Raw genomic sequence first — 230,686 nt, 5'->3', positions numbered from 1 at the left:
GCCGTCGGCAAAGAACACCGTCACGCGGCGCAGCTCGGAATCGCCGTTCGGATACTGGAAGCGGAAGACGTATTCCCAGCGGTTGGGGTGGAACACGTCGGCCAGCAGCGGGGTGCCGATGCGCAGCCGCACCTCATCAGGCGCCATGCCGGTGTGAACCTCGTCCAGCATCTGCTGGTTGATGTAGTTGCCCTGCGGAATGGCAAAGCGATAGGGTTCCAGAAAGCCGCTGCGCGAGCGGTCGCTGGCGCAGCCGGCCAGCGTGGCGGCCGCGGCCAGCAGCAACAGCGTGCCGGGGATGCGGGAAAGACGGATGGGCATCAGAGGGATGGGCTCTTGGGTTGTGCGGAGGGTGCCGGCGGCATGTCGCGGTCCGGGCCTGAACCGGCAATGATGCCATGGCTGGCACCGCAGGGCGGGCCGGCGGGCATGAGGCGGGCGCCGGGAAGGCACGGGGGCGGTGCGACACTGGCCAGGCCGTCTGTCGCCTTCTGGGCACGCCGGCCGTCGGCGCTATGTAAAGTTCCTGCAAAGTTCGGGCTGCCAGGGGCCGGCCGGTGCAGGCATCCCCGTATGATAAGGGCTTCCTTCTCCCTGCTGTTCCCGCCTTCATGTCCTTATCGTCTCACAAGGCGTCCGGGCGCCGTACCACGCTGGTGGTCACGGCCCTGGTGCTGCTGGCCGTGGGTGCCGGCCTCTGGTTCTGGGTTCTGAAGCCCGCTTCCCATGGCACTGCTGCGCCGACGGGCATGCCGCCGCCGCCGGGTGCCGGCGGGCCGGGCGGTCACGGCGGCATGTCACCCGTCACCGTCAGCGTGGTGAGTGCCGAGCAGGGCGCCTTCCCGGTGGTGATCCGCGCCGTGGGCAACGTCACCCCCTACAACACCGTCACCGTGGTGCCGCAGGTGGAAGGGCGGCTGCTGCGCGTGCATTTCCAGGAAGGTGCGCACGTGCAGGCCGGCCAGCTGCTGGCCGAGCTGGATCCGCGCGCGCTGCAGGCCAGCCTGGACGAGGCGCGGGGCACCCAGGCGCAGAACCAGGCCGAGCTGAAGAATGCCCGTTCCGATCTGGCGCGCTACGAGCGGCTCTATCGGCAGGATTCGGTGTCCCGCCAGCAGCTGGAGACCCAGCGGGCGCTGGTGCGGCAGCTGCAGGCACGTTCGACCACCGATCAGGCCAAGGTGGACAACGCCCGCGTGCAGCTGGGTTACACGAAGATCCACGCGCCGGTGGCCGGCCGGCTGGGGCTTCTGAAGGCCAACGTTGGCGCCATGATCGGCCCTTCCACCACGGACGGGCTGGTCAGCATCGTGCAGACCGATCCCATCTCGGTGATCTTCGGCGTGCCGGAGGTGCAGCTGACGGCGCTGCGCGACGCGATGGCCACTGCTGCCGGCAACGGTCTGGCGGTTGAGGCCTGGGACCGCAGCGAGCAGGGTCGGCTGGCCAGTGGCCGCCTCACCACGCTGGACAACCAGATCGACACCACAACCGGATCGCTGCGGGTTCGGGCGCGCTTCGACAACCCGGGTGAGACGCTCTTTCCCAACCAGTTCGTGAACATCCGCCTCACGCTGCAGACGCTGCCCAGGGCCGTCAGCGTGCCGGTGGATGCGGTGCAGTTCGGCACCCAGGGCAACTATGTCTATGTGGTGCGTGATGACAAGGCCCATGTGCAGGTCGTGAAGCTGGGCGCCACCACGGCCGATCGGGTGCAGATCGTCGAGGGGCTGACCGCTGGCGAGCGGGTGGTGCTGGAAGGCATGGACCGGCTGCGCAACGGCAGCGCCGTGAAGATCGTGGCCGCCACCGAAGGCGATGCAGATGCCCTGCTGGCCCCGGGGCCGGGTGAAGGCCCGGCCGGTGGCCCGCCGCCCGGACCCTGAGCGCTGTCATGAATTTCTCCCGTCCCTTCATCCTGCGGCCCATCGCCACGTCGCTGCTGATGGTGGCGCTGCTGGTGGCCGGCATGCTGGCCTGGCGGCTGCTGCCGGTGGCGGCGCTGCCGCAGGTCGACTATCCGGTCATCCAGGTGCAGGCCACGCTGCCGGGTGCCAGTCCCGACACGGTGGCGCGGATGATCACCGCGCCGCTGGAGCGCTACCTGGGCCAGATTTCCGGCCTCAAGCAGATGTCCTCGGCCAGCGGCGCCGGCGTCTCGGTCATCACGCTGCAGTTTGCGCTGGACAGCGACCTGGGCGTGGCCGAGCAGGACGTGCAGTCGGCGCTGGACAATGCCGAGAGCCTGCTGCCCGACGGCATGCCAGCACCGCCGCGCTATCGCAAGGTCAATCCGGCCGACACGCCGATCCTGACGCTGGCGGTCAGCTCGAAGACCCTGCCGCTGCCGCAGATCCACGACCTGGTGGACACCCGCATGGCGCAGAAGCTGGCGCAGGTGCAGGGCGTGGGTCAGGTGAGCCTGGCCGGTGGCCAGCGCCCGGCCATCCGCGTGCAGGCCGATTCCGCCGCGCTGAAGGCCGCCGGGCTCACGCTGGCCGACGTGCAGAAGGTGATTGCCTCGGCCAATGCCAATCTGCCCAAGGGCAGCTTCGACGGCCCGGTGCGCAGCACCACGCTGGACGCCAACGACCAGCTGACCACGGTGGCCCAGTACGAGGACCTGGTGGTGACCTGGAAGAACGGCGTGCCGCTGCGCGTGCGCGATGTGGCCACCGTGGTGCAGGGGCCCGAGGACCGCTTTCTGGCGGCCTGGGCCGACGCCGAGCGGGCCATCCTGATCAGCGTGCAGCGCCAGCCCGATGCCAACGTCATCGAGGTGGCCGACCGGGTGCGTGCGCTGCTGCCGCGGCTGACGGCCACGCTGCCGGCCAGCGTGGACGTGCGCATTCTCACCGACCGTACCGAGAGCATCCGCAGCTCGGTGCGCGACGTGCAGGTCGAGCTGGTGCTGGCCGTGGGGCTGGTGGTGCTGGTGACGCTCGTGTTCCTGCGCTCGGTGCGCATGACGCTGATTCCGGCCGTGGTGGTGCCCATCTCGCTGGTGGCCACCTTTGCCGCCATGTACCTGGCTGATTATTCGCTCAACAACCTCAGCCTGATGGCGCTCACCATCGCCACCGGCTTCGTGGTCGATGACGCCATCGTGATGATGGAGAACATCGCCCGCCATCGGGAGCAGGGCAAGCCGGCGCTGCAGGCCGCCCTGGACGGCGCGAAGGAGATCGGCTTCACGCTGGTGTCGCTCACCGTCTCGCTGGTGGCTGTCCTGATTCCGCTGCTCTTCATGGGCGACGTGGTGGGACGGCTCTTTCATGAATTCGCCGTCACGCTGGCGGTGGCCATCGGCATCTCGCTGCTGGTGTCGCTCACCCTCACGCCCATGATGTCGGCGCGGATGCTGAAGGGCGAGACAGGACACGGTGGAGCAGGGCCGTCGGCGCGTCCCGCGCTGCTGGATCGGCTGATCGCCGCCTACGGCCGCAGTCTGGACCGCGTGCTGGATCACCAGGGGCTGATGCTGCTGGTGATGCTGGCCACGCTGGGGCTGACGGTCTGGCTGTACCTGCTGGTGCCCAAGGGCTTCTTCCCGGTGCAGGACAGTGGCGTCATCCAGGTGGTGACGCAGGCGCCCGGCACGATCTCGTTCGAGGCCATGAAGAAGCAGCAGGAGGCGGTGGCCCGCCAGCTGCTGGAGGATCCGGACGTGGCCAGCCTGTCGTCATTCATCGGCGTGGACGGCAGCAACACCGCGCTCAACACGGGCCGGATGCTGCTGAACCTGAAGTCGCACGAGGACCGTGCTGACGACGTGCTGGCCATCATCGACCGGCTGCGCCGCCGGATGGCCGAACGGCCCGAGGCCGAGCGCCGGAGCATGGGCGTCTGGTTCCAGCCGGTGCAGGAACTCTCCATTGAGGACCGCATCAGCCGCGCCCAGTACCAGATGACGCTGAGCACCCCCGACACGGAACTGCTGGCCGAGTGGGTGCCGCGCCTGCAGGCCGCGCTGGCCCAACGGCCCGAGCTGGCCGACATCGGCAGCGATCTGCAGAACGACGGCTGGCAGGCCTACGTGGAGATCGATCGCACTGCCGCCGCTCGCCTGGGTGTGCAGGTGCAGACCATCACTGCGGCCCTGCAGAATGCCTTCGCGCAGCGGCAGATTGCCACGCTCTTCACGCAGTCCAACCAGTACCGCGTGGTGCTGGAGCAGGATCCGGCACGGGCCCAGGGCATGGCGGCGCTGGACCATGTGTTCGTGGCGGCGTCCGACGGCACGCCGGTGGCGCTTTCCGCTCTGGCGCACTGGAGCAATCGCAAGGCGCCGGTGGTGGTGAACCATCAGTCGCAGTTCCCGGCGGCCACGCTGTCCTTCAACCTCGGCAACGGCCATTCGCTGGGGGATGCGGTGGCGGCCGTGGAAGAGGTGCAGCAGCAGCTGGGCTGGCCGCTGTCCATCGAGAGCCGCTTCCTGGGGGCCGCCGAGGCGTTCCGGGCATCGCTGTCGAACACGCTGTGGCTGGTGCTGGCCGCCGTGGTGGTGATGTACCTGGTGCTGGGCATCCTGTACGAGAGCGCCATTCACCCCATCACCATCCTGTCCACGCTGCCCTCGGCCACGGTGGGGGCGCTGCTGGCGCTGCTCGTCAGCGGCCGGGCGCTGGACATGGTGGCCGTCATCGGCATCGTGCTGCTCATCGGTCTGGTGAAGAAGAACGGCATCATGATGGTGGACTTCGCGCTGGAGGCCGAGCGTCATGAACGGCTGTCGGCGCGAGCCGCCATCCACCGCGCTGCCATCCTGCGTTTCCGGCCCATCCTGATGACCACGCTGGCCGCGCTGCTGGGCGCGCTGCCGCTGATGCTGGCCAGCGGATCGGGCGCCGAACTGCGCCAGCCGCTGGGTCTGGTGATGGTGGGAGGGCTGCTGGTCAGCCAGGTGCTCACGCTCTACACCACGCCCGTCATCTACCTGTTCTTCGAGCGGATCGCGCAGCGCCGAGGCCGATGAAGCCGTCCTTCCCGCTGACCTGCCACCCATAAGCCTGTCCCTGCCGTGATTGCCCGACGCCGATGAATCTGTCCCGTCCCTTCATCCGCCGACCCATCGGCAGCACCATGCTGGCGCTGGCCATCCTGCTGGCCGGCTGGCTGGCGTGGCGACAGCTGCCGGTGGCGCCGCTGCCGCAGATCGACACGCCGATGGTGGTGGTCTCGGCCAGCCTGCCCGGGGCCAGCCCCACCAGCATGGCGGCGACCGTGGCCGGGCCGCTGGAACGGGCGCTGGGCGCCATTGCGGGGCTGTCGTCCATCTCGTCGTCCAGCAGCACCGGCACCACCGAGGTGCGGCTCTTCTTCGACATCGACCGTGACCTGAACGAGGCCTCGCGCGAGGTGCAGGCGGCCATCAACGGCGTCATCGACCAGCTGCCGCCCGGCATGCCCGGCCGGCCCACCTTCCGCAAGCTCAATTCCTCCACGTCGCCCATCCTGGCGCTGGCGCTGTCGTCGGCCACACTCCCGCCCAGCCAGCTCTACGACCTGGCCGACAACATCGTGCTGCAGAAGATCTCGCGCGTGCAGGGGGTGGGCGAGGTCTCGCTGGGCGGCGCATCGCTGCCAGCCGTGCGCATCCGCTTCGAGCCCAGCGCGCTGGCTGCCCTGGGCATGTCGCTGGAGGATGCACGCCAGGTGGTGGTGGCCGCCAGCGCCGAGGCGCCCGAGGGTTTTCTGGAGGATGAAGGCAACCGCTGGCTGGTGGCCACCGGCCACAAGCTGAAGAATGCGGCCGACTTCTCGGACCTGGTGCTGCGCTGGAAGAACGGCCAGGCCGTGCGGCTCTCGGACGTGGCCGAGGTGAGCGATTCGGTGGAGAACCGCTACAGCAGCGGTTTCCACAACCATCAGCCCGCCATCATTGCGCTCGTCACCCGTCAGCCCGATGCCAACGTGGTGGCCACCATCGATGCCATCAAGGCCACGCTGCCGCAGCTGCAGGCCATCCTGCCGCCGCAGGCCAGCCTCACCGTGGTGATGGACCGTTCGCTGGGCATCCGCGGCAGTCTGGCCGAGGCCCAGTGGACGCTGGTGTTCTCGTGCCTGATCGTGGCGGCGGTGGTGTGGCTCTTCGTGGCACGGCTGCGCACCGCGCTCATTCCGGTGGCGGTGATTCCGGTCTCGCTGATCGGCACCTTTGCCGTCATCTGGCTGGCGGGCTTCTCGCTCAACAACCTCAGCATCATGGCGCTGGTGGTGGCGGCTGGCCTGGTGGTCGATGACGCCATCGTCGTGCTGGAGAACATCACCCGCCACACCGAGCGGGGGCTGTCGCCTTATCGGGCTGCGATGCGCGGCGCGGGCGAGGTGAGCTTCACGCTGCTGGCGCTGAACGTGGCGCTGGTGGTGGTGTTCGTGGCCGTGCTGTTCATGGGCGGCATCATCGAGCGGCTGTTCCGCGAGTTCTCGCTCACGCTGGCGGCGGCCATCGTCATCTCGCTGGTCGTGTCCATCAGCCTGACGCCCGCGCTGTGCGCGCATGGGCTGCCGCGGGAAAGACGGCAAAAGGCAGCCGAGCATGGCGCAGCACAGGCTGCCGCTTTGCCGGGGGGCATGCCGGATGTGACCCACGATGCAGGGCAGGGGATGCCGGGATCGGTGTCCTTGCAGGATGACGCCGAAGTGGCCCGCGCCCCATGGCATCGGCGCCTGCTAGGGCTTCATGCCAGCTATTTCCATCATCTGCAGGCAGCCTATGAGCAGTCGCTGGCCTGGATGCTGCGCTATGCCTGGTATGGGGTTGTGGCCCTGGTGGGATTGATCGCTGCCAGTGTCTGGCTGTTTGCCAACCTGCCACGCTCGGATCTGCCCGAGCAGGACACGGGCGTGATTGGCGCCTTCATCCGGGGGGATGACGGTTTCTCCTTCCAGATCATGCAGCCGCGCATCGAGCGCTACCGTCGCTGGATCCTGTCCGATCCGGCTGTGCAGGATGTGGCTGGCATCAGCGGTGGCAATGGCGGTCTCACCAACGCCCGCCTGGTCATCACCCTCAAGCCGCTGGCTGAACGCAAGGTGTCGGCGCGCCAGGTCATCGACCGCCTGCGCCGCAACGCACCGCAGATGGCGGGCACCATGTTCTTCGGTCGTGTGGAGCAGGACCTGCAGCTGTCGCCCCCGAAGTTCGGGGACGACGCCGATCACGTGATCGTGCTGAAGTCCGGCGACCGGGATCTGCTGCGAACCTGGAACCAGCGGCTGGGCGTGGCGCTGTCGAAGCGCCCCGAGCTGGAGAACGTCCGCTACAGCCTGGGTGAGGACACCCGCCAGATCGTGCTGGACATCGACCGCAACACGGCCAGCCGACTGGGCGTGCAGCTGACCGACATCTCGGCGGCGCTCAGCAATTCGTTCGCGCAGCGCCAGGTGGCCACGCTGTACCAGGACCGCAACCAGTACCGGGTGGTGATGGAGGTCTCCGAGCGCTTCACCGAGAACCCGCTGGCGCTGGATCGCGTGCAGATCATCACCAGCGAGGGCAAGTCGGTGGCGCTGGCCGAGGTGGCCCGCTGGCACTTCGGCATGGTGCAGGACCGCGAGCGCCATGTGGACCAGTTCTCGGCCTCCACCATCAGCTTCTCGGTGGCAGCCGATGTGACCGACACTGCAGCCCTGGAGGCCGTGCGTAAGGTGATCGACGCCGAGCGCATGCCGGTCACCGTCATTGCCGACATCGACGGCGACGATGGTCGGCCCAAGTCACTGGTCAAGGCCGACGGCCAGGGCTGGCTGATCCTGGGGGTGGTGCTGGCCGTCTACCTGGTGCTGGGCATCCTGTACGAGAACCTGCTGCATCCGATCACCGTGCTCTCCACCATTCCCTCGGCCGGCGTGGGGGCACTGCTGGCGCTGTGGGCCAGCAACACGCCGTTCAGCCTCATCGCGCTGCTGGGGCTCTTCCTGCTCATCGGCGTGGTGATGAAGAACGGCATCCTGATGATCGACGTGGCGCTGAAGAAGCAGCTCCACGAAGGACTGGCCCCGCAGGTGGCCATCCTGCAGGCCGCCGGCCAGCGCCTGCGCCCGATCCTGATGACCAACGTGGCGGCACTGGCCGGCGCCATTCCGCTGGCCATGGGTCTGGGCGACGGCGGCGAGCTGCGCCGCCCGATGGGTCTTGTCATCATCGGCGGCCTGGCCGTCAGCCAGCTCATCACCCTCTACACCACACCGGCGCTGTACCTGCTGCTGGAGCGGTTGCAGCAGCGGCTGCGGCGGGGCCGGGGCTAGAATCGCTTCCATTTTCTCCTTCCCCGAATCCTTCGCTGCCGGAGCACTGCCCGCATGGACACCCTGCTGAGAATCGTCCGTTTCACCAACAAGACCTTCGCCCTGTGGGTGCTGCTGTTCGGCGCCCTGGGTTTCGTGTTTCCGAACCTGTTCCTGGGTCTGCGCAGCTGGATTCCCTACCTGCTGGCCGCCGTCATGCTGGGCATGGGCCTCACGCTGTCGGTGAAGGACTTCACCGGCGTGCTGCGCTACCCGAAAGCCGTGCTGGTGGGCGTGTGCGCCCAGTTCCTCATCATGCCCGCGCTGGCCTGGGGGCTGTGCAAGGTCTTTGACCTGCCGCCCGATCTGGCTGTCGGCGTCATTCTGGTGGGGGCCTGCCCCGGGGGCACCGCGTCCAACGTCATGACCTATCTGGCCCGGGGCAACACGGCGCTGTCGGTGGCCTGCACCACGGTGGCCACGCTGCTGGCGCCGCTGCTCACCCCGCTGGTGTTCTGGCTGTTCGCCTCGCAGTGGCTGCAGGTGGATGCCTCGGGCATGTTCCTGTCGGTCGTGCAGGTGGTGCTGCTGCCCATCATCGTGGGTCTCATCATCAAGGCCATCCTGGGCCATCGCATCGACCATGTGGCCGAGACCATGCCGCTCATCTCGGTCATCGCCATCGTGCTGATCGTCGGTGCCGTGGTGGCCGGCAGCAAGGACCGCATCATCGATTCGGGCCTGCTGATCTTCGGCGTGGTGGTGCTGCACAACGGCCTGGGCTACCTGGGCGGGCTGCTGGCGGCGCGTCTGTTCCGGCTGCCGTTCTACGATGGCAAGGCCATCGCCATCGAGGTCGGCATGCAGAACTCCGGCCTGGGTGCCACGCTGGCCGGCCTGCACTTTGCCAGCGCGCCCATCGTCGCCGTGCCCAGCGCCGTCTTCAGCTTCTGGCACAACGTCTCGGGCCCCATCCTGGCCACGTGGTTTGCCAGCCGCCCCAACGGCAACGAGGGCACGGAAGAAGCGGGCGGGAAGGGCGCCTGACCGGGCTTCACGACTGGGCTTTCACGCTGGAAAGGCCGGTCGTCCTGACACGGTTCCGGCCGGTCCGGCATCGCATCGGTCAGCCCTGCGGCTTCCGGACGGTCTGATGCGCGGTCGGACGGTCTGACCTGCTGTCGGACGGTCCGGCAGGCGATTCCCCGCTGCAAAAAAGGGGGAATATCCGCCACAACCGCACCCGGACCATGGCTGGCGTCGTAAACTGGGGCGGCACCCGTGCTTCCCCCTTTCTCCACCTTCCCTGGCTTGCTTTCATGCCTGACATGACCGCTCGGACCCCGATGACCGTGACGACCCTCTTTCGCCGCACCACGCTGGCGACCAGCCTGCTGCTGGCGCTGGCCGGTTGCAGCGTGATGACGCCCTACAAGGTGCCTGCCTCGGCGCTGGAAGCACCGCTGGAGCAGAACAGTGGCTGGCATCTGGCGTCCAGTACGGAACGTGAGGCAGCCGCGAACCAGTCGCAGGCCGGCCAGAACGGTGCCGTTGGTCAGAAGACGGGGACTGCCGACAAGGCTGCGTCCCGGGGCACGGATCCCAGCGCAGCGGGAGGGCCGTCCGGTGGCACGGGGGGTGATGCCGGCCGCCCGCCCGATGACCGCATTGCCGTCGTCAGCCTGATTGATGGCGCTGCCTTCCAGGATCCGGTCCTGAAGGATCTGCTGCAGCGCCTGCAGTCCGGAAACCTCTCGATGGTGCAGGCCGAGGCCCGGCTGCGCCAGGCCCAGGCCACACTGTCGGGGGCGGGGGCAGCCCGCCTGCCGCAGGTCGGCGTCAACGTCCAGGGGGGCCGATCGGGCAGCAAGGGCAGCATCACGGGGCGCAGCAGTTCCGGCGGCAATGCCGGTGCGCTCAGCGCCCTGGGACTGGATCAGGACACGCTGTCCCAGCTTGGGGGCAACGGCAAGGGTGCCACCAACAACGTTCAGGCCGGCACCACCATCAGCTGGGCTCCGGACCTGTGGGGCAAGGTTTCGGCCCAGGTCGAATCGGGCCGTGCCGCCGTGCAGGCGGCCGAGGCCAACCGCCGCGCTGCCGAGCTTCAGGCCCAGGTCAGTCTCATCCAGGCCTACTGGCGCATGCGCCTCGCTGAGGCGCAGCTCATCCTGCAGGCCCGCTCCGAAGCGACTTCGGAACGTTCGCTGCAGCTCACCCGCAATCAGTACCAGGCCGGTCTGGTGACACGGGCCGACGTGGTGCAGGCCGAGACCAGCCTGCAGTCGGTCGTCACCCAGCGCCATGCCCTGGAACGCAGCCGTGACGCCGAACGCCACGCCATTGCCGTGCTGCTGGGCCTGCCGCCCTCGTCCCTGAGCGCGGCCGATCTGGCGCCCACCGCCATGGCCAACACGGTGCCGGGCGGCAAGGATGCCTCGGCGCCGCCCGTCATGTTGCCGGCCGTGCCCGCCATTCCCGAGACGCTCTCCATCGACTTGCTGCGTCGTCGCCCCGACGTGCGCGTGGCCGAACGCCAGGTGGCGGCTGCCAATGCTGACGTGGGCGTGGCCCGCGGCGCCTGGCTGCCTGACCTGACATTCAGCACCACCGGCACCCTCAGCTCGGCCACGGTCGCCAATCTGCTGTCATCGCCGTTGCGTTCCTGGTCGGTCGGCGCCCAGCTGGCCCAGACCCTGTTCGACGGTGGTACCCGCAATGCCGCCCTGAAGACCCAGGAAGCCGCCTATGACGAGAAGGTGGCGGCTTACCGCCTGCAGGTGCTCACCGCCCTGCAGGAGATCGAGGACGGCCTGCTGTCGCGCCGCACGCTGGCCAACCAGGAAACCGATCAGCAGCGTCTGGTGTCGCTGGCGCAGGAAGCCGAGCGTGTGGTGCGCAACCGCTACCAGGGCGGCGTGGTGAGCTACGCCGAGCTGGCCTCTGCCGAGAGCACGAGCCTCAACGCGCAGAGCCAGCTGCTGTCGGTGCAGGCTGACCGGCTGAACAACTACATCACCCTGCTGGCGGCCGTGGGGGGATCCTGGCAGCTGCCGTGATCAGCGCCGGCTGGCCTCCAGCAGTTCGGCCGCATGGGCCCGGGTCGTGCCGGTGATCTTCTTGCCACCCAGCATCCGGGCGATCTCTTCCTGTCGTGCGGCCTCGTCCAGCCGTTCCACACGGCTGGATACCGAGTTCGTCGAGCGCGTCTTCAGCACCTTCAGGTGATGGTCGGCGCGTGCTGCCACCTGCGGCAGGTGCGTCACGCACAGGACCTGTGACTCGGCCGCCAACCGCTGCATCAGCTCGCCGATGACGGCCGCCACCGCGCCGCCCACACCGGTGTCGGCCTCGTCGAAGATCAGGATCGACACCGGAGCGGAGCGCGCCGCCAGCACTGCAATGGCCAGCCCGATGCGGGAAAGCTCGCCGCCCGAGGCCACACGGGCGATGGGGCGGGGCGTGGCGCCCTCGTGGGCGGCGATCTGGAATTCCACCGCGTCGATGCCTGACGGGCCGGGCGCGGCCGGTGTGCAGGCAATCAGCAGTCGGGTGCCCGGCATGCCCAGGCGTTCGATCTGCTCGGTCACTTCGCCGGCCAGGCGCGCAGCCGTCTTCTTGCGGGCTGCCGACACCTTCTCGGCCAGCTTGCGGTAGGTGGCTTCGGCCTCTGCGCTGGCGGCTTCCAGCTTCTCGATGTCGACCGCCGCGCCCAGCTGTTCCAGTTCGGCCTGCAGGCCCTCCAGGTGCGAGGCCAGGTCCTGCGGCTGCAGGCGCAGCTTGCGGGCGGTGTTGAAGAGCGCCGCCACCCGCTGCTCCACCTCGGCAAAGCGTTCCGGATCCAGGTCCACCCGGTCGGCGTAGGCGGCCAGCTCGCTGGCAGCCTCGTCGATCTGGATGACGGCAGAATCCACCAGCTCGGCAGCGTTCTTCAGGGCAGGGTCGATCTCGGCCAGGGCGCGCAGGCGCCCCTGCAGGCTGCCCAGGCGGCCGGCAATGGCGTCCTCGTCGCGCTCCAGTGCATTGGCCAGTGCATCCGCTCCGGCCAGCAGGTCGTGGGCATGTGCCAGCCGCTGCTGCTCGGCCGACAGGGCCTCCCATTCGCCCGGCGCCAGCCGAAGCTGCGTCAGCTCGTCGATCTCCCATTGCAGCCGCTCGATGCGGATGGCTTCCTCGCGTGAGCCGCTGCGCGCCGTCTCCAGCGCCTTGGCCGCCTGCTGCCAACGCTGCCAGCCCTGGGCCAGGTCGGCCAGCAGTCGTTCCTGCCCGGCCAGCCGGTCCAGCAGCTCGCGCTGGGCGCCGGGGCGCAGCAGGTGCTGCGATTCATGCTGGCCATGGATGTCCACCAGCTGCTCGCCCAGCTCACGCAGCCGGGCAATGGTGCTGGGGTGGCCATTGATCTGTGCGCGAGATCGGCCGTCCTTCTCGACGATGCGGCGCAGCAGCAGCTGGCCCGGATCGCCGGCCAGGTCGTGTTCGGCCAGCCAGGCGGCCAGTGTGTCGTCAATGCCGAAGAGCGCCGAGATGTCGGCCCGCTCGGCCCCCTCGCGCACCAGCGTCGCGTCACCGCGCCCGCCCAGCACCAGGCCCATCGCATCCAGCAGGATGGACTTGCCGGCCCCGGTCTCGCCGGTCAGCACCGTGAAGCCCGGCCCGAATTCGATCTCGGCCGATTCGACGATCACGAAATCCCTGAGTCGCAACCATTGCAGCATGATGGAAAGCCTCTCGTCCTGGAAAGCGCTTCGTATGAACTTCGTATGAAACCGTCAGCCCCGCCGCGGCTCCAGCCCCGGGATCTCGTGCCAGTTGAGCTTGGTGCGCAGCGTGGCGTAGTAGCTGTAGCCGGGCGGATGCAGGAAGCGGCTGGAGTCGGCCGAACGGTGCAGCACCACCCGGTCGCCCAGCTGCAGGGATGCAAAGGACTGCATGTCGCAGTTGAGCCGGGCGTTCCGTCCGTGGCGGATGGTCAGTTCCACCTCGCACTGGTCGGGCAGGATGATGGGGCGTGCCGACAGTGACTGTGGCGCCACCGGCGCCAGCACGAAGCCGTGCAGCGACGGGTGCATCAGCGGCCCGCCCACCGACAGCGCGTAGGCGGTGGAGCCCGTGGGCGTGGCCACGATCAGGCCGTCGGCGCGCGGGCTGTACATGTAAAGCCCGTTGACGCTCACCTCGATCTCGATCAGCCCGGTGTGCGAGCTGCGGCTGATCACCACATCATTGAGCGCCCGGGCGTGAAAGAGCGCCTTGCCGTCCCGCCAGATGTGCGCTTCGAGCAGTGACCGTTCCTCGATCTCGTAGTGGCCGTTCAGGATCTCGTCCAGCCCCTTCTGCCAGTCCGACATCGGAATGTCGGTGATGAAGCCCAGCCGCCCGCGGTTGATGCCGACGATGGGCACCTTCAGCGGGGCCAGCGCGCGGGCCACCCCCAGCATGGTGCCGTCGCCCCCCACCACCACGGCTAAATCTGCCCGGCGCCCCAGTGACTGCACCAGTCGCATGTTGCGGCTGATCTCGGTCAGCACCGTGATACCGCGCTGGGTCAGCCAGTCGGCAATTTCCTCGAGGATGCGCTCACGCAGCCCGTCGGATTGCGGGCGACCGAACAGCGCGATGGTCTTGAAAGGGGCAGTCATGCGGCGGATTGAACCATAATTCCGGATAATTGCGTCATGGTCATTGACTCCTGCCGGGTCATCCCGGGTAAGCCGAATGGATGAACGCGCCCGAATCCTGCTCAAGTCCCTCATCGAACACTACATCGTCGACGGCCAGCCCGTGGGCTCGCGCACGCTGTCGCAGTACTCGCGCCTGGACCTGTCGCCGGCCACCATCCGCAACGTCATGGCCAATCTGGAAGAGCATGGCCTGATTGCCCATCGCCACACGTCCAGTGGTCGTGTGCCCACTCCGCGTGGCTACCGGCTGTTTGTCGACTCGCTGCTCACCGTCCAGCCTCTGGAAGCCGGTGAGGCCAGCCAGATGCAGGGGGCCCTGGTGGCCCAGGAGCCCCGCCAGGTCCTGGCCAAGGCCGCGGGGCTGCTCTCGGAGCTTTCGTCCTTTGCCGGCGTGGTCTCCACCCAGCGCCGCGGTGGCACCTTCCGGCACATCGAGTTCCTGCGGCTCTCGGCCCGACGCGTGCTGCTCATTCTTGTGTCGCCCGAGGGGGATGTGCACAACCGCATGCTGCAGCTTGACCGCGACTACACGCCATCCACCCTCAACGAAGCGGCCAACTACATCAATGCCCATTACGCCGGCATCGGCTTCGACGAGATCAGGCGTCGCCTGGGCACCGAGCTGGCCGAGCTGCGCCGCGACATCAGCGCCCTGATGCAGCGCGCCATCGATGCCGGTCGCGAGGCCGTGGAAGACGACAGCGACAAGATGCTCATCGCCGGCAGCAGCAACTTTGTCGGCATTCCTGACTTTGCCGACGATATGGCGCGCCTGAAGCAGCTCTTCAGCCTCTTCGAGCAGCGCACCGACCTGCTGCAGCTGATGGATGCCTCGGCCCGCGCCAGCGGCGTGCAGATCTATATTGGTGGGGAGTCCGAGCTGGTGCCGATGGAGGAACTGTCCATCGTCATTGCGCCCTACAAGGCCGACGGCAAGGTGGTGGGCACCCTGGGCGTCATCGGCCCCACCCGCATGGCCTACCAGCGGATGATCCCCATGGTGGACATCACGGCGCGCCTGGTGTCGTCGGCGCTGGATGCAGGGCGGGAGTGAGCAGGGCGTCATGGCCCTCGAGCGTGGTCCGCTGTCGTGGCCTGCTGTCGTGCCCCGTGCAACGCCTGAAACGGCATGGTCAGCCAGCCCCTACAATCAGCGCTGATCACTGACGATGGACCCCGTTGTCCACATGACCGACGCCTGCCATGAACGATACCGTCCCACCCTCCCGCGCCGCCATCCTGCTGGTCCAGCTGGGCACGCCCGACAAGCCGGAGGTGCCGGAGGTGCGCCGCTACCTGCGTGAGTTCCTCTCCGACCGGCGGGTTGTCGAGCAGTCGCCCCTCATCTGGTGGCCCATCCTGTACTCCGTGGTGCTGACCCGCCGACCCAAGGAGTCGGCCGAGAAGTACCGCTCCATCTGGACCAAGGCCGGTTCCCCGCTGCTGGTCAACACGAAGCTGGTGGCCGAGGCGCTGCAGGATGAGCTGAACAAGCGGGGCCGGCAGGTGGAGGTGGTCTGGGCCATGCGCTATGGCAACCCGTCGATGGCCGACGCCCTGCGCGACCTGCGTGACCGGGGTTTCTCGCGCATCGTCGTGCTGCCGATGTACCCGCAGTACTCGGCCGCCACCAGCGGCACCGTGTTCGATGTGATCGCCCGCGAGTTCCTGAAGTGGCGCAGCATTCCGGCGCTGCGCTTCCTGCAGAGCTTTCACGACGACCCTGGCTACATTGCTGCCGTGGCCGAGAGCATCCGCCACTCCTGGCGCCAGTCCGAGGCCGGCAAGCCCGAGAAGCTCATCTTCAGTTTCCACGGCCTGCCACAGAGCTGCGTGGATCAGGGCGACCCCTACGTGAAGCAGTGCCAAGAAAGCGCCGCCCTCATCGCCGCCGCCCTGGGGCTGGCCAAGGAGGACTGGCTGGTGACCTTCCAGTCGCGCTTCGGCCGCGCGGAATGGGTCAAGCCCTACACCCAGCCCACCGTGGAGGCACTGGCCAGGAAGGGCGTCAAGACCGTGGACGTGGTGTGCCCGGGGTTCGTGTCCGACTGCATCGAGACGCTGGAAGAGATCGACATGGAGGTGCACAACGCCTTCGTGGGCGCCGGCGGCAAGCGCTTCCGCTACATCCATTGCCTCAACGACGCTCCGCTGTGGATCCACGCCCTGGCCGACATCGTGGGCAACGAGCTGGCGGGGTGGAAGACGCTGGAGGCGGAGCAGGGGCGGCGCAAGGGGTGAGGGGCTGTCCAGTGGCTGACCGATCTGTGATTCCGTCGTCTGAAGAGTCTGAAGGGCACCAACGGCAGCAGCAGCGTCCGGAACAGCCCGGGCTGACGGCGGTGGACTGGCTGCTTGCGCAGAAAAGTCTTGAGAACCGGTCGCGTGCCGAGATCGATGAGGCCTTGTGTGAGGAGCGCGATTGGTGACGCAATACGGATCGGAATTCCTGGGCATCGTCCTCATCCACTTCCTGGCGGTCATTTCGCCGGGGCCGGATTTTGCGGTGGCGATCCGCCAGAGCGTGCGGCATGGGCGTCGGGTCGGCATCTGGACGGCGCTGGGCATCGGGGCCGGCATCTCGATCCATGTGCTCTACACGCTGGTGGGCATCAGCGCGTTGCTGCGTGCCACACCGTGGGCGATGACGGCCGCCCGCTGGGCCGGTGCGGCCTACCTGCTGTGGCTGGGCATCCGTTTCGTGCGCAGTGCGCCTCCGACGCCGCAGGATGTGGCCGTGCAGGGGCCGACGCAGGGCGCTCCGGTGGGAGATGCGCCCGCGGGGATGATGCCGGAGGCCGCGTCAGTCCCGATGCCTGAACCATCCGCCCGCCGCGCCTTCTGGGTGGGCTTCATGACCAACGCCACCAATCCCAAGGCCACACTGTTCTTTCTGGCCGTGTTCACCACCGTGGTCAGCCCGGCCACGCCGTTGTGGGTGCAGGGTCTCTATGGGCTCTGGATGTGCGCAGCCACGGCGGCCTGGTTCGTGGTGGTGTCACTGCTCTTCTCGCAGCAGGCCGTGCGACAGCGCTTCCTGGCCTATGGTCACTGGTTCGAGCGCATCATGGGCGTGCTGCTGCTGGCCTTTGCGCTGAAGCTGTTCCTGTCCTGAAGCAGGGCACCCGGCGGCGGGACGCAGAAGCAGGGACGATTGAACGAAGCCCACAGCCTGTCCTGCTTCGACTACCCATGAAAAAGCCCCCGGTCCATGAAGGATGCGGGGGCTTTGCCTTTCCTGCAGGGGGAGCGGCCGGCGAAGACGGGATATATCGATGCCTTCGCCTGCAGCGGGTTTCAGGACTCGGCCTCCAGCCGGTTGCGCACGCCGTTGGTGGCGCCACCCAGACGGCTGTAGCGCTGACGGCTGCCACGTGTGGACTCTCGGTCGCGCAGGTTGCTGTGAGGGGCTGTGGTGGCCTGTCGGGCCTTCTGTTCGGCACGTGCCCTGGCGTTCTCGCGGGCATGCACCACGAAGCCGCCCAGCATCACCAGGATGGCGGCCACGGCCGTGGCCAGCACCATGTGACGGTACTCGTCGATGAACATCATGACGATGAGCGAGCCGATGATGAAAGCGATGACGCCATAGGTGAGCCAGGGGAATAGCCACATCTTCAGGCGGATCTCACGGCCTTCGGCCTCCAGCTTGCGGCGCATCTTCAGCTGCGAGAAGGCAATGACCAGGTAGACCAGCATGGCGATCATGCCTGTGGTGTTCATCAGCAGGTCCAGGATGTCCTTCGGGCGCAGCGACTCGAAGAAGTTCAGCACCGAGATGAACACGGCAATGGAGCACGAGGCGATGACCGAGTACACGGGGATGCCGCGGGTGGAGGTCTGCTTGAAGATGGGGTGGGCGTCACCGCGCTTGGCCAGCGAGAACAGCATGCGCGAGGCGGTGTAGTGGGCCGAGATCAGGCAGCTGCTGACCGAGGTGAGCACCACGAAGTTCATCAGGTACTGGGCACCGGGCACGCCCAGCAGTTCCAGGGTGCGGCGATAGGAGCCGTAGCCGGACTCGCCCAGATGCGGGTCGTTCCAGGGCACCAGGCAGACGATCAGGAAGATCGAGCCGATGTAGAAGAGGCAGATCCGCCAGACCACCGAGTTGGTGGCCTTGACGATCTGGTCGGCCGGGTTGGCCGATTCCGAGGCCGCAATGGTGACGATCTCGGCGCCCAGGAAGGCAAACATCACCCCCAGCATGGCCACGATGACCGACGACCAGCCGTTGGGCATGAAGCCGCCATGGGCCGTGAGATTGGCGATGCCATGTACCGTGCCACCCTGCCAGATGTTGAGGACTGCCAGCAGGCAGATGATGATGAAGCAGACGATGGCCGTGACCTTGATCAGCGCGAACCAGAACTCGAATTCGCCGTAGTTGCGCACGTTCATGAAGTTGATGCTGATCAGCAGGAATGTGGCCACCAGGGTGAACACGTTGACCGAGATGTCGGGGAACCAGATGTTCAGGATCATCCCGGCCACATAGGCTTCCCAGGCCATCAGCAGGGCCCAGAACCACCAGTACAGCCAGCCGATGGTGAAGCCGGCCCAGCGACCGATGGCCTTGTCGGCGTAGGTGGAGAACGAGCCGGTATCGGGCGAGGAGGTGGCCATCTCGCCCAGCATGCGCATGATGAGCATGACCACGATGCCGCCGGCCAGGTAGGCCAGCACCACGGCAGGTCCCGTGGTGTAGATGATCTTGCCCGAGCCCACGAACAGCGCTGCACCGATCACGCCGGCAATCGACATCATCGTGAGATGACGGGTCTTCAGGGAGGCCTGGAGCTTCTCGGTGTTTTTCTGCTTGCCTGAGCAGCTGTAGTTGGGGGCGTTCGTGGTCTCTTTCATATCGTGATTCTTATATCGAATGAATATTGGACTGACCGATCACCGCATGAAATGAAGCGATGATTCTGGCGCGGGCAGGTCTGTCGAACGCACGAGCCAGGACGGGCGCATGTCAAAAACGTAGCACAGGAAACCGGGCTGAAAATGCAGGTGCGGGTTTTGGGATGGGTAATCCCCAGTGTTTGATGATGCGCTGCAGAAAACAAGGGTTCCCTGCGTCAAAATACGCATGAATCGGCTTGTGGAGCCGGATGGCAGGGATAAGATTTGATTTGGAATTAAATCAGGTGGTAAATGTGGAGAAGGAGGGCTGAATGGGTTTGGGGTAATCCCTAGGGGTCTCCGGGCCGGGAGTGAAGGCGTGCGTTGCATCACGGCTTCTCGGGACTCGTGTGATCATGGATAGGGCGTCAGATTATTGCCATATCGCCCGGGATATAAGGGCGTTTGTCTGGAATAGCGGTGGAAAATGGTTTGTCCGGGGGGCCAGATCCGGATGCCGTAAAAAAAGGCCACGCGAAAGCGTGGCCTTTTCATGGGGCGATCCGGGGCGGCGTATCAGGACGCCGCCTGCGACAGGCCCGGAGGCCGGATCTGTCGCCAGCGGGGCATGGCCGCCGCCATCAGGATCACTGCGGCGGAATGCGCAGCTTCTGTCCCGGGTAGATCTTGTCGGGGTGCGACAGCATGGGCCGGTTGGCCTCGAAGATCTTGTTGTACAGGTTGGCGTTGCCGTAGTACTCCTTGGCGATCTTCGAGAGCGTGTCGCCCTTGACCACGGTGTAGTAGCGGGCCTCGGGGGCGGACGTGGCCACCGTCAGCTCGTCGTTGACCTGCTCCACGCCGGCCACGTTGCCGCAGCACAGCAGGATCTTTTCCTTGGTTTCCTGGTCGGAAGCCTGACCCGAGACCGTGACGGCGCTGCTGGCACCATCGAACTTCACGCTCAGGTTCTCGGCGTCCAGGTTCTGGGCGCGGATGTAGGTGACGATCGCATCGGCCGCCGCCTGGTTGGCCGCATCGGGGTTGCTGGCCGGGGTGGCGGCCTGGGCCGTGCCGCCGCCAAACAGCTTCTCGCCGGCTTCCTTCATGAAGGACATCAGACTCATGCGGTTTCTCCTGTGAATGGTTGAGGGATGGGCGGCACCATGGGTCGCGCGCTGCCCGGCGGCGCCCGGCGTCTGGACAGGTACCGGGTGCCAGAGACTTATTGTGGACCATGTTGGCAACCCATGGCGGGGTCTGCCCATGCCATGGACGTGTGCGCCACAGTGGCGTTTCCAGAGGGGGCCGGCATGACGGGACTGGCCCGTATCGCGCTCCTGGCGCGGATCTTCCGTCCTCTGGGGCAGACCGTTCGTGCCGCCTGGGCAGGGATGTGGTCAAATCCGGGTTGTGAATCCTTGTTTCACCCCTATGTAGGGGTGATGTTCATGCCCGCGGGGGGAGGCAACCATGTCCGCCACCGGGGTGGGCGGCAGCTGCGCTGTCGCCGGATTCGACAGACTTTTCAAGATAATGGGGTATTCCAAGCCATGAAGGATTTCAGAAAGCACGGCGATTCGCATCACCCCGGTCAGCATCCGCAGTCGCAGCATGGCTACGGGGGGGAGCGGCCGATGTTCGCCAACGATCCGCGTGACTACCCGCGGGCCGGCCAGCGGCATGGGCATGCCGACGAGCCCTACTACGACGCCGGCCAGAGCTGGCAGCAGCAGGGGCAGCACGCCGCACAGCCGAGCCAGGGTCAGCAGGCCGCCCATGGCCAGCCGCAGGGTGCCCAACCTGGCCAGGCGGCCCCGCAGGGCCAGGAAGGCTGGCAGACCGCTGGCCAGGAAGCCCCCCTGCATGCCGAGGCCGGACAGGACGACGCCGTCGTGGCCGCCCTGCAGGCCGAGATCGAGGCCCTGAAGGCCCAGCTGGCCGAGGCCGAGCAGAAGGCCGGCGAGAACCACGAGCACTTCGTGCGCGCCAGTGCCGAGACGGAAAACGTCCGCCGCCGCAGCAAGGAAGAGCTGGACAAGGCGCGCAAGTTCGCCATCGAGGGCTTTGCCGAGTCGCTGCTGCCGGTCTGCGACAGCCTGGAAATGGCGCTCACCGTCGAGACCCCGTCGGTCGACAGCATCCGCGAGGGTGTGCAGGCCACGCTGCGCCAGCTGCAGCAGGCGCTGGAGCGCAACAAGGTCCAGGTCGTCGACCCGCTGGGCCAGCGCTTCGACCCCAACACCCAGCAGGCCATTTCCATGCAGCCCAACCCGGAGGTGGCGGCCAACCACGTGGCGGCCGTACTGCAGAAAGGCTATCTGATCAACGATCGGGTGCTGCGCCCGGCCATGGTGGTGGTCAGCCAGGGCTGAGCCCGCTGACGGGGCGCAAGGGGCAGGGTGGGCGCCGTCCGCCCGGCTGTCTTCTGCCGGGAAAGGTCAGTTCATGAAATTTTTCACTTGACCCCTTGAAAGCCTCCGTACCACCCCCAATTGCGGATCATCGCTGAAACAAACCACTGCGGGAGCCAGTCTGCAGACGCCGTGCGGCCCGGCCGCACACCTGCCACCGGCTCCCCCGAATACCTGAGGAAGAACAAACATGGGAAAAATCATCGGTATTGACCTCGGTACCACCAACTCGTGCGTCTCGGTCATGGAGGGCAACACCCCCAAGGTCATCGAGAACGCAGAAGGTACCCGCACCACGCCGTCCATCGTCGCCTACATGGAAGACGGCGAGATCCTGGTCGGCGCGCCTGCCAAGCGCCAGGCCGTCACCAACCCGGCCAACACGCTGTTCGCCATCAAGCGCCTCATCGGCCGCAAGTTTGGTGAAGAAGCCGTCCAGAAGGACATCGGCCTGATGCCCTACAAGATCGTCAAGGCCGACAACGGCGACGCCTGGGTGGAGGTGCGCGACAAGAAGCTGGCCCCGCCGCAGATCTCGGCCGAAGTACTGCGCAAGATGAAGAAGACCGCCGAGGACTACCTGGGCGAGGAAGTGACCGAAGCCGTCATCACGGTGCCGGCCTACTTCAACGACAGCCAGCGCCAGGCCACCAAGGACGCCGGCAAGATCGCCGGTCTGGAAGTCAAGCGCATCATCAACGAGCCGACCGCGGCTGCGCTGGCCTTCGGCATGGACAAGGGCGGCAACAAGGACCGCAAGATCGTCGTCTATGACCTGGGCGGCGGCACGTTCGACGTGTCCATCATCGACCTGGCCGACGTGGACGGCGAGAAGCAGTTCGAGGTGCTCTCCACCAACGGCGACACCTTCCTGGGCGGTGAGGACTTCGACCAGCGCATCATCGACTACATCATCACCGAGTTCAAGAAGGAACGCGGCGTTGACCTGTCCAAGGACGTGCTGGCCCTGCAGCGCCTGAAGGAAGCGGCCGAGAAGGCCAAGATCGAGCTGTCGTCCAGCAACCAGACCGAAGTCAACCTGCCCTACATCACCATGGGCGCGGCCGGTCCGGAGCACCTGAACATGAAGATCACCCGCGCCAAGCTGGAAGCGCTGGTGGAAGACCTGATCGAGCGCACCATTGCGCCGTGCCGCACCGCCATCAAGGATGCCGGCATCAAGGTCTCGGACATTGACGACGTGATCCTGGTCGGCGGCATGACCCGCATGCCCAAGGTGCAGGAGAAGGTCAAGGAGTTCTTCGGCAAGGAACCGCGCCGTGACGTGAACCCGGACGAGGCCGTGGCCGTGGGTGCTGCCGTGCAGGGCTCCGTGCTGTCGGGCGACCGCAAGGACGTGCTGCTGCTGGACGTGACGCCGCTGTCGCTGGGTATCGAGACCCTGGGCGGCGTGATGACCAAGATGATCAAGAAGAACACCACGATCCCGACCAAGTTCAGTCAGGTGTTCTCCACCGCCGACGACAACCAGCCGGCCGTGACCATCAAGGTGTTCCAGGGTGAGCGCGAGATCGCCTCGGCCAACAAGGCGCTGGGCGAGTTCAATCTGGAAGGCATCCCGCCGGCACCGCGCGGCATGCCCCAGATCGAGGTCACCTTCGACATCGACGCCAACGGCATCCTGCACGTGTCGGCCAAGGACAAGGCCACCGGCAAGGAGAACAAGATCACCATCAAGGCGAACTCGGGCCTGTCCGACGCCGAGATCGACAAGATGGTGCGCGACGCCGAGGAGCACGCCGACGAGGACAAGCAGCGCGTCGAGCTGACCCAGGCCCGCAACAACGCCGATGCCTTGGTGCACTCGGTCGAGAAATCGCTGAAGGAACATGGCGACAAGCTCGACGCCGACGAGAAGTCGAAGATCGAGTCCGCCCTGGAAGCGGCCCGTGAAGCGGTGAAGGGCGACGACAAGGCTCGCATCGAGGAAACCAGCAACGCGCTGACCGAAGCCGCCCAGAAACTGGGCGAGAAGGTCTACGCTGAGGCCCAGGCTGCTGCCGCAGGCGCAGCCGGTGCTGCGGGTGCGGCAGCTGGCGCCTCGTCGGCCGAAAGCGCCCACTCGACGGAAACTGCTGGCGACGATGTGGTCGACGCCGACTTCAAGGAAGTCAAGCGCGACTGATCGCGGTACAGTCCGGTGGCCTGCCGCCGGACACGCCGGCAGCCCCGGCTGGCCATGACGGGCAGGGCGGCTTCACGAAGCGCCTGCCCGCATGGCCCCTATCCCGATACCCGGTCCGCCGGGTATCTTGCTTTGAATCCCGACATTTCCGAAAGGTGCCTGAGGGGCCTTTCGCCAACGCCTGTCAGCCATGGCCAAACGCGACTATTACTCTGTGCTGGGGGTGGGCAAGAACGCCACCGACGAAGAAATCAAGAAGGCCTATCGCAAGATGGCCATGAAATATCACCCGGACCGCAACCCGGGTGACAAGCAGGCCGAAGACAAGTTCAAGGAAGTGGGCGAGGCCTACGACGTGCTGGGCGACCGCAGTAAGCGCGACGCCTACGACCGCTACGGCCACGCCGGCGTTGACGGCATGGGTGGCATGGGCGGTGGCCCCGGTGCCGGCGCGGGGGGCTTCGGTGGCTTTGCCGAGGCCTTCGGCGACATCTTCGGCGACATCTTCGGTGGCGGCGGCAGTCGCGGCGGGGCCAATCAGGTCTTCCGTGGTGCCGACCTGCGCTACGCCATGGAGATCACGCTGGAGCAGGCCGCCAACGGCTACGAGACCGAGATCCGCATTCCCTCGTGGGAAAACTGCACCACCTGCAAGGGGACCGGCGCCAAGGCCGGTACCAAGCCCCAGACCTGTGGCACCTGTCACGGCCAGGGCCAGGTGCGCATGCAGCAGGGCTTCTTCTCGGTGCAGCAGACCTGTCCCACCTGCCACGGCAGCGGTAAGGTCGTGAAGGATCCGTGCGAGGCCTGTGACGGCGCGGGCCGCATCAAGAAGACCAAGACGCTGCAGGTCAAGGTGCCCGCCGGCATTGACGACGGCATGCGCATCCGCTCGGCCGGCAACGGCGAGCCGGGTACCAACGGCGGCCCGGCCGGCGACCTGTACGTCGAGATCCGCATCAAGGAGCATTCGGTCTTCAAGCGTGACGGCGACGACCTGCACTGTGAAGTGCCCATCAGCATGGTTACCGCCGCACTGGGCGGCACCATCCAGGTACCCACCCTGGGTGGCAGCGCCGAGATCGAACTACCGGAAGGCGTGCAGCCCGGCAAGGTCTTCCGCCTGCGGGGCAAGGGCATCAAGGGCATCCGTGCCCAGATGCCGGGCGACCTCTACGCCCACATCACGGTGGAAGTGCCCGTGCGCCTGACCGACAAGCAGAAGCAGATGCTGCGCGAGCTGGACCAGAGCCTGTCGGACGCCAAGCACAGCCCGCAGACCCGCAGCTGGAAGGACCGGTTGAAGGAGTTCTTCCAGTAACGCAGGTCATGGGAAGTTTCTGAAGGATATCGAGTTGACCTCAATCGGACCAGGCGTCTGATTGAGGTCAATTCGTTTCATGAGCCCGCTGCTCGGACAGGTATCGCTCGGCTGCCTTGGCCAGCAGGCCGGAGCGGGTCTCGTGGTGAGCCTCTGCATAGGCATCAATGCGGGCCAGCAGGTACTCGGGCCAGCTCACATTGAACCGCGTCTGCTTCAGCGACAGCCGTTGCAGATCGACATCGATCAGCGCCCAGGTGGCACCGGCATAGTCCGCTTCCTGTGCCAGTTCCTCGATCTGGCGCGTGGAAACCGTGACGGCCTCGCCGTCTTCCAGCATCCCTTCCAGATGGAAGACGATGGCTTCTCGCGTGTTGGACAGCGCTTCCTCGATGGTCTCGCCGGCCGAGAAGCAGCCCGGAATGTCCGGTACGGTCACCCCGTAAAGTGAGTCCGTGTCCTTGTGAATGGCTACAGGAATGAGCATGGTGTCCGGTTCCGTGATGGTTACTTGAGACCTGCCTGCTTGAGAATGCTCTGAACCGTTCCGCGCGGAAGATCCTTGTTGGGGTGAGGAATGGTCACGCGCCCGGGAAGGGTGGGGTGCTTGTACTGTCGATGGCTGCCACGGGTAGCAACCAGATGCCAGCCGTGGGCTTCGATCAGTTTGATGAGTTCCTTGCTGCCCATGGTGGTGGTGTTATTGGTGTGTGTAATGATACACACGTGGTCATGCAGCGGGCAACCGGATGCCGGATAGGCGGGGGTTCCGTGATCGCGCCTCCGACCGGAGGTGTCCGGACTTTCGGGTGGATCATGGGGCTGACCTTCCTGCCCGCAGGCAGTGTGGCTGCTGAATACGGCACGCGTTTTGCGCAGCACGCCCGTTGGTCGCACAATCAGGGCATTCTCGGCTTCAGGCGGCCATGCTTGGGGTCCTCTCAGAAATTGCCATCGCCGGACGTGGGGCCGGCTGTCAGGAATTGCCATGAGCCAAGCAACCAACCAACAGGAATTCGACCGTGCCAGCCAGGTGCTGGTGGGGGGCGTCAACTCGGCCGTGCGGGCCTTTCGGGCCGTGGGCGGCACGCCGCGCTTCATCCAGCGGGCCGAGGGCGCCCGCATGTGGGACGTGGAGGGCAAGGCCTACATCGATTACGTGGGCTCGTGGGGGCCGGCCATTGTTGGCCACTCGCACCCCGAGGTGCTGAAGGCCGTGCAGGCGGCCGTGGCCGATGGTCTGTCGTTCGGTGCGCCCAATGTGCGCGAGACCGAGCTGGCGCAGAGAATCTGCGACATGTTCCCGCACGTCGAGCGGGTGCGCTTTACCAGTTCCGGCACGGAATCCACGATGTCGGCGCTGCGGCTGGCGCGGGGCTACACGGGCCGCAACCGCATCATCAAGTTCGAGGGCTGCTACCACGGTACGGCCGACAGCCTGCTGGTGAAGGCGGGCAGCGGTGCGCTGGCCTTCGGCAACCCCAGCTCGGCCGGCGTGCCCGAGGACGTGGTCAAGCACACGCTCATCGCCCGCTACAACGATCTGGACAGCGTTCGCCGCCTGTTCGAGCAGTACCCGGATGACGTGGCCTGCCTGATCGTCGAGCCCATCCCCGGCAACATGAACCTGATGGTGCCGCAGCCCGGCTTCCTGGAAGGGCTGCGCGAGCTGTGCACCCAGTACGGCGCCGTGCTGATCTTCGATGAGGTGATGTCGGGCTTTCGGGTGACGCTGACGGGTGCGCAGGGCTGGTGCGGCATCACGCCGGACCTGTCCACCTTCGGCAAGGTCATCGGCGGCGGCATGCCCGTGGGTGCCGTGGCCGGCCCGGCCCGCATCATGGAGCGCTTCGCGCCGCTGGGTAATGTCTACCAGGCCGGCACGCTGTCGGGCAACCCCATCGCCATGGCAGCCGGCATTGCCACCATCGACCTGATCTCCCGTCCCGGCTTCCACGACGAACTGAACCGCCGGATGACGCGCCTGGTGGATGGTCTGAATGCGGCGGCGAAGAAGACCGGCGTGGCGTTCTGCGCCCGTGCCCTGGGCGGTCTGGGCGGCATGTACTTCCGTGCCACGCCGCCCGTGTACTTCGAGGAAGCCACCGACCAGAACCTGGAGCAGTACAAGCGCTTCTATCACCTGATGCTGGAAGGCGGTGTCTACCTGCCGCCTTCGCCGGTGGAGGCCTTCTTCCTGTCGTCGGCCCATACCGACGAGGACATCGATCAGACCGTGGCACTGGCCGAGAAGAGCCTGGCTGCGGTGGCGTGATTGCCACGGGGGGTGATGGGGAGACTCCCGGCCGGCGCACCGGCTGGGACCGATCAGTGCCTGGTCATATGGGTCTGTCGGGACATTCTGTTCAGGTCAGTCTGCCATGAGCCATGTCCTGACGTCGATCGTCATACCCGTATGAAACTGTCGCTGTATTTTGCCACCAGCGCATCATGCGTGAGGAGACGCATGGGTTCAGCCAATGCCTGTGCGATCAGAATGCGATCGAACGGATCCTTGTGGTGGTGGGGCAGCGTCTCCACCATCAGGCTATGCTCCGCCTGGATGGGAAGAATCCTGTAGCCCGATAGCTGGAAATACTTCAGCGCGTCGGCTGAACCGATGGGCATGTCGTCACTGTTTCTACTGTGCTTGATGGCGATTTCCCACAGGCTGGCGACACTTGTCCATATCGCATGCTTTGGGTTCGCGATCAGCTCTCGGGCCTGTGCAGGGAGCCTCGGGCTGTCGTCAATGGCCCAAAGCGCGATGTGAGTGTCCAGCAGAATATTCAAGATTCTCTGTCCCCCTGGAAGAGGGCTTCGATCTCGGCGTTCTGGGCATCGATGTTGTCAGGGATCCTGAAGAGCCCTTTGGCAACGCCAATGCGCTTCTCGCTGCTGCCATGGGTGATGGGAACAAGCTTGGCTGCAGGGCGGCCGTTGCGGGATATGACGATTTCGGGTTCGTGTCCGCTCTCGACGGCCTGTACCAGGCGAGACAGAGAGGACTTGGCTTCCAGCATGTTGACCATGGTCATGGGAGGGATTCCGGGTATCGTTAATGGTCTTAGTCTAGTCTGGCTAAGCGTGCCGATCAACCGTTGCATCCATTCCATCCAGGGGAGTGGGCTTTTGCCCGCTTCGCTCCCCATCTGGCGCGAAAATGCAGGAAAAGTCAGCTCCGGCTGGCATGACGTCATCGCTTCTTTCCTTTCCTGCATCCATGAAGAAAGCTATCCTTCCCGCCATTCTCTGCGCGGCGGTGCTGGCCATGGCCGGCTGTGTCACCGAAAGTTCCCACGTGGTGGAAAGCCCGAAGGTGACCAGCCACGGTACGGCGTACCAGGGTCAGAAGGCTCCCATCTCGGTCGGCAAGTTCGACAACAAGTCCAGCTTCCAGAATGGGATCTTTCAGGACGGCGAGGACCGGCTGGGGAATCTGTCGCGTACCATCCTGGTGGCACACCTGCAGCAGACGGGGCGGTTCAATGTGCTGGATCGCACCAACATGAGCGAGGCGGCGCAGGAAGCGAAGATCTCCGGCCGGGCGCAGAACCTGAAGGGCGCCACGTATCTGATTTCGGGTGATGTGACCGAGTTCGGCCGCAAGAATGTGGGTGATCATCAGCTCTTCGGCATTCTGGGTCGTGGCAAGAAGCAGGTGGCCTATGCCAAGGTGACGCTGAATGTGGTGGATGTGAATTCGTCCGAGGTGGTGTATTCCACGCAGGGGGCGGGTGAATACGAGCTGTCCAATCGCGAGGTGCTGGGCTTTGGCGGCACGGCGGGCTATGACGCCACGCTCAACGGCAAGGTGCTGGATCTGGCCATTCGTGAGGCCGTGAACAATCTGGTGTCGGCCATCGAGTCCGGGCACTGGACGCTGGCCAACTGAGGGGCAGGGCATGGATCAGGGCATTGGCCGGCTGACGCTGGTGGTGCTGCCGTTATGGCTGGCAGCGTGTGCCAGCTGGCCGCAGACGCTGTATCACTGGGGCAACTATCCGGACACGATTCACGCCTGGTATGACGGCACCGATGACTGGGCTGGGCAGGAGCAGGCACTGCGAAAGATCATCAGCGATGCAGCGACCCGACAGAAGAAGGTGGGGCCGGGGGTTCATGGCCAGCTGGGCCTGGTGCTGTCCCGCCAGGGGCGGGATGATGAGGCAAAGGCCGAGTTCGCCGAGGAGCAGGCGCTGTATCCGGAATCCGCCACCTTCATGACGCGGCTGCAGGGTCGGCGGATGGCAGCCAGCAAGCCGCAGGATGGTCATGACATGACATCCGGGAAGGACAACGCTGCAGGAGGGCACGCAAGATGATGAAGTCATCGGTGCTGGCCGTGGCCCTGTCGGCCCTGGTGCTGGCGGGCTGTGCGAACCATCGTCCGAAAGGCTACGATTATTCGGCACTGAAGCAGAGTGATCCGCGTTCAATCCTGGTGGTGATGCCCACCAGTGATTCAACGGACATTCGTGCCGAGAGCAGTGTGCTGGCGCAGGCCACGGTGCCGCTGGCCGAGCGTGGCTATTATGTCTTTCCGGTGGCGCTGGTGGACGAGATGTTCCGCCAGAACGGGCTTACCAACGGACACGATATCCAGCAGGCGCCCATCCGCAAGCTGCGCGAGATCTTCGGTGCTGATGCAGTGATGTATCTGCACGTGGAAGAATACGGCGCCAGCTACCAGGTGGTCAAAAGTGTGACCACGGTGACGGTGAAAGGCAAGCTGGTGGACCTGAAGAATGGCAGGACGCTCTGGGAAGGGCGCGCCAGCAGCCATTTGGAGTCCGGCCATGCCAACGACGATACCCTGACGGCAATGGTTTCAGCGGCGGTCGACCAGATTCTTGATGCCATCAACGACAGTGGTTACGAGATGGCCGGCGCCGCCGATGCGCTGCTCTTCAGTCGTGGCGACCGGGGAGGGCTGCTATACGGGCCCTCCCATCCGGAGCATGCGACGCCCTGAGCGTCATTTCGTTCGCCACCTCATGGCTCTGCCTTCGGCACCATAGCCGCTGACGCGACCGGATCCGAACTTGTTCGGGTCCCAGTCATTTTTTGCAAGCCAGGTGGTGCAGTACTTGTGAGCTGCCACGGTGTTGTCCTTCTCGTCTTTCGCGTTGACGTGCCAGCACAGGTCCACATCGTTGGCGTGCCATTGGGACTGCTCCAGCGTCAGCCAGACCGAGGCTTTCTTCTTGCTGGCCTCATCGTTCGGGGTTGCCCATGACTGCAGGGTGCTGCCGAACGGGATCAACTGATTGTCGGTGAAGGTTCGTGCGCTGGTGCCCTGCAGTGGTGTTTCCTTGTACAGCTCGTAGGCCTGCTTGCTGTTCCGGTCAATGCCATGGAAGTCCAGGCTCAGCTGGTTGGGCAGCGTGAAGCCTTTGCTCAGGTCATGGTTCACCTGCATGGCCAGCCCCACCTGCGGATAGTCCTCGTGAGGGACGCGGGGGTTCTGCGGGTCCTGATAGCTGCCGGTGGCAAAGGTGTACTGGTAGTTGCCGATGGCAGGCGAATAGCCATCGACGAACGGGGTATAGTTGTCCTTTCCGCCATCGGCATAGGCTGCGCCCGTGCTCTGGTGCGTGAGGGAAATGCGCTGCGGGGCATCGCTGCTGCGGACTGCATCGGCGTAGTCGGCCAGCATGTGCTTCATCATGTCGCGGTTCCGATCGTTGGTGGAATCGAACATGGCGGCCAGCTGGGCACCGCTGATGCCGTACTGATTCACGGCCTGGGTGGCAGTCTTCAGGCTTTCGGTGGGAACGTACCGGGGCTCATTGAGATTGTTCCAGTTCCATGTGGTGGCGGTATCCCACTGATAGCTGGTGTAGCGGTTTTCGTAGGTCAGCGCCTTGTATACCAGAGGCTGGCCGGGTTTCCACCCTTCTGGAACTTCCCACTCGTTGCATCGGGTATGAAGAATGCCGTATTCCGTTGCGACGCTATCCACGTCAATGCAGATGCGGAACCCTGACTTGCCCGCGGAAGCGGAGTAGAGTTTTGCCGAGGGGTACGAGGTGCCGTTGCTCCAGTAGTGTTCGGCCCCGATGTCGTAGGTCTGATCGGACTGGATGGTCTGGCCGTTGGCGCTCCGCAATGTGTACTCTTTTCCCGCCAGGGTCACAATCACCTGTGCCGCGATGTCGAGCTTGAGGGGGACGGCCTGGGTAGCAGATGCCCCACGATTGGGCAGCCCCGGGGCAGATAGCCCCAGGCGGATGGTGTGTGCATCCACGGAGGTTGTACGCGCGCCTGCCGGGTTGCGCGTGGGGCCCACGGAATCATCGATCCGATAAGTGTAGGGAGAGCCCAAGCCTGCTTCGGTGCCATCGGCTGGCACGATGTCTTCTCGGCTCAGCATGACAGGGCCCGAGAATCTCTCGTATTTCGGGGGCTCCGTGCCGCTGCCCGAGGTGTAGTAGTGATTGGGCGGTAGCCACGCGGTCAGATCACGCCCCTGGGCGTCCTGATGGCTGGTCTGCGACAGCAACGCCTGAATCAGCACGTCCCCACGGATCTTTCTGTTCGCGATGGGCGGTGTGTCGGGCGTGACGGCTTCCTTGGTGGTGCGTCCGGATGCAGTGGCATGGGGCGTCGCCGAGGAATCCTGTGTCGTGACGGTCAGATCGGTGGCGGCCTTGGTCTGCGGGCCGCCAGCATCGGTACGGGGGGTATCCTGGCCGCCGCCGCAGGCGGCTAGTGCCAGCGTGATGGCCAGGGTCAGAGGATGCAGGGCTGTGCGTTTGTCGACGTGCATGAGTCTCTCCGCGTGATGGTCTCCGTGAAGTGTTCTTCTTGTTCTGTGGTCAGTATGGAGAGCAGTCTGCGGAGTGTCGACCGATTTAATAGCGCGTGAAAGTTCTTACATTTGCGTCGAATTTATATAGGTTGCGAATCATTGTCCCATTCGGGAATTTAACGGGCCAGCAGCATCTGGATGGACAGAGGGGTTCCCTGAATTTCAGGGAACCCCTCGGAACGTATGGGCCGTGCAGCCAGGCTTTCGCCCGGCTGTGGCTTCACGTGGGCAGACCCGGTGTCAACGGGGCTGATGAAACCCCATCATGGCTCACTGGCCCTTGGCCTGGGTGCTCCAGGTCGGGACGCCATTGTCACTGGGCCTGTCGGTTTCGGCGTGGTAGCCCTGCGGAAGCAGGGGCTGGCCCGGTGTCCAGCCTTCGGGCACCGTCCATGTGGTGCAGTACCGGCCAAATTCGCTCAGGAACACGGATACGTACCAGCACATGTCCACGGTGCGCGGGTTGGGCTGGCTCTGCTGGATGATCAGCTGTACCTGGGCATAGGGATTGTTCTTTTCGTCGTACCAGGACTGGACGGGAATGCCGAACATGATCTGCTTGTTGGCGGCAATGGTCAGGGCTGAACGGTCGCCGCTGAGCTGTTCACCCTCGTAGACCTGCGTGGCCTTCAGTTCCCAGTTGCGGCCGCGGACGTTCAGGCCGGACCAGCGGGGCAGCGTCAGGCCCTGGGCGTTGGCGTTCACATGAATGGCCAGCGTGTTCTGCGGGTAGTCCCGGGAGCGTGTGTTGGGTACCTGTTCGCTCAGCCATGCGCCGGTGCTGAACACGTACAGGTAGCTACCGGTGGCCGGCGAATAGGTGGCCGTGTCGGCACTGCCGTCAGCATAGGTGGTGGCCCGGCTGTCGTGGTGGAACGAGACACGCTGCGGATCCAGACTGGAGGCAGGCCGTTTGTAGGGAGCGAGGCTGGCTGTGGCGTAGGCCGGCAGGCGCTGCATGCCCTTGGCACGGGGGGTGAAGGCATCCAGCATGGCGGCCAGCACCGCACCGCTCACGCCCCGGTCATTCACGGCCTCGGTCGTGGTCTTCAGGCTCTCTGCGTTGATGTATTGCGGGGCCTTGCGGTTGCTCCAGCTCCGTTCGCCGTAGCTGCCGCCTATCTCGAAGTGCAGCTTCCTGCTGAATGTCTGGGTCACGTGCTTGAGGGGCTGACCAGCCTTCCAGCCGGCAGGCACTTCCCAGACATCACACAGGGTCTCGAATTCGGTGTATTTCGGCTTGAACTGGGCGCAGGTGGAAAACTGGTTGGCGTTCTCACCAGGTTGCGCGAAGACCGATGCCTGGGAGGAGGCGGCCGGATCGGAGCTTTCCCATTCATGCTTCCATTTGTCCAGGTCGTAGACTTCGTTGGGTTGAATCGTCGTGACCGTCTTGGCGACCAGAGTTTCCCGGGTGGTGGTGGGGGGGGCGTACTGATCCTGATCAGCGCTTGAAGGGGTTCGCTCGGCCTGAGCCTGGGTGCCGATCTCCAGCGCGCCAGCGGCGGCCTGGGCCGCACCGGTGCCGCCATTGGGCAGGCCCGCGGCAGACAGGCCGAAGCGCAGTGTCTGGCTGGCGATGTTCAGCATCAATGGATCATTGATGAGCCGGCGGGGCCCCTGACTGATCTCGAACTGATAGTAGTGACGACCCAGGGCGGCGGTGTTCGCGTCGGTGGGACGGATGTCCTGGTTGGCCAGCACCACGGGGACAACAGACGGGTTGCTGCCTTGTTGACCCGCGCCCAGGGAGCCCCAGGTGTAGGTCTCGGGTGACAGCCAGGCGGTCTGCGGGTTGTTCTGGGCGTCAAGGCGTGCCGTGCGCGACAGCAGCGCCTGGATCAGCACGTCGCCTCGCAGCATCTTCCGGTTTTCCGAGAGGGGCGGGGTGTCGGCGGTGGCCACGGCCTTGGTGGCACGACCCGAAGCGGATGTCCGGGCAGCTTCCGGCGTGTCGGCGGTGTCCAGCGTGGTGGCCGGCAGGCCGGTATCGGCCTTGGTCTGCGGACCGGGGGCGCTGGTCTGGGGTGTGTCCTGGTTGCCGCCGCAGGCGGCCAGCGCCAGGGTCACGGCCAGGGCCAGGGGATGCAGGGCGTGGCGAGTGTTGATGCTCATGGGTTCTTCCTCATGAAATGTCTCCGTGGGGATCGTGTTTTGCAGAGCATTATGAATATCGACACAATGAGCGTCGACAAATCTAACATTGGCTAAAAATTCTTACGTTTTGGTCGTAAGTGTTTCTTGATCGCTTTCCGGAGATGCGACGGCCGCAAGGGCCGTTCAGAGGATCCCTGGCGGGCGAGGGGTCATGAGGCCCGGTGGGGGGGCCGGATGCCGGCTACACTGTGTCCGGGAGGTTCACGGCAGGCGTGGGCCGGCAGGGGCCGGCGCGATCTGCGACCCGAGAGCATGAGCAAGCCAGACTATCCGGTGACGACGGCGGTGCGTTTCCTGCGCGAGCACCATATCGATTTCGAGCCGCATCTGTATCCGTATGTGGAGCATGGCGGCACGGCGCATTCGGCCGAGAGTCTGGGGGTGCCCGAGCATCAGGTCATCAAGACCATCGTGCTGGAGAACGAGCAGAAGAAGGGGCTGATCGTGCTGATGCACGGCGATCGCCAGATTTCCACGCGCAACCTGGCGCGCGAGCTGGGCATGAAGCACATCGAGCCGGCGGACCCGAAGCAGGCCAACAAGTGGACGGGCTATCTGGTGGGAGGCACGAGCCCGTTCGGCACGAAGACGCGGCTGCCGGTGTATGTGGAGCGCACGATCCTGGATCTGCCGGTGATCTACATCAACGGCGGCAAGCGTGGCTTTCTGGTGGCCATTTCGCCGGCCGGGCTGCAGGCGCTGGAGGCCCAGCCGGTGAGCGTGGCGACGGAAGGGTGAGGCAGGCGGCGGGCTGCCGGGCGAGGGGCCCGGCAGTGTCCCGGGTGCTGCCTTCAGGCTTTCGATCGGGTGTTGATCTCGATGTGGCCGGTGAGTGTCCTGTGCACGGGGCAGCGATCGGCGATCTCCAGCACGCGCTGGCGCTCTGCGTCGGTGAGGTTGCCGGTCAGGGTGATCTCCCGCTCAAGGATGTCGACAACCTCATCGGCGGCTGCGCCGTTCGGCGCCCCCGATGCCTGCGGGGCTGCGGGCCGGGTGATGCGTCGATGGTGCAGCTCCACCTTCACGTCATCCAGCTGCAGGCCCTTGCGGTTGGCGTACATGCGGATGGTCATGGAGGTGCAGGTGCCCAGGGCCGAGAGCAGCAGCGTGTAGGGATCGGGACCCAGGTTGGTGCCGCCCATGGCTTCGGGTTCGTCGGCCACCAGGGTATGGCGACCGGCCTGCAGGCCACGCAGGAACTGGTGGTTCAGTTCGGTGACAAGGACATGGCCGGGGGCCAGGTCGGGTTTGACGGGAACGGCCGGGACCTTGGGTTCGGGGCTGCTGGACTGGACGGCAGGGTCCAGGTAGCGCGATGCCCAGGCGACGATGCAGCTGGCGACGTATTCGGCGTCTTCGGCGCGCGAGAGCAGGTGGTCGGCGCCGTCCAGCGAGATGAAGCTCTTGGGGTGGCGGGCGGCTTCGTAGATTTTCTGGGCCTGTTCGATGGCGACCGTGGCGTCTTGCGGTGAGTGAAAGACCAGCAGGGCCTTGCCCAGTCGGGCGATGCGGCTGGCCTGGTCCTGGCCGGCCACGTCTTCCAGGAACTGGCGCTTGATGGTGAACTGGCGGCCGGCCAGCGAGACGGCAGATTCGCCGTGCGCGCGGATGGCATCCAGGTCCTTGCGGAACTGCCGCAGGACGTGGCTGGGCTCGGCCGGTGCAGCGATGGTGGTGACGGCACGGGCTTCGGGAATGCCCTGGGCCGCGGCCAGCACGGCAGCACCGCCCAGGCTGTGGCCGATCAGCAGGGCCGGCGCCTGGTATTCGCGCCGCAGGAAGTCGGCGGCGGCCAGCAGGTCGGTGACGTTGGAGGTGAAGTTGCTGTCGGCGAAGTCGCCCTCACTGGCGCCCAGGCCGGTGAAGTCGAAGCGCATCACGGCCACGCCGCGTGCCTGCAGGGCGCGGCTGATGCGGGCAGCAGCCTTGACGTCCTTGCCGCAGGTGAAGCAGTGGGCGAAGAGGGCGAAGGCGCAGGGGTTGTCGGGCAGATCCAGGATGCCCGCCAGTTCCTGGCCGCTGGCATTCTGGAAGGTGATGTGTTTCTTGGTCATGATGTGAAGGGCCGGGCTGACAGCCGGCATGATGGGGCGGATCAATCCGGCCCGAAGGGTTTTGTTGGGGGATAAAGGAAGGAACTCTGACTTGAAGCGCATTCTGACGGGCAGGCGAGGCATCCTGGCGCCTGGGCCGTCGATCGGCGGTTGCGGTGGCGCTCAGCGGGTGATGATGTTGCCGCCGGCGCCCGTGCCGCCGCCGTATCCGCCCGGGCCGGCGGAGTAGTCCGGTGGCATGGGGGGCAGGCCGGCTTTCTGGCGCACGGCATTCACGTAGGCGTTGCCATCCAGCGGGCGGCCGTGCCGCTGTGATTGCCACAGGGCCTCGACCAGACATTCCTGCACGACGTGGGCGGCGTCGTGGGCACTGCCCAGCTTCGCCTCCAGCACGTCCATGGCCTGGCGGATGCCGCGGGGCTGGTCGATGCCGCGCTGCTCGCTGATGGCCAGGTGCAGCGACAGGTGCAGGAAGGGGTTGCTGCGGCCGGCTTCGGGGCTGTAGTCGGCTTCCAGCGCCCGATCCAGGTCAGCCAGCTCGTCGTGATATTCAGGGTGCTGGCCGATCCATTGCAGGGCGACCATCTCCAGGGGCTCCAGCGGGGTGCCTTGCTGGTGTTTCTTCCAGACGTTGCAGAAGTAGCGGCGCACGTCGGCGACGGAGGGATTGAAGAGCATGGGCGTAGGGGAAGGGCCGGTCAGGCGTTGCGTCAGGGAGGTTATGGGGCGGTTACGGCAGGCGCAGGGCGGGAGGGTGGGGCATGGTGCGGACAGGGGGCCAGCGTGGGCAGGGCGCGCCGGTGCTTCATCCCCTGTCGTCCCGTGCCCTGATGGTTCATGCCTTGGAGCGTGGCGCCCGGTCCAGCGCCGACTTGCGGGGTGGGGGCAGGGTCTTGGGCTGGTAGGGGCAGAGGTCCGTGATGGGGCAGCGCCAGCACTCGGGCGTGCGCGCCTTGCAGATGTAGCGGCCGTGCAGGATGAGCCAGTGATGGGCGTTCTGGCGGTAATCCCTGGGCACGACTTTCAGCAGCTTCTGCTCCACTTCCTCGACATTCTTGCCCGGGGCCAGGCCGGTGCGGTTGGAGACCCGGAAGATGTGGGTGTCCACGGCGATGGTGGGGTGGCCGAAGGCAACGTTCAGGACGACGTTGGCGGTCTTGCGGCCGACGCCAGGCAGGGCTTCGAGGGCGGCGCGGTCATCGGGCACTTCGCCGCCATGCTGGTCGATGAGGATCTGGCTCATGGCCAGCAGGTTCTTCGCCTTGTTGCGGAAGAGCCCGATGGTGCGGATGGCTTCGGTGATGTTCTCCAGCCCCAGCTCGACCATGGCCTGCGGGGTGGGGGCCAGCGGAAAGAGCCGTCGGGTGACGATGTTGACGCTCTTGTCGGTGGCCTGGGCCGAGAGCAGCACGGCGGCCAGCAGCTGATAGGGGCTGCCGTATTCCAGTTCGGACTGGGGATCGGGATTGGCGGCGGCCAGACGCCGGAACATCTCCTGGCGGTTTGCGGGGCTCATGCAGTGGGTCGTGGGCGGGGCATCCGGATGCGGGCACGGATGGCGGCCAGGCGGCGGGCCTTCTCGTCGGTGTCGACCAGGGCGACGTTGGGGTCGCGGAGCAGGGTGTCTGCGGTTCCGGGTGCTGCCGGTCCGGTCGTGGGGGATTCTGCCCGAGGGGCGGCATGGCCGGTGGTGATGTCGGCGCTGCCGTTCCCGGCGGAGACATCTTCTGCGGAACGCGGGCTGGTGGCATGTGTGCCCTTCAGCCGCTGGTCACGGCGCTGGTGGTGCTGGCGGCCGAGCCGGGCATCGGATGCCTGCCAGGGGCTGGCCAGTGGCACCAGGGAAATGCAGTCGGTGGGGCAGGGCGGCAGGCACAGTTCGCAGCCGGTGCAGCGGTCGGTCAGCACCTGGTGCTGAAAACGCGGGGCGCCCACGATGGCGTCGACCGGACAGGCCAGGATGCACTTGGTACAGCCGATGCAGTGCAGGGGGTCGATGCGGACCACATGCCGCACGGGCATGGGCTCCAGGTCTGCCGCCAGCGGCACGACCGGCTGGTCGAGCAGCCTGGCCAGGGCCTGGATGGTGGCGTCGGCGCCCGGCGGGCAGCGATCGATGGCGGCCTCGCCGCGGGCGATGGCGCCGGCATAGGCATGGCAGTCGTCGTAGCCGCAGCGCCGGCACTGGGTCTGGGGCAGCAGCCGGTCGATGGCATCGACCAGGGCCACGGCGGTCATCGGCTGAAGGGATGGGGCCATGGTCCGATTGTAGTGATCATGGGTGGACAATCCTTGACAGACCGTGTGTTGCAAAAAACACGACTTTCCCTTGCCTGGGTGCCAGCAATATCCCTAGGGGTCATTCTGAATGAGAGTCCTACCCAATCTCAGATATATTGATAGGATGGGAGGAGGCGAAAGAGCGTCGGCCGGATGGCCATTCGGGACAGGAAAGCAGGGGCGGGCGTAATGCCCGCCGACAGGGTCAGCCTTCCAGGTACTGCAGCTTGTTGGGGGTGCCGTTCCAGTCGTCGGCGTCTTCAAGCGGCGACTTGCTGCGGGTGATGGCCGGCCAGTTGGGCGCCTTCTCGGCGTTGATGGCGATGAAGTTTTCCTGATCGCCAGGCACGTCTTCCTCGGCGACAATGGCTTCCGCGGGGCATTCCGGCACGCAGACGGCACAGTCGATACACTCATCGGGATCGATGACGAGCATGTTGGGACCTTCCCGGAAGCAGTCCACCGGGCATACATCGACGCAGTCGGTGTATTTGCAGCGGATGCAATTATCGAGCACGATGTGGGCCATTGCAGCGTGACAGGTATGAAGATGATAGAAGAGGGCAGTATTTTATCCTCTTGCATGCCGGTCTGGCGATCCTGAATTCATGGAAAAGTCGATGATCATTGCCTCTTTACTCGATACTGACCTGTACAAGTTCACGATGATGCAGGTGGTGCTGCATCACTTCCCCGGGGCACAGGTGGAGTACCGCTTCAAGTGCCGCAACGAGGGCGTGGACCTGGTGCCGCTCATCGACGACATCCAGCGCGAGATCGAGGCGCTGTGCTCGCTGCGCTTCACCGACGAGGAGCTGGACTACCTGCGGCAGTTCCGCTTCCTCAAGAGCGATTTCATCGACTTTCTCGGTCTTTTCCAGATGAATCGCAAGTACATCTCGGTTGCACCGGCGCCGCAGGGCAACGGCGAGATCGATATCGTCATCAAGGGGCCGTGGCTGCACACCATCCTCTTCGAGATCCCGGTGCTGGCCATCGTCAACGAGCTGTATTTCCGACGGCTGGCACCCAACCCGGACTACGACGAGGGACGCCGGCGGCTGGACGAGAAGATTGCCACCATCGTGGACGATCCGGAGATGGAGGGCATCCGCATTGCCGACTACGGCACGCGCCGGCGCTTCTCGGCGCGCTGGCAGGAGGAGGTGCTGCAGGTCTGCAAGGAACGGCTGGGCGATGTGCTGACTGGCACGTCGAACGTGATGCTGGCGATGCGCTACGGGCTGCGGCCGCTGGGCACGATGGCGCACGAGTACCTGCAGGCCTGCCAGGCGTTGGGGCCGCGGCTGCGTGATTCGCAGATCTTTGCCTTCGAGACCTGGGCGCGCGAGTACCGCGGCGACCTGGGCATTGCGCTGTCGGACGTGTACGGGCTGGATGCGTTCCTGCGCGACTTCGACATGTACTTCTGCAAGCTCTTCGACGGCGCACGGCATGATTCGGGCGATCCGTTCGAGTGGGGCGAGCGCCTGATCCGGCACTACACGGCCAACCGGGTCGATCCGGCCTCCAAGACGCTGGTGTTCTCCGATTCGCTCACCTTCGACCTGATGAAGGCGCTGTACCGGCGCTTCCACGAGCGGGTGGTGGTGCGCTTCGGTATCGGTACCAACCTCACCAACGACCTGGGCTACAAGCCGCTGGCCATCGTCATCAAGATGGTGGGCTGCAATGGCCAGCCGGTGGCCAAGCTGTCCGACGACCCGGGCAAGAACATGGTGACCGACCACGACTACCTGCAGTACCTGCGCAAGGTGTTCGACATCTCCTCGCAGCAGATTCCCACGCCTGCCCCGGCGCCGGGCAGCGTGGCCGACATCGCAGGCGGGGAGTGAGGGAGCAGGGGCGGGCGCCGCGCTCAGGCGGCTTGCCGTCCGGTCGGGCGTGTGCCGGCCGCGGGCTGCACGCGCCCGTGGCGGGGCTCCGGATTGCGGGGCTCCAGATCTAGAAGAAGAGCCGCACGCCCAGCATCAGCAGGCTTTCGGGCGTGGCACTGCCCGATTCGGCCGCATAGCGGCTCTCGGCAAAGGTGGCCATCTCGCGCGACAGCCGCGAGGTGAGACCCAGGCCAATGATGCCGTGCGTCTTGTAGCGCTGCTTGACGGTACCGTTGCCGTCGGTGACCTGATGGCGCACTTCCACCTGCAGCCGGGGCTGGATCGGCCCGAAGGTGCCGAACCAGTCGGTTTCCATCACGCTGCCCAGCGACAGGCTGGACAGCGAGCGGTTGCTGTGCGCGCCACGACCGTCCAGCTGGGTGGCATCCAGTTGCGTGGCCACCAGATCGTAGCGGCTGTAGGGCGAGAAGCTCCAGCCATGGAAGGTCTCGGGCTGGCGGTTCAGCTCCAGGCTGATGGCCTGCGACATGCCCGAGACGCCCAGGCCGGTGCCGGCATAGGACTGCAGGAAGTCGCGTCGTGCCCGATGCATGCCCAGCGAGACGCTCATGTCGAACATCACGGCGCGCATCGGCTGCAGCGACATGTAGGCCGACAGGACGGTGCCGGAGGCCTTGCGGGTGGCAATGCGCCCCGCGGCGAAGCCGATGGCCACTTCCTCGTTGACCTGCTGGTCGCTGCCGACGATGGTGCCCGGCGTGGTCAGCCCCAGGCCGCTGCTGTTGTTGATGCTGTAGAGCGTGCCGCGCACGTAGACATTGGTCTTGCCCGGCGCGCTGTTGAGCAGGCGTGCCGTGCCGGGTTGCAGGCCGCGCGTGGCCAGCGGGATGTTGCCGCTGATCTTGTCGGAGAGCTGCAGCTGGTTGTGAAAGCGCGGCACGTCACGGCTGCTGGCACGCGCCAGTTGCTTCTGGCGGGTGCGGATCTGCGCCATGTGGGTCTGGATGCCGCCCTGGGCCTGATCCAGGAAGGATTCCGAGGCCTTGCGGCAGATGCCGCCGGACATCTCGTTGCTGGCCTGGGCCAGGGCAGGGAGCGTCAGCAGCGCCGCCATCGAGAGGGCGAGGATCGGTCGTCCGGTAAACTGTGCCCGGCGGGCGGCGAAGGCCGGCAGACGACGCGGGTTTGTGACAGGGGACCACATGATTGCTGCACGCAAATAGACGTTGCGACGATGTTTCAGGGTGCCGACGGTGCCCCGAGGATTGCTCTCCGGGAAGGAGGAAACCCGTGAGGCATGATTCTTCTGGAAAACATCGTTCGATCCATCCCCGGACGGACGAGTGGTCACGAACTGGCCCCTGATCGGTCCGGTATCTCATTGTCCGTCTTTTGTTCGTCCTTTGTATCAATAGAAGGTTGCGTGTATCGAAATGGAAACATCTCAGGATGCAGTCCGCAGTTCCCGCGCCACAGCGGGTGAGGCGGGTGTCGGAAAAGCGGCGAAGCGGCTGGTGGGCCTGATCCCGGCGGCCGGGCGTGGCACGCGGCTGGCGCCCTTGCCCTTCAGCAAGGAGCTGGTGCCGGTGGGCTTCCAGCACGCCAGCGAAGGCGCCGACCGCAAGCCCAAGCCGGTGTCGCAGTACCTGCTGGAGCGGATGCGGCTGGCCGGTGCGCAGCAGGTGTTCTTCATCACGCGCCCGGGCAAGGGCGACATTGCCGACTACTATGGCGACGGCAGCCGGCTGGGCATGGACTTTGCCTATCTGCAGGCACGTCTGCCCTGGGGGCCACCGTTCTCGCTGTCGCAGGCCGTGCCTTTCATTGGGGATGCCGACGTGGTGTTCGGCTTTCCCGACATCCTGATCGACCCGGTGGATTCGTTCACGCCGTTGCTGGCACGCCAGGCCGAGACCGGCGCCGATGTGGTGCTGGGGCTGTTCGATGCCACCGCTCGCGAGCCGGGCGATGTGATCACCCTGGATGAAGCGAGCGGCCGCGTGCTGGGGCTGGAGACCAAGGAAGAGCGGCCGAATCGGCCCGATCACTACACCTGCTGGATGTTCGCGGTCTGGAACGGGCGCTTCTCGGCCTTCCTGCGGGAAGAATGCGAGCGGCTGGCCGAGGTGGCGCGTGCCCGCATCGCGGCCGACCCCGCCGGCAAGGCCCCCGAGTGGCCGGTGGGTGCCGTCATCTCGGCGGCCATCCGGGCGGGGCTGCACGTCAACAGCGTCTATTTTCCCCAGGGACGTTTTCTGGACATCGGTGAGCCCGCCGGCATCACGGCGGCCGCAGCCTTCCCCGGTGTCTGGGATGGGCTGACGCCGCATCCGGCGGACGGCGGGCGATGACGGTCGCGGGCATCCCCTGCGCCTGGTGGTTGGTGCCGGAGGCCGGGCGGCATGAGCGGCTGTCGCGCTGGATCGGCGCGCTGGCGGCACTGCACGGTGGCCCGGTGTTCGAGCCGCATCTGACACTGGCGCTGTCCACGCTGCCGGAGGGCGTGGACGTGCCGGACGTTCGGGTGCGACTGGCTGCTGCCGTGGTTGCGCCTGGCCGGGCAGGGGCGGCCGACGAGGGGCTGCAGCCCCTGACGCTGAACACGGTGGGGCTGGGGCACGATCCGCATTTCTTTCGGGCCTTCCATCTGCGCATGGCCCCCAGCCAGGCCGAGCGGCAGGCCCTGGCGGCGCAGGTGCGAGCGTTGCACGGGGCGCTGGGGCCGGCCTGGGACACCCGGCCGCCGGCCTTTGCGCCCCATGTGAGCCTGGCCTACGGCGAGTGGACCGAGGAGCGGCGCCGGCAGCAGGTGCGCGACACGCCCATCGACCCTGAGCTGGCGCGGATCCGCTTCGACACGCTGGTGGGGGTGCGGCCGCGCGCCGGGGTCCGCACGCTGGACCGCGTGGCCGATTGGGAGATCTTCCTGCGGCTGCCGCTGAGCCAGCGCTGAGCGGCCGGGCCCGGGCCGGAGGTCAGCAGGCAGCAGGCAGCAGTCAGCGGGCAGCAGTCAGCGGGCAGCAGTCAGCGGGCAGCAGTCAGCGGGCAGGGCGGTCGGGTAAATGAGACAGACCTACAACAAACAGGGGATATCCCCAATCGGCACGCCGCCGCGCCGGACGTAGGATGTCCGAGGAGGTGGCGGCCGGCCGGAAGGTCGACACCGCCATTGTCTGCGTGGCCTGTCTTTCCTGTCCGCCGGGCGCCGGTTGCAGGTGCTCGAAAGACGGCCGCACAGTGATCGATCATCATTCAAGGAGCGGACATCGCATGACCGGAGGTTACGTCATGTCCAGCCTGGAGGACGCGTTTCGCAAGGCGCAGCAGGATGTGCACGACCTGAGCGTGCCGCCTGGGCGCATCATGCAGCTGCGCCTGTACGCGCTCTTCATGCAGGCCACGTCCGGCAACGCCTCGGGCGCCCGTCCGGGGTTCTCCGACTTCGAGGCCCGCTCGCGCTGGGATGCCTGGCAGGCCCTGTCGGGCCTGGCGCGTGAGGACGCCATGTCCGAGTACATCGCCGAGGCCGGGCGCCTGAAATATCGACAGTTGCTGGGAGCCGTCTAGAGCGTTTGGGTTTTCCCCGGATACCGGATATCATCACGGGTTCCTTGCCACACGGTGTCGGTGCAAGCCGGGCCGGTGGCTTTCTTCCCACGGAAATCCAGAAGGGTAATCCATGCGACATTATGAAATCGTCTTCATGGTCCATCCGGACCAGAGCGAACAAGTGCCTGCAATGATCGACCGTTACAAGCAGATGGTCGAAGGCGCCAACGGCAAGATGCACCGGGTCGAGGACTGGGGCCGGCTGCAACTCGCCTATCCCATTCAGAAGATCGGCAAGGCGCACTACGTGCTGATGAACGTCGAGTGCGACCAGCACACGCTGGGCGAGATCGAGAATGCCTTCCGCTTCAACGACGCCGTGCTGCGCCACCTGGTGGTGCGGATGGACAAGGCCGAGACCGGCCCGTCCGTCATGAGCAAGCGTCTGCAGAAGGAAGAGTCCCGCAAGGCGGGCAGCTCCGAGGCCCCTGCAGCGGCCGAAGGCAAGGCAGCCGAGTAATCGGCAGCGCGTGTGCAGCAGGCAGCCCGAGACCTAGCGGTGCCAGCCCCGGCCGATGATCATCCGGAAGCATCCGCTCCGGCCCGAAATCATCTGGAGCTGACCGCCATCCTCTCGGAGCGCGAGACGCTGCGCTACAACCTGTCGGGCGTTCCGGTGGTGGAATGCGTGCTCACCCACGAATCCATCCTGCCCGAAGCCGGCATCGACCGTCGCGTCAACCTTCGGGTCCAGGCCGTCGCCATTGGTGACGTGGCCCACCGGCTGGTCGAGATCGACCCTGGCACCCGGTTGAGCGTCAGCGGTTTCCTGGCCCAGGCCCGCAAGAGCACCCGCATCGTCTGCCTGCACCTGACACGCATCGATCAGTACTGAACAAACACTCAAGAGGTTTCATCATGGTTGGTTTCCGTCGCGGCAGCAAAGACCGCAAACCCAAACGTCCCGCCCAGTCCGCCCTGTTCAAGCGCAAGAAGTTCTGCCGCTTCACGGCCGAGAAGGTGGAATGGATCGACTACAAGGATGTCGACACGCTGAAGGACTTCGTGACCGAGCAGGGCAAGATCATTCCTGCGCGCCTCACCGGCACCCGTGCTCACTATCAGCGTCAGCTGGGCGTCGCCATCCGGCGTGCTCGCTTCCTGGCCCTGATGCCCTACACCGACAACCACTGATACCCCATCGCGGGGCCGCAACCTGCTGCCATCTCCGTGATGGCGGTGCGCGACCCGGCAGGAGCACATGATGCAGATTATTTTGCTTGAGAAAGTCGTCAACCTCGGTCAGCTGGGCGATGTCGTCCGCGTCCGGGATGGCTATGCCCGCAACTTCCTGATCCCGCAGGGCAAGGCCCGTCGTGCCACCCAGGCCGCCGTGGCCGAGTTCGAGGCCCGTCGTGCCGAGCTGGAGCGCCTGCAGGCCGAGAAGCTGGCCGCAGCCCAGGCTGAAGGCGAAAAGCTGGCCGGTCGCCAGTTCTCGCTGAACGAGAAGGCCGGCGTCGATGGCCGCCTGTTCGGTTCGGTCACCAACGCCAACGTGGCCGAGACCCTGCACAAGGCCGGCTTCGCCAGCGTGCAGAAGTCCATGATCCGCATGCCGGAAGGTCACATCAAGACCATCGGCGAGCACCCGGTGCAGGTTGCCCTGCACACCGACGTGCTGGTCGACATCACCATCAACGTGGTGGGCGAGACGGCCTGATCGCCGTGTCAGGCCCATGCCTGGCCAGTTTCCGGGGCGCTTGCCCCGGCAGGTCGGCCTGAGGCCTCATCGATGGTCATGAGGCCTGTTCAGGTCCATGACCATCCAGCCGTACAGAAAAGCGGGGCGTCCCTTGGCGGGGTCGCCCCGCTTTGATTTTTGTGTGTCCGGGTTCCCCTGTCCGGGGCCGTTTCCGGCTTCTTCCGTCACCGAAAGGCTTGCATTTCATGGATAGCGAGATTGCACAACTGCGGCTGCCGCCGCATTCGATCGAGGCCGAGCAATCGGTGCTGGGCGGGCTGCTGCTGAACAACGGCACCTGGGAAGACATTGCTGACATCATCACCGATGATGACTTCTATCGGCATGATCACCGGATGATATGGCAGCACATCTCCAACCTGCTGCGTGCCGGCCGACCGGCCGATGCGCTGACCGTGAAGGACGCGCTGCAGCAGTCCGGCCGGCTGGAGGATGCCGGCGGCGAGCAGTACCTGGCGATGCTGTCCAATGCCGTCATCTCGGCCAGCAACATCCGCCACTACGCCGAGATGGTGCGTGACCGTGCCGTGCTGCGTCGGCTGATTGCCGTCTCCGACCAGATCGCCACCGAGGCCTTCAACGCCCAGGGGCGTCCGGTGAACGAGGTGCTGGACGCGGCTGAGGCCGAGATGTTCAAGATTGCCGAGGACAGCGGCAAGAAGCGCAACGACTTCCAGCACATCGGTCCGCTGTCGGGCAAGGTCTTCCAGCGCATCGACGAACTCTACAACCGCGACAACCCCAGCGAGATCACCGGCATTGCCACCGGTTTCGTGGACCTGGACCGGATGACCTCCGGTATGCAGCCTGGCGACCTGATCATCGTGGCGGCCCGCCCGTCGGTGGGTAAGACGGCCTTCGCGCTCAACATTGGCGAGCACGTGGCCGTGCACGAGAAGCTGCCGGTGGCGGTCTTCAGTATGGAGATGGGCGCCGAGCAGCTGGTGATGCGTCTGATCGGCTCCACGGGGCGCATCGATCAGCAGCGGCTGCGTACCGGCCGGCTGACCGAGGACGACTTCATCCGGCTGACCGATGCCATGGGCAAGATGCAGGATGCGCCGATGTTCATCGACGAGACGCCGGCGCTCAATCCCTTCGAGCTGCGGGCCCGTGCCCGACGCCTGGCGCGTCAGTACGGCCACCTGGGGCTCATCGTCATCGACTACCTGCAGCTGATGACGGGTGCCAACCCGGGCGGCCGCGAGAACCGCGCCACCGAGGTGGGTGAGATCTCGCGGGCGCTGAAGTCGCTGGCCAAGGAGCTGAAGTGTCCCGTCATCGCGCTGTCGCAGCTCTCGCGGGAGGTGGAAAAGCGCCAGGACAAGAAGCCCATCATGAGTGACCTGCGCGAATCGGGCTCGATCGAGCAGGATGCCGACGTGATCTTCTTCATCCACCGTGACGATCGCTACGACCCTGACGCCGAAACCAAGGGCATGGCCGAGATCATCATCGGCAAGCAGCGTAACGGCCCGATCGGCTCCGTCACGCTGGCCTTCCAGGGCCAGTACACCAAGTTCGAGAACTTCGCCGCGGGCTGAGGCGCTGGGGCGGCTCCGCGCCCGTGCAGCGGGAAGGCCCCCGCAAATCCGTCACCGCTGGCTGATCGTTCAGCTTGCCAGAGGCATGGCAGCCTGCGGCGGGTGGTGGCGACCCTTGTCCTTGTTGCCGCCCTTGCCGTGCAGCAGGTGGCGGCTCAGGAAGGCGCGAACCGGTTTCTCGTACAGTACGTACACTGCGGCGGCCACCGTCAGTGTGGCGGCAAACACGATTGCCGTGTAGACGGGCAGGCTGAACTGCAGTGCGCCCAGGCGCTTGACGGCCCCCATTACGTAGATGTGGAAGATGTAGATGGGGTAGGACAGCTCACCCAGGAAGTCGATGGTGGCCTTGGCGGGCTGGCCCAGCTTGCGGAAGGCCTGCTCGCAGGCCAGCGTCAGCACCACCAGCGCAGTACTGGGCAGGCCGATGACCACCACGCGCACCCATTTGTCCAGCGCCATTTCCTGCGTGACCAGACCCGTGTCGGGCAGCAGCGCCCAGGTGTAGAGCGCCAGACCGGCCGCGGCGGCCAGCATCGGCAGTCTGGCGTGCTCAATGAAGCGGGTGCTGGAGAGCAGCTGGGCCAGCAGCATGCCGTAGATGAACTCGACGACGTAGGCATCGCTCCAGAAGGCCAGTGCAGATTCCGGGGCGGCGTAGGGATGCACCGCCGTCAGGGACACCAGCAGCAGCGAGCTGATGAGCAGGCGGTGCTGGTGCGAGATCTTCAGGGCGATGAAGAACACCAGATAGAAGAGGATCTCGTAGTTCAGCGACCACCCCAGCGTCAGCAGCGGCATGTGGTACTGGATGCTCTCGTTCCACACGGGGATGAAGAAGAGCGAGCCCAGCAGCTTGTCGGCGTCCAGGCTGGTGTGGTTGAGCATGCCGGGCGCTTTCAGCGCGATGGCGGCCAGGGCCAGCGTGCCCAGCCAGTACAGCGGCACGATGCGGATCAGCCGGCGGGTGAAGAACTGCGGCGCACCGTCCCGGGTGACGTAGTAGATGATGAAGCCCGAGATGACGAAGAAGATGTCGACGCCACTGCTGCCGAAGGGGGTGAGTCCCACTTCGTTGCGGATGTGGCTGATGACCACCAGCGCGGCCGCGATGAAGCGCAGCGCCTGCAGCGAGTAGAGGGTCTTGTCGGCACGGGCGGGCTGGGCCGATTGCGGGACCTGACCGGCGGGGTGAGAGCGCAGGATACTTGCCATGGGGTGGGGCTCCGAATGGAGCGCCCATCTTAGGAAAGTGTTGTTTTCATGTCACTCGCCAATCCAGTCCGAGTGTGAGGAATTCCGGCTCCGTCGGCAGGATGTGCCTCAACGCGTGTGCACTTGTTCCGCTTCCGGAGTCGATCCCCGCAACAGGCAGCGTATCCGCTGCCCCGGGTTAGAGCACATCTGCCGCAAAGTCTGCCAGCCGCGAGCGCTCACCGCGCTGCAGCGTCAGGTGCCCGCCGTGCTTCCAGCCCTTGAAACGCTCCACCACGTAGGTGAGGCCCGACGAGGCCTCGGTGAGGTAGGGCGTGTCGATCTGGGCGATGTTGCCCAGACAGACCACCTTGGTGCCGGGGCCCGCGCGGGTGGCCAGCGTCTTCATCTGCTTGGGCGTGAGGTTCTGCGCCTCGTCGATGATCAGGTACTTGTTGTTGAAGGTGCGGCCGCGCATGAAGGACATCGACTTCACCCGGATGCGCGAGCGGATGAGATCGGCCGCCGCGGCACGCCCCCATTCGCCACCGGCACTGCCGCGGTTGAGCACCTCCAGGTTGTCTTCCAGGGCGCCCATCCAGGGCTGCATCTTCTCTTCCTCGGTACCGGGCAGGTAGCCGATGTCGTCGCCCACCGGCACGGTGGCGCGGGTCATGATGATCTCGGTGAAGCGCTTCTGGTCCAGCGTCTGCGCCAGACCCGCGGTGAGTGCCAGCAGCGTCTTGCCGGTGCCGACCTGGCCCAGCAGCGTCACGAAGTCGATGTCCGGATCCAGCAGCAGGTTCAGGGCAAAGTTCTGCTCGCGGTTGCGGGCGGTGATGCCCCAGATGGCGTGGCGTGCCTGGGTGTAGTCCCGCACCACACGCAGCACGGCCTGGTCGCCTTCGCGTTCCCGCACCTGGGCAAACAGCGGTGTGCCGCCATCGTCTTCCAGGTACACGAACTGGTTGAGCAGCATGGAAGACACCAGCGGGCCGCGGATGCGGTAGTAGGTCATGCCGCCGTCCTGCCAGGACTCCATGTCCTTGCCATGGGTCTGCCAGAAATCGGCCGGCAGGGCCAGCGAACCGCTGTAGAGCAGGTCCAGGTCGTCGGTGACCTGGTCGTTGAAGTAGTCCTCGGCCGGCAGGCCCAGCGAACGGGCCTTGATGCGTATGTTGATGTCCTTGGACACCAGCACCGCCTGCCGCTCGGGAAAGACCTGGCGCAGGGCGGCCGTCACCGACAGGATGCGGTTGTCGGCCTTGCCGGGAGGCAGGGCTTCGGGCAAGGGCGCTTCCAGCACGCGGGTCTGCAGGAAGAGCCGCCCGGTGGCGTCGGAATGGCCCAGCCGGTCCAGCGGGATGCCCTGCTCGATGCTGCCCTCGATGCCGGCCAGCAGCTCGTCCAGGCTGCGGCTGACCTGGCGGGCGTGGCGCGAGACCTCGCTCATGCCGCGCTTGTGATCGTCCAGCTCTTCCAGCGTGATCATCGGCAGGAACACGTCGTGCTCCTGGAAGCGGAAGAGGGCGGTGGGATCGTGCATCAGCACGTTGGTGTCCAGCACGAACAGCTTGTGGGTCGCCGCCTCGGTGCCCGGGGCGCGGTGCCGACGTGCGTGCCGTGCGGGGGCGAAGGGCGCCACCGTGGCGTCTGGCCGTGTCGTGCCGGATGCGGCATCGGGCGTGCTACCCGCAGGCGGTGCGCTGAGCAGCGCGGCCGTCTGGGTGCTGCCCTGAGCGGGACGTCCCTCGACGCCGGGCCGGGTGCCTGCTGCCGGCTGTGCGGCACCTGTGGCTGATGCCGCAGGGCTGCTGACCGGGGCCGAGGTCTGGGTGCAACCGCCAGTCTTGCCCGCAGCGCGTTCCTTGCCGGCATCCCGGCCTTGGCTTGCCGTGGCAACCGCGGGGGACACGGCTTCAGCCACGGGGGTGGCAACCGGGTCGAGGGCAAGTTCCAGGGCCGGGTTGGCCTCGGCCTGGGCGGTTGCGCTCTTTTTGCGGCGGCTGGCCGGCAGCTTGGCCTTGTTGCGCGAGGCAGCCTTGATGTCGAGGCGTTCACCTCGGGTGGTGGGGGCTTTGGGTAGCGGCATGGGACAGGCGGCGGGCAATGGCCCTGGCCGTGGAAAAGGGTCGGAGTATCAGAAGGCGTGGGAGGGCGAGTCGTGAAGCTCCCGGACGGCGGCCAGCACCTCGGCCACATGGCCGGGGACCTTCACCTTGCGCCATTCCTTGACCAGCACGCCGGCGCGGTTGATGAGGAAGGTGGAGCGCTCAATGCCACGCACCTGCTTGCCATACATGTTCTTCAGTCTGATGACGTCGAACAGCGTGCAGAGCGCCTCATCGGGGTCGCTGACCAGCGCAAAGGGCAGCTCCAGCTTCTGACGGAAGTTGGCGTGGCTTTTCAGGCTGTCGCGCGAGATGCCGTACACCTCGGCGCCAGCGGTGAGGAAGTCCTGCCAGGCCGCGGCAAAGTCGCTGGCTTCGTTCGTGCAGCCCGGGGTGCTGTCCTTCGGGTAGAAGTAGAGCACCACCATCCGACCGTTCAGTTCGTTGAAGTTCAGGGGGCCGGCCGTGGTCTCTGCCGTGAAGTCGGGCACCTTCTGGCCGATCTTCAGGACGGGGGCGTGGGCAGGCGCGGAGGATGTTTGCATGAGTGAGAGAATCAGGAATTCGAGGGGCAGGGGCCGCAGGTGGGAGGGGCGCCGACAATCAGGGCGCAGTCACCAGGGCGAGCAGGACCTGGCGGCCTTCGGCCATCAGGATGTTGTAGGTACGGCACGCGGCCACCGAGTCCATGGTCTCCAGGCCGATGCCGGCCTGCAACAGTGGGCGTGAGAACGACGGCGGCGGAAACTGCAGGCGTGGGCCGGTGCCCAGCAGGATGACTTCCGGGCGCGGCTCGGCCAGCGCCAGCAGCATGTCGGGTGTGAGTGCCGCCAGACCGTCGATAGACCAGGGCTGCACCGGACCCTGCGGGCGCAGCAGCAGCGGCCCTTCGTGCCTTGCCCCGTTGACTTCCACCCAGCCGGTACCGTAGGCGGTGATGGCGTTGAGATCGTCGTGGTGGTCGGGGTGCAGTTTCATGGATGGGGCCGGCGGGCGGGCTGAAACCTGCCGACGGTGATGCGCAGGTGCGGGATGGGCCGCAGCCGGTGTACATTATGCGGTCATTCCCATAGTACCGCACCTTTCACGGTGCCCGCAGTCATCATGAAGACCATCCACAAGTCTGCCAAGCTGGCCAACGTCTGCTACGACATTCGCGGACCGGTGCTGGCCCGGGCCCGGCAGATGGAGGAGGACGGCCAGCGCATCATCAAGCTCAACATCGGCAACATGGCGCCTTTCGGCTTCGATGCGCCCGACGAGGTGCGCCAGGACATCATGGCCAACCTGGCTGATGCCTCCGGCTATTCGGATTCCAAGGGCCTTTTCTCGGCGCGCAAGGCCGTCATGCACTACTCGCAGCTCAAGGGCATCCGCGGCGTCACGGTCGATGACATCTACATCGGCAACGGCGTCAGCGAGCTGATCGTGCTGTCGCTCAACGCGCTGCTGGACACGGGCGACGAGGTGCTGGTGCCCACCCCTGACTACCCGCTGTGGACGGCGGCGGTCAGCCTCTCGGGGGGCTCGGCCGTGCACTACATGTGCGACGAGGGGGCAGGCTGGCTGCCCGATCTGGACGACATCCGCGCCAAGATCACCGAGCGCACGCGCGCCATCGTCATCATCAACCCCAACAACCCCACCGGCGCGCTGTATCCGGACGACCTGCTGAAGGAGATCCTGGAGATCGCCCGCCAGCACGACCTGATCGTCTTTGCCGACGAGATCTACGACAAGATCCTCTACGACGGTGCCACGCACACCTCCATCGCCTCGCTGGCCGATGACGTGCTGTGCATCACCATGAACGGCCTGTCCAAGAACTACCGCGCCTGCGGCTATCGGGCCGGCTGGATGATCATCTCGGGCGACAAGCGCGGCGCGGCCGACTATCTGGAAGGTCTGAACATGCTGGCTTCCATGCGGCTGTGCGCCAACGTGCCCGGCCAGCTGGGCATCCAGACCGCGCTGGGCGGCTACCAGAGCATCAACGAGCTGGTGCAGCCCGGCGGGCGGCTGGCGCGCCAGCGCGATCTGGCCTGGGAGATGATCACTAGCATTCCGGGCGTGAGCTGCTACAAGCCGCGCGCGGCCCTCTATCTCTTCCCGCGCCTTGATCCGCAGATGTATCCGATCGAGGACGACCAGCGCTTCATCCTGCAGCTGCTGGAACGCGAGCGGGTGCTGCTGGTGCAGGGCACCGGCTTCAACTGGCCGGAGCACGACCACTTCCGCGTCGTGTTCCTGCCCAATTCCGACGACCTGACCGAGGCCTTGCGGCGCATCGATCGCTTCCTGGCCGACTATCGCTCGCGCCACGGCCGGGTCGGCTGACGACAACGAAAGGCGGGCGCTGTCGGCAGGCAGGCCCGCTGCACAGGACAGAAAGAACTAGGAGTCATTCCATCGTATGAAAGTGATCAAGGTCGGGCTGCTCGGCATGGGTACCGTGGGCAGCGGCGTATTCGAGGTGCTGAAGAACAACGCTGCCGAGATCAGCCGGCGCGCCGGCTGCACCATCCAGATCGGTCGCGTCGTTGTGCGTGACCCCGAGGAAGTCCGCACACTGGTGGGCCCCGACATTCCGCTCAGCAGCGATCCTTTCGACATCGTGAACGACCCTGCCATCGATGTGCTGGTGGAGGTGATGGGCGGCACCACGCTGGCCCGTGATGTCGTGCTGGCCGCCATTGCCAAGGGCAAGCAGGTCGTCACCGCCAACAAGGCACTGCTGGCCGTGCATGGCAACGAGATCTTCGCTCGCGCCCGCGAGGCCGGCGTGATGGTGGCCTTCGAGGCCGCGGTGGCCGGTGGCATTCCCATCGTGAAGGCGCTGCGCGAGGGGCTCTCGGCCAACCGCGTGCAGATGGTGGCCGGCATCATCAACGGCACCACCAACTTCATCCTGTCCGAGATGCGCGACAAGGGCATCAGCTTCGACGTGGCGCTGGCCGAGGCGCAGCGCCTGGGCTATGCTGAGGCCGATCCCACCTTCGACATCGAGGGCATCGACGCCGCCCACAAGGCCACGCTGCTGGCCTCCATCGCCTTCGGCGTGCCCGTGCAGTTCGACGGCGCCTATATCGAGGGCATCAGCAAGCTGGCGGCCGAGGACTTCACCTATGCCGACCAGCTGGGCTACCGCATCAAGCTGCTGGGCATCGCCCGCCGCCGCGCCGAGGGCATCGAGCTGCGCGTGCATCCCACGCTCATCCCGGCGCGCCGCCTGCTGGCCAACGTCGAGGGCGCGATGAACGCTGTCTGGGTCAAGGGTGACGCCGTGGGCGAGACCCTCTACTACGGTCCGGGCGCTGGCAAACTGCCCACCGCCAGTGCCGTGGTGGCTGACCTGGTGGACGTGGCCCGTCAGATCGAGGTCGCGCCCGAAAGCCGCGTGCCGTACCTGGCTTTCCAGCAGGACCAGCTGCAGCAGGTGCCGGTGCTGCCGGCCGCCGAGATGGAGACGGCGTACTACCTGCGCATCCCGGTGCGCGACGAGCCGGGCGTGCTGGCCGACATCACCCGCATCATGGCGGACGAGGGCGTTTCCATCGACGCCATGCTGCAGCGCCAGCCCTCTGAAGGTGCCAACACCACCGACATCATCCTCATGACCCACCGCACGGTCGAGAAGTGCATCGATATCGCCAGCCGGCACATCGAGGCCCTGCCTTCCGTGACGGCTGCCCCGGTGCGGCTGCGGGTCGAAGCGCTGGACTGAACGACCATGGAATACATCTCCACCCGGGGCGGCATGCCCCCGCTGCGCTTCAGCGACATCCTGCTGGGCGGATTGGCGCCCGATGGCGGCCTCGTCATGCCCGCCAGCATTCCGCAGATCGACAACGACACCCTGCAGGGTTGGCGCGGCCTGTCATATGCCCAGCTGGCCTTCGAGGTGCTCAGCCGCTACTGCGACGACATTCCCGCCGACGACCTGAAACGGCTGGTCGAGGAAACCTACACGGCAGAGACCTTCGGCACGCGGGCCATCACCCCGCTGACCGAACTGGAAGCGGCCAGCGCCGAGCGCGGTTCGCTGCTGGTGCAGCACCTGTCCAATGGTCCCACGCTGGCCTTCAAGGACATGGCCATGCAGCTGCTGGGCCGGCTCTTCGAGTACACGCTGCTCAAGCAGGACCGATGGCTCAACATCGTCGGCGCCACCTCGGGTGACACCGGCAGTGCGGCCGAATACGCCATGCGCGGCCGCCAGCGGCTGCGCGTCTTCATGCTGTCTCCGGCCGGACGGATGAGCGCCTTCCAGCGCGCCCAGATGTTCAGCCTGATGGACGACAACATCCACAACATCGCCATTGAAGGCGTGTTCGACGACTGCCAGGACCTGGTCAAGGCCCTGGCCTCCGATCTGCCGTTCAAGAAGCGCCACCACATCGGCAGCGTCAACTCCATCAACTGGGCACGCGTGGTGGCCCAGGTTGTCTACTACTTCCGGGGCTACCTGCAGGCTACCGCCGCGCATCCGATCGATGCCAACGGGCGCCCGGCGCAGGTCTCGTTCACGGTGCCCAGCGGTAACTTCGGCAATGTGCTGGCCGGCCACATCGCCCGGCGCATGGGCCTGCCCATCCGCCGCCTGGTGGTGGCCACCAACGAGAACGACGTGCTGGACGAGTTCTTCCGGACTGGCCGCTATCGCGTGCGCAGCGCCCGCGAGACGCACGCCACCTCCAGCCCGTCGATGGACATCTCCAAGGCCTCCAACTTCGAGCGCTTCGTCTTCGACCTGCTCGACGGTGACGCAGAGCATCTGAAGGCACTCTGGCAGCAGCTGGGCCAGACCGGCGAGTTCGACCTGTCGGGCACCGATGCCTTTGCCCGCGCTGCCCAGTGGGGCTTCGTCTCGGGCAGCAGCAGCCACGCCGACCGCCTGCAGACCATCCGCAAGTGGCATGACGACCGCGGCGTGCTTGTCGATACCCATACGGCTGACGGCCTGAAGGTGGCCCAGCAGTACCGCGAGCCCGGCATCCCGATGATCTGCCTGGAGACCGCGCTGCCGGCCAAGTTCGCCGAGAGCATCGTCGAGGCCACGGGCCAGCGGCAGCCGGTGCCCGAGGCACTGGCCGACCTGGAGCATCGCGTGCAGCGCTACGTGCGCATGCCGGCCGATGCCGCGCTGCTGAAGGCCTACGTGGCCGCGCGCACCTGATGGCGGCGCCAGTGGGGCAGGGCGCGCGCCATGGCCTCGTCTTCGGCTTTGCCGGCTACTCAGGCTCGGGCAAGACCACGCTCATCGAGCAGGTCATCCCGCGCCTGGTGGCCGCTGGCCGGAAGGTCTCGGTCATCAAGCACGCCCACCATCGTTTCGACTTCGACACCCCGGGCAAGGATTCCTGGCGGCATCGCCAGGCCGGCGCCACCGAGGTCCTGCTCACCACCGACCAGCGCTGGGTGCTGATGCACGAGCTGCGTGGCCAGCCCGAACCGGGTCTGGAGGCGCAGCTGGCCCACATGAGCCCCAGTGACGTGGTGCTGATCGAGGGCTTCAAGACAGCCGCCATCCCCAAGATCGAGGTCCACCGGCCGGCGCTGGGCAAGCCCCTGCTGCATCCTGACGATCCCTGGATCCAGGCCATCGCCACCGATGCACCGCTGGATGTGCCGTTGCCGCTGCTGGATCTGAACGACCCGGACGCCGTCACCGCCTTCATCCTGGCCAGGGTCGGCACGCCGGCCGCCATGCCTGGTGGCCAGCCTTCCGGTACTCCCGCCCCCTAGCCATGTCCGCACTGCTTCCCTTTGACGACGCCTTTGCCCGCCTGCTGTCGCACGCCGACACGCTGCCGGGCACCGAGACCATCGACACCATGAATGCCGACGGGCGCGTGCTGGCCCGGGCGCTGGTGTCCTCGCTGGATGTTCCGCCCTGGGACAATGCCCAGATGGATGGCTACGCCGTGCGTGCGGCCGACCTGGCCGCCAGTCCGGACGGGGTGTTTCCCGTCTCGCAGCGCATTCCTGCCGGCCATCAGGGTCAGCCGCTTCAGCCCGGCACCGTGGCGCGCATCTTCACGGGGGCGGCCCTGCCGCCCGGGGCGGATGCCGTGGTGATGCAGGAAGAGGTGGAAGCCGGCCTGCAGCTGCCGGTTGGCGAGGGCACCGGCGTGCGCTTCCGGGTGCAGCCCGCATCGGGCGCCTGGGTGCGTCGCCGGGCCGAGGACATCGCCGCCGGCAGCACCGTGCTGGCCGAATGCACCCGCCTCACTCCGGCTGCCGTCGGTCTGGCCGCCTCCATCGGCGCGGCCACGCTGGAGGTGCGCCGTCGCCCGCGCGTGGCCTGCTTCTTCACGGGCGACGAACTGGTCATGCCCGGCCAGCCGCTGCCGGCCGGGGGCATCTACAACTCCAACCGCTTCGTGCTCAACGCGCTGCTGCGCCGGCTGGGCTGCGAGGTGCTGGATCTGGGCATCGTCCCCGACTCGCGGGAAGCCACCCGTCAGGCCCTGCGTGAGGCGGCCGAAGGTGCCGACCTGATCATCAGTGCCGGCGGCGTCTCGGTGGGCGAGGAAGACCACGTGCGCCCGGCCGTCGAGGCCGAGGGACAGATTGACCTGTGGCGCGTGGCCATCAAGCCCGGCCGGCCGCTGGCCTACGGGCGGGTGGGGCGCTATGGCCCCGAAGGCGCGCGCGCTGCCGTTCCCGGCAGCTTCGCCCATTTCATCGGCCTGCCCGGCAACCCGGTCTCGGCCTATGTCACCTTCCTGCTGTTCGTGCGACCCTTCGTGCTGCGGCTGCAGGGCATCCAGGTTGTCGAACCGCAGGCCGTCACGCTCATCAGCGGCTTTGACTGGACCAACCCCGATCGCCGCCGTGAGTTCCTGCGTGCCGTGCATCTGCCTGATGGCCGCCTGGGCTTGTTCCGCCAGCAGGGCTCCGCCGTGCTCACCTCGGCCGTGGTGGGGCATGGTCTTATCGACAACCCGCCCGGCCAGACCATCCGTCAGGGCGATGCGGTGCGCTTCCTGTCCTTTGCCGAGCTGCTGAACTGAACCATGAACATCGAACTGCTGTTCTTTGCCAGCCTGCGCGAACGTCTGGGACTGGCCTCCGAGCGCCTGGCGCTGCCGGCGGATGTGCAGACCGTCGGCGCCCTGCGCCAGCACCTGGCCGCCCGGGGCGGCCCCTGGGCCGAAGTCTTCACGCCGCCCGCCAGCGGCAAGGACACCCTGCGGGCCGCCGTGGCCCAGGCTATGGCCACACCCGATACCCCGCTGCACGAGGGCGCCGAAGTGGCGTTCTTCCCGCCGGTGACGGGGGGCTGATCCGTGTCCTCCGTGGCCCCCCTCATTCATGTCCAGACGCAGGACTTTGATGTTGGCGCCGAGCTGAAGCGCCTGCAGGCGCTCACGCGGGAAGTGGGGGCCGTGGCCTCCTTCGTGGGCTACGTGCGTGACAGCAACCAGGGCGACGGCGTGACCGGCATGACGCTGGAGCACTATCCGGGCATGACCGAAAAGGCGCTGGCCGACATCTGCCAGCGGGCCCAGACGCGCTGGCCGCTGCTGGGCGTTACCGTCATCCACCGTGTGGGGCCGCTGGCCCCGGGGGAGCAGATCGTGCTGGTGGCCGTGGCCTCGCGCCACCGTGACGCCGCCTTCGAGGCCTGCCGCTTCATCATGGACTTCCTGAAGACCGAGGCCCCGTTCTGGAAGAAGGAAGCCACCACGGACGGCGAGGAACGCTGGGTGGATGCGCGCGACAGCGACGAGGCGGCATTGTCCCGCTGGCAGGCGGGCTGAACAGGATCCGTCACACCGGCCCGCGGTCGATCTTCGTCAGGGCCTCATTGACGTCAAAGAGCCGGGCGCGTACCTGCGTGATGCCGAAGGCGCGCAGGCGTTCCGTGTGCTTCTTCTGGTAGGCCTGGGCACTGGCCACATCCTCGAACAGGTAGATGCCGCCGGCTTCGCCCGTGGCCTCGTTCTCGGTCCAGATCTTCCAGCGCAGGCCCGGTTCCTGGGCAATGGACTGGGCCAGCTCCTGCATGGCACCGGCCATCTGGTCGCCCCAGGGGCCGGAGAAGGGAAAGTCGAACTGCAGCAGGCAGGGCATGATGTTGTCTCGCTCTTGTCTTGTGTGGATGTCATGCGGCGGCCAGGATCCTGGCCGCTTCATCCCATCATAGCAGCGGCGCCGCCAGGCGTGCCAGGCTGGCCACCATCCGCTGATTGAAGCTGTCCGGCTGGTGATCGGCGTGCAGCTGCGTGGCCGACTCCAGATCCTTCAGGAACTGCCGCGCCATCTCGGACGTGGTCTTCTTGTCGTAGATGGCCGCCATCACCTCGAAATTCAGCCGGAAGCTGCGGTTGTCCATGTTGGCCGTGCCGATCATCGACAGCTCGTCATCGATGACCAGCGTCTTGGCGTGGATGAAGCGCGGCACGTAGGCATAGACCTTCACGCGCCGGGCCAGCACCTCCTCCACGAAGGTGGAGGCAGCCAGCCCCGTCAGCAGCTGGTCGGATTCCATCGGCACCAGCAGCCGCACGTCCAGGCCGCGCCCTGCCGCTGTTGTCAGCGCAGTCAGGATCGATTCATCCGGGATGAAGTAAGGCGTGGTGATCCAGACCCGCCGGCGCGCCGACGACATGGCGGCAAAGAAGTAGCGGTAGATGGCGTACTCGCTGCGGTCCGGGCCGGAATCGATGATCTGCACCCAGGGCTGGCTCTCGTCGCGGGGCTCGTCAGGGGGCAGCGGGAACCAGGCCAGAATGTCCTGCGGCGTAGTCAGCGCCTTGTCCAGCCGTGCCAGGTGGCCCGAGCGCGCGCCCGCATACAGCCAGTCCTCCAGGAAGATCCGCTGCAGGTCCAGAGCCGCGCTGCCCTTGAGCGCCAGGTGCGTGTCGCGCGATGCGGTCGCCCCCACACAGGCAACCGACTCGACCCGGTCCACGTTGATGCCGCCCGTGAAGCCATAGAGCGCATCGATGACCACGATCTTGCGGTGGGTGCGGAAGTTCACCATGCTGGGCCGGAAGGGCAGGAAGCGGGGCGGATTGAAGACCCGCACCTCGCCACCCGCCTCGCGCAGCGGCTTCCAGAAGTCGTTGCGGCAGCGCCCGGAGCCCACCGCATCCACCAGCATCCGAACCTTCACGCCGGCACGGGCCTTCTCGGTGAGCAGGTCGCGCCAGCGGGTGCCGATCTCGTCAGGCTTGAAGATGTAGTACTCCACATGGATGTGGTGCTCGGCCTTCTGCATCGCGGCCTCGATGGCGGCGTAGGTGGCGTCACCGTCGATCAGGATCTGCAGCCCCTGCACCTGGCGCGGCGGTGCGCTGCCACACTCGGTGGCCACCCGTGCCTGGGCCAGCAGCCAGTGGCGCGAGGCCAGCGTCTCGGGCAGCGGCTGGGTGCGGTGCGGACCGTGGTGTGCCGCCAGGTGGCGGGCCAGCTCGCGGCGGACATTGCGACGCTTGAGCTTGCGGGGGCCAAAGAGGAAATAGCACAGCAGGCTGAGCACCGGCAGGCTGAGAAAGGCCAGGATCCACGACAGCGTGGCCAGCGGCGGCCGCCGCTGCCCCAGCAGGAACAGGATGCTGCCCACCTCCAGCACCGCATACAGCAGTACCCGGTGCGTGACCGAGATGCTCTGCCAGATGAGCTGGAGTTCAGTGAGCAGGTGGTTCAGGAATTCCATGGAAGACGCAGGGAGGAGGGCGTTCGAGGGCTTCCGTGACGGACACCCAGGCCCTTCATGGTACCGGCGTCCCCCGGTTGGCAGGAAGCGCCTTCGGTGTGTTCCGCGCAGGCGTCCAGGAGGCATGGGCATGTCCGCATGGGCTTGACGCCGGACCTGCGCCCCTCCGGAGGGCGGGTCATTCCGGCGCTTGCCGCCCGGTGCCGTGTCATGCTTCCCCTGTTCGTGTCACAGTCCTTCACGCTGAAAAACTTGTCTTGAATTCTGACAGGAAGTCCCTATATCTGTTGCATTCCGAACTCAACGGAAGGCCGGATGCCTTCCTTGGCGGAATTCCAGGCCGGCTCCGCGCCTGCTGTGAATTCCTGCCAGCCTTGCTGAAAGAAATACCAACATGCGTATAGACAAACTCACCACCCAATTCCAGGAAGCCCTGTCCGACGCCCAGAGTCTGGCCGTCTCGGCAGACAACCCCTACATCGAGCCGATCCACGTGCTGGCTGCCATCATCGCCCAGCCGGATGGTTCCGGCCGTGCGCTGCTGGAGCGTGCCGGCGTTCGCATCTCGGCCCTGCGCAGCTCGGTCGAGGCCGCACTGAAGAACCTGCCGCAGGTCAGCGGCCAGTCCAGCCAGCCGCAGGTCAGCCGCGAGCTGCTCAAGCTGCTCACCCAGGCCGAAAAGGACGCCGAAAAGCGTGGCGACCAGTATGTGGCCATCGAGATGTTCCTGCTGGCGCTGACCGAGGGCGATGGCCGTCAGGGCGGCGATGCGGGCCGGCTGCTGGTGCAGGCCGGGCTCACCCACAAGTCGCTGCAGGCGGCCGTTGACGCCGTGCGTGGCGGCCAGGCCGTCGAATCGCAGGATGCCGAAGGCCAGCGCGAGGCGCTGAAGAAGTACACGCTGGACCTGACCGAGCGGGCCCGTGCGGGCAAGCTCGACCCGGTCATCGGCCGTGACGACGAGATCCGTCGCACCATCCAGATCCTGCAGCGTCGCTCCAAGAACAACCCCGTGCTGATCGGTGAACCCGGCGTGGGCAAGACCGCTATCGTCGAGGGGCTGGCTCAGCGCATCGTCAACGGCGAAGTGCCCGATTCGCTGAAGAACAAGCGCGTGCTGGCGCTGGACATGGCTGCGCTGCTGGCTGGTGCCAAGTACCGGGGCGAGTTCGAGGAACGCCTGAAGGCCGTGCTCAAGGACATCGCTGCCGACGAGGGCCGCACCATCGTCTTCATCGACGAGATCCACACCATGGTGGGCGCCGGCAAGAGCGACGGTGCCATGGACGCCGGCAACATGCTCAAGCCCGCCCTGGCGCGTGGCGAACTGCATTGCGTGGGCGCCACCACCCTGGACGAATACCGCAAGTACATCGAGAAGGACGCCGCCCTGGAGCGCCGCTTCCAGAAAGTGCTGGTGGGCGAGCCGTCGGTGGAATCCACCATCGCCATCCTGCGCGGTCTGCAGGAACGCTATGAGATCCACCACGGCGTGGAGATCACCGACCCGGCCATCGTGGCTGCGGCCGAGCTGTCCAACCGCTACATCACCGACCGCTTCCTGCCCGACAAGGCCATCGACCTCATCGACGAGGCTGCCTCGCGCATCAAGATGGAGATCGACTCCAAGCCCGAGGTGATGGACCGCCTGGACCGCCGGCTGATCCAGCTCAAGATCGAGCGTGAGGCCGTGCGCAAGGAAACCGATGACGCATCGAAGAAACGCCTGGAGCTGATCGAGCAGGAAATCGCCCGCATCAGCAAGGAATACGCGGACTACGAAGAGATCCTGAAAGCCGAGAAGGCCGCAGTCCAGGGCAGCGCCCAGATCAAGGGTGAGATCGACCAGCTGCGGGCGCAGATGGCCGAGCTGCAGCGCAAGGGCCAGTACGAGAAACTGGCTGAGCTGCAGTACGGAAAGCTGCCCGAGCTGGAGAAACGCTTGGCCGAGGTCAATGCCGCCGAGACCAACCTGAAGGCCGACGAGGCCGCCGTCTCCGGCAAGCCGAAGCTGCTGCGCACGGTCGTGGGTGCCGAGGAAATCGCCGAAGTGGTCTCGCGGGCCACGGGCATTCCCGTCTCCAAGATGATGGAAGGCGAGCGCGAGAAGCTGCTGAAGATGGAAGAGGAACTGCACAAGCGTGTGGTTGGCCAGGACGAGGCCGTCACCCTGGTGTCCGACGCCATCCGCCGTTCGCGTGCCGGCCTGGCCGATCCCAACCGGCCGTGGGGCTCCTTCCTCTTCCTGGGACCCACCGGCGTGGGCAAGACGGAACTGTGCAAGGCGCTGGCCCGCTTCATGTTCGATTCCGAAGATCACCTGATCCGTATCGACATGAGCGAATTCATGGAGAAACACTCCGTGGCGCGACTGATCGGTGCGCCTCCGGGATACGTGGGCTATGAAGAGGGCGGCTACCTGACCGAGGCCGTGCGGCGCAACCCGTACAGCGTCATCCTGCTCGACGAGATCGAGAAGGCGCATCCGGACGTGTTCAACATCCTGCTGCAGGTGCTGGACGACGGCCGGCTGACCGACGGCCAGGGCCGTACCGTGGACTTCCGCAACACCGTGGTGGTGATGACCAGCAACATCGGCTCCGCCGAGATCCAGCGCCTGTCGGCCGACAAGACGCTGAACGATCCGGACGTGATCAAGGAAGCCGTGATGGGCGAGGTACGCCAGCACTTCCGGCCGGAGTTCATCAACCGGATCGACGAAGTGGTGGTCTTCCACGGCCTGGACGCCAAGCACATCCGCGACATCTCGGTCATCCAGCTCAAGAGCCTGGAGAAACGCCTGGCCGAGCGCGACCTGAAGCTGGAAGTCAGCGACGCCGCACTCGACGAACTGGCCAAGGTGGGCTTCGACCCGCTGTATGGCGCACGCCCGCTCAAGCGCGCCATCCAGCAGAAACTGGAGAACCCCATCGCCAAGCGCGTGCTGGAAGGTCGTTACGCACCGAACGAAACCATCCCGGTGGATTTCCGGGACGGACATTTCACGTTCGAGAAAGCAGGCAACTGATGAGGACGGGCTGACACCCGCCTCACCGTCCGACGGCCCGGCCTGATGGCTTGACCTGATGGCTTGACCTGATGGCTTGACCTGATGGCCTGGCCCCGATGGCCCCGGCACCGAAGAACATCTCGGTGCCGGGGCCTTTCTGTTCCTGCTTCCTTGCGACAGGCCGTGTCCTGAGCGGCGGGCTGCAGTGCCAACGCATCGACAAGTGCCCTTCGAGCGCTCGGCCGTGTCATGAGTGGCACAGGCTGAAGTACCAGTCGAAAGCACATGCCGGATGCAGGGATTCAGCGATGCCCCGATGCCCCGATGTCTTCGCTCCCCGCGTTTTTTCGCAGGGCCGTGTGTCGATGCATTGCCCGTGTGGTGTCCGGTTTTCTGATCATCCTGTACTGCAACACGCTGACATCAATCAAGCATCAGAGCGAATCAATGAAACATCTGCACGCCATCGTTGACATACATCCGCATACACTCGTTCTTTGAATCGACAGATTGCATACGATTTGTATCTACCTCCTGCTCTAGCATCATCTGGCAATTCTTTTGACAGATTGGGAGGTAGTGCAGAACATGCTGATCAGATTCACGACGTCGACCTCGATGGTGGCCGCTGCGGTGGCCGCACTTTTCCTGGCTGGTTGCGGCGGTGGTTCGGACAATAGCGGCGGCGCAGGGACCGAATCCGGCGGCCTGTCGACCAAGACCAATGGCACGGGCGCTGCTGGCACGAACGCAGCCAACGCGACGGGCAGCACCGAAACCACGGGTACGGCCGGTGCCGCCGATGCCGGCGCAGCCGCGCCTGCTTCCAGCCACGGCGCCATCACCGAAGCCGGGATCAGCACCGAACTGTTCGAGAAGATCCTCAGCACGCAGACCGCCTATGTCCGGGTCGGCCCTCACGCCTACCCGATCAGCAGCAACCATGCGGCCAGCCAACTGGTTTCGCCGGATGACCACCTGCACCAGCCGCTGAATCGCAACCAGTGGATGGATACCCCCGATCTGCCCGACATGCTGTCCTATCAGCAGCCGGTGGACGGGAAGTTCATCGTCCACAGCTGGGGGGCAGACCGCAGTGGCCAGAATGCTGACGCCAAGATCATCAGCGCCGTGGCCAGCTTCGGCTATGTCTTTCACAAGGAAGCCGATTCCCCCGACAAGCGCCTGACCCTGAAGACCGATGCCGAGATCAGGAACGGCTACAGCCGTGACCCGAACACGGGCGCCGAGACCTATCGGGAAACCGACACGTTGAAGGCCGATGTCGAGAAGGTGATCCCGCGCGATGGCGTGGTGAACTTCGACGAATCCGTCCAGGAATGGACGCACGCCACCGGGAATGCACTTCACGGCGGCAAGATGACACTCCTCGTCCAGCGGGGCGACTCTCCGGACGAAGTGATGTTCTGCCTGAAGATGGAGTCGCGCAGGAAGAACCTCAACGCTGCCGATCCGGCCAGCCCGCCGCAGCCCAAGTCCGATGTCCAGCGTACCGCGTGCAGCCTGTGGCAGGTGCCCGCCAACTGGACGGCCAAACAGTCGCTGAACTACAACGGCATCTTTGTCAGTGAGAATCTGAACGTCGAGGACAACGTCAACGGCGGCAACGTTCGCTACTGGAAGACCAAGCCTGCCTCGGCGGCTACCCAGGACGCAGCCGCTGCAGGCCAGGCGGGGAATGGAACCGCTGCCAACACGGCAACGGATGGTGCAGCAGCCGTGAACGCTGGAGCCGCGGCAGCCACTACCGGTGACGCCACGCAGAACACGGCGGCCCAGACAGCGAATGCCGCACAGGCGGATGCAACCAGCCAGGCCGCCGCCGAAGCCGCTGCGGCCGCTGATGCAGCCGGCAACGGTGCCGCCTCGGTCAGCACCGAAAGCGGTCATGCCGCCGCCGTGGCCCAGCAGCATGGCCAGGCAGCTGGCCCTGCCACCCAACCCGCCGCTGGTGATGCCGCCGCTGCGCCGGCAGATGCCTCGCAGCCCACCCCCCAGCCCCCCGCCCAGCCGACGACGGATGCCGCACCGGCAGCCGGTGCAACCGGCGCTGCAGCACCGGCTGCTGATGCCGCTGCTCAGCCGGATGCCTCCAAGCCGGCCGATCAGGGGGCCGCTGCCACACCGACCCCTGCAACGGACGCTGCCGCCCAAACCCCCGCTGCGCCAACCGCCGCGGATGCTGCTCCTGCAACGGACGCCAGCAAGCCGGACGCAACCCCGGCAACCGGCGCGACCGATGCAGCCACCCCGGCGACGGATGCCAAACCGACCGCGGGCGCGACTGATGCCGCCGCTCCGGCTGCTGACGCGGCCACTGCCCAGCCGGACATTGCCAAACCAGTAGACCAGGATGCCGCAGCCGATTCGGCTTCTGCTGCGGGTGCAGCCGCCCAGGATGCAGCAGCGGGCAACGCGGAGGCTGGCGCTGCAGGCACTGGCACGCTCAAGCCCACCACGCTCAACAGCCAATGAGCGCTGATGGCCTGACCTGAAGACAGGCAGACCATGGCCCATTTCACTTGGGCCAGATAGACCCGGCTACGGCGACCCACATGTCGCTGAAGCCGGGTTTTCTTGTATGCCCGGCATGGACACATGCTTCTCCTTGCTATGCTTCGGGTCCGGCGGCTTTCTGTCATGCCCGTCGGCCCCGCCTCCTGGAAGCAGCGAACCTGCGCCCCATCCCGGTGGGGCAGAATGTTCACCCCGTTCACTTGCTACCTAACACAAGACAAGGAGATTCTGATGTCCCGTTGGCAATGGCTCATGTCCCGCCTGGGCAAGCAGCTCTGGGTCCGAACCTCGGCCATCGGGGTCATGGGCATCCTGATTGCCGTACTGTCCGCTGTCATTGAGCCGTACCTGCCCTGGGAGTTGTCAGGCGAGGTCAGCCGCGAGGCGGTGGACAGTCTGTTGAGCATCCTGGCTTCCAGCATGTTGGCCGTCACGACCTTCTCGCTGAGCATCATGGTTTCGGCCTATGGCTCGGCCACCAACACCGCAACGCCCCGTGCCACCAGCCTGCTGATCGAAGACTCGTTGACCCAGACCGTGCTGGCCAACTTCGTCGGCTCGTTCCTGTTCGGTATCGTCGGGCTGATCATGCTGAAGGTGGGCCTGTACAGCGAACGGGGGCGGATCGCCCTCTTCGTGGCCACCATCCTCGTCATTGCCCTGGTCGTGGTGTCGCTCATGCAATGGATCGACCATCTCACCCGGCTTGGCCGCCTGGGTGAAACCACGAACCGGGTGGAGGCAGCGGCACGCAAGGCCATGGAGGCCCGTCTGGCCCAGCCTTACATGGGCGGCACGCCGCTTCTGGATCCCGATCACGACGTTCCGCCTGACGCCATGCCGGTCTTCGGCCCGGAGATCGGTTATGTCCAGAACGTCGACATCCCGGCTCTGTCCGCCTTCTGCAAGGAACACGAGACGCGCGTCTACCTCTCGGCCTTGCCGGGAACCTTCATTTATGCCGACACGCCTCTGCTGTGGGTCGCGCCAACGGCTGCCTTGAAGGAAGCCGGAACCGACCCTGCAAAGGCGGAAAAGGGGAATGCCGACCGGATGGCGTGGTCCCAACCGTTGCAGGCCGCCTTCTCCATGGGCAACGAGCGCACCTTCGAGCAGGATCCCCGCTTCGGCCTGGTGGTGCTGAGCGAGATCGCCTCGCGCGCGCTGTCGCCCGCAGTCAACGACCCGGGCACTGCCATCAGCGTCATCGGCCGCGTGACCCGACTGCTCAACATGTGGGCGGTGGCGTTGCGGGCGCCCCGGGACGTCGATGCAAACAAGGCCCGAGAGCCGGACTATCCCCATGTCCATGTTCCGGCGGTCACGGTCATGGACCTGTTCGATGACGCCTTCATGCTGATTGCACGGGATGGCGCCGGCATGATCGAAGTCCAGCTGCCCCTGCAGAAGTCCCTGCTGGCCTTGAGCCGGGTAGGCGATGCCACCGTCGCGGAAGCTGCGCGGGTTCATTCCCGGATGGCGCTGGACCGCGCAGAAGCCGCGCTACCTCTGGAAGAGGAAAAACGCCGCGTTCGTGCCCTGGCGCAAGCGGTGAAAGAGGGCGCTTGAGGCAGAGGGAGGTTGGAAGAGACTGGATGAGCCTGCCGGAGGCCAAACGAAACCGCCTGTGCCTTGAGATAGGGGTGAGACAGGGGGCCCGAAGCGCATGATGGCGTCCGAGCTGAGACCGGACGCCAGGGATCAATGCCCCCTCCGAGGCTGAATGACGGCATCTGAGACAGACGGGGTTGAGGTCGAGAGGGTCAAACTGAGGCTGAGAGAGGCAATTTGAGGCTGAGAGAGGCGGGAGAGAGGCGGGAGAGAGGCGGGAGAGAGGCGGGAGAGAGGCGGGAGAGAGGCGAGCGAACGTGGAGAGATGGCCCATGACGCGCCAAGGTCTTGTTGGTTACAAAGACTTACATCTTGGGCGCAATCGCCTGAAGATTGGCTTCTGGAGCCGAAGTAAGGGGATTTGCCGTGGCAAAAACCAGGCATTGAAGGCTCCTTGTCGCAAAAATTTCATCGAAAGCGTTTGACAACCTGATCCGACATGCCCATAATCCAATTCTTCGCTGCTGACACAGCGACGCGACGAAAGACACAGTCTTCCGATCAGCGTGAAGTCCTAACGGACGAATGGTGTTGGCGGCTCGTTCCTTAAAAATCAGCAGCCGATAAGTGTGGGCGTTTGGGGTAGGTGGCCGACGCTGCGTAGCGTAAGCTATGTGGTGTTTGGCAAAGAGAAATACCCTGATGCTCACATGAAATTGATTTTTCCAAGTCAGTTTTGATGAGAGCTTGCAAAGATTGAACTGAAGAGTTTGATCCTGGCTCAGATTGAACGCTGGCGGCATGCTTTACACATGCAAGTCGAACGGCAGCGCGGGCTTCGGCCTGGCGGCGAGTGGCGAACGGGTGAGTAATACATCGGAACGTGCCCAGTAGTGGGGGATAGCTCGGCGAAAGCCGGATTAATACCGCATACGACCTGAGGGTGAAAGCGGGGGATCTTCGGACCTCGCGCTATTGGAGCGGCCGATGGCAGATTAGCTAGTTGGTGGGGTAAAGGCCTACCAAGGCGACGATCTGTAGCTGGTCTGAGAGGACGACCAGCCACACTGGGACTGAGACACGGCCCAGACTCCTACGGGAGGCAGCAGTGGGGAATTTTGGACAATGGGCGAAAGCCTGATCCAGCAATGCCGCGTGTGTGATGAAGGCCTTCGGGTTGTAAAGCACTTTTGGCGGGAACGAAAAGGACTGTGCCAATACCACGGTTCGATGACGGTACCCGCAGAATAAGCACCGGCTAACTACGTGCCAGCAGCCGCGGTAATACGTAGGGTGCAAGCGTTAATCGGAATTACTGGGCGTAAAGAGTGCGCAGGCGGTTTTGCAAGACCGATGTGAAATCCCCGGGCTTAACCTGGGAACTGCATTGGTGACTGCAAGGCTAGAGTGTGTCAGAGGGAGGTGGAATTCCGCATGTAGCAGTGAAATGCGTAGATATGCGGAGGAACACCGATGGCGAAGGCAGCCTCCTGGGATAACACTGACGCTCATGCACGAAAGCGTGGGGAGCAAACAGGATTAGATACCCTGGTAGTCCACGCCCTAAACGATGTCTACTAGTTGTCGGGGATTAATTTCCTTGGTAACGCAGCTAACGCGTGAAGTAGACCGCCTGGGGAGTACGGTCGCAAGATTAAAACTCAAAGGAATTGACGGGGACCCGCACAAGCGGTGGATGATGTGGATTAATTCGATGCAACGCGAAAAACCTTACCTACGCTTGACATGTCCGGAACCCTGAAGAGATTTGGGGGTGCTCGAAAGAGAGCCGGAACACAGGTGCTGCATGGCTGTCGTCAGCTCGTGTCGTGAGATGTTGGGTTAAGTCCCGCAACGAGCGCAACCCTTATCATTAGTTGCTACGCAAGGGCACTCTAATGAGACTGCCGGTGACAAACCGGAGGAAGGTGGGGATGACGTCAAGTCCTCATGGCCCTTATGTGTAGGGCTTCACACGTCATACAATGGTCGGTACAGAGGGTTGCGAAGCCGCGAGGTGGAGCCAATCCCAAAAAACCGATCGTAGTCCGGATTGCAGTCTGCAACTCGACTGCATGAAGTCGGAATCGCTAGTAATCGCGGATCAGCATGCCGCGGTGAATACGTTCCCGGGTCTTGTACACACCGCCCGTCACACCATGGGAGTGGGTTTTACCAGAAGTAGGTAGCTTAACCGCAAGGAGGGCGCTTACCACGGTAGGGCTCATGACTGGGGTGAAGTCGTAACAAGGTAGCCGTACCGGAAGGTGCGGCTGGATCACCTCCTTTCACGAGAAACACCTCGAACAAACGCTCACACTTATCGGCTGTTGGTTGTCGGAGCAAGATTCAACATTCTGGATCTGAGCCAGAAATTGTAGGGTTCACGGGTCTGTAGCTCAGCTGGTTAGAGCACCGTCTTGATAAGGCGGGGGTCGATGGTTCGAGTCCATCTAGACCCACCAATCATCTGGGCATGAGCAAAGAGCTCATGCCGATGAAGGGGGTGTAGCTCAGCTGGGAGAGCACCTGCTTTGCAAGCAGGGGGTCATCGGTTCGATCCCGTTCACCTCCACCATTTCTGTTCAGAACGTCCAGACGGCACAAGCCACGAATTCAAGACAGGCGATCCCGTCCTGGCGCACAAGCACCAGGGCAGAATCGAGTGTCGAATCTTGATCTTTAAAAATTTGATAGAAGTCGACAAGTTGTTCCGTAGCCGGAACAACGATGTGATTGCGTCGAACAAGTCTCAACGAAAGAGTTCCGAGTGAACTGAGAGGCGGCGAAAACGCAGCATGCTTGATCCTGGATTTGAAGAAGTTCAAGTCCGCAAACCTATAGGGTCAAGTGAATAAGTGCATGTGGTGGATGCCTTGGCGATTACAGGCGATGAAGGACGTTGTAGCCTGCGATAAGCCGCGGGGAGCTGGCAAACAAGCTTTGATCCGCGGATGTCCGAATGGGGAAACCCACCCGCAAGGGTATCGCTGACTGAATCCATAGGTCAGCGATGCGAACGTGGCGAACTGAAACATCTAAGTAGCCACAGGAAAAGAAATCAACCGAGATTCCGAAAGTAGTGGCGAGCGAAATCGGAGCAGCCTGTGCGTGATAGTCGATTGGCTAGTGGAACGGTATGGAAAGGCCGGCCATAGAGGGTGATAGCCCCTTACACGAAAGCGAATCGGTGGTACTGAGCGTACGACAAGTAGGGCGGGACACGTGTAATCCTGTCTGAAGATGGGGGGACCATCCTCCAAGGCTAAATACTCGTAATCGACCGATAGTGAACAAGTACTGTGAAGGAAAGGCGAAAAGAACCCCGGGAGGGGAGTGAAATAGATCCTGAAACCGCATGCATACAAACAGTCGGAGCCTCGCAAGGGGTGACGGCGTACCTTTTGTATAATGGGTCAGCGACTTACGTTCAGTGGCAAGCTTAACCAGATAGGGGAGGCGCAGGGAAACCGAGTCCGAATAGGGCGCCATAGTCGCTGGGCGTAGACCCGAAACCAGGTGATCTATCCATGGTCAGGATGAAGGTTGGGTAACACCAGCTGGAGGTCCGAACCGACTAATGTTGCAAAATTAGCGGATGAACTGTGGATAGGGGTGAAAGGCTAATCAAACCTGGAAATAGCTGGTTCTCCCCGAAAACTATTTAGGTAGTGCGTCATGTATTGCTCCAGGGGGTAGAGCACTGTAATGGTTGTGGGGGCCATCGCGGCTTACCACGCCATAGCAAACTCCGAATACCTGGAAGTATGAGCATGGCAGACAGTCGCCGGGTGCTAACGTCCGGCGGCAAGAGGGAAACAACCCAGACCTACAGCTAAGGTCCCAAAGTGTGGCTAAGTGGGAAACGAAGTGGGAAGGCTAAAACAGTCAGGATGTTGGCTTAGAAGCAGCCATCATTTAAAGAAAGCGTAATAGCTCACTGATCGAGTCGTCCTGCGCGGAAGATGTAACGGGGCTAAGCCATGCACCGAAGCTTAGGCTGCACTCTTTGAGTGCGGGGTAGGGGAGCGTTCTGTAAGCCTGTGAAGGTGTCTCGTAAGGGATGCTGGAGGTATCAGAAGTGCGAATGCTGACATGAGTAGCGTTAAAGCGGGTGAAAAGCCCGCTCGCCGTAAGCGCAAGGTTTCCTACGCAACGTTCATCGGCGTAGGGTGAGTCGGCCCCTAAGGTGAGGGCGAAAGCCATAGCTGATGGGAAGCTGGTTAATATTCCAGCACCGATTTCTAGTGCGATGGGGGGACGGATCGTGGAAGGTTGTCCGGGTGTTGGAAGTCCCGGTTCCTGACCTGTAGGTGTCTGGTAGGTAAATCCGCCAGGCGTATGCCGAGGGGTTGGGACGAGCGAGCTTGCTCGCGAAGCAACTGGAAGTGGTTCCAAGAAAAGCCTCTAAGCTTCAGCTAGAAACGACCGTACCGCAAACCAACACTGGTGCGCGAGATGAGTATTCTCAGGCGCTTGAGAGAACTCGGGAGAAGGAACTCGGCAAATTGACACCGTAACTTCGGAAGAAGGTGTGCCTTGGTAGCTTGAGTGTGAACAACACAAGGGCAAAGAGGTTGCAAAGAATAGGTGGCTGCGACTGTTTATTAAAAACACAGCACTCTGCAAACACGAAAGTGGACGTATAGGGTGTGACGCCTGCCCGGTGCCGGAAGGTTAAGTGATGGGGTGCAAGCTCTTGATCGAAGCCCCGGTAAACGGCGGCCGTAACTATAACGGTCCTAAGGTAGCGAAATTCCTTGTCGGGTAAGTTCCGACCTGCACGAATGGCGTAACGATGGCCACACTGTCTCCTCCCGAGACTCAGCGAAGTTGAAATGTTTGTGATGATGCAATCTCCCCGCAGCTAGACGGAAAGACCCCATGAACCTTTACTGTAGCTTTGCATTGGATTGCGAACCGACTTGTGTAGGATAGGTGGGAGGCTTTGAAGTCAGGACGCCAGTCTTGATGGAGCCATCCTTGAAATACCACCCTGGTTTGTTCGCGGTTCTAACCTAGGCCCGTCATCCGGGCCGGAGACAGTGCATGGTGGGCAGTTTGACTGGGGCGGTCTCCTCCTAAAGAGTAACGGAGGAGTTCGAAGGTACGCTTGGTACGGTCGGACATCGTGCCTAAAGTGCAATGGCAAAAGCGTGCTTAACTGCGAGACTGACAAGTCGAGCAGGTGCGAAAGCAGGACATAGTGATCCGGTGGTTCTGTATGGAAGGGCCATCGCTCAACGGATAAAAGGTACTCTGGGGATAACAGGCTGATACCGCCCAAGAGTTCATATCGACGGCGGTGTTTGGCACCTCGATGTCGGCTCATCTCATCCTGGGGCTGTAGCCGGTCCCAAGGGTATGGCTGTTCGCCATTTAAAGAGGTACGTGAGCTGGGTTTAAAACGTCGTGAGACAGTTTGGTCCCTATCTGCTGTGGGCGTTGGAGATTTGACGGGGGCTGCTCCTAGTACGAGAGGACCGGAGTGGACACACCTCTGGTGTACCTGTTGTCACGCCAGTGGCATCGCAGGGTAGCTAAGTGTGGAAGAGATAACCGCTGAAAGCATCTAAGCGGGAAACTTGCCTGAAGATGAGATCTCCCTGGGGACTCGATCCCCCTGAAGGGTCGTCCAAGACCAGGACGTTGATAGGCCGGGTGTGGAAGCGCAGTAATGCGTGCAGCTAACCGGTACTAATTGCCCGTGAGGCTTGACCCTATAGTTTTGCGAGATCCAGCATGCTGCTGGGCCGCCATCAGTTGACTCGACATGACTCTGCACGCAGACTCGTTCGAGACTCAGTCACATCGTCGTCGGAAACCATGGACTCCTCATGAAACTTCCGATACACTCGTCGACTCCTATCAGACAACGGCAGCAAGCCTTGGCAACTCGCTAGGCTCGCCGCCAACAAGCTTTGTCTGACGACCATAGCGAAGTGGAACCACTCCTTCCCATCCCGAACAGGAACGTGAAACGCTTTTGCGCCGATGATAGTGGGCCCGCGCCCGTGAAAGTAGGACATCGTCAGACACCCTATTCATGAAAAAGCCCGTACATCGTACGGGCTTTTTTTTCGTCCCTACTCTTCGCCGCACGTTTCATTCGCTCGTTTTCTGATGAATCGGCGTGGCAGCAGCGTCGGGGCAAGTGTCGTTGTTGCCACCACACTGCTCATGGATGCACCCAACCCGGCGTCCAACTGGGGTATCGTCTCCAGTTACCCACATCATTTATCGGAGAGGATCATGAGCGGTTGGTTCGAGATCAGCAAGAGCAAGGACGGTCAGTTCCGTTTTGTCCTGAAGGCCGGTAATGCCGAGACCATTCTGACCAGCGAGTTGTACAAGGAGAAGGCCTCGGCTCAGAACGGCATTGAGTCCGTTCAGAAGAACAGTGGCAACGACGCCCGTTATGAGCTGAAGACTGCGTCGAACGGCAAGTTCCACTTCAACCTGAAGGCGGGCAATGGCCAGGTGATCGGCACTAGCCAGCTGTATGCGACCGAGGCCAGCCGCGACAAGGGCATTGCCAGCGTGAAGACCAACGGTGCATCCACGCAGGTGAAGGATCTGACCTGATTGGGGCTGACGCATCTGGTGGATCTGGCGCATCTGGCGGATCTGCTCCGGCTGGCTCCGCGAGTCAGGGCAGTTCCATGAGAAAGGCGGTATCGGCTCCAGCCGGAAAGGGCTGGAAACCGATACCGCCTTTTTTACTACCGGACCCGTCAGGCTCCTCCGTCTGCTCAGGCCTCTCGACCCTGCAAGAGCGGTGAGACCTGTTGGATCTGTTGGATCTGTTGGACCTGTTGGACCTGTTGGACCTGTTGGACCTGTTGGACCTGTTGGGCCCGGTGGACCCGGTGGACCCGGTGGACCCGGTGGACCCGGTGGACCCGGTGGACCCGGTGGAGCTGACGGGCCCTTGAGCCCGTCAGGTTCTTCAGACCCGTCAGACCGGTCAGCGTGCGGCTGTCAGCACGCGCCGGGCCAGCACCAGGGCGCCGGCGACGAAGGCAGCCAGACCCAGCCAAGCGGCGGTGGTGTCCCAGTTCTCCAGGTTCAGGGCCAGCGGGGCTTCGGAGCCGCCGCTGGTGACGGAGAAGGCGATGATGAAGGCCAGCAGCACGCCCACCAGGCTTTCACCCACGATCAGGCCGGCGGCGAACAGGGTGCCGGTGCGTTCGGCGCGTTTCAGCGGGCCGGCGGCGTTGTTGCCGTGGCGGCTGCGAATGCGCCAGCGCATCCAGGCAGCCAGCAGGGTGCCGAGTACGATGGGCATGTTGACGGAGGGTGGCAGGTAGATGCCCATGCCGACGGCGAGTGCGGGCAGGCTGAGGTTTGCGCCCTGTTTGCGGCGCAGTAGCACGTCCACGATGATCAGCGCCACGCCGATGCCCATGCCGGTGAAGATGTAGTTCCACTGCAGGTCGTGGCGGAAGATGCCGTTGGCGATGGTGGTCATCAGTGTGGCCTGCGGGGCAGCCAGTGCCTGGCTGGCGTCCATGCCTTCACGCGGCATGGCACCGGTGAAGCCATAAGCTTGGTACAGCATTTCCAGAACCGGGGCGATGACCAGCGCACCGACCACGCAGCCGATGATCAGCGCCACCTGCTGTCGCCAGGGCGTGGCGTGCACCAGCCAGCCCGTCTTCAGGTCCTGCAGGTTGTCGTTGGAGACCGAGGCCACCGCGACGACGGCCGTGCCGGAGAAGAGGGTCAGCGCGACCATGAACTGGCGGTTGGCCTCGTCGGCGAACATGTTGGAGGATTCGCCGATCAGCAGCAGCACCAGCGAGACGATGACCACCGAGATGATGCCGATGCCCGAGATGGGGCTGGACGACGAACCCACCAGGCCGGCCATGTAACCGCAGGCGGCCGCCACCAGGAAGCCGATGAAGAAGGCCAGTGCCGTGCACACCACCACCAGCAGCCAGCCGAGGCCGTCAGGGATGGAGGCGGCATCCACGAAGTGATGGAAGCCCAGGCCCAGCATCAGCAGCATGCCGACGGACCAGGCGATCATGGCCCTGGGGCCGAGGTCCTGCTCGATGCGGTTGCGGCCTTGCTCGTGCTTGCCACTCATGGCCTTGAACGAGAGCCGCATGCCTTCCATCATGGGTTTGAGCAGCGTGATCAGCGTCCAGATGGCGGCCACGCCGATGGTGCCGGCGCCAATGAAGCGAACCTTGTTCTTCCAAAGCGAGAGCGCATACGACGCCATGTCCATGTCGGCCGGTTGCGGGGCCACGGACGAGAAGTAGGGCACCAGCACGCCCCAGGCAATGGCGATGCCCAGCAGGATGGCGATGCCGCCGGCCAGGTTCACCAGGAAGCCGGCCCCCAGCAGTGCCAGCGAATAGCCCATGGGCAGCTGGAAGATGGCGGTGCCGCTCTTGAACCAGTAGCTGGCGCTGTCGGCCATGACGCGCAGGCCGTTGGCGCAGAAGCTCACGAGGCCCGAGATGGCGCCGCCCAGCGCGATCTCGCGGATGCCGCTGTCGGCCGAACCGTCCTCGGCGTGTTCCTGGCTGCCGGCCTTCAGGATTTCGGCCGCCGCCACCCCTTCGGGGTAGGGCAGCGGGCTGTTGACCACCATGGCGTGGCGCAGCGGGATGGTGAAGATCACCCCCAGGATGCCGCCCGAGGTGCACAGCAGCACCGTCTGCCAGAACGGAAAGCCGCTCCAGTAGCCGGCCATCAGCAGGCCGGGCAGGATGAAGATCACCGAGGACAGCGTGCCGGCGGCCGATGCCTGGGTCTGCACCATGTTGTTTTCCAGGATGTTGCTGCCGCGCGCAAAGCGCAGCAGCGCCATCGAGATCACCGCGGCCGGGATGGACGAGGCGAAGGTCAGGCCCACTTTCAGGCCCAGGTAGACGTTGGAGGCCGTGAACACGACCGTGATCAGTGCGCCCAGCACCATGCCGCGCAGCGTCAGCTCGCGGTAATTGGCATAGGGGTCCGGACTGGCTGGGGCGGCAGAAGCGGCGGACATCGTTGGTTCTCCTTTGTTGTCGATCTTGGATGCCATCGCCAATGCGGGCCGGCGGCATGTATTTCCGGAATGAATCGGCTTTGCTGGAATCTTCCGGATGCGGGCTGCATCCGGTCCGGGCTGACAGATCGGGGCCTCCCTGAAGTGCAGGCCCTGCGATCCGCTCAGCCCTGTGTTGTGTCGTCGGTGCCGGCGACGCCAGGCCAGTAGTGGCTGTCGGGCAGTGCCCGGGCACCGAAGATGGCCTGGCCCACGCGCACCACCGTTGCGCCTTCCTCGATGGCGATCTCGTAGTCGCCCGACATGCCCATCGACAGCTCGTCGAAGGACAGGCCGGCCGGAGCCTCCTGGCGCAGCCGGTCACGCAGCGAGCGCAGCAGGATGAAGCACTGCCGCACCCGCTCGGCCTCGCTGGAAAAGAGCGCCAGTGTCATCAGCCCGCGCACGCGCAGCGCCGAGAAGCCAGGCAGCGCCTGCACGAAGGCCGGCACATCCTCGGGCGACAGCCCGAACTTGCTGGGCTCGCCCGAGGTGTTGACCTGCACGAACACATCCAGCGACCGCCCCTCGGCCTGCAGCCGCTTGTCCAGGGCTTCGGCCACTCGCAGGCTGTCCAGTGCCTGGAACTCGGCTGCAAAGCGCGCCACCACCTTGGCCTTGTTGGTCTGCAGATGTCCGATGACCGACCACTTCAGATCGGTGAGATCCTGCATGGCCTGCCACTTGCCATAGGCTTCCTGCACCTTGTTCTCGCCCAGAAAGCGGCAGCCGGCCGCATAGGCTGCCCGGATCGCATCCTCGCCCTTGGTCTTGCTGACCGGCAGGAGTCGCACCGTGGCCGGATCACGCCCGACGCGCTGGCAGGCTGCCTCGATGCGGGCATGCACCGCAGCCAGGTTGTGCCGGAAGTCGTCCACGGTGGTGGCCTGCGGGTACTGGCCATGCTGGTCGTGGGCGGTCTGGGTGGGGGAAGGGGGGGGGTTGGAAGAAAGCTCGTTCATGACGGAACCAGAGGCAGTAGGGGGCATCCAACAGAAGGGAAGACATGGCTGATTGTGTAATTCTATCTCTCAATGCGGGATGGGGCTTGATGGGTTCGGTGGGAAACGGTCGAGCGTGGAAGGTGATAGATAGGGAGTGGAATTCCCTGACAACCTCATCACCATAGAGAGGGGGTCGACTACAATGATTAGACAGATTTATGTATTTGCATTTCTGGAGAATGCCATGAGTAGCCGACAAGAAAATAAATTGTTTGTTCAAGATGGGTCCTTAAGCGAGCGGAGTTTTCTGGGGTCTATTCAAGAAATTAAAGCACCGATTCATTGGGTTCGCAAATATAGTGCTGAGTTTGCTCTGGGTGTTTTTGTTATTACGATGTTGTATGTGTTTGGGTATATGATGAATAGCAATTTGCCACTAAATTTATCATCGACGCCACTTGTGCTAAAAATATCTGTTCTTTTTTCTTTCGTGTTGATCGTTGTTTCGTTGATAACTTACGTTGTTGTATGCAACGGGATCGTTTGCGGTGCATTTGTTTTCAGTGCGGCAAGAAGGGCGAGTGGATATGAAGGAAGAAAAGTAATTTTGTGTTTTGCAGTGACTTTCGGTTTGAATGCGCTTATTCTAGTGCTAGTTTTAATTTTGGCTGTTTGTCGCAACTTTAGCGGTTGGGAGATTGTTTTCTGTTTTGTTTTTTCATCCATTATTTCTTCTGTTTTTGCGCGTTTTATTTTTTTGCACAACTCGTCGATCGAGTTCTACGGATTTTTGTTTTTATCCGTGATTCTTTTTATTCAGGCATTTGTAAATGTGGCGGTAGCTTCGTTTTTGATGAAGACTGGCGCCGTTGGTTTTGATGGTACCAAATTGGATTATCTGAAGTCATTATTTATATTTTCCACAACAGGATTTGTTGTTGTTTTGTTTGTCGCCGCTTCCGTTTATTCTGGTGGCTCTTCGTTGCTTGGTTTTAGTGGGGGTGTGAAGTTGGCTTTTGGCTTTGTCTGTTCTGCTGTTTTATTTGGTGCGATCTATTTTCCCGCTGGGGCGTGGGTTGTTCAGCGTATTTTGCGTGTTTCCGCTGCAGGAACGATAGGGTGCTCTGTCATGTCGTGGTCCGGAAGTATTCCGGATGGTTTGAAAGTTCTCGATGATGTCAATGCGCGAGAGGTGGGCGATGTTGGGGCGGGGCATAGTATCCCTGTTTATGTCGAGAATGATCTAGGCGACTCGTATGTCGTGAAGATCAAAGGTGTGTCGAAGCGTCAGTTCTACTTCGTCCCAAGGTCTCTAGTATCCGGCATGGGGGATTGTCCGATGAGCAAGGCCGGCAATAATGTCGGGAAGGCTCCCAACGCCGCCAATGGTTGAGATTTGCTTTTATGAGGCACGGCTGCGGCTTGGATGCGGCCGCCTTATCCAGACTGGCGCTGCGCCCCGACTTGCCTGCCGTATCGATTGGCGAGGCTCGACCTTTTTTTCTGCTTCTCGGTCTCTTTGCCAGGTCTGATAGGCCTCGAAGTTGAATTCCGTGGCCGAGACGATCTGTTCCTGACGCAGGGACACATAGATGTTGGCGCCAACCTGAGCATAATCGGTCGTGAAGTTGACACGCAGGGTGTCCTTGTCACGGTAGCCGCTCATCAGCGGCATGATCGAGATGTCTTGATCCATGCCGGCGGTTTCGGAGGGCTCGCCAAGGCTGATGATCTTGCCAACATAGACCTTGCGGTCGTCCATCATCAGCATGGCGTATTTGTCTTGCTGCAAGGACAGGCGGAACAACAGGTCGTCCAAGGGGCTGTCTTCCAGAATATCCTGGATGATGAATATGTGCGTGTCCCAAGTACGGAAACGCAGGCAGAGATGCAGATGGCCCAGCACCTTCAACAGCCAGGCTGAAAGACAGGTCATGCCTGACAGCAGGATCAGCCAGCTTGCCTGCAGCCCGCTGCTTCGCTCCATGCCTGCGCTGTTCTGCAGCATTTCAGCCAAGGCAGATGGCCATTCCAGACCGATATGCCAGTGGCCGACTGCCAGCTCACTGGGTAGTAGCCAGTGCCCGAGCATGGCCAGCATGCCGGCCAGTGCAAGACATGCCAAGCCTAGTTCGGCACTTTTCAGGTAAAGATATTGCCCTTCGTAGCGGTGCAGCTTGTAGGAATGGACTGGATGGATGTGGCACGCCAGGAAGCCGGCCACCAGAACGGGAATGATGAGCAGGGCAAACACGCTCGGCCCCTTGGCGTGGAGGAGTTACCGGGCGTTGACGATTTCTGCCGCCAGCCGGCGGGCACGCTGGAACTCGGGTGATTCTGCAACCTCGCGGGGATCAATGCGCACGGTGCCGCGGCCTACCACACGCAGGCTCTTGTAGCTGTTGTTGACCAGCTCAATGAGCTCCTGTCGCCGGTCCTGTTCCGCCTGACGTTCCTGTTTGCGCTCGTTGAGGATCTTCTTGATGAAAGCGACCATCCGTATGCTCTCCAACCGGGGCGGGCATAACGACACACACTCCATTATACAGGATGATGCCTTGTCATGGGGAGCGCTGTCGGATGGATTGTCCGGAAACCCGGCTATTTGGCAGGGCATCTACGGCATCGACGGTACATCCGGATGCGAGACAGGCACTTCCCGAAAACCAAGTGGAAGGCCTGAAGTTCTACCCAGGCCTGTTCACAGTCATCGAGAACGACATACCCGGCCCCGGCTTCGTGGGAAAGCGGAGGCCGACTCAGAGGCCCAGGTTCAGCCCTAGGGGCCCCTGAACACGTCACGCGAGCAGGTGCCACTCGTTAGCCGATCTCTTGGGGCTGTCCGCTTTTGGATCGGTTTGGCCCGGTGATACGCGGGGCGTCACTGGGCACGCAGCGGCCTCGCTCCAGGCGATCTCGTTGTGGCACAGCCCCGGTTGAGCCTATCCAGACACGATCATGTCGGCGCGCTCCCAAGGGCGGTCGGCTGCAAAGAAGGGGCGTTCTGCCGCCATCCAGGCGTGCCAGAAGCGTACCGATTCTTCGGCATTGCCGTTGGTGCCTTCGGCAATATCGCGGCTGATGTCCCGATGTTCGGTCACGTCGTCGCCGGTCTGGACCCAGACATGCAGGTCGATGAGCCCGCGGATGGCCTGCAGGCCAGCACCGGTTCCCTCGACGATGACCAGCGGTGCGCCTGCCGTGATGCGGATCGAGCCTTCGCGCCCATGTTCCCGCCACGGATGGGGAATCAGGTCCAGGGCGCCGGTTGTGTGCAGCTCGGAAAGTGCAGCAACCAGCTGTTGATCCCATTGATAGAGGGGCTCGTTCCAGATCAGGTCATCCAGGTGGAGGACCTGTGCACCTGGCACCACAGAGGCCAGGGCGGCGGTGAGGGTGGTCTTGCCTGATCCGCTACGTCCGTCGATGGCGATGATGGCCGGTCGGCCCGCATGGGTTCCCGCCCGTGCCATGAGGTGGTCGACGAATGCTGTCCTGGGCGAGGCCTGCCAGGCTGTCACCGCCGGTTCCTCCGGCTGAAGCTGGATCGGTGGTGCCACCCCCAGGGGACGGGCGGGGATGTCGTGGTGGTTGCTTTCTGTCATGGCCGCCTCTTTTCCCCACCATAGGATACGTCAGCCCCTGTCCTTGTGGTTGCGAATCCCGCTGATGACGTGCCCCGTGGGGGCTTGTGCGCTGTGGGCCGATTCGCAGTGTCCAGTCTGGTCGTCGAAGAAGAAGTCGGGCTCGAATTCGCGCAGGAAGGGGCCCTTGTCCAGACCGCCCAGGAAGAAGGCCTCGTCCACCTCCACTTTCCAGTCCATCAGCGTGCGGATGGCGCGTTCATGCGCCGGGGCGCTGCGGGCCGTCACCAGGGCCGTTCGGATACGCATGTGCGGGGGTGCGGCCTGGCGCAGGCGGTAGAGCGCTTCCAGCAGCGGCTTGAAGGGGCCGGGAGGTAGCGGCGTGGTGGCGCGGCTTGCCTCGTGGTCCTGGAAGGCCGACAGGCCCTGGTTGGCATAGACCTGCTCGGCTTCGTCGGAGAACAGCACGGCGTCGCCGTCGAAGGCGATGCGCACTTCGTCGGGGTGGGATTCTGCCCGCTGGGGCGACTGCGGATAGACGCGCGCGGCCGGAAAGCCGGCTTCCAGCGCGGCCCGCACGTCGTCGGCGTTGGCCGACAGGAAGAGGTGGGCACCCAGCGGCTTCAGGTACGCATAGGGAGGCCGACCGCGCGTGAAGACGCCCCGTTCCAGTGGCACACCGTGATGGTGAGCCGAGCGGAAGGCACGCATGCCGCTGGTGGGGTCGTTGCGTGAGAGCAGGACCACATCGACGCGCCGCTCGGTCTCGTCGTTGAAGGCCAGCAGCTTCTTCACCAGCGGCATGGCCACGCCGCCCTTGGCGGGCAGGTCCAGCAGCTCCAGCTGGCGTGCCATGTAGGCGCGGTCGTCACCAGCCTCGAACAGTCGGTTCTCTTCCTCGAAGTCGAAGAGGGCGCGGGAGGCAATGGCGACGATGAGCTTGACGGGGGGCGGGTGCATGGAATGCGTCGTTCAGGTGGAAGAAGAGGCGTGGCCGGCTCAGGCGTCGACGTTCACCTGGGTGTCCGTGGGGGCAGAGTCGTCTGCCGAATGGTCGTTCTTGCCGGTGACTGCCTCCACGGCGGCCTCGCCAGCGATCTGGACGGCCGCTTCGGCAACCGATTCGGCACCGGCGGAAAAGAGGCTTTCCAGGAGGCAGGACAGGGGCGGCATGGGATAAGCGGGCCTTGGGGGACAGAGGATGGAACCTGCAGGATGCCTTCCGGGTGCGACAAGGTCAACCTGACCGCCTGTTGTCTGTAGCTGACGTGCAGACGCTCGGAGGGCGCAATGGCCGGATGCGCCGGGGTCAGGGGGTATCATCGGAAGCAGTCATGGCCGCCCAGCCATGCGGCGCATCCGCACAACCCGGATGCTGCATGCCCGGCTTCTTTCTCAGACCCTTCCAGACCAGCAGGCTATCCATGAAATTCCGTTTTCCCATCGTCATCATCGATGAAGACTGGCGCGCCGATTCCGCCAGTGGCCTGGGTATCCGGGCACTGGCCAAGGCCATCGAGGACCAGGGCACCGAGGTGGTGGGGGGCTTCACCTACTACGACGTGGCGATGGTGGCCAATCAGGCTGCGCGGGCATCGGCCTTCATCGTCTCCATTGATGATGAGGAGATCAACGAGGAAGGGCCCGAGAGCGTGGCCATTCAGGACCTGCGGGCCTTCATCCGCGAGACGCGCCGCCGCAATGCCGACATCCCGATCTTCCTGTTCGGCGAGACGCGCACCTCGCAGCACATCCCGAACGAGATCCTGAAGGAGCTGCACGGCTTCATCCACATGTTCGAGGACACGCCCGAGTTCGTGGCGCGCTACATCATCCGCGAGGCCACGAACTACCTGAACTCGTTGGCGCCCCCGTTCTTCAAGGCACTGGTGCACTACGCCAATGATGGGTCGTATTCGTGGCACTGCCCGGGGCACTCGGGCGGGGTGGCCTTCCTGAAGAGTCCGGTGGGGCAGATGTTCCACCAGTTCTTCGGCGAGAACATGCTGCGCGCCGATGTCTGCAACTCGGTCGACGAGCTGGGGCAGCTGTTGGACCACACGGGTCCGGTAGCAGCATCCGAGACCAATGCGGCGCGCATCTTCAATGCCGATCACCTGTTCTTCGTCACCAACGGCACATCCACGTCCAACAAGATCGTCTGGCATTCCGAGGTGGCCAGCGACGACGTGGTGCTGGTGGACCGCAACTGCCACAAGAGCATCCTGCACGCCATCATGATGAGCGGCACGATTCCGATCTTCCTGCAGCCCACACGCAACCACCTGGGCATCATCGGTCCCATTCCGCTGCAGGAGTTCAGCCGCGAGAGCATTGCCGGAAAGATCGAGGCCAACCCGCTCATCAAGGACAAGTCGGTCCGGCCGCGAGTGATGACCATCACCCAGTCGACCTATGACGGCATTCTTTACAACGTGGAGATGATCAAGGCCGAGCTGCAGGACTACGTGGAGAACCTGCACTTCGACGAGGCCTGGCTGCCGCATGCCACCTTCCACCCCATCTACCACGAGATGCATGCCATCGGTCGGGATCGGCCGCGCTCCACGCATGCGATGGTGTTCGCCACCCAGTCCACCCACAAGCTGCTGGCCGGGCTGTCGCAGGCGTCACAGATCCTGGTGCAGGAGTCGCAGACCCGCAAGCTGGATCGCTACCGCTTCAACGAAAGCTACCTGATGCACACGTCCACGTCGCCGCAGTACGCCATCATCGCTTCGTGCGACGTGGCGGCGTCGATGATGGAGGCCCCGGGCGGCACGGCATTGGTGCAGGAGTCGCTGCAGGAAGCGCGCGACTTCCGCCGGGCCATGCGCAAGGTCGAGCAGGAATATGACGGTTCGTGGTGGTTCCGGGTCTGGGGGCCGGACAGCCTCAGCAGTGGCAAGGCGCTGCGCCAGGAAGAATGGATGCTGCATGCCGACGAGAAGTGGCACGGCTTCGGCCCCGTCGAGCCCGGCTTCAACATGCTGGACCCGATCAAGGCCACCATCATCACCCCGGGGCTGGACATGGAGGGCGAGTTTGCCGATACCGGCATCCCGGCGGCGGTCGTCACCAAGTACCTGGCCGAGCACGGCGTGGTGGTGGAGAAGACCGGGCTCTATTCGTTCTTCGTGATGTTCACCATCGGCATCACCAAGGGTCGCTGGAACACGCTGGTGACCGAGCTGCAGCAGTTCAAGGCCGACTACGACGAGAACCAGCCGCTGTGGCGGGTGATGCCCGATTTCGTGAAGGCCTACCCGATGTACGACCGCATGGGCCTGCGCGACCTGTCCACCCGGGTGCATGATGCCTACCGCCGGTACGATGTGGCACGGGTGACCACTGACATGTACCTGTCGGACATGATGCCGGTGATGAAGCCGTCGGATGCCTACGAGTGCCTGACGCACCGCAAGGTTGATCGGGTGCCCGTGGACGAGCTGGAAGGCCGCATTACCACGATGCTGGTCACGCCGTACCCGCCGGGCATCCCGCTGCTGATTCCCGGCGAGCGCTTCAACCGCACCATCGTCGAGTACCTGAAGTTCGTGCGCGAATTCAACGAGCAGTTCCCGGGCTTCCACACCGACGTGCATGGTCTGGTGGCCGAGAAGGACGCCGAGGGACGCATCGGGTACTACGTGGATTGCGTGGACCGGGCGCACGAACCGAAGGAGGGCTGAAGCCCTCGGGGCGGTTCAGCGGGGCGCGGGCTTCTGTCCGCGCCGGCCGGCCATGGCATCGTGCCGTACCAGCACGGTGCCGGCCAGCACGTCATAGAGGGTGCGGCGGCGGCGATCGAAGAGGGACCAGCCAAAGGGCAGCAGCCAGAGCAGCGCCCACAGGACGGCCGTGAAGGCCGAGCCTGCCGTCCAGACCAGGGCCAGTCCACCCCAGAAGAAGATCGAGGCCACCGTGTAGCGCCACAGGGCGCGGGGCAGGCTGACCGGGCCCTGGGTGCCATCGTCGCGGACCACCTTCACGCCGATGGTCTTCATGGGAAGGCTCCAGCGGCCGTTGCTCCAGAACCAGCCGAAGTACGCGCCCAGCAGGCAGAACAGGTAGAGCTGGAAGAGCGTGCGCGCCAGCCCCGATTCGCCGTGGAACTGGGCCAGCGCCGAGAAGGCGTAGCCGAAGAAGAACAGCACGCCGAACAGGACGATGCCATCGTAGACGCACGACATGAAGCGCCGCCACGGCGAGGCGGGCAGGGCTGGCGTGGGGACGGGGGAGGTCGGGGCGGAGGTATGGTCAGGCATGGGGGAATGATCGCATGACGGGCCGCCAAGCATACTTCAGTGCGGCCCGCCCGGGACACCGCCACCCGGACCCTCACCGCCCGGGCCACCATGGCCACCAGCCGGCCCGTTGTCGCCGTCGCCTGGCCCGTTGCTGTCGGTACTGTCGGCGTGACCGCCACCGATGTCATGGTCGTGCCAGCCCGGGCGGCTGTCACGCGGGTCCGGGCTCAGGGGTGGGCGGCCTTCCAGCGCGCCAAAGGGGAGGTCGGGAGCACCTGTCTGTGGAACGCTCTGCTGGGGCGCTGACAGCGAACCGCCAGTGGAGGCCGGTCGGCTGATGTCCGGACCGTGGGGCTGCTTCTCGACGAAGAGCGCCTCGGGGGCGCCGTTGGGCACGCCGGGCAGGGCACCTGGGGGAATGTCGGGGCCGGGCACGCTCATCTGTTGGGGGGATGATGGGTCCGGTGGCGGCGGGGGCATCAGCACGGAGCGTGTGGACTCCGGATTCACGATGATGACCAGCATGTCCTCGCCCTGCGGCGGAGGCATGTGTCCCGGAGGGGGCGGCATGCCGCCGGCGCGTGCGCGCTGGGCCGCGGCGATGTCGTGGGCCTGCTCGGAATGGCGCAGCCGCTCGCGTTCGGCGTAGCTGAAGCTCTGGTAGCGTTCCCACTCCTTCACGCGCTCGGGCATGGGGCGCCGGCGGGCGTTCTGGTGGTTGAGCCGGGCGATGCGACGCTCTTCGGGCGACATGTTGGCCCATTCGAGGATGCGGCGGCGGGCGCGCTGGCGCTGAGCCTCGGGCAGTTGCTGCATCCGGTCGGCAAAGGCCATCCATGAACGCTTCTCGGCCACGGGCCAGGTGTTCCATTCGGGGGCGAACGGCGCGAGGATCTCCTGCTGGGTCTCGTCCAGATCTTCCCAGCCAGGCTCGAACAGCGCGGTGATGGCGATGGGCAGCTCCAGCGACAGGACCTCGCCGGCGGCCAGCTGCACGGTGTCGTCGCCGGGCCGGTGCTCGGGAAGCGGGATGTCGATGCGTGGCAAGGCCAGCAGGTCGGGGGCCGGCTGCCGCTGGGCAGACGCAGGGGGAATCTGCGTCTGCTGTCCCTGGGAGGCGACGGCTGGCGTGGCCAGCACGAAGGCGGCCCCGGTGGCCAGGGAAAGCAGGGCGGGACGAACGGGCACGCTCTGACGCATGGAGGGCCTCAGCGGTCGCGTGCCGATGCGGAGGTGCGCATCATGCCGCCCTGCAGGTGGGCGGCAAAGCCGTTGTCGGTGTAGGCCGACAGCGGCACGTCGGCGGTCAGCATCTCGGTGTAGGCGTCGGCCTGCTGGATGACGGTGCGCTCCTGGGTGAAGAGGCTGCCAGCCAGGGCGGCCAAGGCCAGCAGGATGGCCGGGATGGCGGTGAGCGCCAGCCGTGACCAGGCCGGTGCCTGCCAGGGCGTGCGCCAGAAGTCGAGGAAACGTCCCCGGCTGCGTCCGGCGCGGCCGGTTTCGCGGGTGATCTCGTCCAGGCGGGCGAGTGCCTGGCCGCGCGCCGCCGCCAGGCGTGACTGGATGCGCGGCGAGAGGTCGTCTGCAGCGGAATCGAGCAACTGGCACAGGCGCCGTGCCATCTGGTCCTGGTGGGGGGTCATAAGGTAATGCCTTTGGCGCGCAGAGCTTGCGACAGGGTGTGGATGGCCCGGGAACAGTGCGTCTTCACGCTGCCTTCCGAGCAGCCCATGGTCCGCGCCGTCTCGGCCACATCCATCTCCTCCCAGTAACGCAGGATGAACGCTTCGCGTTGACGGCGGGGCAGGCGCTCGATCTCGGCCTCGATCAGGCGCAGGGTCTGGGCGCGGCTGGCTTCATCGGAGGCGTCCTCGGTACGGCGGTCGTCGGCGTTGGCCAGCAGGCTCTCCAGGGGATCGACATCCTCGTCGCCGTCCTGGCTGCCGACGCCAGGCAGGGACGAGAACAGGCTGACCCAGGTGCGCCGCACCTTCTGGCGACGGAAGTGGTCGTGGGTGGCGTTCTGGAGGATGCGCTGGAAGAGGGGGGCCAGTTCGGCCACGGGGCGGTCGGAATACTTTTCGACGAGCTTGAGCATGGCGTCCTGGACAATGTCCAGCGCAATGTCGTCGTCGCGCACGGTGTAGACCACCTGCTTGAAGGCCCGGCGCTCGACCGAGGCGAGAAATTCCGATATTTCCGGTCGGGTCGCCATAGGCTGTTGATGGTAGCATGCCGGGATGCGTGCGACCCTGCCGGGCCGCGTGCATGCTGCCATGCCGGCTGCCCACAAGGCGCTGGGGTGCTGCAGGGACTGGTCGGATCGCCGGGCGTCATGTGCCCGCTGGCGGTCGGGCGGGTCAGGGAGGATCCATCGGGGTCTTCCCGGAACAGGGAACCTGCCGTTGTCAGGGTCTGTCTCGGGGCGGAGGCATGTGCCGAACCGGGGCCGGCGGACGGTGGGGCAATCTGAGCGAGGAGCAAACAAAAATGGAACTTACCGGCGCGGAAATCGCCATCCGTTGTCTGGAGGAAGAGGGCGTCAAGCACATCTTCGGTTATCCGGGGGGCGCCGTTCTCTATCTCTACGACGCACTGTATCCCAACCGCAATATCCAGCACATCCTGGTGCGCCATGAGCAGGCTGCCGTCCACGCGGCCGATGCCTACGCCCGCACCACCCAGGAAGTCGGTGTCTGTCTGGTGACCTCCGGTCCCGGCGTCACCAACGCTGTCACCGGCATCGCCACGGCCTACATGGATTCGGTGCCGATGGTGATCATCAGCGGTCAGGTGCCCACCAATGCCATTGGTGAGGACGCCTTCCAGGAATGCGACGCGGTGGGCATCACCCGGCCCTGCGTCAAGCACAACTTCCTGGTCAAGGACGTGCGCGACCTGGCAGCCACCTTCAAGAAGGCCTTCCACATTGCCTGCACCGGCCGGCCCGGTCCGGTGCTCATCGACATCCCGAAGGATGTCTCGCGCGACCGCTGCGGCTTCTCCTACCCCAAGACCGTGGCCATGCGCTCCTACAACCCCGTGGTCAAGGGGCACCAGGGACAGCTCAAGAAGGCCATGCAGCTCATCCTGGCGGCCGAGCGCCCGCTCATCTACGTGGGCGGCGGCGTCATCCTGGGCAATGCCTCCAAGGTGCTGAACGAGCTGGTCGACCAGCTGGGCTTCCCGTGCACCACCACGCTCATGGGCCTGGGGGCCTACCGTTCCAGCGATTCCAAGTGGATCGGCATGCCCGGCATGCACGGCACTTATGAAGCCAACATGACGATGCACCACTGCGACGTGCTGGTGGCCATCGGTGCCCGCTTCGATGACCGCGTCATCGGCAATCCGAAGCACTTCGCGCAGATCTCGCGCAAGATCATCCACATCGACATCGATCCGTCGTCCATCTCCAAGCGCGTCAAGGTCGACGTGCCCATCGTGGGGGACGTGGGCGAGTGCATGACCTCGCTGCTGGACCTGCTGGAAGCCTCGTTCAGCGCGGGCGCCGGCACCAACAGCAAGGCACTGCAGAGCTGGTGGGCGCAGATCAACGAGTGGCGCAAGCGGGACTGCCTGGCCTACGACCGCGAAAGCCCGAAGATCAAGCCTCAGTTCGTGGTCGAGAAGCTCTGCCAGGTCACGCACGGAGACGCCATCATCACCTCCGATGTGGGGCAGCACCAGATGTTCGCGGCGCAGTACTACCGCTTCGACAAGCCGCGTCGCTGGGTCAATTCCGGTGGTCTGGGCACGATGGGCGTGGGGCTGCCGTACGCCATGGGTGCCGCGCTGGCCAACCCCGGCGTGCCGGTGGCCTGCATCACCGGTGAAGGCTCCATCCAGATGTGCATCCAGGAGCTCTCCACCTGCACGCAGTACAACCTGCCGGTCAAGATCATCAACCTGAACAACGGTTCGCTGGGCATGGTGCGGCAGTGGCAGCAGATCGAGTACGAGGGGCGCTATTCCCAGTCGTACCTGCAAGCGCTGCCCGATTTCGTGAGGCTGGCCGAGGCCTATGGCCACGTCGGCATCCGCGTCGAGCGGCCCGAGGATGTGGAAGGGGCGCTGCGCGATGCCTTCGGCAAGTACAAGGACCGCACGGTGTTCATCGACTTCGTGATCGATCCCACCGAGAACGTCTGGCCGATGGTTCAGGGCGGCAAGGGCCTGACCGAAATGCTGCTGGGCGCAGAAGACCTCTGACAGGACAGGAGCCGACATGAAACACATCATTTCCGTGCTGCTGGAAAACGAGCCGGGGGCACTCTCGCGCGTGGTCGGGCTGTTCTCGGCCCGGGGTTACAACATCGAGTCGCTCACCGTGGCGCCCACCGAGGACGCCTCGCTGTCGCGGATGACCATCGTCTCCAGCGCCTCGCACGACACGCTGGAGCAGATCACCAAGCACCTGAACCGCCTCATCGATGTGGTGAAGGTGCTGGAGCTGACCGAGGCGCCGCACATCGAGCGCGAGCTGATGATGGTCAAGGTCCGTGCGGTGGCCAGCAAGGACCGCGACGAGATGAAGCGGATGGCCGACATCTTCCGCGGCCACATCATCGACGTGACCGACAAGGCCTACACCATCGAGCTGACGGGCGACTCGTCCAAGCTTGACGGCTTCCTGGCCGCGCTGGGCGAGGCGGTGATCCTGGAGACCGTCCGTACCGGCAGCTGCGGCATCGCCCGCGGCGAGCGGGTACTGAAGCTGTAGACCCCGCAACAGGGGCGCACGGGCAGTGTCCTGCGCGCCCCGCACTTCCCCCTGTCTGCGGTGGGGTGGGTCACCCGGGGGCTCCCGGGGACGGTTTACACTCTGTCGCAAGTGACGTTTTTTTGATTTTCCTGGCCGTGGCCGGGCCCTTGGGCCCGCGTGGCGGCCGGAATCCACCGACCAAGGATTTCCATTCCCATGAAAGTTTTCTACGATAAGGACACCGACCTCAAGCTGATCAAGAGCAAGAAGGTCGCCATCATCGGCTACGGCTCGCAGGGTCATGCCCATGCGCTCAACCTGAAGGATTCGGGTGTGGACGTGACGGTGGGCGTGCGCGTTGGTGGCCCGTCCGATGGCAAGGCCCGTGCGGCCGGCCTGAAGGTGGCTTCGGTGGCTGATGCCGTCAAGGGCGCCGACTTCGTGATGATCCTGATGCCGGACGAGCACATTGCCGCCGCCTACAAGGCCGATATCGAGCCGAACCTGAAGCAAGGTGCCGTGCTGGCGTTCGCGCACGGCTTCAACGTCCACTATGGCCAGGTGCAGCCGCGTGCCGACCTGGACGTGGTGATGGTGGCGCCCAAGGCTCCTGGCCACACGGTCCGCGGCACCTACGCGGCCGGTGGCGGCGTGCCCATGCTGATCGCCGTCCACCAGGACAAGTCCGGCGCTGCCCGTGACCTGGCGCTGTCGTATGCCGCTGCCATCGGTGGTGGCCGTGCCGGCATCATCGAGACCAACTTCCGCGAAGAGACCGAGACCGACCTGTTCGGCGAGCAGGCCGTGCTGTGTGGTGGCGTGGTCGAGCTGATCAAGGCAGGCTTCGAGACGCTGACCAAGGCCGGTTATGCCCCCGAAATGGCCTACTTCGAGTGCCTGCATGAGATGAAGCTGATCGTGGACCTGATCTACGAGGGCGGCATCGCCAACATGAACTACTCCATCTCCAACAACGCGGAGTATGGCGAGTACGTCACCGGCCCGCGCGTCATCACCGACGAGACCAAGGCCGAGATGGCCCGGGTGCTGAAGGACATCCAGACCGGCGAATACGCCAAGTCCTTCATCCTGGAAACCCGCGCCGGTGGTCCGGTGCTGGAGTCGCGCCGTCGTCTGAACGCCGAGCACCCGATCGAGGTGGTGGGCGAGCAGCTGCGCGCGATGATGCCGTGGATCAAGGCCAACAAGCTGGTCGACCGCTCGAAGAACTGAGCATCGACCCCTTTCCGATGGCCCCGCTGGCAGCTCTTGCCCGGTATGCGCTCCGCGCAGCGGGCAGGGCTGGCCCCGGTGGGGTCTCGGACCACCGGCAGAGCCTCTTTCCAGGATCATCCCGGAAAGAGGCTCTGTCGCATTTCATTCCGCCGCCCGGCTCCCGCCAAGGAGTGGCGGCAGGCCCTCGGCGTCGTGGCCACCGGGCGGCTGCGGCTTGCATCGTCGGACATCCGGCGCTCTAATCAGGACCATGAGCCAGAACACGATCTCCCCATCGGGCGCCAGCGCCACTGCGGGCGGCCATACGCACCTGCCTGCCAGCTGGCAGGACTGGATCACCACCAACGTGCTGCGCGGCTGCGAGCGGGCCGACATGCAGCGGATCATGGTCGAGAACGGCTTCGATCCGGTCTTCGCCCGCCACGCCATCGAGATCATCGGTGGCATTGGTGAGCGCGTGCAGGACCTGCCCGAGGACGAGCGCGCAGCGGCCGGCCTGCAGGGGGCGCGCAGACAGCGCTACCAGGCCTCGCCCATCCGCCTCATCTCGCAGCTGCCGCGCTTCACGGTGGCCGACCGTGAGGTGGAACTGGCGGCCGTGATGTCCAATCCCAACATCGCCGTCATCCGGGGGCTTCTGTCCGACGAGGAGTGCGACGAGGTGATCCGCCTGTCGCGCGGCAAGATGAAGACCTCGCAGGTTGTGGACCGCGAAAGCGGCGGCAGCTACGAGAGCAGCGTCCGCAAGAGCGAAGGCAGCCATTTCGAGCGTGGTGAGAACGAACTGGTCCGGCGCATCGAGGCCCGCCTGTCCGCGCTGGTTGATCTGCCCGTCAACCGGGGCGAGCCGTTGCAGATCCTGCACTACGGCCCGGGGGGCGAATACAAGGCCCACCAGGACTTCTTCGAGCCGAAGGATCCGGGCTCGGCCGTGCTCACCCGCGTCGGTGGCCAGCGCATCGGCACCGTGGTGATGTATCTGAATGACGTGCCGGAAGGGGGTGAAACAGCCTTCCCCGACATCGGTTTCTCGGCCAAGCCCATCAAGGGGTCGGCCGTGTACTTCGAATACCAGAACGCCGACGGGCAGCTCGACTATCGATGCCTGCACGCCGGCATGCCTGTGATCCGCGGCGACAAGTGGATCATGACCAAATGGCTGCGCGAGCGGCCCTACGAGCAGTGAAGAGTGCCCGTTCCCCCCGGGGCAAGATCCGCCCCCTGAATGCCCGGCGTGTCCGGTTGCGTCGACACTTCACGGCGGTCGAGATGCCCGTGCAGCCGCCGGACATGCTGCCTCCGCCCGAAGAGGACATCCAGCCCGCAGGCATGGTGGATGACGCTGCCCACCCGGCCGTACGCCATCGGCGAGCCATCTACCTGCTGCCCAACGCCTTCACCACCGGCAACCTGTTTGCCGGTTTCTATGCCATCGTCATGGCCATGAACGGTGAATTCCAGTGGGCTGCCATTGCCATCTTCCTGGCCATGTTCCTCGACAGCCTCGATGGACGCGTGGCCCGGCTCACCAACAGCCAGAGCACCTTCGGCGAACAGTACGACTCGCTGGCCGACATGATCTCGTTCGGCGCGGCGCCGGCGCTGGTCATCTACTCCTGGGCGCTCACCGGCATGGGCAAATGGGGGTGGCTGGCTGCCTTCATCTACGTGGCGGGCGCCGCCCTGCGACTGGCGCGTTTCAACACCAATATCCAGGTCGTCGACAAGCGCTACTTCCAGGGGCTGCCCAGTCCTGCAGCGGCCGCGCTGGTGGCGGGCCTGGTCTGGCTGGCCACCGACTGGCATGACTCGCGGCTGATCACGGCCACCGGGGGCGAACTGGGCGGACTGGCCTGGGTCATCACCGTCTATGCCGGCCTGACGATGGTCTCCAACTCGCCGTTCTACTCCTTCAAGGACTTCAACCTGCGGCGCAGCGTTCCCTTCGTCGTCCTCATCCTGCTCATGCTGGCGCTGGTGCTGGTGTCTTCCGATCCGCCCGGCATCCTGTTCCTGATCTTCATGGGCTACGGGATCTCGGGTCACGTCACTCAGGTACTGCGTTACCTGAAGCGCCGTCGGCGCAAGGCCGCCGGCCTGACGGGCGGGCAGGGCGGAAACTGACCCTGGCACACGTCTGACGAGGCTGCCCGAGACCCGGGCAGCCTGCAGCAGGGGTGAGCCGCAGGCGATGGATACCCGCTGTCTCGCGTGCCGGATGCCCGCATGACATGTCTTTGGAGCCTTTGACGCCCGTTGCAAGGCGAAGAAGAAGGCAGGGTCTTGTTTGACCCTGCTTTTTGCGGGGCGATAGAATCGACTTGATGCCCGGCCCGTCCGGGTCCCTGCCTGCCCGCGTGCAGACTGCGTGCGGCAAGGCTGTCATCCTCTTCTGATACGGTACATCCATGCCAGACTCCACGAATACCCAAGGCAAACGTCGCCCCCTGGTGATGGGCAACTGGAAAATGAATGGCAGGCAGGCCAACAACGAGGCCCTGCTGTCGGCACTCAAGCCCGCCGTGGCCGGCTTCGATACCATCGACGTCGCTGTCTGCCCCCCGTTCCCCTACCTGTCGCAGACGGCCTCGCAGCTGGCCGACAGCAACATCACCTTCGGCGCCCAGAATCTCTCGGCCCAGCAGGATGGCGCCTATACCGGCGAAGTCTCCTCGGGCATGCTGGTGGATCTGAAAGTGCGCTGGGTACTGGTTGGCCACTCCGAGCGTCGCTCGCTCTATGGCGAGACCGACGAGATCGTCGCCGCCAAGACGCAGGTTGCGCTGGACGCCGGCCTCATCCCCGTCATCTGCATCGGCGAGACGCTCGAAGAGCGCAAGACCGGTGACACCGAAGTGGTGCTGGCACGACAGCTTGACGCCGTCCTGCCGGTGATCGAGCGTCACCCGGCCTCGGCCTTCGTGCTGGCCTATGAGCCTGTCTGGGCCATCGGTACCGGCCTCACCGCCACGCCTGAACAGGCCCAGGCCGTGCACGCCTTCCTGCGTGACCGCCTCGCCTCCAGCGGCTATGCAGCCGCACCTTCCGTCCGCATCCTCTACGGCGGCTCCGTCAAGGCGGCCAACGCACCCGAGCTCTTCTCGCAGCCGGATGTCGATGGCGGTCTGGTGGGTGGCGCGTCGCTGGTTGCCAATGAATTCGTCGGCATCGCCAAGGCGGCCGTCGACAGCCTCGGAGCTTGAGCCACTCGATGGGTAATCTCTTTCATACGATCGCGCTGGTCCTGCTGATTGTCTCGGCGCTGGGTGTCGTGCTGCTGGTATTGCTGCAACACGGCAAGGGCGCCGACATGGGAGCGGCCTTCGGGTCCGGCTCCTCGGGCAGCCTGTTCGGGGCCAGCGGCTCGGCCAACTTCCTGTCGCGCATGACGGGCATCTGCGCCACGGTCTTCTTCGCCAGCACGCTGGCGCTGGCCTTCCTGGCTCACCCGGGTGGCCAGCACGCTCGCTCCACCAGCGGTGGCAGCAGCGTGATGGAAGGTGTCGACGTGCCGGCGCCGGCTTCGTCGTCGGTGCCCACGCTGCCGGGTGAACAGCCCGCTGCGGCACCTGCGCAACAGGGCAATGCCGTGCCGGAAGGCCCGGCCGGTGTTGCAGAAAAGTCGGCAGAGGGTGCCCAGGCACCGGCTGGCAAGCAACAATAAGTGCTCGAACGATCGGATTGATCATCCGATCGTTCATGTAGAATCCATCAAATCAGGCTGCAACTGATTTGGGTCAAGGCAGGCAGGGTTTCGCTCAGGCATCATGTTGGATGTCGCAGCACCCATGCCGGCCGGATTGAGGTAATATAGCCCCGGTCCAGCAAGGAGACATGGATGCAGCCGGATTCCGCAGCGTCCTTTGGACGCCCTGTAGAATCTAAGTAGAATGACCCGATTGCCGACGTGGTGAAATTGGTAGACACGCTATCTTGAGGGGGTAGTGGCGAAAGCTGTGCGAGTTCGAGTCTCGCCGTCGGCACCAGAATCACTCTATGGTCCGGCAGATGTTCTGTAGAACGCCTGCCGGTTCATTTATAGGGCTTGCCAACATTATCGGTCCGAGAGGATATGTCATGGATTTGAACAACTATCTACCGGTCCTTCTTTTTCTGTTTGTTGGCTCCCTCGTTGGTATCGGCCCCATGGTGATCGGCAAGCTGCTCGGTCCCTCCCGCCCCGATCCTGAAAAGCTCTCTGCCTACGAATGCGGTTTCGAGGCATTTGGTGACGCCCGGATGCAGGTTGACATCCGCTACTACCTGGTCGCCATTCTCTTCATTCTCTTTGACCTGGAGATCGCCTTCCTGTTCCCGTGGGCGGTCTCTCTGGGCACCATCGGTTTCATCGGCTTCATGTCGATGATGGTCTTTCTCGGCATTCTCGTCATCGGCTTCATTTACGAATGGGGCAAGGGCGCGCTTGACTGGGAGTGACCGGCTGCTGCGTGCCGCTGTCTTTCCTGCTGTGTCCGGGGCCGCCGTGGCTCATCCCGACATGGCTGCCGTTTCGCTGACCATTCCTGCCGAGCATCCGTCTGGTCAACCGTCCATTTTCCCCTGAGTAGGCCCATGAGCATCGAAGGCGTACTGAACGAAGGCTTCGTCACCACCAATGTCGACAAGCTGATCAACTGGACCCGTACGGGCTCGCTGTGGGCCATGACCTTCGGCCTGGCCTGTTGTGCCGTCGAGATGATTCACGCCGGCGTTTCGCGTTACGACCTGGACCGTTTCGGTGTCATCTTCCGGCCCAGTCCCCGTCATTCGGACGTCATGATCGTGGCCGGCACGCTGTGCAACAAGATGGCGCCGGCCCTGCGCAAGGTCTATGACCAGATGCCCGAGCCGCGTTGGGTCATCTCCATGGGCTCCTGTGCCAACGGGGGCGGCTACTACCACTATTCCTACTCGGTCGTGCGGGGCTGTGATCGCATCGTGCCCGTCGACATCTACGTGCCGGGCTGTCCGCCCACGGCCGAGGCGCTGATCTACGGCATCATCCAGCTGCAGCGCAAGATCCGTGAAACCAACACCATTGCGCGTCGCTGATCATGAGTACCGAAACCCTGGTTGCTGCCCTTCAGGACGCTCTCGGTGAGCGCATCCTGGGCCTGTCCACCGCCCTCGGCGAGGTCACGATCGAGATCAGCGGCGACTGCCATCACATCGTCTGCGAGCGCCTGCGCGATGACCCGCGTCTGGGCTTCGAGGTGATGATCGACCTCTGTGGCATTGACTATTCCACCTACGGCAATGCCGAATGGGATGCCCCGCGCTTCGCCGTGGTGATGCAGCTGCTCAGCATCCGGCACAACCATCGCGTGCGACTGCGTTCGTTCTGTATGGACGATGAGGCGCCGATGGTCGAGACTGTCACCGACCTGTGGCCCTGTGCCAACTGGTTCGAGCGCGAAGCGTTCGACCTCTTCGGCATCGTCTTCTCCGGCCACCCAGATCTGCGCCGCATCCTGACCGACTACGGTTTCATCGGTCACCCGTTCCGCAAGGATTTCCCCATCTCGGGCTACACCGAGATGCGCTACGACGAGAAGCAGCGCCGCGTCGTCTACCAGCCCGTCACCATCGAGCCGCGCGAGAACGTGCCGCGCGTCGTCCGCGAAGCCCAGTACGCAGGCGGTACCACGCGCAACGAGCAGTGAGACGAACATGGCCGAGATCAAGAACTACACCCTGAACTTCGGGCCGCAGCACCCGGCGGCCCACGGCGTGCTGCGCCTGGTGCTGGAAATGGACGGCGAGGTCGTGCAGCGTGCCGACCCGCACATCGGCCTGCTGCACCGGGCCACCGAGAAGCTGGCCGAGCAGCGCACCTACCTGCAGACACTGCCCTACATGGACCGTCTCGACTACGTGTCCATGATGTGCAACGAGCACGCCTACGTGCTGGCCGTCGAGAAGATGCTGGGCATCGAGGCGCCCATCCGCGCGCGCTACATCCGCGTGATGTTCGACGAGATCACCCGCATCCTGAACCACCTGATGTGGATCGGCTCGCATGCGCTGGACGTGGGTGCCATGGCCGTCATCCTCTACGCCTTCCGTGAGCGCGAGGCGCTCTTCGACTGCTACGAGGCAGTCTCGGGCGCACGGATGCACGCGGCCTACTACCGTCCCGGCGGTGTGGACGGCGACTTGCCGGGCACCATGGCCAAGTACAAGGCAGGCGGCAAGGGGGGCATCTCCGAGAGCCGCGCCAAGGCGCTGAACCTTGATCGCCAGGGGTCGCTGCTGGACTTCATCGAATCCTTCACCGACGTGTTCCCCACCTGCGTGGACGAGTACGAGACGCTGCTCACCGACAACCGGATCTGGAAGCAGCGTCTGGTGGGCATCGGCGTGGTCGAACCCGAGCGTGCCAAGGCGCTGGGTCTCACCGGCCCGATGCTGCGGGGTTCGGGCGTGGTCTGGGATCTTCGCAAGTTCCAGCCCTATGCCGTCTACGACAAGGTCGATTTCGACATCCCGGTGGGCGTAAACGGCGATTCCTACGACCGCTACCTGGTGCGCGTCAACGAGATGCGCCAGAGCAACCGGATCATCCGCCAGTGCGTCGAGTGGCTGCGGGCCAACCCGGGCCCCATCATGATCGACGACTACAAGGTGGCCCCGCCCAAGCGTGTTGCCATGAAGAGCAACATGGAAGAGCTGATCCACCACTTCAAGTACTTCACCGAAGGCATGCACGTGCCCGAGGGCGAGGCCTACGCGGCGGTGGAGCATCCGAAGGGCGAGTTCGGCATCTACCTGGTGTCCGACGGCGCCAACAAACCCTACCGCATGAAGATCCGTCCGCCCGGCTTCGTGCACCTGCAGGCGCTGGACGAGATGTCGCGCGGTCACATGCTGGCTGACGTCGTCACCCTCATCGGCAGCCAGGACATCGTTTTCGGAGAGATCGATCGATGACGGCCACCAAAGCCATTCCGGTCAAACGTCTGCTGTCGGCCCAGGCCTACCAGCTCATCGACCGCGAGATCGCCAAGTACCCGGCGGACCAGAAACAGTCGGCGGTGATGGGTGCGCTCACCATCGCCCAGGACGAAGTGGGCTGGGTGTCGCCCGCCGTCATTGAGGACGTGGCTGACTACCTCTCCATGCCGCCCATCGCGGTCTACGAGGTCGCCACCTTCTACAACATGTACAACCTCGAAGAGGTTGGCACCTGGAAGATCGGCGTCTGTACCTGTCTGCCGTGCGCGCTGCGCGAGGGTGACAAGGCCGGCGAGTACCTGAAGCAGAAGCTGGGCATCGACTTCGGCGAGACCACGCCCGACGGGCGCTTCACGCTGATCGAGACCGAGTGCCTGGGTTCGTGCGCCGATGCCCCGATCTGCCTGATCAACGACAAGCGGGTCGAGAGCTTCATGGACAACGCGAAGCTTGATGCGCTGATCGATGAACTGAGGAACAAGGAGCGTCACTGACCATGGACAGGAACCTGCAGATTGACGCCCGTGTCCAGGAGACGTGCTTCCATGGGCGGCACATCAACCCGCAGATCTTCGCGGGGCTGACCTCGGCCGACGGCTGGACGCTTGAGCAGTACGAGGCGCGCGGTGGCTATCAGGCACTCAAGCGTGTCCTGCTGGGGGCAGACGGCAAGCAGCCGATGACGCCCGAGGAAGTCATCGCCGAAGTGAAGGCCTCCGGACTGCGGGGCCGGGGTGGCGCGGGCTTTCCCACCGGCCTGAAATGGAGTTTCATGCCGCGGCAGTTCCCGGGCCAGAAGTACCTCGTCTGCAACTCGGACGAGGGCGAGCCGGGCACCTTCAAGGACCGCGACATCCTGCGCTACAACCCGCACATCGTCATCGAGGGCATGACGATCGCTGCCTACGCGATGGGCATCAGCGCGGGCTACAACTACATTCACGGCGAGATCTTCCGCATCTACGAGCGCTTCGAGGAGGCGCTGGCGCAGGCACGCGCTGCCGGCTATCTGGGGGATCGCATCCTCGGGACTGACTTCTCGTTCAACCTGAATGCCCACCACGGTTTCGGCGCCTACATCTGCGGCGAAGAAACCGCGCTGCTGGAGTCGCTGGAAGGCAAGAAGGGCCAGCCGCGCTTCAAGCCGCCATTCCCGGCCAGCTTCGGCCTGTACGGCAAGCCCACCACCATCAACAACACCGAGACCTTCTCGGCGGTGCCCTGGATCATCCGCAATGGCGGCCAGGCCTTCCTGGAAGCCGGCAAGCCCAACAACGGCGGCACCAAGATCTTTTCGGTCGGTGGCGACGTCGAGCGTCCCGGCAACTATGAGGTTCCGCTGGGCACGCCCTTTGCCAAGCTGCTGGAACTGGCGGGCGGGGTGCGTTATGGCCGCAAGCTGAAGATGGTCATCCCCGGCGGTTCGTCGGCCCCGGTCATTCCCGGCCACATGATGATGGACCTGACAATGGACTATGACGCCATTGCCAAGGCCGGCTCCATGCTGGGGTCCGGCGCCGTCATCGTCATGGACGAGACCCGCTGCCCGGTGCGCAGCCTGGAGCGGCTGTCGTACTTCTACTCGCACGAGAGCTGTGGCCAGTGCACGCCGTGCCGTGAGGGCACCGGCTGGCTGTACCGCCTCGTGCACCGCATCGAGCACGGTCAGGGCCGTCCCGAGGACATCGACGAGCTCGATCGCGTGGCCGGCAACATCCAGGGGCGCACGATCTGCGCGCTGGGTGACGCGGCCGCCATGCCGGTGCGGGGCTTCATCAAGCACTACCGTGATGAATTCGTTCATCACGTCGAACACAAGACCTGTCTTGTGCCGACCTCCCTTTGAGCTGAATCTGACGGGACAGTTATGGTCGAAGTCGAAATCGATGGGCAGAAGGTATCGGTCGCCGAAGGCAGCATGGTGATGCACGCGGCCAATGCGGCCGGCGTCTACGTGCCGCATTTCTGCTATCACAAGAAGCTCTCCATTGCCGCCAGCTGCCGCATGTGCCTGGTGGAGGTGGAGAAGGCGCCCAAGGCGCTGCCCGCCTGTGCCACGCCGGTCACCGCCGGCATGAAGGTCCACACCCATTCCCGCAAGGCCGTCGAGGCCCAGAAGGCGGTGATGGAGTTCCTGCTGATCAACCACCCGCTGGACTGTCCGATCTGTGACCAGGGCGGCGAATGCCAGCTGCAGGACCTGGCGGTGGGCTACGGTCATTCGATGTCGAATTACCGTGAAGAGAAGCGGGTCGTCTTCCACAAGAGCATGGGCCCGCTCATCTCCGCCGAGGAGATGTCGCGCTGCATCCACTGCACCCGCTGCGTGCGCTTCGGTCAGGAGATCGGGGGCATCATGGAGCTGGGCATGGCCGGGCGCGGCGAGCACTCGCAGATCCTCAGCTTCCTGGGCCATTCGGTCGACTCCGAGCTGTCGGGCAACATGATCGACATCTGCCCGGTCGGCGCGCTCACCAGCAAGCCGTTCCGCTATTCGGCCCGTACCTGGGAACTGACCCGTCGTCGCTCGGTAGCCCCGCACGATTCGCTGGGTTCCAACATCGTCGTGCAGGTCAAGCACGATCGCGTCAAGCGCGTGCTTCCCTTCGAGAACGAGTCGGTCAACGAGTGCTGGATTTCGGACCGTGATCGCTTCTCGTATGAGGGCCTGGAGGCGGCCGACCGCCTGCAGGTGCCGATGATCAAGCAGGACAACGAGTGGCGCGAGGCGTCGTGGGAGTCCGCGCTGGACTACGTGACGCACGCACTGGCCGACATCGCACAGAAGCACGGGCCCGAGTCCATCGGCATGCTGCTTTCGCCGACCTCCACGCTGGAGGAGCTGTATCTGGGCGGTGCGCTGATGCGTGGCCTGGGCAGCGAGAACGTCGACTTCCGGTTGCGTCAGACCGACTTCTCCATCGACGCCACCCGCGCCGGCGTGCCCTGGCTGGGCCACGCCATCGACGAGGTCGATTCCTTCGACACGCTGCTGATCATCGGTTCGTTCCTCCGCAAGGATCATCCGCTGCTGTCGGCACGGGTTCGTCATGCCGCCAAGAATGGCACGGCCGTCCACTCGGTGCACGGCGTGGCCGAGGACTGGCTGATGCCGATGGCCGGACAGCAGGTGCTGGCGCCGCACCGCTGGCTCGATCACCTGATCGAGGTGCTGGTGGCCTGTGCCCGCCAGGCGGGCCAGCCGGTGCCCCAGCCGTATGGCGAGGTCGAGCCCTCCGAGGCCGCCAAGGCACTGGCCGCTGCGCTGGCCGAAGGCGAAAAACGCGCCATCTGGCTGGGCAATGCCGTCGTCCAGCATCCGCAGCATGGTGCCATCCTGCAGGTGGTGCAGGCCATTGCCCAGCTCACCGGCGCACACTTCGGCGTCATCGGTGAGGCCTCCAACTCGGTAGGGGGCTACCTGGCCACTGCATTGCCGGTCGTCGGCAGTTCCGGGCTGGACGTGGTGCAGATGCTGGCCCAGCCGCGTCGTGCCTATCTGCTGCACGGCATCGAGCCCACGCTGGACATCGCCGACGCCGTGTCCGCCCGTGCCGCCCTGAAGCAGGCCGATACGGTGATTGCGCTCACGGCCTATGCCTCGCCCGAGCTGATGGAGCTGGCCGACTGCCTGCTGCCCATCGCCCCGTTCACCGAAACGGGCGGCTCCTTCGTCAACTGCGAGGGCCGGCTGCAGAGCTTCAACGGTGCCGTGCGTCCCGCCGGCCAGACCCGGCCGGGCTGGAAGGTGCTGCGCGTGCTGGGCTCGCTCATGGGCATCCCGGGCTTCGATTTCGAGAGCGTCGAGCAGGTGCGCCAGCGGGCGCTGGCCGGTGCGGTCGAACCTGTCGCAGCGGAGCCGGCGCGGCCCGTCGCACCGGCCTCGTCCAACCGCCCGGGTGCCGGCCTGCGCCGCAGCCTGGTGCGCAAGGAGTCGCTCTCGGCAGCACCCATTCCCGATGGCCGCCATTTCGGGCGGCTCCTGAACAACCAGGTGGCGCCCCAGCTGCCAGCCTACCGTGCCCTGCCGTGGGCCGGGGTGCTGCAGCGGCTGGCCAGCGTGCCCATCTATTCGGTCGATGCCCTGGTGCGGCGCGGCACGGCGCTCCAGAAGACTGCCGATGCCCGCGCGCCGGTGGTCCGCCTGCATGGCGAGACGCTGGCCCGTCTGGGTCTGGAAGGGGCGGCCGAGGTGCGGGTCAGCCAGGACGGTCACGAGATCGTGCTGCCGCTGGTCCGCGATGACCGGCTGGCCCAGGACGTGGCCTGGGTGCCGGCGGCGCATGTCTCGGTCACGGCGCTGCCCGCAATGTTCGGACCGATCACGCTGGAGGCCGTCAAGTGAATTTCATCGACGTGATCAGCCAAACGGGCGAGCAGTGGCTGGGCATGGCCTGGCCTGTCGTCTGGAACCTCATCAAGATCATCGTGCTGGTGGCACCGCTGATGATCTGCGTGGCCTATCTGACGCTCTGGGAGCGCAAGATGATCGGCTACATGCACGTGCGGATCGGCCCGAACCGGACCGGCCCGCTCGGGCTGCTGCAGCCGATGGCCGACGGCATCAAGCTGATGCTGAAGGAGATCCTGCTGCCCACGCAGGTCAGCCCCATGCTCTTTCTGGTGGCGCCGGTGCTGGCCATCATGCCGTCGCTGGCGGCCTGGTCGGTCATCCCGTTCGGTCCCGACCGCGCCCTGGCCAACATCAATGCCGGCATCCTGCTGCTGCTGGCGCTGACCTCGCTGGAGGTCTACGGCGTCATCCTGGCAGGCTGGGCCTCCAACTCGAAGTACTCGTTCCTGGGCGCGCTGCGTGCAGCGGCCCAGATGGTGTCCTACGAGCTGGCCATCGGCTTCTGCATGGTGATGGTGCTGATGGTCTCGGGCAGCATGAACATCTCCGAGATCGTGATGGCGCAGGGCAGGGGAACCTTTGCCGACCACGGCATCAACTTCCTGTCCTGGAACTGGCTGCCGCTGTTGCCGGCGCTGGTGGTGTACTTCATCTCCGGCGTGGCCGAGACCAACCGTCACCCGTTCGACGTGGTGGAGGGCGAGTCCGAGATCGTGGCCGGCCACATGGTGGAATACGCGGGCATGAGCTTTGCGGTGTTCTTCCTGGCCGAGTACGCCAACATGATCCTGGTGTCGGCGCTGGCCGCCATCATGTTCTTCGGTGGCTGGCAGCCCTTCTTCACGCTGGGGCTCGACATCGGTCCGCAGTGGCTGTGGGACTGGTTCTGGCTGTTCATCAAGACCTTCTTCCTGGTCAGCCTGTTCATCTGGTTCCGGGCCAGCTTCCCGCGCTACCGCTATGACCAGATCATGCGGCTGGGCTGGAAGGTGTTCATTCCGGTCACGCTGGTCTGGCTGCTGGTGATTGCCGTCTGGATGCAGACGCCCTTCAACATCTGGAAGAGCTGAAGATGCGAGCGATCAAGGATTTCTTTTCCAGCTTCCTGCTGCTTGAGCTGCTCAAGGGCATGAAGCTGACGGGGCGCTACCTGTTCGCCCGCAAGATCACGGTCCAGTATCCCGAGCAGAAGACGCCGCTGTCGCCGCGCTTCCGGGGGCTGCACGCACTGCGCCGGTATTCCAACGGCGAAGAGCGCTGCATCGCCTGCAAGCTCTGCGAGGCGGTCTGCCCGGCCATGGCCATCACCATCGAGTCGGCAGTGCGTGCGGACGGACAGCGTCGCACCACCCGCTACGACATCGATCTGACCAAGTGCATCTTCTGTGGGCTGTGCGAGGAGTCCTGTCCGGTCGACTCCATCGTCGAGACCCACATCTTCGAGTATCACGGCGAGAAGCGCGGCGACCTGTATTTCACCAAGGACATGCTGCTGGCCGTGGGCGATCGCTACGAGAGCGAGATCGCCGCGGCTCGCGAAGCCGATGCCCCCTATCGCTGAGCAAGGACGGTCGGCAACATGGATGTCATATCAGTCTTGTTTTTCCTGTTCGCGCTGGTGACGGTCTTTGCGGCCACGCGCGTGATCACGGCGCGCAACCCGGTTCACAGCGCGCTGTTCCTGGTGCTCACCTTCGTGTCGTCGGCGGCCATCTGGCTGCTGATGAAGGCCGAGTTCCTGGCTATCGTGCTGGTGCTGGTGTACGTGGGCGCGGTGATGGTGCTGTTCCTGTTCGTGGTCATGATGCTCGACATCGACCTCGACAACCTGCGTGTAGGCTTCTGGCGATCGCTGCCGGTCGGGCTCTTTGTGGCGGCCATCATCGTCGTCGAGCTGTCGCTGGTGCTGTGGGCCCACTTCGGTGGCGTCCAGGAGGCCGACCTGGTGCAGCCGGCAGCCGACTACGACAACGCCAAGGCGCTGGGTGAGCTGCTCTACACGGGCTACATCTATCCGCTGGAGATCGCCGGCATGATCCTGCTGGTGGCCATGGTGGCAGCCATCGCGCTCACCCTGCGCCGTCGCAAGGATCGCAAGTCGCAGAACCCCAGCCAGCAGGTGCGGGTGCGTGCTGCCGACCGCGTGCGTCTGGTGAGCATGTCGGCCGTGGTGCCTGCGCCGCCGCAACCCGCCGAGGCGGCCGAAGGGCAGGGTTCGGAAACCGCACAGGCGGCGCCTGCTGCAGCCCAGCCGGCTGCAGGGTCCGCGGATGCCAAGTCGGCCGATGCCAAGCCGGCCGCTGCATCTGCCGAGGCCAAGCCTGCAGCCTCGAAAGAATCGTGAGAGGGGTGCAACGATGACCGCTGATTTCCTGCAACTGGGCCTCGCGCACTACCTGACGCTGGGGGCCATCCTGTTCTCGATCGGGGTGGTGGGGATCTTCCTCAACCGTCGCAACCTGATCGTCGTGCTGATGTCGATCGAGCTGATGCTGCTCGCCGTCAACATGAACTTCGTGGCCTTTTCACATTACATGGGGGATCTGGCCGGCCAGATCTTCGTGTTCTTCATCCTGACGGTGGCGGCGGCCGAATCGGCCATCGGCCTGGCAATCCTGGTCGTGCTCTTCCGTCAGTTCCATTCCGTCAACGTCGAAGATCTCGACCATCTGAGGGGCTAGCCGATGAAAACAGCGTATCTGCTGGTACCTTTCGCACCACTGGTCGGTGCGATGGTGGCCGGTTTCGCCGGTCGGGCCATCGGCAAGAAGGCCACCCACCGGGTGGCGATCCTCGGGGTTCTGGTGTCGCTGCTGGCCTCGTTGTGGGTCATGCACGATGTCTCGCAGGGCAACACCTTCAACGGCGCCCTCTACAGCTGGGCCGTGATCGGCAAGCTGAAGATGGAAGTGGGCTTCCTGATCGACCAGCTCACCGCCATGATGATGGTGGTCGTGACCTTCGTGTCGCTGATGGTGCACGTCTACACCATCGGCTACATGGAAGAGGACGACGGCTATCAGCGCTTCTTTGCCTACATCAGCCTCTTCACGTTCTCGATGCTGATGCTGGTGATGTCCAACAACCTGCTGCAGCTGTTCTTCGGCTGGGAGGCGGTGGGTCTGGTGTCGTACCTGCTCATCGGCTTCTGGTACACGAAGCCCTCGGCCATCTACGCCAACCTGAAGGCCTTCATGGTCAACCGCGTGGGTGACTTCGGCTTCGTGCTGGGCATCGGCCTGCTGGTAGCCTGGACAGGCAGCCTGGACTATGCCGAGATCTTCGCGGCCGCTCCGAACCTCGAGAAGGTGACGATCCAGCTGATCGGCGACACGCCGTGGTCGCTCATCACCGTGACCTGCATTTGCCTCTTCGTGGGTGCCATGGGCAAGTCGGCGCAGTTCCCGCTGCACGTCTGGTTGCCGGACTCGATGGAAGGCCCGACCCCGATCTCCGCGCTGATCCACGCCGCCACCATGGTGACGGCCGGCATCTTCATGGTCAGCCGCATGTCGCCGCTCTACGAGATGTCGGAAGTGGCGCTGTCCTTCGTGATGATCATCGGTGCCATCACTGCCTTCTTCATGGGCCTGATGGGCATCATCCAGAACGATATCAAGCGGGTGGTGGCCTATTCGACGCTCTCGCAGCTGGGCTACATGACCGTGGCGCTGGGTGCCTCGGCCTACAGCGTGGCCGTCTTCCACCTGATGACGCACGCCTTCTTCAAGGCGCTGCTCTTCCTGGGGGCCGGTTCGGTCATCATCGGCATGCACCACGATCAGGACATCCGCCACATGGGCGGCCTGCGCAAGTACATGCCCATCACCTGGGTCACCTCGCTGATCGGTTCGCTGGCGCTGGTGGGCACGCCGTTCTTCTCCGGCTTCTATTCCAAGGAGTCGATCATCGAGGCGGTGCACCACGCCAACGTGCCGGGCTCGGGCATTGCCTACTGGGCGCTGCTCTCGGGCGTGTTCGTCACGGCCTTCTACTCGTTCCGGATGTACTTCCTGGTGTTCCATGGCAAGCCCCGGTTCGAGACGGCGCATGGCCATGACGCGCACGGGCATGATGCACACGGTCACGACGGCCATGGCGCTCACGTGCCTCACGAGTCGCCCTGGGTGGTGACGGTGCCGCTGGTGCTGCTGGCCATCCCCTCCATCATCATCGGCGCTATCGCGGCTGATTCGATGATCACGGGCGAGTACTTCAAGGGTGTCATCACGGTGTTCGCCGACAGGCATCCGGCCATGGCCGCGCTTGCCGAGCACTGGCACGGCTGGGTCGCCATGGCGCTGCACGGCTTCACCTCGCTGCCGTTCTGGCTGATGGTGGCCGGCATTGCCACCGCCTGGTACTTCTACCTGGTGAACCCGGCCATTCCGGCTCGCCTGCAGCAGACGTTCAAGGGCATCTACACGGTTCTCGAGAACAAGTACTACCTCGACCGCTTCAACGAGTGGTTCTTCGCCGGTGGTGCCCGCCGCCTGGGGTCCGGGCTGTGGAAACGTGGCGACCAGGGGCTGATCGACGGGCTGGTGGTCAATGGCAGCGCACGGCTGGTGGGCTGGTTCTCCCGCGTCCTGCGTCAGGGGCAGACGGGGTTCCTCAACCACTATGCCATTGCCATGATCATCGGGCTGGCCTTCCTGCTGTTCTGGTTCCTTCCCCTTCTGGCCAGCGCGCAATAGATCGACCATGGAACAGACGACTGAGACATTGAGCATGGGCTGGCTGAGTGCCGCCATCTGGGTACCGATCATCAGCGGCATCATCGTGCTGGCGCTCGGCAACGAACAGCGTGCGACCCTGTCGCGGTGGCTGGCGCTGCTGGGTTCACTGGTCGGTTTTGCCGTCACCATCCCGCTTTACACGGGCTTCGACCGCACCACGGCGGCGCTGCAGTTCGTCGAGCGCAAGCCCTGGATCGAGAGCCTGGGCATCGAGTATTCGCTCGGCATTGACGGCCTCTCGGTATGGCTGGTGCTGCTGACGGCCTTCATCACGATCGTGGTGGTCATCGCCGGCTGGGAAGTCATCAAGGACCGCGTCCATCAGTACCTGGGGGCGTTCCTGATCCTCTCGGGCCTGATGATCGGGGTGTTCGCGGCTGCCGACGGCATGCTGTTCTACGTGTTCTTCGAGGCGACGCTGATCCCGATGTACATCATCATCGGGGTGTGGGGCGGCCCGAACCGCGTGTATGCGGCCTTCAAGTTCTTCCTCTATACCCTGCTGGGATCGCTGCTCACGATGGTGGCGATCATCTACCTGTATCTGCAGTCGGGCAGCTTCGAGATCCTGGCCTGGCACCGGCTGCCGCTCACGCTGCATGAGCAGGTGCTGATCTTCGTGGCCTTCCTGCTGGCCTTTGCGGTCAAGATCCCCATGTGGCCGGTGCACACCTGGCTGCCCGACGCCCACGTCGAGGCACCCACCGGGGGCTCGGTGGTGCTGGCCGCCATCATGTTGAAGCTGGGGGCCTATGCCTTCCTGCGCCTGTCGCTGCCCATCGCGCCCGATGCCAGCCACGAGCTGGCCTGGCTGATGATCACGCTGTCGCTGGTGGCTGTCATCTACATCGGTCTGGTGGCGCTGGTGCAGACCGACATGAAGAAGCTGGTGGCCTATTCGTCGATCGCCCACATGGGCTTCGTCACGCTGGGCTTCTTCATGTTCAACGAGACCGGCATGCAGGGTGCGGTGGTGCAGATGGTGTCGCACGGCTTCGTGGCCGGCGCGATGTTCCTGTGCATTGGCGTGCTCTACGACCGCCTGCACACCCGGCAGATTGCCGACTACGGTGGCGTCATCAACCGGATGCCGAAGTTCGCGGCGCTGTTCCTGCTGTTCTCGATGGCCAACGCGGGCCTGCCGGCCACCTCCGGCTTCGTGGGCGAGTTCCTGGTCATCCTGGGCGCGGTGCAGTTCGACTTCTGGATTGGCCTGCTGGCCGCCACGGCCCTGATCTGGGGCGCGGGCTATTCGCTGTGGATGTACAAGCGCGTGGTCTTCGGCCCGGTGGCCAATCCCAACGTCGACAAGATGGAAGACGTGAACCGGCGCGAGTTCTGGCTGCTGATGCTGATGGCCGCACTCGTCCTGTTCATGGGCATCTATCCGAAGTTCTTCACCGACCTGATCCAGGTCTCGGTGGAGCAGCTGCTCACGCACGTTTCCCAAACCAAGCTCAAGTAGACATAGAGAGGCATGGCCGTGTCACTGACCCTGCATGAACTCAATCTGGCCGCGCTGGCGCCAGAGATCCTGCTGATGCTTGGCATCTGCGTCTTCCTGGTGGTGGAGGCGCTGACCGGCAGGAAGGAACGCTCGATGCGCGCCGACCGCATGGCGCTGCTGGTGCTGGTGGCGCCGCTGGTGGCGGTGCTCTGGCAGTACAACCATGGGCCGCAACAGGCCTTCGGGCACATGTACCTGGCCGACGATCTGGCCTACCTGCTGAAGGTCTGCGGCATTGTCTGCACCGGCAGCATCATCATCTATTCACGCGGTTACATGGCTGACCGGGGCATCCGGGGCGCTGACCTGTACGTGCTGGCGCTCTTTTCGCTGCTGGGCCAGATGGTGATGATTTCGGGCGGCAACCTGCTGGTGCTGTACCTGGGCCTGGAGCTGATGTCGCTGTCGCTGTATGCCGCTATCGGCCTGCGCCGCAACTGGACGCAGGGCACCGAGGCCGCCATGAAGTACTTCGTGCTGGGCGCGCTGGCTTCAGGTTTCCTGCTCTACGGCATGTCGATGGTCTATGGGGCCACCGGCTCGCTGGACATTGCCGAGATCATGGGCCGCGTCTACAGCGGCATGGCCTCGCCGCAGGTGCTGGCCTTCGGCATGGTGTTCCTGGTGGCCGGCCTGGCCTTCAAGCTGGGAGCCGTTCCGTTCCACATGTGGGTGCCCGATGTCTACCACGGCGCGCCCACCGTGGCCACGCTGCTCGTGGCGGCCGGCCCCAAGCTGGCGGCATTCGCGCTGCTGTTCCGTCTGCTGGGTGAGGCCGTCATCGAGATGGCGGGCCTGTGGCAGCAGATGCTGATCATCCTGGCGGTGCTGTCGCTGGGCATCGGCAACATCGTGGCCGTGGCCCAGACCAACCTGAAGCGGATGCTGGCCTATTCCACCATCTCGCAGGTCGGCTTCGTCCTGCTGGGTCTGGCGGGTGTCTACGGTGGCGAGGGCTTCCCGCCGTCGCACGAGGCCTTCGGCAACGCGCTCTTCTACATGATCAGCTATGTGCTGACCACGCTGGGTACCTTCGGTCTCATCCAGTTCCTGGCACGCGAGGGCTTCGAGGCCGAGGAGATCTCGGACTTTGCCGGTCTGGCGCGTCGCAGCCCCTGGCTGGCTGGCGTGATGCTGCTGCTGATGTTCTCGCTGGCCGGCATCCCGCCGCTGGTGGGCTTCTATGCCAAGCTGGCGGTGCTGAAGTCGGTGGTGGCTGCCGGCTACACCTGGCTGGCGATCTACGCCGTGCTGATGTCGCTGATCGGCGCCTTCTACTACATCCGTGTTGTCAAGGTGATGTTCTTCGACAAGGTCGAGGATGACGCCGACATCGTGGTGGATGGTCAGGCGCGGACACTGATGGCCATCAATGGTGTGGCCGTACTGCTGCTGGGCCTGCTGCCCGGGCCGCTGATGGCCCTGTGCGTGGCAGCCATCCGCAGCGCCTGGCACCTGGGCTGAGAGCTGGCTCCGGTAGTCGGGGCTGCCGTACACGGCCGGGACATGCGTGCGCAATATGCGTCACGGCATGTCCCGGCTTTTTCGTGTGGGGATGAAGTCGGGTAAGCTCTCGAGCACAGGATTCAGTTAAACCGGAAGCAGAGCATGTCCAAGCAAGAGAACCCGCAGGCGGCGGATACCGCCATCCCCGATCACATCGATCCGACCGTGGCCAGGCAGTATCCGTCACTGGCCGAAAGCACCGTATCGCGTGAAGTGGTCTATGAGGGGCGCTTCCTGAAGGTCCGCAAGGACGTGGCCCGCATGCCTGATGGCTCCACCAACACGCGCGAGTTCATCATGCACCCGGGGGCGGCGGCCATGGTGCCGATCGACGCCGATGGACGCATCCTGATCGAGCGCCAGTTCCGTTATGGCCCGGGGCGGGTCTACGTGGAGATCCCGGCCGGCAAGAAGGATCCTGGCGAAACCAGCCTGGAGACGGCCAAGCGCGAGCTGGTGGAAGAGACGGGCTACCGTGCCAGACGCTGGGCGCACCTGACGCGCATCCATCCGGCCATCGGCTTTGCCGACGAGGTGATGGACATCTACCTGGCGCGTGACCTGGAGAAGGTCGAGCGTTCGCTGGATGTTGGCGAGTTCGTCGAGATCGAATGGGTGACCTTGGGCTGGCTGGTGGACGAGCTGCGTGCGCACCGTCTGCTGGACGTGAAGACCCAGATTGCCGTGCACTGGCTGCAGCGCTTCGACGACGGCAGCCTGCCGTGGCCGACGTTCGATCTCTGATCCGGTTTCACGTCCACGGATACGTGACCGGCGGCTGATGCAGCCGTGTGCTGAATGTCGTGCGGTCGCGCGCTACGGCACGCCGCTTTGCATGCGCGTGCCGGCTCACGGGGTGTGTTCAGCTGATCACCGGCCTGGGCGATTCACGCTGTCGCGGTTGGGCCGGCCGTGTCCTCGCCGTTGGCTCCCTGGCGCAGCGGCAACCGCTGCCAGGCCTGCACCACGGCATCCACGCTGACGGCCGTCATGTCGGGCTTGCCGTCGTGCATGGCCTGAAGCACTTCCACCGGGGTGTCGCCGCCGCGTGGGCGGATGCGCACCGGATCGGCCACGCCGAACAGCACCACCAGCGGGCAGCCCACGGCGGCCGCCGTGTGGGCGGGGCCGGTGTCCACCGTCACCATGCCGGCAGCACGCGCCTGCAAGGCCAGCAGGCGTGGAATGGGCAGCTCGCGTGCCACGTTGAAGGCCTGCTTGACGCCGGCGCGCTGCAGCAGCTCGTTGTTCAGGTCGGCCTCGGGCGGGGCGCCCACCAGCAGGATGACCGCGTCCGGATGGCGCTCGGCCAGCATGCGGATGATGGCTGCCCAGTTGTCTTCGGGCCACCACTTGGTGTTGGTGGACATCCGCCGGCGCAGGCCGGTACGCATGGTGCGGCGGTTGCCGGCCTGAACCAGCAGCAGCGGCTTGCCCAGCCACCCCTTGGCCTGCAGCCAGTCCTGTACGTCGGCCCGCATGGCGGCGGAAATGCGCAGGTTCGGGTCGCGGTCGTCCAGGTCTGCCTGCGTTTTCGAGGACGCTGCCGGGTGTGCTGTCTGGGTGCCCGCTGCTTCTGCGGGTTGGCCCACATGGGGCCCGGACACCTCCATGCGTTGTTCCGTCACGTGCCGCAACGCCGGCGGCTCCGTCCGTGCCAGGCGCTGCGAAAAGTCCACCAGATGCTCGCCATCCCGCGTGCCCACGGCCTTGGCGCGAACCACCCAGCGCTCGTCCATGCCTGCCTGAGCCAGCAGGGGCAGCAGCTTCTCGTCGAAGTCGCAATACCAGACCGGACGCGGACCCGTCTGCCGCAGCCATTGCAGCAGCTGGCGCTTCTCGGCGCTCAGCCATAGCGGCAGCTTGCGCTTGGCCAGCAGGTGGATCTCGCCCACATCGGGCTGCCCCTGGTAGAGCGGGCGCACCCAGCCTCCAGCGGCCAGCAGGTCCACCGGGGCCCCGTAGCGTGCAGCCAGCAGTCGGATCATCGGCTGGATGAGCACCAGGTCGCCCATGGCGCCGAAGCGGACGAGCAGGGGGCGCACGGGGTTTTTCGCCGCCGTCGATGAGATCGCAGCTGGGTGATGGGACGCCGAGGGGGTAGGGGGGGTGGCGTTGGGGGTGTCGGGCATGATGAAGGCGTTCCGGACCGATACAGGGCCGGAGGCTGTCGGAAGTGTGGCGATGATAGCCCGTGCGTCAGGGGGATTGCGCAGCAGATGGGGTAGAATCGTCAGACGGCACTGCCGATGGGCCAGGGGAGCAACCTGGAAGGGGCCATTTATCGCGGCAGTCCTGCAGTCACGTCGGAAGCGTGGCAGAGTGGTCGATTGCACCGGTCTTGAAAACCGGCAACGGGCAACCGTTCGTGAGTTCGAATCTCACCGCTTCCGCCAATATCCTTGCCTCATCTTTCGTTATCTTCCCCTCTGTTTTTTCGTCGGGCGTTGCATGCGCGCTGCACTGGGGTGTTTTGCCCTAAGCCCTTGACATGGATCATTCCACCGATTGACGGAAACGTTATTTTTCATGCCAAGCGTGGGGTGCCACCGATGAAGGAGGCCGCCTGTCGTCCGGTGTCTGCAGGTACAGCATTGCCTGCCGGGGACTGTGCGCTGGATTTTCTGCCGGGATCATGGCATGTGCTTCAACTATACTGAACTCGTATCAGTAGCAGGCTGCGACCCAGGGTCGGACAAATCAATCACACAATCGGAAGCCTGCGCTAATTAGTTACTTTCTTAATGGAATCTCTCGACATGGATCGTTTTGTAGTCATGGTGGACGCTGGTTATCTGCTGCATCAGTCGGCAGAAATCGTCAGCGAGCGCGCCTCCACCAAGCGACATCACCTGGAGGTCATGAATCCGGCAGCCCTGATCAATCTGCTGCTGGAAAAGACGCGTACCGCGTTGGGCCTCACCACCCGCGAACTACTGCGGGTGTACTGGTATGACGGCGTGATGGCCAGCGGGCTGTCGCCGCAGCAACGAGCCATTGCCGAGCTTCCGGATGTGCACTTCCGCTCGGGCATCGTCAATGCGGCGGGCCAGCAGCGGGGCGTTGATTCCCTGATTGTTACCGACCTGATCGAACTGGCCAGCAACGGTGCCATTTCCGATGCGGCCCTGGTGACGGGGGACGGTGACTTCGCCATCGGTATCGAGATGGCCCAGAAGAAGGGCGTGCGCATTGCCGTCATCGGTGTCGAGGACACCGAGCTGGGCGTCTCGCATCGCCAGAGCTTCGAGATCACCAGCCGTGCCGATCGTGTGGCGCGCCTGAATGTCTATGACCTGTCGGCCGTGATGCGCTATGTGCCGCCGGCAGCGCCAATGGCGTCCAGCACGCAGGCTGGTGACTATGAGTACAGTCAGCCCGCGTCCTACGCCAGCGGTCTGGCCGGAGCAGTGGCGGGAGGCGCCGGTGGTTATGGCGCGCCGCCCTCGGCGTCGGCCTACCCGGGCATGCGCAATGAGCACACGCCGCTGGATGACGAGAGCCGGCAGCAGATCATAGAGTCCGTCAAGGTCTTCGTCGAGGAACAGGCTGGCCTGTGCTCGGAAATCGATCCGACCAGCCGTCGCATCGACGCGGCACTGGACCGGCTGCTGATCCATCATATCTATGCCGACCTGGGTCACGGCAAGCTCACCAATGCCGAGAAGAACTTTGCGCGCGATCGTCTGCGTGCCGAGCTGATGAACAACAACTGACGGCATGAAAACGCCCCGGTGCGGGATGCGCAGCGGGGCGTTCAGGATCTGTCTTTCCTGTCAGGCGCCTTGGGTCGCGGATGCGTGCCGAAGGTGCCTTTTCTGTTTCCGGTGCCTGGTCCGGGTCAGGATGTTCATGACCCGACCCGTCATCATGCAGTGGCAATGACGGGCGGGTGATGATGCACCGGCCACGGCGTGCCAGTGCGGTGGCTCAGACGTTCTGGGGGGCAGCCGTCGAGGCGTCGCCCTGGGTCTGGGACGGATTGCCCAGCACATCGGCACGGGGGGCTGCAGAGCCATCGGCGATGTCGATGCGGCGCGGCTTCATGACTTCGGGAATCTCGCGCACCAGGTCGATGTCGAGCAGGCCGTTGTTCATCGAGGCGCCGACGACGCGCACGTGCTCGGCCAGCTGGAAGCGGTGGGCGAAGTCACGGGCGGCGATGCCGCGATGCAGATAGGTGGGCTGCGAGGCGGCGGGGCGCTTGCGGCCGGTGATCTTCAGGCCGTCCTGTTCGACTTCGATCTCGATTTCCGAGCGGTCGAAGCCGGCCACCGCCATGGTGATGCGGTAGGCGTTCTCGCCGAAGACCTCGATGTTGTAGGGGGGGTAGCTGGGCTGGGCGTCGTTGCGCAGCGAGTTGTTGAGCATGCGTGCCATGCGGTCGAAGCCGATGGCGGAGCGGTACAGGGGGGCGAAGTCGAACTGGTTCATGGTTTCCTTATCCTCGAAGATCAAGCGATGGAATGTGCACGGGCCCGATGATTCAGCGCCCGTGCCCAGAAGATGAGGAGACCTGCGGGAATTTCAAGAGCCGTCTAGTGCAGCGGTCCGCCGTGCGTCACCAGAAACCGCTCGATCATCATCCGCGCGCCTTCGTAGCCGGGGTGCCGGGCAAAGAAATGCACGTCCAGCCAGTCCAGGTGGCTCTGCAGCTCGGCCGGGGAGGCCGTGTTCAGCTGTTCCAGATACTCTTCGTAGTACTCGCGGGCAATGTCGTACCAGCGGTTCTCGTCGAGTCGGCTGGAAGTGCCGGTACTGGCGCAGGCCAGGGTGTAGGCCTCATCGATGACGGAGTCGGATTTCTCCGCAAACGTGGTGAAGGTCAGCAGGGTGGCAAAGGTCTCGGCCTCCCGGCCCGGTTCGATGGGGCCGACGAATGCCAGCTGGCTGCCGTCGACAACCAGGGATGGGGTGAGGAACTGTCTGGCCTCCATGGGGGCATGTGCCGTAAGGGAAATTCCATGATCATCCGGGGTATGCGGCAGGTTGTCTGTCGAATCCATCACGTTCTGGACTTCGGCGGAAAGCGTCTTTGTCGCCGATTTGTCGCGCCGACGCATCACCGGGTAGTGCAGGCGGCTATCGGGGCAGGATGGATGCCGGGGCATGTCATGCTTCTATAATGGAGGCGTGCTACCCTGCTGGGATCTGTGTCCCGCAAACCGTCCTTTGGGTCGTATCCCTCTCTGCCCCTGTCAACCCGGGTCACGTCTTCGCCGTCTACATGTCCGATTCCTCCTTGCTGATCCATCGTCCGGAAGGTGGCACTGAGACCATGGTCATCTGCCTGTGTGCCGATTGGTGCGGCACCTGCCGCGACTATCGGACCATGCTGGCCGACGAGGCGCCACGCCACGCTGGAACCGCTTTTGCCTGGGTCGATGTGGAGGACGATGACGAGCTGCTGGGAGATCTCGACATCGAGACCTTTCCCACGTTGCTGGTCACGGTGAAGGGCCAGCCCCGGTTCTTCGGGCCGGTGCTGCCGGGAGAGGAAACGCTGCGGCGCCTGCTGCGGGCGCTGCACGAGCCCGGACGGCCGCCTGTGCAGGTCGATGCCGAGGTTGCCTCGCTGGCCGCGCATCTGAATTCACTGATTGGAGTCCAGTCATGATCAAGAAGTTGTCGATCGTCGTCGGCGTGCTGGTGGGCCTGTTGGTCGTGGCCGCCGTCGCGGTCAGTTTTGTCGATGTCAATTACTTCAAGCCGCAGATTGCCAACTTCGTGGCAACGCGCTACAACCGCACCCTCTCGTTCGAGGGCGACCTGAAGCTGTCGATCTTTCCCCATGTTGGGGTCACGCTGCCGGAGGTGCGGCTGTCCGAGCCCAATCAGCCCGAGCAGGAGGCTGCCAGCCTGACGTCGGCACAGGTCAGCGTGGCGCTGCTGCCGCTGCTGAAAGGCGATGTCCAGGCCGACACGGTCACCATCGATGGCCTGAAGGCCAAGGTGGTGCGCCAGGCTGATGGCAGCATGAGCATCGACGACCTGCTGGGCGCCCAGGATGCGCCCGCCCAGGAGCAGCCGGCCGAGCCGGAGGCTGCCGCCAAGATCCCCGCCTTCCACGTGAACGGGGTGACGCTGGCCAACGCGCGCGTGGTCTTCGATGACCGCCAGGCTGGCCAGACCTACACGCTGGAGCGGCTGAACGTCGAGACCGGACCGCTGGCCAATGTCATCGAGACGCCCGTCTCGCTGTCGCTGGGCTTTGGTGCTACCTCGCCCGAGGCACGGGGCGACTTCAGCATGAAGGGCCAGCTCAAGATCGACCTGGAGCAGGGACGGTATGGGCTGCGTGACTTCAGCGCCGGTCTCAAGGGCGCCATCGACACGCTGCAGGTGCAGCAGTTCGCCCTCAAGCTCAAGGGCTTTTCGTTCGACCCGCAGGGCCCGATCATCGATCTGAACGACCTGGCACTGGATGCCCAGGGCCGGATGGGGGCTGACAGCTTCCGTGGCACGGTGGCGGCGCCGAAGCTGGCCATTGCCAGCGACAAGGCTTCCGGTGACACGGTCCAGGCCAAGGTGAGCCTGGGTGACAAGGAATGGCTGTCGGCCGTGCTGACGCTGGCGGGCGTCGGTGGTACCGCCGATGACCTGAAGGTCAACAGCCTGGGGCTGGATGCGAAGCTGACGCAGGACGGACGTACCGTGGCGGCCAAGCTGGCCACGCCGGTACAGGCCAGCCTGGCCGCCGGTCGCTACCAGCTCACGGCACTGGATGGTCAGGTCGACATCGAGGATCCGTCGGTGTCGAAGGCGGCCTCGTCGCTGAAGCTGGGCGGCCAGGTATCGGCCGATCTGAAGAAGGAAACTGCCGCGGCTGATCTGTCGGCCCTGCTGGACCAGGCGAAGATGGCCCTGAAGGCCGGTGTCAACGGCTTCAAGACGCCGAAGATCACGGTGGCCCTGGACGCCGATTCCCTCAATGTGGATCGTCTGTTCCCGCCGGCCAAGACCGATGCAGCGGCTGCGCCGGCCCCCGACTCGACCACGGGCAATCCCGCCGAGACGCCGGTGGACCTGTCGGCCCTGAAGGGACTGACGGTGGATGCGCGGGTGGGCATTGGTCATCTGATTGCACGCGGCCTGGAAATGCGCCAGCTCAAGGCCAACGCCAAGGTTGCCAACGGCCAGCTCGTGCTGTCTCCGGTGACGGCTATGCTCTACCAGGGCAAGCTGGCGGCTTCTTCCACGGTCACGACCGGCTCGTCGCCCGCCGCCAACAAGGTGACGCTGAAGGCTGATCTCACCGGCATTTCCATCGAGCCGCTGCTGAAGGCGCTGGCCAATCAGGACATGCTGGAGGGGAGCGGCAATCTGAATGTGGCCGTCAACACGGGCGGTGCCACGGTGGAGGCGATGAAGCGCTCGCTGGGTGGCAATGCCTCGGTGGCCCTGAAGGACGGCGCGCTCAAGGGTATCAACCTGGGCGAGAAGCTGCGCGAGGCGCGCAACATGTTCAAGGCCAACACCGGTACCCAGAACCAGGCTTCCGACAAGACCCAGAAGACCGACTTCACCGAGATGTCGGTCAGCTTCCAGCTGCAGAACGGTGTGGCGCGCAGCAACGACCTGTCGCTGAAGTCGCCGCTGCTGCGGGTCGGTGGGGATGGTTCCATCGACATCGGTCGCAGCGTGCTGGACTACACGGTGCGTGCGTCGGTGGTCGGTACCAGCAGCGGGCAGGGTGGACGCGAGCTGGCTGACCTGAAGGGCGTGACCATTCCCGTGCGCCTGAACGGTCCGTTCGATGCGCCGTCCTGGCAGATCGACTGGTCGGCTGCCGCCAAGGATGCCCTGAAGTCCAAGGTGGGTGAGGAGCTGAAGGGCAAGGCCGAGGACAAGCTCAAGCAGAGCCTGGAAAAGAGCGGCCTGGGCAGCAAGCTCGAAGAGAAGGTCGACACGAAGAAGGCCAAGGACGCCCTGAAGGGCCTGCTGGGTCGCTGATCGGCATCAGCTGACGCCACGACGTCAGCGCCCCGGGGATCTCCCGGGGCACAAGAAAAGGGCCGGAAGGAGAGATCCTTCCGGCCCTTGTTGTTTCATGGTTCCCGCTCAGAACGGTCGCACGCGTCCCTCGGCCATGCGGACAAGCGGTTCGGGTTCGGCCAGCGTCCACTTGCGGCGCGAGCCTGTGATCCAGCCGCGCTGCTGCCAGTCTGCCAGCAGGCGGTTCAGCGTTTCAGGGCGGATGCCAAGCTGGGCAGCCACATGACGCTGGCTCTGGGGGAAGTTCAGCTCGTCGCCCTGCTGCTTGCGCAGTGCCACGAAATAGGCCGCCAGCCGCTGTTGTGCCGTGCTGCTGGTCAGCCACTCCACCTCGTTGACGCGGTGGTAGAGCCGCTGGCTGAAGCGCTGCAGCATCCGGGTGGCCAGGGGCGGGTGGGCCTCGCAGGTGGCACGCAGGCTGATGCCCGACAGCCGCCAGATGCCCACGGATCCGCTGCCGGCGCGGGAGCTCATCGGATAGCGCCCATGCTGCATGAACATGGCGGCCTCGGCCACCAGCGAGTTGGGGCCGAAGGACTGGAAGACGTGTTCGTCACCCTCCTGGCTGAAGCGCACCATCTCCAGCTGCCCGCTTTCCACCAGCAGGTAATGGGTGGCGGGATCTCCCTCGTGGAACACGCTTTCGCCTGCGTCCAGCGTCTGGTGCCAGGCGTTTTCGGCCAGTTGCATCAGAACGGGCTGGGGGAGCCCCGAGAACAGCGGGTGGCGATCCAGCAGCGCGATGAGAGGGGCGGTTGCCGCGGTGGGGTTGGGGGAGGATGAGGGGGTCATGGATAAGGATGCGGGGACCCGAAAAATGGCTCTGGAATGCAGGCTCTGCCTTGCGGCCTTCAGCCCGCATTCTGCCATGCCGCGATCATCGGACGCGTGATCGCCACAATGCCCGAAGCGCCAGCCCGCCCAACACCAGCAGGATGACCGCAAGAATGGCACTCCAGATGGAATAGGGCAGTCCGATCAGGGCCTGGTCCGCCTCGGCGCATGAGGCGCGCGGCTCGAAGACTTCGGGCAGCCAGTCTGCCAGGCCGGTCTCCATTAGGAAACGGTCGGCTGCCGTGACGGCGCAGGAACCGCTGGCGGCTGCCACGAAATGCTGATAGAGCGCCGTGACGAGGGCGCCGCCAGCCGCCACGATGCCGGTCGCGGAAAAGAGCGTGGCAATGATGCGTCCCGCCGAGCTTCTGACGGGCGGAAGGACGGCCAGAATGGCCAGCGCGCCACACAGCAGATACAGGACGCGTTGAGCAATGCACCAGGGGCAGGGCTGCATGCCCAGCACGTGCTGTGTGAACAGTGCCACGCCGACACTGCCCCAGGAGAAAAGGGCGATGGCGACCGACAGGCGGCGGTGTGTTATACTATTCAATCTCATCGTGTTTCGGAAGTTTGCTCAAGCAAAGGGTTTTTGTTGTGTTTCGGCGACAATTCCTTCCTGCGCCTGCAAGAAGCACGCCTTTCATTCTTAGCTTAACGGGACTCAGGGATGAAATCGACTCGTAAACCTAATTCAGCCATGACCGCGCATCATCATAGCGCCATCGTCACGGCTCGGCATGCCGCCCGTATGCGTGCCGGTCGCGTCGAATCGCGCCCGGAAGACTATGCGGACATCGCCGTCACCGAGCAGGCCAAGCGTCTGCGCGAGGCGCGTCGGGCCATCGAAGAGCGTAACATGCTCCGTGAGCTTGGTCTCAGCTGATCTTTTCTGACGTTATTCGTTCTTATCTGAAACGCCGCACCGGTCCCTGGGCTGGTGCGGCGTTTCAGTTTCTGCCGCCTGTTTTTCTGCTGTCTGTTGCCGATGAACCGGATCCTGATCGTCAAGATGTCCTCCATGGGGGATGTCGTCCATGCCCAGCCCCTGGCCACCGACTTGCGTGCACAGTTTCCCGATGCCCGCATCGAGTGGGTCGTCGAATCGGCCTTTTCGGCCTTGCCGGCCATGAATCCGGCCGTCGATGAGGTCATTCCGCTGTCCTGGCGACGCTGGCGAAAGTCGCTGGGCAAGTCCGAGACACGGGCGGCCATGCAGGCCTTCTGGCAGACACTGCGCGGCCGTCGCTATGACTGGATCCTCGACTGCCAGGGACTTCTCAAGAGTGCAGCTGTGGTGCGCATGGCCCGGGGCGGCGTGCGCGTGGGCCCCGATCGTGCCTCGGCCCGGGAGCCGCTGGCGGCGCTCGCCTACGATCGTCCCGTGCCGGTCCCGCGTGACTGGCACGTGGTGCGGCGCAATCGTGCCATTGGTGCCGGCGCCTTCGGCTATTCCATCGACACGCCGGCCCGCTTCGGCCTGACCGTGCCGCACCTGGGCATCGACGAAGCCCCCTGGCTGCCGCAGGGGCGGCCCATGGCGCTGCTGGTCACCGGTGCCAGCCGTGACGCCAAGCTCTGGCCCGAGGCGCAGTGGCTGGAGGTGGCCGTCCACCTCCAGCGGGCCGGGCTGGACCTGGTCTGGTTCTGGGGCTCACCCGCCGAAGAGGCACGCGCCCGGCGACTGGCCGATGCTGCCGTGCAGGCAGCGGGCGCCCAGGCTACCGCCTCGGTGGTGCCTCCTTTCCTGTCGGTGCGCGACGCCGCACGCGTCATCCGCATGGCCCGCATCGTCGTTGGCCTTGATACGGGCTTCACCCATCTGGCCGGCGCGCTGGGACGTCCCACGATCGGCATCTTTGCCGACTTTGACGCCGTGCAGTGTGCCGTTTCGGGCGACAGCTTCTGCGCCAGCTTCGGAGGCGTCGGCGTCATTCCGGCCACGGCTGACGTGCTGGCTGCGGTGGATGAGGGCCTGAAGGCAACACCGGTGGACACCCCGGTGCCCGCCGCACCTCCTGCGGGCGCCTGAGAACACCCTTCGCCCGCTTCGTTTCCTTGCTTTCTTCTCCGACCATGTCACCGACTGCCTCGCGTGCCTCTGCCTTGCGCCTGTCCTTCCTGCTGCTGTGGCGCGACCTGCTGGCCCGTGAGCTGAATCTGCTGCTGGTGGCCCTGCTGGTGGCAGTCGCCGCCGTGACCACTGTCGGATTCTTTGTTGATCGGTTGGATCGTGCACTGAACGAACAGGCCCTGCACCTGCTGGGTGGGGATCTGGTGCTTCGTGCCGACCGGCCCATTCCTGAGGATTGGACCCGGAAGGCACGGGCACTGGGGCTTCGGGTGGCGCATACCGCCTCGTTTCCCAGCATGGCCATGGCCGAGTCTTCCACGCCGGCTGCGGATGCAGAAGACGAGGACGAGGCACTTCCCCTCACGCAGCTGGCTTCGGTGCTCGCCGTCAGCCATGACTACCCGCTGCGGGGTGAACTGACCGTCACGGCCGACGAAGCCGGTCCGTTCGCGGGCGTGTCCGGGACCGATGACGGAGCGTCCCCAGGCAGACTGGCGGATTCGCAGCAGGCACCCGCCCGAGGTCCTTCGTCGGCCAACGAAACGGCCGCGCCTGGTGATCTACAGGCCCGCACATCGCAGACCATCCAGCATGGCCCGCCGGCCGGTTCCGTCTTCGTGGACGAATCCCTGGCGCAGGGGCTGGGCCTGAAGCTCGGGGATACACTGGCCCTGGGCAATGCCCGCTTCACTATCGACCGCTTCATCCTGATGGAGCCCAGTCGCGGTGCTTCCTTTGTCAACTTCGCGCCACGACTGATGCTGTCGATTGACGATCTGCCGGCCACCGGCCTGGTCCGCCCCGGCAGTCGCATCAGCCATGGCCTGCTGGTGGCTGGGGAGGCTCAGGCCATTTCAGAATTCCAGGAATGGCTGCAGCCCCGCTTGGGTGCAGGCCAACGTCTGGAGAATCTGGAAGCAGGCCGCCCCGAGATTCAGAACACGCTCGTGCGTGCGCGTCAGTTCCTGGCGCTGGTCTCGCTGCTGTCGGCCCTGATCGCCGCCGTGGCCATCGGCCTGGGCGCCCGCCGCTTTGCCGAGCGCCACCTGGATGGCTTTGCCATCCTGAAGGCCATGGGGCTGACCCAGCGCGTGCTGGCCCGGACCCTGATGCTGGAGATGCTCTGGCTGGCGCTGGCCGGGGGCGCCCTGGGCGTCATCCTGGGCTGGGTGGCCCATCATGCGCTCACCGGTGTGGCTCGCGTGATGCTGGAGACCTCGCTGCCCGCAGCGTCGGCCTGGCCGGCGCTGCAGGCCCTGCTGGTGGCCGTGGTGCTGGTGCTGGGCTTTGCCGCCGTTCCTGTCCTGCGACTGGCCGGCGTCACGCCGCTGCGCGTGTTGCGCCGTGACCTGGGCGCTCCCGGCTTGTCCGTCTGGCTGGTGCTGGCCGTTGCGCTGGGGGCCTTTGGCCTGCTGCTGTTCTGGCTGGTGGGTGAGGCCCGTCTGTCGCTGCTGGCCCTGGGCGGCTTTGTCGTCGCGGGCCTGGCCTTCGTGCTGCTGGCCATGTGCGGAGTCTGGCTGGCCGCACGTCTGCGCCCGAAACGGACCCGTGGCGGCTGGGCGCTGGTGCTGCGCCTGGCGCTGACGGGCTGGTCCCGGCGACTGTCCATGACGGCCGTGCAGATCGTGGCCCTCACCATCGGCCTGATGGCGCTGCTGCTGCTCACCGTCGTCCGCAATGACCTGCTGGCCGCCTGGCAGCAGGCTGCGCCACCCGATGCCCCCAACCGCTTCGTCATCAACATCCAGCCCGATCAGCAGGCGGACGTCCGCCGGATGCTGGCCGAGGCCGGCCTGGGCGAGGTGCTGCTCTACCCGATGGTGCGGGGGCGCCTGGTGGCCATCAACGACCGTCCCGTCCGCCCGCAGGACTATCCGGATGATCGGGCCCAGCGCCTCGTTGACCGCGAATTCAATCTCTCCTACACCGACCGGATGCCGGGCCACAATCGGCTGGCTGCCGGCCGCTGGATCCATCCCCAGGCCGCCGAGGTCTCGGCCGAGGTCGGCATCATGAACACCCTGGGCCTGAAGCTGGGTGACCACCTGCGCTTCGATGTGGCCGGCCAGCCCGTGGAAATGACCCTGGTGGGCAGCCGGGAGCTGAAGTGGGATTCGATGCAGGTCAACTTCTTCATGATCGGCTCGCCCGCGGCGCTGGCCTCACAGCCGCAGAGCCTGATCACCTCGTTCCATCTGCCGCCGGGCAGGGAAGGGCTGGTGCGACAGCTGACCCGTGCCATGCCCAACCTCACCATTGTCGATACGGGCGCCATCACGGCGCAGATCCAGACGATGATCGGCCAGGTCGTGCAGGCCGTGCAGTTCCTGTTCCTGTTCACGCTGGCCGCGGGCTGTGTGGTGCTCTACGCCGCCATGGGCAGCGTGCGCGACGAACGGGTGGCCGAGATCGCCTTGATGCGTGCGCTGGGCGCATCACGCCGGCAGCTGGGCCTCGTGCAGCTGCTGGAACTGTCCCTGACCGGCCTGCTGGCCGGGCTGATGGGGGCCGCCGGTGCCACGCTGCTGGGCTGGCTGCTGGCCCGGGAGGTCTTCGACTTTGCCTACCAGCCCAGCCTCTGGCTGCTTTCGGGCAGCATCCTGGCCAGCATGCTGTTCATCGTGCTGGCAGGGGGCTGGAACATCTGGCGCCTGCTGGATACCCCGCCGTTGCGCGCCCTGCGTGGCGCCTGAGCATCGGAGGCAGCACCGTCATGCCGGCACGGCGGCGCTGTCGTACGAGCGGAAATAGATCGGCAATAGATCGGCAATAGATCGGCAAAAGCCCTGGTTTTCAGAAGGGTGAAGCATGTTCCGCAATATGAAATGCCGGTTGTTTGCAAAGCAGCGTCGAGATTTCTTATTACAAAATATTCTTGTCGCAATACAAAAATATTTCTTTAGTTGATTGTTTTTGAAGGGAATTTTTCTTGCCCTGTTTTGGGGGCTTTCCCTAGTTGCCCTGCAGCAATGAAGGCCTATCATGGACACATGACGGATCGACGGACAGGCCAGCTGAGCCTCTCCCGCCAGACCCACGGCTTTCATCGTCACAACAGGAGACAAGCATCATGACTTCACGCGAACAGCAAGCTCAGGCCCTACAGAAAGAATGGTCGGAGAGCCCACGGTGGCGCGGTGTTCGTCGTGGCTATAGCGCAGACACCGTGGTGCGGCTGCGCGGTTCGCTGCAGGCCCAGCACACGCTGGCCACCCGTGGGGCCGAAAAGCTCTGGAAGCTGCTCAACGAAGAGCCCTTCATCAACGCCCTGGGCGCGCTGACCGGCAACCAGGCCATGCAGCAGGTCAAGGCCGGCCTGAAGGCCATCTACCTGTCGGGCTGGCAGGTGGCGGGCGACGCCAACGGTGCGGGCGAGATGTACCCCGACCAGTCGCTCTATCCGGCCAACTCGGTGCCGCAGGTGGTCCGCCGCATCAACAACACGCTCACCCGCGCTGACCAGATCCAGTGGTCCGAGGGCAAGAACCCGGGCGATGCCGGCTACGTCGACTACTTCGCCCCCATCGTGGCGGATGCCGAGGCAGGCTTCGGTGGCGTGCTCAACGCCTTCGAACTGATGAAGGCCATGATCGATGCCGGCGCTGCCGGTGTCCACTTCGAGGACCAGCTTGCCTCCGTCAAGAAATGCGGTCACATGGGCGGCAAGGTGCTTGTGCCCACCCGTGAAGCCGTGGCCAAGCTCATCGCAGCCCGTCTGGCGGCTGACGTGTGCGGCGTGCCCACCGTGCTGGTGGCCCGTACCGACGCCGAGGCAGCCGACCTGGTCACCTCCGACGTGGACGACAACGACAAGCCCTTCCTGACCGGCGAGCGTACCGTCGAAGGCTTCTTCCGCACCAAGCCGGGCCTGCACCAGGCCATCTCGCGGGGTCTGGCCTACGCGCCGTATGCTGACCTGGTGTGGTGCGAGACCGGCAAGCCGGACCTGGAGTATGCCCGCAACTTTGCCGAGGCCATCCACAAGCAGTTCCCCGGCAAGCTGCTGGCCTACAACTGCTCGCCCAGCTTCAACTGGAAGAAGAACCTGGACGACGCCACCATCGCCAAGTTCCAACGTGAACTGGGTGCCATGGGCTACAAGTTCCAGTTCATCACGCTGGCCGGCTTCCACGCCCTCAACTACTCGATGTTCAACTTGGCCTACGGCTATGCACGTGAAAACATGTCGGCCTTCGTTGAGCTGCAGCAGGCCGAGTTCGCCGCCGCTGACAAGGGCTTCACGGCCGTCAAGCACCAGCGTGAGGTCGGTACCGGCTACTTCGATGCCGTGACCACCGCCATCGAGGGTGCTGAAAGCTCCACCACGGCGCTGAAGGGCTCCACCGAAGACGAACAGTTCTTCGACAAGTCCAAGGGCTGATCCAGGCATCTGCCATTCAGCCGGGAAGCTGACGGTGCCTGAGTAGGGGCACCGCCCATCAGGCGGGCCGGGATGACGCAATCAGCGTCACCCGGCCCGTTTTCAGCTTCTGGTCTGCAACCCGCTTCCCCGCATCAGGCTCCTTCCGTCATGCCCTCTCCATCACCAGATGCACATAGGGCCGCTTCACCAGCCGCCCGTCCTTGCTGACAGCCAGATCCTCTTCCTGCACACGCGCCACCCGCTGCAGGGGCAGGGCGCCCACCTGTTGCTCGATGTCGGTGGCATCCCACAACGCAAAGCCGTGCGCGGCAAACGGCAGCCGCTGCATGAAGGCCTTTTCGGCAAACGTCAGACAAAGCCGGCCGCCCGGTTTCAGCACCCGTGCAAGCTCTGCCAGCATTGCCGGCATGTCTGCCCAGAAATACACCGTGTTCACCGCCAGCGCCCGGTCGAACGACGCATCTGCCAGCGGCAGCCGTGTGCCGTCATAAAGCACATGATCGGCCAGGCCGGCCTGGATGAAGGGTGCATTGAAGGCCTGAGCTTGCGCCACCATCGTCTCCGAGATGTCGAGCCCGATGTACTGAAGCTCGGGCGCCCGTGACAGCAGATACCCCAGCAGCCCGCCATCGCCAGCTCCCAGCTCCAGCACCCGGTTGCCCGCCTGCAGATCCAGCTGTACCAACGCTCCCAGGATCATCGACAGATTGCGCAGGTTCATCACCCGTCCGAATTCCTTGCCCAGCTCGCCTTGTGGGCAGCGTAGCTGGGAAGCGATCTGTTCGGCCGTCATCGGCAGGGAGCCAGAAGGCCGGCCAGACGGTCCGTTGGCGGCTTCGTCGACGGCATGATCAGGGGGGCGAGACATGGCGGATCACCCCAGGGGCGACGGGTCAAGGGGAGAAGCCCATTCTGGCACATCGCTACCTCCCTCATGCACAAAGGAGCCACGCCCGACAGGGCATGGCGGGCAACATGCCAGGCCACCGCCGGTGCAGAGCACCTGGAACGCCCTGATGAACGGCGATTCTGATCGGCCAATCGACCGAGCCATCGGGACGGGTGCCCGCATGGCCAGGCAAGGAAATCTGCCTTTTGTCTGTGCTTATTTCTCCCGGGTTCTGGAGAAGGTGAAGGCGTTTTCCCAGAGAGCATGCGCCACTTCAGGAAATCGATCACAGCTGTCGGATACCGATGGGCCGCGCATTTCAGTCCCCACGGACACCTGTCGGACTAGGCCGGGCCATCCGCGATGCCGATCGTCGGAAAGGCCTTGATCCGCCAAGATGGAGCCTCCTTCAACAAGCCACACGGAGCTTCCAAATGGCACAAGCAGTCAGCACCCCCCGCACCGCCACCCGTACCGTTTCCCGCCGCAAATCGCTGGGTCAGGGCATGACAGAGTACATCGTCATCGTTGCGCTGGTGGGCGTGGCCGCCATCGGCGTCTATTCCTTCCTGGGCCAGTCAGTACGTGGCGCCACTGCCGGCATTGCGCTGGAGCTGGCTGGCGAGAATGCGGACAAAGGCATCAAGGAGGCCAAGAGCGCCAGCGACAAGGCGGTCAATGCCGCCAAGGCCAAGGCCACGCTCAACAACTACAACAGCAACAACCACTGATGGCAGGGAGCGCGGCTTCGGTCATCCGGTCCTTCCAGGCTTCCGATGCAGCTCCGACAAGGGTCGGGGCTGCATCGGGCAGGGCAGACACCTGGCACTCATCGAAGCCGCCCCCTTGTGACCATCGACTCCGCATTGTCCGTCAACTCGTCTGGAGCATGATGTGATGCGACACACGATCCGGCCCGGCTGCTCACGCACCCGGGCCTTTTCATCCCGTCGATCTGGCCGACGACCTGCTGCGCGACAGTCTGGCCAGGCGCTGATCTTCGGCATGTTCCTGCTGGTCATCGTGGCGGTGCTGACTTTCTATCAGTTTTCCACCGGACAGGTGACCACCGCCCGCATGCGCCTGGTCAACGCGACGGATGCCGCTGCCTACAGTGCCGGCCTCTGGCGGGCCCGTGCCTTCAACTACTACGCCTACAGCAACCGCGCCATCATCTTCAACGAAGTGGCCATTGCGCAGACGGCGACATTGGTTTCATACGCGGGCTTCATCACGCAGGCCGTCAAGAACCTGGAAACCGTGTCCAGAGTCATCCCGCCCCTGAATGCCTATCTGCGCGCTGTTGAACGGGTCGTCACCAACCTGAACAAGGCACTTCGGATCATGAGCGCCGTGGAAGTGGCCGGACGAAGTGCCTACATCCATGCATTGGCCGTCAGCCAGGATGTGATATGGGGGACGACCAATGGCTATGTGCTGAACCAGCTCACCAATGAGGTGATGAAGAAGACGGACGAGCACTTTCATGGCTATCTGATCCGTGGAACGCTGGGTGATCAGATGACCCGGAATCATGGTGATGAGGATCGGAGCCGGCTCAAGGATCTCGTCCAGCGATCGCTGGATGAGTATTCGGTGAATCGGGGACTGAAGGTCTGGATACCGGGGACAACAGACTGGCTGGTCTGGCGCGGTCAGACGGAAATGATCCGGGATCACGATACCACCGCCATGGATCGGTGGCAGTCCTATGACACGTTGTCCATCCATCATAGAAGATGGCTGCACAAGAGAAGGACGCGGGAAGCCATGCCTCTGGCCTGGAGTGGCGTCGAGATTGCCAAGGATCCCAAGCAGTCCATGGATCGCCTGAATGGGCAGGCCAGCAGCCAGAAGCATGATAACGGGCGCGCCTATCGGCTGATCGACCGATCCGGGTTCTGGTCGGCAAGAGCCTATCTGGGGCTTCCTGCGGTCAGGGATCTGGATGAGAACAGCAAGGCCATGCGGGAGAACAGCCGTTTCCCCACCGACAAGGTGACGGTGATTGGCGTGATTCAGAAGAAGAACACGATCAACACGGCCGATCAGACCGGTCTGGGGGCAGGGCGTCTCAAGCTGAAGGACGCGTTTGCAGACTTCCGCAGAGATGCGGCCATGGTTGCCATGTCGTCCGCTCAGGTGTACTTCCGCCGCCCGCCGGGCGGAAATGAACGGGTGGAGTACGCCAGCATGTACAGCCCCTACTGGCAGGTTCGCCTGGTGGGCGTGGATGCGCAGGAGCGGGCCATGGCGGGCGCCCTGGGAACGCTCGGGAGATGAACATGGTCCTCAAGGAGCACCTTTCAGGGCGCGGCCAACGTGGCCAGGCACTGGCGGAAACCATGGTCGTGATTTCCTTCGTGATGCTGCCGTTCTTTGTGGCGGTACCGCTGCTGGCCAAGTATCAGGACATGCGACAGGCCACGGTGTCGGCATCGCGCACCGCAGCCTTCGAGTGTTCGGTCCGCTTCGAGGCCTGTCGAAACGGCCAGGCAACGGATGACATTGCCGATCAGATCCGTCGGCGTCATTTCAGCAAGACGTTGCTTGGCCTGCGATCGGATGAAACCCCGGCGGATGATCAGCTGGAACAGGAGCGGAACCGTTTCTGGGTGGACCGGAAAGGCAATGCGCTGTTGCAGAGCTACAAGGATGTGGCGCTCCGGATCGATCACGAGAATTTCGATGCGTTCAAGGGACAGCGGCGGGTTGAAGCGTTCCTGAGTGCTGCGTCCGATGTGTCCGGCCCCGGCCGGTTCGGGCTGGCGGCTCGTGGCGGGTTGTTCTCCGCGCAGGTCCAGAGTCGTGCTCCGATGGATACGTGGTTGTGGGGCAAGCTGAACCTGAACCATGACCCGATGCTGACCTTCGACAGCCGCCTGGGGATATTGGCCGATGCCTGGAATGCGTCCAGTGCCAAGGGATCGGAAGCCAGCAGCCTGGCGTCCCGTCTGGACAAGGGGCGACGCCTGCCATCCGGCCGGGAGCTGATCAAGGCCACCAACGATGTCGCCCATGTTCTGCCGACGGACATGGTGAACAGCTTGCCCAACGGCGATCCCGAGCGGTTCATCGAGCTGGTTCATCAACCCCTGGTTCACCTCATCCGCTCGCCAAGCAAGATCTTCAAGGAAAGCAACGGCAATAAGTTCAACTACCACCAGGTGGATGTGGAGATTGTTCCGGAGGACCGCCTCCCGCCACCGAACACGGAGACACGTCCATGAGCATGCACAAGTTCAATCCTGCAAGATCGATGCTGGCTGCCATGCTGCTGGCAGGCATCGGCATGGCATCGATACCTGCCCAGGCTGCGCCGCGCTTTCAGCCGCATGAGCAGATGCTGATGACCGACAGCCTGCTGCCCGGTGGTCGTGTCAGCATCAGCCAGTTTCGGGACAGCGGTTCGGTGGAAGACGCCATGCGCCGTCTGGAGGAGGACTGGGCGAGTCCGGATCTGCCACCGATGCGCAGCCAGCGTGATGGCTGGCAGGTCATGACGCATATGGATGGCGATGTCATCGAGACGGTGGAGATGAAGCGCAGCGGTCCGGGCATCGAGGGGCGGCGCATTCGCTGGAAGCCTGACCAGAAGGCCGAGGCAGCGCTGGCCGAGGATGAGCGCTGGTTCAAGGGGCTGCTGCCGGCCACGGCACGGCCGATGCCCGCCATTTCGCACGTGGATGGCGGACACCGCACCAGCACCTTCGTGGCCAGTACGGACGACAGCGTGGTGCGCCTGGACAACTGGATCGGTCGCAAGCTGCAGAAGCAGGGCTATCAGCTCATCAGCGATTCGCGTGAGGGCGGTGGCAAGGATGCCCAGGCCACCATCTACGGCCGACAGGGCGAGGAAGTGGTGCTGGCCGTATCCAAGCAAGGCAACCGGCAGTTTGCCGTGATGCACTGGAGGCGGTGATGAAAGTCACGCATCGGATCATCCATCTGGCCGCCTGTCCGTCAGAAATCGCCGCCCGGACTAGGCCAGGTTTGCAGGGGCTTCATTGTGACATGGGCACAGGAGACGAACCCGCGCACCATGTCGACATCGGCCGGCGACGGCGGCTTTCACAGCGCGGCCAGGCCTCCATCGAGTATCTGCTGATCGGACTTGCGCTGTGTCTGGTCCTCTTTCATGGGGAACCCAGCGCGATGAAGAAGATTCTGGTCGCCATTCAGCAGAACTATTCCCACTTTTCCTACGCCATGTCACTGCCATGAATCCCATCGTCATCCGGATCCTCGAACGTCATCGAAACCTGCTGCTGATGTCAGCCGCCATGCTGTGTGGTGGCGTGGCGATCTATGCCGGCTCACGCTACGTGAATGAACAGGTCCAGGCCGAGCGCGAGCGCCTGGCGCCCGTGGCCCAGCAGATGGTCGATGTGGTGGTGGCCAATGCCACGCTCGACAAGGGCGAGATCGTGAGCGGCGAAACCATGGCCATCCGCTCCGTACCGGCCGAATACGTGTCCAGCTCGGTGGTGACGCCGGAGCAGTTCGACGCCCTGGTGGGCCAGCGTCTGCTGCTGCCCATGCGTCCTGGCGAGATGCTCTCGACGGCCGCCGTGTCATCCGCCGAGCAGCTCGTGTTCTCGTCGCGCGTCAAGCCGGGCATCCGCGCACTGACCATCTCCGTCGACGAGATCAATTCCATCTCCGGCATGCTGCAGCCGGGGGACCGCATCGACCTGCTGCTGACGGCACGACCCCCTTCGGCCAGCGGACATGGTGAAGCCGAGCACGACGCCACCGTGCCGCTGTTGCAGAACCTGCTGGTGATGGCTACGGGCCGCCAGGTGCGTCCTGGCGCAAACGACAACGGCGATGATCGAAGCTTCTCGTCGGTGACGGTGGAAGTGACGCCCAGCCAGGCGCAACGTCTGATCGTGGCGCAGCGTGCCGGCCGGCTGACGGCCGTGCTGCGCAACCCTGACGACGGCATGCCGATGGATGCTGCGGCCGTGGACCTGCGCAGCCTGTTCCCACAACCGGCACGTCCGGCGGTGGCGCCTCGCAAGGTGGTGGCACGGCAGGATCGTCGCCCGCAGATGATCGTGGGGGGCATGGGCCAGCCGATGATCGGACGGATGCCGGCCTACAGCCTGCAGCCCGGGGCTGCCAAGCCTGTCACGCCGACGATGGCTGTTCAGGCACAGGCTCAGACGCTGACCCAGGCTCAGATGCAGGCGCAAGTGCAGGCCGAGGAATCCGGCAATTCGTTGACGAATCGCTGATCCCTCATTCCGAATTCTCGTGAAAGCAGAGCACGCCATGTTCTCTCATATTCCATCCTCGTTTGAACCGTCGCTGCAGGAACACCGCACCGTGAAGGCTGATCCGTTCTCTTCCCGATCCTTCTGGCCCAAGACGATCTGCGTGGCGCTGCTGGGGGCGCTGTCGATGCAGTCGGTCCTCGCGCAGGGCGTACCGGTGGCTTCAGCAAGCAATGGAGCCCCGAAGCAGGTGAAGTCCGGAAGTGTCGTTCCCGTAGCTACAGGAGCTGTGAAGGACACGCAGCAGGAAGATCCTCTGGAGGCCCTGCTGGCCCGCGTCACGGAATCGAGATCCACGTTGGCATCGGCATCCAAAGCAGAATCCATAGCGGCATCGGCATCGGCATCGGCATCGGCATCGGCATCGAAGCCAACCCCAACCCTGGCATCGGCATCGGCAGAACGTGTGCCGTCCATGCGTGTGGCTGTCCGGCGGGATGCGCAAAATGGCACGCAACAGGATGCAGCACCGTATATCCAGCCTGATATGCAATCTACGACGGCAAGTGCCCGGCTGGTGGTTGACCGACGTGCCGCGCTGCTGGCTGCTGCCGAGCGACAGCAGCAGCTGCGAAAGGAGATGAACCCAGCGGGAGGCGTCTCCCGCGCAAACCGACAGGAGATTGCGTCTGCCCGAGGCGTGATCATGCCGGCAGCGCCCAGGCCTGCTGCCGCGACGCCCGACGTGATGCGCACGTCCACAAGTGCGCCCGCAAGTACGTCCACTCGAATGACCACCCGCATGAATGAGGTGGGCGCTGCGGCATCCGTTCTGCGTCCGTCGTCCACGATGACGTCCACGGACGCGATCGAAACAATCACCCTGTCCTTGGGGCAGGGGCATCTGATGGAAGTGGGCCAGGTTCTGCGCATTGCACTGGGCTCGGGGCGCGTGTTGCAGGCCAACTGGCTGGATGACCGGCAGCTCCTCCTGATTCCGGAAGCACCGGGCGAGACGACGCTGCACCTGTGGCTCAAGGGGGGCGGTATTCGCAAGTATCAGATCCTGGTGACGGAGTCGAACAGCGTGCGGCTGGCGCAGGATATGAACCTGCTGCTGGGCGAGAACAGCGGGGTGCGTGCCCGGGCGCTGGGCGACCGGATTCTTCTGGAAGGTCAGAACCCCACTGAGGAAGGCGCCTGGCGTGCGGCTGAGCTGGTCAAGCGCTACCCGCAGGTCATCAGTCTGGTCAGCCGTCGCGGCTATGAGCAGATGATCAACCTGGAAGTGAAGATGATCGAGATCGGCCGCAATGCGCTGAAGCAGCTGGGTGTGCGCTGGCAGGGCGGCGGCGCCGGGGATTGGGCGGTGTCAGGCCCCAGCTTCGGCGTCATCGGTGACTTCAAGCGCAGCGGGGCGTTCCTGCCGGAAGGGGGCGCTGCGGCCACGCGAGGCTTTGCTGTTGCGCCACGCATTCATCCCTTTGCCACCAGCGCATCGATGGTCTCTTCGCTCAGCAGCATGATCGACCTGATGGTGCAGAACGGTGATGCGGCGGTGCTGGCCGAGCCACGTCTTTCCACCCGCTCGGGCGGAAAGGCGCGTTTCGTGGCAGGCGGTGAGCTGCCCATTCCGGTGCTGAGCGCCAACGGTGCGGCCAACGTCGATTTCAAGGAGTATGGGGTGCGCTTCGAGGTGGAGCCGGTGGTCAATGCCCAGGGCGTTATTTCGGCCAGCCTGCATACCGAGGTCTCGTCCATCGACGATGAGGTGACGGTCATGGGCGTACCGGGCCTGCGCAAGCAAAGTTCCAACACCGATGTGAACCTGCGCCCGGGCGAGACGCTGGTGATTGCCGGCATGGTGCGCAACGAGATGTCGGGCGCCATCACCAAGATTCCGGGCCTGGGTGACCTGCCCATCCTGGGCCATCTGTTCCGCTCCAAGCGTTTCCGCCAGCGTGAATCCGAGATGGTGGTGCTGATCACGCCACGGCTCAGTGAGCAGGGTTCGGCGCCCGCCGTGGATCCTCGTGTTCAGGCCCTGCAGCAGCGGGCCGATGCGCTCAAGAAGCAGTTCGACATGCTGGATTGAGCCTGGGCGTCGCAGCGCCCATCCGCCATGGTCGCCGGGATGGACTAGGCCGGTCGATGGCAGGCGGCAAGGATGCCGCGACGATGGAAGCCGCTTGCGGTGCAATGAAAGCCTTTCAATGTCAGGTGACGGACATGCTGGAAATCGTGATCGAGGAAGAGGGCAGGGAAAGCCGCACCGTTCCGGTGGCAGGCCTGCCGTGCCGTATCGGCCGGGGCAAGGAGGCCGAGGTGCAGCTGGGCGGCTGGCGCGTGGCGCGCGTACACGCCGAGCTTCAACGCATTGGCCGTGGTGTGAAGCTGGTGGACCTGGGCACCATCGTCGGTACCCGCGTCAACGGCGAGCGGGTAGTGGAGTACGGCCCGCTGTCCGAACGGGACGAGATCGTGGTGGCTGGCTATCGGCTGCGCGTGCAGGGCAGCGGGTTGCGGCTTCCTGCATCGGGGCGCTCGGCGCTGCTGGATGATGACGGGCTGGAGACGGATGTCGAAGGGAGGGAGGCACCCGCAGCGCCGAAGATTGCACCCGAAGGGGATCATGCCGCGACCGGGGCTGCGGTATTGCTTCGGAATGCGGTGAGCCGTCGATCGGATGACGAGGGGGCTTCTGATCACGGTGATGGTCAGTCGGGGCAGGGCATCTCAGGAAGAACCTTGGCCACGCCGGTGAATGACGCAATGCCGACGGCAGGAGAAGGTTGCCGTGCTGATGGCGGCCTGGAGGGGCATGACCATGCCTGTGGCTCCGGCTCCGGCTCCGGCTCCGGCTCTGTGGGCGGCCATGTGGCTGGTGATCGCCGCGATCCGGGGGAACACAGGGATTCGCGTGAACACGGCGATTCCGGTGAGCGCCCCGACGCCATCAGAGGCGAAGCAGGTGACGCTGATGAGCAAGGTGAAGCGTCCGGCGGTGCTGGCGTCAGGGACGGCGGCAAGGTCGTGTCCATGGGCGCTGCTGCCGATGCCGGCTGGCGCGGTGCCGACGACGGCATCGACCAGGTCCGTCTGGCCGACTATGCGCGGGCCGCGCAGGAACAGGGCAAGGCGTTGGGCTGGCGGCGCCTGGTGCAACGGCAGCTGCTGGAGGTGATCGATCTGCGGCGCAGCAACCTCACCCAGTTCTCGGCCGACGAGGTGAAGGCCGAGGTGCGTTCGGCGGTGGAGCGGATCGTGGCCGGCATGCAGAACCTGCCGCCCGACATCGACCGTGACATGCTGGTGCAGGACAGCGTAGATGAGGCCGTGGGCCTGGGGCCGCTGGAGCGGCTGATGACCGACCCGCTGATCAGCGAGATCATGGTCAACAGTGCCACCGACATCTTCGTGGAGCGCAAGGGCAAGCTGCAGCAGGTGCCGCTGGCGTTCTCGGACGATGATGCCATCCGCAACGTGATCGAGCGCATCGTGGCGCCGCTGGGCCGGCGCATCGATGAGTCCTCGCCGCTGGTGGATGCGCGTCTGCCTGATGGTTCGCGGGTCAACGCCATCATTCCGCCGGTGGCGCTGAAAGGGCCCACCATCACCATCCGGCGCTTCAACCGCACGGTGATGACGCCAGATACGCTGGTGGCCAACCAGAGCGCTTCGCCGGCGATGATGGAATTCCTGCGCATCTGTGTGGAGCAGCACAAGAGCATCATCGTCTCGGGCGGCACAGGCTCGGGCAAGACGACGCTGCTGAACGTGCTGTCGAACCTGATTCCGGTGGGGGAGCGGCTGATCACCATCGAGGACGCGGCTGAGCTGAAGCTGATGCACCCGCACTTAGTGTCGCTGGAATCGCGGCCCCCCAATGCCGAGGGGCGCGGGGCCATCACCATCCGGGATCTGGTCAAGAACGCGCTGCGCATGCGGCCCGATCGCATCATCGTGGGTGAATGCCGGGGCGGCGAGGCGCTCGACATGCTGCAGGCGATGAATACCGGTCACGAGGGCTCGATGACGACGGTTCACGCCAACACGCCGCGCGACGTGCTGTCGCGGCTGGAGGTGCTGATGCTGATGGCCGGGGTGGAGCTTCCGCTGGCGGCGCTGCGTGAACAGATCGCCAGTGCGGTGGACCTGATCATCCACCAGGCGCGTTTTCCGGATGGGTCGCGTCGCATCACGTCGATCACCGAGGTGTGTGGCGTGGAAAGCGGCAAGATCCAGAGCCACGAAATCTTCCGCTATGAGCAGACCGGATTGAAGAACAGCCGTGTACAGGGACGGTTCCGGGCCTGCGATGAGGTGCCTTCGTTCTACGAGGCGCTGCGTGATCGAGGGGTGTCCGTGGATTTCAGCATCTTCGAGGACGACGCGGTGACCGCGTGAGCGGCCAGACGCAAGGGGCACACAATGATGAATGCTTCGACCGGATTCGATGGCTGGTTCTGGGTGGCGGCACTGTCGCTGGGCGTGGCGGTGGTGATGGCGGTGCTGGTGCTGATGCCGGGTGCCGTGAAGGCCGGCGAGGGCTATCGACGGCATTTCAGCGGTCGCGTGGGACACGGCATGAAGGACCTGCTGCTGTTTGTCGACGTGGACCGGCTGTTTCGCGCCAACCTGCTGCTGTGCGCACTGGCCTGCGGCCTCATCTGGCTGCTGACGGGATCGCTCTTCCTGGTGGTGGCGGTCATTGTCGCGCTGGGGGCACTGCCCAGCCTGCTCATCCGCCACCTGGGCGCACAGCGGCGAAAGCTGTTTGCCCGGCAACTTCCCGACGCCATGATGCTGATTGCCGGCGCGGTGCGCGCGGGTGCCAGCATGACGCTGGCGCTGCGGCAGATGGCCAGCGAGCTGCCTGCACCCGGTGGTCAGGAATTCGAGCTGATGCTGCGGGAGCTGCGGCTGGGGGTGACGCTGGATGATGCGCTGCTGAATCTGGAACGCCGGATGGGTTGTGATGACCTGCGACTGTTCGGGGCCGCCGTGCGCATTGCCAATGAAAGCGGCGGCAACCTGGCCGAGACGCTGGAGCGGCTGGCCGACACCATCCGCAAGAAGATGGCGCTGGAGGACAAGATCATGGCGCTGACCGCGCAGGGTCGGATGCAGGGCTGGGTGATGGTGCTGCTGCCCCTGGGCGTGGGGGCTGCGCTGTTTGCCATCGAGCCCACGGCCATGGCGCCGCTGCTGCACAGCTGGCAAGGCTGGATCGTGTGCAGCGTGGTGGCCGTGCTGGAGATCGTGGGGCTGCTCTTCATCCGCCGCATCATGGCTATCGATATCTGAGTGAGGAAAGATCATGAACGGCTGGATTTCATCGGTGCTGCCTTTCGTGGCGGTCGGGGCCTTGGTGTTGTGCATATGGCTCTTCATGCTGGCGGGATCACGGGCTGCGGCCGAGGTACCGAAGCAGCAGAAGAACGAATATCAGGATGATCCGCCGCGCTATTGGGCGCTGCTGGGCTGGCTGGGACATGCGACCACGTTCTGGGTGACGCCGCTGGTGTCGCCGACAATGCGGCGACGGCTGCACGAGCAGTTGCGCCGCGGTGGTCTGGAGTTCGCACTGACGCCGGAGCAGTTCGTGGCCGGTCAGGTGCTGGGCGCGCTGCTGGCCCTGGCGCTGCTGGTGCTGGCGTGGCTGCCGCATGGGTTGCCCAGCCTGCCGTGGTGTGTGCTGGCCCTTGTGGTGGGCGCCTTTCTGCCGGTGAGCTGGCTACGTGACCTAGGGGCCCGTCGCACGCGGCAGATTGCCAAGGCGCTGCCCTTTTACCTGGACATCATCACGTTGGCCATCGAGGCGGGCTCCAACATGACGGGCGCGTTGCAGCATGCGGTGGACAAGGGGCCAACCGGACCGATGTCCGAAGAGTTGCGTCGCGTGCTTCGTGACATCCGCGCGGGCCGAACCCGGGCTGAATCGTTGCGGGCACTGGCCGAACGGTTGCGCATTCCGGCCATTTCCAACTGGGTGGCCGCCATTCTGACGGCCGAGAAGCAGGGCTCCAGCCTGGGACCGATCCTGCGTGCCCAGGCCGATCAGCGACGCAACGAACGCTTCATGCAGGCCGAGGCCATGGCGCTGAAGGCGCCGGTCAAGATGTTGTTTCCGCTGATGATCTGCATATTTCCGTGCACCTTCATCATCGTGTTCTTCCCGATCGCCATCCGGATTATGGAAGGAGGCCTATTCTGATGAACGCCCATGCCGAATTCGACACGGATCGCGTGCGCATCCACGTGCACCATGCACGTACCTGGTGGCAGCGGGCTCGTGGACTGATTGCGCATCCGGAACCGCGGCACGGCGCCGGCATGTTCTTTCCGAAGACGAATGCCGTCCATGGGATGGGCATGGCGCATGCGCTGGATATCGTGTTTCTGGACCGTGATCAGAAGGTGCTGCGCTGCTGTCGTCTACCACGCTTCGGGATGCGGATCTGTCGCCGTGCCCGTGCGGTGCTGGAGCTTCGGGAAGGTGAAGTCTCCCGGCTGGACATCCGTCCGGGAATGCGGCTGCAACTGGTACCGGATGAAGACATCTTCAGTCCGGAGGGCGGCACGTTCAGGGCGGCGAAGTAAAACCACGTGGTGACGTCAATCGTTCAGAGCATGTCATGAAGATTCGATCTGAAAGTGTTGAACCTCGCGGCTCAGCGGTGATGCGCTGCCGGGAAGGGGCTGTGTTCGGAGCAAGTCGCTTGATGCTGTCATCACTGGTGTGTGGCGCTGCCATGCTGTTCATGCCTCCTGCCCAGGCGGCTCAGTCGTGGGGGGATGGCTCCCGGTGCATTTCATCTTTCAGTTCGCCGGCTGGTGTGGATGCCAGGCGGGTGGTGCCGCATGCCGCGGGTACGGAGGCGTCGCTGTCATGCCCGCGCATGGCGTTGAACCAGAACGGGCTGTCGGCGCAGATGCTGCAGCAGCTCTACGATGAAGCGGAGCAGCATTACCGCAAAGGCGAGGATGTCGAGGCGCTGCGCATCTTTTCGTCGCTGATCGAACTGGCGCCGCAGTATCGTAATGCGGCCTGGCTGCGTGTTGGCAATATCCACCAGCGTGCAGGCTCGGCTGGCGCGGCGCTGGATGCCTACCGTCATCTTCTGGTGGATGGCCCGGCCCAATCGGGAGCAGGCACGACAGACGGTGTGTCGGTGTCGGGTTCTCGCGGCGTAGAGCGTGGATTCTCCAGGGGCGCCAGCGCAGGTGCAGCAAAGGGGAGTGTGGGCCGTGATTCTGAGCCGGATGTGCAGCAGCAGGCGTTGCGCCTGAAGGGCATGGTCAACCTGCTCACGCTGTCGGTGGCGCAGACGCAGACATCGCTGGACCATATTGCCTTGCTGCAGCAGAGTCCGGCCGTGCGAGAAGCGGCGGGCCTGACCGAGCAGGCCGAAGCCGTGCTTGTGGACAGTGTGCTGGCTCAGGTAGGTCGGATCCAGCAGATGCTGGGGGGTGTTCCGGCCAGACCAGGCGTTCCTTCAGGCATTCCCGGTAGTTCTGGTGTTTCTCGTGACCCTGCCTTTTCTCGGGATGTAGACGCAGCGGGGCCAGACGCGCAGTCCGTGGACATGGATGCACGAACGGTTTGGGAGAATCGGGCTGTACAGGTCACTCGCCACGGGAAGGTATCGAACGATCCGGTCGGTCAGAAACCGACGCGCCAGACGGCACGGGATGCATACGGGCCGAAGGATTCGTCGCCGCCTGCGATGCTGATCGGCTATCCGGTACAGCCAGGTTCCGGGGCACAGTCTGCGTCCGGGCCGTATTCGGCTGGGGGCGCGGAAACGCCCATCGCAGCCGAGGGGAGACTGCCGGAAGGTGTGACAGGCCAAGGTTCCGGCAAGGGCCCCGCCACAAGGCCGATGATCGAGTATCTGGATGAGGCACCGGCTGTGCACGTGCCTCGTCGGAACCCTGCGTGAAATCATCATGAACAATTCCCTCATGGCAGTATCCGCGTCGTCCGCCGTACCCTATTTTCGAGATGGAAGGCTGCAGGGACATCGGCAGCGTGGCGTGTCGATGGTGGAGCTGGTGGTGGCTGTTCCGGGGCTGCTGCTGGTTGGTATGGCCGTCGTGCAGATGGTGCTGGTCTTTCATGCGCGCCAGTCGGTGGGGTATGCGCTGCAGGAGGCGACACGGGCGGGCGCGGTCGAGCATGCGGGCGAGGAGGCGATCCTGAAGGGCCTGGCCAGCGGGCTGGTGCCATGGCTGTATGGGGCAGGCAGCATGGCCGAGAAGATGCTGAAGGAGCAGCAGGCGCGGCTGCATGTAACGGGCGGTCGTGCTGCCCAGTGGATCGAGGTGAAGCAGCTGTCTCCGACGCTGGAGAGTTTTTCGGACTGGGCGGGGCCGGCGCTGGATCCTTTTGGCGAGAAGATTGCCGGTCAGGACGAGATTCCGAACGACAACCTGGACAACCGGCGTGAGAAGACGATGCCGGCCAGTGGGGCGTCTGGCTATCGCGGGAACGAGCCGATCGGGCGCAGTTCCGGTCAGACGCTGGCCGATGCCAACATGCTTCGCCTGGAGGTGACCTACGGGGTACCGTTGCGGGTACCCGGCGTGTCCACCCTGTTCCTGAAGGCCATGCGCACGATCCACGGCTGTGATTCACTGACGGGCCTGGTGGCCCAGGGGACGGCCGGAAGCGGCAACTGCCTGTATTACCTGCAGGGACGGATTCCGGTGAAGGTGGTGGCCACGACGCGGATGATGTCGCCTGCACGGCGCTCACCCCTGCTGATGGCTGCCGTGAAGTCGAATGTGCCCATGGGCCAGGGGGGCACGCTGGGCGCCGGCACGCTGCGTCCGGTACCTCAACGCACACCGGTGCAGAGCAATACGGGACCTGCGCCGCAGCGGCATGATCCTTCCTATTTCATGCCGGAGAAGGGGCCGGTTCGCTGGGGTCTGGGACAGGGCCAGGCGTCGGCAGGTGCGGTGCCCAACCTGTCGTCGGGCGGCACTGTGGGTCAGGGAACCGGCACGACGACGGGGGGCAGTTTGCTGGGACTGGTGGATCCGAAACCGTTGATGTCCACGCCCCCTGATGCTTCAGCACCGGCCGTGCATCCTGCGGTCTGCACGACGGCAGATGGTGAGGACAAGGGCGAGACGGCGGGTTGATTCCGGTTGGAGGATGGGCTACCGATGGACCCGGTAGCCAGATAGCAGGTCAGGTGCGCGCAAAGCGGACAGCGTGGGCGATGGCCGTTTCAGGACGGCTGTTTCCGTTGTGAGTCTGTCGATTGCCTGGGCCGTTCGCGGCTCGGATCCATGCCAGTGAGTGACAAGGCCCGGTCATGAATGAGAAGGCCCGCCGATGAGGCGGGCCTTGTTGCTTCAGGCGGTCTGAAAGGCCCCTTCATGCAGGGGGCCTGGAACGATCCCGGACGATCTCAGCTGTTGTGGTTCAGCTGTTGCGGTCACGGGAGGTCGGCTGGTTGGCCGACAGCGTGGTGTCCTTCGGCTTTCCCTTTTCCTTGAACATCGAGCTGCTGGCCGTGGCGCTGGGATCGTAGGGGTGGAAGTCGAACGGGTAGGCGGCCCGGATGCGCTGGACGTAGGCCAGTGTCTCGGCATAGGGCGGCACGCCGTTGTAGCGGTCGACGGCGCCTTCGCCGGCGTTGTAGGCGGCCAGCACCAGGCTCACGTCACCCCGGTAATAGTTGAGCAGCCAGCGCAGGTAGGCCATGCCGCCCCGGATGTTCTGCACCGGGTCCATGATGTCGGTGACACCGAAGCGCTCGGCCGTTTCCGGGATGATCTGCATGAGCCCGAAGGCGTTGCGATCGGAACGGGCGTTGGGGTTGAACGCGGATTCGGTGGACATCACGGCCAGCACCAGGCGAGGATCAAGCTTGTACTTGCGGGCCTCGGCGATGACGTGGTTGACGATCTTGGTGCGTGCCGCACCGGCCACCGGATTGCGGCTGCGTGCGGTGTGGTTGCTGAGTGCAGCCAGTTCGGTGACGCTGGCCGAGCGCTCGGCAGAGCCTTTCTCGACGATGCTGCCCTTGACGCAGGGGGGCAGCACTTCCTTGCCCATCTTGTAGCGCTGGGTGAGGTCCTGGGCGATGTCGCTGCCGAAGCGGGCTGCGCGCTGGAACAGCGTGGCGGCCATGTCGGTGTTCTTGGGAACGCCCTTGCCTTCCTCGTAGATCCAGCCCAGGCGCACCATGGCGTCGGGGTAGCCACCGCGGGCGGCCTCGCAGTACAGGGCCTGGGCACGGCCATAGTCCGGACGACCGGAGAGGCCGGACTCGGCCATCATGCCCTGTTGCACCATGTCGCGGTAGTGCTCGATGGCGCTGACTTCCTTGCGCGCCACCTTTTTGGTGAGTGAGGACAGGTTGATGGGTTCGTCGATGCTGCGGCGAGTGTTGCCGGCCACGCGCCGGGTGGCATCTTCCTGGCCAGGGCGCACCTTTTTCTGCAGCGCGGCGCTGGGCTGGGCCTGGCCGGGAACGTTGCGGATCTGGGGCTGGACTTCGTAGCCGGTGGCCCGGTAGGTGTTGTAGGACTGGTTGCGGCGGTCCATGCCGTAGGCACCCCGTCCGGCACGGCCCGAGGACCAGTTGCCGTTGGGCGAGGCCAGTGCGCCGCGGCTGCCCTGGTAGTAGCTGCCGCCGGTGGCGCCATTGGCGCCGGTGGGGGCGCCGACCGGACCGCCGATGGGGCCGCCGGTCTGGGCGGCAGCGGAGGCGGACAGCAGCAGGAGCGTGGAGCCCAGCAGATGTCGGGCGCTGAGGGGAGCCCGTTTGGGGTTCGCAGCCAAGGAATCACCTCTGGAGTGAGACACTGCCCGAAGGAACACCACCCGGGCACGGAAACGACAGAACGGTGCGGCCATCAGGCTGCACCGTCCATCTGACGGGGGACGGTGTACCGTACCCCTGTATTTTACCGCAGTACCCGGTTCCAGGGGGGCCTGGACAGGTGCAGGCCGGGGCCAGGCCCCGGGGCGGCTGCCGTTTTCAGCGCATGTGGTGCTTGGCCAACAGGTCGTAGAGCGTGGGGCGGCTGACACCCAGGGTGATGGCGGCCTTGGCGATGTTGTCGTTGGCGTCCTTCAGGGCGCGCATGATGGCATCGCGTTCGGCTTCGTCGCGGGCATGCTTGATGGTGACCGGCGGCAGGGTCTCGTTGGCGGGCAGTGCCAGGTCGGATGCCTGGATGACGACGCCGTCGGTGGTGAGCATGGCCTGCTGGATGACGTTGCGCAGCTCGGTGATGTTGCCGTGCCAGGTGTAGCGGCTGATGGCCACGAGGGCATCGTCCGAGAGCACCATGCGGGGCTTGTCCGGGTTCTCCTGGTGGGCCTGGTTCAGCAGCCACTGGGCCAGTTCGCGGGCGTCGTCACCACGCTGGCGCAGGGCCGGCAGGCACAGGTGCACCTGACCCAGGCGATCGTACAGGTCGCGGCGGAACTGTCCCTCGACGATGCGGTTGCCCAGCGACGGGCTGGCGATGCTGATGATCTGCGGCAGCGTGTTGACATCCTTCCAGCGCGTCTCGCTGTTGTGGATCAGGTACAGCAGCTCGGTCTGGGTGGTGGGGTCGAGCTGCTCGACGTTTTCCAGGATGACGATGGGCTGGCCGGTGCCCTGGTACTCGGTGGTCGCCTTGCGGAAGGCGACCTCGATGTCGATGCCGCGGGTGTAGCGGTTGCAGCTGACGATCGGAGGCATCGGCACGGCCGGCAGCTGGGCGCTGTCGGTGCCGGGGCGCTGGCCGTTGTACTGGGCAAAGTAGTGGGCCAGGGTCTTGCGACCGGTGCCGGGCTCGCCCTGGATCAGGATGCGCAGGTTGTGGCCCAGCAGGCGACGGGCGCGCTTGACGACGCGGCGCACGGCAGCATCGCTGCTCATCAGGCCCGGGATCAGCTCGTTGAGCGGGCGGACCTTGGTGAGGCTGATGTTGTGCAGGCGGATCTGCTGCAGGCGGCGGGCGCGCTGCACGGCATAGGGCAGGACCTGGGTGTCGGACGGGTAGGCCAGCACGTCGTAGACGTTGGGCAGCAGCAGCTGGCCGGCCAGGTAGTCATCGGTGGCACCGATGGCGATGATCTTGGCGTTGGGGCTGGCCGCGGTCAGCTGGCGACAGGCGTCCACGGGGGAGTTGGCCTGGCTGGGGCCACCGTGCGTGCCGAAGTCGAGCACGATGACGTCGACTTCGGTGCTGTGCAGCTTGACGATGGCTTTCTTGATACCTTGGATCAGCAGGGCGTCTCTCGCCAGCGGGGAGTTCTGCAGCCCGATGGCATGTTCGGGCGAGAGTTCCACGATCATAAGGTGCTTGTTGCTCATGGACGGATGGGGTGGTCGTCTAGGTGTCGGGTATTCCATCAGAAAGAAAAAAAACCCCTAAGGACATACTGCACGCTTTGTCCACCCCCAATGTTGGCGGAATGATATTTGTTGCATTGTGTTGTTAGCGCAACAGGTTCTGCCGAGGCCTTCTGTCAGTGGATGTGACAAACTTTGCGTGATGCAGGGGCTGGTTACCGGGTCACGTCAGGTTGGCATGTCGTGTCATCCGGGCTATCTGAGTGCCGGGTGGAGGCCCCGTCGGGGGCTTTCCCGGGGTGGGGCGGATGTCGTCGGATTCCCTGTGTGATGACGTAACATTCGTTGAAAATGCTGGATGAGGGGATCGTGATGGCAGCTGAGGAAACAGGGCGGCAAGGCGATGCGGCGGAGGGCGCAGCCGTGCCTGCGCCGATCCTGGGCACTTCTCAGGAGATGCTGGCCTGGGCCTTCGACTGGCTGGCGGCGCACGGTGAGGGGCCCTGGCGGGTGAGCGGCCACGGCGCGCTGGGCGAGGCGAGGCTGAAGCACGGGCGCGGGCTGGCAGCGGTCCTGGAGCTGCAGGGGGCGGACCCGATCACCCGGGTGCTCGGGCTGCTGGTGTGCAGCGATCCCTGGCCGGACCAGGCGGAACTGGATGTGCAGCTGGGCGAGGAGCTGGGCGCCTACCTGGGCACGCTGCTGGCCAACTGCCAGCGTCTGATGTCCCTGTCGTTCTCGGCCCTGATCGGCAGCCAGGGGGCGCCGGGGCAGTCGCAGCCGGAGGTGTTGCGCCGCATGACGCTGGCCATGGCACGGGACGTGCGGGTGGTGATGGTGCGGCTGGCGTCGGCCCTGCAGTCGCTGCGCCATGTGGCGGCGCACCGGGGGACCGGGGATGACGCCGAGGGCCAGGGCTCGTCGCTGGCCAAGGGGCTTGTCGAGCCGGGGGTGTCGGTGGCCCCCGTGTCGGAGGCCGATGTGCAGGGACTGGCGCAGGAGGCGATGCAGGTGCTGGCACCGCTGGCCAACCGTCTGGGGCTCTACCGCATCAAGTGGGAGATGGAGGATCTGGCGTTCCGTTGCCTGGAGCCAGCGCGGTACCGGGAGCTGGCGCGGGCGCTGGACAGCAAGCGTCCGGAGCGGGATGCCTTCGTGGCCAATGCGACGGCCGAGCTGTCGGCGCTGCTTGCCGAGCACGGCATCCAGGCGCAGGTGAAAGGGCGCTCGAAGCATCTGTACAGCATCCACAACAAGTTGCGGGCCAAGCATCTGAGCCTGGAGAAGCTGCATGACCTGCGGGCGCTGCGGGTGATGGTGGAGACGCTGGCCGACTGCTATGCGACGCTGGACCTGGTGCATCAGCGCTGGGTGCCGGAGATGGACGAGCTGGACGACTACATCGCCGATCCGAAACCCAATGGCTACCAGTCGCTGCATACGGTGGTGATGGCTGACGATGGCCGGCCGATGGAGGTGCAGATCCGCACGCGGGCGATGCACGAGGCGGCCGAGTACGGGCTGGCGGCGCACTGGCGCTACAAGGAAAAGAGCGCTCCCGGGGGGGGCAAGGTGGTGGTGCCGTCGCTGGACGGGCAGGCGCGCATCTCGTGGCTGCGGCAGCTGCTGGCCTGGCAGCATGACCAGGGCGAGCGGATTGCGGGTGAGGAGACCAGTACGGCCGATGATTCCGTGATCTTTGCGATGACGCCGCAGGGACGGGTGATCGAGCTGCCGATGGGCTCCACGGCGGTGGATTTTGCCTATCACGTGCATACGTCTCTGGGGCATCGCTGCCGGGGGGCACGGGTGGACGGGCGGATGCTGCCGCTGAACACGCCGCTGGCCAATGGACAGGTGGTGGAGATCGTCCAGGCCCGGGTGGGCATGGATGAACCGGGGCCCTCGCGTGACTGGCTGAACCCGTCGCTGGGCTTTGTGCGCAGCAACCGGGCCCGGCAGAAGGTCCGGCAGTGGTTCAACGCGCAGGCGCGTGGTCAGGAGCAGCTGGCCGGGCGCGAGCGGGTGGAGAAGGCGCTGGCCCGTGAGGGACGCACGGGGCAGTCGCTGGAGGTGCTGGCCGAGCGGCTGAAGTATCCGTCGACGCAGGCGCTGTTCGCGGCCGTGGCGCGCGAGGAGGTGGGAGCGCGAGCGCTGGAGGCAGCGATCCGCAATGAGCCGGTGGTGCCACCGGCCCCTGCGCCGACACCGCCAGCAGCGCCGGAGATGCGCAAGTCGGCAGCGCCCGGGTCGAACGCGGTGCTGGTGATGGGGGTGGACTTCCTGATGACCCATCTGGCCGGCTGCTGCCATCCGGTACCGCCCGACGAGATCAGTGGCTTCGTGACCCGGGGACGCGGGGTGTCCGTGCACCGCAAGGGATGCCCGGCGCTGGCCGCGCTGCGCGAGCGGGCGCCCGAGCGCGAACTGGCGGTCTCATGGGGAGACGACTGGCAGAAGCCCGTGAAGACCAAGGGAGGGCAGCTCAAGCCCCGGCGCTATTCGGCCGGGGTGGTGGTGACAGCCGAGGCCCGTTCGGGTCTGTTGCGCGACGTCCTGGACATGCTGGCGCGCGAGCAGTGCCCGTTGCTGTCGGTGCAGAGCCAGACGGTGAAGGAGCTGTCGCGCTTCACGCTGGTGCTGGAGGTGCCGTCGGCCGAGGTTCTGGACAAGCTGCGCACCGCGATTCGGCAGATTCCGGGGGTGATGGGCTGCCGGCGGGTCTAAGCGCCGGGGAGCCCTGGACGCCGAGCGCGGGGGAGCGCCTTGGGGATGGACGCCGACCACGCCCGGTCTTGAGTGCCGGGCGTGCCTTCAGGGGGGGCAGCTGATCAGCCCAGTCCGGGCAGGCTGGAGTCGTCGGGAATGGGTTGCTGGATGGACTGGCCGGTGGGGTGAGGCGCGTTGGCCGTGGTGCCGATGGTGGGCTCGACGCGGCCGCCGGGCAGGGGCCCCCGGGCAGGGGCTGCGGGCGCTTCATCCGTCGCCGTCACGGTGGGCGCTGCGCCTTCATCGGGCACGTCTTCCGTGCTGCGCATGGGTTCGAGGTTTTCCATGGTGCCGGTCTCGTCGATGGGGCCGGCATCAGCGTGCATGGCCGTCGGGTCGGCGCTGTCCGTGGGCTCGGATGCCTGCGCAGGATCGGCGTCGGGGGCCGCGCTCATCGGCTCAGCCGGGATGGTGCCGGAGGGGTGTGCAGGCAGGGAAGGTTCGGCCGTGGGCAGGGTGGCGGCGGCATCCATGCGGCGCTCGGTCTGAGCCGCTGTGGGCGCAGGGGCAGGACGCACCGCCGACTTGGGCCGGAAGGCGCGGCAGACGTCCGGATCGGTCTCGATGTAGGGGGCGCCGATCAGGTCCAGGCAGTAGGGGACGGCGGCGAAGATGCCGGGGATGCGGATCTCGCCGCTTTCCGGATCGCGCACGCCTTCCAGGATCTCGCGGATGGACTTGGGCTGCCCAGGCAGGTTGATGATGAGCGTGTTGCCCCGGATGACGGCAGTCTGCCGCGACAGGATGGCGGTGGGCACGAAGTTCAGGCTGATGGCGCGCATCTGCTCGCCGAAGCCGGGCAGTTCGCGGTCGGCCACGGCCAGGGTGGCCTCGGGCGTGACATCGCGGGGCGCCGGGCCGGTGCCGCCGGTGGTAAGGATCAGGTGGCAGCCCACGTCGTCGGCCAGTTCGCACAGGGTCTGGCTGATGGCTTCCTGCTCGTCCGGAATCAGTCGGCTGTTGCCCAGCCAGGTTGAAGTGAGCGCCCGGTCCAGCCAGTCGGCCATGGCCGGAATGCCGAGGTCCTGATAGGTGCCACTGCTGGCACGGTCACTGATCGAGACGAGACCGATCTTCAGGGGCGCGGTGTCTTGGATGGAAGTGGACATGGTGGGGACCGGAAGAGTCGTTGTTGGGCTGCCCGGAAACCGTCGGGGGCGGTGGGCAGGTGGGAAGCACGGCGGCCTGGGGCCGATGACGGGTTGCTGAACCCCGTTCGGGATCAGGCGGGCTCGTCGTCAGCCTGCGGGGCTGCGGCAGGCTGCCAGTCTTCGACCAGGGTCTCGTGCAGCAGGCGGTAGAGCTGGCGCTGCTGACGGGGCGGCTTGCCGGCAGTCTTCTCTCGCCGTGCCTGGGCCAGCAGTGCGGGCAGCCCCAGCTGGGCGGCGGCCGGGTGCTCGTCGATGAAATCGGTGAGCGAGAGGCTTCCGTCCAGCAGGCCGTCGCGCCAGCGTTCGGCACGGTGCATCAGGTGTACGGCGCCCTGGTGGCGTTCCTCGTCCACGGCCAGGGCCTGCTCGATGGCACTGGCGTCCACGCTGCGCATGAGCTTGCCGACGTACTGCATCTGGCGTCGCAGGCCCTCGTGGCTTTTCGTGCGTCGGGCCTCGTGGACGGCCTGGGCCAGATCTTCGGGCATCGGCACGCGGGCCAGCTGCTGGGCCGGCAGCTTCACCAGCCGCTCGCCCAGCGCCTGCAGTGCGTGCATCTGCTGCTTCCTGCGGGTCTTGCTGATGGGGGCGTCGTCCGTGGACGGTGTGGCGTCCGGAGCGGTGTCGGGGGCGTCGGTGTGGCGGCTGCCGTGGTTCATGAGCGCTCGGGTGGAAGATGGATGGTCGAGTGCTATATGATACTTGTCAGGTTTTTCCCAATATTTACCCTTGTCCATTTTCCATGAGAAAGTCCTCTTCCGCCCAGGCAGCCGGGGCTGCCAGAGCTTCGTCGCGCCAGCCCGTGCGCCGTCTCCGTGCCCGTGCCGGGCATCTGCCGGCCCAGTATCTGGAAGGCGGGGATGGCGAACGCCCGCTGTTCGACTACCGGCGTGAGGATTTTCAGGAACTGGTCGAAGAGACCATGCGTCAGGCGAAGGCCCTGGGGGCAACCGCCGTGGTGGCCGAGGTGTCGGAATCCTCGGGGCTCGCGCTGACGGTGCGCAAGGGCAAGGTCGAGACCATCGAGCAGACCCGTGACAAGGGGCTGGGGGTGTCGGTCTACGTGGGCCAGCGGCGCGGCCATGCCAGCACCAGCGATTTCAGCCCGCAGGCGCTGGCGCGCACGGTTCGGGCGGCCTACGACATTGCCTCCATCACGGGCGAGGATCCGTTTGCCGGTCTGCCCGACGAGCGCCGTCTGGCACGCGGTGAGAACGACGTGTCGGGCCTGGCGCTGTTCCAGCCCTGGCATATCTCCGTGCCACAGGCCATCGAGCTGGCGCGCGAGATCGAGGCGGCCAGCTTCGCGGTCAGCCCGCAGATCGCCAACAGTGATGGCGCTTCCGTCTCGGTGGGCCATGGCCACTTCCTGTCGGCCAACTCGCTGGGTTTCTGCGATGGTTTCGCGCACAGCCGCCACACGCTGTCGGTCGGGCCCATCGCCCGCCGTGGACGTGACATGCAGCGTGACGGCTGGTATTCGTCCGCCCGTTCGCCGGCTGACCTGGCCTCGCCCGAGGCCCTGGGTCGCTATGCGGCCGAGCGCGCCCTGTCCAGGCTGGGCGCACGCAAGCTCAGCACCCGCAAGGTGCCGGTGCTGTTCGAGGCACCGCTGGCGCTGGGGCTGCTGGGCAGTCTGGTGCAGGCGCTCAGCGGCTCGGCGCTGTACCGGCAGGCATCGTTCCTGGTGGATTCGCTGGGCAAGCGCATCTTCCCCAACCATATCGACATCGTGGAAGATCCGTTCATTCCCGGGGCGATGGGCACCGGCCCCTTCGATGACGAGGGTGTGGCCACGGCCGCCCGTGATGTGGTGAAGGGCGGTCGGCTCAAGGGCTACTTCCTATCTTCCTACAGCGCGCGCAAGCTGGGCATGCAGACCACCGGCAATGCCGGCGGCTCGCACAACCTGCGCCTGTCCAGCCGGCTGACGGCACGCGGCGACAACTTCGCCCGCATGCTCAAGAAGATGGGCACCGGCCTGCTGGTGACCGAGGTGATGGGGCAGGGCGTCAATTACGTCACGGGTGATTACTCGCGGGGTGCCAGCGGTTTCTGGGTGGAAAACGGCGAGATCCAGTATCCGGTCGAGGAAATCACCATTGCCGGCAATCTGGCCGACATGTACCGCGGTATCGTCGCGGTGGGCAACGATGAACTCACCCGTGGCACCAAGACCTGCGGTTCTGTGCTGATCGAGGAAATGGCAGTGGCCGGGTAACAGCCATGAACAAGGCTTTCGTGCGCGAGAACGACGACGCCGATGACGACGACGACCTGGAGCCGGAACAGCTGAAGGTCCCGGGCGGCAAGAACTACATCACCCGTGCAGGCTATCAGGCGCTGCGTGACGAGTTGAGCCACCTGCTGGATGTGGAGCGGCCGGAAGTGGTGCAGGTGGTGTCGTGGGCAGCTTCCAACGGCGACCGTTCCGAGAACGGCGACTATCTGTACGGCAAGAAGCGGCTGCGCGAGATCGACCGGCGCATCCGCTTCCTGATCCGCCGCATCGACCGTGCCGAAGTGGTCGAGCCCTCGGCACACCATGGCAATGATCAGGTGTTTTTCGGCGCCACCGTCACCTACAGCGAGCCCGACGGCACCGAGCGTCGGGTGCAGATCGTCGGCGTGGACGAGACCGATCCCTTGGCCGGCAAGATCAGCTGGGTCTCGCCGGTGGCACGTGCGCTCATCAAGGCGCGCGAGGGGGATGAAGTGTCGCTGATGACGCCGCAGGGGCGGATGGAGCTGCTGATCGAGTCGGTGGAGTACCCCGCGCCGGTCTGAGCCCGATCCGCGAAGTTCAGAAGCGGAAGTCGAAACGCGTGGTGCGCCGGTAGGTCTGTCCGGGCAGCAGGATGGCCCGGCCGTGGCTGGGGCTGTCCGGTGGGAACTGGCTTTCCAGGGCCACGCCGGCCAGGTCGGCATAGTGGCTGCCGTCGCGCTTTTCGGTGCCGCCCAGGTACTGCCCCGTGTACAGGTGCAGGGCGGGCTGATCGGTATGGACCTGCAGGCTGACGCGACCGTCGGCCGAGCGCAGTTCAGCGGCCAGCTGCAGGGCAGCGCCGGTCGAGGCGTCCGAAGGGGCTTCGCCCAGCAGGAAGCTGTGGTCGTAACCCTTGACCTTCTGCTGGTCGGGATCGCGCAGGAAGTCGGCATCCAGCCGTTTGGGCTGGCGGAAATCGAAGCCTGTGCCTTCCACCGCACGAGGTGCGGCATCGGGAATGCCGTCCGTGCTCACCGGCTGGTAGCGATCGGCGTGAATCTGCAGCACCTGGGCCAGACCGTCATCACCATCGCCGCCGTTCAGGTTGAAATAGGCGTGGTTGGTGAAGTTGCACGGCGTGGGTGCATCCGTGGTGGCGGTGTAGACGATCGTCAGGGCGTCGTCGTCATCCAGCAGGTACTGCGCGGTGGCATTCAGATTGCCCGGAAAACCCTGGTCGCCGGCCGGGCTGAAGATCCGGAACGTGGCCTGGTGCTCATCGGCCGAATCCAGCGTCCACAGCTGGCGGGCCAGTCCCTGCCGGCCCCCATGCAGGATGTGGGGCGGCTGGTTGGCATCCAGCACGTGGTCGCCAAAACGTGCCTGGGCAATGCGCCCGGCGTAGCGGCCAACGCTGGCCCCCAGATAGCTGCCACCTTCCAGCAGCATGGCCGCCACGTCGCGACTGCCCAGCAGTACCTCACGCACCTGGTCGGGCAGCGGCAGCCGGCACGAGGTCCAGGTGGCACCCAGCGGATGCAGGCCGATGGTGATGCCGCGGCGGTTGTGCAGGGTCAGTCCGGCGGAGGTCAGCGCTTCTTTCATGGTGTTCGGGGGAGAAGAGGATCCGAAAGCGTATCAGGGTACACCATGGAGGCTGTCCGTCCGACCCTGTACCGGATACGGTCGTGGAATGGCAGGCAGCCGTAGACCCCTGGGGGCCGGATGGGGCCCCCTTTCCGCGCCTGTTCAGAGCACGTGTGCGCCTTCGCGGGCACGACACAGGTGTATCTGTGCAACGAGCCCACCGCTGCGCGCCGGGTAGTCGCGCTGAACGGCCTGCGTCACCTCATCGACCAGTGAATCCGGAACCAACGCCACCACGCAGCCGCCGAAGCCGCCACCGGTCATCCGCACGCCGCCCCGCTTGCCGATGACGGCAGAGATGATCTCCACCAGGGCATCGATGGGGGGGACGGTGATGGCGAAGTCATCGCGCATCGAGGCATGGCTTTCAGCCATCAGCGTGCTGAGCCGTTCGACATCATGGGCGCGCAGCGCCTGGGCGGCTGCCAGCGTGCGGGCGTTTTCCGTGATGACATGGTGGGCACGTCGGTAGACGAGCGGGTCCAGCTCATCGCGGGCAGCCTGCAGCTGGGCCAGGTCGACATCACGCAGTGCCTTGACGCCGAAGTGGGCGGCCGCAGCCTCGCACTGCTCGCGGCGGGTGTTGTATTCGCTGCCCACCAGCCCGCGCTGCACCTTCGAGTCGATGATCATCACCCGCAGTTCGTCGGGGATGGCGGCCGTTTCGGTCTCCAGGCTGCGGCAGTCGATGAGCAGCGCATGCCCGTCCTTGCCAAGTGCCGAGATGAACTGATCCATGATGCCGCAACGGCAGCCGACAAACTCGTTCTCGGCCTGCTGGCCCAGCAGCGCGATGTCGCGCAGGCTGGCATCGAGCCCAAAGGCCGTCTGCAGCGCCTTGCCCACGGCCACTTCCAGCGCAGCCGACGAACTGAGGCCTGCACCCTGCGGCACGTTGCCGCTGACCACCATGTCCAGCCCATGGGGCAGCGGGCCGAAACGCTGGATGAAGACATCGACGACACCACGGATGTAGTTGGCCCAGCCCTTGTCACTGTGCTGGGGACGTGCGCCAGCGGCGAACTCGTCGCGCTGGTTGTCATAGTCGGCGGCCACGACCCGGATGCGATTGTCGGTGCGCGGCGCGATGGCGACTTCGGTGGCGAAGTCGATGGCGCAGGGCAGCACGAATCCGTCGTTGTAGTCGGTGTGCTCGCCGATCAGGTTGACACGGCCTGGCGCACGGATGACGTGGGTGGCCGTGGCGTCCAGTTCCTGCTTCAGCAGGGCGGTAGTGTCCTTGATGGCGTGGGCGGAGGGCTGGCAGGTGCTCATGATCGGAAGGAGGTTGGATGCGGGTGTTTCATGCCCGGCGTGTCTGGCGTTTGCCGGGATGAACCAGTCGCGTCTTGCGGGATGCTTGCGATGAAAGCGTCAGGGAATGTTGCCCGGAAATGAGGGCAAACCGGCGTCGATGATGGGCGGGGATGGCCAGGCAGCGACGCCGGGAAAAGGTCAGCGGCCGGCTGCCTCGCGATAATGGACCTCGGGCAGGGCGCGCAGCCGCTCGGCCGCCTGTTCGGCGGTGAGGTCGCGCTGGGATTCGGCCAGCATTTCGTAACCCACCATGAACTTCTTCACCGTGGCCGACCGCAGCAGCGGCGGATAGAAATGTGCATGGCACTGCCAGTGTGCCGTGTCTTGCTGACCGAACGGTGCACCGTGCCAGCCCATCGAGTACGGGAAGCTCGTGTGAAAAAGGTTGTCGTAGCGACTGGTGAGCTTCTTCAGCACGATGGCGAGATCCTTCTGCTGTTCGGGCGTGGCGTCCATCAGCCGGGGCAGTGCGGCCTTGGGCATCAGCAGGGTCTCGAAGGGCCAGACCGCCCAGTAGGGCACCACGGCCAGCCAGTGCTCGCCCTCGACCACGATGCGGCTGCGCTCCTGCAGCTCGCGTTCGACATAGTCGAGCAGCAGGCTGCGGCCGTTTTCCTGGAAGTAGCGGCGCTGGGATTCATCCGCACGGGCGACCTCGTTGGGCAGGAAGTCGCTGGCCCAGACCTGACCATGCGGGTGCGGGTTGGAGCAGCCCATGGCAGCGCCCTTGTTCTCGAAGATCTGCACCCAGCGCCAGCGTTCGCCCAGTTCACGGTACTGCTGGATCCAGGTGGCGATGATGGTCTCGATGGCGGCGGGCGGCAGTTCCGGCAGGGTCTTGCCGTGATCGGGCGAGAAGCAGATGACGCGCGCGGTTCCCCGCACCGCCATGCTCTTCAGGAGCGGATCGTCGGAGCGGTATTCGGGCGTGTCGGGCAGCAGCGCCGGGAAGTCGTTGGGAAAGACGTAAGGCTGCGTGTAGTCAGGGTTGACCTCGCCACCGATGCGCGTGTTGCCCGGGCACAGGTAGCAGCTCGGGTCATGGCTGGGACGGGGCGTGTCGTCGACGTTTTCCTGCTGGCCCTGCCAGGGGCGCCGGGCGCGATGGGGAGAGACCAGAACCCAGCTGTCCTGCAGCGGGTTGTAGCGGCGATGCGGGTGTTCGGTGGGGTCGAACATGATGTTGGTTGCGCCCGAAGCGGGCGGCGAGAGGCCTGAAAATGTCTCCGACGTTGCCATTTTGTGCGCGGACTGGCAAGCCATTTCCGCACACATTGACGGTTCCGGACATGCGGCTCGGACCCCCGCCGTCCGGGCGTTGCTTCATGATGACAGCGGTGAGCACTTTATCACATGCCCATGGTCGAGGGTATACTCGCGCCGCCGCAAAGGTGGAAGAATGAATACGAACGGCAGGATATCATTCTGTCGCGAAGGATCTTCCGAACAGGTCGGAGCAGGGTGTCGGGTCCGGTTGCTCCATCAGTTTTCCGGGCAGGGGGAGGTGAATACCCTGCATGTTCCGGGCGTCTTGATGGATGGATGCCCGTGGATAATGTGGCCGACGGTACGGTCAGGGTTTTCCCCTATAGGGTTTTCCCTGATTTGCGCGGATATTTGGCGCGCCGCATGCGGCTTGTTCAGAAGGTCTTCCGGGTCAGGTCCGTTTTTTTTTCGGATCGGGCTGGCCCGGGCAATTTCAAACTGGAGATCACGATAATGAAGAAGACTGTCCTGGCTGTCATGCTGTCGGCCGCCACCCTCGCTTCCGCCGCCCAAGCAGCCGATCGCGTGGGCGTCACCATTTACAAATACGACGACAACTTCATGTCCACCATGCGCAAGTCGCTGGAGGGCATCGCCAAGCAGCAGAAAGACATTTCGCTGCTGATGAACGATTCGCAGAACAACCAGTCGATGCAGAACGACCAGGTCGACATCCTGCTGGCCCGTGGCGTGAAGGCGCTGGCCATCAACCTGGTGGACCCTGCAGCCGGCACCACGGTCATCGACAAGGCCAGCGGCCAGGATGTCCCCGTGATCTTCTTCAACAAGGACCCCGGCCAGAAAGCCATCGATTCCTACGCCAAGGCCTACTACATCGGTACCGACCCGGTGCAGTCTGGCGTGATCCAGGGTGACCTGATCGCCAAGGGCTGGAAAGCCCATCCGGAGTGGGACCTGAACAAGGACGGCAAGCTGCAGTTCGCCCTCATCAAGGGTGAGCCGGGCCACCCGGATGCCGAGGCCCGTACCGAGTGGGTCGTGAAGGAGCTGGAAGCCAAGGGAGTGAAGACCGAGCGCCTGTACATGGACGCCGCCCTCTGGGATGCCGCCAAGGCCAAGGACATTGCCCAGGCCTGGCTGTCCGGCCCGAATGCCAACCGGATCGAGGTGATCATCTCCAACAACGACTCCATGGCCATGGGTGCCATCGAGGCTGCCAAGGCCCAGGGCAAGAAGCTGCCCATCTTCGGTGTGGACGCCCTGCCGGAAGCCCTGCAGCTGGTGAAGAAGGGTGACCTGGCCGGTACCGTGCTGAACGACGGTGCTGCTCAGGCCAAGGCCATCCTGGCCGTGCTGCCCAACCTGATCGCCGGCAAGGATGTTGCCGAAGGGACCGGCTACGAGTTCAAGCAGCGTTATCTGCGTCTGCCCTACATCGGCGTGGACAAGGACAACCTGGGTGAATTCCTGAAATGATCCGGCGCTGATGCCGAGAAACGGGCGCTTGCGCCCGTTTCTTGTCATCGCAAGAACAAGAGGCGCTTCGATGTCACCCCCGATGAGCGATGCTGCACCGGCAGGCGAGTTCCTGCTGGAGATGCGCGGCATCAACAAGAGCTTTCCCGGCGTCAAGGCGCTGGACAATGCGCAGCTGAAGGTCAGGCCCCATTCCGTGCACGCCCTGATGGGCGAGAACGGTGCGGGCAAGTCCACGCTGCTCAAGTGCCTGTTCGGCATCTACCACGCCGATGCAGGCGAGATCCTGTTCTGCGGCCGTCCGGTCGCGTACCGCACTTCGAAGGAAGCGCTGGAGAACGGCATTTCCATGGTGCACCAGGAGCTGAACCTGGTGCCGCAGGTGTCGGTGATGGACAACCTCTGGCTGGGGCGCTATCCCCAGAAGGGGCCCTTCATCGATCATGCGAAGATGTACCGTGATACCAAGGCGATCTTCGACGAGCTGGGCATCGACGTGGATCCGCGCCAGAAGGTGGCCGAGCTGACGGTCTCGCAGATGCAGATGATCGAGATCGCCAAGGCGTTCTCGTACAACGCGAAGATCGTCATCATGGACGAGCCCACCTCCTCGCTGTCCGAGAAGGAGGTCAACCATCTCTTCGGCATCATTGAAAAGCTGAAGGATCGTGGCTGCGGGATCATCTACATCTCGCACAAGATGGACGAGATCTTCCGCATCTGCGACGAGATCACCATCCTGCGCGACGGTCAGTGGATCGACACGCGACCTGTCGCGGGCCTGACCTTCGATGATGTCATCAAGATGATGGTCGGGCGCGAACTGGGCGAGCGTTTCCCGGAGAAGACCAACAAGCCGGCCGAGATCGTGCTGGAGGTCCGGGGGCTGACGGCCCGCAACCAGCCGTCCATTCAGGATGTGTCCTTCGATCTGCGTCGGGGCGAGATCCTGGGCATTGCCGGGCTGGTGGGTGCCAAGCGTACCGATATCGTGGAGACGCTCTTCGGCATCCGCGAGGCCAGTTCAGGTGTGGTTCGGGTGCGCGGCAAGGAGGTGCGCAACACCAGCAGCGTCAAGGCCATCCGCAACGGCTTTGCCCTGGTGACGGAAGAGCGGCGTGCCACCGGCATCTTTGCCGGGCTGGGCGTGGACTTCAACTCGCTCATCGCCAACATGCCGCACTACGAGCATGCGGGTCTGCTGCAGCAGAAGAACATGCAGGGCGACACCGACTGGGTCGTCAAGTCGATGAACGTGAAGACGCCCAGCCGTCGCACGCAGATCGGCTCACTCTCGGGTGGCAACCAGCAGAAGGTCGTCATCGGACGCTGGCTGCTGACCAAGCCTGACATCCTCATGCTGGATGAACCCACACGCGGCATCGACGTGGGGGCGAAGTTCGAGATCTATCAGCTGATCAACGACCTGGCGGTACAGGGCAAGAGCATCATCATGATCTCGTCCGAGATGCCCGAGCTGCTGGGTGTGTCCGACCGCATTCTGGTGATGAGCAACGGTCGCGTGGCCGGCATCGTCAATACCCGGGAAACCAGCCAGGAAGAGATCCTGCAGCTGGCTGCCAAATACCTGTAAAAGAGGATTCCACCGTGAGCTTCTCTCGCACGCCCCTGCAGATGGCCGGGGATTTCTTCAAGGAATACGCGCTGTATTTCGTATTCGTGATCCTGCTGGCCGTCATCATCACCCAGGACAGCACCTTCCTCAACATCACCAACCTGTCCAACATCCTCACGCAGTCGTCGGTGCGGATGATCATCGCGCTGGGTGTGGCTGGTGTGATCGTCACGCGAGGCACCGACCTGTCGGTGGGTCGCCAGGTGGGTCTGGCTGCCGTGGTGGCTGCCACCATGCTGCAGGCCGTCGACAACGTCAACAAGGTGTTCCCCGAGATGGGCGTGATGCCCATTCCGGCGGTCATCCTGCTGGTGTGCGTCATTGGCGCGCTGATCGGCCTGCTCAACGGCATCATCGTGGCCATCCTGAACGTGACGCCGTTCATCGCCACGCTGGGCACGATGTTGATCGCCTACGGCGTGAACTCGCTGTACTACGACGCGGTGGGCTCGGCGCCGATCGCGGGCTTCGACAGTGCGTTCCGCAGCTTCACGCAGGGCTACTTCTCCATCCCGATGGGCGGGCTGGGCAACTTCCGCCTCAGCTACATCACCATCTATGCACTGGTGGCGATCGTGTTCACTTGGGTGCTGTGGAACAAGACCCGCTTCGGCAAGAACCTCTTCGCCATTGGTGGCAACCCGGAAGCCGCAGCCGTGTCCGGCGTCAACGTCACGCTGAACCTGATCGGCATCTATGTGCTGTCGGGCATCTTCTATGCCTTCGGCGGCATGCTGGAGGCGGGCCGTATCGGTTCGGCCACGAACAACCTGGGCTTCATGTACGAGCTTGATGCCATTGCCGCTTGCGTGATCGGTGGCGTGTCGTTCAGCGGCGGTGTGGGCACGGTGGCCGGCGTGGTGATGGGCGTGATCATCTTCCAGCTGCTGAACTACGGTCTCAGCTACATCGGCGTGAACCCGTACTGGCAGTACATCATCAAGGGCGGCATCATCGTGCTGGCCGTGGCGATGGACTCGATGAAGAACGCACGTCGCAAGTAATGACGGACACAGGGCCCGGCTTGCCGGGTCCATGAAGGTCCAACAGGAAAACACCCATCGCCTTGCCGGGCGATGGGTGTTTTTTCTTGAGGGGCAGATTTGCCTGGTGCTGGCCTGGGAGAGGGCCAGCCCTGGCGTGTCAGGCCCGGGTGATGGTGCGGGTCTGTGGGAGCTTGCGCAGGCGCCGGAAGACTTCAGCCAGGTGGTCGCGGTCCTGGACCTGCAGCGTGAAGCGGATGATGGCCACCTGTTCGGACTCGGTGTCCATGGCCACCTGCAGGATGTCGGCATTGCTGGCGGTGATCTCGCTGGCGATGCGACCCAGGATGCCGCGCTCGTCGTCGGCGGTGATCTCGATGAGGGTGCGGAACATGCCGCTGACTTCCTCGTCCCACTCCACGTCGATCCAGCGTTCGGCGTCGCGACTGATCTGCTTGCGGGCGGTCTCGCAATCCATGCGGTGGATGGACAGGCCGTGGCCGCCGCGCATCTGGCCGATGATGCGGTCGCCGGGCACCGGGTGGCAGCAGGTGGCGGCCTGCAGCGAGATACCGTCGATGGACTGGATGACGATGGGGGCGGTGTGCGGGGCCAGGGCCGAGGTGACGGCGCTGCGGCCGGTGCCGCCGCTGATGTCGAGCGAGATGGCACGCGCCACGACCGGAGCCAGCTTCAGGCCCAGGCCGATGTCGGCGTAGAGATCGGTGAGGGACTTGGCGGCGGTGTCGCGGGCTGCCTTGTCCAGCACGGCGGGATCCAGCTCGTCGATGTCGATGCGCAGGCTGGCCAGCGACTGGGTCATCAGCCGGCGGCCCAGTTCGACGGATTCGTCGTACTTCATGCGCCGCAGGAAGTGGCGAATCTCGGCACGGGCCTTGCCGGTGCGGGCGAAGGTGAGCCAGGAGGGGCTGGGGCGCGCGTTGGGATCGGCGATGATCTCGATGATGTCGCCGTGGGTGAGCTCGGTGCGCAGCGGCACCGGGTCGCCGTTGATGCGGGCAGCCACGCACTGGTTGCCCAGGTCGGTGTGCACGCTGTAGGCGAAGTCGATGACGGTGGCGCCCCGCGGCAGGCCCCGGATCTGGCCCTTGGGCGTGAAGACGTAGACGGCGTCGGGGTAGAGGTCGACCTTGACGTGATCGATGAATTCCAGTGAGTCGCCGGTCTGCTGCTGGATGTCGAGCAGCGACTTGAGCCAGTCCAGCGTCTTGATCTGCTGGTTGCCGGCGTTTTCGCCTTCGGTCTTGTAGATCCAGTGGGCGGCGACGCCGGCTTCGGCGACGCGATGCATCTGGGGCGTGCGGATCTGGAACTCGATGCCGCCGCCGTGTGGGCCGACCACGGTGGTGTGCAGCGACTGGTAGCCGTTCTTCTTGGGGATGGCGATGAAATCCTTGAAGCGGCTGGTGTTGGGCTTGAAGGCGCTGTGGATGGCGCCCAGCGCCAGGTAGCAGGCGGCCAGGTCGGGCACGATCAGGCGCACGCCGAAGAGGTCGTAGACCTCGGAGAACGAGACGTGCTTGTCCACCATCTTGCGATAGATGGAGTAGAGCGATTTTTCGCGGGCACTGATCTCGGCCTGCACGCCCATTCTGGCCAGCGCCTTCTCGATGGTGCTGGTGACGCGGCCGAAGGCGTCGCGTCGGGTGCGCGCGGCCACCTGCATGGCCTTGGCCAGCGTGCGATAGCGCAGCGGGTGCTGGTAGCGGAAGGACAGGTCCTGCAGTTCGCGGAACAGGCTGTGCAGCCCCAGCCGGTTGGCGATGGGGGCGTAGATCTCGATGGTCTCGTTGGCGATGCGCACCTGACGGTGGCGGCTGACGGCATCGAGCGTGCGCATGTTGTGCAGCCGGTCGGCCAGCTTGACCAGGATGACGCGCACGTCACGCGCCATGGCCAGCAGCATCTTGCGGAAGGTCTCGGCCTGGGCGGTTTCGCGGCTGCCGAATTCCATCTTGTCGAGCTTGGACAGGCCGTCGACCATCTCGGCCACGACGCGGCCGAACTGCTGGTTGAGTTCAGCCTGGCTGACGGCAGTGTCTTCCAGCGTGTCGTGCAGCAGGGCGGCGCACAGGGCGTCGGCGTCGAGCTGCCAGCTGGCGCAGATGAGCGCCACCGAGATGGGATGGGTGATGTAGGGTTCGCCGCTGGAGCGCTTCTGACCGCTGTGGGCCTGCTCGGCCAGCCGGAAGGCGCTGCGGATGCGCTGCAGGTCGGTCTCGGGCAGGTAGGTACGGGCCTCGGCCAGCAGGGGCTCCAGTGACACCAGGTCGGCCCAGGTGGGCTCGTCGCCACCGGCAGACGGGGCCAGGTGCGCGGCCGGCGTGAAGGCTGTGATGACGGGGGCGGCCGTGGGCTGGGCGAATTCGTCGTCAGCCGGGCGCTCGTTGGGATTGGGGGCTTTCCGCTCGGGTCGGGAAGGATCGGTGGCGGATGCCGGCGCCTGCCGGGAAGCCTCGTCGCCGGGATTGTGTTCCGTTGCCGGGAGGGAACCCGGTGCATCGGTCATCACAGGGGCCGTATCGGTGTCGGAGCCGGACGAGGAGGGCATGATGGCTGGCGGGAAAAGGGAGAGACAGGGCCGGCGCAAGGCAGGGCGGCCGCGTGTGCAGCCACGCCCGCCTTCCCGGCGGTTCTTACGTGGGAACGCGCCGCAGCATCTCGCGGCCGACCTGGCCGGCAGCCACTTCACGCAGGGCGGTGACGGTGGGCTTGTTGCGGCTTTCCACCTTCGGGGTGTGACCCTGGGCCAGCATGCGGGCGCGATAGGTGGCGATGAGGGTCAGCTCGAAGCGGTTGGGAATCTGTTTCAGCGAATCTTCGACGGTGATGCGGGCCATGGAGGAAGGTCCTTGGTTCAGGCGGTCATGCCTAGGGATTGGAAGAGCGAGGCGTTCTGGGCAGCCTGCTGGCGGAAGCGGCAGCGGGCCGAGTCTGCGATGCTGACGAGCTGCTGGCGCGCCTGCTCAAAGTCTTGATTGACAATGATATATTGAAACTGTGCAGCATGCGCCAGTTCGCTGCGGGCTGCCGCCAGACGGCGCTCGATGGTGGCGGCGCTGTCCTTGCCCCGGGTCTGCAGGCGCTGCTGCAGCACTTCCAGCGAAGGCGGCACGACGAAGATGGAGACGGCCTCGGGGTAGAGCGCCTGCACCTGGGCTGCGCCCTGCCAGTCGATTTCCAGCACGATGTCGGTGCCGGCTGCAATCTGCTCGTCGATCCAGAGGCGCGACGTGGCGTAGAAGTTGCCATGCACCTCGGCCCATTCCAGGAATTCGCCGGCATCGCGCCGGGCCATGAAATCGGGCTCGTCAGTGAAGAAATAGTCTTCGCCGTGCTTCTCGCCCACGCGCGGGGCGCGGGTGGTGAAGGACACGGAATGGCGGATGTGCGGGCGTGCCTGCAGCAGTGCGCGCACCAGCGTGGTCTTTCCGGCGCCGGAAGGCGCCGCGATGATGAGAATGGAGCCGGCGTTGGACGACATGGATGGATGCGGATGGGCCCCGCGTGAGCGGGGCCGTTGGCGGAATCCGCTATTTTATCGTGATCAGGCCTTCACTTCTGCATCCTGCGTGAAGGCGATGCCGCGCGCTTTCAGGGCCTTGCGCACGCCGGCGCCGTAGGCCGGGTCGGCCCGGTCGAAGTGGGTCAGCTGGCGGTCGATGATGAAGGCGGGCACCCCCTGCATCGAGCTGGCGATGTTGGCAAAGAGCCGTTCCTGCTGCGCGGCACCCAGCAGGCGGAACAGGGCACCCGGCTGGCTGTAGTCGTCGTTGCCTTCGCGGTGATCATAGCGATCGGCGTCACCCCTGATCTTCAGGGGCGGCTCGCGGAACTGCGGGGCCTGCACCGCCCCCCCGAACGAGTTCGGTTCGTAGTAGGCGTCGACCGCGCCACTCCTGTGGCCCATGAAGTTCATCTGGCCGTCGGTGTGGTAGTGATGCACCGGGCAGCGCGGCGCGTTGACGGGCAGCGCCTCGTAGTGCGTGCCCAGGCGGTAGCGGTGGGCGTCGGCGTACGAGAAGATCCGTGCCTGCAGTACCTTGTCGGGACTGGCGCCAATGCCGGGTACCAGGTTGCTGGGGGACATGGCCACCTGCTCGATCTCGGCGAAGTAGTTATCGGGGTTGCGGTTCAGCTCCATCACGCCCACCTCGATCAGCGGGTAGTCGGCGTGCGGCCAGACCTTGGTCAGGTCGAAAGGGTTGTAGGGTGTCTTCTCGGCGTCGGCCTCGGGCATGACCTGGATGTACAGCGTCCATTTCGGAAATTCGCCGCGCTCGATGGCGTTGAAGAGATCCTCCTGGTAGCTTTCGCGGGTCTTGCCGATGAGGGCCTCGGCTTCTTCGTTGGTGAGGGTGCGATGGCCCTGCTGCACCCTGAAGTGGAACTTCACCCAGAAGCGTTCGCCCTGGGCATTCCAGAGACTGTAGGTGTGGCTGCCGTAGCCGTTCATGAAGCGCGGGCTGGCCGGGATGCCCCGGTCGCTCATCAGGATGGTGACCTGGTGCAGGGATTCGGGCGACAGGCTCCAGAAGTCCCAGGCGGCCGTGGCGCTGCGCAGGTGGGTGCGCGGGTGGCGCTTCTGCGTGTGGATGAAGTCGGGGAACTTGAGCGGATCGCGAATGAAGAAGACGGGCGTGTTGTTGCCCACCAGATCCCAGTTGCCCTGGTCGGTGTAGAACTTCACGGCAAAGCCGCGCACGTCACGCTCGGCGTCGGCCGCGCCCATCTCACCGGCCACGGTGGAAAAGCGCGTGACCAGCGGTGTGACCTTGCCCACTTCCGAGAAGATGCTGGCACAGGTGTAGCGCGTGATGTCCTGGGTGACGGTGAAGGTGCCGAAGGCGCCCCAGCCCTTGGCGTGGACGACGCGCTCGGGGATGCGCTCACGGTTCTGGTGGGCCAGCTTCTCCAGCAGGTGCCAGTCCTGCATCAGCACCGGGCCGCGCGGGCCGGCCGTCAGGCTGTTCTGGTTGTCGACCACCGGGGCACCGGCCGTGGTGGTCATGACGGGACATCGCAGGGTGGGGTTCTGGGTCATGGCTTGTTCTCCGTGGAGGTTGTCGGGATCCCGGCGCATCGTGGCGCCGGGAAAGGGGACGTCATCGTCGTTGCCGGGACTTTACGGAGCGCAGGTCAATAGGTCTATTGAATTGTTTTTACTGAATTGATAGTGAGTAATGATCGTCTGAAGGATGAGGGCTGTGACCATCTCCGCCCGCCTGTCTGTCCATCCGTCGGCATGACGGTGGCATGACGGCGGCGAAAGGTGACAGGGTGAGGGTGGTTGATGACCCATGGATGACGTCGGCACCCGGGTGAGGTGATGGCGTCGTCATCACGCTGCGACCATCTGTCGGGTGTCGGCTGCCGATGGTCGGTGTTGTGGTCGGGGTCGCCGAGGGCAGGGCATCGCTGGCCTGTGGGGGAGAGGCCGGCGGAAAGCGGCCTGGCAAGGATGTTGGCGCAGCTGCTTGCCGGGACATGGAATGATTGTTCCGATTTGTGAGATATAAGTTATCTATTGGCTGACTTTGTTTTTGTGGTCATTGCCGTTACAGTCTCGGCATGGCGACGGTACGCGATGTCGCGGGGTGCTGTACCTTGTGGCCTGTCGGTTCAGTACGCTCGGCCTGCCACGCGGGATGATCTTTCCGCGGGGGCAGCGGACTGCCGGTTGATGTGCATCCCGGGCACGACGGAGCAGGGTTTCGCTGGTGTACCTGCCGTCATCGCCCTTCGCTTTCCGGACATTTTCATCCAGACGTGACCCGTTCAGGGCCACCTGGCGCTTTTCCATGACAGACAAACCTGCTCGATATTCCTCTCCCGCCATTGCCCTGCACTGGCTGATTGCCCTGGCGCTGTTCGGGCTGATCGGCCTGGGCTTCTACATGACGGGTCTGCCGATGTCGCCCGCCAAGCTTCAGTACTTCTCGTGGCACAAGTGGGCGGGCGTGACGATCTTCCTGCTGGTGCTGGTGCGCCTGGGCTGGCGGCTGGTGTCGCCGCCACCGGCCATGCCGGCCGCCACCTCGCCGCTGATGCGGCTGGCGGCCCATCTCGGCCATCTGGCCCTGTATGTGCTGATGCTGGCCATTCCGCTGTCGGGCTGGCTCATGAGCTCGGCCAAGGGCTTTCAGACGGTGTGGTTCGGCGTGCTGCCGCTGCCTGACCTGATCGGGCGCAACCTGGAGCTGGGCAAGCAGCTCTCCACCCTGCACCTGGGCCTGAATGTTGCCCTGCTGGTCATGGTGGCTGGCCATCTGCTGGCCGCGCTGGTGCACCAGCACGTGCAGAAGGATGGCACGATGTACCGGATGCTGCCGATTGCACGGCTGCGCCCTTCGGTTGCGATCGACTGATTCTGTTTTTCCCCGAATTCCTTTTTCAGACTGGAGCGACAACGATGCGTATTGCTCGCCTGCCGGTGGCGCTGGCCACCGCCTTTGCCCTGGTGGCGCTGCCCGGTGCAGCGGCTGCCGTGGAATACACGAAAATGGAGCCCGCCGGCAGCAAGGTGGCCTTCCAGTATCAGCAGCTGGGCGTGAAGCTCGATGGCCATTTCAAGCAGTTCTCGGGCCAGGTGAGCTTCGATCCGGCCAAGCCCCAGACCGGCAAGGCCTCGCTGGATGTGGAGCTGGGCAGCGTGGATGCCGGCTCGCCCGATGCCGATTCCGAGGTGGTGACGGCGCCGTGGTTCAACGTGGAGAAATTCCCCAAGGCCCATTTCGAGTCGACCTCGATCACCGCCAAGGGGGGTGACAGCTACGAGATCGCCGGCAAGCTGACCATCAAGGGCACGACGAAGGACGTGAGCTTCCCGGCCACCTTCAAGGCCGATGGCAACAAGGGCACGTTCTCGGGATCGCTCTCCATCAAGCGTGGTGACTTCGCCATCGGCGAAGGCGACTGGGCTTCGACCGACATCGTGGCCGGCGACGTGACGATCCGCTTCGACCTGAACGTGGCTGCCCAATGAGCGGGCCGGGCGCCTGTCGGGTGGGGTTTTTCCTCCTGACGTGTGCCTGTCCTCGGGTGCGTGATTTTCTTCGGCAGCAGTTTCCTGCCGATCAACCGGGGCGGCCGGCCCAGGCCGGTCTGTCCCCTGACTGTTTCAAGTTCATCCAAACAACATCATCCAAACAACAAAGGAGCTGGTAATGATGAAAAAACTGATCAAGTTCTCCGCCATTCCCGTGCTGGCCGTGGCTTTCTCGGCCCCCGCGCTGGCAACGCCCAAGAGCTACGTGGTGGATCCGACCCACTCGTTCGCCAACTTCTCGTACACCCACATGGGCCTGTCCGAGCAGGAAAGCCGCTTCGATGGCACGTCCGGCACGATCGTCTATGACGCCGCTGCCAAGACCGGTGCGGTGAATGTCGAGATCGACACGACCTCGGTGGACACGGGCTCCGACGCCCTGGACGAGCACCTGCGTGGCGCCGACTTCTTCGATTCGTCCAAGCATCCGAAGGCCACCTACAAATCCACCCGCATCGTGTTCAAGGGTGACACGCCGGTGGCCGTCGAGGGCAACCTGACGATCAAGGGCACGACCAAGCCCGTGACGATGACGATCGATTCGTTCTCGGCCAAGGAGCACCCGATGAAGCGCAAGGACGCGCTGGGTGCGAAGGCTCACATGAAGATCAAGCGCTCGGACTTCGGCCTGAGCAAGTTCGTGCCCGCCGTCAGCGATGACGTGCTGATCACCATCCGCGTCGAAGCCGTGGCCGAGTAAGACCCGGTCAGCCGGTCCCCGAATTCGGGGATCCGGCTTTGCCAAAAAAAAGCGCCCGAAAGGGCGCTTTCTTGTTTCCTGCCTCGGGTATCAGGCGTCCTGTGCTTCCGGTGCGTCTTCCAGCGCCACGTCCGTGGTGCCCTCGCGCACGCGGGTGGGCAGGCCCATGCCGGCCTGGAGCCGGAGCAGCGGCAGCGGCGGCAGCTCTTCCACGTTGACCATGCGCTGCACGTCCCAGGTGCCGTCGGCGATCAGCAGCGCCGCAGCGGCAGCCGGCACACCGGCGGTGTAGGAGATGGCCTGGCTGCCGATCTCGGCGTAGGTCTCTGCGTGGTCGCAGACGTTGTAGAGGAAGACCTCGCGCGGCTTGCCATCCTTCTCGCCCTTGAGCAGCGTGCCGATGCAGGTCTTGCCGGTGTAGTCCGGAGCCAGCGAGGCCGGGTCGGGCAGCACGGCCTTGACCAGCTGCAGCGGCACCACCTCCTGGCCGGAATCGAGCTGCACGGGCTGCTCGGAGAGCAGGCCCAGCGACTTCAGCACCGAGAAGACGTTGATGTAGTGCTCACCGAAGCCCATCCAGAAGCGGATGGTGGGGATCTTCAGGATCTGCGACAGCGAGTGGATCTCGTCGTGGCCGGTGAGGTAGGTGCTCTGCGTGCCCACGACCGGCAGGTCATCGGTGCGGCGTACCTCGAACATCTGGTTGGAGACCCACTGTCCCTGCTGCCAGGTCCAGGCCTGACCGGTGAACTCGCGGAAGTTGATCTCGGGGTTGAAGTTGGTGGCGAAGTAGCGGCCGTGGCTGCCGGCATTCACGTCGATGATGTCGAGCGAATCGATGCGATCGAACCAGCGCTGCTGCGCCAGCGCCGCATAGGCGTTGACGACGCCAGGATCGAAGCCGATGCCGAGGATGGCCGTGACGCCTTTCTGCTGGCACTCGTCACGGTACTTCCATTCATAGTTGGCATACCAGGGCGGCTGCTCGCAGATCTTGGCCGGATCTTCGTGGATGGCGGTGTCGAGGTAGGCGGCGCCGGTGTCGAGGCAGGCGCGCAGCACCGCCATGTTGACGAAGGCCGAGCCCACGTTGATGACGATGTGGATGTCGAGCTGGCGGATGAGCGCCCGGGTGGCGTCGATGTCCAGCGCATCCAGCGCGTGTGCTTCGAGGATGCCCGGTTCCTGCAGGCTGCCCCTGGCATGGATGCTGTCGATGATCTGCTGACACTTGGCCGGATTGCGGGAGGCCAGGTGGATGGCACCAAGCTTGCGGTTGTGCTGGGCGCACTTGTGGGCCACCACATGACCGACTCCACCAGCGCCAATGATCAGGACATTTTTCTTCATGCCAGGATGACTCCGCGAGTTGAAGGGGTTGTGAAACCCGACCGTCCGGCAAGAGGAACGCCGGCGGCCGTGAGGGGGGACTGCCGCATCAGGACAGGCTGTCGCGGTAGTCTTCGTAGCCGAAGCGGCGCTGCATCTCGATGCGGCCATCAAGCCTTCTGACGGCGATGGCGGGCATGGGCACGCCATTGAACCAGTTCTTCTTGACCATGGTGTAGCCGGCCGCGTCCTGCAGCGAGATGCGGTCGCCGGGGCGCAGCGGATGGGGGAAGGAGAACTCGCCGAAGATGTCGCCGGCCAGGCAGGTGTTGCCGGCCAGCTGGCAGCGCCAGGGGCCTTCATCGGGCAGCACGCGGGCCGGGAGCTCATAGGTGAGCAGGTCCAGCATGTGGGCCTCGATGGAGGCGTCGATGATGGCGATGGGCTTGGCGCGTTCCAGCACGTCCAGCACCGTCACTTCCAGCGTGGCGGCACCGGTGACGGCGGCCTCGCCGGGTTCCAGGTAGACCTGCACCTGCATGCGGTCGGCGAAGGCGCGCAGCCGGTCGGCCAGGGCCTCCAGCGGGTAGCCGGGGGCCGTGTAGTGGATGCCGCCGCCCAGGCTCACCCACGACAGGCGCTTGAGCAGCGGGCCGAACGTCCGTTCGATGCGATCGAGCATGCCGGAGAACTGCTCCAGACTGCGGTTCTCGCAATTGTTGTGGATCATCACGCCGCTGATGAGGTCGGCCACCTGCTCGATGCGGGCGGGATCGGATTCGCCCAGCCGGCTGTTGGGGCGGGCGGGGTCGGCCAGCAGGTAGGGCGAGTTGCTCACGCCCGGGTTGAGCCGCAGGCCCAGCGGGGTCTTGCCGCAGAGATTGGACAGGCGCTTGAGCTGGCTGATGGAGTTGAAGATCAGCTTGTCGGCCAGACGGGCGGCTTCGGTGACCTCGCCGGGGGCCCAGGCCACGCTGTAGCCGTGGGTCTCGCCGCCGAACTTCTCGTGCCCCAGGCGCACCTCGTTGAGCGACGAGGAGGTGGTGCCGTCCAGGTATTCACGCATCAGCGGAAAGACCGACCAGCCGGCAAAGCACTTGAGGGCGAGCAGCGCCTTGGCCCCCGAGCGTTCACGCAACCGGGCGATGGTTTCCAGATTGGTGCGCAGACGGGTCTCGTCGATCAGGTAGCAGGGCGTGGGCAGGCTCATTCCGTGGAGAACTCCAGGCGGCAGGAGGGAGTGGACGATGTGCGTTGCCGGCAGGCGGGCGAGGGCACGGGAAGCGGGACGGGCGCCAGCGCGAAGGATGGCGCCGGGGGCTTGCATTGTGTGTCGGGACACCGTGCGCCGGATGGTGCCGGCAGCGGAAAAGGCCCGGGTGGGTGCGGCGCCTGCGTGACGACCGCACAGGCCGCGAACTATACCGTCTGTGGCGTTTTTGTCAATTTGAGGGGCGTGCCCCAAAGAAAAACCGGATGCAGCCCTTGGTTGCGGGGGCTGCATCCGGTCCGGGGATGGTGCGGTGGATGTCAGGCGATCACTTCCAGCCGCCGCCCAGCACCTTGTACAGCTCCACCAGGTTCTGACGCTGCGCCGTGCGGGCCGTGATCAGCGCCTGCTGGGCCGCGAAGTGCGAACGCTGGGCGTCCAGCACGTCAAAGTAGCTGGCCACGCCGTTCTTGTAGCGCAGGTTGGCCAGCTCCAGCCGCTCGCCTTCGGTCCTGACCAGACCCTGCTGGGCATCGAGCTGCTCGACGAGACCCCGGCGGTTGGCCAGCGCGTCCGAGACCTCCTGGAAGGCGGTCTGGATGGCTTTTTCGTAGCTGGCGATGGCGATCTTCTGATCGACCTTGGACACGTCCAGGTTGGCGCGGTTGCGGCCATAGTCGAAGATCGGCAGCACGGCGTTCGGGTTCAGCGTCCAGATGAACTTGCCGTGGTCGAACAGGTCGTCCAGCTGGCGGCTGCCGAAACCGGCCGTGGCCGTGAGCGAGATGCGCGGGAAGAAGGCGGCCCGTGCCGCGCCGATGTTGGCCTCGGCGGCCCGCAGCTTCAGCTCGGCCTGGCGGATGTCCGGGCGGCGCATGAGCGTCTCGGACGGAATGCCGGCCGGCAGCTCCTGCAGCTCGACCCGGTCGCCGTGCGTATCGGCGGTGATCAGCTCGGCCGGGGGCTGCTGACCCAGCAGCACGGCCAGGGCGTCGTAGGCCACGTCACGCTGGCGCTGCAGCGTGGCCAGGGTGGCGCGCGCCGTGTAGACCAGTGAATCCGCCTGCTTGGCATCCAGCTCGGAGGCAGCGCCGTTGCGGTACTGCAGCTGGGTGAGCTGCTGTGAATCCTCACGCGTCTTCAGCGTGGCGCGGGTCAGCGCCAGCTGCTCGTCCAGCGACTGCAGGCCGAGGTAGGCGTTGGCCACGCCCGCCACCAGGGCGATCTGCGCGGTGCGCTGTGCTTCTTCCGTGGCCATGTAGCTGGACAGCGCTGCCCGGGTCAGATCCTTCACCCGTCCGAAGAAGTCCAGCTCGAAGGCCGTGATGCCCAGACCGATGCTGTAGTTGCTGGTCTGTTCCCCGGTGAGCACGCTGGGCTGACGCTGCAGGCCGAAGGAGCCGTTGACCGAGGGCAGCCGATCGGCACGCTGGATGCGGTACAGGGCCTGGGTACGCTCGACGTTGAGCGCGGCCAGCCTCAGATCGCGGTTGTTGTCCAGCGCGATCTGGATGAGCTGCTGCAGCGCGGGGTTGACGAAGAACTCCTTCCAGCCGATGTCGGCCGCCACCGGCTGGGCGGCAGCCGTGGTGACTGGATTGCCGGCCGCGTCCTGGGACGCCGACGGGCGGGCGGCGGCGTCATGGGGCTGGGCGTGGGCAAACTGGTCGGGCACCGGGGCGTCCGGGTTCTTGGGCAGGGGGGCCAGCGAACCGCAGCCGGCCAGCACCAGCAGGGCTGTCAGCACACTCAGGCGGGCCGGCATCCGTGCCTGCCCGGCACGGCCGGCTGCCTGCCGGTGTGCCGCCGGGCGGGAGGCGGGGGAGGCGTCCCCCGGGCGCTCAGTGATGGTAGTCATGGGAAAGGCTCTCCGAATGCTTGGGTTCCGTGGCCAGTGTGTCACGACGACGGAACAGCCACATCACGATCACATAGAACAGCGGCACGAACAGCAGCGCCAGCACGGTGGCCGAGATCATCCCGCCGACGACGCCGATGCCGATGGCGCGCTGGCTGGTCGAGCTGGCCCCGGTGGCGACGGCCAGCGGAACCACGCCCAGCGTGAACGCCAGCGAGGTCATCAGGATGGGGCGGAACCGCAGGTGCGCAGCCTGAAGTGCCGCAGCGGCCACCGATTTGCCCTGCAGCTCGTGCAGCTCCTTGGCGAACTCGATGATCAGGATGGCGTTCTTGGCCGACAGACCGATGATGGTGATCATGCCGAGCTTGAAGTAGACATCGTTCTCGAGCCCGCCCCATTGGGCAGCCAGGACGACGCCGAGCACGCCCAGCGGCACCACCAGCAGCACCGACAGCGGAATGGCCCAGCTTTCATACAGCGCGGCCAGGCACAGGAAGATGGCCAGCAGCGAGAAGGCGTACAGGATGTAGACCTGCGAGCCGGAGCGCTTCTCCTCGAAGGAGATGCCGGTCCACTCGTAGCCGTAGCCCTGGGGCAGTTCGGCCACCAGCTGCTCGACCTTGGCCATCACGTCACCGGTACTGATGCCCGGCAGCGGCGTGAATTCCAGCCGGATGGACGGGTAGCCGTTGTAGCGGATGGTCTGCATCGGGCCCACCGCCCAGCGCACGCTGGCAAAGGACGAGAAGGGCACGACCGCGCCCGAGGTGTTCAGCACGTTCAGCTTCAGGATGTCCTGGGGCTGCATGCGGTCCTTGGCATCGGCCTGCACCATGACGCGCTGCAGACGTCCCTGGTTGGGGAAGTCGTTCACGTAGGTGGAGCCCATCATCGTGGACAGCGTGCTGCTGATGGACGCAAACGGCACGCCCAGGGCATTGGCCTTCTCGCGGTCGATGTCGACCTGCAGCTGCGGAGCGTCATCCAGACCGTCCATCCGCACCATGGCGAACATGCCGCTCTTCATGGCCAGGCCCGTGAGCTGCTTGCTCGCCTGCATCAGGGCGTCGTGGCCCTTGCTGGAGCGGTCCTGCAGTCGCAGCGTCGCACCGCTGGCGTTGCCCAGCTCGGCAATGGCCGGCGGCGACAGCGGGTAGACGAAGGCATCGCGGATGCCCGCCAATGCCATCTGGGCCCGCTGGGCCAGGGCAGCGGCCGAGTGCTCTTCACCCTGGCGCTCGTTCCAGTCCTTCAGCGTCACGAAGGCGATGGCCGCGTTCTGGCCGTTGCCGCTGAACGAGAAGCCCAGCACGCCGATGGTGTTCTTGACCTCGGGCTGCGCCATCATGAACTGCTCGATCTGCTTCATGGCATCCAGCGTGCGCTCCTGCGAGGCACCGGGCGGCAGCTGGACGTTCACCACGATGTAGCCCTGGTCCTCGTTGGGCAGGAAGCCCGAGGGGATGCGCATGAAGAAGAAGGCCGTGACACCGATGATGACGCCATAGAGCAGCATCCACCAGGCCGAACGCCGGATGACGCGGGCCATGCTGCTTTCATAGCGCTTGGCCGTGCTGGCAAAGCCGCGGTTGAACCAGCCGAAGAAGCCGCTCTTGGCATGATGGTGGCCGGCCTCGACCGGCTTCAGGAACGAGGCGCACAGCGCCGGCGTGAGCGACAGCGCCAGGAAGGCCGAGAAGCCGATGGAGGTGGCCATGACCGCCGAGAACTGGCGGTAGATGTTGCCCACCGCGCCGCCGAAGAAGGCCAGCGGGATGAACACCGAGATCAGCACCACGGTCACGCCCACGATGGCGCCCGAGATCTGACCCATGGCCTTGACGGTGGCCTGCCGGGGCGGCAGCCCTTCCTCGCTCATGATCCGCTCGACGTTCTCCACCACGATGATGGCGTCGTCCACCACGATGCCGATCACCAGCACCATGCCGAACATCGTGAGCACGTTGATGGACATGCCCAGCGAGAGCAGCACGCCGAAGGTGGCCAGCAGCGCCACCGGCACCACGATGGTGGGAATGAGGGTGTAGCGGATGTTCTGAAGGAACAGGAACATCACCAGGAACACCAGCACGATGGCTTCACCCAGCGTGTGCACCACCTGCTCGATGGAGATGTCGACGAAGTCCGAGGTGTCGTAGGGCACCTGCCATTCCATGCCTTGCGGGAAGAACTGCTGCAGCTCCTTCATCTTGGCGTGGACGGCACGGGCCGTGGACAGCGCATTGCCGGTGTTGGACAGACTCACGCCGATGCCGGTGGCGGGCTTGCCGTTGATGCGGGCGGTGGTGGCATAGCTCTGACCCCCCAGCTCAATGCGCGCCACGTCCTTCAGGCGCACGGCTGCACCGCTGGAGGTGGTGCGCAGCACGATGTTGCCGAATTCCTCGACCGTGCTGAGCTGGCCCTTGACGTTGACGTTGGCCGTGATCGGCGTGCCGTGCAGGTTGGGCAACGCGCCGGTGGCGCCGGCCGAGACCTGGATGTTCTGACCCTGGATGGCCGAGACCACGTCGGCTGAGGACAGCTTGTAACTGTCCAGCTTGGCCGGGTCGACCCAGATGCGCATGGCGCGCTCGGCACCGAACAGTCGGGCCTGGCCCACGCCTTCGATACGCTGGATCTCGGGCAGGATGTTGCGCGAGGCATAGTCACCCATGCCGATGGTGTCCAGCGACGGATCGTTGGACGACAGCATCACGAAGGTGAGGAAGTTGGAACGGGCCTTCTCGATCTGCACACCCTGCTGGGTGACGGCACTGGGCAGCCGGGGCGTGGCCCGCGACAGGCGGTTCTGCACGTCCACCTGGGCGAGATCCTCGTTGGTGCCGTTCTCGAAGGTGAGCGACAGCGTGCCGGTACCGTCGGCCTGGGCGACCGATTCCATGTACATGAGACCCGGCGAGCCGTTCATCTCGCGCTCGATGATGCTGAGCACGCTGTCTTCCAGCGTCTGGGCGGAGGCGCCCGGGTAGGTGGTGCTGATCCGGATGGTGGGGGGCGCGACGTTCGGGTACTGCGAGACGGGCAGCTGGGTGATCGAGACGACCCCCAGCACCATCAGGAACAGCGCCACGACCCATGCAAAGACGGGGCGGTAAATGAAGAACTTGGCCATGAAGCGTGCCTCTTACTTGCTGTTGCCGTGCTGGTCGGCACCCTGAGGCTGCTGGCCCTGGGCACCGCCCTGGGCGGCCTGCTGCTGCGAGACCGGCGGCTGGCCCGGTTTCCAGGGCACCGGGATCACCTTGGGTACGCGCAGCATCTCCACCAGCTGGAAGCCATCGACCATTACCTGGTCACCAGCCTTCAGGCCGCCGACCACCACCCAGTTGGCACCATGGGCGCCGCTGATCTGCACCGGCACCTGCTTGCGGGTGGCGGCGGGCACTTCCTGCGGCTTGCCGTTGGGACCCTGCGGGGGCATCGTCACCGTGCCGGCAGGTTCCAGGATGGTGAGCGTGTCGCCTTGGGCGGTACGGGTCACGGCCTGCTGGGGCACCAGGATGGCGTCGGGGATGGCGGCCTGGTCGAGCACGGCACGCACGTACATGCCCGGCAGCAGGGTGCCGTCCGGGTTGGGTACCTCGGCGCGCAGCGTCACCTGACCGGTGCTCTCTTCCACCGTCAGGTCAGTGAACAGCAGTGCGCCCTTGTGCGGGTACTCGGTACCGTCGTCGAACTGGATGCGCACGCTGGCGCTTTCGCCATGGCCTTCGGCGGCCTTGAGCTTGCCGCTGGCCAGACCCTGGCGCAGCTTCATCACGGCCGATGCCGGCTGGGTGATGTTCACGTACACCGGATCGATCTGCTGGACGGTGGCCAGCGGGGTGGCAGCCCCCTGGCCGACCAGCGCACCTTCCGTCACCAGCGCACGGCCGATGCGGCCGCTGATGGGGGAGGTGACCGTCGCGTACGACAGGTTGATCTGGGCCGTCTTCAGGTTGGCACGGGCCACGGCGATGTCGGCAGCGGCCTGGCGCTGGGCCGACACGGCGTTGTCATAGTCCAGCTTGCTGATGGCGTTGGCCTTCATCAGCGGCGTGTAGCGGGCCACCTTCTGGGCAGCCAGCTTCTCGGCCGTCTGGGCGCGCACCAGGGCAGCCTGGGCACTGTTGTAGGCGGCGCGCAGCGGGGCAGGGTCGATCTGGAACAGCACCTGGCCGGCCTTCACGTCACTGCCTTCCTTGAAGAGGCGCTTCTCCAGGATGCCGGCGGCACGGGCGCGGATCTCGGCCACGCGCGACGCTTCGACCCGGCCCGGCAGGTTCTGGGAAAGGCCGACGGGTGAAACCTGGGCCTGGATCACGCCGACGGGCAGAGCCGGCGGCGTGCCGCCGCCGGCCGCCTGCTGCTGGCCGCCCTGCTGGCAGGCGGCTACGGCGGCCAGCGCGACGCTGGTCACGATTCCCTTGACGACCATGCCCGCAAGACGGGGCTGGCGTTTATGGCGGCCGTCTTGCCGCGAAAGAGATGTCTGATTCATGGACATGCAGGATGAACGAAAGTGCCGGAAAGGGCGGCGGCAACGGCCGACCCGTGTCGCGGACGGATGAAACGGAGGGGAAAACGGAGTGCGGAAGGGCTGCCTGGCACGCCCAACTGGCGAGTTCCGTGAGTGTGGCCTGTCGCCGGTCCTGCACCCTGGTCCGTGCCCGGGCATCGGGAACAGGGGGCGGGTGGCGCGGCCACGAAGGTTGTGGCGGAGCTGGGTCGGGCGATGTACCCGTCCCGGCCTTGCGGGCCCGGATGGCAAAAGCCATCCGGGCCCGCAAGGCCGGATCACGGATCCGGGAAAGCGCCCCGAATGACGGGGCGCCGGGTACTGAAAATGCGGCAGACGGCCGACGGCACGATCCTAGCATGCCACGAATCGCCTCGCGGACAGGCTCAGTGCCTGTCGTCCTCGGCGGCACCGCGCTCAGGGGCAGCGGCCCTGGAGCGGGCACGCAGCTGGCGACGCGGAGCGGGTGCGGCATCGGTCGCGGCCGGGGCCGCAGGCTGCACGCCACTGCCCAGCACCGGCTGCAGCAGCGGCACCAGGATCGAGAAGAGCTTCGGGTTGCCGGCCAGCATCTGGCCACCATCCAGATAGTTCGCCTCGCCGTCGAAGTCGCCCACCAGACCGCCGGCTTCAGTGACCAGCAGGCTGCCGGCAGCCACGTCCCAGGGCTTGAGCCCCAGTTCGAAGAAGGCGTCGAAGCGGCCGGTGGCCACATAGGCCAGATCCAGCGCGGCCGAGCCCGAGCGGCGCATGATGGCGCCCTTGTCGACCAGCGGACGCAGCACCGTCAGGTAGGCGTCCTCGTCCTGGTGACGACGGAAGGGGAAGCCCGTGCCCAGCAGCGAATCCTCCAGACGGAAGCGCTTGCTGGCGCGGATGCGGCGGTCGTTGAGGAAGGCGCCCCGGCCACGGGTGGCCGTGAACAGCTCGTTGCGGTTGGGATCGAAGATCAGTGCCTGGGTGATCACGCCGCGCTCCATCAGGGCGATGGAGATGCAGTAATGGGGCAGACCATGAATGAAGTTGGTGGTGCCGTCCAGCGGATCGATGATCCAGACGTGCTCCACGTCCTTCAGCGGGGTGTCGGCCGGGGTGGACCTGCCGGGCTGGAAGCCGGATTCCTCCGCTAAGATTGCATGGTCTGGGTAGGCCGCAAGCAGCGTCTCGATGATGGCGGCTTCGGAAGCACGATCCACCTCGGTGACGAAGTCGTTGCGGTCCTTGCGGGTGATCTGCACCGTTTCGATGTCGACACTGGCGCGGTTGATCAGTCGGCCAGCCTGCCGTGCGGCACGCACGGCGACATTGAGCATCGGATGCATGGTGACTCTTCAGAAGAACAATTCCGGGATTCTACATCAACAAATGACCGAGCGTTTAGAAACTCACCGCAAACTGGATGCATTCAGCCAACACTTGCTGGATGCCTGTCGGTTCGTGCTGGTTTCGCCCAGTTTGTCGGCCAATATCGGATCGGCCGTGCGGGCGCTCACCACCATGGGCATCCCGGATCTGATGGTGGTGGCACCGCGTGACGCTGCGTTCCGTGAAGATGCAGGAGCGCTGGCTCTGGCCGCTGGTGCGGAGGCGCGGCTGGCCCAGGTGGGCAGCCGTCCCAGTCTGGACGCGGCACTGGCCGACTGCCAGCTGGCGGTGGCGGTCAGTGCCGAGGGGCGGGAGTTTGGCCCGCCGCCCGCCTTTCCGGGGCCGCTGTGTGCCGAGGTGCTGGGCATGCTGTCGGCCGGGCAGGTGCAGCGGGTGGCCTTTGTCTTCGGTACCGAGCGCACCGGGCTGGGTACGGCCGAGATGGCACGCTGCCAGCGCTGGCTCACCATTCCGGCGGACGCCGACTACAGTTCGCTGAACCTGGCGCAGGCGGTGCAGATCGTGGCGTTCTCGCTACGGCGGGCGGTGCTGGAGCGGGAGGCGGCGCGTGTCATGACCCGTGGGGAATCCGCGTCAGGTGGAGCGCCGAGCGCAGAGCTGGCCCGTGCCGTGGATGGATATCCGACGGACGTGTGTGGCCGTGAAGATGCGGCAAGTCCGGCGGCTGGCGTGCGCCATGACGGTAGTCGGGGCCTCAGGTCAGGTGAAAGACTGGCCGATCTGGGCGCCGTGGAAGGGCTGGTTCGGCATGCCGAGAGCAGCCTGGCGGCGCTGGGCACGCTCGATCCGGCCCGGCCGCGGCGGCTGATGGCCCGGTTGCGGCATCTGTTTGGCCGCACGTCGCTGACGGCGGCCGAAGTGGATCTGCTGCGCGGCATCTGCCGCGACATCGATCGGCGGACGAAGTGAGCTCAGTCTACGGCGACGGGCAGTGCCATGCCTTCGGCGAAGGACATGACATGACCGCGCGGCGGGGTTGAGGCGTCGCCTTCGGTCCAGTCGCTCAATACCCAGCGGGTACGTTGACCGTGCGGATGCGACCAGCGATGCAGGGCGGGGCGATGGGTGTGACCATGCACCAGAACCGGGCAGTCGTGGGCATCCATGGCCGCATTCACGGCATCAGGATTCACGTCGGCCAGCACGGCCGCACTCTGTTGCTGCTGGGCACTCTGCTGACGCAGCGATTGCGCCAGCGCAATGCGCTCCGGCACGCTGCGCGCCAGCAGCGCGGCCTGCCAGGCCGGCTGGCGGCACTGGGCACGCCATTGCTGATAGGGCACGTCGTCGGTGCACAGCGGGTCGCCATGCGAGAGCAGCACCCGCTGGCCACCGATCTCCACCACGGTGGGATCGGCGAGCAGCGTGGCGCTGCAGCGCTGACTGTAGGTGGGGTGCCCGGGCTGGCCGGGCAGCGGTGAATCGATCAGGAAATCCCGGTTGCCGTGCATCAGGAAGACCTGGCCGCCCTGGCCGGCGAAGTCGTGCAGCAGTGCTGCCAGCCGCTGCGCGGCCGGCCCCACGGCATCGTCGCCGATCCAGTACTCGAAGAGATCCCCCAGCAGGAAGAGCGTGCTGCCCGACGCTGGCGTGGCCTGCAGGCGTGCGGCCAGCTCGGTCAGGAAGCGCTCGACCAGCGCCGGATGGTGATCGTCCAGGTGCATGTCCGAGGCGAACAGCACCCGGTCGGGATTGGGCAGGCTGTGCAGGGCGGCGCCGGACACGGCTTACTTGACCCGCTCGACCGATTCGATGATCACCGGCTCACGCGGCACGTCGGCATGCATGCCGGCGCGGGTGGTCTGCACCTGGGCGATCTTGTCCACGGTCTCCATGCCCTCGATCACCTTGCCGAACACGGCATAGCCGTTGCCGTCCGGCTGCGGGTAGTTCAGGCCGTTGTTGTTGACGGTGTTGATGAAGAACTGGGCGGTGGCAGAGTCAGGCACGCTGGTGCGGGCCATGGCGATGGTGCCGCGGTCGTTCTTGAGGCCGTTGCGCGACTCCAGCGGGATCGGGCTGCGGGTGGGCTTCTGCTGCATCTTCGCGTCGAAACCGCCGCCCTGGATCATGAAGTTGCCGATCACGCGGTGGAAGATCGTGTCCTTGTAGAAGCCGTCGTCGACATACTTCAGGAAGTTCTCGACGGTCTTGGGGGCCTTTTCCGGGTACAGCTCGATCACCATCTCACCCAGCGAGGTCTTCATCCGCACCTTCGGGGCAGCTTCGGCGGCGGCGCCATCGGACGGGCTCGACATCAGCAGGGCGCCGGTGAGCAGGGCCAGTACGGGCGACAGCAGGGAGTGGGGACGGGTGAAACGGATCATGAGGGTGTTGCTCCTGTGAAAAACGGTTTGTCATGAAGGCCGGGTCCGGGCATCAGGCCCGGGGCAGCCGGCGACGTGGACGTCCGTCCGGATGGGCCACGGGATCGTGTGGTCCGGCCCGGCGCGGGACGGATCATTCTGTTGGCGACGACCTGCGGGTTGTCGTGGACTCGCCCGCCGGGGCACGCTTGACGGCCGATTCTGCCGGCCGTGTGACGGAACGGGAAGCCTCGCCCGAAGAACGGTCGGTGGACGGTTCGAGCAGCGTCTCCAGCGCCTTCAGCCGGGTGGCGCGCACGGGGCTGGGGGCCAGCTTCTGGGCATGGCGCCAGCGCTGCGCTGCCAGCTGCAGGTACAGATCGCCCAGATTCTGGTAGGCCACCGCATAGTCCGGAACCGAGCGGATGGCGGCCTCCAGGGCATCGCGGGCGCCTTCCAGGTTGCCCTGGGCTGCCCGGACCACGGCCAGGTTGTTGTAGGGCTCGGGCAGCTCGGGAAACTCCTCGATCAGCCCGTTGAACTCGTGCTCGGCATCGGCCATCCGCTTGAGCTGAAAGAGCGCCAGCCCTTTCAGGAAGCGCAGCCGGGCATCCCCCGGTGCCTCCTGCAGGGCCGCATTGGCCATGGCCAGCGCCCGGGCCGGATCGCGCCGGTTCAGGGCTGCCTGCGCCTGCCGGCGCTGGTTCTCCAGCTCGGCACGGGCATCGGCAGGCTGGCCCCCGCGATTGACCGGCAGGGGATCGGCCAGGCTCGCATCCGCACCATCATTGCCGGAGCCGCTGCCCACCGAGGCGCGCGAGGCCTGGGCCGATGCGGCATCGCCCTGGCTGCTGTCCTGCGTGCTGGTCGTCGCTTCGTCGGCCGTTGTCTCGACCAGGGCGCCGTGCGAGGACAGGATGGCGTTGTCCAGCCGCTCGGTCGATGCGCTGTCGGCCGCGCTTGCCTGGGTGACGGCCAGAATCAGCGCCGGCAGCAGTGCCATTCGCATCAGGGAGGCGGGCAGGGAGGAAACGGTGGGCATGGGCGACGAACGGATGAGACGGAAGGGGTGCAAAGGAAAGGGCAGGCCAGGGCGCGCGGGCATGCACGTGATGTCATGCGCTCTGGAATACCGTTGCAGTGCGGGGTCGATCCACGACTGTCGGTTACACTCTGAGTTTAGTGCGGCATTCTAGAGCGTGCAGCGGGCGGCATGTGCATTTGTCCTTGCAGCCTGGCCGGCGCTTGGGGTGTGCGCCACAGGTGCGGTGGCCACAGGCTTTCCCGGGTCTGTCCCGGACATGGGGCCGCGTGTTCACGGTGCTCTCGTCCGTCGCACCCGCCCTTTCCATCCAATCCATTTTCCGTTCCCTACCGTCGACCCTCCATGGCCCGGACGCTCAAGCTCTACAACTCCCTGACCCGTCGCAAGGAAGACTTCCAGCCCCTCGAAGCGGGGCGGGTGGGGCTGTATGTCTGTGGCATGACGGTCTACGACTACTGCCATATCGGCCATGCACGAATGCTGGTGGCCTTCGACGTGGTGCAGCGCTGGCTGCGTGCGCGTGGCTATCAGGTCACCTACGTGCGCAACATTACCGACATCGACGACAAGATCATCCGTCGTGCCGTCGAGAACGGTGAGACGCTCTCCAGCCTCACCGGCCGCTTCATCGCCGCCATGCACGAGGACGAGGCCGCGCTCGGCATCCAGCGCCCGGACCTGGAACCGCGTGCCACCCAATACGTGCCGCAGATGCTGGATCTGGTGAGCCTGCTGGAAAAGAACGGCTACGCCTACCGCAGTGGCGACGGCGACACCCTTTTCCGGGTCCGGCGCTTTGCCGGCTACGGCCGTCTGGGCGGCAAGTCGCTCGATGACCTGCGCGCCGGCGAGCGCGTGGCCGTGGCCGCCGGCAAGGAAGATCCGTTCGACTTCGTGCTCTGGAAGGCTGCCAAGCCCGAGGAGCCGGCCGAGGCCTGCTGGCAGGGGCCGTTCGGACCGGGGCGCCCGGGCTGGCACCTGGAGTGCTCGGCCATGTCCACCCGGCTGCTGGGCCGGCAGTTCGACATCCACGGCGGCGGGGCCGACCTGCAGTTCCCGCACCACGAGAACGAGATCGCCCAGAGCGATGCCGCCTATTTCCCCGAGGGCGGCAAGAGCTTCGTGCGCTACTGGCTGCACAACGGCTTCGTGCAGGTCGATGGCGAGAAGATGTCCAAGTCGCTGGGCAACTTCTTCACCATCCGCGACGTGCTGAAGAAGTTCGACGGCGAGGTCATCCGCTTCTTCATCGTCCGTTCGCACTACCGCAGCCAGGTCAATTATTCCGATGCCGGGCTCGACGACGCCCGCGAATCGTTGCTGCGTCTCTACAACGCGCTCTCGACCGACTGGCCGGCCGCACAGGCTCAGGTCGAAGGCCAGGCCGGGCAGGGTGCAGCCGTATCGGCCGGGGCAGGCCAGGCTGCCGCTGCCGCCTGCGCCGATGGTGAGGCCGCCCGGGCTGCCGTGGCCGCCATCGACTGGTCCGAGCCGCGCGCCATGCGCTTTGCCGAGGCGATGGACGACGATTTCAACACCCCGGTGGCCGTCTCGGTGCTGTTCGAGCTGGCCACCGATCTCAACCGCACCCGTGATCCCGCCATCGAGCGTCAGCTGCGCGGCCTGGCCGCCGTGCTGGGGCTGCTGGGGCAGGATCCGGTCGCAGTGCGCCGCAACGGATTGCGCGGCGCAGCAGCCCATGAGGGCGATCTCGACGATAATGCGATCCAGGCATTGGTCGACGCCCGATTGGCTGCCCGCAAGGCTCGGAACTTCGCCGAGGCCGACGCCATCCGCCAGCAGCTGGCCGAGGCCGGCATCACCCTTGAAGACGGTCCCGCCGGCACCACCTGGCGGCGTTGAAGGTCGCACCGACATCTATGAAGACAACCTATCTGGATTTTGAACAACCCGTTGCCGAACTCGAGAGCAAGATCGAGCAGCTGCGCTACGTGCAGGGAGAATCGGCCGTCGATATCGCCGAGGAGATCGACCGACTGCGCTCGAAGTGCGATTCCAAGCTGAAGGATCTCTACGACAAGCTCACGCCCTGGCAGACGGCCATGGTGGCCCGACATCCGCAGCGCCCCTACACGCTGGACTACATCCATGCGCTGATGACCGACTTCCACGAGCTGCACGGTGATCGCGCCTTTGCCGACGATCCCGCCATCGTGGGGGGCGTGGCCCGTTTCGATGGTCGCAGCGTTGTCGTCATCGGCCACCAGAAGGGGCGTGACGCCAAGGAGCGCACGCACCGCAACTTCGGCATGCCGCGTCCCGAGGGCTATCGCAAGGCGCTGCGCCTGATGAAGCTGGCCGAGAAGTTCGGCCTGCCCATCATCACCCTCATCGACACCCCGGGAGCCTTCCCCGGCATGGGAGCCGAAGAGCGGGGCCAGTCCGAGGCCATCGGCCGCAACCTGCTGGAAATGGCGGCCCTCGAAGTGCCCATCATCAGCATCGTCATTGGCGAAGGCGGCTCGGGCGGTGCGCTGGCACTGGGCGTGTCCGACATCCTGATGATGCTGCAGTACAGCGTCTACTCCGTCATCTCGCCCGAGGGCTGCGCCGCCATTCTCTGGAAGAGCGCCGACAAGGCCTCCGAGGCAGCCGAGATCATGGGTATCACGGCCTCGCGTCTGAAGGCCCTGGGGCTCATCGACGAAATCATCGACGAGCCGGTCGGCGGTGCCCACCGCGACATGAATGCCATGGTGGCCAAGCTGCGCCCGGCCATTGCCGAGGCCCTGCGCCAGCTCTCCGGCATCCGCCGCGCTGACCTGGTGCGCCAGCGCCAGAGCCGCATTGCCGCCTACGGCAAGTTCAAGGAAGTCACGGCCTGACCCGCCATCGGGCAGACTGCCTGCCATGCCCGGCCGCACCGCGCCCGGGCATGATCCGCCGGATCCACTGACCTGACGATGACCGACGACACGCCCGTGGATGCCTTGCGCCAGTGCCTGCAGCGTGCAGGCCTGGGGCCCGACGACACACTGCTGCTGGCCTGTTCGGGCGGGCGTGACTCGCAGGTGCTGATGCACGCCGTGGCAGCCCTGCGCCCCGTGGTGCGGGCCGCCGTGGCCCATGTCCACCATGGTCTGCAATCCCGCGCCGATGACTGGCTGGTCTTCTGCGCCGCCGAAGCCTCCTCGCTCGGGCTGCCGTTCCTGTCGCGCCGGCTTCGGGTGTCTGCCGGTTTTGGCGCCCTGGGTCTGGAAGCCTGGGCCCGGGCAGGGCGCTACCGCGCCTTGGCCGACATGGCGGCCGAGATCGGCGCCCGGGTGGTGCTGACTGCCCATCACGCCAACGACCAGCTGGAGACCGTCGAGCTGCGCCGCCGCCGGGGCAGCGGCCTGCTGGGCCTGGCCGGCATGCGCGAATCCTCGCCCATGCCCCATGCACCCGCCGGCATGCGTGTGCTGCGCCCCTTCCTGGGACTGTCGCGCCAGCAGCTGGCCGAGTGGGCGCAGGCGCATGGCATCCAGTGGGTGGAAGACCCATCCAACCAGGACACCCGTCTGGCCCGAAACCGGGTGCGCCGCTTCCTGGATCAGCGTCTGCGCGACGACGCGCTCTCGCTGCCCGACGAGCTGGCCTCCATCGGCCTGCTGCAACAGGCGGCCGACCGCCTGCTGGGCCAGGCCGAGGCCGACGTGGCGGCCTGCACCGTGCATCTGGCGTCGCACACTGCAGCGGCCGACTGGCCCATGCTCTCCCGGTCGGCCATGATGGGTCTGGACAGCGTGCGCCGGGCCGAGGCACTGCGCTGGTGGCTGGGGCGGCTGGGCTGCCGCATGCCGTCCCGCCTCAAGCTTTTCGAGATCGAACGTCAGCTGCTGCTGGCCGCGGCCAGCCAGGCTCTTGTCCGCCACGACGGCATCACCCTGCTGCGCTATCGTGACCGCATCGGCGTCATGCCCGAGGTGCTCCCCATCTCGCCGCTGCTGCTGCGCTGGAAGGGCGAGACCTTCGTCGATCTGCCCGCCGGCCGGCTCTACATCGAACAGGCAGGGTCCGGGCAGGCCCTGCCCACGGCTGTGCCGGACACGGTGGATGCCGACTGGCTCAGCCGCACCGAGATCCTCATCGACCAGGGCCGGGGAGGCGAGCGTCTGCGCCTGTCCCCATCCTCGCCCAGCCGCAGCTGGAAGAAGCTGATGCAGGCGCGCGGCATTCCCGCCTGCCTGCGTGCCTGCCTGCCGGTGATCCGCGCGGACGGCCAGCCCATCCATGCGGCGCCGTTCGGACTGCTGGCCGACATGCCGTGCGACGCCCACGCGGCCCACGGCAGCAGCGGTCCCCGCGTGCAGCTTTCCTGGCAGCCGGCTGCAGCCTTGCAGCCCTGGCTGTAGAGGGCAAATCCCCGCTGCAGATGGCGCCTGCGGCGGTCTCTGCTCGCGCGGCTTCCTGTTGCACCGCTTCAGGGCATCGCCGCATCTGCCCGCAGACGTTTGCACGGAAGCGGGGCAAGATCTGCCCGTGGTTGTCGGTTTTGCCTATGAGACTCGTTTACATCAGAAATAACGGACTGCACGCCCCCGCTGTGCATTTTGGCAACTTATAATCATTGCCCCATAGAGAAGGTCGCACCGAGGCACGCCAGACGGGACTCACAAGGGTCGTCTGGCGTCTGCACGACGGGAAACGCCAGCCAGGCGCAGCATCTTCGTTCCTTCACGAATCCCGGAAGCACGGTCCTTGCACCGTCTTCCTCCATCAAGCGGGATCCTCACATCAATGGCGCTCATCGTTCACAAATACGGCGGTACCTCGATGGGGTCGGTCGAACGCATCCAGAACGTGGCCCGGCGGGTTGCCAAATGGCATCGTGCCGGCCACCAGATGGTGGTCGTTCCTTCGGCCATGGCGGGCGAGACCAATCGCCTCATCGACCTGGCCAAGGCCATCCAGGCCGAGCCCGACCGGCGCGAGCTCGACATGCTCGCCTCCACCGGCGAACAGGCTTCCGTGGCCCTGCTGGCCATGGCCCTCAAGAGCCAGGGCGTCGATGCCATCAGCTTCACCGGCTGGCAGGTTCCCATCGTCACCGATGATGCCTACACCAAGGCCCGCATCGAATCCATCGACGACCGTCGCATCCGCGAGAACCTCGAGCAGGGACGGGTGGTCATCATCACTGGCTTCCAGGGCATCAACCGCGAAGGCCACATCACCACGCTGGGCCGCGGCGGTTCCGACACCTCGGCCGTGGCCGTGGCAGCTGCCATCCATGCGGATGAATGCCTGATCTACACCGATGTCGACGGCGTCTACACCACCGACCCGCGCATCGTCTCCGAAGCCCGCCGGCTTGATCGCATCACCTTCGAGGAGATGCTCGAGATGGCCAGCCTGGGCAGCAAGGTCCTGCAGACCCGTTCGGTCGAGTTTGCGGGCAAGTACAAGGTCAAGACCCGGGTGCTCTCCAGCCTCACATCGCCCGACATCCCGCTCGACGAGGAAATGAAATCGGGCACGCTGATCACCTTTGAAGAAGAAATGGATGGAACCAACATGGAGCAAGCCGTCATCTCCGGAATCGCCTTCCAGCGCGACGAAGCCAAGATCACCCTGACCAAGGTGCCGGACGTGCCGGGCATTGCCTCCCGCATCCTGGGGCCGGTGGCGGCCGCCAACATCGATGTCGACATGATCGTGCAGAACCAGGCGGTCAACGGCACCACCGACTTCTCCTTCACCGTCAACCAGAACGACTTCAAGCGCACCATGAAGGTGCTGGAAACCGAAGTGGTGCCCGGTCTGGGCGGCGGTGAGGTCAATGGTGACCCGCTCATCGCCAAGGTTTCCATCGTGGGCCTGGGCATGAAGAGCCATGCCGGTATCGCCGCCCGCATGTTCGAGTGCCTGGCCAAGGAAGGCATCAACATCCGCATGATCTCCACCAGCGAGATCAAGACCTCCGTCGTCATCGAGGACAAGTACCTGGAGCTGGCGGTGCGCGCCCTGCACGCGGCCTTTGGCCTGGAAGGCGAGGCGGTCGAAGAGAAGGTGGTCTGAACGCAACAGCGAAAGGCGTTGTTCAGGCGCGCGGTTTTTTCCCCAAGCGCTTGAAAAATTTCCTTTTCTCTGCCATCATTTCATCTTTACGAAAGTCGCCTGGCGGCTTTCGCTGGAAGTGAAGGGCGCCAGTCAGTGGCCGGGGCCCGGAAACCTTCCCCGGAGACGTGACCGAGAGGCCGAAGGTGCTCCCCTGCTAAGGGAGTGTTTGCTCAAAAAGCGAACCGTGGGTTCGAATCCCACCGTCTCCGCCAGATACCAGCCCGGACGGCGTGACTGCCTTCCGGGCTTTTTTGCGTCCGAGCTGGTACGATCCTGAACGCCGTCCACGGCATGCCAGTCCGCCCTGTCCCGGGGCTGGCCATTGCCCCTCTGTGCTTCCCAGGAACGAGACACACCATGCCTACCGACATCGAGATCGCTCAGAACGCCCGCCTGGAGCGCATCGGCCATATCGCCGCCAAGGCCGGCATCCCTGACGACGCCCTGGAGCCTTATGGCCACTACAAGGCCAAGGTCTCGCTGGACTGGCTCGATGGCCTGCCGGAGAAACCGGACAGCAGACTGGTGCTGGTCACCGCCATCAGCCCCACGCCAGCCGGCGAGGGCAAGACCACCCTCACGGTCGGTCTGGGGGATGCCCTCAACCGCATCGGCCGAAAGACGATGATCTGCCTGCGCGAACCGTCAATGGGGCCGGTCTTCGGCATCAAGGGCGGCGCGGCGGGCGGCGGTCACGCCCAGGTCGTGCCCATGGAGGACATCAACCTTCACTTCACCGGCGACTTCGCTGCCATCGGCCAGGCCCATAACCTGCTGGCGGCCGCCATCGACAACCACATCCACCACGGCAACGAACTGGACATCGATCCCACCCGCATCCACTGGAAGCGGGTGATGGACATGAACGACCGGGCCCTGCGCAGCACCATCGTGGGCCTGGGCGGCCACGTGAACGGCCAGCCTCGCGAAGACGGCTTCGACATCGTGGTGGCCAGCGAGGTCATGGCCATCTTCTGCCTGGCCACGTCGCTCATGGACCTGCGCGAGCGGCTGGGCGAGATCGTCTTCGGCCTGGACCGCCAGGGCCAGCCTCTGCGTGCACGGCAGCTGCAGGTCCACGGCGCCATGGCCGTGCTGCTGCGCGATGCCATCAAGCCCAACCTGGTGCAGACCCTGGAAAACAACCCGGCGCTGCTGCATGGCGGACCCTTTGCCAACATCGCCCATGGCTGCAGCTCGGTCATCGCCACCCGGGCGGGCCTGAAGCTGGCCGACTACGTCGTCACCGAAGCCGGCTTCGGCGCCGACCTGGGCGCCGAGAAGTTCCTCGACATCAAGTGCCGCAAGGCCGGCCTCTGGCCCGATGCCTGCGTCATCGTCGCCACCGTGCGTGCCCTCAAGTACAACGGCGGCGTTCCCGTGAAGGAACTGGGCACCGAGAACCTGGCCGCGCTGGAAAAAGGCATGGCCAACCTCGAACGCCACGTCGACAACATCACCGGCCGCTTCGGCCTGCCCGCTGTCGTGGCCATCAACCGCTTCGATGCCGATACCGAGGCCGAACTCGACCTCATCCGCCGTGCCATGCGCGCCCGTGGCGTGGACGTGGTGCTGGCCGAACACTGGGCCAAGGGCAGTGCCGGCGCCGAGACGCTGGCCCACGAAGTGGTACGGCTGGCCGAACAGGGCAAGGGTGCATCGGCAGCCCGCACGGCTCCCAATCCCCTCTATCCGGACGACATGCCCCTCTGGGACAAGCTCCGGACCATCGCCACCCGCATCTATGGCGCGGCCGACATCAGCGCGCCCGCCAAGGTGCGCCGCCAGATCGAGGACTGGCAGGCACAGGGCTACGGCCATTACCCTGTCTGCGTGGCCAAGACAGCCGCCAGCTTCTCCACCGATCCCACGGCGCTGGGCGCACCCAGCGGTCACGTCGTCAACGTGCGCGAAGTGCGCCTCTCGGCCGGGGCCGGCTTCATCGTCATGATCTGCGGCGACCTGATGACCATGCCTGGTCTGCCCAAGGTTCCCTCCGCCCAGCGCATCGACATCGGTCCGGACGGCAAGGTGGTGGGGCTGTTCTGATCATTCCCCTGCCAGCGCCCGCACCGGGTCCAGTCGGGCCGCCTGGCGCGCCGGCATGAACCCGAAGATCATGCCCGTGGCCACGGCGCAGCCGAAGGCCATGGCGGCAGCCAGCGGTGAGAAGGCCATCGGGATGCCCAGCGCCTTCAGTCCCAGGCCGACCAGCAGCCCGCCGCTCACACCCACCGTGCCGCCGAGGCCTGTCAGCAGCATCGCTTCCACCAGGAACTGACGCAGGATGTCGGCCTGCCGGGCGCCGGTGGCGATGCGGATGCCGATCTCGCCGGTGCGCTCGCGCACCGTCATCAGCATCACGTTCATCACGCCGATGCCGCCCACCAGCAGCGAGATCGCGGCGATCAGCCCCAGCATCAGCGTCAGCGTCCGGTTGGCCTGCGCCAGCTGCTGTACCGCCTGCGCCTGGTTCAGGATGTTGAAGTCCTTGCGGCCATGGCGGGCCGTCAGCGTCTTCACGATGGCGGCTTCGGTCTCGGCGGCATGCCGCATGTCGCGGATGACCACGTTGATGCGGCTCAGTTCCATGCTGCCGACCAGCCGCACCGCCGCTGCGCCCACCGGCACGATCACCTGGTTGTTGACATCATCCTCCGGGAAGGGGGCAGGTTTGGGCGCCATTACCCCAATCACCCGGAACGGCACGTTGCCCACCAGAATCTCCTGGCCCACTGCCTGGCCGTGGGCGCCGAACAGCGCCTCGCGCACCCGCTCGCCCAGCAGCACCACCTTGCGCAGATCGTGCTCGTCTTCCGTCTCCAGCAGCGTGCCTTGGCTGACCGGCCAGTTAAGCGCCTGCGCGAAGTGCCGGGTGGTGGCGCTCAGATTGGTGCGCAGCGTCCGGTTGCCATGACGCACGATGATGCCGTTCTGGTCGATGACAGGCGAAGCCTGCTCCACGTTCGGCACCTGCTGCACGGCCGCCACATCGGCCATCGACAGCGGTCGGGCCTGCTGGGTATCGGACAGCCATTCCCGGAAGATGTAGATCGTGCGCAGCCCGAAGGTCTGCATCTCGGCCAGTACCTTCTCCTGCGAGCCCTGGCCCACGGCCAGCATCACGATGACCGACGCCACGCCGATGATGATGCCCAGCAGCGTGAGCCCGGTGCGCAGCCGGTTCAGCCGCATCACCCGCCAGGCCGAGCGCAGGATCTCCGGCAGATCCGCCAGCAGCGGCAGCCGGCCCCGTCCGCGCAGCACGGGCAGGTCTTGCGCAGGATGCCCAGCTGGCGCAGGTTCTCGACCGCGCCCGCGCAGCGGGGGCAGGTCGGCAGGGGCTTCTGTCGGTGCGTCTGCCGGCACCTCTGCCGGTGCCTCGGCGCACGGCGCGCCGTCCTTGCGTACCGGCGCATCGGCATGTTGGACCGACGCATCGGCATGCCGGACCGGCAGGCTGTCGTTGGCCACAGCCCGGCCGGTTTCCGGCAGCGGATGCACCTTCCCGTCGACGGGCGCCGTCACATCCCTCACGATCCGGCCGTCAGCCATCGAGATGATGCGCCGTGCCCGGGCCGCCACGGCCGGATCGTGGGTGATCAGGATCAGCGTGTGGCCGGCAGCTGCCAGTTCGTCCAGCTGCTGCATCACCTGCTCGCCGCTTGTCGAATCCAGCGCTCCGGTCGGCTCGTCGGCCAGGATCACCTGCCCGCCGTTGACCAGTGCCCGGGCAATCGACACCCGCTGCTGCTGGCCGCCCGAGAGCTGGTGGGGCAGGTACTGCAAACGGTCCACCAGGCCCAGTCGTGAGAGAAGGGCGGCCGCGCGCTTGTGCCGCGCCTGCTCGCCCACCCCCGCATAGCGGGCCGGCATCGCCACGTTGTCCAGTGCCGAGGATGTGCCGATCAGGTGGTAGCCCTGGAAGACGAAGCCGAACACCTCGCGCCGCAGCGCGGCCAGCGCATCGTCGTCCAGCCCCGAGACCGCCTCGCCCTGGAACAGGTACTCGCCGCTGCTGGGCCGGTCCAGGCAGCCCAGGATGTTCATCAGCGTCGTCTTGCCCGAGCCCGACGCGCCGACGATGGCCACGTACTCGCCCGCCTGGATCCGAAGGTCAATGCCGTGCAGGATCTCCACCTCCGGCACCCCGTCACGCCCCCCGAAACGCTTGCGCACCTCACGCAGCTCGATCAGCACCGGTGCCGCCATGGCCGCCTCCCTTCCCACGTCCCGCCTTTCATGTCCTGCCTCCCACGCACCGGAGCATCCGGGACTGCCTCGCCCCCTTTCCCATGTCCGCCATGTCCCGCCTTCGTGGCTCGTGCCGTGTCCCGGTATCCTGGCCACCCGCTCAGACGCCTGGCATGACCATGCCGGGGCTGGGGTCGATGACGATGCCTGACGCGTCGGGGGATGCTTCGGTTGCGACGTTCAGCAGGACCTCATCTCCCTCGTCCAGCCCTTCCAGTACCTCGCCCAGCACCAGATCGGTCACGCCGATGCGCACGGTGCGCTGCAGGGCGCTACCGTCGGCAAGGCGCAGCCGGGCGCGGTAGGTACCCGGCGGGGCATCCGGCTGTCGTTCCAGCGCCGCCATCGGCACCGCCAGCACGCCCGGCGCCGAACGCGCCACGAACGATACCTGGGCCGTCATCTGTGGCCGCAGCACCCCGTCGGCGTTGTCCACGTCGAAGAGGGCTGTGTAGTTGACCACCGTGGGGGTCGTGGCCGATGCACTGCCGTCCTGGCCGCCATCACCCTGGCTGCCGCCGGCTGGCAGATCCGGCGCCGGCAGCACCTGTCGCACCTTGCCGTGCCAGCGCCGGGGCGCCTCCTCGTGGCCCAGCCGCGCCACCAGTGGGCTGAACCACACCGGCATTCCCGCCGTCACACCCTGTACGTCGGCCTCGGACACCCGGGTGCGGACCGTCATGGTCGCCAGGTCGGCGATGCGCATCATCCGGGGCGTCTGGTAGGTGGCATTCAGCGTCTGGCCTTCGCGGGCCTCCAGCGCGATGACCGTGCCGTCCATCGGCGCATAGATGCGCGTGTACGAAAGTCGGGTCTCCTCGGCGCGCAGCGTGGCACGCGTTTCCTGCATCTTCGCCTGCAGGCTGGCGATGCGGGCCTGTGCCATCTCCAGCGCCGCCTCCGCATTCTCCAGGTCCTCACGGGTGGCCGCATCCTGCTTCAGCAGGCGCCGTCGCCGCTTGAGCTGCTGGCTGGCCAGCCGCATCTGGACACGTTGCTCCACCTCTTGCGCCTGAAGCGACGCCAGCGACGCGCGGGCTCCCTCCACCACGGCCTGCTGCACCTCCGGATCGATCTCCAGAAGCAGCTGGCCGCGCTTCACATCGTCACCCACCTGCACATGGATCCGCTTGACCTGACCCGAGACCTGCGCGCCCACGTCCACGTAACGGCGTGGCTCCACCGTGCCCGTGGCCGTGATCAGCAGCTGGATGTCCGCCCGGGTCACCCGGGCCGTGGGAGGCGTCACCGGTGGCGGACGCCACCACCACCAGCCGCCCGCGGCCAGCAGGAGCAGTACCGTGACCATCGCCAGCCAGCGACGCCATGAACGGGATTGCCCGGCCGTGCCGGCGCGGGTCTTGTGGGGGGCGCTCATGCGGGAAAGAAGAAAGCGGCCTATGCCAGGCCAAACATGTCCGACGATGAACCATCGGTCCGCGAATTCTTCTCACTCAACGCGCATGGCAGCCGCCATGTTGACACGAATCAACCGTGCTCCTGACGGTCTGCCATGCTATGCCATGCCATGCCATGCCATGCCATGCCATGCGATGCCGCCGGCATGTCTCCAGGGCCAGCGCAGCGCAAGATCCGCAGGGCGGTGAACCTACCCGGGTGATGCCTTCCCATCCCTGCCTGCGCCTCCGGCCGGACGCAGGCGGGTGTGCCCCCGTGATCGCTCAGACCGGGTGGCGGAAGCGTTCGATCTCCTCGGTCTCGATCGTCGGCGTCGGCCCGATGTGGGTCGCCACCATGGCCCCCAGCGCGCAGGCAAAGTCCAGCGCCTCGTCCGGCGAGGCGCCGTTGAGCAGCTTGTAGATCAGGCCAGCCAGGAAGCTGTCGCCCGAGCCCACCGTATCGGCCACCTCCACCCGGAAGCCCGTGTGGAAATGCATCTGGTCGTCGGCAAAATACAGCGCCCCGTGCGGTCCCAGCGTCACGCACAGCCGCTCCAGACCCGCCAGCCGCGCCAGAAAGCGCACGTTCTGGTCGATCGAGCGGTGCTTCGAGCCGAAAGCCACCGCCAGCTCGTACAGCTCGTCGTCGTTGAGCTTGGCCATGTCCGCCCGCTTCATCAGGCTCAGCACCCGCTCGTGCGTGTAGTGCGGCTGGCGCAGGTTCACGTCGAACACCTTGAACGTGTCGGTGCCTGCCGTGCGGTCCAGGATCGTTTCCAGCGTCCGTCGCGTCACCGGATCCCGCGTGCACAGACTGCCGAACACGAAGGCATCCGACTCGGCCACCCGCGCCAGCGCCTCGTCCCGAAGCGTGATCCGGTCCCAGGCGCATGGGTACACGATGTCATAGGTGGCCACGCCGCAGTTGTTGATCTTCACCTCCACCAGGCTGGTGGGCTGATCCGGGCAGACCTGCAACAGCGCCGTCGAGACGTCCTTTCCCTCGATCTGTCGCTGGATCTCGTCGCCATCCGCATCCGCTCCGCGACTGCTGATGATGGCGCAGTCGGCACCCAGGGCCCGCAGGCGAACCAGGACATTGAGCGGTGCGCCACCCAGCTTCTTGCCGCTGGGCAGGTTGTCCCACAGTACTTCGCCAAAGCTGGTGATCTTCATGATGTCCCTTTCCGGTGTCGTGGAGGAGAAGCTGCCATGCCATTGAATCTACCCCAATTCACGTTTCATCACGCGACAAACCCCACTTCGCGGGCGGCAGCCCGGGCGGCCCGGGGCACAGGCTCTTAAACCCCACATATTCATTTCCCGCATATCCATATCCATCTCCCGATGAAGTCCAGTGCCAGAATCGCGGCCATTGCAGTCCTGAACAACTGAACGAAACTCCGGGAGAAAGACATGACCGAAACCGTCAAGACCTACCTGCGCCCCATCGACCGCGACGGCCTGCTGGCCTTTGCCGAGAAGGGCCGCAACAACCCCAACGCCCGTGGCACCAACAAGGTCCACACCGTCATGGAAGGCCAGTACCGCTCGCTCAGCTACGTGGGTGACCACGCCGCCGTGGTGGTGGATGAGCCGCTGCACCTGTTCGGCCAGAACACCGCGCCCGCCCCGGGCGAGATCGTGCTGTCCGCCCTGGGTGGCTGCCTGGGCGTGGGCATCACGGCCGTGGCCACGCTGCGCCAGGTCAAGCTCAGCAAGCTGGAACTCTTCCTCGAAGGCGACATCGGCAACCCGGCGGCCTGGGGTGCGGGCGGCGCCGAGAAGCAGCCGGCCGAGATGGGCTTTCAGGAAGTGCGCGTGAAGGTCGTCATCGAGGGCGACGCCACCCGCGAAGAGCTCAATGACATCGTCCAGCACGCCAACTTCTACTCGCCGGTGGCCAACACCATCCGCAACCCGGTGCCCTTCAGCATCGAACTGGCCTGATCGGCCGCTGCCTCCGTCCGTCTCGTCGAATCGTCAAACGGCCGGGAAGGCCCCGGATCCTGAGCGGTCCGGGTGCCGATGCAGCTCTGCCGTGGCGTGAAGGCATCCGTCACGCCATCGGCCCTTTCGCAGTCCTTTTGCCCAGGCGCTGCCGTCCGCCGGCTGCGCCGTCGTCTCTTTCTGGGAGTCCCCATGTCCGCTGCTGTTCTGGAACAGGAAACCGTCGAACACCTTTCATCGCTGGCCGAGGAAATCGACCGTCCCGATGATGCCGAGATGCTGGAGGCCGTGCGGGAAATCGCACAGGGTCCGCTGGCTGCTATCGTCGATGACATCGACCGGGGGCTGTATCCGAAGGAGATCATGCAGCAGCTGGGTGAAGTCGGGGCCTTCCGTGCCCAGCTGGCCGGCCTGCCCGGTGGTGCCAGCTATGCCGGCGCCATCCAGGCCATTGCCGAGGTCTCGAAGGTCTGCGCCTCCACCGGCTTTTTGATGTGGTGCCAGATTTCCTGCGCGCTGTACCTGGAGCGCTCGCCCCATGTGGAGGCCCTGCAGGACACGCTGCTGGAGCTCGTGACCGGCGAGGCCATGGGGGGCACCGGACTCTCCAATGCCATGAAGAGCATCACCGGCATCGAGGAAAACCGGTTGAAGGCTCGGCCCGATGGCGATGGCTTCATCGTCGACGGCATGCTGCCCTGGGTGAGCAATCTGGGGCCCGACCACCATTTCTGCGCCATGGCCGAAGTCCAGACCGATGACGGCCCGCGTGAACTGATGTTCCTGGCCAACTGCCAGGACGACGGCATCTCGCTGTCGCCGTGCCCCACCTTCTCGGGCATGGAAGGCACGGCCACGCTGGGTCTGGGCTTCTCGGGCCATCGCGTGCCGGCACGCAATATCGTTGCCTGGCCGGCGCGTCCCTATCTGGCCAGCATCCGGGCTGCCTTCGTGCTGCTGCAATGCGGCATTGGCTGGGGCGTCATCCAGGGGGCCATCGACTCCATGCGTGAAGTCGAGGCCTCACTGGGCCACGTCAACCGCTTCCTTGACGATCAGCCCGACGCCCTGCAGGCCGAACTGGACGCCATCGTGGCCCGCGTGCAGAAGCTGGCCGCCACGCCGTTCGAGACCAGCAACGCGTTCTTCGTCGACGTGCTGAAGGTGCGTGGCGAGGCCGCCGAACTGTCGCTGCGTGCCGCCCAGGCTGCACTGCTGCACCAGGGCGCGCGCGGCTACCTGATGAAGTCCGCGCCGCAGCGTCGCGTGCGCGAATCGCACTTCGTCGCCATCGTCACGCCCGCCATCAAGCACATCCGCAAGGAAATCGCGCGACTGCAGGCGCTGGGCTGAATCAGGCCCCGGATCCACGAGGCATTCCCGGGGTCCGGTTCCTCTGGAATGAGATCAGATGGCGGCCGGGGGAACCCGGCATTAGGGACCTGGCCCCTGATGGCACATCGACTGGGTTGACCGTGGCCGGAGACCATCCGTGGGTTGTTCTTGTCGGGTCTGGCTTAGTCAAGTAGACTTGACCAAGTCAGAGCTGACAAGGACCCATGATGATGCAGGTCAACGTTCACGAAGCCAAGACGCATCTGTCCCGTTTGCTGGAGGATGTCGGCAAGGGAGATGTCGTCATCATTGCCAAGGCCGGCAAGCCCATGGCAAAGCTCGTGCCGTACGACGGGGAAGAGATCACGCCCCGGAGGATCGGCTTCATGCCGGACTTGCCCGAGATTCCGGATGACTTCGACGACATGATGGCAGACGAGATCGCGGAGATGTTCTCGTCTGACAGACCATGAAGTACCTGCTCGACACCCATCTTCTCCTGTGGAGCGCACGCGACTCCGGGAAGTTGAGTCCGACTGCCAGAAGCATCATAGAAGATACCTGCAACGAGCTCCATTTCAGTGCGGTGAGCATCTGGGAGATCGCCATCAAGGCCTCGATGCAGAAGCCGGGCTTTCGTGTCGATCCGTTCCTGTTCAGGACATTGCTGCTCAGGAACGGATACAGGGAGCTAGAGGTCAATGGCAGGCATGCTGCTGCCGTGGTCAGTCTGCCCTGGCTGCACCGGGACCCGTTCGACCGGATGCTGGTGGCCCAGTCTCAGGTCGAAGGCATGACCCTGCTCAGTGCCGACGGGAAAGTGGCCGCATATGGGGCTTCTATACTGAGTGTCTGAACCAGACCGCTCAGGCCGCCTTGGATGAAGGCTCGCCCAGCAAAACACACGCGCTGCGCACCGCCGCAATGACGCGCAGCACCTGCCGGTCCGAGATCGTCGGATCCATCGGCAGGCTCAGCACCTCGCGGGCTAGGCGTTCGGCCCGCGGGAAGGACTGCTGGCTGACCGGCTGCCCCTGATATGCCCCTTGGTGATGCACCGGCGTGGGGTAGTGGATCAGCGTCTGGATGCCATGCTCGGCCAGCAGCGCCGCCAGCTGGTCGCGCTGCGGATGCCGCACCACGAACAGGTGCCAGGCCGAACGCGTGGTCTCGGTGTCAGTGGGGGGCAACATCAGCCCCGGCAGCCCTTGCAGGCCCAGCCGGTAGGTGGTGGCAATGTCGGCACGGCGGCGGTTGTCACGATCCAGCGTCTGCAGCTTCTCGCGCAGGAAGGCCGCCTGCAGCTCGTCCATGCGGGAATTGAAGCCTGCCAGCTCGTGGACATACTTCCGTTCCGACCCGTAGTTGCGCAGCATGCGCACGCGACGGGCCAGCGCATCGTCGTTGGTCGTCACCGCCCCGGCGTCGCCCAGCGCACCCAGGTTCTTGCCCGGGTAGAAGCTGAAGCCGGCCGCATGTCCCAGGCTGCCGCAGCGCTTCCCATGATGGGTGGCGCCGTGTGCCTGTGCTGCGTCTTCCAGCACCGGCAGGCCGTGCCGTTCGGCAATGGCCAGGATCGGCTCCATGTCCACGGGACGGCCATACAGATGCACCACTGCGATGGCGCGGGTACGGGGCGTGATGGCCGCAGCCAGCGCATCCGGATCCAGGCCGGTGTCGTCCGAAGTCGGCTCCACCGGCACCGGCGTGGCCCCCGTGTAGCTCACGGCCAGCCAGGTGGCAATGTAGGTGTGGCTGGGCACGATCACTTCATCACCCGCGCCGATTCCCCAGCCTCGCAGCGCCAGTTGCAGGGCATCCAGCCCGTTGCCCACCGAGATGCAGTGCTTCACGCCGCAGTAGGCCGCAAAGGCTGCCTCGAAGGCTGCCGTTTCTTCGCCCAGCAGCACCCAGCCGCTGTCCATCACCCGCTCGAAGGCTTCGCGGAAGGCCAGACGATGACGCTCATTGATGGCCTTCAGGTTCAGGAAGGGGATGGGGGCTGCAGCATTCATGAAAGAACCGGGGCGTGATGAAAGGGTATGGACAGGAAAACACGGATGTGTATCCGGGCGTTGCTGTCGTTGAAACAGTATTGGGTCAAGTGATGTTCAGGACAAGTTCGTCATCGAATGATCCGGAACGTGCCGATCTGGATGTTGCAGGCGTCAGGACGGCTGTTTCCATGTCAGCGATCGCCTCGGCTGGCTCACGCCGGGGAGCGGCTGGCGCCGGCGTTGAAAGGGGGGTGCCGGTGATGGTGCCGACATGCGCTGCCGGCGGTGCATGATGGTGCTGCGCCCGGTGGCGGCTGTGCACTTCCAGCATGAAGTCGCTGTAGTTCCGGATGTAGTCGGCCTCGTCGTAGACCTCGGAGGCCAGCACCATGCACACGCTGCCCGATGAGAAGTTGTCCAGCTCGCGCCAGGTCATGGGCGGGATGTACAGCCCCTCGTAGGACCGGTTCAGGTGGTAGCGCTTGCGATCGAATCCATCGTCCAGCACGATGTCGAAGCTGCCCGACATGGCAATGACGAACTGGTGCAGCGCCAGATGGGCATGCCCGCCCCGTTCCGAGCCGCCCGGCACGTCGTACAGGTAGTACACGCGACGGATGTCGAATGGAATCTGGCGGCCGCCTTCCACAAAGGTCAGGTTGCCGCGCGGATCATGGACCTTGGGCAGTTGCAGGGTCACGCAATCGACCAGCATGATGTCTGTCTCGAAGTTTGCAGGTTTTCCGCGCCGAAGCTGGAGGCACCAACAGGAGGATGCTGCCTGGGCAACGGCGCGATCTTCAGGAGGTCTGGTTCGTCATCAGGCACGGGCCGTCAGGATGCCAGCGCCGGCTCGATGGCTTCTGCCCGGACGTCGTCCTTCCGGTCCACACGATGTGCCATCTGCAGGCCCTGGATGATCTGGTCCGACAGGCCGAAGGCGAAGGGGCCGGCCGAGGCACCCATCGGCTCGATGCCTGGCAGCGCACGCAGCATCTGCTCGCGGGCCTCCAGGAAGGTTTCCACAGCAGCCGGCGTGGGCAGCGGCAGGGCGCCGTCGAAGCGCTTGAGCTCGAAGCCGATCGGGCGGATGGCAGAAGTGGTCACGCCGATCACGGACAGGTCGCGCAGCATGGCCTGCATGACGGCACTTTCGTCGTTCAGATCGATGCCGACGTGGTGTGCGGCAAAGCGATGCGGGTTGGCCTCCACCACCAGGCGCATGGTGCCTTCATCGGTGGGCGTGCCGCAGGCGGTGGCATTGGTGACGCGATAGATGCCGGTGTCGTTGGCCACGGCGTGCAGCACGCTCGCCACCTGATGAACCTGAGATTCCGCCAGCTTGAAGAAGCCGAGCATCAGCGGCAGGCGCTCCGGATTCTCGGCAGGTGCCGTCATGCCGGCAACGGCCATACCCCGGTTCGGCGTCATGGCCCAGCCCAGGCGCTGTGCGTGAATCTCGCCGTGCTTGGCGGTGGTGATGACGAAATGATCGGCCGTGCGCCGAACCTGCTGGATCGGGTCCTCCACCAGGGTGATGAGCGGATGATTGCGCACCATCTGGGCCAGGTTCTGGCAGATGGCGGCAATGGAGCCATGCGACGGATAGTTGAAGACCGTGGCAGGCATGCCCGGAACGCGGCCATGGTTGCTCAGCGTGGACAGCAGCGTCTGCGGCCAGTACATCGGCAGCCAGGGCAGACGGTGATACAGAGCGGCCAGATGGCTGGCATCCCGGTTCATCACCTGGCGGGCAAAGGGAACGAACAGCGTCTCGTGCAGCGTCTGACCATGGATGCGACGCGACAGGCTGTCGCAGTCGAAGGGAACATTCCCCTGGGTGCTGGCCCAGTCGGCCGGGGCCGAACCATCCAGCGGCCAGGTGGTCTTGTTGGCCGGGTGCCAGAGCACCGTGTCGTGCTTCGCCTGACGCTCGATGACAGCCAGCTCACGGTGAATGGCGGCCGAGTTGCTCAGGTGGTGCAGGGCCGAGATGCCGTTGCCCAGCATCATGTCAGGCAGCAGCTTTCCATCCACCCACATGCGCGGCGTGCCCACGGCATGCGTGCTGTGCAGACCTTGCACATAGCGGCGGATCACGCCACAGAAGCGGCCGACATCGTTGCGCTTCATCGGATCATAGCTGTCCAGGCGCGGGGCCACGGCCGGCTCGGAGAACGAGCTGAACTCGAACAGCACCATGCCGCCGTCGACGCGCCGACCCAGGGCATGCACGCCCGAGAAGTAGCCGCCCAGCGGGCCGCCCGGATTGATGATGGTGGTGGCCAGGCCGCGATGGGCGCGCTCCGTGGCAGCAATCAGGACCGACAGGGCATTGCCGGCCAGAACCAGGGAGGCGGGACGAGAGGTTGCTTGAGTCGTCATGATGTTTTCAAAAAGATGAGGTGTCGAAACGGTTTTCCCGGCGTTTCGGAGCGAGAGTGTCTTGGGGCCGGCACGGTGGATTCCGGCGCAGTGTCATGGGGTGTGAGGGCGATCCGTCACCCGCAGATTCAGGTAGATTTCGGAACCCAGCCCGGGCAGGTGCTTTTCCAGTCCCATCAGGCCGTCCAGCATGCGTTCATCCAGCATGCCGATGTCCTGCAGCTGCTGCATCTGCGCGTGCGCGAAAGGCTTGATGAAGTACGAGCCCTGGCCGATCACTTCATATCCGGCCTGATGGCACAGCTCGGTCAGACTCTGCAGGTCGAAGGTGCTGTGCTGCTGCAGCATGCGCTGCCGGTCGGACAGGGCATGCAGGTCGTCGATCAGCCCCATCTCGAGGGCCAGCAGACGGTGCAGCGAGCGTGCATTGGGCACGTTGACGTGCAGTCGGGTGGTGGGCGTGCACAGGGGGCGCAGGGCCTGAAGCAGCTTCTGCGGTTCGGGAATCTCGTGCAGCAGACCGCTGACCAGAATGGCGTCGAAGGTCTGGCCACGAAGGGGGGCACTGCCAGTCGCGTTTTCCAGAAAGTCCTGGATCACGAGGATGCGATCGTCCGTTCCGGCCAGGTGGCGGGCATGTTCCGCAAAATGTCGGCCCGGCTCCACGATGGTCAGTTTCGAGAACTCCCGGTAATCCGTGAAGATGGGGGCCATGCCGCAGCCCACTTCCAGTACGCGTCTGGCCTGCCAGAGTTTCAGCTGGGTGGTCACCACCCGCTTGCGCAGTGCAGCCTGGGTGGGCTCGAAGGAGGCGGACTGGTAGCTTCTTTCGTAGCGTGCCAGGTCGCGGGAGGCGCTGGAAGAGGCCGTGGTGGAAATGTCCATGCGTGCTGCCATCGGTCTGTCGAAGTCGTGTGCTTCACAAGGGAAGCACCTGACGGATGGCATCCATGGTGCGCTGGAACAGGGGCGCCAGGTCGGGCATCGGTACCGGTGGCGGTCTGGGACAGCGCAGACGGCAAAGCGGTGATGCCCGGATCAGACAGTGATGCATTCGGGCATCACACGGGCCGTTGGAGAACCGGGCAGGGCGACGGTAATGCCCGGTGTTCGGCCCTTGGAGAGGGTTACCTGGCGATGCGTTCCAGCGTGTCGCGGAATACCTGCTGCGAGAAGTGGGTCTCGTAGAAGGTGCGGGCACGGTCGCTGGCGTCCTGCAGCCGGGAGGGCAGCACCTTCAGCCGTTCGACCAATGTCGGCAGGTCGTGCCAGGCCAGCGCCATGTCGGCATAGGAGGAAAAGTCGGCCAGCAGGGAGCCTGGCTCGAAACCGCTGAAGGGCAGCACCGGGTAGCCGCAGCCCTGGGCTTCGATGGCACCACGCCCGCCGGAGACAGGGGCCGAACCCAGGTAGGCATGGGCATCCAGCTGCTTGAGCGCCTGCCACAGCGACGGCACTTCGCCATGCGTCACGAAGCGGGCGGGATCGATGTCCTGGTTGATGAGATGCTTGCGGATCTGCTTCCGGCTGCCGTCGTCCAGGGGGCCGATGTGATGGAAGCGGCCTTCGATGGCACGCAGCACGCTGCTGACGATGTTCGGAAGGGCCACGGGCCCCTGCATCGAGAACTTGGCAGCACGCCCGGCCGTCACGACCGAGAAGGGCGTCTTGCGGCTGGGGGCCAGGAAGGGGCGGCGTCCCAGATCCTTCACGTACAGGGGCAGCCAGTCGGCCTGCTGGTGCAGGTGGGCGCTGCAGGTCTTCTGTAGCGATTCGGTCACATCCACATGACGGATGCCGGGCAGGGTGCAGCCCAGGCTGGGGTTGTGGTCGCCATGGTGAACCAGCATCTTGCGAGCACTGCCGGCATGCAGGGTGCCGACAAAGGCCACCGGATCCTGATGGTGCTGCAGGTACCAGATCCGTGCGGGTTGGCGCTGGGAGCAGAGCGTGGCCAGCTGGCGTGCCTTGTCCCACAGCTTGCCGGTCTGCACGATGATCTCGGCATTCGGGAAACGCTGTCGTAGCCACTCCCTCTTCTTCGATGTCGGGTCGTCGAAGTTGCCCCACAGGTTGGTGAGCAGCAGGATGGGGTTGGGCTGGTTGGCCGCCAGTTCTTCCAGAACCCGGGTATGACCACCCACCTCGTAGACCTCCGAGGCCACCAGCAGGGTCGGGGCATCAGCGGCCTGGACGGGAGCGGGGTACGCGGCATCCTGCGCTGCTCCGGTTTCGGCCATGTCCCGCTGCAGGCGATCGGCCAGCTGCAGGACACGGCGGTCCAGTGCAGGATAGTAGAGCGCATGTTCGGCAATGCCCGGCTGGTAGAAATGGGACGTGATGCCGTGGACCATCGAGAGCAGGGCCAGTTCGGGCTGCTCTTCGTCCAGCAGCTGGTCGACCTGATCGCAGACATCCGGCAGCATCTGAAAGAGCGGGGCCGGGTGTGCGGCGTCGTTCACGTCGTGACGGCAGCTGTCGCTGGCGGTGCGGCAGGCTTTGGCGGGGCCATGATCCTCGGCCAGGGGGATGCCCGGGATCATGGCTGCGTGGGTAACGGGGGGCACCCACGGAAGCGGCATGCGAGGCCCCACGTAGAGATCGCTGCCGTGTCTGGGCAGCATGTCCTGATGGGCCTGCCATACGCCCCCGGCAAAGGCGGCCAGGTCGGCATATTCCTCAATCGGGTCCACGGTCTCGAAGAGTGCCAGCTGCTGCCGCGCCACGTCATGGAAGAGCGGGGTGTCGAACTCCTGTTCGAACAGCGCCTCCAGCTGGGCATCCTCGAACCAGGTGACGCAGGCGTCGAAGACAGGGCTGGCGCTGGTGTTGATGTGGCGCTCGGATACCACCGGGGTGGCCAGCGACAGGCTCTGGAAGGCGCGCACCTGCTCGAAGCGGGCGGTTTCGTAGAAATGCAGGTTGAGGAGTGCCTTGGCCTGAAGGATGAGGCTGTTGCGGGCCGAGCCGTAGACAGGACAGGCCTGCAGGCTGACCTTGCGTCCCGTGGCCTGGATGCGCTGGATGGCCTTGAGTCGTCGTTCGTTCGTGCTGCCGATGAAGAGCAGGTCGAGCGGACGCTCTTCCAGCGGCAGGGCCTGGTGGGCGTCGGGCTTGAGCCAGGTGGCGTGACCGAAGGAAATGATGGGCACGTCGTCGGGGTGCGCCGTGTAGGCGGGCGGGTTGTCGGCGTTGTAGTCCACCACCACGGCGCTTTTCAGCAGCTGCAGGTAGCTGCTGCCCAGCACGGCGCCGCCCTGGCCGATCTGTTCCAGGTTGACGATGATGCAGCTGTGGGTCTGCAGCAGCCGGGGGTCGAAGCCGCAATGGGCGCCAAAGACGAAGTTGACCGCATCATGCCGCAGCAGGTTGCGGGCCAGGCTGACACGCAGCCCCAGTCGCCGGAACTGCCAGGCAAAGTACTGCGCCGGGTCCAGCAATGCATCTGCATGAACATATCCGGCAGGCGAGATCAGGCAGATGTGGATTGCGGGCAGGCTGGCCATGGAACGGGGTCCGACAGTATGGTTGGAATCCCGTCGAATGTAGCGGGAGTACCCTGGGGCCGGTCGTCGGAACAGGAAGGCTCTTGCGGGCCAGTTCAGGGGCAGGCCTGCCGTGTGGGGGTCTGGAAAGGGCTGCTTCCAGAGGCTGCTGTCAGGGGGCCGGCCAGCCGGGGCTGGTCAGTGCCCGGGCAGATCCAGCTCCAGCGTCTGCAGGATGGTGCCCCGGGCGCCGAAGATCTCCTTGTGGTGAAGCAGGCCGTCATTCAGGACGTGGCCGCCTTCGGTGGTGGAGGTTCCGAAGCTGAACCAGCGTTGTCCTCGAGCCCGGGCGCTTTCGATTGCGGTGTCGATGACGCGATGCTGGGCATGGGAGTCACGTCCGGCAGGGGACGAAGCCAGATACTGGGTGTGGGTCACGCCGTCGTAATGGAAGAGGACGGCACCTGCCTGGAGCTGTTGCGAGGCATCCTGGGACGGCCAGCCTCCCAGCACTTCCAGGCGGTCCGGAAAGCGGCTGGCGAGCAGCCGGATCTCCTCCAGGCTGTGGACCGGGTTGACGCCATGCCGTTGCTGCAGCGTCTGGGTCAGCAGTGGCCAGAAGTCTTCCCATGCGCATGGGCCTGCCTGGATGTTGTGACGGCTGGCGATTCTCAGCGCGTTCTTCCGGGCGCTGGATGTGGGACAGGGGCGCGTCAGGTCCAGCGTGCTGGAGAGCAGCACCTGCGTGGTTTGCGCACCCAGCTGGTGCAGCGCGTACAGGTCTTCCTCGCTGGGCAGCCGGTGGTACAGATGAGGGGTGGGCTTGTATTTCAGGCGTGCGAAGCCGTTGGCTGCCAGCCAGGGAAGCAGTTCCCGCAGGAGGGTCACGACCTGGGTGCCGCCCAGTTTCTCGTCCATCACCAGACCGCCGAAGGTCAGTCCGCCATGCGTCACGAAGGTGTCGCCATGGGCATTGGCTGTGGTGCCGTGACCATGCTCTGCGGGCTGCAGGGGTGCGCGTTGCCGGTTGGCGGGCAATACCGCGACGATCCTGCCAGGGCGGCCTTCGGCGTGAATCACCACGGAAGCGTCTTCGAAACGGTCAGCGTGGTATTCCAGGTATGCGCGAAGAAACAGGAATACGCCGTTGCGACTTCGCAACACGCATTCATCCCATGCTGGGCGATCGTCGGGCGTATAGAAACGGAAGGTGAACATGGCCGCTGCCGGGCAGTGCAATGGGCCTTGATGGTCAGGAAGTCCTGACGGGGCGTCAATGAATGGCTTCAAGTACCCGACAGGGGGTCGTGTCTGTTGCGCAGGCCAGACGGGAAGCGTGCCATTCAAACCACCGCCAACGGCCAGGGCAGAGGCGCAAAGGACAGGGGCAGAAAGGGGGCACAAAAAAGGGATGCCCCCTTGCGGGGGCATCCCTGGGAACGCTGCGATGCCTGCAGGCGGCGCTGGCGACAGGCCGTGCAGGCGTGCGTTTTTAGCCCTTCACCACCTCGATCGGACCATGGTCGTCGCAATGGTCGCCGTGCGGGTGGTGCAGGTGGCCGTCGACCAGGTAGTCGATGTGGTCACCGTGCGGGACGGCTTCGTGGCCGCAACCGGGGCCATGGACGTGGCCGGGCTCGTGACCGCTGCATTTGTGCTCGGGCGTGCAGCGGTCGGGGTTGGTGGCCGAGACGGGGATCACGTGCTCGTCGACGTGGTCGCCATGCGGATGATGCAGGTGGCCGTCGTGCAGGTAATCGACATGGCCATCATGGCGGATGGCCGTGTGGCCGCAGCCGGGGCCATGGGTGTGGTCATGGTGGGCGTGATGGGGCAGCTTGCATTCGCTCATGATGATCTCCTGTCTGCGATTGATGATGCGATTATATATCCATGACGCTGCATTTGAAGGCTTTTTCCATCAAATGCCGTTATTGATAATGCATTATCAAATTCATTGCCGAGCGCTGTATTTCCAAGGAATGCCCTGCATGGCTGGTATTCCGGAAAACCCCCGAAAACCCTCCGGAAAATGTGCCTTTCCCGGAGGGCGTGCAGACTCAGGTGTTGCCTTCGCTCATCCAGCGCGTGGTTGCCGGCGGCTGGTAGCCCTTCATGGCGGGCAGCAGGCGCTCGGCGTTGGGCTCCACGATCAGCATGTTGCGGAACTCCGGCTTGACGAAGCCTTCGGTGGCTACGTGATCGAGGAAGTCGGTCAGACCGGTGTAGAAACCGCCCACATCCAGCAGGGCGCAGGGTTTCTGGTGGTGTCCCAGCTGCCCCCAGGTCCAGATCTCGAACAGTTCTTCCAGCGTGCCCAGGCCACCGGGCAAGGCCACGAAGCCGTCGGCCAGGCTGGCCATCATGGCCTTGCGCTGGTGCATGGAGCCCACGACGTGCAGGCGGGTGAGCTTCTTGTGGGCCAGTTCCTTGTCGGCCAGGAAGCGCGGAATGACGCCGATGACTTCACCCCCTCGTTCCAGGACGGCGTCGGCCACGGCGCCCATCAGGCCGACCGAGGCGCCCCCGTAGACGAGCCCGATGCCGGCATCAGCCATGGCATGGCCCAGTTCGATGGCCGCCAGGCGATAGGCGGGGGATTTGCCGGTGCTGGCACCGCAGAAGACGCAGAGTTTCATGAGGATCCTGTTCCTGGAAAAGGGCGGCCGTGGGCCGGAGCGACCAAGGGTGCCGGAGCGGCCGCGCTCATTGTACGCGGGAGCGGGGGGATTCCTTCCGGATCCTTTATTCCAGGTTCTGGACCTGCTCGCGCAGCTGTTCGATGAGCAGTTTCAGTGCCAGCGCGGTGTCGGTAATGGACAACGCGATGCTCTTGGAGGCGATGGTGTTGGCTTCGCGGTTGAGCTCCTGCATCAGGAAGTCGAGCCGCTTGCCCACGGGGCTGCCTGCCGCCAGGGCCTCGTCGATGGCCTGCAGATGGGTGTCCAGCCGGTCCAGTTCCTCGGTGATGTCGTCCTTCAGGCTGAGCAGGCTGATCTCCTGGCGCACGCGGGCCAGGGTCTCGTTGGCTGGAATGCTGACGGGCAGGTCCTGGACGGCTTTCTGCAGACGCTCCAGCAGTCTGGCTTCGGCTGCGGCATGCAGCTCGGGCAGGTGGGGGCGCAGCTGCCCGGCCAGGGCCCGCATCCGGCTGCCCTGTTCCTGCAGGATGCGGGCAAGCTGTGCGCCTTCCTGGGCACGGCTGGCCTGGAAGGCCTGCAGGCAGCTCAGAACCAGTGGTTCGGCGTGCTGCCACAGCATGTCGGTGTCCAGGGTCTGGGAGGCAGCGTCACCAGCGGTGGGAGCGTGTTCCGGCGTCTGCAGCCAGCGCAGGTAGTCGGCCACGGAGGGAGGCTGGGCGCTGTCGTCCACAAGGCGGATCTGGCGGCTCAGTTCCACATAGTGTGCCAGGCGTTCCAGGTTCAGGGCGTCAGTGCCGTCCGAGCGGGGCCGCTGCAGGCTCATCCGGCATTCCACCTTGCCGCGCCGGACGGTGGCCGTGATGGCGCTACGCAGCCGCGGCTCCAGCAGCCGGCATTCGTCGGCCAACCGGAAGTGCAGGTCGGTGAAGCGGCTGTTGACGGCGCGGATCTCGATGTCCAGTCGTCCGAGCGGCGTGTCGGCACTCTGGTGGGCATAGCCGGTCATGCTGTTGACGGCGCCCCCCGTGGCGACGGCAGGGGCGGGATTCGTGGGGGCGGTGACGGGCTGCGTGGGCTGGGTGGACATGTCGGTGTCTGGAAAGACGGGAAGAAAGGGAAACGGGCCGATGCAGGATCACGAACGGCTGCCGTCGGACGGATCGGGGCAGTGGGAAAGATGCCACACGGGGGCTGCACCGGTGGTTACATCCGAAAGGGCGTCAGGAGGGGCTGTTCTGTAACGCTGTCGGGAAGGAAGGTGGTGGGGACGGGTGGGTGTCTCTGCTTGGAAAAGCGGTAAAAATGCCGATCTGGCCGAGGTTTTTCGGGATGGGTGCAGGCCCGGATGTCATTCAGTCGCCGTGCCCGTCCGTCTGGCGTGTCGTAACACGGAAATACAGAGTTTTGCATCCATCGCTTCTACAATAGCCACCATGGCAAATGAGCAGAACGCACCATTGCCGGAGGGCTTCGAGGCAGGTGGCTACCGGATTGTAAGAAAAATCGCCAGCGGCGGTTTTTCGATGGTTTATCTCGCCCAGGATCAGGACGGGAACCCGGTCGCCATCAAGGAATACCTGCCCAGTTCTCTGGTCCGTCGCACACCTGGGCAACTGGTGCCCGAGGTGGTGGGCGGCAATCTGCCCACCTATCGCAATGGCCTGAAGTGCTTCTTCGAGGAAGGCCGGGCGCTGTCACGGGTCATCCATCCCAACGTGGTGCGCGTCGTCAACTTCTTCCGGGCCAACGAGACGGTCTACATGGTGATGGCCTACGAGAGCGGGCGCAGCCTGCAGGAGCTGGTCATCCACAACCGCAACCGGCCGGGCAAGCGCGTGCTGCCCGAGCGCCACATCCGCAAGATCTTTGCACAGGTGATGAACGGGCTGCGCGAGGTGCATGCCAACCGCCTGCTGCACCTGGACCTGAAGCCGGCCAACATCTACCTGAAGAAGGGCGGCTTGCCCATGCTGCTGGACTTCGGGGCGGCGCGCCAGACGCTCACGCAGGACGCGCCCAAGCTCTTCCCGATGTACACGCCGGGTTTTGCCGCGCCGGAGCTCTACAAGAAGAATCAGCAGCTGGGCCCCTGGACCGACATCTATGGCCTGGGCGCCAGCATGTACGCTTGCATGGTGGGGGCGCCGCCGCAGGCAGCCGATCAGCGCATGAAGCAGGACAAGGTCGACGCGGTGCTGATGGGTCTGACCGACATCTACTCGCAGCAGCTGCTGGATCTGGTGCACTGGTGCATGAAGCTCAACCCGCTGGAGCGGCCGCAGAGTGTGTTTGCGCTGCAACGGGCGTTGCGCGAACCCTTCATGCGCGAGGGGGTTGAAACCCGCAGTTTCTTGCCGCTGCGCTGGCTGGAGGACATCATCTCGCCGTTCAGGCGGCGCCGTGATCCGAAAGGATCGTCGTCGTCGCACAAGCGAAGCCATCATGCCCAACTGCCATCGCCGTCGGGCCACGAGGAGGCCGATGTCACGCTGCTGACGGCCCGCAAGGGCGGCTGAGGTCGGGCCTTCGGCCGGATACGGGCCGCTGTCGGGGCGGCTCGGTACCGACGCAGACCTGCCGGCGGCAGATGACCCGGACAGGACGCCCCAGAACATTCAACTCGCTTTCGATCCATGCGTTTTTCCATTTTCCAGGATACCGATGTCGGTGGTCGTTCGATCAACCAGGATCGGATGGGGTACTGCTTCTCGCGCGAGTCGCTGCTGATGGTGCTGGCCGACGGCATGGGCGGGCATCTGCGGGGCGAGATCGCGGCGCAGATCGCCATGCAGACGGTAGCCTCGATGTTCCAGCAGCAGGCTGTGCCGCGGCTGCGTGATCCGGTGGCTTTCATCGAGCAGGCCTTTCATGCCAGCCACCGCGAGCTGCACCGCTATCGTGAGCTGCATGGCATGAATGAGTGCCCGCGCACCACCATCGTGGCCTGCGTGGTGCAGGACGGACATGCGTGGTGGGGGCATGCGGGCGATTCCCGGCTGTACCTGCTGCGTGATTCCGACATCCTGTTCCGCACGCTGGACCACTCCAAGGTGCAGAGCCTGATCAGCCTGGGGCTGATCACCGAGGCCGAGAGCGAGGTGCACCCCGAGCGCAACAAGGTGCTCAACTGCCTGGGCTCGCCCTTCATCCCGCCGGTCGAGATCCATGCGGCCTTTCCGCTGAAGGCGGGTGACGTGATGATGCTGTGCTCGGACGGTCTCTGGAGCGGCGTGAGCCGTGAGGAGCTGGTGCGCGAGTTCCGCAACGAGCCGCTGGAGCTGGCGGTGCCTCGCCTGATCCAGTCGGCGCTCAACCACAATGGCGTGGGTGCCGACAACACCACGGTGCTGGCCATGAAGTGGGACACCGACAGCTCCGAGAGCGATGGTCTGCCGTCGCTGTCGTCGATGGCGCTGCCCGACGGGGCGGTGACCACCACCATCGCCATTGCCAACAACCTGGACGCCGAATCGGTCGACATGACCGAGGACGAGATCGACAAGACGATTGCCGAGATCCAGGAGGCGATCCAGCGCTCGAACAAGGAAGTGCCCTGACAGGGCTGTTTCCCGACCGCGCCCGTGCGCGGGGTCCGTCGGGAATGACCCGTTTGCCTGCTCCCAGGGGGCAGGCACGGGGCGTTTCAGCCTGCCGGGCGCGTTTCCAGGGGCGATAGAATGCGGGGACCGATCTTCCAGGGGGTCCCCGATGACTGACTCTTCTTCCGCGCAGCGGCATGACGGCCGCGCGCTGGACGGGCTGCGGCCCGTGCGCTTTCAGCGACGTTTCACACGCCACGCCGAGGGGTCGGTGCTGGTGAGCTTCGGTGACACCCGGGTGCTGTGCACGGCCAGCGTGCTCGACAGCGTGCCGCCCTTCCTGCGTGGCAAGGGACAGGGCTGGGTGACGGCTGAATACGGCATGTTGCCGCGTGCCACCCACACGCGCAGCGACCGCGAGGCGGCGCGCGGCAAGCAGTCCGGGCGCACGCAGGAGATCCAGCGGCTGATCGGCCGCAGCCTGCGGGCGGTGACGGACCTGAAGCGGCTGGGCGAGCGCACCATCCACCTGGATTGCGACGTGCTGCAGGCTGACGGAGGCACGCGCACGGCGGCTATTACCGGCGCCTGGGTGGCGCTGCGCGATGCGGTGAACGGCCTGCTGGCCGCCGGCAAGCTGACCTCCGATCCGCTGCGCGAGGCGGTGGCCGCCATCTCGGTAGGCATCGTGGCGCTGCCTGGCGCAGCTCCGGCCTGCGTGCTCGACCTGGACTACCAGGAAGATTCGGGCTGCGAGACCGACATGAACGTGGTGATGACGGCCTCCGGGGGGCTGGTGGAGATCCAGGGCACGGCCGAGGGGGCACCTTTCTCCCGTCAGCAGGCGAGCGAGCTGCTGGATCTGGCCGCCAAGGGCATCGACGAGCTGGTGCGGCTGCAGCGGGCGGCCTTGCAGGAGGAAGGGGCATGACGGGCGGACATTGGCTGGTGGCGTCGGGCAATCCCGGCAAGCTGAAGGAGCTGCTGGCCATGCTGGCGCCGCGCGGCGTGCGTCTGTCCAGCCAGACCGAGCTGGGCATTCCCGATGCCGAGGAGCCGTGGCCCAGTTTCGTGGAAAATGCGCTGGCCAAGGCCCGGCACGGTGCACGCCTGAGTGGGCTGCCCACGCTGGCGGACGATTCCGGCCTGTGCGTGCCGGCCCTGGGTGGCGCGCCCGGCGTGCGTTCGGCGCGCTTTGCACTGGACGCAATCACCGACCCGGTCGAGCGCGAGGCCTTGCAGGCAGGTGGCCGGGCACGGCTGGATGCCGAGAACATCCGCCATCTGCTGGCACGCTGCCAGGATGTGTCTGCACCGGTGCGAGCGTATTTCTACAGCGTGGTGGTGTGGGTGGCCTCTGCTGACGATCCGCGTCCGCTGATTGCCGAGGGGCTGTGGTGGGGCACGCTGCTGGCGCAGCCGCGGGGTGAAGGGGGCTTCGGCTATGACCCGATCTTCCAGCCCGATGGTCATGCCTGTTCGGCGGCAGAGCTGTCGGCGGAAGAGAAGAACGCCATCAGCCATCGTCATCGTGCGCTGGTGCGGCTGAATACGCTGCTGGACGAGGCAGGCGTCTGATGGGCTTCTTCCGTCCATCCCTGTCCACGCCCGCATCCGTCCATTTTCATCGGCCCTTCTGACCGTGCCTGCTTCCGCCACGCCCATCCGCCTGCATTCCAGCCGCCGCGTGCAGCTGGACAACCTGCCGCCGCTCTCGGTGTATGTCCACATCCCGTGGTGTCTGCGAAAGTGTCCGTATTGCGACTTCAACTCGCACAACCTGCCGGCCGATGGGGTGGACGAGAACGCCTATCTGACGGCGCTGGAGGCCGACCTGGATGCCAGCCTGCCGCTGGTCTGGGGGCGCAGGGTGGTGACGGTGTTCATTGGTGGCGGTACGCCCAGCCTGTTTTCGGGGGCGGCCATTGACCGGCTGTTGTCCAGTCTGCGGGCCCGGCTGCCCCTCATTGCCGATGCCGAGGTGACGATGGAGGCCAACCCGGGCACCTTCGAGCGGGCGCGCTTTGCCGATTACCGGGCTGCGGGCGTCAACCGCCTGTCGCTGGGCATCCAGAGCTTCTCGGACGCCAAGCTGAAGGCGCTGGGGCGCGTGCATGACCGGGCTCAGGCCTGTGCTGCGGCCGAGGCAGCCGCCGAGCTGTTCGAGACCTTCAACCTGGACCTGATGTATGCGCTGCCCGAGCAGACGCTGCCCGAGCTGCGCGCAGACCTGACGCAGGCCCTGGCCTTTTCGCCGCCGCACCTGTCGTGCTACCACCTCACGCTGGAGCCGAACACGCTGTTTGCGCGCTTCCCGCCCCCGGTGCCGGACGAAGACCAGGCGGCTGCCATGCAGGATCTGCTGGGCGAGATGCTGGGTGACAGCTATCGCAACTACGAGGTGTCGGCCTGGGCGCGTCCCGGCCATCAGGCCCAGCACAACCTCAATTACTGGATGTTTGGCGATTACCTGGGCATCGGGGCCGGCGCCCACGGCAAGCTGTCGTTTCCGGACCGGATCGTCCGGCAGGCAAAGTACAAGCACCCGCGCCGCTACATGGAGACGGCGCTGGCCGGCAATGCCTGCGAGATCGACGAGGTGGTGCAGCCCACCGATCTGCCCTTCGAGTTCATGCTGAATGCCCTGCGCCTGACTGAAGGGGTGGACACGGCGCTGTTCCAGGAGCGCACGGGCCTGCTGCCGGCCGTGATCCGGGTGAAGCTGCGCCAGGCCGTGGAGCGCGGGCTGATGGTGGATGATCCGGCGCGGCTGCAACCCACCCCGCTGGGGCGTGCCTTCCTGAACGACCTGCTGGAGATCTTCCTGCCCGAAGAAGGTGGAGAGGGGCATCGGCCCGAGCCTTCGCCCCGGGTGAGCACGGTCAACTGGGTGGACCGGCCGGAGCTGGACTGAAAGGCCTTGCACCGTTATGGTGCATTTGGGGGGCAGATTGCCTCGGTGTGGTGCAATGCTCCGATACAGGGCAGGTCCGCTCATGCTTCCGGCGCCCGGCTCACATCGTGCGCTGGCCCGGTGGAGGCGCACGGCCAAACTCACGGACGGCTGTGGGGGAGGACGGGGCGGTCGTGTGTGGTCCGGACATGGTTGGGGGCACGATGGCCCCGAATGGCTGTGGATGGGCTGCAGGCCGGGGCTTCCCGGTTGCAGGCCATGGTCTGAATGTGCAGGTTTGCCGCAACGGTTTCGGGGGCCGGCAGGCCGTCCGGAGGGCAACATGTAACTTTTTTCTGTGCAGAAGACGGAGTTGGCACGCTTTCTGCTAGTGTGTAGATGACAGGCAGGCCCGGCGCAGTGTCGTCGGGCGGTCATCGGTTGCAACCGCGGTCGGTACGACCGTCGAACAGGAGAAGCTGAGCATGGCAAGCGCCAAGGAAGTGATGAAGAAGATCGAGGACAACGAAGTCAAGTTCGTCGATCTGCGTTTCACCGACATTCGGGGCAAGGAACAGCACATCACGGTACCCATTTCGCATTTCGATGAGGATCGCTTCACCGACGGTCAGGCCTTCGACGGGTCGTCGATGGGCGGCTGGCGCGGCGTCCAGGCCTCCGACATGCTGCTGATCCCCGATCCGGACACGGCCGTGATGGATCCGTTCCGTGAGGAGCCGACGCTGATCCTGACCTGCGACGTGGTCGAACCGACCGAAGGCAAGGGCTATGACCGGGACCCGCGTTCCATCGCCCGCCGGGCCGAGGCCTATCTGCAGTCGTCGGGCATTGGCGACATCGCCTACTTTGGCCCCGAGCCCGAGTTCTTCATCTTCGACAGCGTGACCTGGAAGCAGGACATGTCGGGCAGCATGGTGGCCATCGATTCCGAAGAGGCCTCGTGGTCTTCCGACAGGAAGTTCAATGGCTTCAACAGCGGTCATCGCCCGGGCGTGAAGGGGGGCTATCTGCCGGTGCCGCCGGTGGATTCCTTCCAGGACATGCGCTCGGAAATGGTCATGCTGCTGGAGCAGATGGGCGTGCCCGTGGAAGTTCACCACCACGAGGTGGCAGGTGCCGGCCAGTGCGAGATCGGCACCAAGTTCGCACCGCTGGTGCAGCGTGCCGACTGGCTGCAGCGCATGAAGTACGTGATCCACAACGTGGCGCACGCCTATGGCAAGACGGCCACCTTCATGCCGAAGCCGCTGGTGGGTGACAACGGTTCGGGCATGCACGTGCACATGTCGATCTGGAAGGACGGCACCAACCTGTTCAATGGCGACAAGTACGCGGGGCTGTCGGACTTCGCGCTGTTCTACATCGGCGGCATCATCAAGCACGCCCGCGCGCTGAACGCCATTACCAACCCCAGCACCAACTCGTACAAGCGGCTGGTGCCGCACTACGAGGCGCCGGTCAAGCTGGCCTATTCGGCCCGCAACCGCTCGGCCTCGATCCGCATCCCGTTCGTGAACAGCCCGAAGGCGCGCCGCATCGAGGCCCGCTTCCCGGATCCGGTGGCCAACCCGTACCTGGCATTCGCCGCGCTGATGATGGCGGGCCTGGACGGTGTGCAGAACCGCATCCACCCGGGTGATCCGGCCGAGAAGAACCTCTATGACCTGCCGCCCGAGGAAGACGCGAAGATCCCGACCGTCTGCCATTCGCTGGAACAGGCGCTGGAGGCACTGGATCGCGACCGCGAGTTCCTGACCCGGGGTGGCGTGTTCGACAACGACATGATCGACGCCTTCATCACCCTGAAGATGGAGGAGGTGACGCGCCTGCGGATGGTGCCGCACCCGATCGAGTTCGACATGTACTACAGCTGCTGAGCAAGACGTCCGGCCGGCAGACGGTTGATGCCGCCTGTGCGGCCGGCGTTGTGTCGGTGGCATGCGTACGGCCGCAGGGGTGTGCTTTGCCGGTAGACTGCGAGTGTCTGGACCTTTTCCGGGGACTGTTGCATGAACATGAAAGCACACGACGATGCCGGCCTGCGCCATTCGGTTGTGATGAAGGGACAGCTGCTGCTGGCGGCTGCCCTGCTGGGAGCGGGCATGGCTTCGGCGCCCGTGGCCCTGGCGCAATCGGCTACCACCGTCTACCGCTGCGACGGGCCCGATGGCACGCCGCTCTACCAGAACGCGCTGGGCAAGGGCTGCCGACAGCTGGATCTGCCGCCGATCAACAGCGTGCCGGCCGCCAGGCTGCCGACAGGTTCAGGCTCGGGTGGCAAGTCGGCCCGGGTCAGCGACAGCCAGCAGCGTGGACGTGATTCCGACCGTCGCCGGATCCTGGAAAAGGAGCTGGCCAAGGAGCAGTCGCGGCTGGATGCGCTGAAGCAGGAGTACAACGACGGTTCGCCCGAGCGTCTTGGTGACGAGCGCAATTACCAGAAGTATCTGGATCGGGTGGATCGCCTGAAGGATGAAGTGGCGCAGGCGGCGCAGAACGTGAGTTCCATCCGCCGCGAGATCGATTCGCTGCCCTGAGGGATTCTCCAGGAAGGTTGCGGGCCATCATCCCTGAAGGCCGCCGTCCGGCGGTGGCCGGGATGGGCCCCGACATCCCTGTTTCCCCGGGTGGTCTTTCCCCGGGGAGGGGACGATGGATGACAGTGCGGACGAAGGCTCCGATCAGCCCCGTCACGGCAGCGGCAGGCGCATTCTGCCTGACCTGAGCGGGCTCGACCTGCTGGGGTCGGGCGTGCTGGTGCTGGACGCCGGGAGCCGCGTGGTATTTGCCAATCTGGCGGCCTGCCAGCTGCTGGCGATGACGCCCCGGCGCATGCGCGGCTGCACACCGGGCGAGTTGCTGCCGGACCTGCAGGCACTCGATGCGCCCCTGGATCAGCTGCGCAGCCAGAGCTGGGGGCAGCAGGGCGTGGACATCACCCTGATGCGGCCTGGCCAGGCGCCATTGACCCTGCATTGTCTGGCCGTGGTGCTGGAAGATACGGACGGCATGCTGCTCGTGGAGCTGCACGAGATCGAGCGGCGCCGACGCATCGATCGGGAGACGAGGCTTCACGAGTCGGCGCGCGCCAGTCGTGCCATGCTGCGCCAGCTGGCGCACGAGGTCCGCAATCCGCTGGGGGGTATCCGCGGGGCAGCACAGCTGCTGGAGGCCGATGCCGAGACGGACGCCGTGCGCGAATACACGGGCGTGATCATTCAGGAAGTGGATCGGCTGCAACAGCTGGTGGATCGCCTGCTGGCGCCGGGCAGCGGACGGCGGGCGGTGGCGCGCATCAACATCCACGAAGTGTGCGAACAGGTGCGCCGACTGGTGCAGGCCGAATACGCGGAAGGGCTTGTCATCGAACGCGACTATGACGCCAGCCTGCCGGAACTGGAGGCCGACCGGGCGCAGCTGGTGCAGGCGCTGCTGAATCTGGTGCGCAACGCTGCCCAGGCCATGCAGGGCCGCGGCACCATTCTGCTCAGGACGCGCGTCGCGCGCCAGGTGGTGATCGCCCACGTGGGCTACCGGCTGGCCCTGGCGCTGGACGTGATCGACGACGGGCCGGGCGTTTCGCCTACCATGCAGGAGCGGATGTTCCTGCCGCTGGTGAGTGGACGCGAGGGTGGCAGCGGGCTGGGGCTGCCGGTGGCGCAGGGCATCGTCGAGGCCCATGGAGGAAGCATCGAATGCGAGAGTCGACCGGGATGGACCGATTTCAGGATCCTGCTGCCGCTGCTGTAGCCGGGCAGGGGGGGCAGACCGTCCGAACGGGCGGAGACATGACGGGGGTGATGGCAGCCGGCGAGGTCTGGGTGGTGGATGACGATCACTCGATCCGCTGGGTGCTGGAGCGTGCGCTGGTTCGGGCCGGCTTCGGGGTACGCACCTTCGCCCAGGTCGATGAGGTGCTGGCAGCGCTGGCAGTGAGCGAACCGGCCGTGTTGGTGTCGGACATCCGCATGCCGGGAGCCAGCGGCATCGAGCTGCTCTATCAGGTGCGCCAGCGACGCCCCGCGCTGCCGGTGATCATCATGACCGCCTATTCGGACCTGGACAGCGCAGTCTCGGCCTTCCAGGCCGGTGCTTTCGAGTACCTGCCCAAGCCCTTTGACCTGATGCAGGCCGTGGCGCTGGTGCAGCGGGCGGCGCAGGGCAGGGCCGAGGCCGCCCGAGGGGCCGCGTCGGCACGACCATCGGGTCGGGGCGCGGGGGCCGGTGCCCATTCGGATCCTGAACGGGGGGCGAAGGCTCAGGCGACTCAGTTCCCCCAGGCCGGAGCCCGCATGTCGGATGCCGGCCTGCTGGGCCAGGCACCGGCCATGCAGGCGGTGTACCGTGCCATCGGCCGTCTGGCCCGATCCGATGCCACCGTGCTGCTGACCGGCCAGTCCGGGACGGGCAAGGAACGGGTGGCGAGGGCGCTGCATCAGCACAGCGTGCGGGCTGAACGGCCGTTCGTGGCGATCAACATGGCGGCCATCCCGCGTGACCTGATGGAATCGGAACTGTTCGGGCACGAACGGGGCGCCTTCACGGGCGCACAGACCCTGCGGCGTGGCCGTTTCGAGCAGGCCGAAGGGGGGACGCTCTTTCTGGACGAGATCGGCGACATGCCGGCCGAGATGCAGACGAGGCTGCTGCGGGTGCTGTCCGAAGGCCACTTCTACCGTGTGGGAGGCAACCAGCCCGTGAAGAGCCGCGTGCGGGTGATTGCCGCCACGCATCAGGACCTGGAGGCGCGTGTGGCCCAGGGGCTCTTTCGGGATGACCTCTTCCATCGTCTGAACGTGATCCGCCTGCGCCTGCCCCCACTGGCCGAGCGCGTGGAGGACATTCCGCTGCTGGCTGAGCATTTTCTGGCCGAAAGCGCAGCCTCGCTGGGGGTGGAGCCCAAGCAGCTGGGGGCAGATGCCCTGCGGGTGCTGTGCGCCTTTGACTGGCCGGGCAACGTGCGGCAGCTGGAAAATGTCTGCCAATGGCTGACGGTGATGACGGCAGCGCATGTGGTGACGATGGCAGACCTGCCGCCCGAGATGTTGCCATCCCGAGGGGCTGCCGCTGCCACGCGCCCGGTGACGGAGGCCGCATCCGTTGCGGCCCCGCAGGCTTCGGGCACACCTCCCGTACCCACGGATGCCGCGGATCAGGAGGAGGGGCATCGGCAGAGTGCCGACCCGGAAGGCTGGTGTGAGGTGCTGGTGAAGCTGGCCCGGCAGCAGCTGGAAGATCCGCAAGCCCGCGATCTGCTGACTCCCTTGCAGGCAAGTTTCGAGCGCACGCTCATCGAAGCGGCGCTGGAGGCCACCGGGGGGCACCGCGGTGAAGCCGCCCGTCGCCTGGGGCTGGGCCGCAACACGCTGGCCCGCAAGATACGCGACCTGGGCATCGACTGAGCGTGCATCATCCGGTCAGCCGATGGCCCGGGCGGGTTCTGCCTGAGCTTTCCTGTCTGAGCGGGTTCCCGCATGAGGGTCTGCACGGGCCGATGATGCAGCTTGCGGTACCATCGTCGTCTTTGGGTTGTGCCGATGCCACGGTGGCATCGGACCGTATGTCGTCAGAACATGGGCCAGGGTGACTGCCTGTCGCAGCTCATCCAGCCGGAATCGAGGGTGCATGGTGTCGGAGTCCGTTTCGCAGGAACCGCTGATCCGGCTGGAAAAGCTCAACAAGTCCTTTTCCCTGAACGGGGGTGACCGCTTTGATGCGGTGCGCGATGTGTCGCTGACCGTTGCGCGTGGCGATGCGCTGGGGCTCATCGGGCGCAGTGGTGCAGGCAAGTCCACGCTGCTGCGGCTGATGAACCTGCTGGAGCGCCCGGACAGTGGCCGGGTCTTCGTGTCCGGCCAGGAGCTGACGGCGCTGGACAAGAAGGGCCTACGCGATGCCCGCCAGAAGATCGGCATGATCTTCCAGCAGTTCAACCTGCTGCAGAACGCCACGGTGTCCGACAACATCGCCTTCCCGCTGCGCATCCACGGCCGGCATGACCGGGCCGCCATTGCGGCGCGGGTGCGTGAGTGTGCCGAGGTGGTGGGCCTGGTCGACAAGCTGGATCACTACCCGGCCCAGCTGTCTGGCGGCCAGAAGCAGCGGGTGGCCATTGCGCGGGCGCTGGCGCCCGAGCCCAGCGTGCTGTTGTGTGACGAACCCACGTCCGCGCTGGACACCGAGACCACGCGCTCGGTGCTGGCCACGCTGAAGGAAATCAACCAGCGGCTGGGCGTGACCATCGTCATCGTCACGCACGAACTCTCGGTGGTGCTGGCGCTGTGCCGGCAGGCTGCCGTGGTGGAGCAGGGCCTTCTGGTCGAAAAGCTTGACCTCGACGGCAGTGCGCCGCTGGCACCCATCTCGGCCCTGGGCCGCGAGCTGGTGCAGCACCTGCATGCCGGACAGGGACGTGGATCCATGGCGGCCCAGGGTGCTGCCGGCCGCGCGCAGGGGTCCTTGGATACGACAGGCGGGGCGCAGGCCCCGCAGGCATAGGAGCGCCAGGATGCTGGATGCGCTTTGGGCGGCACTGCCGCCATCGATTGTGGATGTGCTGCCCGAGCTGTGGGTGGCCCTGGGCGAGACCCTGGTGATGATGGCCGTGGGCCTGACGGCTGCCGTGCTGATCGGCGGGCCGCTGGGCATCTGGCTCTTCCTGCTGAGTCCAGGCCAGTCCATGCAGAACCGCGTGCTGTTCGCCGTGGTGGGCTGGCTGGTGAACATGGTGCGTTCGTTCCCGTTCGTCATCCTGCTGGTGGCGCTGGTGCCGTTCACCCGCTGGCTGGTGGGGACCTCCATCGGCCCCATGGCCGCCTCGGTGCCGCTGGCCTGTGCCGCCATCCCGTACTTCGCTCGTCTGGTGGAGCAGAGCCTGCGCGAAGTGCCGCGCGGCGTGATTGAGGCTGCCCATGCCATGGGGGCCAGCGAACGCCAGATCATCTGGCGCGTGCTGCTCGTCGAAGCCCGCTCGGGCATCGTCCAGTCGCTGGTGGTGCTGTCCATCAGCTTCCTGTCGTACACCGCCATTGCCGGCGTGGTGGGTGGCGGTGGCGTGGGTGACCTGGCCATCCGCTATGGCTACCAGCGCTTCCAGAACGATGTGATGCTGCTGACGGTTGCCATTCTGGTGGTGATGGTCCAGCTCATCCAGGTGATCGGCAACCACGTGGCGCGGCGGCTGGACAAGCGCTGAGCACGAAGAAGACCGTTCTGGCGGCATGGGCATCTGTATTGAGGGCGCAACAGGTCGCGTCGCCGCGCGTGACATGCGGCGGATTTCATCCGACGAACGGTAGACAACGGGCGTTCGCCGCAGAATAATTCGCGCCGTGTCCTGTCTGGCAGGGCACGGATGCCCCTTGCGGGCGTCCGGGGCCGTCACTTCAGGGGGCCCGTCTCTCTCCTCCTCCGGCGCAGGTGTCCTGCGCTTTCCGTATCGATCCCGCTGGTCTTTCCCTGCGTCATCCTGCAGGCCGCTCGCCTGGCGTGCTTTCGCACGCAGGTCCGTCCTTCGGTCGTGGGGGCCCGGCATCCCTTGCCGGATGGTGAACGCAGGTCCGGATGACGGGTCGGAGATGGGGTGAGACGCATTGCCAGGCGGCTTCTCATCATCGATTCCGGAGTCCTTACATGTCTTCGTCCCGTTTCATCCCAAATTCCACGGGGAACGCCGCGGCCGTGCGTCCACTGCGTCCCGTGATGCACACCATGGCCTCGATGGCCCTGCTGCTGGCTGCCAGCGGCGGCGCGGCCAGCGCACTGGCCCAGGAAGAGAACCAGGCTTCTGCAGCCGAGACCCAGACGCTGGGCACCATCTCGGTGGTGGGGGACTGGCTGGGTGATGCCGACGAGAAGAACGTGCAGGAGCATCCGGGTGCCCGTGACGTGATCCGCCGTGAACAGGTCGAGGCCCAGGGCCTGACCAACGTGCGCCAGGTGCTCAACCGCATTCCTGGCGTCAACGCCCCCGAGAACAACGGTACCGGCGGCCATGACATGGCGCTGAACTTCGGCATTCGCGGTCTGAACCCGCGTCTGGCCACCCGCTCCACGCTGCTGATGGACGGCATTCCCATTCCCTATGCGCCCTATGGCCAGCCGCAGCTGTCGCTGGGCCCGATCTCGATGGGCAACATGGATGCGGTGGACGTGGTGCGCGGTGGTGGTGCCGTGCGCTATGGCCCCCAGAACGTGGGCGGCATCGTCAACTTCGTCACCCGGGCGATCCCCGAGGACTTCGACATCGACGCCAGCATGCAGCTGGGCTACAGCCCGTCCTCGACGCAGCACAAGCCCAAGAAGAACGCCAGCTTCCGTGTGGGCGGCACGATGGACAACGGCCTGGGCGGCGCCATCCTGTATTCGGGCGTGCGTGGTGCCGACTATCGCCAGCACAGCGACACCCGTATTGACGACGTGATCCTGAAGGGTCAGTACGCGCTGAATGCCGTGCACAGCGTTCACGCCATCGCCCAGTACTATGACGGCGAAGCCGACATGCCGGGCGGCCTGACGGTGGATGCCTTCAAGGCCGATCCCTACCAGTCCACCCGTCCGGTGGACCGTTTCTGGGGCCGTCGCACGCTGGTGGGTGCTGGCTACGACTACACCGACGGCAGCCGCAAGGCCAGCGTCAACACCTTCTTCACCAAAACGCTGCGTAGCGGCTTCCTGAACCAGGGCACCTTCGTGTCGCTGTCGCCGCGCTACTACTGGGTGCGCGGCATCGAGGCCCGCGCCTCGCAGGGCGTGAATCTGGGCGCCACCCACCACGAGATCGGCATCGGCTATCGCTACATCGACGAGTCCAGCCACGAGCTGCGCTATCGGGAAACCACGGCCAGCGGCCTGCTGCCCACTGTTGCCAGCCGCAACGACCGTGACACCCGTGGCAAGACCGAGGCCCACGCTGTCTACCTGGATGACCGCATCGACTGGGGCCTCTGGACCATCACCCCGGGCGTGCGCTACGAGCGCATCGACCAGCAGCAGATCAACGTGCTGACGGGTCGTCCGTTCAAGGGTGACTACAGCACTGCACTGCCGGCCCTGAACGTGCTGTACCGGCTGGATGAGGGCTGGAACCTGTACGCCAACACCGAAGGCTCGTTCGGCAGCGTGCAGTACAGCCAGATGCCCAACCGCGTCCGTCAGGGTCTGGTCAAGCCCGAGAAGGCCCGCACCTGGGAATTCGGTACCCGCTATGACCAGGGCGTGCTGCGCGCCGAGATCGGTGCCTTCCTGATCAACTTCAACAACCAGTACGACAGCAGCCAGATCACCGACAGCGTGATCGCTCGCGGCAAGACCCGTCATGCGGGCATCGAGAGCAGCTTCGGCTATCGCCTGGACGAGCTGATGCCGGCCCTGAAGGGCACCGAGGTGTACGGAAACTACGCCTACGTGGATGCCTCCATCCGCGAGGAAGGCCCGAACAAGGGCAACCAGGTGCCGTTCTCGTCAAAACACAAGGGGCTGCTGGGCATCAGTTACACCCAGGACGCCTGGCAGGCCGGCTTCGAGGGCGAATTCCAGTCCTCGCAGTATGCCGACAACGCGAACACCGTGGCTGAAAGCGCCGACGGCAGCACGGGCCGCATCCCCGGCTATGGCACCTGGAACCTGCGTGGCTCCTATGACTTCGGGCCGTCGCTGCACCACTTGAAGATCGGTGCCGGCATCAAGAACATCTTTGGCCGCGAGTTCTATACCCGCTCGTACGACGACAACAACAAGGGCAAGTACCTGGGCCAGCCGCGCACGGTCTACGTGCAGGCCTCCATCCGGTTCTGATCGTCCCTGACGTGCTCATGACATCCTGATGGATGTCATGCAAGAAAGCGGCCTGCGGGCCGCTTTTTTGTGGGGTGCCCCAGGCGAAGTCATCTCCAGCGTGGTGATGATTCTCGTAGGAGTCGCAGCGCCCAGGGGGGCCTTCCTCGGCTCATGCTGTCTGCTAAGTGAGCGCCTCGTACGTGACATACCGCACAAAGTTACACCTGCGCCATAGCCCGTCCACACCACTCTGATATGCTGCCGCGCTTCAGCAACCATACAAGGAGCCCTGCCATGGGTTGGTTTTCCAGCAAGAGCGATCCCAAGTTCTTCCTCTCCACCGTTCCTCCCGAACCCGGTCGCGTCAGTGAATACCTGGGCGTCGTCAGCGGCGAAGCCGTGATCGGTGCCAACCTGTTCCGCGACATGTTCGCCTCCGTGCGTGACGTGGTGGGCGGCCGGGCCGGTGGCTACGAGCGGGCACTGGCCGGCGCTCGCCAGGCCGCTCTGGACGAGATGGTGGCTGCCGCCCGCGACAAGGGCGCCAACGGCATCGTCGGCATCGACTTCGACTACGAAGTGCTGGGTGAAACCAACGGCATGATGATGGTGGCCGTCAGCGGCACCGCCGTGAAGATCGCCTGATCGGCCAAACCGTCTCCCCAAAAAGGAAGCGCCCCGGTTCGGGGCGCTTTTTTTTTACTGGGCACACGGCAGCGGGCGCCCTCGGCCTGGCCTCATTTCACGGGCGGCTTGGGCCCCAGCTTGACTTCCATCTTTGGCCGGATGATCGGGCCCTTGCCGGGCACCTTGTCGACGCGGGGACGGATCAGCATCGGCACGAAGCGCCACAGGTAGACGCCAAAGGCCACGATCCAGGCAGCGCCCGCCGTGTGCAGCGTCGGGGTGTTGAAGGGCACCGGCAGGGCCAGCGCCAGCAGGCGCAGAATGGCCGACACCAGCACCAGCCAGTAGCACAGCACCATGTAGCGGTCGGTCTGCAGCGGCCGGCCCAGGTGGCCCAGCGCGGTGCGGGTGACCATGCCGATGATCAGCAGCGAGAACCCGGCGATGCCGATGATGTGCACGGCCCAGACAGGACGCTCGGCAAGGCCTGCCATCTGCGCGGCGGCCACCACCAGCCCGATGCCCAGGCCCGCATAGCCGGCGTACAGGATCCACAGGATGGGCTTGTGCAGCACGGCCCGGGGCTTCCAGCTGATGACCTGCCAGAGTGCGATGAAACCCGAGGTGGCCAGGAAGAGGGCGGCAAGCACCTGCCATTGCAGCAGGGAAAAGACGATGGCTGCCATGCCGGCTGCCAGCTGCCAGTGGCCGCTTTCGAGATGCTTGGGAATGTCGAGTCCGGCCACCGCGCGCGAGGCGAAGAACGGCGTGACGCGGCGTGCCACCAGCAGGGCAATGACGGCCATGGCCAGCATGCCGGTCCGGAAGAAGTCCATGATGCGCTCATAGTCGCCTTCCTCCACGGCCAGCAGGAACATCAGGTTGGCCACACCCATCAGCAGCAGCATGGGGGGAATGCCGTAGTTGCGCTGGCTGCGGGCACGGTAGATGCTGTGCGACATCGCCACGGCGCCCCAGCCGAAGAACAGGCTCTCGGCCACCACGCCCACCCAGAAGGCGGCGTCGGCCGGCACCAGATAGGCGATGCGGGCGAGGATCCAGAACAGGCAGCAGACGGCCAGCGCACGCCCCTTGATGGGCGTGATGCCCGTCCAGGTGGCGCCAGCCGTGAACAGGAAGCCCACCGCGATGGTGATGATGAAGCCCCAGAGCATTTCATGGGCGTGCCAGAACACGCCGCCCAGCGTGCCCTGCAGCATGCTTGGGAAGTACACCCACAGCAACACGCCCATGATGGCCCAGAAGCAGCCGAGGGAGTAGAGCGGGCGGAAACCGAGTTCCAGAAAGGCGGCCCATTGCGGGCGTGCGGAGGTGGGAGCGGGTTCTTCGATCGAGAGCAACATGGAGCAGGGCCGTGTCGGGATGCAGATTGTTCCGTGCATGGTAGAGCGCCCGGAACGAGCGGGCATTGATTTTTGTCGAGCCTGCTCAGGCACTCCACGGGATACAGGGACATACCCGGGATGTCAGGTGCTGGCCGATCTGGTAGGCTGACGCTCTGCAGCAAATTCCCCATTCAAGAACCAAGGAGAGACGACGTGCGGGTGATCGTGATGGGCGCCGGAGTGGTGGGCGTGACCACGGCCTGGTATCTGCACCAGGCAGGCCATGAGGTGACGGTACTGGAACGCAACGGGGGGGCTGCCTGCGAGACGAGTTTCGGCAATGGTGGGCAGATCTCGGTCAGCCACGCCGAACCCTGGGCCAACCCGTCGGCCCCCCTGAAGCTGCTGAAATGGCTGGGGCGGGAAGATGCACCGCTGCTCTTCCGGTTGCGGGCCGACCCGGCGCAGTGGCGCTGGGGCCTGCAGTTCCTGCGCGAGTGCTCGGCGGAGCGCACCCGCCACAACATGATCCAGCTCATCAACCTGGGCACCTACAGCCGTGCCAGCCTGCAGGCGCTGCGTGAGGAGACGGGCATCCAGTATGACCACCTCACGAAGGGGATCATGCACTTCTACACCAGCCAGAAGGATTTCGATGAGGCGCTGGAGCCCGCACGGATCATGCAGGAAATGGGGGTGGTGCGCGAGATCATCACGCCCGACCGCGTGGTCGAGATCGAGCCGGCCCTGGCCTCGGCACGCAACCAGCTGGCAGGCGCCACCTTCACGCCGGCCGACGAATCCGGTGACGTCAACCTGTTCACCACCCGCCTGGCGGCCCTGGCGGCCGAGAAGGGCGTGAAGTTCCGCTTCGGCGTGCGCATCCAGAAGCTGCTGGTGGCCGGTGGCGAGATGCAGGGCGTGGAGCTGGCCGACGAGCACGGCCAGTACGAAGTGGCCAAGGCCGATGCCTATGTGCTGGCGCTGGGCAGCTTCAGCGCAGGGCTGGCGCGTGACATCGGCATCCGGCTGGACATCTATCCGGCCAAGGGCTATTCGGCCACGCTGCCGGTGCTGGACCCGGCCAGGGCGCCGCAGGTCAGCCTGACCGATGACGAGTACAAGCTCGTGTATTCGCGCTTTGGCAACCGGCTACGGGTGGCCGGCACAGCCGAGCTGAACGGCTACGGCATGGCGCTGAACCCGGTGCGCTGCGAGGCGCTCGTCAAGCGCACGCTGGCGCTGTTCCCGGGCGTGAGCGATCCGAAACAGGCGAAGTTCTGGACCGGTCTGCGGCCGACCACACCGGGCAACGTGCCCTATATCGGTCGCAGCCGGGTGGGTGGACTGTTCCTGAACACCGGCCACGGCACGCTGGGCTGGACCCATGGTTGTGGCTCGGGTCGGGCATTGGCCGAGCTGATGTCCGGACGTCGGCCGGACGTGGACTTCCAGTTCTCGGGCTGAGCCGGACCGGATGTTCCGTGGGCCGGCGGTGTCGAAACCGCCGGCCAGGCTGCATCAGGCGCCCTTGCTCTTTTGTCGGCGGGCACTCAGGGTGCCGATCAGCAGCACCAGCAGGGCGCCGCCCACCTCGGCGATGTACTTGATCTGCGGTTGCCAGGCACTGACGTGGTCGGCCACGGCCGGGTCGGTGATCAGCATGCCACCGGCAATCCACCCCAGCAGCATGCCGCCGATGGTGATGACGATGGGAAAGCGGTCCATCAGCCGGATGACCATCTGGCTGCCCCAGATGATGATGGGCACGCTGACCAGCAGACCGAAGATCACCAGCGGGATCTCATGGTGACCGCCCACGCTCTGCGCAGCACCGGCAATGGCAATCACGTTGTCGATGCTCATCACCAGGTCAGCAACGATGACGGTGCGCACCGCCACCCACAGCTTGTCCGAACTGGCGATGTTGCCGTGTGCGTCCTCTTCTTCGGGCAGCAGCAGCTTCACGCCGATCCACAGCAGCAGCAGCGCGCCCACCACCTTCAGGTAGGGGACCGACAGCAGTGACAGCGCAAAGACAATCAGCAGGATGCGCAGCGCAATGGCGCCGATCGTCCCCCAGACGATGCCCTGACGCCGCTTGGAGGGGTCGAGCTTGCGCACGGCCAGGGCGATGACCACCGCGTTGTCGCCGCCCAGCAGGATGTCGATGAGCACGATCTGGCCAACAGCCAGCCAGAACGCGGGAGAGGTGAAATCCAGTTCCATGTAAGAGAAGCTCCGAGGAAGGGGGCGTCCAGGTTTCAGGGACGGAGAGTTTAACGCTCGTACCCCCTGCCTGGCGGAGAATCTGGGGCCTGCGATGCGGGATGGTCACGCCCGTCGGGCGCCCTGGCGGACCTGTACCCGGCGTTCCAGCCAGCTCTTGAGGATCAGCGTGAGAACGGCCATCAGCGCCAGGATGGCGGCGGCCGTGAAGGCCGCGGCTGTCTTGTAGTCGTTGTTGAGCTGCTCGACCAGCAGCGGCAGCGTCATCGTCTGGTTCAGGGTCGCCCCCGAGACCACCGACACCGCGCCAAACTCGCCAACGGCACGGGCATTCGTGATCATCACCCCGTACAGCAGGGCCCAGCGGATGCGGGGCAGGCTCACCTTCCGGAAGATCTGCCAGCCGCTGGCGCCCAGCAGCAGCGCTGCCTGTTCCTCCTCGTTGCCCTGCGTCTGCATCAGCGGAATGAGCAGCCGCGCCACGTAGGGCGAGGTCACGAAAATGGTGACCATGATGATGCCTGGCCAGGCAAACATCAGCTGGATGTCGCGGTCGGAAAACCACTGACCCACCACCGACTCGGCCCCATACAGCAGCAGGTAGCACAGACCCGCCACCACCGGCGAGGTGGCGTAGGGAATGTCGATCAGCGCCAGCATCAGCCGCCGGCCTCGAAAGCGGTAGTGAGTGACGCACCAGGCAAAGGCCAGCCCGAAGGCCAGGTTCACTGGAATGGTGACCAGCGTGGCCAGCAGCGTCAGCCCGAAGGCATGGTGCAGATAGTCGGCCGACAGGTTCTCGATCAGCAGCGCCCAGCCACCGGCCGCCACCTGGGCAAAGATCATGGTCAGCGGAAGCACCAGCAGCAGACCCGCGGCCAGCAGTGCCAGCACCAGCAGCAGTCGCTGCACCCCGTTGGCCGGGCTCCGGCGCGGACCGTTCGTGCGTTTGTCCATGCGTCAGCCTCCCCGCTGCCAGCGCAGCAGCCGGTTCTGCAGCAGCTGCAGGCCAAAGAGCAGCACCAGCGAGGTGATGAGCACCACCGAGGCGATGGCCGCCGCCGCTGCGTAGTCGAACTCCTGCAGCCGCACGAAGATCATCAGCGAGGTGATCTCGGTCTGGAACGGAATGTTGCCGGCGATCATCACCACGGCGCCGAACTCGCCCAGGCTGCGGATGAAGGCCTGGCTGGCCCCAGCCGTCAGCGCCGGCACGAGCGTGGGCAGGGTGATGCGCCAGAACACCTGACCCGGACGGGCACCCAGCGTGCCGGCCGCCTCCTCCACGTCGTGGCCCAGATCCTCGATGACCGGCTGCACGGTGCGCACGATGAACGGGATGCTGGTGAAGATCATGGCGATGACCAGCCCCGGGAAGGCATAGGCGATCTTGATGCCCCAGGGGGCGAACAGCTGTCCGATCCAGCCACCGGGTGAGAGCAGGGTGGCCAGCGTGAGCCCGGCCACCGCCGTGGGCAGCGCGAAGGGCAGATCGATCAGCGCGTCGAGAAAGCGCCGTCCCGGGAACTCATAGCGCGACAGCACCCAGGCCAGCAGCAGGCCCACCAGCGTCACCACCACCGTGGAGATGAAGGCCCCCAGCAGCGTGACCCGGTAGCTGGCCACCACCCGGGGATCGGAGATGGCGGCCCAGTACTGGGCCCAGCCCAGATCGGCCGCATGCCAGAGCAGCACCAGCAGCGGCACCAGAATGACCACGTGCAGGTACACCAGGCTCACGCCCAGGCTGGGCCAGAAGCCCGGCAGCAGCGGCCTGGCCAGGAAGAAGCGGGGCGCGGACACTCAGTGTCGTCCGGCGGCGAGCAGCTGGTCCAGCAGGCCGCCGCTGGCGAAGTGCGTCTTCTGGATGCCTTCCCAGCCGCCGGGGAAGGTGGCGGGGTCGACGAGCCGAACCTTGGCGAACTGGTCGGCCGTGGCAGCCACCACCTCGGGGTCATGCACGCGCAGGTTGTGGCGGGCCAGCAGCTGCTGGATCTCCTTGGAATACTGGAACTCCAGGTAGGCGCGCGCCACCTCGCGGGTACCCTTGGCATCGACCACCTTGTCGACGATGGCCACCGGGAAGGCCGCCATCACGCTCACCGGCGGCACCACCAGCTCGAAGCCCTGATCCTTGAACTCCTTGCCCGCCAGGATGCTCTTGATCTCGGACTCGAAGGTCAGCAGCACGTCGCCCTGACCGTTCTGGGCGAAGGCCACCGTGGCGCCCCGGCCGCCGGTGGGGAAGTTCTCGACGTTGCCCAGGAAGCGGCCCATGAACGCCTTGGCGGCCGCCTCGTCATTCGGGAACTGCTCCTGCGCGTGGTTCCAGGCGCCCAGGTACGAATAGCGTGCGTTGCCCGACGTTTTGGGGTTCGGGAAGACCAGCTTCACGTCCGGCCGTGCCAGGTCGTCCCAGTTGCGGATGTTCTTGGGGTTGCCCTTGCGCACCATGAAGGCGATGGTGCTGTAGTAGGGCGAGCTGTTGTTCGGGAACTGCGAGGCCCAGTCCTTGGCCACCAGCCGGCGCTTGACCAGGATCTCGATGTCGGGCACCTGGTTGAAGGTGACGGTGTCGGCCTTCTTGCCCTGGATGATGTCCTGCGCCTGGCGCGACGTGCCGCCATAGGACTGGTCGATCTTGAGCTGGCCGCCGTGCTCCTTCTGCCATTTGGCCACGAACAGCGGGTTGATCTCGGAAAACAGCTCGCGGCCCACGTCATAGGTGGCGTTGAGCAGCGTCTGGTCGGCCGCCTGGGCCGAGGGCATGGCGGCAAGCAGCAGGGCAGCGGGCGCCAGGCCCAGCACGGCGCGGCGGGAGCGGGAAACGAAGGTCATGACGGCAAGGCCCCGAGGGCCGTGACAAGGTTGTACGATGCCGCGCATCATGCCATGGCAGGGCATGGATGAGCGGGCGAGCGGCCGGCTTATGCGATTTCCGCATGAGCATATGCGGATCTCATCGGCCGCGCCGGTGGCCTGCCAGGGTCTGCGCCAGCGTCTTCGGACTGGCCGATGACCAGGCCAGCAGGCATTCCAGCAGGCTCAGCGCCGCCAGCAGCCCCATCGTCCGCGTCCATGAGCCCAGCAGATCGTAGAGCACGCCCACGCCCAGCGGCCCGATGGCCGCAATGCCATAGCCGACAGCCTGGGCCATGCCCGACAGGGCGGCCGCCTCGGCCGGGGAATCGGTGCGCTCGGCAAACAGCATCAGGCACAGCGAGAACACGCCGGCCGTGCCGATGCCGGCCAGTGAGACCCAGAGCCATTGCGTGCCGGTACTGCCCAGCCACAGCCCCAGACTGCCGGCCAGCACCGTCAGGCTGATGCCCACGCTCAGCCACTGGCGGCCGCGGCCACGGACCGGTGCCCACGACACGGCCACCACACCCAGCAGCGAGACGGCCTGGAAGAGCGCACCCAGGTTGCCGGCCTGTTCGGCCGACAGGCCCTTTTCCTGCAGCACCGAGGGCGTGAAGCCGACCACCGCATAGAACACCAGCGACTGCAGCCCCATGTACAGGCTCAGCACCCAGGCTGCCGGAATGCGCCAGACGTTCAGCGGGGGACTGGCGGCCGGGGCGCTGCCGGCGGGGGCTGCTGCCCTGTGGCGCTGACGGATGCGCAGCCAGGGCACCAGCGCGACCCCCGTGGTCAGCATCCAGATGCCCAGCGGCCAGGTCCAGCCCTGCCACCGGGCCAGCGGGACCGCGATGCCGGCGGCCAGCGTGGATGACACCAGCATGCCGGCGGTCATCATCGCCACCACCAGATTGACGTGCTCGGGCAGGCTGCGCTTGGCCAGGGCCGGCAGCAGCACGTTGCCCATGGCAATGGCCGCAGACAGCAATGCCGTGCCCAGCACCAGCGTCAGCGGCGACGGCAGGGCCGAGCGCAGCGCAATGCCCGCCAGCAGCACGACGAGGGAGGCGACCAGCACGTTCTCCATGCCGTAGCGGCGACCCAATCGCGCCGCCCAGGGGGAGAACAGCGCGAAGGCCATCACCGGCAGTGCCGTCACGAAGCCCATGAAACTGCCCGAGACGCCCAGATCGTCGCGGATCATGCCCACCAGCGGGCCGATGGTCACGATGGGGGATCGCAGGTTGAAGGCCAGAGCCGCCACCGCAAACAGCAGCAGCCAGCCTTCCTTCGGCCAGCCGCGGCGCACCGTGGGCGTCTGCGGGGCCGGGGCGGCGGCGTCTGTTGCCCCCAAGGCTTCCGGTCCCGATGATGCGGGCTGCCCAGCGTGCGGCGGGTCCGTGGCCTGATTGGCCTTGTTACCCGCCGATGTCGTCTCCTCGTTCTCCTTCATGCCGTTCAGCCTCCTTCGACGGGCTCCTGCATGTTCATGTCTCCATGTTCGGTGGTGGTCTCGGCCTGGTCCTTGGGCCATGAGATGGCCTGGTCATGCAGCAGCTGGCGGATCAGCCGTTCGGTCTCGGCATTCTCGGCCCGCACGATCTCGATCAGCGCCTTGTTCTCGAACATGCCGATGCTGGGGTCATAGGCCTTGGCGGCCATGGCCATGCCGTGGCGGTTGCGATGGAAGTAGAGGTTGCCCACCTCCTCGGCCTTCAGCTTGGGCATGCCCAGGCATTCCAGCGCCCGCTTGCCGCATCGCACCGCCGAATCGAAGTTCTCGCGCACGATCTCGTCGGCACCTGCGTGGTACAGCTCGTAGGTCTGCTGCGCGTCGTAGGAACGGGCCACGATCTTGATGCCCGGATTGGTCTTGCGGGCGAACTCGGTGATCTTCATGGCCTGCTCGTGATTGTCGATGGCCACCACCAGCAGTCGCGCCTCGGCCAGTCCGGCAATCAGCAGCAGCTCCTGACGGGAGGCGTCCCCGAAGTAGGTCTCGACGCCGAAGCGCTTGTAGCCCGCCACCGTGGCGGCGTTGTGGTCGATCACGGTGGTCTTGTAGCCGCAGGCCGTGACCATGGCGTTGATGACGCGCCCGAAGCGGCCGTGGCCGGCGATGATCACCGGGTGCTTCTGCTCGATCACGTCGGGCCGCACGGCATCACCTGCCTTGGCTCGGGCATAGGCGCGCGGCACCATCACCTTGTCGTAGAGGATGAACAGCAGCGGCGTGAACAGCATCGACAGCGCCACCGCCAGCAGCAGCTGCTTGGCGATGTGCGAGGGCATCACGCCGTTGCTCTCGACGAGCGACAGCAGCACGAAGCCGAACTCACCGGCCTGCGCCAGCGCCAGCGCAAAGAGCTTCTGGTCCAGCCGCTTCAGGCGGAACACCTTGCCCAGCAGCAGCAGGATCAGGCCCTTGGCGATGATCACGCACAGCGTGATGCCCAGGATCTTCCAGCCCTGGTGGGCCAGCAGCTCGAAGTCGACGCCGGCGCCCACCGTGATGAAGAACAGCCCCAGCAGCAGCCCCTTGAACGGCTCGATGTTGCTTTCCAGCTCGTGCCGGTATTCGCTGTTGGCCAGCACCACGCCGGCCAGGAAGGTGCCCAGTGCGGGCGAGAGCCCGATCAGCGACATCAGCACCGCGATGCCGATGACCAGCGCCAGCGACACCACCGTGAAGATCTCGCGCAGCCGCGCGGCGGCGATGTAGCGAAAGATCGGGCCGGCCAGGAAATGGCCGCCCACCACGATCAGCGCGATCACCCCGAA

193 protein-coding genes, 5 tRNA genes, 3 rRNA genes and 2 pseudogenes (2 of these 203 cut by a window edge) are annotated in these 230,686 nt (G+C 65.2%); 122 read left to right on the top strand and 81 right to left on the bottom strand.

Features of this window, described 5'->3' with window-relative positions:
- Window positions 1–321, bottom strand: the 5' portion of a protein-coding gene (locus tag EL249_RS11120) for an outer membrane protein assembly factor BamE (protein ID WP_005672319.1). It extends 102 nt beyond the left edge of the window; 321 of the gene's 423 nt are visible here — the first part of the coding sequence; its start codon is at window positions 319–321; the stop codon falls past the left edge of the window.
- A gap of 290 nt (window positions 322–611) precedes the next feature.
- On the opposite strand from EL249_RS11120, the gene EL249_RS11115 reads away from it, so the two are divergent.
- The 5 genes from EL249_RS11115 (at window position 612) to EL249_RS11095 (ending at window position 11,288) form a co-directional block, all read left to right on the top strand.
- Window positions 612–1,886 (top strand): efflux RND transporter periplasmic adaptor subunit, encoded by a 1,275-nt coding sequence (locus tag EL249_RS11115; protein ID WP_005672321.1) that lies wholly within the window; start codon window positions 612–614, stop codon window positions 1,884–1,886.
- Between the two features lie 8 nt (window positions 1,887–1,894).
- Window positions 1,895–4,975, top strand: a complete 3,081-nt coding sequence (locus EL249_RS11110) for a multidrug efflux RND transporter permease subunit (protein ID WP_005672323.1) — start codon at window positions 1,895–1,897, stop codon at window positions 4,973–4,975.
- A 62-nt stretch (window positions 4,976–5,037) separates the two neighbouring features.
- Entirely contained in the window at window positions 5,038–8,250 is a 3,213-nt protein-coding gene (locus tag EL249_RS11105) for an efflux RND transporter permease subunit (protein WP_005672325.1), read from the top strand.
- 54 nt (window positions 8,251–8,304) lie between these two features.
- Complete coding sequence (locus tag EL249_RS11100; RefSeq protein WP_005672328.1) at window positions 8,305–9,276, top strand: bile acid:sodium symporter family protein; 972 nt, start codon at window positions 8,305–8,307, stop codon at window positions 9,274–9,276.
- 281 nt (window positions 9,277–9,557) lie between these two features.
- The gene (locus EL249_RS11095; protein WP_169311650.1) at window positions 9,558–11,288 is read left to right on the top strand and encodes an efflux transporter outer membrane subunit; all 1,731 of its coding nucleotides are present in this window, start codon (window positions 9,558–9,560) and stop codon (window positions 11,286–11,288) included.
- On the opposite strand, the gene recN is transcribed toward EL249_RS11095, so the two are convergent.
- Both recN and EL249_RS11085 read right to left on the bottom strand, forming a co-directional pair.
- Window positions 11,289–12,944 carry a DNA repair protein RecN gene (recN, locus tag EL249_RS11090; RefSeq protein WP_005672331.1) on the bottom strand — a complete coding sequence of 552 codons (1,656 nt, stop codon included), beginning with the start codon at window positions 12,942–12,944 and terminating at the stop codon, window positions 11,289–11,291.
- A 54-nt stretch (window positions 12,945–12,998) separates the two neighbouring features.
- Window positions 12,999–13,868: an NAD kinase gene (locus EL249_RS11085; protein ID WP_005672334.1), complete on the bottom strand. Its 870-nt coding sequence runs from the start codon at window positions 13,866–13,868 to the stop codon at window positions 12,999–13,001.
- A gap of 76 nt (window positions 13,869–13,944) precedes the next feature.
- Here EL249_RS11085 and hrcA point away from each other — a divergent pair, with 76 nt between their 5' ends.
- From hrcA to EL249_RS11070, 3 genes are all read left to right on the top strand, one after another.
- Window positions 13,945–14,964 (top strand): heat-inducible transcriptional repressor HrcA, encoded by a 1,020-nt coding sequence (gene hrcA / locus EL249_RS11080; protein ID WP_005672336.1) that lies wholly within the window; start codon window positions 13,945–13,947, stop codon window positions 14,962–14,964.
- 149 nt (window positions 14,965–15,113) lie between these two features.
- A complete protein-coding gene (gene hemH / locus EL249_RS11075) occupies window positions 15,114–16,151 on the top strand; it encodes a ferrochelatase (protein WP_005672338.1) in 1,038 nt (345 codons plus the stop codon).
- A gap of 184 nt (window positions 16,152–16,335) precedes the next feature.
- Window positions 16,336–17,025, top strand: coding sequence for a LysE family translocator (locus tag EL249_RS11070; protein WP_083799600.1), 690 nt, complete (start codon window positions 16,336–16,338; stop codon window positions 17,023–17,025).
- 182 nt (window positions 17,026–17,207) lie between these two features.
- On the opposite strand, the gene EL249_RS11065 is transcribed toward EL249_RS11070, so the two are convergent.
- Together EL249_RS11065 and lysM are read right to left on the bottom strand one after the other, a co-directional pair.
- Window positions 17,208–18,773, bottom strand: a complete 1,566-nt coding sequence (locus EL249_RS11065) for an amino acid permease (protein WP_005672344.1) — start codon at window positions 18,771–18,773, stop codon at window positions 17,208–17,210.
- 629 nt (window positions 18,774–19,402) lie between these two features.
- On the bottom strand, window positions 19,403–19,882 hold the full coding sequence (gene lysM, locus EL249_RS11060; protein ID WP_005672346.1) for a peptidoglycan-binding protein LysM: 480 nt from the start codon (window positions 19,880–19,882) through the stop codon (window positions 19,403–19,405).
- 732 nt (window positions 19,883–20,614) lie between these two features.
- Here lysM and grpE point away from each other — a divergent pair.
- The 3 genes and pseudogenes from grpE to dnaJ all read left to right on the top strand — a co-directional run.
- Window positions 20,615–21,130 (top strand): annotated as a pseudogene (grpE, locus tag EL249_RS11055) (nucleotide exchange factor GrpE); the annotation flags it as partial.
- Window positions 21,131–21,359: 229 nt separating this feature from the next.
- Window positions 21,360–23,315, top strand: a complete 1,956-nt coding sequence (gene dnaK, locus EL249_RS11050) for a molecular chaperone DnaK (protein WP_005672350.1) — start codon at window positions 21,360–21,362, stop codon at window positions 23,313–23,315.
- Between the two features lie 190 nt (window positions 23,316–23,505).
- Window positions 23,506–24,636 carry a molecular chaperone DnaJ gene (gene dnaJ / locus EL249_RS11045; protein ID WP_005672352.1) on the top strand — a complete coding sequence of 377 codons (1,131 nt, stop codon included), beginning with the start codon at window positions 23,506–23,508 and terminating at the stop codon, window positions 24,634–24,636.
- Between the two features lie 67 nt (window positions 24,637–24,703).
- On the opposite strand, the gene EL249_RS11040 is transcribed toward dnaJ, so the two are convergent.
- Window positions 24,704–25,123, bottom strand: a complete 420-nt coding sequence (locus tag EL249_RS11040; RefSeq protein ID WP_005672355.1) for a type II toxin-antitoxin system HicB family antitoxin — start codon at window positions 25,121–25,123, stop codon at window positions 24,704–24,706.
- A gap of 20 nt (window positions 25,124–25,143) precedes the next feature.
- Window positions 25,144–25,326 carry a type II toxin-antitoxin system HicA family toxin gene (locus EL249_RS11035; protein WP_005672357.1) on the bottom strand — a complete coding sequence of 61 codons (183 nt, stop codon included), beginning with the start codon at window positions 25,324–25,326 and terminating at the stop codon, window positions 25,144–25,146.
- Window positions 25,327–25,624: 298 nt separating this feature from the next.
- Between EL249_RS11035 and hemL the strand changes: the two genes are divergently transcribed.
- A complete protein-coding gene (gene hemL, locus EL249_RS11030; protein ID WP_005672358.1) occupies window positions 25,625–26,911 on the top strand; it encodes a glutamate-1-semialdehyde 2,1-aminomutase in 1,287 nt (428 codons plus the stop codon).
- 131 nt (window positions 26,912–27,042) lie between these two features.
- Here hemL and EL249_RS11025 read toward each other — a convergent pair whose 3' ends face one another.
- The gene (locus EL249_RS11025; protein ID WP_005672361.1) at window positions 27,043–27,429 is read right to left on the bottom strand and encodes a type II toxin-antitoxin system VapC family toxin; all 387 of its coding nucleotides are present in this window, start codon (window positions 27,427–27,429) and stop codon (window positions 27,043–27,045) included.
- Complete coding sequence (locus EL249_RS11020) at window positions 27,426–27,674, bottom strand: type II toxin-antitoxin system Phd/YefM family antitoxin (RefSeq protein WP_005672363.1); 249 nt, start codon at window positions 27,672–27,674, stop codon at window positions 27,426–27,428. The genes EL249_RS11025 and EL249_RS11020 overlap by 4 nt, the downstream gene beginning before the upstream one ends.
- Before the next feature lie 185 nt (window positions 27,675–27,859).
- Between EL249_RS11020 and EL249_RS11015 the strand changes: the two genes are divergently transcribed.
- The 3 genes from EL249_RS11015 to EL249_RS11005 are packed head-to-tail and all read left to right on the top strand — an operon-like array spanning window position 27,860 to window position 29,611.
- Window positions 27,860–28,531, top strand: a complete 672-nt coding sequence (locus EL249_RS11015; protein WP_040529635.1) for a CsgG/HfaB family protein — start codon at window positions 27,860–27,862, stop codon at window positions 28,529–28,531.
- A gap of 10 nt (window positions 28,532–28,541) precedes the next feature.
- Window positions 28,542–28,961, top strand: coding sequence for a DUF4810 domain-containing protein (locus EL249_RS11010; RefSeq protein WP_005672366.1), 420 nt, complete (start codon window positions 28,542–28,544; stop codon window positions 28,959–28,961).
- Entirely contained in the window at window positions 28,958–29,611 is a 654-nt protein-coding gene (locus EL249_RS11005) for a DUF799 domain-containing protein (RefSeq protein WP_005672367.1), read from the top strand. The genes EL249_RS11010 and EL249_RS11005 overlap by 4 nt, the downstream gene beginning before the upstream one ends.
- A 3-nt stretch (window positions 29,612–29,614) precedes the next feature.
- On the opposite strand, the gene EL249_RS11000 is transcribed toward EL249_RS11005, so the two are convergent.
- Together EL249_RS11000 and EL249_RS10995 are read right to left on the bottom strand one after the other, a co-directional pair.
- On the bottom strand, window positions 29,615–31,408 hold the full coding sequence (locus EL249_RS11000) for a hypothetical protein (protein WP_005672368.1): 1,794 nt from the start codon (window positions 31,406–31,408) through the stop codon (window positions 29,615–29,617).
- 312 nt (window positions 31,409–31,720) lie between these two features.
- Window positions 31,721–33,565, bottom strand: coding sequence for a hypothetical protein (locus tag EL249_RS10995; protein WP_126348221.1), 1,845 nt, complete (start codon window positions 33,563–33,565; stop codon window positions 31,721–31,723).
- Window positions 33,566–33,859: 294 nt separating this feature from the next.
- On the opposite strand from EL249_RS10995, the gene ybaK reads away from it, so the two are divergent.
- Entirely contained in the window at window positions 33,860–34,345 is a 486-nt protein-coding gene (ybaK, locus tag EL249_RS10990; protein WP_005672372.1) for a Cys-tRNA(Pro) deacylase, read from the top strand.
- A 53-nt stretch (window positions 34,346–34,398) separates the two neighbouring features.
- Here the strand turns inward: ybaK and EL249_RS10985 are convergent, their stop codons facing one another.
- The 5 genes from EL249_RS10985 to fdxA form a co-directional block, all read right to left on the bottom strand.
- A complete protein-coding gene (locus EL249_RS10985; RefSeq protein ID WP_040530558.1) occupies window positions 34,399–35,661 on the bottom strand; it encodes a bifunctional alpha/beta hydrolase/OsmC family protein in 1,263 nt (420 codons plus the stop codon).
- Window positions 35,662–35,823: 162 nt separating this feature from the next.
- Window positions 35,824–36,339: a DUF1841 family protein gene (locus EL249_RS10980; RefSeq protein WP_005672374.1), complete on the bottom strand. Its 516-nt coding sequence runs from the start codon at window positions 36,337–36,339 to the stop codon at window positions 35,824–35,826.
- Window positions 36,340–36,496: 157 nt separating this feature from the next.
- Window positions 36,497–37,177: an endonuclease III gene (nth, locus tag EL249_RS10975; protein WP_005672375.1), complete on the bottom strand. Its 681-nt coding sequence runs from the start codon at window positions 37,175–37,177 to the stop codon at window positions 36,497–36,499.
- A complete protein-coding gene (locus tag EL249_RS10970) occupies window positions 37,174–37,920 on the bottom strand; it encodes an RnfABCDGE type electron transport complex subunit B (RefSeq protein ID WP_005672376.1) in 747 nt (248 codons plus the stop codon). Before EL249_RS10970 ends, nth begins: the two co-directional genes overlap by 4 nt.
- Window positions 37,921–38,146: 226 nt before the next feature.
- Window positions 38,147–38,470 carry a ferredoxin FdxA gene (gene fdxA, locus EL249_RS10965; RefSeq protein ID WP_005672377.1) on the bottom strand — a complete coding sequence of 108 codons (324 nt, stop codon included), beginning with the start codon at window positions 38,468–38,470 and terminating at the stop codon, window positions 38,147–38,149.
- Between the two features lie 91 nt (window positions 38,471–38,561).
- On the opposite strand from fdxA, the gene pncB reads away from it, so the two are divergent.
- Window positions 38,562–39,797 (top strand): nicotinate phosphoribosyltransferase, encoded by a 1,236-nt coding sequence (gene pncB, locus EL249_RS10960; RefSeq protein WP_050782026.1) that lies wholly within the window; start codon window positions 38,562–38,564, stop codon window positions 39,795–39,797.
- Between the two features lie 109 nt (window positions 39,798–39,906).
- Here pncB and EL249_RS10955 read toward each other — a convergent pair whose 3' ends face one another.
- On the bottom strand, window positions 39,907–41,004 hold the full coding sequence (locus EL249_RS10955; protein ID WP_126348219.1) for an autotransporter outer membrane beta-barrel domain-containing protein: 1,098 nt from the start codon (window positions 41,002–41,004) through the stop codon (window positions 39,907–39,909).
- A gap of 229 nt (window positions 41,005–41,233) precedes the next feature.
- On the opposite strand from EL249_RS10955, the gene EL249_RS10950 reads away from it, so the two are divergent.
- From EL249_RS10950 to dnaB, 8 genes are all read left to right on the top strand, one after another.
- On the top strand, window positions 41,234–42,151 hold the full coding sequence (locus EL249_RS10950) for a sugar phosphate nucleotidyltransferase (RefSeq protein WP_005672382.1): 918 nt from the start codon (window positions 41,234–41,236) through the stop codon (window positions 42,149–42,151).
- The gene (locus EL249_RS10945) at window positions 42,148–42,753 is read left to right on the top strand and encodes a hypothetical protein (protein WP_083799436.1); all 606 of its coding nucleotides are present in this window, start codon (window positions 42,148–42,150) and stop codon (window positions 42,751–42,753) included. Before EL249_RS10950 ends, EL249_RS10945 begins: the two co-directional genes overlap by 4 nt.
- Window positions 42,754–43,070: 317 nt before the next feature.
- Window positions 43,071–43,367: an acyl-CoA-binding protein gene (locus tag EL249_RS10940; protein WP_005672383.1), complete on the top strand. Its 297-nt coding sequence runs from the start codon at window positions 43,071–43,073 to the stop codon at window positions 43,365–43,367.
- A 112-nt stretch (window positions 43,368–43,479) separates the two neighbouring features.
- Window positions 43,480–43,869: a 30S ribosomal protein S6 gene (gene rpsF / locus EL249_RS10935; protein WP_005672384.1), complete on the top strand. Its 390-nt coding sequence runs from the start codon at window positions 43,480–43,482 to the stop codon at window positions 43,867–43,869.
- 39 nt (window positions 43,870–43,908) lie between these two features.
- Window positions 43,909–44,244, top strand: a complete 336-nt coding sequence (gene priB, locus EL249_RS10930) for a primosomal replication protein N (protein ID WP_050781773.1) — start codon at window positions 43,909–43,911, stop codon at window positions 44,242–44,244.
- 23 nt (window positions 44,245–44,267) lie between these two features.
- On the top strand, window positions 44,268–44,543 hold the full coding sequence (gene rpsR / locus EL249_RS10925) for a 30S ribosomal protein S18 (protein ID WP_005672388.1): 276 nt from the start codon (window positions 44,268–44,270) through the stop codon (window positions 44,541–44,543).
- Between the two features lie 70 nt (window positions 44,544–44,613).
- Entirely contained in the window at window positions 44,614–45,069 is a 456-nt protein-coding gene (gene rplI / locus EL249_RS10920) for a 50S ribosomal protein L9 (RefSeq protein ID WP_040530570.1), read from the top strand.
- Between the two features lie 227 nt (window positions 45,070–45,296).
- A complete protein-coding gene (gene dnaB / locus EL249_RS10915) occupies window positions 45,297–46,655 on the top strand; it encodes a replicative DNA helicase (protein ID WP_005672391.1) in 1,359 nt (452 codons plus the stop codon).
- 69 nt (window positions 46,656–46,724) lie between these two features.
- On the opposite strand, the gene EL249_RS10910 is transcribed toward dnaB, so the two are convergent.
- The 4 genes from EL249_RS10910 to EL249_RS10895 all read right to left on the bottom strand — a co-directional run bounded on the left by EL249_RS10910 (window position 46,725) and on the right by EL249_RS10895 (window position 50,938).
- On the bottom strand, window positions 46,725–47,870 hold the full coding sequence (locus EL249_RS10910) for an acyltransferase family protein (RefSeq protein ID WP_005672392.1): 1,146 nt from the start codon (window positions 47,868–47,870) through the stop codon (window positions 46,725–46,727).
- 178 nt (window positions 47,871–48,048) lie between these two features.
- Entirely contained in the window at window positions 48,049–49,941 is a 1,893-nt protein-coding gene (locus EL249_RS10905; protein WP_005672394.1) for a PhoH family protein, read from the bottom strand.
- A 48-nt stretch (window positions 49,942–49,989) separates the two neighbouring features.
- A complete protein-coding gene (locus EL249_RS10900) occupies window positions 49,990–50,505 on the bottom strand; it encodes a peroxiredoxin (protein WP_005672396.1) in 516 nt (171 codons plus the stop codon).
- Between the two features lie 58 nt (window positions 50,506–50,563).
- On the bottom strand, window positions 50,564–50,938 hold the full coding sequence (locus EL249_RS10895; RefSeq protein WP_005672399.1) for an Mth938-like domain-containing protein: 375 nt from the start codon (window positions 50,936–50,938) through the stop codon (window positions 50,564–50,566).
- Between the two features lie 126 nt (window positions 50,939–51,064).
- On the opposite strand from EL249_RS10895, the gene EL249_RS10890 reads away from it, so the two are divergent.
- From EL249_RS10890 to moaE, 7 genes are all read left to right on the top strand, one after another.
- Complete coding sequence (locus tag EL249_RS10890; RefSeq protein WP_005672401.1) at window positions 51,065–52,297, top strand: pyridoxal phosphate-dependent aminotransferase; 1,233 nt, start codon at window positions 51,065–51,067, stop codon at window positions 52,295–52,297.
- A 76-nt stretch (window positions 52,298–52,373) separates the two neighbouring features.
- Entirely contained in the window at window positions 52,374–53,684 is a 1,311-nt protein-coding gene (locus EL249_RS10885; protein ID WP_005672403.1) for a homoserine dehydrogenase, read from the top strand.
- Between the two features lie 6 nt (window positions 53,685–53,690).
- Window positions 53,691–55,136, top strand: coding sequence for a threonine synthase (gene thrC / locus EL249_RS10880; protein WP_005672406.1), 1,446 nt, complete (start codon window positions 53,691–53,693; stop codon window positions 55,134–55,136).
- The gene (mobB, locus tag EL249_RS10875; RefSeq protein ID WP_005672407.1) at window positions 55,136–55,705 is read left to right on the top strand and encodes a molybdopterin-guanine dinucleotide biosynthesis protein B; all 570 of its coding nucleotides are present in this window, start codon (window positions 55,136–55,138) and stop codon (window positions 55,703–55,705) included. The genes thrC and mobB overlap by 1 nt, the downstream gene beginning before the upstream one ends.
- A gap of 2 nt (window positions 55,706–55,707) precedes the next feature.
- Entirely contained in the window at window positions 55,708–56,976 is a 1,269-nt protein-coding gene (locus tag EL249_RS10870) for a molybdopterin molybdotransferase MoeA (protein WP_005672410.1), read from the top strand.
- 3 nt (window positions 56,977–56,979) lie between these two features.
- The gene (moaD, locus tag EL249_RS10865) at window positions 56,980–57,249 is read left to right on the top strand and encodes a molybdopterin converting factor subunit 1 (RefSeq protein WP_005672411.1); all 270 of its coding nucleotides are present in this window, start codon (window positions 56,980–56,982) and stop codon (window positions 57,247–57,249) included.
- Between the two features lie 3 nt (window positions 57,250–57,252).
- Window positions 57,253–57,726, top strand: a complete 474-nt coding sequence (moaE, locus tag EL249_RS10860; RefSeq protein WP_005672414.1) for a molybdopterin synthase catalytic subunit MoaE — start codon at window positions 57,253–57,255, stop codon at window positions 57,724–57,726.
- A 10-nt stretch (window positions 57,727–57,736) separates the two neighbouring features.
- On the opposite strand, the gene EL249_RS10855 is transcribed toward moaE, so the two are convergent.
- On the bottom strand, window positions 57,737–58,039 hold the full coding sequence (locus EL249_RS10855; protein WP_005672416.1) for a monooxygenase: 303 nt from the start codon (window positions 58,037–58,039) through the stop codon (window positions 57,737–57,739).
- Between the two features lie 67 nt (window positions 58,040–58,106).
- Window positions 58,107–59,627 carry a cardiolipin synthase gene (gene cls / locus EL249_RS10850; protein ID WP_005672418.1) on the bottom strand — a complete coding sequence of 507 codons (1,521 nt, stop codon included), beginning with the start codon at window positions 59,625–59,627 and terminating at the stop codon, window positions 58,107–58,109.
- A gap of 394 nt (window positions 59,628–60,021) precedes the next feature.
- Between cls and clpB the strand changes: the two genes are divergently transcribed.
- The 6 genes from clpB (at window position 60,022) to EL249_RS10820 (ending at window position 69,304) form a co-directional block, all read left to right on the top strand.
- Window positions 60,022–62,655, top strand: a complete 2,634-nt coding sequence (clpB, locus tag EL249_RS10845) for an ATP-dependent chaperone ClpB (RefSeq protein WP_005672421.1) — start codon at window positions 60,022–60,024, stop codon at window positions 62,653–62,655.
- A 570-nt stretch (window positions 62,656–63,225) separates the two neighbouring features.
- On the top strand, window positions 63,226–65,133 hold the full coding sequence (locus EL249_RS10840) for a hypothetical protein (protein WP_005672425.1): 1,908 nt from the start codon (window positions 63,226–63,228) through the stop codon (window positions 65,131–65,133).
- Window positions 65,134–65,406: 273 nt separating this feature from the next.
- Window positions 65,407–66,744, top strand: coding sequence for a DUF2254 domain-containing protein (locus EL249_RS10835; RefSeq protein ID WP_232002011.1), 1,338 nt, complete (start codon window positions 65,407–65,409; stop codon window positions 66,742–66,744).
- Between the two features lie 740 nt (window positions 66,745–67,484).
- Window positions 67,485–69,015: ribosomal RNA gene (locus EL249_RS10830) — 16S ribosomal RNA — on the top strand.
- A 99-nt stretch (window positions 69,016–69,114) separates the two neighbouring features.
- Window positions 69,115–69,191: transfer RNA gene (locus tag EL249_RS10825), tRNA-Ile, on the top strand.
- Window positions 69,192–69,228: 37 nt separating this feature from the next.
- Window positions 69,229–69,304, top strand: a tRNA-Ala gene (locus EL249_RS10820).
- A gap of 7 nt (window positions 69,305–69,311) precedes the next feature.
- Here the strand turns inward: EL249_RS10820 and EL249_RS10815 are convergent.
- Window positions 69,312–69,554 (bottom strand): hypothetical protein, encoded by a 243-nt coding sequence (locus EL249_RS10815; RefSeq protein WP_126348014.1) that lies wholly within the window; start codon window positions 69,552–69,554, stop codon window positions 69,312–69,314.
- Window positions 69,555–69,570: 16 nt separating this feature from the next.
- Between EL249_RS10815 and EL249_RS10810 the strand changes: the two genes are divergently transcribed.
- From EL249_RS10810 to EL249_RS13380, 4 genes are all read left to right on the top strand, one after another.
- Window positions 69,571–72,448 (top strand): 23S ribosomal RNA (locus EL249_RS10810).
- A 202-nt stretch (window positions 72,449–72,650) separates the two neighbouring features.
- Window positions 72,651–72,763: ribosomal RNA gene (gene rrf / locus EL249_RS10805) — 5S ribosomal RNA — on the top strand.
- Together the 16S, 23S and 5S rRNA genes with 2 tRNA genes alongside form the textbook arrangement of a ribosomal RNA operon.
- 215 nt (window positions 72,764–72,978) lie before the next feature.
- Window positions 72,979–73,311 (top strand): YegP family protein, encoded by a 333-nt coding sequence (locus EL249_RS10800; RefSeq protein WP_005672432.1) that lies wholly within the window; start codon window positions 72,979–72,981, stop codon window positions 73,309–73,311.
- Window positions 73,312–73,514: 203 nt separating this feature from the next.
- Complete coding sequence (locus EL249_RS13380; RefSeq protein ID WP_156789135.1) at window positions 73,515–73,661, top strand: hypothetical protein; 147 nt, start codon at window positions 73,515–73,517, stop codon at window positions 73,659–73,661.
- Window positions 73,662–73,693: 32 nt separating this feature from the next.
- Here EL249_RS13380 and EL249_RS10795 read toward each other — a convergent pair whose 3' ends face one another.
- On the bottom strand, window positions 73,694–75,733 hold the full coding sequence (locus EL249_RS10795; protein ID WP_040530583.1) for an OPT family oligopeptide transporter: 2,040 nt from the start codon (window positions 75,731–75,733) through the stop codon (window positions 73,694–73,696).
- Window positions 75,734–75,897: 164 nt separating this feature from the next.
- Window positions 75,898–76,734 (bottom strand): YggS family pyridoxal phosphate-dependent enzyme, encoded by an 837-nt coding sequence (locus tag EL249_RS10790; protein WP_005672435.1) that lies wholly within the window; start codon window positions 76,732–76,734, stop codon window positions 75,898–75,900.
- A gap of 226 nt (window positions 76,735–76,960) precedes the next feature.
- Between EL249_RS10790 and EL249_RS10785 the strand changes: the two genes are divergently transcribed.
- A complete protein-coding gene (locus tag EL249_RS10785; protein ID WP_126348217.1) occupies window positions 76,961–78,109 on the top strand; it encodes a hypothetical protein in 1,149 nt (382 codons plus the stop codon).
- 9 nt (window positions 78,110–78,118) lie between these two features.
- On the opposite strand, the gene EL249_RS10780 is transcribed toward EL249_RS10785, so the two are convergent.
- The 5 genes from EL249_RS10780 to EL249_RS13240 form a co-directional block, all read right to left on the bottom strand.
- Window positions 78,119–78,970 carry a hypothetical protein gene (locus tag EL249_RS10780; RefSeq protein ID WP_005672436.1) on the bottom strand — a complete coding sequence of 284 codons (852 nt, stop codon included), beginning with the start codon at window positions 78,968–78,970 and terminating at the stop codon, window positions 78,119–78,121.
- A gap of 24 nt (window positions 78,971–78,994) precedes the next feature.
- Window positions 78,995–79,213 carry a hypothetical protein gene (locus EL249_RS10775; RefSeq protein WP_126348215.1) on the bottom strand — a complete coding sequence of 73 codons (219 nt, stop codon included), beginning with the start codon at window positions 79,211–79,213 and terminating at the stop codon, window positions 78,995–78,997.
- Window positions 79,214–79,658: 445 nt separating this feature from the next.
- On the bottom strand, window positions 79,659–80,321 hold the full coding sequence (locus tag EL249_RS10770; protein WP_005672438.1) for a uridine kinase family protein: 663 nt from the start codon (window positions 80,319–80,321) through the stop codon (window positions 79,659–79,661).
- A 30-nt stretch (window positions 80,322–80,351) separates the two neighbouring features.
- Window positions 80,352–81,260: a 5'-nucleotidase gene (locus tag EL249_RS10765; protein WP_005672439.1), complete on the bottom strand. Its 909-nt coding sequence runs from the start codon at window positions 81,258–81,260 to the stop codon at window positions 80,352–80,354.
- A 39-nt stretch (window positions 81,261–81,299) separates the two neighbouring features.
- Entirely contained in the window at window positions 81,300–81,473 is a 174-nt protein-coding gene (locus EL249_RS13240) for a hypothetical protein (protein WP_005672440.1), read from the bottom strand.
- A 251-nt stretch (window positions 81,474–81,724) separates the two neighbouring features.
- Here EL249_RS13240 and EL249_RS10760 point away from each other — a divergent pair, with 251 nt between their 5' ends.
- Window positions 81,725–83,992, top strand: a complete 2,268-nt coding sequence (locus tag EL249_RS10760; protein WP_040529651.1) for an Orn/Lys/Arg family decarboxylase — start codon at window positions 81,725–81,727, stop codon at window positions 83,990–83,992.
- Window positions 83,993–84,007: 15 nt separating this feature from the next.
- Here EL249_RS10760 and EL249_RS10755 read toward each other — a convergent pair whose 3' ends face one another.
- The 4 genes from EL249_RS10755 to EL249_RS10740 are packed head-to-tail and all read right to left on the bottom strand — an operon-like array spanning window position 84,008 to window position 86,765.
- The gene (locus EL249_RS10755) at window positions 84,008–84,568 is read right to left on the bottom strand and encodes an RDD family protein (RefSeq protein WP_169311651.1); all 561 of its coding nucleotides are present in this window, start codon (window positions 84,566–84,568) and stop codon (window positions 84,008–84,010) included.
- 36 nt (window positions 84,569–84,604) lie between these two features.
- Entirely contained in the window at window positions 84,605–85,750 is a 1,146-nt protein-coding gene (locus EL249_RS10750) for a DUF3106 domain-containing protein (RefSeq protein ID WP_005672443.1), read from the bottom strand.
- 8 nt (window positions 85,751–85,758) lie between these two features.
- Entirely contained in the window at window positions 85,759–86,193 is a 435-nt protein-coding gene (locus tag EL249_RS10745; protein ID WP_005672446.1) for a DUF3619 family protein, read from the bottom strand.
- A complete protein-coding gene (locus tag EL249_RS10740) occupies window positions 86,190–86,765 on the bottom strand; it encodes an RNA polymerase sigma factor (protein ID WP_005672448.1) in 576 nt (191 codons plus the stop codon). The genes EL249_RS10745 and EL249_RS10740 overlap by 4 nt, the downstream gene beginning before the upstream one ends.
- A 275-nt stretch (window positions 86,766–87,040) precedes the next feature.
- Between EL249_RS10740 and EL249_RS10735 the strand changes: the two genes are divergently transcribed.
- The 23 genes from EL249_RS10735 to EL249_RS10625 all read left to right on the top strand — a co-directional run bounded on the left by EL249_RS10735 (window position 87,041) and on the right by EL249_RS10625 (window position 110,295).
- Entirely contained in the window at window positions 87,041–88,762 is a 1,722-nt protein-coding gene (locus tag EL249_RS10735; protein ID WP_005672451.1) for an acetolactate synthase 3 catalytic subunit, read from the top strand.
- Between the two features lie 16 nt (window positions 88,763–88,778).
- On the top strand, window positions 88,779–89,273 hold the full coding sequence (gene ilvN / locus EL249_RS10730; RefSeq protein WP_005672453.1) for an acetolactate synthase small subunit: 495 nt from the start codon (window positions 88,779–88,781) through the stop codon (window positions 89,271–89,273).
- A gap of 198 nt (window positions 89,274–89,471) precedes the next feature.
- On the top strand, window positions 89,472–90,488 hold the full coding sequence (gene ilvC, locus EL249_RS10725) for a ketol-acid reductoisomerase (RefSeq protein ID WP_005672455.1): 1,017 nt from the start codon (window positions 89,472–89,474) through the stop codon (window positions 90,486–90,488).
- Between the two features lie 253 nt (window positions 90,489–90,741).
- Complete coding sequence (locus EL249_RS10720) at window positions 90,742–91,677, top strand: 2OG-Fe(II) oxygenase (RefSeq protein ID WP_005672457.1); 936 nt, start codon at window positions 90,742–90,744, stop codon at window positions 91,675–91,677.
- 104 nt (window positions 91,678–91,781) lie between these two features.
- The gene (gene pssA, locus EL249_RS10715) at window positions 91,782–92,615 is read left to right on the top strand and encodes a CDP-diacylglycerol--serine O-phosphatidyltransferase (RefSeq protein ID WP_233419737.1); all 834 of its coding nucleotides are present in this window, start codon (window positions 91,782–91,784) and stop codon (window positions 92,613–92,615) included.
- A gap of 284 nt (window positions 92,616–92,899) precedes the next feature.
- The gene (gene tpiA, locus EL249_RS10710) at window positions 92,900–93,694 is read left to right on the top strand and encodes a triose-phosphate isomerase (protein WP_005672463.1); all 795 of its coding nucleotides are present in this window, start codon (window positions 92,900–92,902) and stop codon (window positions 93,692–93,694) included.
- A gap of 8 nt (window positions 93,695–93,702) precedes the next feature.
- Window positions 93,703–94,155, top strand: coding sequence for a preprotein translocase subunit SecG (secG, locus tag EL249_RS10705; RefSeq protein ID WP_005672465.1), 453 nt, complete (start codon window positions 93,703–93,705; stop codon window positions 94,153–94,155).
- A 237-nt stretch (window positions 94,156–94,392) separates the two neighbouring features.
- Window positions 94,393–94,477 (top strand) — tRNA-Leu (locus EL249_RS10700).
- Between the two features lie 91 nt (window positions 94,478–94,568).
- On the top strand, window positions 94,569–94,928 hold the full coding sequence (locus tag EL249_RS10695) for an NADH-quinone oxidoreductase subunit A (protein WP_005672467.1): 360 nt from the start codon (window positions 94,569–94,571) through the stop codon (window positions 94,926–94,928).
- A 135-nt stretch (window positions 94,929–95,063) separates the two neighbouring features.
- Window positions 95,064–95,543, top strand: coding sequence for a NuoB/complex I 20 kDa subunit family protein (locus tag EL249_RS10690; RefSeq protein WP_005672471.1), 480 nt, complete (start codon window positions 95,064–95,066; stop codon window positions 95,541–95,543).
- 2 nt (window positions 95,544–95,545) lie between these two features.
- Window positions 95,546–96,154, top strand: coding sequence for an NADH-quinone oxidoreductase subunit C (locus EL249_RS10685; RefSeq protein WP_005672473.1), 609 nt, complete (start codon window positions 95,546–95,548; stop codon window positions 96,152–96,154).
- 7 nt (window positions 96,155–96,161) lie between these two features.
- Complete coding sequence (locus EL249_RS10680) at window positions 96,162–97,421, top strand: NADH-quinone oxidoreductase subunit D (RefSeq protein ID WP_005672475.1); 1,260 nt, start codon at window positions 96,162–96,164, stop codon at window positions 97,419–97,421.
- Window positions 97,418–97,939, top strand: a complete 522-nt coding sequence (gene nuoE / locus EL249_RS10675) for an NADH-quinone oxidoreductase subunit NuoE (RefSeq protein WP_005672477.1) — start codon at window positions 97,418–97,420, stop codon at window positions 97,937–97,939. Before EL249_RS10680 ends, nuoE begins: the two co-directional genes overlap by 4 nt.
- A 2-nt stretch (window positions 97,940–97,941) precedes the next feature.
- Entirely contained in the window at window positions 97,942–99,291 is a 1,350-nt protein-coding gene (gene nuoF / locus EL249_RS10670) for an NADH-quinone oxidoreductase subunit NuoF (RefSeq protein ID WP_005672479.1), read from the top strand.
- A 21-nt stretch (window positions 99,292–99,312) separates the two neighbouring features.
- Complete coding sequence (gene nuoG / locus EL249_RS10665; protein WP_005672481.1) at window positions 99,313–101,790, top strand: NADH-quinone oxidoreductase subunit NuoG; 2,478 nt, start codon at window positions 99,313–99,315, stop codon at window positions 101,788–101,790.
- Entirely contained in the window at window positions 101,787–102,869 is a 1,083-nt protein-coding gene (gene nuoH / locus EL249_RS10660; RefSeq protein WP_005672482.1) for an NADH-quinone oxidoreductase subunit NuoH, read from the top strand. The genes nuoG and nuoH overlap by 4 nt, the downstream gene beginning before the upstream one ends.
- 2 nt (window positions 102,870–102,871) lie before the next feature.
- Window positions 102,872–103,360, top strand: a complete 489-nt coding sequence (gene nuoI, locus EL249_RS10655; RefSeq protein ID WP_005672483.1) for an NADH-quinone oxidoreductase subunit NuoI — start codon at window positions 102,872–102,874, stop codon at window positions 103,358–103,360.
- Window positions 103,361–103,378: 18 nt separating this feature from the next.
- Window positions 103,379–104,143, top strand: a complete 765-nt coding sequence (locus EL249_RS10650; RefSeq protein ID WP_005672484.1) for an NADH-quinone oxidoreductase subunit J — start codon at window positions 103,379–103,381, stop codon at window positions 104,141–104,143.
- A 13-nt stretch (window positions 104,144–104,156) separates the two neighbouring features.
- Complete coding sequence (gene nuoK, locus EL249_RS10645; protein WP_005672485.1) at window positions 104,157–104,480, top strand: NADH-quinone oxidoreductase subunit NuoK; 324 nt, start codon at window positions 104,157–104,159, stop codon at window positions 104,478–104,480.
- A 3-nt stretch (window positions 104,481–104,483) separates the two neighbouring features.
- Window positions 104,484–106,496 carry an NADH-quinone oxidoreductase subunit L gene (nuoL, locus tag EL249_RS10640; protein WP_005672486.1) on the top strand — a complete coding sequence of 671 codons (2,013 nt, stop codon included), beginning with the start codon at window positions 104,484–104,486 and terminating at the stop codon, window positions 106,494–106,496.
- 7 nt (window positions 106,497–106,503) lie between these two features.
- Window positions 106,504–108,003, top strand: a complete 1,500-nt coding sequence (locus EL249_RS10635; RefSeq protein ID WP_005672487.1) for an NADH-quinone oxidoreductase subunit M — start codon at window positions 106,504–106,506, stop codon at window positions 108,001–108,003.
- A gap of 12 nt (window positions 108,004–108,015) precedes the next feature.
- Window positions 108,016–109,509: an NADH-quinone oxidoreductase subunit NuoN gene (nuoN, locus tag EL249_RS10630; protein WP_005672488.1), complete on the top strand. Its 1,494-nt coding sequence runs from the start codon at window positions 108,016–108,018 to the stop codon at window positions 109,507–109,509.
- A gap of 144 nt (window positions 109,510–109,653) precedes the next feature.
- Window positions 109,654–110,295 carry an NUDIX domain-containing protein gene (locus EL249_RS10625; protein ID WP_005672489.1) on the top strand — a complete coding sequence of 214 codons (642 nt, stop codon included), beginning with the start codon at window positions 109,654–109,656 and terminating at the stop codon, window positions 110,293–110,295.
- Window positions 110,296–110,438: 143 nt separating this feature from the next.
- On the opposite strand, the gene EL249_RS10620 is transcribed toward EL249_RS10625, so the two are convergent.
- Complete coding sequence (locus EL249_RS10620; RefSeq protein WP_005672491.1) at window positions 110,439–111,596, bottom strand: glycosyltransferase family 9 protein; 1,158 nt, start codon at window positions 111,594–111,596, stop codon at window positions 110,439–110,441.
- A gap of 263 nt (window positions 111,597–111,859) precedes the next feature.
- Between EL249_RS10620 and EL249_RS10615 the strand changes: the two genes are divergently transcribed.
- Window positions 111,860–111,947: transfer RNA gene (locus EL249_RS10615), tRNA-Ser, on the top strand.
- 363 nt (window positions 111,948–112,310) lie between these two features.
- A complete protein-coding gene (locus EL249_RS10610; protein ID WP_169311652.1) occupies window positions 112,311–113,267 on the top strand; it encodes an NYN domain-containing protein in 957 nt (318 codons plus the stop codon).
- Between the two features lie 214 nt (window positions 113,268–113,481).
- On the opposite strand, the gene EL249_RS10605 is transcribed toward EL249_RS10610, so the two are convergent.
- The gene (locus EL249_RS10605; protein WP_005672494.1) at window positions 113,482–113,985 is read right to left on the bottom strand and encodes an Hsp20 family protein; all 504 of its coding nucleotides are present in this window, start codon (window positions 113,983–113,985) and stop codon (window positions 113,482–113,484) included.
- A gap of 104 nt (window positions 113,986–114,089) precedes the next feature.
- Window positions 114,090–114,488, bottom strand: a complete 399-nt coding sequence (locus EL249_RS10600) for a hypothetical protein (RefSeq protein WP_126348212.1) — start codon at window positions 114,486–114,488, stop codon at window positions 114,090–114,092.
- Window positions 114,489–114,778: 290 nt separating this feature from the next.
- On the opposite strand from EL249_RS10600, the gene EL249_RS10595 reads away from it, so the two are divergent.
- Both EL249_RS10595 and EL249_RS10590 read left to right on the top strand, forming a co-directional pair.
- Complete coding sequence (locus tag EL249_RS10595; protein WP_050781778.1) at window positions 114,779–115,168, top strand: thioredoxin domain-containing protein; 390 nt, start codon at window positions 114,779–114,781, stop codon at window positions 115,166–115,168.
- A complete protein-coding gene (locus EL249_RS10590; protein WP_005672499.1) occupies window positions 115,165–117,504 on the top strand; it encodes an AsmA family protein in 2,340 nt (779 codons plus the stop codon). Before EL249_RS10595 ends, EL249_RS10590 begins: the two co-directional genes overlap by 4 nt.
- A 108-nt stretch (window positions 117,505–117,612) precedes the next feature.
- On the opposite strand, the gene EL249_RS10585 is transcribed toward EL249_RS10590, so the two are convergent.
- Window positions 117,613–118,338, bottom strand: a complete 726-nt coding sequence (locus EL249_RS10585) for a Crp/Fnr family transcriptional regulator (protein WP_005672500.1) — start codon at window positions 118,336–118,338, stop codon at window positions 117,613–117,615.
- An 85-nt stretch (window positions 118,339–118,423) separates the two neighbouring features.
- On the bottom strand, window positions 118,424–118,939 hold the full coding sequence (locus tag EL249_RS10580) for a disulfide bond formation protein B (RefSeq protein WP_005672502.1): 516 nt from the start codon (window positions 118,937–118,939) through the stop codon (window positions 118,424–118,426).
- Window positions 118,940–119,050: 111 nt separating this feature from the next.
- Between EL249_RS10580 and EL249_RS10575 the strand changes: the two genes are divergently transcribed.
- From EL249_RS10575 to aceA, 4 genes are all read left to right on the top strand, one after another.
- Window positions 119,051–119,266: a hypothetical protein gene (locus tag EL249_RS10575; RefSeq protein WP_148669031.1), complete on the top strand. Its 216-nt coding sequence runs from the start codon at window positions 119,051–119,053 to the stop codon at window positions 119,264–119,266.
- 102 nt (window positions 119,267–119,368) lie between these two features.
- Complete coding sequence (waaC, locus tag EL249_RS10570; protein WP_005672505.1) at window positions 119,369–120,412, top strand: lipopolysaccharide heptosyltransferase I; 1,044 nt, start codon at window positions 119,369–119,371, stop codon at window positions 120,410–120,412.
- Between the two features lie 44 nt (window positions 120,413–120,456).
- Window positions 120,457–123,147: an ABC transporter permease gene (locus tag EL249_RS10565; protein WP_005672507.1), complete on the top strand. Its 2,691-nt coding sequence runs from the start codon at window positions 120,457–120,459 to the stop codon at window positions 123,145–123,147.
- A 377-nt stretch (window positions 123,148–123,524) separates the two neighbouring features.
- Entirely contained in the window at window positions 123,525–124,835 is a 1,311-nt protein-coding gene (aceA, locus tag EL249_RS10560; protein ID WP_040529656.1) for an isocitrate lyase, read from the top strand.
- Window positions 124,836–124,983: 148 nt separating this feature from the next.
- Here aceA and EL249_RS10555 read toward each other — a convergent pair whose 3' ends face one another.
- Window positions 124,984–125,706, bottom strand: a complete 723-nt coding sequence (locus EL249_RS10555) for a class I SAM-dependent methyltransferase (protein ID WP_197721584.1) — start codon at window positions 125,704–125,706, stop codon at window positions 124,984–124,986.
- A 455-nt stretch (window positions 125,707–126,161) separates the two neighbouring features.
- Between EL249_RS10555 and EL249_RS10550 the strand changes: the two genes are divergently transcribed.
- From EL249_RS10550 to cpaB, 6 genes are all read left to right on the top strand, one after another.
- The gene (locus EL249_RS10550) at window positions 126,162–126,458 is read left to right on the top strand and encodes a Flp family type IVb pilin (protein ID WP_005672513.1); all 297 of its coding nucleotides are present in this window, start codon (window positions 126,162–126,164) and stop codon (window positions 126,456–126,458) included.
- 166 nt (window positions 126,459–126,624) lie between these two features.
- Window positions 126,625–128,010 carry a Tad domain-containing protein gene (locus tag EL249_RS10545; RefSeq protein ID WP_083799440.1) on the top strand — a complete coding sequence of 462 codons (1,386 nt, stop codon included), beginning with the start codon at window positions 126,625–126,627 and terminating at the stop codon, window positions 128,008–128,010.
- Window positions 128,007–128,957, top strand: a complete 951-nt coding sequence (locus EL249_RS10540) for a hypothetical protein (RefSeq protein ID WP_005672517.1) — start codon at window positions 128,007–128,009, stop codon at window positions 128,955–128,957. The genes EL249_RS10545 and EL249_RS10540 overlap by 4 nt, the downstream gene beginning before the upstream one ends.
- Window positions 128,954–129,649: a hypothetical protein gene (locus EL249_RS10535; RefSeq protein ID WP_005672518.1), complete on the top strand. Its 696-nt coding sequence runs from the start codon at window positions 128,954–128,956 to the stop codon at window positions 129,647–129,649. Before EL249_RS10540 ends, EL249_RS10535 begins: the two co-directional genes overlap by 4 nt.
- Complete coding sequence (locus EL249_RS10530) at window positions 129,649–129,951, top strand: hypothetical protein (RefSeq protein WP_005672519.1); 303 nt, start codon at window positions 129,649–129,651, stop codon at window positions 129,949–129,951. Before EL249_RS10535 ends, EL249_RS10530 begins: the two co-directional genes overlap by 1 nt.
- Entirely contained in the window at window positions 129,948–130,967 is a 1,020-nt protein-coding gene (gene cpaB / locus EL249_RS10525; protein WP_005672520.1) for a Flp pilus assembly protein CpaB, read from the top strand. The genes EL249_RS10530 and cpaB overlap by 4 nt, the downstream gene beginning before the upstream one ends.
- 45 nt (window positions 130,968–131,012) lie before the next feature.
- Here cpaB and EL249_RS10520 read toward each other — a convergent pair whose 3' ends face one another.
- Complete coding sequence (locus EL249_RS10520) at window positions 131,013–131,423, bottom strand: hypothetical protein (RefSeq protein WP_083799441.1); 411 nt, start codon at window positions 131,421–131,423, stop codon at window positions 131,013–131,015.
- 313 nt (window positions 131,424–131,736) lie between these two features.
- On the opposite strand from EL249_RS10520, the gene EL249_RS10515 reads away from it, so the two are divergent.
- The 7 genes from EL249_RS10515 (at window position 131,737) to EL249_RS10485 (ending at window position 140,099) form a co-directional block, all read left to right on the top strand.
- Entirely contained in the window at window positions 131,737–133,041 is a 1,305-nt protein-coding gene (locus EL249_RS10515; protein ID WP_005672521.1) for a type II and III secretion system protein family protein, read from the top strand.
- Between the two features lie 134 nt (window positions 133,042–133,175).
- Window positions 133,176–135,353, top strand: a complete 2,178-nt coding sequence (locus EL249_RS10510; RefSeq protein ID WP_169311653.1) for a TadA family conjugal transfer-associated ATPase — start codon at window positions 133,176–133,178, stop codon at window positions 135,351–135,353.
- Window positions 135,354–135,377: 24 nt separating this feature from the next.
- Window positions 135,378–136,253, top strand: a complete 876-nt coding sequence (locus EL249_RS10505) for a type II secretion system F family protein (RefSeq protein WP_005672523.1) — start codon at window positions 135,378–135,380, stop codon at window positions 136,251–136,253.
- A gap of 13 nt (window positions 136,254–136,266) precedes the next feature.
- Window positions 136,267–137,163, top strand: coding sequence for a type II secretion system F family protein (locus EL249_RS10500; protein WP_005672525.1), 897 nt, complete (start codon window positions 136,267–136,269; stop codon window positions 137,161–137,163).
- On the top strand, window positions 137,163–137,549 hold the full coding sequence (locus EL249_RS10495) for a DUF192 domain-containing protein (RefSeq protein ID WP_005672527.1): 387 nt from the start codon (window positions 137,163–137,165) through the stop codon (window positions 137,547–137,549). The genes EL249_RS10500 and EL249_RS10495 overlap by 1 nt, the downstream gene beginning before the upstream one ends.
- Window positions 137,550–137,671: 122 nt before the next feature.
- Window positions 137,672–138,892: a tetratricopeptide repeat protein gene (locus tag EL249_RS10490; RefSeq protein ID WP_170169607.1), complete on the top strand. Its 1,221-nt coding sequence runs from the start codon at window positions 137,672–137,674 to the stop codon at window positions 138,890–138,892.
- A 7-nt stretch (window positions 138,893–138,899) separates the two neighbouring features.
- Window positions 138,900–140,099, top strand: coding sequence for a TadE/TadG family type IV pilus assembly protein (locus EL249_RS10485; RefSeq protein ID WP_169311654.1), 1,200 nt, complete (start codon window positions 138,900–138,902; stop codon window positions 140,097–140,099).
- Between the two features lie 286 nt (window positions 140,100–140,385).
- Here the strand turns inward: EL249_RS10485 and EL249_RS10480 are convergent, their stop codons facing one another.
- A complete protein-coding gene (locus EL249_RS10480; protein WP_005672532.1) occupies window positions 140,386–141,750 on the bottom strand; it encodes a transglycosylase SLT domain-containing protein in 1,365 nt (454 codons plus the stop codon).
- 199 nt (window positions 141,751–141,949) lie between these two features.
- Window positions 141,950–143,281, bottom strand: a complete 1,332-nt coding sequence (locus EL249_RS10475; RefSeq protein WP_005672534.1) for a sigma-54-dependent transcriptional regulator — start codon at window positions 143,279–143,281, stop codon at window positions 141,950–141,952.
- 402 nt (window positions 143,282–143,683) lie between these two features.
- Between EL249_RS10475 and EL249_RS10470 the strand changes: the two genes are divergently transcribed.
- On the top strand, window positions 143,684–145,987 hold the full coding sequence (locus EL249_RS10470; RefSeq protein WP_169311655.1) for a RelA/SpoT family protein: 2,304 nt from the start codon (window positions 143,684–143,686) through the stop codon (window positions 145,985–145,987).
- A gap of 548 nt (window positions 145,988–146,535) precedes the next feature.
- On the opposite strand, the pseudogene mog reads toward EL249_RS10470, so the two are convergent.
- Window positions 146,536–147,138: pseudogene (gene mog, locus EL249_RS13615) on the bottom strand (molybdopterin adenylyltransferase); the annotation flags it as partial.
- A 113-nt stretch (window positions 147,139–147,251) separates the two neighbouring features.
- Window positions 147,252–147,839, bottom strand: coding sequence for a ribosome biogenesis factor YjgA (gene yjgA, locus EL249_RS10460; RefSeq protein WP_005672540.1), 588 nt, complete (start codon window positions 147,837–147,839; stop codon window positions 147,252–147,254).
- An 83-nt stretch (window positions 147,840–147,922) separates the two neighbouring features.
- On the opposite strand from yjgA, the gene pmbA reads away from it, so the two are divergent.
- Complete coding sequence (gene pmbA / locus EL249_RS10455) at window positions 147,923–149,401, top strand: metalloprotease PmbA (RefSeq protein WP_005672542.1); 1,479 nt, start codon at window positions 147,923–147,925, stop codon at window positions 149,399–149,401.
- A 5-nt stretch (window positions 149,402–149,406) separates the two neighbouring features.
- A complete protein-coding gene (gene greB, locus EL249_RS10450; protein WP_005672543.1) occupies window positions 149,407–149,967 on the top strand; it encodes a transcription elongation factor GreB in 561 nt (186 codons plus the stop codon).
- A 16-nt stretch (window positions 149,968–149,983) separates the two neighbouring features.
- Here the strand turns inward: greB and EL249_RS10445 are convergent, their stop codons facing one another.
- The 3 genes from EL249_RS10445 to galT all read right to left on the bottom strand — a co-directional run bounded on the left by EL249_RS10445 (window position 149,984) and on the right by galT (window position 153,529).
- Complete coding sequence (locus EL249_RS10445; RefSeq protein ID WP_005672545.1) at window positions 149,984–150,991, bottom strand: galactose-1-epimerase; 1,008 nt, start codon at window positions 150,989–150,991, stop codon at window positions 149,984–149,986.
- Window positions 150,992–151,135: 144 nt separating this feature from the next.
- Window positions 151,136–152,308: a galactokinase gene (gene galK / locus EL249_RS10440; RefSeq protein WP_005672547.1), complete on the bottom strand. Its 1,173-nt coding sequence runs from the start codon at window positions 152,306–152,308 to the stop codon at window positions 151,136–151,138.
- Between the two features lie 180 nt (window positions 152,309–152,488).
- Window positions 152,489–153,529 (bottom strand): galactose-1-phosphate uridylyltransferase, encoded by a 1,041-nt coding sequence (gene galT / locus EL249_RS10435; RefSeq protein ID WP_040529665.1) that lies wholly within the window; start codon window positions 153,527–153,529, stop codon window positions 152,489–152,491.
- A gap of 540 nt (window positions 153,530–154,069) precedes the next feature.
- Here galT and mglB point away from each other — a divergent pair.
- From mglB to mglC, 3 genes are all read left to right on the top strand, one after another.
- Window positions 154,070–155,053, top strand: coding sequence for a galactose/glucose ABC transporter substrate-binding protein MglB (gene mglB, locus EL249_RS10430; RefSeq protein ID WP_005672551.1), 984 nt, complete (start codon window positions 154,070–154,072; stop codon window positions 155,051–155,053).
- Window positions 155,054–155,135: 82 nt separating this feature from the next.
- The gene (gene mglA, locus EL249_RS10425) at window positions 155,136–156,647 is read left to right on the top strand and encodes a galactose/methyl galactoside ABC transporter ATP-binding protein MglA (RefSeq protein ID WP_040529667.1); all 1,512 of its coding nucleotides are present in this window, start codon (window positions 155,136–155,138) and stop codon (window positions 156,645–156,647) included.
- Window positions 156,648–156,661: 14 nt separating this feature from the next.
- Window positions 156,662–157,693, top strand: coding sequence for a galactose/methyl galactoside ABC transporter permease MglC (gene mglC / locus EL249_RS10420; protein WP_005672554.1), 1,032 nt, complete (start codon window positions 156,662–156,664; stop codon window positions 157,691–157,693).
- A 139-nt stretch (window positions 157,694–157,832) separates the two neighbouring features.
- Here the strand turns inward: mglC and EL249_RS10415 are convergent, their stop codons facing one another.
- From EL249_RS10415 to EL249_RS10400, 4 genes are all read right to left on the bottom strand, one after another.
- Window positions 157,833–160,244 carry a RelA/SpoT family protein gene (locus EL249_RS10415; RefSeq protein ID WP_005672556.1) on the bottom strand — a complete coding sequence of 804 codons (2,412 nt, stop codon included), beginning with the start codon at window positions 160,242–160,244 and terminating at the stop codon, window positions 157,833–157,835.
- An 85-nt stretch (window positions 160,245–160,329) separates the two neighbouring features.
- The gene (rpoZ, locus tag EL249_RS10410; protein ID WP_005672557.1) at window positions 160,330–160,533 is read right to left on the bottom strand and encodes a DNA-directed RNA polymerase subunit omega; all 204 of its coding nucleotides are present in this window, start codon (window positions 160,531–160,533) and stop codon (window positions 160,330–160,332) included.
- Between the two features lie 17 nt (window positions 160,534–160,550).
- Entirely contained in the window at window positions 160,551–161,177 is a 627-nt protein-coding gene (gmk, locus tag EL249_RS10405) for a guanylate kinase (protein ID WP_005672558.1), read from the bottom strand.
- A gap of 63 nt (window positions 161,178–161,240) precedes the next feature.
- A complete protein-coding gene (locus tag EL249_RS10400; RefSeq protein WP_083799446.1) occupies window positions 161,241–162,737 on the bottom strand; it encodes a catalase in 1,497 nt (498 codons plus the stop codon).
- A gap of 757 nt (window positions 162,738–163,494) precedes the next feature.
- Between EL249_RS10400 and EL249_RS10395 the strand changes: the two genes are divergently transcribed.
- The 3 genes from EL249_RS10395 (at window position 163,495) to EL249_RS10385 (ending at window position 165,441) form a co-directional block, all read left to right on the top strand.
- Window positions 163,495–164,061, top strand: a complete 567-nt coding sequence (locus EL249_RS10395) for a cytochrome b (protein ID WP_005672560.1) — start codon at window positions 163,495–163,497, stop codon at window positions 164,059–164,061.
- A gap of 44 nt (window positions 164,062–164,105) precedes the next feature.
- The gene (locus tag EL249_RS10390; protein WP_005672561.1) at window positions 164,106–164,678 is read left to right on the top strand and encodes a YceI family protein; all 573 of its coding nucleotides are present in this window, start codon (window positions 164,106–164,108) and stop codon (window positions 164,676–164,678) included.
- A gap of 181 nt (window positions 164,679–164,859) precedes the next feature.
- On the top strand, window positions 164,860–165,441 hold the full coding sequence (locus EL249_RS10385; protein ID WP_005672563.1) for a YceI family protein: 582 nt from the start codon (window positions 164,860–164,862) through the stop codon (window positions 165,439–165,441).
- A gap of 90 nt (window positions 165,442–165,531) precedes the next feature.
- Here EL249_RS10385 and EL249_RS10380 read toward each other — a convergent pair whose 3' ends face one another.
- The 6 genes from EL249_RS10380 to EL249_RS10355 form a co-directional block, all read right to left on the bottom strand.
- Window positions 165,532–166,791 (bottom strand): saccharopine dehydrogenase family protein, encoded by a 1,260-nt coding sequence (locus EL249_RS10380; RefSeq protein ID WP_005672564.1) that lies wholly within the window; start codon window positions 166,789–166,791, stop codon window positions 165,532–165,534.
- 88 nt (window positions 166,792–166,879) lie between these two features.
- Window positions 166,880–167,980 carry a carboxynorspermidine decarboxylase gene (locus EL249_RS10375; protein ID WP_005672565.1) on the bottom strand — a complete coding sequence of 367 codons (1,101 nt, stop codon included), beginning with the start codon at window positions 167,978–167,980 and terminating at the stop codon, window positions 166,880–166,882.
- A gap of 328 nt (window positions 167,981–168,308) precedes the next feature.
- Complete coding sequence (locus EL249_RS10370) at window positions 168,309–169,745, bottom strand: efflux transporter outer membrane subunit (protein WP_005672566.1); 1,437 nt, start codon at window positions 169,743–169,745, stop codon at window positions 168,309–168,311.
- 76 nt (window positions 169,746–169,821) lie between these two features.
- Entirely contained in the window at window positions 169,822–172,977 is a 3,156-nt protein-coding gene (locus tag EL249_RS10365; RefSeq protein WP_005672568.1) for an efflux RND transporter permease subunit, read from the bottom strand.
- Window positions 172,978–172,989: 12 nt separating this feature from the next.
- The gene (locus EL249_RS10360) at window positions 172,990–174,282 is read right to left on the bottom strand and encodes an efflux RND transporter periplasmic adaptor subunit (protein WP_005672569.1); all 1,293 of its coding nucleotides are present in this window, start codon (window positions 174,280–174,282) and stop codon (window positions 172,990–172,992) included.
- A 467-nt stretch (window positions 174,283–174,749) separates the two neighbouring features.
- Window positions 174,750–175,685, bottom strand: a complete 936-nt coding sequence (locus EL249_RS10355) for an inositol monophosphatase family protein (RefSeq protein WP_005672570.1) — start codon at window positions 175,683–175,685, stop codon at window positions 174,750–174,752.
- Window positions 175,686–175,728: 43 nt separating this feature from the next.
- On the opposite strand from EL249_RS10355, the gene EL249_RS10350 reads away from it, so the two are divergent.
- Entirely contained in the window at window positions 175,729–176,658 is a 930-nt protein-coding gene (locus EL249_RS10350; protein ID WP_169311656.1) for an RNA methyltransferase, read from the top strand.
- 2 nt (window positions 176,659–176,660) lie between these two features.
- Here the strand turns inward: EL249_RS10350 and EL249_RS10345 are convergent, their stop codons facing one another.
- The 3 genes from EL249_RS10345 to EL249_RS10335 form a co-directional block, all read right to left on the bottom strand.
- A complete protein-coding gene (locus EL249_RS10345; RefSeq protein ID WP_005672572.1) occupies window positions 176,661–177,473 on the bottom strand; it encodes a UDP-2,3-diacylglucosamine diphosphatase in 813 nt (270 codons plus the stop codon).
- A gap of 3 nt (window positions 177,474–177,476) precedes the next feature.
- Window positions 177,477–178,076 carry a peptidylprolyl isomerase gene (locus EL249_RS10340; protein ID WP_005672573.1) on the bottom strand — a complete coding sequence of 200 codons (600 nt, stop codon included), beginning with the start codon at window positions 178,074–178,076 and terminating at the stop codon, window positions 177,477–177,479.
- 133 nt (window positions 178,077–178,209) lie between these two features.
- Window positions 178,210–179,097 (bottom strand): tetratricopeptide repeat protein, encoded by an 888-nt coding sequence (locus tag EL249_RS10335; protein ID WP_005672574.1) that lies wholly within the window; start codon window positions 179,095–179,097, stop codon window positions 178,210–178,212.
- A 345-nt stretch (window positions 179,098–179,442) separates the two neighbouring features.
- Here EL249_RS10335 and cysS point away from each other — a divergent pair, with 345 nt between their 5' ends.
- From cysS to EL249_RS10305, 6 genes are all read left to right on the top strand, one after another.
- Window positions 179,443–180,963 carry a cysteine--tRNA ligase gene (gene cysS / locus EL249_RS10330; RefSeq protein WP_005672575.1) on the top strand — a complete coding sequence of 507 codons (1,521 nt, stop codon included), beginning with the start codon at window positions 179,443–179,445 and terminating at the stop codon, window positions 180,961–180,963.
- A 17-nt stretch (window positions 180,964–180,980) separates the two neighbouring features.
- Window positions 180,981–181,946 (top strand): acetyl-CoA carboxylase carboxyltransferase subunit alpha, encoded by a 966-nt coding sequence (locus EL249_RS10325; protein ID WP_005672576.1) that lies wholly within the window; start codon window positions 180,981–180,983, stop codon window positions 181,944–181,946.
- Between the two features lie 78 nt (window positions 181,947–182,024).
- A complete protein-coding gene (gene tilS, locus EL249_RS10320; protein WP_005672577.1) occupies window positions 182,025–183,455 on the top strand; it encodes a tRNA lysidine(34) synthetase TilS in 1,431 nt (476 codons plus the stop codon).
- A gap of 385 nt (window positions 183,456–183,840) precedes the next feature.
- Complete coding sequence (locus EL249_RS10315) at window positions 183,841–185,121, top strand: aspartate kinase (protein ID WP_005672578.1); 1,281 nt, start codon at window positions 183,841–183,843, stop codon at window positions 185,119–185,121.
- Window positions 185,122–185,282: 161 nt separating this feature from the next.
- Window positions 185,283–185,375 (top strand) — tRNA-Ser (locus EL249_RS10310).
- A gap of 145 nt (window positions 185,376–185,520) precedes the next feature.
- Entirely contained in the window at window positions 185,521–187,212 is a 1,692-nt protein-coding gene (locus EL249_RS10305) for a formate--tetrahydrofolate ligase (protein ID WP_005672580.1), read from the top strand.
- Here EL249_RS10305 and EL249_RS13755 read toward each other — a convergent pair whose 3' ends face one another.
- From EL249_RS13755 to EL249_RS10290, 3 genes are all read right to left on the bottom strand, one after another.
- Window positions 187,213–189,375, bottom strand: a complete 2,163-nt coding sequence (locus EL249_RS13755; RefSeq protein WP_040529671.1) for a MacB family efflux pump subunit — start codon at window positions 189,373–189,375, stop codon at window positions 187,213–187,215.
- A 142-nt stretch (window positions 189,376–189,517) separates the two neighbouring features.
- Window positions 189,518–190,795: an efflux RND transporter periplasmic adaptor subunit gene (locus EL249_RS10295; RefSeq protein ID WP_005672583.1), complete on the bottom strand. Its 1,278-nt coding sequence runs from the start codon at window positions 190,793–190,795 to the stop codon at window positions 189,518–189,520.
- A gap of 304 nt (window positions 190,796–191,099) precedes the next feature.
- Window positions 191,100–191,993, bottom strand: coding sequence for a carbohydrate kinase family protein (locus EL249_RS10290; protein ID WP_005672585.1), 894 nt, complete (start codon window positions 191,991–191,993; stop codon window positions 191,100–191,102).
- A 240-nt stretch (window positions 191,994–192,233) separates the two neighbouring features.
- On the opposite strand from EL249_RS10290, the gene EL249_RS10285 reads away from it, so the two are divergent.
- From EL249_RS10285 to EL249_RS10270, 4 genes are all read left to right on the top strand, one after another.
- The gene (locus EL249_RS10285) at window positions 192,234–192,767 is read left to right on the top strand and encodes an OsmC family protein (protein WP_005672586.1); all 534 of its coding nucleotides are present in this window, start codon (window positions 192,234–192,236) and stop codon (window positions 192,765–192,767) included.
- Between the two features lie 192 nt (window positions 192,768–192,959).
- On the top strand, window positions 192,960–194,120 hold the full coding sequence (locus EL249_RS10280; protein WP_005672589.1) for an acyl-CoA dehydrogenase family protein: 1,161 nt from the start codon (window positions 192,960–192,962) through the stop codon (window positions 194,118–194,120).
- A gap of 206 nt (window positions 194,121–194,326) precedes the next feature.
- On the top strand, window positions 194,327–194,575 hold the full coding sequence (locus EL249_RS10275; protein ID WP_005672591.1) for a type II toxin-antitoxin system Phd/YefM family antitoxin: 249 nt from the start codon (window positions 194,327–194,329) through the stop codon (window positions 194,573–194,575).
- Window positions 194,572–194,958 carry a type II toxin-antitoxin system VapC family toxin gene (locus EL249_RS10270; RefSeq protein WP_005672593.1) on the top strand — a complete coding sequence of 129 codons (387 nt, stop codon included), beginning with the start codon at window positions 194,572–194,574 and terminating at the stop codon, window positions 194,956–194,958. Before EL249_RS10275 ends, EL249_RS10270 begins: the two co-directional genes overlap by 4 nt.
- A 10-nt stretch (window positions 194,959–194,968) precedes the next feature.
- Here EL249_RS10270 and EL249_RS10265 read toward each other — a convergent pair whose 3' ends face one another.
- From EL249_RS10265 to EL249_RS10225, 9 genes are all read right to left on the bottom strand, one after another.
- On the bottom strand, window positions 194,969–196,117 hold the full coding sequence (locus tag EL249_RS10265) for a DegT/DnrJ/EryC1/StrS family aminotransferase (RefSeq protein WP_005672595.1): 1,149 nt from the start codon (window positions 196,115–196,117) through the stop codon (window positions 194,969–194,971).
- A gap of 85 nt (window positions 196,118–196,202) precedes the next feature.
- A complete protein-coding gene (locus EL249_RS13810; RefSeq protein WP_005672597.1) occupies window positions 196,203–196,814 on the bottom strand; it encodes a sugar 3,4-ketoisomerase in 612 nt (203 codons plus the stop codon).
- A 119-nt stretch (window positions 196,815–196,933) separates the two neighbouring features.
- A complete protein-coding gene (locus tag EL249_RS10255; RefSeq protein WP_005672599.1) occupies window positions 196,934–198,484 on the bottom strand; it encodes a hypothetical protein in 1,551 nt (516 codons plus the stop codon).
- Window positions 198,485–198,577: 93 nt separating this feature from the next.
- A complete protein-coding gene (locus tag EL249_RS10250; RefSeq protein WP_005672601.1) occupies window positions 198,578–199,369 on the bottom strand; it encodes a class I SAM-dependent methyltransferase in 792 nt (263 codons plus the stop codon).
- Window positions 199,370–199,611: 242 nt separating this feature from the next.
- Window positions 199,612–201,990: a glycosyltransferase gene (locus tag EL249_RS10245; protein WP_005672603.1), complete on the bottom strand. Its 2,379-nt coding sequence runs from the start codon at window positions 201,988–201,990 to the stop codon at window positions 199,612–199,614.
- 177 nt (window positions 201,991–202,167) lie between these two features.
- Complete coding sequence (locus tag EL249_RS10240; RefSeq protein WP_169311657.1) at window positions 202,168–203,052, bottom strand: GNAT family N-acetyltransferase; 885 nt, start codon at window positions 203,050–203,052, stop codon at window positions 202,168–202,170.
- Between the two features lie 409 nt (window positions 203,053–203,461).
- On the bottom strand, window positions 203,462–203,821 hold the full coding sequence (locus EL249_RS10235) for a hypothetical protein (protein ID WP_005672607.1): 360 nt from the start codon (window positions 203,819–203,821) through the stop codon (window positions 203,462–203,464).
- A 208-nt stretch (window positions 203,822–204,029) separates the two neighbouring features.
- On the bottom strand, window positions 204,030–204,608 hold the full coding sequence (locus EL249_RS10230) for an LOG family protein (RefSeq protein WP_005672608.1): 579 nt from the start codon (window positions 204,606–204,608) through the stop codon (window positions 204,030–204,032).
- Window positions 204,609–204,714: 106 nt separating this feature from the next.
- A complete protein-coding gene (locus tag EL249_RS10225) occupies window positions 204,715–205,698 on the bottom strand; it encodes a YicC/YloC family endoribonuclease (protein ID WP_005672610.1) in 984 nt (327 codons plus the stop codon).
- Between the two features lie 346 nt (window positions 205,699–206,044).
- Here EL249_RS10225 and EL249_RS10220 point away from each other — a divergent pair, with 346 nt between their 5' ends.
- From EL249_RS10220 to EL249_RS10160, 13 genes are all read left to right on the top strand, one after another.
- Window positions 206,045–207,127, top strand: coding sequence for a serine/threonine-protein kinase (locus EL249_RS10220; RefSeq protein ID WP_005672614.1), 1,083 nt, complete (start codon window positions 206,045–206,047; stop codon window positions 207,125–207,127).
- A 117-nt stretch (window positions 207,128–207,244) separates the two neighbouring features.
- Entirely contained in the window at window positions 207,245–208,168 is a 924-nt protein-coding gene (locus tag EL249_RS10215; RefSeq protein ID WP_005672616.1) for a PP2C family protein-serine/threonine phosphatase, read from the top strand.
- Between the two features lie 151 nt (window positions 208,169–208,319).
- A complete protein-coding gene (rph, locus tag EL249_RS10210; protein WP_005672617.1) occupies window positions 208,320–209,081 on the top strand; it encodes a ribonuclease PH in 762 nt (253 codons plus the stop codon).
- Window positions 209,078–209,728, top strand: a complete 651-nt coding sequence (locus EL249_RS10205; protein WP_005672618.1) for a non-canonical purine NTP pyrophosphatase — start codon at window positions 209,078–209,080, stop codon at window positions 209,726–209,728. The genes rph and EL249_RS10205 overlap by 4 nt, the downstream gene beginning before the upstream one ends.
- A gap of 64 nt (window positions 209,729–209,792) precedes the next feature.
- Window positions 209,793–211,064 carry a radical SAM family heme chaperone HemW gene (gene hemW, locus EL249_RS10200; RefSeq protein ID WP_005672620.1) on the top strand — a complete coding sequence of 424 codons (1,272 nt, stop codon included), beginning with the start codon at window positions 209,793–209,795 and terminating at the stop codon, window positions 211,062–211,064.
- Window positions 211,065–211,528: 464 nt separating this feature from the next.
- Entirely contained in the window at window positions 211,529–212,941 is a 1,413-nt protein-coding gene (glnA, locus tag EL249_RS10195) for a type I glutamate--ammonia ligase (RefSeq protein ID WP_005672621.1), read from the top strand.
- A 132-nt stretch (window positions 212,942–213,073) separates the two neighbouring features.
- Window positions 213,074–213,601, top strand: coding sequence for a hypothetical protein (locus EL249_RS10190; RefSeq protein ID WP_005672623.1), 528 nt, complete (start codon window positions 213,074–213,076; stop codon window positions 213,599–213,601).
- 115 nt (window positions 213,602–213,716) lie between these two features.
- Entirely contained in the window at window positions 213,717–214,814 is a 1,098-nt protein-coding gene (glnL, locus tag EL249_RS10185; RefSeq protein ID WP_005672625.1) for a nitrogen regulation protein NR(II), read from the top strand.
- Between the two features lie 50 nt (window positions 214,815–214,864).
- Window positions 214,865–216,466, top strand: a complete 1,602-nt coding sequence (locus tag EL249_RS10180) for a sigma 54-interacting transcriptional regulator (protein WP_040529672.1) — start codon at window positions 214,865–214,867, stop codon at window positions 216,464–216,466.
- Between the two features lie 223 nt (window positions 216,467–216,689).
- Complete coding sequence (locus tag EL249_RS10175; RefSeq protein WP_005672629.1) at window positions 216,690–217,562, top strand: methionine ABC transporter ATP-binding protein; 873 nt, start codon at window positions 216,690–216,692, stop codon at window positions 217,560–217,562.
- A 10-nt stretch (window positions 217,563–217,572) separates the two neighbouring features.
- Window positions 217,573–218,259 (top strand): methionine ABC transporter permease, encoded by a 687-nt coding sequence (locus EL249_RS10170; RefSeq protein WP_005672631.1) that lies wholly within the window; start codon window positions 217,573–217,575, stop codon window positions 218,257–218,259.
- Window positions 218,260–218,744: 485 nt separating this feature from the next.
- The gene (gene fecA / locus EL249_RS10165) at window positions 218,745–220,859 is read left to right on the top strand and encodes a TonB-dependent Fe(3+) dicitrate receptor FecA (RefSeq protein ID WP_269471748.1); all 2,115 of its coding nucleotides are present in this window, start codon (window positions 218,745–218,747) and stop codon (window positions 220,857–220,859) included.
- Between the two features lie 276 nt (window positions 220,860–221,135).
- Window positions 221,136–221,486: a heavy metal-binding domain-containing protein gene (locus tag EL249_RS10160; RefSeq protein ID WP_005672636.1), complete on the top strand. Its 351-nt coding sequence runs from the start codon at window positions 221,136–221,138 to the stop codon at window positions 221,484–221,486.
- 92 nt (window positions 221,487–221,578) lie between these two features.
- Here the strand turns inward: EL249_RS10160 and EL249_RS10155 are convergent, their stop codons facing one another.
- Window positions 221,579–222,832: an NnrS family protein gene (locus EL249_RS10155; RefSeq protein WP_005672637.1), complete on the bottom strand. Its 1,254-nt coding sequence runs from the start codon at window positions 222,830–222,832 to the stop codon at window positions 221,579–221,581.
- Between the two features lie 120 nt (window positions 222,833–222,952).
- Between EL249_RS10155 and EL249_RS10150 the strand changes: the two genes are divergently transcribed.
- A complete protein-coding gene (locus EL249_RS10150) occupies window positions 222,953–224,281 on the top strand; it encodes a D-amino acid dehydrogenase (protein ID WP_324603167.1) in 1,329 nt (442 codons plus the stop codon).
- Between the two features lie 54 nt (window positions 224,282–224,335).
- Here the strand turns inward: EL249_RS10150 and EL249_RS10145 are convergent, their stop codons facing one another.
- The 6 genes from EL249_RS10145 to EL249_RS10120 form a co-directional block, all read right to left on the bottom strand.
- The gene (locus EL249_RS10145; protein ID WP_005672639.1) at window positions 224,336–225,043 is read right to left on the bottom strand and encodes a TerC family protein; all 708 of its coding nucleotides are present in this window, start codon (window positions 225,041–225,043) and stop codon (window positions 224,336–224,338) included.
- A gap of 105 nt (window positions 225,044–225,148) precedes the next feature.
- Complete coding sequence (locus tag EL249_RS10140) at window positions 225,149–226,000, bottom strand: sulfate ABC transporter permease (protein WP_005672640.1); 852 nt, start codon at window positions 225,998–226,000, stop codon at window positions 225,149–225,151.
- 3 nt (window positions 226,001–226,003) lie between these two features.
- On the bottom strand, window positions 226,004–226,846 hold the full coding sequence (gene cysT / locus EL249_RS10135) for a sulfate ABC transporter permease subunit CysT (RefSeq protein ID WP_005672641.1): 843 nt from the start codon (window positions 226,844–226,846) through the stop codon (window positions 226,004–226,006).
- On the bottom strand, window positions 226,847–227,881 hold the full coding sequence (gene cysP, locus EL249_RS10130) for a thiosulfate ABC transporter substrate-binding protein CysP (protein WP_005672643.1): 1,035 nt from the start codon (window positions 227,879–227,881) through the stop codon (window positions 226,847–226,849).
- Between the two features lie 121 nt (window positions 227,882–228,002).
- The gene (locus EL249_RS10125; protein WP_005672645.1) at window positions 228,003–229,358 is read right to left on the bottom strand and encodes an MFS transporter; all 1,356 of its coding nucleotides are present in this window, start codon (window positions 229,356–229,358) and stop codon (window positions 228,003–228,005) included.
- A gap of 5 nt (window positions 229,359–229,363) precedes the next feature.
- Window positions 229,364–230,686, bottom strand: partial view of a monovalent cation:proton antiporter-2 (CPA2) family protein gene (locus EL249_RS10120; protein WP_005672647.1) — the 3' portion only. The gene runs 606 nt beyond the window's last position; 1,323 of the gene's 1,929 nt are visible here — the last part of the coding sequence; the start codon falls outside the window, past its right edge; the stop codon is at window positions 229,364–229,366.

Origin of the sequence: Lautropia mirabilis (assembly GCF_900637555.1) — a bacterium.
Taxonomy (GTDB): domain Bacteria; phylum Pseudomonadota; class Gammaproteobacteria; order Burkholderiales; family Burkholderiaceae_E; genus Lautropia; species Lautropia mirabilis.
Note: the sequence above shows the minus strand (reverse complement) of the source record. Positions and strands in the feature narration are given on the sequence as shown.

Coding starts and splice junctions, on each gene's coding strand:
- EL249_RS11115 (WP_005672321.1), top strand. CDS start 612: ATGTCCTTATCGTCTCACAAGGCGTCCGGGCGCCGTACCACGCTGGTG.
- EL249_RS11110 (WP_005672323.1), top strand. CDS start 1,895: ATGAATTTCTCCCGTCCCTTCATCCTGCGGCCCATCGCCACGTCGCTG.
- EL249_RS11105 (WP_005672325.1), top strand. CDS start 5,038: ATGAATCTGTCCCGTCCCTTCATCCGCCGACCCATCGGCAGCACCATG.
- EL249_RS11100 (WP_005672328.1), top strand. CDS start 8,305: ATGGACACCCTGCTGAGAATCGTCCGTTTCACCAACAAGACCTTCGCC.
- EL249_RS11095 (WP_169311650.1), top strand. CDS start 9,558: ATGACCGCTCGGACCCCGATGACCGTGACGACCCTCTTTCGCCGCACC.
- recN (WP_005672331.1), bottom strand. CDS start 12,944: ATGCTGCAATGGTTGCGACTCAGGGATTTCGTGATCGTCGAATCGGCC.
- EL249_RS11085 (WP_005672334.1), bottom strand. CDS start 13,868: ATGACTGCCCCTTTCAAGACCATCGCGCTGTTCGGTCGCCCGCAATCC.
- hrcA (WP_005672336.1), top strand. CDS start 13,945: ATGGATGAACGCGCCCGAATCCTGCTCAAGTCCCTCATCGAACACTAC.
- hemH (WP_005672338.1), top strand. CDS start 15,114: ATGAACGATACCGTCCCACCCTCCCGCGCCGCCATCCTGCTGGTCCAG.
- EL249_RS11065 (WP_005672344.1), bottom strand. CDS start 18,773: ATGAAAGAGACCACGAACGCCCCCAACTACAGCTGCTCAGGCAAGCAG.
- lysM (WP_005672346.1), bottom strand. CDS start 19,882: ATGAGTCTGATGTCCTTCATGAAGGAAGCCGGCGAGAAGCTGTTTGGC.
- dnaK (WP_005672350.1), top strand. CDS start 21,360: ATGGGAAAAATCATCGGTATTGACCTCGGTACCACCAACTCGTGCGTC.
- dnaJ (WP_005672352.1), top strand. CDS start 23,506: ATGGCCAAACGCGACTATTACTCTGTGCTGGGGGTGGGCAAGAACGCC.
- EL249_RS11040 (WP_005672355.1), bottom strand. CDS start 25,123: ATGCTCATTCCTGTAGCCATTCACAAGGACACGGACTCACTTTACGGG.
- EL249_RS11035 (WP_005672357.1), bottom strand. CDS start 25,326: ATGGGCAGCAAGGAACTCATCAAACTGATCGAAGCCCACGGCTGGCAT.
- hemL (WP_005672358.1), top strand. CDS start 25,625: ATGAGCCAAGCAACCAACCAACAGGAATTCGACCGTGCCAGCCAGGTG.
- EL249_RS11020 (WP_005672363.1), bottom strand. CDS start 27,674: ATGACCATGGTCAACATGCTGGAAGCCAAGTCCTCTCTGTCTCGCCTG.
- EL249_RS11015 (WP_040529635.1), top strand. CDS start 27,860: ATGAAGAAAGCTATCCTTCCCGCCATTCTCTGCGCGGCGGTGCTGGCC.
- EL249_RS11010 (WP_005672366.1), top strand. CDS start 28,542: ATGGATCAGGGCATTGGCCGGCTGACGCTGGTGGTGCTGCCGTTATGG.
- EL249_RS11005 (WP_005672367.1), top strand. CDS start 28,958: ATGATGAAGTCATCGGTGCTGGCCGTGGCCCTGTCGGCCCTGGTGCTG.
- EL249_RS11000 (WP_005672368.1), bottom strand. CDS start 31,408: ATGCACGTCGACAAACGCACAGCCCTGCATCCTCTGACCCTGGCCATC.
- EL249_RS10995 (WP_126348221.1), bottom strand. CDS start 33,565: ATGAGCATCAACACTCGCCACGCCCTGCATCCCCTGGCCCTGGCCGTG.
- ybaK (WP_005672372.1), top strand. CDS start 33,860: ATGAGCAAGCCAGACTATCCGGTGACGACGGCGGTGCGTTTCCTGCGC.
- EL249_RS10985 (WP_040530558.1), bottom strand. CDS start 35,661: ATGACCAAGAAACACATCACCTTCCAGAATGCCAGCGGCCAGGAACTG.
- EL249_RS10980 (WP_005672374.1), bottom strand. CDS start 36,339: ATGCTCTTCAATCCCTCCGTCGCCGACGTGCGCCGCTACTTCTGCAAC.
- nth (WP_005672375.1), bottom strand. CDS start 37,177: ATGAGCCCCGCAAACCGCCAGGAGATGTTCCGGCGTCTGGCCGCCGCC.
- EL249_RS10970 (WP_005672376.1), bottom strand. CDS start 37,920: ATGGCCCCATCCCTTCAGCCGATGACCGCCGTGGCCCTGGTCGATGCC.
- fdxA (WP_005672377.1), bottom strand. CDS start 38,470: ATGGCCCACATCGTGCTCGATAATTGCATCCGCTGCAAATACACCGAC.
- pncB (WP_050782026.1), top strand. CDS start 38,562: ATGATCATTGCCTCTTTACTCGATACTGACCTGTACAAGTTCACGATG.
- EL249_RS10955 (WP_126348219.1), bottom strand. CDS start 41,004: ATGTGGTCCCCTGTCACAAACCCGCGTCGTCTGCCGGCCTTCGCCGCC.
- EL249_RS10950 (WP_005672382.1), top strand. CDS start 41,234: ATGGAAACATCTCAGGATGCAGTCCGCAGTTCCCGCGCCACAGCGGGT.
- EL249_RS10945 (WP_083799436.1), top strand. CDS start 42,148: ATGACGGTCGCGGGCATCCCCTGCGCCTGGTGGTTGGTGCCGGAGGCC.
- EL249_RS10940 (WP_005672383.1), top strand. CDS start 43,071: ATGACCGGAGGTTACGTCATGTCCAGCCTGGAGGACGCGTTTCGCAAG.
- rpsF (WP_005672384.1), top strand. CDS start 43,480: ATGCGACATTATGAAATCGTCTTCATGGTCCATCCGGACCAGAGCGAA.
- rpsR (WP_005672388.1), top strand. CDS start 44,268: ATGGTTGGTTTCCGTCGCGGCAGCAAAGACCGCAAACCCAAACGTCCC.
- rplI (WP_040530570.1), top strand. CDS start 44,614: ATGCAGATTATTTTGCTTGAGAAAGTCGTCAACCTCGGTCAGCTGGGC.
- dnaB (WP_005672391.1), top strand. CDS start 45,297: ATGGATAGCGAGATTGCACAACTGCGGCTGCCGCCGCATTCGATCGAG.
- EL249_RS10910 (WP_005672392.1), bottom strand. CDS start 47,870: ATGGCAAGTATCCTGCGCTCTCACCCCGCCGGTCAGGTCCCGCAATCG.
- EL249_RS10905 (WP_005672394.1), bottom strand. CDS start 49,941: ATGCCGCTACCCAAAGCCCCCACCACCCGAGGTGAACGCCTCGACATC.
- EL249_RS10900 (WP_005672396.1), bottom strand. CDS start 50,505: ATGCAAACATCCTCCGCGCCTGCCCACGCCCCCGTCCTGAAGATCGGC.
- EL249_RS10895 (WP_005672399.1), bottom strand. CDS start 50,938: ATGAAACTGCACCCCGACCACCACGACGATCTCAACGCCATCACCGCC.
- EL249_RS10890 (WP_005672401.1), top strand. CDS start 51,065: ATGAAGACCATCCACAAGTCTGCCAAGCTGGCCAACGTCTGCTACGAC.
- EL249_RS10885 (WP_005672403.1), top strand. CDS start 52,374: ATGAAAGTGATCAAGGTCGGGCTGCTCGGCATGGGTACCGTGGGCAGC.
- thrC (WP_005672406.1), top strand. CDS start 53,691: ATGGAATACATCTCCACCCGGGGCGGCATGCCCCCGCTGCGCTTCAGC.
- mobB (WP_005672407.1), top strand. CDS start 55,136: ATGGCGGCGCCAGTGGGGCAGGGCGCGCGCCATGGCCTCGTCTTCGGC.
- EL249_RS10870 (WP_005672410.1), top strand. CDS start 55,708: ATGTCCGCACTGCTTCCCTTTGACGACGCCTTTGCCCGCCTGCTGTCG.
- moaD (WP_005672411.1), top strand. CDS start 56,980: ATGAACATCGAACTGCTGTTCTTTGCCAGCCTGCGCGAACGTCTGGGA.
- EL249_RS10855 (WP_005672416.1), bottom strand. CDS start 58,039: ATGCCCTGCCTGCTGCAGTTCGACTTTCCCTTCTCCGGCCCCTGGGGC.
- cls (WP_005672418.1), bottom strand. CDS start 59,627: ATGGAATTCCTGAACCACCTGCTCACTGAACTCCAGCTCATCTGGCAG.
- clpB (WP_005672421.1), top strand. CDS start 60,022: ATGCGTATAGACAAACTCACCACCCAATTCCAGGAAGCCCTGTCCGAC.
- EL249_RS10840 (WP_005672425.1), top strand. CDS start 63,226: ATGCTGATCAGATTCACGACGTCGACCTCGATGGTGGCCGCTGCGGTG.
- EL249_RS10835 (WP_232002011.1), top strand. CDS start 65,407: ATGTCCCGTTGGCAATGGCTCATGTCCCGCCTGGGCAAGCAGCTCTGG.
- EL249_RS10800 (WP_005672432.1), top strand. CDS start 72,979: ATGAGCGGTTGGTTCGAGATCAGCAAGAGCAAGGACGGTCAGTTCCGT.
- EL249_RS10795 (WP_040530583.1), bottom strand. CDS start 75,733: ATGTCCGCCGCTTCTGCCGCCCCAGCCAGTCCGGACCCCTATGCCAAT.
- EL249_RS10790 (WP_005672435.1), bottom strand. CDS start 76,734: ATGAACGAGCTTTCTTCCAACCCCCCCCCTTCCCCCACCCAGACCGCC.
- EL249_RS10785 (WP_126348217.1), top strand. CDS start 76,961: ATGAGTAGCCGACAAGAAAATAAATTGTTTGTTCAAGATGGGTCCTTA.
- EL249_RS10775 (WP_126348215.1), bottom strand. CDS start 79,213: ATGGTCGCTTTCATCAAGAAGATCCTCAACGAGCGCAAACAGGAACGT.
- EL249_RS10770 (WP_005672438.1), bottom strand. CDS start 80,321: ATGACAGAAAGCAACCACCACGACATCCCCGCCCGTCCCCTGGGGGTG.
- EL249_RS10765 (WP_005672439.1), bottom strand. CDS start 81,260: ATGCACCCGCCCCCCGTCAAGCTCATCGTCGCCATTGCCTCCCGCGCC.
- EL249_RS13240 (WP_005672440.1), bottom strand. CDS start 81,473: ATGCCGCCCCTGTCCTGCCTCCTGGAAAGCCTCTTTTCCGCCGGTGCC.
- EL249_RS10760 (WP_040529651.1), top strand. CDS start 81,725: ATGAAATTCCGTTTTCCCATCGTCATCATCGATGAAGACTGGCGCGCC.
- EL249_RS10755 (WP_169311651.1), bottom strand. CDS start 84,568: ATGCCTGACCATACCTCCGCCCCGACCTCCCCCGTCCCCACGCCAGCC.
- EL249_RS10750 (WP_005672443.1), bottom strand. CDS start 85,750: ATGCGTCAGAGCGTGCCCGTTCGTCCCGCCCTGCTTTCCCTGGCCACC.
- EL249_RS10745 (WP_005672446.1), bottom strand. CDS start 86,193: ATGACCCCCCACCAGGACCAGATGGCACGGCGCCTGTGCCAGTTGCTC.
- EL249_RS10740 (WP_005672448.1), bottom strand. CDS start 86,765: ATGGCGACCCGACCGGAAATATCGGAATTTCTCGCCTCGGTCGAGCGC.
- EL249_RS10735 (WP_005672451.1), top strand. CDS start 87,041: ATGGAACTTACCGGCGCGGAAATCGCCATCCGTTGTCTGGAGGAAGAG.
- ilvN (WP_005672453.1), top strand. CDS start 88,779: ATGAAACACATCATTTCCGTGCTGCTGGAAAACGAGCCGGGGGCACTC.
- ilvC (WP_005672455.1), top strand. CDS start 89,472: ATGAAAGTTTTCTACGATAAGGACACCGACCTCAAGCTGATCAAGAGC.
- EL249_RS10720 (WP_005672457.1), top strand. CDS start 90,742: ATGAGCCAGAACACGATCTCCCCATCGGGCGCCAGCGCCACTGCGGGC.
- pssA (WP_233419737.1), top strand. CDS start 91,782: ATGCTGCCTCCGCCCGAAGAGGACATCCAGCCCGCAGGCATGGTGGAT.
- tpiA (WP_005672463.1), top strand. CDS start 92,900: ATGCCAGACTCCACGAATACCCAAGGCAAACGTCGCCCCCTGGTGATG.
- secG (WP_005672465.1), top strand. CDS start 93,703: ATGGGTAATCTCTTTCATACGATCGCGCTGGTCCTGCTGATTGTCTCG.
- EL249_RS10695 (WP_005672467.1), top strand. CDS start 94,569: ATGGATTTGAACAACTATCTACCGGTCCTTCTTTTTCTGTTTGTTGGC.
- EL249_RS10690 (WP_005672471.1), top strand. CDS start 95,064: ATGAGCATCGAAGGCGTACTGAACGAAGGCTTCGTCACCACCAATGTC.
- EL249_RS10685 (WP_005672473.1), top strand. CDS start 95,546: ATGAGTACCGAAACCCTGGTTGCTGCCCTTCAGGACGCTCTCGGTGAG.
- EL249_RS10680 (WP_005672475.1), top strand. CDS start 96,162: ATGGCCGAGATCAAGAACTACACCCTGAACTTCGGGCCGCAGCACCCG.
- nuoE (WP_005672477.1), top strand. CDS start 97,418: ATGACGGCCACCAAAGCCATTCCGGTCAAACGTCTGCTGTCGGCCCAG.
- nuoF (WP_005672479.1), top strand. CDS start 97,942: ATGGACAGGAACCTGCAGATTGACGCCCGTGTCCAGGAGACGTGCTTC.
- nuoG (WP_005672481.1), top strand. CDS start 99,313: ATGGTCGAAGTCGAAATCGATGGGCAGAAGGTATCGGTCGCCGAAGGC.
- nuoI (WP_005672483.1), top strand. CDS start 102,872: ATGCGAGCGATCAAGGATTTCTTTTCCAGCTTCCTGCTGCTTGAGCTG.
- EL249_RS10650 (WP_005672484.1), top strand. CDS start 103,379: ATGGATGTCATATCAGTCTTGTTTTTCCTGTTCGCGCTGGTGACGGTC.
- nuoK (WP_005672485.1), top strand. CDS start 104,157: ATGACCGCTGATTTCCTGCAACTGGGCCTCGCGCACTACCTGACGCTG.
- nuoL (WP_005672486.1), top strand. CDS start 104,484: ATGAAAACAGCGTATCTGCTGGTACCTTTCGCACCACTGGTCGGTGCG.
- EL249_RS10635 (WP_005672487.1), top strand. CDS start 106,504: ATGGAACAGACGACTGAGACATTGAGCATGGGCTGGCTGAGTGCCGCC.
- nuoN (WP_005672488.1), top strand. CDS start 108,016: ATGGCCGTGTCACTGACCCTGCATGAACTCAATCTGGCCGCGCTGGCG.
- EL249_RS10625 (WP_005672489.1), top strand. CDS start 109,654: ATGTCCAAGCAAGAGAACCCGCAGGCGGCGGATACCGCCATCCCCGAT.
- EL249_RS10610 (WP_169311652.1), top strand. CDS start 112,311: ATGGATCGTTTTGTAGTCATGGTGGACGCTGGTTATCTGCTGCATCAG.
- EL249_RS10605 (WP_005672494.1), bottom strand. CDS start 113,985: ATGAACCAGTTCGACTTCGCCCCCCTGTACCGCTCCGCCATCGGCTTC.
- EL249_RS10600 (WP_126348212.1), bottom strand. CDS start 114,488: ATGGAGGCCAGACAGTTCCTCACCCCATCCCTGGTTGTCGACGGCAGC.
- EL249_RS10595 (WP_050781778.1), top strand. CDS start 114,779: ATGTCCGATTCCTCCTTGCTGATCCATCGTCCGGAAGGTGGCACTGAG.
- EL249_RS10590 (WP_005672499.1), top strand. CDS start 115,165: ATGATCAAGAAGTTGTCGATCGTCGTCGGCGTGCTGGTGGGCCTGTTG.
- EL249_RS10585 (WP_005672500.1), bottom strand. CDS start 118,338: ATGACCCCCTCATCCTCCCCCAACCCCACCGCGGCAACCGCCCCTCTC.
- EL249_RS10580 (WP_005672502.1), bottom strand. CDS start 118,939: ATGAGATTGAATAGTATAACACACCGCCGCCTGTCGGTCGCCATCGCC.
- EL249_RS10575 (WP_148669031.1), top strand. CDS start 119,051: ATGAAATCGACTCGTAAACCTAATTCAGCCATGACCGCGCATCATCAT.
- waaC (WP_005672505.1), top strand. CDS start 119,369: ATGAACCGGATCCTGATCGTCAAGATGTCCTCCATGGGGGATGTCGTC.
- EL249_RS10565 (WP_005672507.1), top strand. CDS start 120,457: ATGTCACCGACTGCCTCGCGTGCCTCTGCCTTGCGCCTGTCCTTCCTG.
- aceA (WP_040529656.1), top strand. CDS start 123,525: ATGACTTCACGCGAACAGCAAGCTCAGGCCCTACAGAAAGAATGGTCG.
- EL249_RS10555 (WP_197721584.1), bottom strand. CDS start 125,706: ATGTCTCGCCCCCCTGATCATGCCGTCGACGAAGCCGCCAACGGACCG.
- EL249_RS10550 (WP_005672513.1), top strand. CDS start 126,162: ATGGCACAAGCAGTCAGCACCCCCCGCACCGCCACCCGTACCGTTTCC.
- EL249_RS10545 (WP_083799440.1), top strand. CDS start 126,625: ATGCGACACACGATCCGGCCCGGCTGCTCACGCACCCGGGCCTTTTCA.
- EL249_RS10540 (WP_005672517.1), top strand. CDS start 128,007: ATGAACATGGTCCTCAAGGAGCACCTTTCAGGGCGCGGCCAACGTGGC.
- EL249_RS10535 (WP_005672518.1), top strand. CDS start 128,954: ATGAGCATGCACAAGTTCAATCCTGCAAGATCGATGCTGGCTGCCATG.
- EL249_RS10530 (WP_005672519.1), top strand. CDS start 129,649: ATGAAAGTCACGCATCGGATCATCCATCTGGCCGCCTGTCCGTCAGAA.
- cpaB (WP_005672520.1), top strand. CDS start 129,948: ATGAATCCCATCGTCATCCGGATCCTCGAACGTCATCGAAACCTGCTG.
- EL249_RS10520 (WP_083799441.1), bottom strand. CDS start 131,423: ATGGACGGCACACGTTCTGCCGATGCCGATGCCAGGGTTGGGGTTGGC.
- EL249_RS10515 (WP_005672521.1), top strand. CDS start 131,737: ATGACCACCCGCATGAATGAGGTGGGCGCTGCGGCATCCGTTCTGCGT.
- EL249_RS10510 (WP_169311653.1), top strand. CDS start 133,176: ATGCTGGAAATCGTGATCGAGGAAGAGGGCAGGGAAAGCCGCACCGTT.
- EL249_RS10505 (WP_005672523.1), top strand. CDS start 135,378: ATGATGAATGCTTCGACCGGATTCGATGGCTGGTTCTGGGTGGCGGCA.
- EL249_RS10500 (WP_005672525.1), top strand. CDS start 136,267: ATGAACGGCTGGATTTCATCGGTGCTGCCTTTCGTGGCGGTCGGGGCC.
- EL249_RS10495 (WP_005672527.1), top strand. CDS start 137,163: ATGAACGCCCATGCCGAATTCGACACGGATCGCGTGCGCATCCACGTG.
- EL249_RS10490 (WP_170169607.1), top strand. CDS start 137,672: ATGCTGTCATCACTGGTGTGTGGCGCTGCCATGCTGTTCATGCCTCCT.
- EL249_RS10485 (WP_169311654.1), top strand. CDS start 138,900: ATGAACAATTCCCTCATGGCAGTATCCGCGTCGTCCGCCGTACCCTAT.
- EL249_RS10475 (WP_005672534.1), bottom strand. CDS start 143,281: ATGAGCAACAAGCACCTTATGATCGTGGAACTCTCGCCCGAACATGCC.
- yjgA (WP_005672540.1), bottom strand. CDS start 147,839: ATGAACCACGGCAGCCGCCACACCGACGCCCCCGACACCGCTCCGGAC.
- pmbA (WP_005672542.1), top strand. CDS start 147,923: ATGAGAAAGTCCTCTTCCGCCCAGGCAGCCGGGGCTGCCAGAGCTTCG.
- greB (WP_005672543.1), top strand. CDS start 149,407: ATGAACAAGGCTTTCGTGCGCGAGAACGACGACGCCGATGACGACGAC.
- EL249_RS10445 (WP_005672545.1), bottom strand. CDS start 150,991: ATGAAAGAAGCGCTGACCTCCGCCGGACTGACCCTGCACAACCGCCGC.
- galK (WP_005672547.1), bottom strand. CDS start 152,308: ATGAGCACCTGCCAGCCCTCCGCCCACGCCATCAAGGACACTACCGCC.
- galT (WP_040529665.1), bottom strand. CDS start 153,529: ATGTTCGACCCCACCGAACACCCGCATCGCCGCTACAACCCGCTGCAG.
- mglB (WP_005672551.1), top strand. CDS start 154,070: ATGAAGAAGACTGTCCTGGCTGTCATGCTGTCGGCCGCCACCCTCGCT.
- mglA (WP_040529667.1), top strand. CDS start 155,136: ATGAGCGATGCTGCACCGGCAGGCGAGTTCCTGCTGGAGATGCGCGGC.
- EL249_RS10415 (WP_005672556.1), bottom strand. CDS start 160,244: ATGCCCTCCTCGTCCGGCTCCGACACCGATACGGCCCCTGTGATGACC.
- rpoZ (WP_005672557.1), bottom strand. CDS start 160,533: ATGGCCCGCATCACCGTCGAAGATTCGCTGAAACAGATTCCCAACCGC.
- gmk (WP_005672558.1), bottom strand. CDS start 161,177: ATGTCGTCCAACGCCGGCTCCATTCTCATCATCGCGGCGCCTTCCGGC.
- EL249_RS10400 (WP_083799446.1), bottom strand. CDS start 162,737: ATGACCCAGAACCCCACCCTGCGATGTCCCGTCATGACCACCACGGCC.
- EL249_RS10395 (WP_005672560.1), top strand. CDS start 163,495: ATGACAGACAAACCTGCTCGATATTCCTCTCCCGCCATTGCCCTGCAC.
- EL249_RS10390 (WP_005672561.1), top strand. CDS start 164,106: ATGCGTATTGCTCGCCTGCCGGTGGCGCTGGCCACCGCCTTTGCCCTG.
- EL249_RS10385 (WP_005672563.1), top strand. CDS start 164,860: ATGATGAAAAAACTGATCAAGTTCTCCGCCATTCCCGTGCTGGCCGTG.
- EL249_RS10380 (WP_005672564.1), bottom strand. CDS start 166,791: ATGAAGAAAAATGTCCTGATCATTGGCGCTGGTGGAGTCGGTCATGTG.
- EL249_RS10375 (WP_005672565.1), bottom strand. CDS start 167,980: ATGAGCCTGCCCACGCCCTGCTACCTGATCGACGAGACCCGTCTGCGC.
- EL249_RS10370 (WP_005672566.1), bottom strand. CDS start 169,745: ATGCCGGCCCGCCTGAGTGTGCTGACAGCCCTGCTGGTGCTGGCCGGC.
- EL249_RS10365 (WP_005672568.1), bottom strand. CDS start 172,977: ATGGCCAAGTTCTTCATTTACCGCCCCGTCTTTGCATGGGTCGTGGCG.
- EL249_RS10360 (WP_005672569.1), bottom strand. CDS start 174,282: ATGGTCGTCAAGGGAATCGTGACCAGCGTCGCGCTGGCCGCCGTAGCC.
- EL249_RS10355 (WP_005672570.1), bottom strand. CDS start 175,685: ATGCATCCGATGCTCAATGTCGCCGTGCGTGCCGCACGGCAGGCTGGC.
- EL249_RS10350 (WP_169311656.1), top strand. CDS start 175,729: ATGACCGAGCGTTTAGAAACTCACCGCAAACTGGATGCATTCAGCCAA.
- EL249_RS10340 (WP_005672573.1), bottom strand. CDS start 178,076: ATGATCCGTTTCACCCGTCCCCACTCCCTGCTGTCGCCCGTACTGGCC.
- EL249_RS10335 (WP_005672574.1), bottom strand. CDS start 179,097: ATGCCCACCGTTTCCTCCCTGCCCGCCTCCCTGATGCGAATGGCACTG.
- cysS (WP_005672575.1), top strand. CDS start 179,443: ATGGCCCGGACGCTCAAGCTCTACAACTCCCTGACCCGTCGCAAGGAA.
- EL249_RS10325 (WP_005672576.1), top strand. CDS start 180,981: ATGAAGACAACCTATCTGGATTTTGAACAACCCGTTGCCGAACTCGAG.
- tilS (WP_005672577.1), top strand. CDS start 182,025: ATGACCGACGACACGCCCGTGGATGCCTTGCGCCAGTGCCTGCAGCGT.
- EL249_RS10315 (WP_005672578.1), top strand. CDS start 183,841: ATGGCGCTCATCGTTCACAAATACGGCGGTACCTCGATGGGGTCGGTC.
- EL249_RS10305 (WP_005672580.1), top strand. CDS start 185,521: ATGCCTACCGACATCGAGATCGCTCAGAACGCCCGCCTGGAGCGCATC.
- EL249_RS13755 (WP_040529671.1), bottom strand. CDS start 189,375: ATGGCGGCACCGGTGCTGATCGAGCTGCGTGAGGTGCGCAAGCGTTTC.
- EL249_RS10295 (WP_005672583.1), bottom strand. CDS start 190,795: ATGAGCGCCCCCCACAAGACCCGCGCCGGCACGGCCGGGCAATCCCGT.
- EL249_RS10290 (WP_005672585.1), bottom strand. CDS start 191,993: ATGAAGATCACCAGCTTTGGCGAAGTACTGTGGGACAACCTGCCCAGC.
- EL249_RS10285 (WP_005672586.1), top strand. CDS start 192,234: ATGACCGAAACCGTCAAGACCTACCTGCGCCCCATCGACCGCGACGGC.
- EL249_RS10280 (WP_005672589.1), top strand. CDS start 192,960: ATGTCCGCTGCTGTTCTGGAACAGGAAACCGTCGAACACCTTTCATCG.
- EL249_RS10275 (WP_005672591.1), top strand. CDS start 194,327: ATGATGATGCAGGTCAACGTTCACGAAGCCAAGACGCATCTGTCCCGT.
- EL249_RS10270 (WP_005672593.1), top strand. CDS start 194,572: ATGAAGTACCTGCTCGACACCCATCTTCTCCTGTGGAGCGCACGCGAC.
- EL249_RS10265 (WP_005672595.1), bottom strand. CDS start 196,117: ATGAATGCTGCAGCCCCCATCCCCTTCCTGAACCTGAAGGCCATCAAT.
- EL249_RS13810 (WP_005672597.1), bottom strand. CDS start 196,814: ATGCTGGTCGATTGCGTGACCCTGCAACTGCCCAAGGTCCATGATCCG.
- EL249_RS10255 (WP_005672599.1), bottom strand. CDS start 198,484: ATGACGACTCAAGCAACCTCTCGTCCCGCCTCCCTGGTTCTGGCCGGC.
- EL249_RS10250 (WP_005672601.1), bottom strand. CDS start 199,369: ATGGACATTTCCACCACGGCCTCTTCCAGCGCCTCCCGCGACCTGGCA.
- EL249_RS10245 (WP_005672603.1), bottom strand. CDS start 201,990: ATGGCCAGCCTGCCCGCAATCCACATCTGCCTGATCTCGCCTGCCGGA.
- EL249_RS10235 (WP_005672607.1), bottom strand. CDS start 203,821: ATGAGCGAATGCAAGCTGCCCCATCACGCCCACCATGACCACACCCAT.
- EL249_RS10230 (WP_005672608.1), bottom strand. CDS start 204,608: ATGAAACTCTGCGTCTTCTGCGGTGCCAGCACCGGCAAATCCCCCGCC.
- EL249_RS10225 (WP_005672610.1), bottom strand. CDS start 205,698: ATGTCCACCCAGCCCACGCAGCCCGTCACCGCCCCCACGAATCCCGCC.
- EL249_RS10220 (WP_005672614.1), top strand. CDS start 206,045: ATGGCAAATGAGCAGAACGCACCATTGCCGGAGGGCTTCGAGGCAGGT.
- EL249_RS10215 (WP_005672616.1), top strand. CDS start 207,245: ATGCGTTTTTCCATTTTCCAGGATACCGATGTCGGTGGTCGTTCGATC.
- rph (WP_005672617.1), top strand. CDS start 208,320: ATGACTGACTCTTCTTCCGCGCAGCGGCATGACGGCCGCGCGCTGGAC.
- EL249_RS10205 (WP_005672618.1), top strand. CDS start 209,078: ATGACGGGCGGACATTGGCTGGTGGCGTCGGGCAATCCCGGCAAGCTG.
- glnA (WP_005672621.1), top strand. CDS start 211,529: ATGGCAAGCGCCAAGGAAGTGATGAAGAAGATCGAGGACAACGAAGTC.
- EL249_RS10190 (WP_005672623.1), top strand. CDS start 213,074: ATGAACATGAAAGCACACGACGATGCCGGCCTGCGCCATTCGGTTGTG.
- glnL (WP_005672625.1), top strand. CDS start 213,717: ATGGATGACAGTGCGGACGAAGGCTCCGATCAGCCCCGTCACGGCAGC.
- EL249_RS10180 (WP_040529672.1), top strand. CDS start 214,865: ATGGCAGCCGGCGAGGTCTGGGTGGTGGATGACGATCACTCGATCCGC.
- EL249_RS10175 (WP_005672629.1), top strand. CDS start 216,690: ATGGTGTCGGAGTCCGTTTCGCAGGAACCGCTGATCCGGCTGGAAAAG.
- EL249_RS10170 (WP_005672631.1), top strand. CDS start 217,573: ATGCTGGATGCGCTTTGGGCGGCACTGCCGCCATCGATTGTGGATGTG.
- EL249_RS10160 (WP_005672636.1), top strand. CDS start 221,136: ATGGGTTGGTTTTCCAGCAAGAGCGATCCCAAGTTCTTCCTCTCCACC.
- EL249_RS10155 (WP_005672637.1), bottom strand. CDS start 222,832: ATGTTGCTCTCGATCGAAGAACCCGCTCCCACCTCCGCACGCCCGCAA.
- EL249_RS10150 (WP_324603167.1), top strand. CDS start 222,953: ATGTCAGGTGCTGGCCGATCTGGTAGGCTGACGCTCTGCAGCAAATTC.
- EL249_RS10145 (WP_005672639.1), bottom strand. CDS start 225,043: ATGGAACTGGATTTCACCTCTCCCGCGTTCTGGCTGGCTGTTGGCCAG.
- EL249_RS10140 (WP_005672640.1), bottom strand. CDS start 226,000: ATGGACAAACGCACGAACGGTCCGCGCCGGAGCCCGGCCAACGGGGTG.
- cysP (WP_005672643.1), bottom strand. CDS start 227,881: ATGACCTTCGTTTCCCGCTCCCGCCGCGCCGTGCTGGGCCTGGCGCCC.
- EL249_RS10125 (WP_005672645.1), bottom strand. CDS start 229,358: ATGAAGGAGAACGAGGAGACGACATCGGCGGGTAACAAGGCCAATCAG.